Raw genomic sequence first — 226,083 nt, 5'->3', positions numbered from 1 at the left:
CCATTTCGCCGCCTCCAGCAGGTCGCAACCATCCTGGGTCAGTACATAGAGCACGTCGATGATGTGCGGGATGTCCTTCACATCGCCGTGGCTGAAATTCAGGCAGCAGAGGGTTTCCAGCAGGTTGGCAGCCGTGCGCATGCGTTGCTCGGCGGCTTCGTGCAGCGCCTCAGGGGAGGCATTGGCGTTGATAAAAAACACACCTGGCCGGCTTATGTTGGATTTAAGCGGCACATAGTGAGCAGCAGTTTCCGGGGTATTCATCATTAGATCCTTCTTTATGAATGACCGCCCCAATCGTGACCAAACGATGGGTGGCGGACTGTGCACAGGTTGGTCAACCGGGAAGAAGGCACCCGGCACACCCGAAGGTGTCCCGCGCACAGCCCACCATTAAGCGTGCGGACACGAAAAAGTGCCTGCAAACCAGGGTGGCGCGTGCGCCTTCTAATTTCGGGTGACCAAACCCGGCCGCTGAATTGGCAGCGACGGCGCGAACTATAGGGGTGATGGGACGGGCGGTGCAAGAAGCGGCTGGTTAGCCTTTGTTACCCGTTCACAAGCCCCGTGCCCGACTCCTTGCCGAACCGAGCTGCGACAGAGAAACGCCCCGTGGGGGGCCTCGTAACAGGTTATTGATCATTCTCTGCAATACAAAACCGTTACGAAGAGTGTAAGGTATCGCCTTACACTCGCACCCCATGATCAAGTCCTTTCAGCACAAGGGCCTGCGCGCCTTCTATGAAACCGGATCGACTCGTGGAATACGGGCCGAGCATGCACGCCGGTTGGCCCGCCAACTGTCGTTCATGGATCACGCCAGCGAACCGGCAGACCTCAATCTGCCGGGCTGGCGGCTGCACCCGCTCAGGGGCGACCTGCTTGGCTACTGGTCCCTGGTAGTGTCCGGCAACTGGCGAGTGATCTTTCGTTTCGTAGGTTCGGATATCGAGCTGGTGGATTATCTGGACTACCACTGAACAGGAGGCAGGATCATGCCCATCCACAACCCGCCCCACCCCGGTGACACCCTGCGCCTGGATATCTTGCCCGAACTGGGCATCAGCGTGACGGAGCTGGCTCGGCATATCGGCTACGCCCGCCCGCACCTGTCCAAGGTGTTGAACGGCCATGCGCCGATCCGTGCGGAACTGGCGGTCAAGCTGGAACGCGCCGGAATCGGCAAGGCCAAGGTCTGGCTGGCGGTACAGGCCGATTACGACATCTGGCACACCGAGCAGGAACTGCAACCGCTGATCGAGCCCATCGTGGCCCATGTTGGCTGAGCCCTAAACCAGCAGCTCTCCAGCCACCTTGGCGCGCTTGCCGCGACCGCACAGCGCTTCCACCAGGGCCAGGGCAAACGCCAGGGCCGCGGCGGAGCCCTGGGCGGTGATGCAGTTACCGTCCACCACCACCGGCTGGTCGACAAAGGTGCAGCCCAGCAGATGATGGCTGGCGCTGGGCAGGCAGGTCATGCGCCTTTGGCGCAGCACGCCGAAGGATTGCAAGGCCAGGGCGGGGGCTTCGGCGATGCCGGCGAACAGGCGTCCCGCTGCGGCCTGATCCTTGAGCAGTTGCTGCAGCGGTTGATGGGCCGCCAGGTGCTGGGCGCCCACCGCGCCGCCGGGCAATACGATCAGGTCGAAGCGCTGGGCCAGCACGTCCACCAGCATGGCGTCGGCGGTCAAACGGGTGCCCCGGGCGCAGGTGAGCATGCGCCGGCCTTCGACGCTGGCGGCCAGCACTTCGACTTCGGCACGGCGCAATACGTCGATCAGGGTCACGCTTTGCAGGTCGTCGATGCCTTCGGCAAGGGTGACCAGGGCTCTGAAGGTCATGGGGATGACTCCGCGTGGAGGTCTTTAAAGCTTAGTCAGCTTTGCCGGCTGCCGTTCAGGGCGCCGTCACTTGATGTAGATCTGCGCGCCCAGGCTGTTGCCCGGGGCGTTGAGCGAGGTGTTGCGAAAGCTGAAGGTGCCCTCCTGCTTGCCCGCCAGGTCGAAGACATAGACATAGCCGACGGTAGTCCCCGAGTTGCCGCAGGGCACATAGCTGGAGCCGTCCTCGCACACCGGCGAACGGGTGCCATCGACCTCGAAGCCGTCCAGGGTCACATGGGGCTCGCGGCCGTAGCCGATCTCCAGCACGTAGACCTTGATGTTCGGGCCGTTGTGATCGCACTGGGTCCGTTCACGGCCGTCGGAGACATCCTCCAGGCCGCAGGAAGGTGACAGCACCTTGAGAATCTCCACCCGGCTCAGCGGCGGGGCCGAGCGCGCCATGGCCGGGGCCGCCAGCCAGCAGGCTGTCGCGCCGAGCAATGCCAGGGCTATCATTTTCACTGTGCTGCGCATAAATCCCCCCTAAAACCAGGGCGCAGTATGCGCTACTTGCCAGCGCGGCAAAACATCGCCGACGATCGCAGCCATTGGCCCACGCTGCTGGTATGATGCGCGGCTTTTTCCGACCCAGAGCAAATCCGCAGGCACCTTATAAAGTCTGTGCTTTGCTGTTGGAGTCGATACATTCACGGCGCCCGGCGGCGCCACGGGGAGCAGACATGCTGGAAAGGCTGTTTCAACTCAAGGCACACAACACCAACGTGCGCACCGAGATTCTTGCGGGCGTGACCACCTTCCTGGCCATGGCCTACATCCTTTTCGTCAACCCGAGCATTCTCGGCGAGACGGGCATGGACAAGGGCGCGATCTTCGTTGCCACCTGCCTGGCGGCGGCCATCGGCTCCACCGTCATGGGCCTGATCGCCAACTACCCGATCGCCCTGGCACCGGGCATGGGCCTGAACGCCTTCTTCACCTACACCGTGGTCCTGCACATGGGCCACACCTGGCAGGTAGCCCTGGGTGCGGTATTCATCTCGGCGGTGCTGTTCTTCCTACTGTCGATCTTCCGCATCCGCGAATGGATCATCAACAGCATCCCCCTGCCCCTGCGCTCGGCCATTGCCGCCGGTATCGGCCTGTTCCTGGCGCTGATCGCCCTGCATAACGCCCAGATCGTCGTGGGCAACGAGTCGACCCTGGTCGGCCTCGGCGACCTGAGCAAACCGGCCCCCATCCTCGCAGCCCTGGGTTTTGCCCTGATCGTGGCCCTGGAAGCCCTGAAAGTGCGCGGCGCGGTGCTGATCGGCATCCTCGCGGTGACCGTCGTCTCCATTCTCATGGGCGTCACCCCGTTCGGCGGCGTGACCTCGATGCCACCGTCCCTGGCCCCGACCTTCCTGCAACTGGACATCAAGGGCGCCCTGGATATCGGCCTGATCAGCGTGATCTTCGCCTTCCTGTTCGTCGATCTGTTCGACAACTCCGGCACCCTGATCGGCGTCGCCAAGCGCGCCGGCCTGATGGGCAAGGACGGCCACATGCCGAAAATGGGCCGGGCGCTGATCGCCGACAGCACCGCCGCCATGGCCGGTTCCCTGCTGGGCACCTCGACCACCACCAGCTACATCGAATCCGCGGCGGGCGTGAGCGCCGGCGGCCGCACCGGCCTGACCGCCATCGTGGTCGCGATCATGTTCCTGCTGGCGCTGTTCTTTTCGCCACTGGCAGCCAGCGTACCCGCCTTCGCCACCGCACCGGCCCTGCTGTTCGTCGCCGTGCTGATGACCTCGGGCCTGGCAGAAATCGACTGGGAAGACATCACCGTCGCCGCTCCCGTGGTCGTCACCGCCCTGGCCATGCCGTTCACCTATTCCATCGCCAACGGCATCGCCTTCGGCTTCATCGCCTGGACCGTGATCAAACTGCTGTCGGGCCGTGCCCGTGAGCTGAACGCGCCCCTGGTGATCCTGTCGATCCTGTTCGTGATCAAGCTCGGTTACCCCGCATGACTTTTGACGCCGCAAGCTACACCACCCAGTTGAATGACAAGGTCGCGCGCTTGCGCGACCTGCTGGCCCCCTTCGATGCGCCCGAGCCTCAGGTCTTCGACTCGCCCCTGCAGCACTTCCGCCTGCGGGCCGAATTCCGCCTGTGGCGCGAAGCTGGTGAACGTCATTACGCGATGTTCTCCCAGGACGACAAGCGCACGCCGATCCTCATCGAGGAGTTCCCCATCGCCAGCCAGCGCATCAACCAGTTGATGCCCCGGCTCAAGGCCGCCTGGCAAGCCAGCGCGCCCCTGAGCCACAAGCTGTTCCAGGTGGAGTTCCTCACCACCCTGGCCGGCGACGCGATGATCACCCTGTGCTACCACCGCCCGCTGGACGAGCACTGGCACAAGGCCGCGAGCCAGTTGGCCGCCGACCTCAAGGTCAGCGTGATCGGCCGTTCCAAGGGCAAGCGCGAGGTTATCGGCCAGGACTACGTGGTGGAAAAGCTCGAAGTCGGCGGGCGTACCTTCAGCTACCGCCAGCCCGAAGGCGCCTTCACCCAGCCCAACGGCACGGTGAACCAGAAGATGCTCAACTGGGCCTATGAAGCCCTGGGCGAGCGCCAGGACGACCTGCTGGAGCTGTATTGCGGCAACGGCAACTTCACCCTGCCCCTGGCCACCCGGGTGCGCAAGGTGCTGGCCACCGAGATCAGCAAGACCTCGGTGAATGCCGCCTTGAGCAACCTCAGCGAAAACGCTGTGGATAACGTCACCCTGGTGCGTTTGTCGGCCGAAGAGCTGACCGAAGCCCTGAACGAAGTTCGGCCGTTCCGCCGCCTGCAGGGCGTGGACCTCAAGAGCTACGAATTCGGCAGCGTGTTCGTCGACCCGCCCCGGGCCGGCATGGACCCGGACACCTGCGAACTGACCCGGCGCTTCGACAACATCCTGTACATCTCCTGCAACCCGGAGACCCTGGCGGCCAACATCGCCCAGTTGCACGACACCCACCGCATCACCCGCTGCGCACTGTTCGACCAGTTCCCCTGGACCCACCACATGGAATCCGGGGTCCTGCTGACCCGCCGCTGATTGGCCCCGCTCCCCAACGGCCGTCCTCGAGACGGCCGTTGTCATTCCGCAGCCCTCCCCCTCCGTAGGAGCCGGCTGCCGGCGAAGAGGCCCCTGAGCCTTGTGCCAACCCGGCCGACGCCTTCGCTGGCAAGCCAGCTCCTACAAGGCCAAACCAGACGTAACGCCCCCCTCCGTAGGAGCCGGCTTGCCGGCGAAGAGGCCCCTGAGCCTTGTGCCAATCCGGCCGACGCCTTCGCTGGCAAGCCAGCTCCTACAGGGGTAGGTGCGGGCGCAGTGGTGTCAGCCCGTGGGGCGGAAGTAACCGGCCAGTTGCTGCAGGTCCTGTTCGTTGAGCAGACCGGCGTAGTACTTGAGCTGGATCCGCGCCAAGAGGTAGGCATGACGGGCATCCGCCAGGTCGCGGCGGGCGGTGAACAGTTGTTGCTCGGCGTCCAGTACATCCAGGTTGACCCGCTCGCCGCCGTGCACGCTCTTCTGGGTCGCGGTCACCAGGGCCTCGGCGGAGCTGACGGCCATTTCATAGGCCCGGACCTTGGCCGCGGCGCTGGTGTTGAGGTTGAACTGCTTGCGCAGTTCGTTGAGGGTGGTGGCGGTCTTGGCATCCAGTTCGAACTGGGCCTGGGACAGCTGGCTGGCCGCCTGGCGGGTCGAGGCCGATACCGAACCACCGGCAAACAGCGGCAGGCTGACCTGGATGCCCACGGTATTGGTGTCGTACTTCTGGTTGTAGGAGCTTTCCGAATCGGAACTGGTCTGACGGCTGCTGGCATACAAACTCACCTTGGGCAGGTGCCCGGCGCGCTTGCGCTCCACTTCGTACTCCGCCACTCGCAGCGCCTGCTGCTGGGACGCCAGGTCCGGGTTGTTGGCCATGGCCAGGTCACGCCAGCTGTCGAAGCGGTTGGGCAGCAGCGGCTGGATCTGGAACTGCCGGGTCAGCGGATCCAGTTCGTCGATCTGCAACGGTTCGCCGACTATGGCTTGCAGCTCGCGCAGAGCGGCATCCTGCTGGTCCTGGGCCTCGATCTCCTGCGCCAGGGCCAGGCTCAGCCGGGCCTGGGTCTCCAGCACATCGGTGCGGGTGCCCTCGCCGCCCTTGAGCAGGCGTTCGTTGAGCTGCAAGCGTTCGGCGTAGGCACGCTTCTGCGCCCGGCTCAGTTCGATACGCTCCTGGGCCAGCAGCGCCTGGCTGTAGGCACTGAGCAGGCGTACCGCCAGTTCCTGGCTCTTGCCACGAAAGCGCTCATCGGAAAACAGCGCCTGGGCCGAGCCCTGGCGGTAGCGTGCATAGGCTTCGTAGTCCAGCAGCGGCTGCTGCAGGGTCAGGGTCGAGGCGTAGCTGCGGTAGTCCCGGTCATTGGTGACATCACCGCGAACGGTCTCCTGGGTCACTTCGGACTGGTTGCGCGAATTGTTGTAGCTCCAGGACAGGTTCGGCAGCAGCCCGGCACGGCCGATGGCCCGGTTCTCTTCCCCGGCATCGCGTTCCTTGATCGCTGCCTGGAAGGTCGGGTCATTGCGCAAGGCCAGGTCATAGGCATCGAGCAAGCCCAGGGCCTGGACCGACGGGCTGCTCAACAGGCACAGCAGGGACAGGTACCACCAGGCTCGAATCATTCTTCCACCAACGCCATGTGAGTCCGATCCAGCAGGGGCTTGAACAGGTAGTTGAGCATCGAGCGTTCGCCGGTACGGACGAAGGCTTCCACCGGCATGCCCGGGCGGATCTGCAAGCCCTGCAACTGCTGCATGCCCTGGGCGCTGACCGTAGCCCGCAGGGTGTAGTAAGGCTCTTCGGTGCGCTCGTCCACCTGCCGGTCGGCGGACACCAGGGTCACCTCCCCCGGCACCCTGGGCGTGGTGCTCTGGTTGAAGGCCGAGAACATCAGTTCCACGGGCAGCCCCGGGTGCACCTTGTCCACCAGTTGCACCGGCACCCGGGCCTCCACCAGCAGGGGTTCGTCCTGGGGCACGATGTCCATCAGCGGCTGGCCCGGCTTGATCACCCCGCCCTCGGTGTACACCTCCAGCCCCACCACCACCCCGGCGGCCGGGGCGCGCACCTGGCTGTTGGCCAGTTCGAACTGGGCGGAGGCCAGGCGATTGCGCAGGTCCTCGGTACGCACCCGGGTATCGGCCAACTGGCTGCGCAGGTCTTTCTGGAAATCCTCGGTGGTCTGGCGGATGCGCAGGCGCAGTTCGAGGATCTGCCGCTGCAACTGGCCGATGCGGCCGAAGTCCTCGGCGATCGAGCCATCGATCTGCGCGTATAGGCGCTCGCTGTCCAGCAGCCGGTTGCGCGGGATATAGCCGTCCCGGGCCAGTTCCCGCAGGCCCTGCAACTGTTCATTCAAGGCGCGGCGCTGCGCCAGCTTGCTGGCCTGGGAATCCCGGGTGCCACGCAACTGCGCCTCGGAGCCGGCGATGGTCTCGGCAATCCCCTGCTGCTCCATGCTCAGGGCCTGGCGCCGGCTGCTGAACAGCTGCCGTTGCAGCGCCAGGCTGGCGGCCACGTCCGGCTCGCTGGCCAGGGCCTGGAGCTGCGGGTCGAAGACGATATCGCTGGCGCCGTCGCGCTCGGCATTGAGCCGCGCTTCGCTGGCCAGCGAGCCCAGGTACTGGCTGCGCAGGGACTGCATCTGGGTGCGCAGCGGCGTCTCGTTGAGGCGAAGCAGCACCTGCCCGGCGCTGACCCGGTCGCCTTCCTTGACTTCGATCCGCTCGACGATGCCGCCGCTCTGGTGCTGCACGGTCTTGCGATGGCCCGAGACCATGACCTTGCCCGACACCGCCACGCCCTTGTCCAGCGGCGCCAAGGCGGCCCAGCCGATAAACCCGGCAAAGCCCCCCAGCACCAGGAGCCAGCCCAGCCGCGAATACTTCCTGTCGTCCAGGGACAACACATTGCTGGCGGCCGGCCCCGCGACCGGCGCAGCAGGACCTGTGGATAAACTCGCCTTCATGCCTTTTTCCCTTCGCCGCCGGCCACGCCCAGGCGGTAGTTCATGTTCAAGCTGGTCACCGGGCTGCTCGCCGGATTGCTCATCGGTACAGCCGGCGGCGGCGCGGCCTTGGCCTTCTGGTTCGCCTCCAGCACCCGCGCCGTCGGACCGTAGGCCTGCAACTGGCCGTCGCGCAGGATCATCAACTGGTCGGTCAGGGTCAGCACGTTGGGCTTGTGGGTGATCAGCACCAGGGTTCGCTGCCGCTGCTTGAGCTGGCTGATGGCTTGCAGCAGCGCCTGCTCACCGGCCTCATCGAGGTTGGAATTGGGCTCGTCGAGCACGATCAGCGCCGGCAGGCCGTACAGCGCCCGGGCCAAGCCGATGCGCTGGCGCTGGCCGCCGGACAACCCGGCACCGCCCTCGCCCAGGCGCGTGTCATAGCCCTGGGGCAATTGCAGGATCAGTTCGTGCACCCCGGCCATTTGTGCGGCCTGCAGGACCTGATCCGAGTCCAGCTGGGCAAAACGCGCGATGTTCTCGGCGATGCTGCCGGCGAACAGCTGGATGTCCTGGGGCAGGTAACCGATATGCGGCCCCAGTTGCTGCCTGTCCCACTGAGCCAGGTCTGCGCCATCCAGGCGTACCTTTCCCGTCAGGGGCGTCCAGGCACCGACCAGCAGCCGGGCCAGGGTCGACTTGCCACAGCCGGAAGGGCCGATCACCCCCAGCACCTGGCCAGCCTCCAGGGTGAAGCCAAGGTTGCTCAAGGCCGGGCGACGGCTGCCCGGGGCACAGGCGCTCAACTGTTCGACGCTCAACTTGCCCTTGGGCGTCGGCAGGCTCATGCGTGCCGGGCGCGGCGGGTTGGCCAGCAGCAACTCGGACAAACGCTCGTAGGCCAGGCGCGCCGAACTCCATTGCTTCCATACCGCGATCAACTGGTCGATGGGGCTGAGCACGCGGCCCATTAGGATCGAGCCGGCGATCATCATCCCCGGGGTAATCTGGCCCTGCACCGCCAGCCAGGCGCCCAGGCCCAGCACCAGGGACTGCAGGGCCATGCGCACGCCCTTGGACCAGGCGCTGATGGTGGCGGTCTTTTCGCTGGCCAGGTTCTGCTGGGCCAGAAAGCCCTGGTGGCCGATGAACCAGCGCTCGCGCAGGGCGCCGAGCATGCCCATGGCTTCGATCGCGTCGGCATTGCGCAGGTTGGCGGTGGCCTGCTGGCTGGTGATGATCGACAACTGGCTGGCCTGGGCCAGGGGTGCCTGGCAGATATGCTGGTTGATCCAGGCCAGCACCACCAGCAGCACCGCGCCGGCTAGGGCCAGCAGGCCGAGCCAGGGGTGAAAGAGAAAGATCACCAGCAGGTAGACCGGAAACCAGGGCGCATCGAAGAACGCGAACAAGGCATTGCCGGTGGCGAACTGGCGCAGCGCGGTCAGGTCGTTCAAAGCCTGGCCGGCGGCCTGGGGGCTGCCCTTGAGCTGGGCTTCGAAAGCGGCGTCATACACCCGCTGGTTCAGGCGCATGTCCATCTGGGTACCGAGGTGGATCACCACCTGGCTACGCACCCACTCCAGCGCCCCCATCAGGCCGAACAGGCCGAGGATCATCAGCGTCAGCATCAGCAGGGTCATCTGATTGCCCGAGGCCAGCACCCGGTCGTAGACCTGCAGCATGTAAAGGGCCGGGGCCAGCATCAGCAGGTTGATCACTGCCGAGAACAGGCCGATGTTGAAAAAGCCGCCCTTGTAGGCCGTCAAGGCCGCCAGCGTCTCGGAAGCGGCAAGTGGATTCGGCCTGCTCATCAAGGTGTCCTGTGGAGAGTTTAGGGTTACAGGGCCTTCCGCTCGGGCAGAGCGGAACGACAAGAGGCGCGCCCGGTGCGTTGACAGGCACCACGGCGCTCCCCAGAATTTGCCACCGCCGCCGCCCTGGCCTTCGAAAACTCGGGCGACGGAGGTGAGTCAAGCCAGCGAATGGAGGAGCGATCCTGCATTCGCTTTTTTATGCCTCAGGCCTGCACTCAGGCGGCCAGCGCCCAGTCCTGGGCCACGTCCTGCACACCCACCAGGCCAACATCGGCAGCGGCTGCAGCAGCCGGGTTGACGTGAGCAACGCCAGCAGCGGCCAGGTCGTCGAAGGTGGAGTTCACCGACAGGCTTGGGTCGATCGCCTTGAGCAGGGCATCGATCTCGCCGGCCAGCGCCGAGCTGTCGCCACTCATCAGGCCGTAGACCACCTTGTGCACTTCGCCTGCACGGCCTTCTTCCTTCAGGCTGTTGAGGCCCAGGTTGGTGAAGCTGACTTCCTGGCTGACCAAGTTGTAGTTGCTGCCCGAACCACCGGCGAGGGTGTCGCCCAGGGAGATAGTGTCCACCGAGCCCCAGAGGGTGTGGCTTGGGTTGCTGAACAGGGTGTAGTGCAGGTTGCCGTCGGCGACGAAGGCCGCATCACTGGCGGTGCTCTTGATGGCGTACTGGGTGCCGTCGAACGGGCCCGGGTTGAAGCCACCGGTGTTGGTGCCGTCGACCACTTCGCCTGGGCGGTGGTTGACGTCGCCGAAGTAGGCCGACCAGTCAGTCAGGTATTGCGCAACAGTATTACCGCCGTAGGTAGCGCTGTAAGAGATCGAAATGCTCATGCAAAACTCCAATACATTAGGGGGGTCATGTCCGCAGCACGCCACTGCCTGCTGCGGTTTTGCCCATCAATGGGCAAAAGCGGTCAGAACTGATACTCCACGGTGCCCTGCAAGGTCCGGCCACGGCCGAGGGTGAAGGCCAGCACATCGCCGAGGGGCACCAGGTAGGCGCGGTCGGTGACGTTTTCCATGGCCAGGCGCAGGGTCAGTTCTTCAGTGGCCCGGTAGCTGCCATACAGGTCGTAGACGGTGTAGGGCTTCCAGTCGGCCGGGTAGACGCCGGTCTGGCTCACGGTGCCGGTGGCGGAGCCGGCGATCGAATAGCCGGCGCTGTAGCGGGCCCGGGCGCCGATATCCAGCTTGCGGTCGAAAAAGCGTGCGCCCAGGGTCAGGGTGCCGCGGTCCATGGGCATGTGTTCGGCCGAACCGAGGATCGCCGCATTGCAGCGGCTGGCGTTGTTGGCCGCATCATCGGGACGCATGCCGGTGACGATCGCGCCACGCCCGCTGCCATTCTTCACCGGCTGGGTCACGCCCCCCAGCCAGGCGATTTTCGTGCAGAAATCGTTGTCGCCGATCATGCGGGTGTAGTTCAGCTGGCCGTAGGCGCGGCCGGCGTCATAGTCCAGCTGGTACTCCACGCCCTTGAAGCGGGTGCTGCTGAGGTCGTTGACATAGGCACTGTTGCCGATGCCGGGCGAGCCGTAGCCAGGGGGCTGCACACCCATGGCCATGTAGATGAAGTCATCGACCCGGGTATCGAAGTACGCCACCTTGATCCCCAGGCGGTCATCGTTGAACCAGAGGTTTTCCTTGAAGACGTTGACCCCCGCTTCCCAGGTGCTGGAACGCTCCGGCTTGAGGAAGGGGTTGGGGAAGGTGCTCTCCGAGCCGCCGCCGTGGGGCCGGCCGGTGATCATGGTTTCGGTCACCGCCGGTGGCCGCCAGCCCTTGCCATAGCTGGCGAACAACTGCAGCCATTCGACGCCCGGCTTGACCGACAGGCCGAAGGTCGGCGAGAAGCGCCCTTCCTCGTTGTCGATGTCATAGGCCACCGGCACCGAAATCTGCTGGGGCGTCTTGCCGATCACGAAGGTGCGGGTGTTGATTCCGGTCTCGCCCCGCAGGCGGTAGCGGTCGTAGCGCAAACCGGCGTTGAGGTTCAGCCAGCCGTCGTAGTCGAAATCCAGGCGGGTGAACAGGCTGCCCAGGGCACGATCGCCCTCGGGGGTCATGCTGGCCGCGGGCGAAGCGCTGACCGCCGATCCTTTGGGCACCGGCTGGCTGGAGTCGGGGCGGACCTTGTCATAGAAGAATTCCAGGCCGTAGTTGGCCTTCAGCGTGGCCAGCTCGCCGAGCGCGAAGGTCGAGGTGTTCTGCGCCTGAGCGCCATAGGTGTCGGTCTGGTAGGTGATCGAGTAGCCGGGGCTGCTGCGCCGGGTCAGGGTGCTCTGGTCGTTGCTGTTGTCGACGTAGTAGAGCTTGGCCTTGAAGTCGATCAGCGGGTTGTCCGGCGTGTAGCTGTAGTCGAGGCCGAAGTTCTGCGAGCGCACATCGCTGCTGCCGAGCTTTTCCCAGAGCTGTTGCTTGTTCTCGACGTTCATCATGTTGGCGTCGTCGTAGGACACCTGGGTGGTCAGGTAGCTCAGTTGCAGGCGCTGGTCCTGGGGCAGGTTGAGCCCCAGCTTGGCCAGGCGCGAACGCATCACGGAAGCGGAATAGGCCACCTTGGAGTTCTTCACCCGGTCATTGATCGACGGGTCCATCCAACTGCCGGTACGCAGCTCGCCAATGCCGCCCCTGGTCCCCGGGTTGTAGTCCCCCAGGTGCCGTTCACTGGCGGCCAGCAGCATGTCCCAGACCTCGGTGCCGATGGCGAAGGCGGTGCTGCCGATGAAATGGGTGCCGTTGCTGCGGCCACCCAGGCCGCTGGTCACGCGGATCCGGCCACCGATTTCCTGGCCGGGCTTGAGCAGGTCACGGGCTTCGACGGTGCGAAAATTGGCGACCCCGCCAATCACCCCGGCGCCGCCCATGGTCGAAGTGGCGCCCTTCTCCACCACCACCTCGGAGAGCAGCTCGGGGTCGACGTAGAGGGTGCCGTTGCGCTGCTGGTGGCCGCTCTGCTGGTAGTTCTGGCGCATGCCGTCCACCGACATGTTGACCCGGCCATAGTCCTGGAGGCCGCGGATATTCACGGACAGGCCCGGGTCCTGCTGGCTGACTGCCGAATACACACCGGAGGTTTCCTCCAGCATGTCGGCCGCGTGCCGGGGCGGGTTGCGATCGAGCTGCTCGCGGCCGACCACGCTCACCGAACGTGGCGTGTTATACACCCAGTCGCTCTGGCGGCCTTCGAGGTTGCCGGAGATGGTGGTGGGCGCCAGGGCCAGGGCGCCGTCACGACCGGTTTCCACACGGTTCAGAGTCACTTGGCGCTCGCCGGTGAAGCGGTACTGCACCGGCGCATTGCCCAGCAACCGCGCCAGGCCCTCCTCGGCGCTGTAGCGGCCCTTGAGCGGCGAGCTGTGCAAGCCATGCAGGCGCAGGCTGTCGAACAGCACCTGCACTCCGGCCTGCTCGGCAAACACCAGCACCGCACTGCCGAGGGCCTGGGCGGGGATATCGAAATCCATCTCGCGTTGCTGCTGGGCGCTCTGTGGGGCTGCACCCACAGGCTCTGCCGCGTGCAGCAAACCGCCTCCTGCCAACAGCCCTGCGACGCCCAAGTGAATGGCCAGGGCCAAACGACTTGCTGCGTGAATTCCAGTGCGACTGCCTACCCTCATGTCCCTTGTTCCTGCGCTGGCTATTTTTGTTTATGCGAATGCATCTCAATTAGCTAGACGTGCCAGGCAGGAAAACTCAGTAAGGTTTTTTTGAATTATTTTGCACAAGGGTGGAAAAAGGCCCGCAGGCCTCAGTAAATCAGGCTGACGCCGGCCAGGTCGAAACGCTGCACCTGCAGTTCCTGGGTCAGGGTAACCAGGGCTGCATCGAGCATGTCCAGGCGGAAGACACCGCTGACCTGACGCTGGGCCAGGGCACTGTTGGTCAGCACCACCCGCCCGGGCCGATAGCGATTGAGGCGCTCCACCACCAGGCCCAGGGGCTGGCGGTCGAACACCAGGACGCCGCGCCGCCAACTGGTGGCCCGCTGCAGGTCGAGCCCATCAAGCGCCACCACCCCCGACTGCGGGTCATAGCGCACGCTCTGCCCCTCTTGCAGCACCCGCTCGGAGGCCCCGCGTTGCGCCGGGGCATCCAGGCTCACCGCGACACTGTGCTGCAACACGCCGACCCAGGCTTGTTGAGCACTCTCGCGCCCGACCACGAAACGGGTGCCCAGGGCGCGGGTCTGGCCGCCGGCACTCTGCACGATAAAAGGTCTTTTTTCCTCGCCGGCCATGGGCGCCACGTCAAACACCGCGGAGCCGGCCAGCAATTGAACCTGGCGCTTGTCGCCGCTGTAGTCCAGGCGAATGGCGCTGCCCGAATCCAGCTCCACCTGGCTGCCATCGGCCAGTTGTACGGTGCGCACCTCGCCCTTGCCGGTAAGGTAGTCAGCCTGCAGGTACAGCAGCGCCTGCGGCCCTTGCAGCCAGCCCAGGGCCACCGCCAGTACCAGCATCGCCACGCTGGCGGCCCGCACCAGCCGGCGTCGACGGCGCGGGCGCAGTATTGTCGCCGCAGGCCGCGCCGCCTGGCGCCGTGGTGGGGCAGTGGCCGCCAGTTCGGGGTCCAGGCGCAACTCGCCCAGGGCCTCCCAGGTATGCCGGGCAAACACCAGAGCCTGGGGATGACGCGGGTCGGCGGCCTGCCATTGGGCAAGCTGCGCCTGCTCGGTGGCGCTCAGGCCTCCCGCGTGCAAACGCACCGCCCAGTCGGCGGCGGCCTCGGTGATACTGCGCTCTTGCGGACCCTGGCTATTCACGTGTGAATCTCGATTTCTCGTTATATATAAGCAGTGACGTCTGACCCCGACTTTTACCGTAACTCACTCGTCGACCGGCCGACCGTCGGTAGCCTGCAAACGCTGCATCACATAGGCCAGCGCCCGGGACAGGTGCTTTTGCACCGAGCTGTCGGAAATTTTCAGGTGCCGGGCCACCTCGGCGTGGGTCATGCCTTCGATACGGTTGAGGCGAAAGATTTCCTGGGTCCGCGGGGGCAGTTCCATGATCGCCTGTTTCAGTGCCTTGCGCTGTTGCTGCGCCATCGCCTGAGCCTCCAGCCCGGCCGCCTCATCCTCGATGTCGGCCAGCACTTCATGGGGCACGGTCTCGGTCTTGCGCCGCGCCTCCTGACGTACATGGTCGATCAGCAGATTGTTCGCCGTGCGGTAGAGATAGCCCTGGGAGTTGTCGATACGCTCGCCGCGCGTGTGCTCGGCCAGCCGCAGGAAACTCTCCTGCACCAGATCAGCGGCCAACTGCGGGTCCCGTATCTTGCGCGCCAGGTACCCACGCAAGGCAGCGGCATGCTTGAGAAACAGTCCCTTGAGATCCACGTCCGACAAACCGACTCCCTGGAACATGAAGGAAATTGCCGGGCATCTTACGGTCAGTCGAGAATGATTTTCAATTGATATAAGCACTCATTGGCGGCAGCCTTGCACCTGCGAGCCCTACGCTGCCGTTCGATTACCGAACACTTAATCCGCCCGCCCCCCGTTGCGCATCTACCGCCAATTGACCAAATTAACCAGTTAGTACAATTTACCTTTCAACGCCTCGTACGCTCTCCCGAGGCCGACAATAACAACGGAGATTTACCCCATGCGTCCTATCGTTCTGGTGCTCAACGGCCCGAACCTGAACCTGCTCGGCACCCGCGAGCCGGCCACTTACGGCCACGAAACCCTGGCTGACATTTCCGCCCTGTGCGGCCGCGCCGCCGAGGAGTTCGGCCTCGCCGTGGAGTTTCGCCAGACCAACCACGAAGGCGAGTTGCTCGACTGGATCCACGGGGCGCGTGGTCGCTGCGCCGGCATCCTGATCAACCCGGCCGCCTGGACCCACACCTCGGTGGCAATCCGTGACGCCCTGGTGGCCAGCGAGCTGCCGGTGATCGAAGTGCACCTGTCCAACGTCCACGCGCGCGAACCGTTTCGCCATCACTCCTTCGTTTCAGCCATCGCACAGGCGGTGATGTGCGGCTTTGGCAGCCATGGCTATCGCCTGGCGCTGGAACACTTCAGCCAGCGGTTCAAGGAGCAAGGCGCATGAGCCGGCAAGCCAGCGTTCTGGCCGGGCTGATTGGCGCCGGCATCCAGGCCTCCCGCACCCCGGCCCTGCACGAACAAGAGGGCGATGCCCAGCATTTGCGCTACCTGTACCGCTTGATCGACCTGGATCAACTGGGCCTGGACAGCAGCGCCCTGCCTGAACTGTTGCGCGCCGCCGAGCAGATGAGCTTCACCGGCCTGAACATCACCTTTCCCTGCAAGCAGAGCATCCTGCCGCTGCTCGACGAACTGTCCCCGGAAGCCCGGGGCATCGGTGCGGTGAACACCGTGGTGCTCAAGAATGGCAAACGAGTCGGCCACAACACCGACTGCCTGGGTTTTGCCGAGGGCTTTCGCCGCGGCCTGCCGGACGTGGCAAGGCGCCAGGTGGTGCAGATGGGCGCCGGCGGTGCCGGGGCCGCAGTGGCTCACGCCCTGCTGAGTGAAGGCGTGGAGCAACTGAACATTTTTGACGTGGAGCCGCAGCGGGCGCAAAGCCTGGCGGACAACCTCAACCAGCATTTCGGCAGCGCCCGGGCCCGGGCAGGCGGTGATCTGTCGAGTGCCCTGCACAGCGCCGACGGGCTGGTGAACACCACGCCCATGGGCATGGCCAAGCTGCCGGGCATGCCGGTGCCGGTGGAACTGCTGCGAGCGCAGCTGTGGGTTGCCGAGATCGTCTACTTTCCCCTGGAAACCGAACTGCTGCGCAACGCCCGGGCCCTGGGTTGCAGGACCCTGGACGGCGGCACCATGGCGGTGTTCCAGGCGGTCAAGGCGTTCGAGCTGTTCAGCGGCCAACGCGCGGACCCGCAGCGCATGCTGGCGCACTTTCACAGCATGAACAGCTGAGACAGGGCTCGGTAGCAGCTGCGGCCTTCAGGGCGCTGGCGAGCCTGCGGCAGCGGCTACAGCCTGCTTAGTCGGATTTGAGCTGCAGGCGCGAGAGCAAGCCGATCAGCAGCACATTGAAGAGAATCATCAGCAGGCTGCCGAGGATGCCCACCAGGCTGATCACCGACGACGGCAACCAGTCGAACATGCTGAACCCGGTGAGGGACAGCAGGCGCTCGCCGAACCAGAACGTGTCGACCACGATCATCAGGATCAGGATTATTTTCAGGGTTGGAACGGGGTTGCCCATGGTGCCTTCCTTGTCGTGGTGCAGGTTGCAGAAGCCTTGGTGGCGATGGCGATCTTACGGGCGCTTTCGCTGGCAAGCCAGCGCCTGCCAAGCCAGCGCCTACAAAGAGTGGGATCAGGCCTGCAGGTAGCGCAGCACCGACTCGCAGATCATCTCCCGGTGGCGTTGCTTGATGCCTTCATCCGGCAGGTCGATCTGGAAGATCTCGCCAAAGGTGTGGCGGTTCGAGACCCGGTAGAAACAGAACGAGCTGATCAGCAAATGCACATCCAGCGGATCCAGGCCGCCGCGGAACACGCCTTCGCGCGCGCCGCGCTCGAGGATCTCGCCCAGGGCATGGAGAATGGTGTTGTTCATGGCCTTGATCACGCCGGACTGCTTCACGTACTCGGCCTTGTGGATGTTCTCGATGCTGACGATACGCACGAAATCGACGTTGCGGTCGTGGTGATCGAAGGTGAACTCCACCAGCCGGCGAATCGCTTCCTGCGGCGCCAGCTCTGCCAGGTGCAGGCGGCTCTCGGTGCTGCGGATATCGCCGTAGAGCTTCTCCAGCACCTCGACGTACAGCTGCTCCTTGCTGCCGAAGTAGTAATAGATCATGCGCTTGGAGGTATGGATGCGTTCGGCGATCGCATCCACTCGCGCGCCGGACAAGCCCTGCTGGACGAACTCGACAATGGCTTCTTGAAGGATGTTCTCGCGGGTCTTTTCCGGGTTGTTCTTGCGACTCTTGCGCGGTTCGAGAGCAGGCTCATCGGGCGCAATCGAGCGTTCACTGGTCATTGTCATTCTGGGCTCACGGCCATCACTGCACACGCGGGCGATTATGGGCCGCGTCACCCTGCGAAAGAAAGCGCGACGGCGGCCGTTACCGCCGTCGTTAACAATCTTCTACAACTTGGCCTGGCGCACGGCACCGCTGCGTGATTTGGCCATGGCCGCCAGGCGCACCGCGACGTTGGCCGCACCGTAGCCGGCATAGCCGTTCTTGCGCTGGATGATCTCGAAGAAGAAGCGCCCTTCGAAGGGCTCGGTGTAGACGTGAAACAGCTCGCCGCCCTGGGCATCGCGGTCGTAGAGGACGTTGTAGTAGGCCAGTTCGCTGAGAAATTCGTCGTCGAAATCAAAGCGTGCCGCCAGGTCGTCGTAGTAGTTGAGCGGGATGTCCAGCAGCGGCACGCCAGCCTCCTTGGCCCGGCTGACTTCGGCAAAGATGTCGTCGCAATCGAAAGCGATGTGGTGCACCCCGGAACCGCGATAGCTGGACAAAGCATGGGAGATCGCAGTATTGCGGTTTTCCGAGATGTTCAGCGGCAGGCGGATCGAGCTGCAACGGCTGCGCAGGGCGCGGCTTTTCACCAGGCCGTAGGGGTCGGGCAGCACCACTTCGTCGTCGGCCTCGAAGTCAAGCAGGCTCTTGTAGAACAGCACCCAGCTGTCCAGGCTGTCCGCCGGCAGGGCCATGGCCATGTGGTCGATGCGCTTGAGGCCGCCCTTGGCCACCACGCCGCTGTGCATATTGAAATCGGTGTCGTACAGGTGCTGGCCGCCCTGCTGCTGATCCACCAGGTAGATCAGGCTGCCATCGGGCTCGCGCACCGCCGCCAGCTCCAGCTCATTGGGGCCCACCAGGCCGCGATAGGGCTGGCCCTTGTAGGCCACCGCCCGCTCCAGGGCCTTGGCGCTGTCCTTGACCCGGATTGCCGTGGCACACACCGAAGGGCCGTGGGCCTCGAAGAAACTGTGGGCGAAGGAATAGGGCTCGGAGTTGAGGATCAGGTTGATATCCCCTTGGCGCATCAGGCTGACGCTCTTGGAGCGATGCTGCCCGGCCCTGGCGAACCCCAGGCGCTCCAGCCAGCCGCCGAGCTTGGCGCCCAGGGCCTCGTCCACGGCGAACTCGAGAAACTCGGTGCCGCCATAGGCCTGCACCGCAGGCGGCGCGAACAGGGTGTCGATGTTCGCCACCGGCTGGCCTTCCTGCAGCAGGCGCTCGCGGGTCTTCTCTTCCAGGTACAGCAGCGAGCGCAAGCCATCGGCGGCGTTGGCCCGCGGCGGCGCGGCGCGAAAGCCGTCGTTGAAGATCTCCAGGGACAGCGGCCCGGTGTAGCCGCTCTTGATGATCGGCGCCAGAAAGCCCGGCAGGTCGAATTCGCCCTGACCGGGGAAGCAGCGGAAATGCCGGCTCCACTCCAGCACATCCATGGCCAGGATCGGCGCATCGGCCATCTGCACGAAGAAGATCTTGTCCCCCGGAATCTCGGCAATCGCCGCCGGGTCGCCCTTGAGCGACAGGGTGTGGAAGCTGTCCAGCAACACCCCGAGGCTTGGGTGATCGGCGCTGCGCACGATGTCCCAGACCTGTTGATAAGTATTCACGTGACGGCCCCAGGCCAGGGCTTCGTAGCCGATGCGCAGGCCCCGGGCACCGGCCCGCTCGGCCAGCAGGTGCAGGTCGTCGATGAGGATCTGCCGGTCCCCCAGGCTGTCCGCCGAGGCGTTGCTGCACACCAGCACCAGGTCGGTGCCCAATTCCTGCATCAGGTCGAACTTGCGCTCGGCGCGCTCCAGGTTGCGCGGCAGGCGGTCGCGACGGCAGCCCTCGAAATCCCGGAATGGCTGGAACAGGGTGATGGCAATGCCCAGGTCGGCGCACATCTGCTTGATTTCCCGAGGGCTGCCGTCGTAGTAGAGCAGGTCGTTCTCGAAGATCTCCACGCCGTCGAACCCGGCTGCGGCGATGGCTTCGAGTTTTTCCGGCAGGGTACCGCTCAGGGACACGGTGGCAATGGAACGCTGCATGATTCGACTCCCGGGTAAGGACGGCCAGTCGGGCACAGGGGGACCGCGGCTTTTTATTGGATGTTGCGGATTATTCCACAGGCCTTGTTAAAGTGTACGAACCAGTTAGTTTTGTGTTCGATTATCGAACAAAATACAGATTGGCGAATTGACGATTTTTCAGCCACTGCGCACCATCGATAGCACGTTGAGCCGGCCCCAAACCCCCGGCTTCAATCACCCAGACCCAGAACACACCATAAAAATTTCAAAAATCGGGTACACCCTCATGCTTGCACTCAACGCCCTTCACTGCTGCACATCCCTTTGGCTGATACCGCCAACGGCCTCAACCGGCACCCTGGAATACGCCGCGCTACAGCCCTGAGCTGCAGCCGACCCGATCGCGTTCGCCTGCCCGGCATCTGCCGCAACGACGCGCCGCCCCAGCCGATCAACCCGCAGGTTCCCGGGCTGCCATGCCCCCGCCGACGGTTGATCACGCGCCCTTGAGTTCCGACGAGCCCCGGCTCGCCAGTCACTGAACGGATGGCCCACATGACTCCTTCCCAAAGCTCTCGCATCGCCCCGAGCCTCAGCGTTGCCGGCGGCATCGGCGACAAGATCCGCGGCGCCATGGCGGTCGGCAAGACCCGCTGGGGCATGCTCGCCCTGGTGTTCTTCGCCACCACCCTGAACTACATAGATCGCGCCGCACTGGGCGTGATGCAGCCGATCCTGGCCAAGGAAATGAACTGGACGGCGATGGACTACGCCAACATCAACTTCTGGTTCCAGGTCGGCTACGCCGTGGGCTTCGTGCTCCAGGGCCGCCTGATCGACCGGGTTGGGGTGAAGCGGGTGTTCTTCTTCGCCGTGCTGTTGTGGAGCCTGGCCACCGGCGCCCACGGCCTGGCCACTTCGGCGGCGGGCTTCATGGTCTGCCGGTTCATTCTCGGGCTCACCGAAGCCGCCAACTACCCGGCCTGCGTGAAGACCACGCGGCTGTGGTTCCCGGCCGGCGAACGGGCCGTGGCCACCGGGATCTTCAACGCCGGGACCAACGTCGGCGCAATGTTCACGCCCATGCTGCTGCCGCTGATCCTCCACGCCTGGGGCTGGCAGGCGGCGTTCCTGTGCATGGCCGCGCTGGGTGGCATCTGGCTGCTGTTCTGGGGCCTGAAGTACTTCAACCCTGAAGATCATCCAAGCGTCAAAGCCTCCGAGCTGGCCTACATCCAGCAACAGGTGGAGCCGGAAGAAACCCGCGTGCCCTTCAGCCGCATCCTGCGCATGCGCGGCACCTGGGCCTTCGCCCTGGCCTATGCGATGACAGCGCCGGTGTTCTGGTTCTACCTGTACTGGCTGCCGCCGTTCCTCAACCAGCAGTACAACCTGGGCATCAACGTGACCCAGATGGGCATCCCGCTGATCATCATCTACCTGACCGCCGACTTCGGCAGCGTCGGCGGCGGCATCCTCTCCTCGTTCCTGATCGGGCGCGGCATGAACCCGATCAAGGCGCGGCTGCTGTCGATGTTCCTGTTCGCCTGCTGCATCATCGGCGTGATCATGGCCGCCGGCACCGCCAACCTGTGGCTGGCCGTGTTCGCCATCTCCCTGGGGATCGGCGCGCACCAGGCCTGGACCGCCAACATCTGGAGCCTGGTGATGGACTACACGCCCAAGCACATGATGAGCACGGTGTTCGGCTTCGGCGGCATGTGCGCGGCCATCGGCGGCATGTTCATGACCCAGATCGTCGGCCACATCCTGACCGTGACCAACAACAACTACACCCTGCTGTTCACCCTGATCCCGGCGATGTACTTCATTGCCCTGACCTGGATGTACTTCATGGCCCCGCGCAAGATTCCCCGCGTAGAAGACTGATGCTCCTTTCACGCAGGCCCACTCCGGGCCTGCGTTTTTTTATCTGCTCGCCCTCCCCCCTTTTGTTTTTCCAGACTCGGAGATCGTCCCATGACGCTCGGTAACCTGAGCATCGCCCAACGCGCCGTGATCAGCTTCGGCGTGATTGCCCTGCTGGTCCTGCTGCAGGGGCTGTTCGCCCTCAAGCAAGTGGCCGAAGTCCGCGCCACCGGCCAACACACCGAAAACATTTCCCTGCCCAGCACCCGCTACCTGGGAGAAGTGCGCGACTACGTGTTGAGCATCCGCGTGCTGAGCCTGCGCATGGCCCTCAACCGTGAACCGCAAGTGCTGGAAAGCACCATTGCCCGCCTGCATCAGGTACAAGCCTGGCTCGACCAGGCCCTGGCCAGGTTCGCGCCGCTGGTGGGCGATCACAATCGGGTGCCATACGAAGCATTCCTCGCCACGGTCAAGAGCTACCAACAGGCCCTGGCCCAGTACGAAGCCCTGTCCCGGGACAATCGCAGCAGCGAGATGACAGCGCTGCTCAACGGCAAGATCCAGGATTACTCGACCCAGACCGGCGATCAGTTCGCCGAGCTGATGAACCTGACTGCCGAGGAAGTCAGCCAGTCGGCCCAGCATGCAGACGCGCTTTACACCCAAGTAAAAATCACGGTGATCGGCGCCCTGATCGCCGTCGCCCTGCTGACCCTGTGCCTGGCCTGGCTGTTGATTCGCAGCATCGTCGTGCCCATCCGCCAGGCTGTGGACGTGGCCGAGCAAGTGGCCGCCGGCGATCTCGGCCGCCCCATCCACTGCGAGGGCAGCGATGAAACCGCGCGCCTGCTCAAGGCCCTGGCCAGGATGCAGGCCAGCCTGCGTGAAACCCTGCAACTGATCAGCAGCACCTCGACCCAACTGGCCGCCGCCGCGCAACAGATGAGCCAGAGCACCCATCAGGACTCCAGCCGGCTGCAGCAGCAACACAACGAAATCGAGCAAGCAGCCACGGCCGTCAACGAGATGACCGCGGCCGTCGAGGAAGTGGCACGCAACGCAGTGTCCACCTCCGATACCACCCGCCAGTCCACCGCCCAGGCCACCCAGGGGCAAACCCGGGTGACCCAGACCCTGGACGCGATCCAGGCCATGAGCAGCGATGTCGGCATCGCCCTGCAGCAAGTGCAGACCCTGGCCGAGCAGTCACGGGAAATCGGCAAGGTGCTGGACGTGATCCGCGCCATTGCCGAACAGACCAACCTGCTGGCCCTGAACGCCGCCATCGAGGCCGCGCGGGCTGGGGAAGCCGGCCGTGGTTTTGCCGTAGTGGCAGACGAAGTGCGGGCCCTGGCCCATCGCACCCAGCAGTCGACCCAGGAAATCGAACAGATGATCGGCCGGGTCCAGGGCGACACCGACAGCGTGGTGCAGTCCATGCACGGCAACAGTCAGCGGGTGGCCCAGACCCTGTCCATCGCCGAGCAGGCCGGGCTGGCCTTGGGGGAGATCACCCGGGCCATGGAACAGATCCACGAGCGCAACCTGGTGATCGCCAGTGCCTCGGAAGAACAGGCCCAGGTGGCCCGTGAAGTGGACCGCAACCTGCTGAACATCCGCGACCTGTCCCTGGAAAGCGCCGACGCCGCCACCCGCACCAACGCCACCAGCCAGGAGCTGTCGCACTTGGCGGCCGGCCTGCAGAACCTGGTGGTGCGCTTGCGTTTCTGAATCGTCTCAGCGGCGGCGTTGCTGCCAAGCCGCCGCCAGCCCGCTGAGGCAGATCACGATGATGCCCACCTGGGTGATCAACGACGGCGCGTGGCCGAACAGCAACCAGCCCAGCAACCCGGCAAAGACAATCTGGCAATAGCCGAAGGGCGCCAGCAGCGCCGGCGCCGCATGACGAAAGGCCTGGGTCAGGAACAGGTGGGCACTCATGCCGCAGGCGCCCAGCGCCAGCATCAGCAAGCCATGGAGGAACCCGGGGGTCTGCCAGAAGAACGGCACCAGCGCCGTCATCACCAGGGTGTTGCACAGCCCGGCAAAGAAGTTGCTGGTGGTGGGGCTGTCATGCTCGGCCAGCTTGCGTGTGAGCAGTTGATAGAAACAGAAGAACAGCGCCGAACAGAACGGCAGCAACACCGCCGGCGTGAACAGCTCGCCGCCCGGATGCACGATGATCAGCACCCCGACGAAACCGCAGATTACCGCCAGCCACTGGCCCCGGGTCACCTGCTCGCCAAGCAAAGGCACCGACAACGCGGTGACCAGCACCGGGGCGAGAAAGTTGACCGCCGTGGCTTCGGCCAGGGGAATGAACAGCAGCGCCGAGGTGAACAACAGGCTGGTGCTCAGCAAACACAGAGCCCGCAGCAGTTGCAGCAGCGGTCGCTTGCTACGTAGTACCCGCAGGCCGGATTGCGGCAGGAAGATCCCGGCCATCAGCAGGGTGTGGATCAGGTAACGGGCCCAGACCACCATGATCACCGGAAAGAATCCCGAGAGGTATTTGGACAGGGCATCGTGGCTGGCGAACAGAAAGGTCGCCAGAACGATCAGCACAATGCCCTTGAAAGGGTGGTTGGTCCCGGAAAGGGGCGTGCTGCGGGTCATGGGCTTTCCTTGGGGCAAGTGTAGAAACGGCTTCGCCGGCCAGCCGGCCCCTACCGGATGTTGGCAGGAGCCGGCAGGCCGGCGAAAGGCCTGCGCGGCTTCAAATCCGAGCCAGCAACTCCCGGGTTCTGCCCAGGGCCATCTGTGCTCGCTGCAAGGCACTCACGCCCTGCTCCAGCAATTGCACCGTAGGAATCTCCAGGCTCAGGGGCAGGTTTTCCGGCAGGCACTTGACCAACCCCGCCAGATCGCAATCGCCCTCCCCCGGAAAACGCCGCTCGTTACGGGCCTGGCGCAAGATTTCCTGCATATCGTCCGGCCGCGGCCCGGCCACGTCGCACAACTGGGCATACCGCAACCGCGCCGGAGCCACCTTGGCCAGGTCCTCCAGGCGCGATCCCGAGCGGTCGAAGTGAAAGGCATCCACCAGCACGCAGCCGTTGCTGCGAGCGGCGTTCTCCACCACGCGCACGGCTTGCTCCAGGTTGCGCGCATCGGTCCAGGGCATGAACTCCAGATGGGGGTGCAAGCCATACTGCGCCGCCAGATCACACAAGGCGGCAAAGTTGTCGGTCATGCGGGTTTCATCCGGATCATTGCCCGCCACCAGCAACTCGCTGGCGGCAAACTCGGCGCCCACTGCCAGCACGCCCTCGAAGTCCTTGATCCGGGTCTGCGGCTTGAGCCGCAGGATTTCCACATCCAGCACCCGCACCCCGGTATCACGCAACCGGGCCAGGGTCTGGCGGCGTAGATCGGCATCCGCCACCAAGGGAAAATGGTGCTCTTGCGGCGTCGCCGGCACCAGCCGCAGGCCAACGTGGCTGTAGCCGGCCTGGGCCGCCACCTCGACCATCTGCGGCGGGGAAAGCTCCAGCACGGTCAGGCTGGCCAGGGAGAAAATCCGCTCACTCATGCGTTCTTCACTCAATCAGGGTTGGGGTGCAGGCACGGCCGGTGGCGGCGGCCTCTCGAATCGCTTCAATCAGCGCCAGGGTGCGCGCGGCATCGGCGGCACTGACCAGAGGCTCGACTTCGCCCCGGGCCACTTGGACAAAGTGCTGCAACTGCAGGCGCAGGGCTTCGCCCGGGTCAAAGGCCTCCTGCTCCATCAGCAGAGGCTCATGCCAGCCGGCCCCGGCTTCGGCGTAGTGCCAGCGCTTGAGTTGGGGAATGCTCAAGGCGCCTGCGGTCCCGGCCAGCAAGTAACAGGGCTGGTCCGGCTGGCGCGGGTACACCGGGTTTTCCCCGGAATCCAGCTCCCAGCTCCAGGGCGCGGCCGCGGCGTCGGAACCGGTCAGGCTGCCCAGGGCGCCGTTGTCGAATTGCAGCAGCACCGCTGCGCAATCCTCGTTGGCGTAGCCGCGCACGCTGTTGCTGGTGATGGCCTGGACCTGGCGCACCTCGCCGCACAGGTGGCGCAGCAGGTCCAGGTCGTGGATCAGGTTGGTCAGCAACATGCCGGCCCCGGCCTCGCGGCGCCAGGGAATGTCGAAATAGTGCTCGGGCTTCTGCAATTGCCAGAGTGCGGTGACGTTGGTCAGGCGCCCCAGGGCGCCGCTGCGCAGCAGTTCATGGGCGCGGGCGATCAATGGGTTGTGCCGTCGATGATGCCCCACCAGCACCGGGACCCCAGTAGTCCGCGTGGCCGCTACCAATTCGCGCACTTCATCCAGATGCACGCCCACCGGTTTTTCCAGCAGCACCGGCACGCCTGCGGCGAGGCAATCCAGGGCGGTGCTGACATGGAGGTTGTTAGGGTTGGCAACGATCACCGCATCCGGGCGGACTTCCCGGAGCAGGGTCTGGTGATCGGCAAAGTGCGGCACCTGCCATTGTGCGGCGACAGCCGCCGCCTGGGGTCCGGGATCGGCCACCGCGCAGAGGCAGGCCTCGGCCAGAGTCTTGAGGTGCTGATAGTGCTGCTGCCCCATATTGCCGACGCCGATCAGGGCGATGCGCAGTGGCGTGCTCAATGGAAGATCCTCTTGTGATTGTTATAGGGACACTGAATTTCAAATATTTAGAACTCAGTTCCACTTTCACACAAGAGGGATAAAAAATACCGTCCGATTATCGAACAGCTTTGTGCCGAGTCGAGGTCTACGTAGCCGCTGCCGCAGGCTGCGAACGGCTGTGATACAGACGCGGCGGTATCAAGGCCACCACCGGCCCAGCGGCAGATCGCCAAGCAAGGCCCCGCGGCGTTATCTCAATTGAACAACTCGGACGCCTGGCTGGCGGCCGACAGTTCCTCGGCAAACTGCAACAGCAGTGGCGCCAGTTCGTGCAGCCGCGCCAGAGGCAGGCGTGCGCTGGGCCCGGCAACGCTGAGCACGCCCACGACCCGGCCATCAATGGGATGACGCACCACCGCGGCGATCGCCGAGGTGCCCACGGCGGAGCTTTCTTCGACCCAGGCATAGCCCTGCTCCCGGGCCAGGCGCAGGCGCTCCAGCAGTTCGATGTTCGAGCGCGGAGCGTTGGGCCCCAGGTCCGTCGGGGGCTCGGCCGCCTGGCGCTCCACCAGGGACAGGGCCTCGGCATCACTCAGGGTGGCCAGCCAGGCATGCCCGGAGGCGGTATAGAACAACGGTGCCTCACGGCCCATGTCCGGGTCGTAGCGCAAGCCGGAACGGGCGCCCTGGGACTTGGCGATCCAGGTCTGGCGCTCGCCTTCGATCACGCCCAGGCGCACCAGCTCGCCGGATTCGACCGCCAGGCGGTCCAGTACTGGCTGAACGATATCGGCGCCGCTGGCGGACAGGTAGCGAAAGCCCATGGCTACCAGCCGCGTGGACAGCTGGTAGCGCAGGTTGTCCGGGTTCTGCCGCACATAACCCAGGCGGATCAGTTCCGCCAGCAAGCGGTGGGTGGCGCTTTTGGGAATCTCCAGCTGCTCGGCCAGGGTCTGCAACGGCAGCCCACGGGGATCAGCGGTAAGACGTTCGAGAACACTGAAGACGCGTTCGATTTGACTGCCAGCCATGGTCGGGTCCCGACAAAATTTGGCCGATTCTAGAGACAAGCGGCCGGTTGGGGAACCGGGCGGCGGTGTTCGATTACCGCCCGGAATCGGCGCCGATCGAGTCTTGTACCCGGCACGGCGCCTTGTGGCAGGGTAGCCGAGCTCGTATATTTTTTGGAACCCGCTTCCATAAAACGCAAAATAACGGCTTGCCCGCCGCATCGATTTTCCGGGCATTTTCCGCCCGCCAATGCTGTCCAAACTTCAGCAACACCCCCGCAGCCCGGATCGTCACTCGCCCCTCAACCGGCTGTGCTCTTTTATCCACAGGGAGATTGCCCATGCCTCATACCCTTGACTGCCCCGTCCTCACCCACAGCGGCCTGCACATGCCCAAGCTCGGCCTGGGCACCTGGCCAATGCTCGACCAGGAATGCACCCGCGCCGTGGAACAGGCACTGGAACTGGGTTACCGGCATATCGACACCGCCCAGGCCTACAACAACGAAGAAGCGGTGGGCCAGGCCCTGGCCAACACTCCTGTGCCCCGGGAGCAGATCCACGTCACCACCAAGGTCTGGTGGGACCAGTTGCAACCCACCGCCATGCGCCACTCACTGGAGCGCAGCCTGAAAGCCCTGCAAACCGACTACATCGACCTGTTCCACATTCACTGGCCCACCAGCGACTGGGAACTGGAACGCAGCATCGAAACCCTGGTGTCGTTCAAGGAGCAGGGGCTGGTGAAACACATTGGCGTGGCCAACTTTCCCCTGGCCCTGCTGCGCCGAGTGATCGAAGGGCTGGGCGCTCCGCTGTCGGCGATCCAGGTGGAGTACCACGTGCTGCTGGGCCAGAGCGGCCTTCTGGACTACGCCCGCGAGCGCGACATGGTGTTGACCGCCTATACCCCGCTGGCGCGCAACAAGGTCTCAGAGGTGGCCGAAATCCAGCAGATCGCCGCCAAGCACGGCGTGCTGCCGACCCAGGTGGCCCTCAAGTGGCTGCTCGACCAGGACAATGTGGCAGCCATCCCCAAGGCCAGCAGCCGGGCCAACCAACTGGCCAACCTGGAGTCCCTGAAGATCCACCTGGACGATGCAGACCGGGCGCTGATCGCCGCCCTGCCCAAGGACCAGCGTCAGGTCAGCCCGGATTTCGCTCCGGTGTGGGACCACTTCGACCACTGAAACGAAGCGCCCCCTGACACCGCAGCGTGGCGTCAGGGGGCGGATTCTCGAGCGCTGGCCATCCCTGGCTTGGCGATGCTTCAGAAATCGAAGAACACTGTCTCGCCTTCACCCTGGATGCGGATATCGAAACGGTAGGCACGCTGGCCATTGACCTCACAGGGATGGGCCAGCAGGGTTTCCCGGCGCTGGGGCTGTTCGATCAGGTTCAGCACCGGGCACTGGGCATTGGCTTCCGGCTCATCGGCAAAGTACAGCCGGGTGTGCAGGTGGATATTGATCCCCCGGGCAAACAGCGACAGGTTGATGTGCGGCGCCATGGGCACGCCGGCGGCGTTGTTCACCACCCCGGGCTTGACCGTGTTGAGTGTCCATTCCCCGGCATCGAAGGTGGTGGCGGTGCGACCGAAGCAGTTGAACGGTTTCTCCGTATCGAACACCGGGTCGTAGACCCCGGCGTGGTCGGCCTGCCAGAACTCCAGGAATGAATCGCGCACCAGGTGGCCATTGCCATCGTAGACGTGGCCGATCAGCAGGATCCGCTCACCCGGCGCATCGGCCTTGGCCATCTGGTTCCAGATTTCCTCGGGGCGCGGCGGGTTTCCCGCGGCCGCCAGGGCCAGGCCGATATGCACATAGGGGCCGGCCGTTTGCGAGGGGGTTTCAGGCAGCAGTTGAACAGGCATGTCAGGCTCCTCAGCAGTTCTCGAAGTGGGTCTTGCGCTGGCCGCGCAGCACGATGTCGAAGCGGTAGGCCAGGCAATCCATGGGGTTGGCGCCGCCCATGTCCAGGCGCGCGATCAGGCTCTGTACCGCGTCCGGGTTGGCGATGGATTTGACGATCGGGCACAGCGGGATCAGCGGGTCGCCTTCGAAATACAGCTGGGTGATCAGGCGCGTGGCGATCGACGGGCCACTGATGGAGAAATGGATATGCGCCGGGCGCCAGTCATTGGGGCCGTTGCGCCACGGGTAGGGGCCGGGCTTGATGGTGCGGAAACTGTAGTAGCCATCACGGTCGGTGAGGGCCCGGCCGACGCCACCGAAGTTCGGGTCCAGGGGCGCCAGGTAGCGGTCGTTCTTGTGCCGGTAGCGGCCGCCGGCGTTGGCTTGCCACATTTCCACCAGGGTATGGGGAATGGGTTTGCCGTACTGATCGCAGACCCGCCCGGAAACGATGATCCGCTCGCCCACGGGCAAGCCACCGTTGTTGAAGTTGAGCAGCAGGTCGTTGTCGAAACGCCCGGTGCGCAGGTGGGAAAAGTCCGGGCCTGTGGTTTCACTGACCGATTGTGGAATGCTCACCAGCGCCTGGCGCGGGGAGCGAGTGACGGAGGTCTTGTAGTCGGGGGTCAGGGCCTTGGGGTGCCAATTACGGTCGCGAATCACGAAGCGACTGCTGTCTGCATCAGACATGTCGATCTCCTGTTGTTTGATTTATGGAGCGCAGCCGGCGCAGTTTCAAACAAACCAGGAGCGGGGAAAATTGAAATGCCGCCCTCAATCAATAACCAAATGGTTATGGATAACTGCCCTCGCGATAGGCCAGCCCCACTTCCCGGAGCACCTCCACCACCCATTGCGCCGCCAGGGACAAGGGCAGGCTGGCATTGCTGGAAATCCCCACCGAGCCACCGGGTTCGCGCAGGCCCAGGTCCAGCTCCCGCAGTTCACCATTGGCCAGGTCCAGGCGCACGGCATCCAGCGGCGCGATCCACAGCGCATCGCTGGACAAGGTGTAGCGTCGGCTCAGGGCCACCGAGAGGGTTTCCAGACGCTGCTGCGACGGGGCAATGCCGCACTGGATGAACAGGCTGTCGGCGTGCTTGCGAATGCTGGTGCCGGCCAGGGGCAGCACCAGGGGATAGGCGCTCACCGCGTCGCGGTCCAGAGGGCCGGTTGCCAGTGGATGCTGCGGACGGGCCACCAGGGTCATGGATTCGCTGTACAGATGCTCGAAGCTCAGGCCGTGGATCTCCGGGCTCTCGGTCATGCGCCCCACCACCAGGTCCAGGTCGCCGACCCGCAATTGCGACAGCAGGTAAGCACTGGGGCCAGTCAGCACACTCACGGTCAGCGCCGAATGGCGCTGATGCAGGCGCCGCATCACCTCCGGCAGCAGCAGGCTTTCCACCGTGGAAAGCACACCGATGCGCACCAGCCCGGCGGCGTACTCACCGCCGCGCAGGCTGCTGACACCTTCCCGCAGGGCCTGCACCGAAGGCCCGGCATAACGCAGGAAGGCCCGCCCGGCCTCGGTCAGGCTGAGGCCGGCCTTGCTCCTGGCAAACAGCCGGGTCTCCAGCAACGCTTCCAGTTCCTTGAGGGTTTTCGACATCGCCGGCTGGCTCACCGCCAGGACATCGGCCGCCCGGGCCAGGCTGCCCTGGCGGGCCATTTCAAGAAAACACACCAAGTGACGGAATTTGATGCGGGTATCGATGTTCAATAGGGAGCCCCGAATGCGCCTGGACCGGATCGATCCGTAACCGGGCCATGGTAGCGTGCAGAAAAATCCCTGACGACCGGACTGGCGCCGGTTCGAGCCACCAGCAACACTGACCAGCAGAAAAAACGAGGACACCCCCATGCTTTGGAAAAAAGGCCGGCGCAGCGACAACGTCGTGGACGCGCGAGATGACAGCAGCGCCGGCGGTGGCGGTGGCATGCGGTTCGGTGGAGGCAAGGGCTTGAGCCTGACGGCGATCGTACTGATCGTCGGCATCGGCTGGGCCACCGGCCAGGATCCGCTGCAGATCCTCGGGCAACTGCTGGGCCAGCAGAGCGGGCAGACTTCAGCGCCGGCCACCACCCAGGCACGCAAGGCACCACCGGCCAATGACGAACAGGCAGAGTTTGTCCGCGCCATCCTCGGTGACACCGAAGACACCTGGGGCCAGATCTTCCAGCAAGCCGGCCGCCAGTATCAGCCGCCCAAGCTGATCCTGTTCCGGGGCCGGGTCAATTCCGCCTGTGGCGCGGCCACTTCCGCCAGCGGGCCCTTCTACTGCCCCGCCGACCGCCAGGTGTACCTGGACATGGACTTCTTCCGGGAGATGGCCCAGCGCTTTTCCGCCGCCGGCGACTTCGCCCAGGCCTACGTGATTGCCCATGAGGTCGGGCACCACGTGCAGACCCTGCTCGGGGTCTCGGCAAAAATCCAGGCCGCGCGCCAGCAAGGCCAGCAGATGCAAGGCGATGGCGGCCTGCTGGTACGCCAGGAGCTGCAGGCCGACTGCTTTGCCGGGGTCTGGGCCTATCACGCACAGAAGCGCCTGAACTGGCTGGAACCCGGGGATGTGGAAGAAGCCCTCAACGCCGCCAATGCCATCGGTGACGACCGCCTGCAGCAGCAAGGCCAGGGCCGAGTGGTGCCGGACTCCTTCACCCACGGCACCTCGGCGCAGCGAGTGCGCTGGTTCAAGACCGGCTTCAGCCAGGGCCAGGTCAGCCAGTGCGATACCTTCAGCGCCAGGAGCCTGTAGATGCGCCGCTTGCTGGTCCTGCTGCTGTGCCTGGGTGGCTGCGGCGCCCAGGCGGCGGAACAGGGGGTCAAGGTCATCAGCCCGCAACGCCTGCCCCTGGAGGGCGGGCAACTGGCGCTGGGCCTGAGCCAGGATTGGCGCCAGCCGCTGCCGGGCGTAGAGCGGGCCCTGATCATCGTTCACGGCCGGCTGCGCAACGCCCAGACGTATCTGCACAGTGGGCAAAGCGCTGCCGGGCAGGCCGGGCAAAGCACAACAACCCTGGTGATCGCCCCGCAGTTTCTCAACCAGAGCGACATCGCCCGCCATCAATTGCCAGACGCGCTACTGCGCTGGAAGGGCAATGGCTGGATGGCCGGCGAACCTTCAGTGGGCCCGCAGGCCGTCAGCTCCTATGCGGTGCTCGATGCCATCCTCCAGCGCCTGGAAGACCGCAAACGTTTTCCAGCACTCAAGGAAGTGGTGATCGCCGGTCACTCCGGCGGCGCCCAGGTGGTGCAGCGCTATGCGCTGAGCACCGGCAGCCACCCGGAGCTGGAAAAGGCCGGGATCGGCCTGCGCTACGTGATCGCCAATCCGTCGTCCTACGCCTACTTCGACGCATGGCGCCCGGTGGCATTCGAACCGGCCAGTTGCCCGGGCTTCAACGACTGGAAGTACGGCCTGAACCGGCTACCGGCCTATGCCGGCGGCCATTCCCCGGCGCAGCTTGAACAGGGCTACGTGACGCGCGACATCACCTACCTGCTGGGCCAGCAGGACACCGATCCCAACCATCCCGCCCTGGACAAGAGCTGCGCCGCCGAGACCCAGGGCGCGTACCGGTTGATTCGCGGGCACAACTACTTCGACTACCTGGTGCGGCGTCATCCGCAAGGCTTGCTGCAACGGCTGGTGGAGGTGCCCGGGGTCGGGCATGACGGTGACCGGATGTTCACCTCGCCCGAGGGGCAGGCGGCAGTGTTCAAGTAAAGAAAGGCGCTGCCTGGAATGACGCTTTCGCCGGCAAGGCTCCGACGGGAGCCTTGCCGGCGAACAGAGCCCTCAGGCCGACAGCAGGTCGCGCAACTGCGCACAATCCCGGGCATGCCAGTCGGTCAGCTCCGGCCAGGGGTTGTCCGGCAGGTTGACCAGCACCGTATGGGTCCCGGCGGCCCGCCCGCAGTCCAGGTCGAAGCGGTAGTCCCCCACCATGACCATCCGTGACGGCGAGATATCCCAGGCTTCGGCCAGCTTCAGCAAACCGCCCGGATGGGGCTTGGGCGGTGCTTCGTCGCGGCCCAGCACGTCGGCCTCGGCAAAGCAGTCCGCCAGGCCGATGGCCTCCAGGGTCACATGGGCCAGCTCCCGCGCATTGCGGGTGAGGATGCCCAGGCGATAACCGCGCCCGGCCAGTTCCCGCACCAGTTCCACCGCACCCGGCGCCGGGCGCGAACCCTGGGCCAGGTCGCGCTCGTGTTCCAGCAGCCAGGCATGCTTGGCCGCGGATTCGTCCGCCGGCAAGGCCGCCAGGTGTGTGAGGATGTCATCCTCGGCAGGAATCGACAGCGCCTCGCGGATCGCCGCGAAATCATGCACAGCGATGGTCAGGGTGCCGTCCATGTCGAACACCCAATGTTTTATCTCTGAAAGACTCATGCCCAATCCTTGCGATGGCGGATCAACCCTTCCTGAGTCACCGAGGCCACCAACTGCCCGGCACGGTTGAACACGCTGCCCCGGGAGAAGCCCCGGGAGTTTCCGGCCCAGGGGCTGTCCATGGCATACAGCAGCCAGTCGTCAGCGCGCAGGTCGGCGTGAAACCACAGAGCGTGGTCGAGGCTGGCGACCTGCATGTCCTTCTGCCACACCGACTTGCCGTGGGGCAGCATCGAGGTGGTCAGCAGGCCGAAGTCCGAAGCGTAGGCCAGCAGGTACTTGTGCAGCGCCGGGCTGTCGGCCAGGGCGCCGTCAGCGCGGAACCAGACGTACTTCACCGGATCCATGGGCTGCGGGTTATAGGGGTCCTTCTCGGTCACCGGGCGCACTTCGATGGGCTTGGGGCACAGCAGTTTCTCGCGCATGTGCTCGGGAATCAGGTGGGCGCGCTGGGTGGTGATCTCCAGCTCCGACGGCAGGTTTTCCGGCCCGACCACCTGGGGCATGCTGTTCTGGTGCTCGAAACCCTGTTCGTCGTACTGGAACGAGGCGCTGCAGGTGAAGATCGGATTGCCCTTCTGGATCGCCGTCACTCGCCGGGTGCTGAAGCTGCCGCCGTCGCGCACCCGGTCCACCTGGTAGACCACCGGCAGCGCGGCATCCCCGGGGCGCAGGAAATAGCCGTGCATGGAGTGCACATGGCGCGCCTCCTCCACCGTCTGACTGGCCGCGGACAACGACTGGCCGAGCACCTGGCCGCCAAACAGCTGGCGAAAACCGAGGTCCTGGCTGCGACCGCGAAACAGGTTTTCTTCGATGGCTTCCAGGGTCAACAGATCGACCAGATCATCCAGCACATGACTCATTCAGACTCTCCTCACACAGAGCAAAACCGCGCAATCTCGGCTGCGGCGGTCAAATCAATTGGGGTCGCACCTCATCGGCACATTCTAAACGTGCGCGCTTGCTATCCATGCAAGGTTTCCAACCATTGTTCGCGGGTAATGCGGTACAGCACATGCTCGCGCAGCGGGTGATCGCCAGCGAGGTTCGGGTGTTCGAAGTCATCCTCGACGGCGTGATGCATACCAATGGCCTGCATGACCTTCTGCGACGGCAGATTGGTCCGGGTCGTGAACGCCACCACCTCCTCCAGCGCCAGACGATCGAAAGCGCAGCGCAGGGCGGTCCAGGCGGCCTCACTGGCGTAACCCAGGCCCCAGTGCTCACGAGCCAGGCGCCAGGCGATTTCCACTGCCGGGGTGAACGACGCCTCGAAACCGACGACGCCCAGTCCGGTAAAACCGATGAACGCACCAGTGTCCTTACGCTCCAGGGCCCAGACCCCGAAGCCGTGCTCGGCAAAATGCCCGCGTATCCGCCCGATCAGCGCGGCACTTTCCAGACGACTCAAGGGCGCGGGAAAGTAGCGCATGACCTGTGGATCGGCACACATTGCCGCGAATTCCGGCAAATCATCGTCGCGCCATTGACGCAGCAGCAGGCGCGCGCTTTCGAGTTGCAGTATCGGCTCCATCAGTGCCCTCCGTTTCCGTGGGTGCAAGTCTACATCGCTGGTAGGATCCTTCACGGGTTCCTCTAAGAAAATGCCATGCCATTGCCATTGATCTATCACGACGACTACAGCCCCGAGTTCCCGGCGGAGCACCGCTTTCCCATGGACAAGTTCCGCCTGCTGCGCGATCACCTGGTGGCCAGCGGCCTGACCCGCGACGCCGACCTGCTGCGCCCCGAGCTGTGCCCGGCAGAAATCCTCGCCCTGGCCCACGACCCGGCCTATATCGAACGCTACATGAGCGGCGAGTTGTCCCGGGAGGACCAGCGGCGCCTTGGCCTGCCCTGGAGCGAAGCCTTGGCCCGGCGCACGGTGCGTGCGGTCGGCGGCTCCTTGCTGGCCGCCGAACAGGCACTGGAACATGGCCTGGCCTGCCACCTGGCCGGCGGCACCCACCACGCCCACTATGACTACCCGGCGGGGTTCTGCATCTTCAACGACCTCGCGGTGATCAGCCATTACCTGCTGGAAAGCGGGCGCGTGGGCCGGGTGCTGATATTCGACTGCGATGTGCACCAGGGCGATGGCACCGCGCGGATCCTGCAACATACCGCCGACGCGGTGACCGTCTCGTTGCACTGTGAAAAGAACTTCCCCGCGCGCAAGGCCCAAAGCGACTGGGATATCCCGCTGCCCATGGGCATGGGCGACACCGACTACCTTAACGTGGTGGACGACACCCTCAACTACCTGCTGCCCCTGTACCAGCCGGACCTGGTGTTGTACGACGCTGGGGTCGACGTGCATCAGGACGACGCCCTGGGCTACCTCAAACTCACCGATGCCGGCGTGGCCGAACGCGACGAACGGGTCATGCGCCACTGCCTGGGCCGCGACATCCCGGTGGTCGGCGTGATCGGCGGCGGCTACAGCAAGGACCGCCAGGCCCTGGCCCGGCGCCACGGCATTCTTCACCACAGTGCCCAGAAGGTCTGGGAATCGTCAGGGTGCTACTGACATCCGCAGGCCTTACCCACATCCACTGTGGAACCGCTTGTGGATAAGCTGGGAGAAAGCCTCTGCAGCCCTTGTCCCACGGGGCCTCAAGGCCATCGCCTGTTTTTTGATCAGTGACATCAGACGGTCATACAGTTGTGAGCGGCTTACCCCCAATCCCTGTGGAACCGCCTGTGGATAACCTGCGTGAAACACGCTACAGCTCGCTATCGGCGTGACTTGCAGCGTGGCGCCTGTTTTTTGATCAGGCGCAGCAGGCCTCCGGCGACGCCGTAGCGCTTACCCCCAATCCCTGTGGAGCCGCCTGTGGACAACCTGCGCGAAAGTCACGCCAGCCCACGGGACACAAGGCCCGCAGCCCGCTGCCTAGTTTTTGACCAGGCATCATCGCCCCAGCACGCCCCCTGCACCTCGGGTAGAATGCCCGGCCTATTTCCTCAGCCCCGCCTCTGCCATGACTGCATCGCACTCTTCCACGCCCCACCACGTCGCGATTATCGGCGGCGGCCCCGCCGGCCTGATGGCCGCCGAGGTACTGAGCCAGGCCGGGGTTCAGGTCGACTTGTACGACGGCATGCCATCGGTGGGCCGAAAATTCCTCCTGGCCGGGGTGGGTGGCATGAATATCACCCACTCCGAAGCCTATCCGGCCTTCCTCTCGCGCTACGCCGAGCGTGCGCCGCAAATCGCCCCGCTGCTGCGCGAGTTCGGCGCCGAGGCACTCTGCCAATGGATTCATGAGCTGGGTATCCAGACGTTTGTCGGCAGCTCCGGCCGGGTGTTTCCTACCGACATGAAGGCTGCGCCGCTGCTGCGCGCCTGGCTCAAGCGCCTGCGCGATGCCGGAGTCGTTATCCACACCCGGCACCGCTGGCTGGGCTGGAATGCCGACGGCAGCCTGCGCATCCGGCATGCCGAGGGTGAAAGTGCGGTACGGGCGGATGGGGTCCTGCTGGCATTGGGCGGCGGCAGTTGGGCACGACTGGGTTCCGACGGGGCTTGGCTGCCTCTGCTGGAACAGCGCGGTGTGCAGCTTGCGCCCTTGCAACCGAGCAATTGCGGTTTTGAGGTCAGCGCCTGGAGCGAGCTGCTGCGCAGCAAATTCGCCGGCGCGCCGCTGAAGAACGTGGCCATCGGCCTGAATGACGATGTGCCTCGGCTGGGTGAATGCGTGATCACCGCCAGCGGCATCGAGGGCAGCCTGATCTATGCACTGTCGGCGCCGATTCGCGAATCCATCAACCGGCACGGGCAGGCGACGGTCCATATCGACCTGTTACCGAACAAGCCCCAGGACAAGGTCCAGGCCGCCCTTTCCAAGCCACGCGGCTCGCGGTCCATGGCCAAGCACTTGCAGAGCCAGTTGGGGATCGAGGGGGTAAAGGCGGCGTTGCTGCGAGAACTGACACCCGCCCCGGCCTTCAATGACCCGGCGCTCTTGGCGGCAGCCATCAAGGCCCTGCCCCTGACGCTGATCAAGCCTCGCCCACTGGACGAAGCCATCAGCAGCGCCGGCGGCGTAATGTTTGAAGCCCTGGACGACGACCTGATGCTTCGGCAGTTGCCTGGAGTGTTTTGCGCAGGGGAAATGCTCGACTGGGAAGCGCCGACCGGCGGCTACCTGCTGACCGCCTGCTTTGCCAGCGGGCGCCAGGCGGGGCTGGGGATGCTGAAGTGGTTGCGGCGCCAGCCATAAACAGCTTCGCCGGCAAGTCGGCACCTACGCAAGGGTAGGAGCCGGCTTGCCGGCGAAGGGCCCGGCGCGATGTCAGATCAAGGCTTGCGCTTGCGCGGCCCGGTGTTGAAAGCCGGCACCTTGCGCACCGGTTTCACCGCCGGAGCTTCGGCCACTTCGCCACTGTCCACCCACTTGCCCAGGTTGCGCTTGCCGCCACCGCCGGAGGTTTTCGGCTTCTTGGGCTTCTTCGGCTTTTTCACCACCTGGCCACTGGCGTCGGTTTCCGGCACCCGGTGCTCGGGTTCGAAATCCTGTTCCTCATGGCGCTTGAGGGTCTGGCGGGTGAGCATCTCGATCGCAGAGAGCAGGTTCACCTCGTCGGCGCACACCAGGGAAATCGCCTCGCCGGTGGAACCGGCACGGCCGGTACGCCCGATGCGGTGGATGTAGTCCTCGGCCACGATCGGCAGGTCGAAGTTGACCACCAGCGGCAGGTCTTCGATGTCCAGGCCGCGGGCCGCCACATCGGTGGCCACCAGGATCTGGATCTCACTGGCCTTGAACCGGTCCAGGGCGCGCTGACGCGTGGCCTGTGGCTTGTCGCCATGGATGCCGTCGGCATTCACGCCCTGGCCCTGGAGTTTCTCCACCAGCGCATCCACACCGTTGCGGGTCTTGGCGAACACCAGCACCTGCTTCCAGCGATTCTTGCGCAGCAGGTGGCTGAACAGCTCCGGCTTGCGCTTCTTGTCCACCGGCACCACCCATTGCTTGACCGTATTGGCAGCCACGTTGCGCGGGCTGACCTCGATGCTCAGCGGATCGTTGAGCATCTGTCCGGCCAACTGGCGGATGGCGTCGGAGAAGGTGGCGGAGAACAACAGGGTCTGGCGTTTCTTCGGCAGGGCCGCGTAGATGCTCTTGAGCTCTTCGGAGAAACCCAGGTCGAGCATGCGATCGGCCTCATCCAGCACCAGGGTCTGCAACTGGCTGAACTTCACCGCATTCTGACGGAACAGGTCCAGCAGACGCCCCGGAGTCGCCACCAGCAAGTCCACGCCTTTGCGCAGCTTCATCATTTGCGGGTTGATGCTGACCCCGCCGTACACCGCATAGGTGCGCAGCGGCAGGTGTTCGGCGTACTGGCGCACGCTTTCGTGGACCTGCTCGGCCAGTTCCCGGGTCGGCACCAGGATCAGCGCGCGTACCGAGTTGCTATCGACTTTCGGCCCTTCCAGGGTCAGCAACTGCAACAGCGGCAGAGCGAAACCGGCGGTCTTGCCGGTGCCGGTCTGGGCCGCGGCCATCAGGTCACGCCCGCCCAGCACTGCCGGAATGGCTTGCGCCTGCACCGGGGTCGGGGTCTGGTAGCCGAGGGTTTCGAGGGCGCGCAGCAGGGGTTCGATCAGGCCAAGAGTGGCGAATGTCATGGGGGTACCGTAGGAAAAAGTCAGCACAGGGACGCAATGGGCGGCAGTTTACCCTAATTCAGGGGCTCGCTCCCGGGCCGCCCCAGGCCTGCCAAGCCCGCCCCGGTGAGTGTATGCTCGCCCCACTGTTTGCCACGGGTCGCGCACAAGGGCAGCGCAACACCCGAGCTGGCACTCAACCGCCCCTTTGCCCTTCCCAAGGAGCCTCACCGCGCATGGACAACCAAAACCCCTTCCAGACCCCTGCCGCCGAACTCCTGGCCAGCAAGCCAACCGATCAGAGCCTGTGCCTCTACAGCGTGGCGGCCATTGGCCTGAGCACCTTCATTGGCACCTCCGTGGCCGGCGCCTATTTCATCAGCCAGAACCTCAAGGCCATGGGCCGCGAGAGCGAAGTGAACAAAGTCTGGGCCATGGGCATCGGCCTTTTCATTGCCATGAGCGTGGCAGGCTTTTTTCTTCCGGAAAGTATCCCTGCGGTGGTGTTCATCCTGCCGCCGATCTACGGGATGAACGCCTACGCACGCCAACTGTTCGGCCCCCAGGTGATAGAGCACAAGGCCGGCAACGGGCGCTTCTTCTCGCTATGGCGAGTGGCGGGAATCAGCCTGCTGTTTTCCCTGGCCCTGGCGGCAGTGTTATTCGCCCTCGTCCTGCTGAGCGGGTTCGAGTAAGGCCCCCTGGCGGCCCTTTCGGCCGCCACAAGCCCCCACCGGGCAGCCTCTTGCGGCCTGGCTCAATGGAGTGAGCGATGCGCAATCTTGTCCTGTACACCTCAATGCTAGTGGGGCTTTGCCTGCCACACGCCTATGCAGCTGAATCCATCGGCTTTCGTGAAATCCAGCTAGGGGATTCCAGCCACAACCGTGAGCTGCATGTCGTCCTCTGGTACCCCACCGAGGACGGGGCAACACCTGCCACCTCCTCGGAAAATCCGGTTTTCCAGGGGGTGCCGGCGATCAAGGATGCCCACCCCACCGCCCGCGCCCATCCATTGGTGGTGCTGTCCCATGGCTATGGCGGCAACTGGCGCAACCTCAGTTGGCTGGTACCGTCATTGGTCAGCCAGGGCTATATCGTGGCGGCACCTGATCATCCGGGCACCAGCACCTTCGACAAGCGCCCGGTGCAAGCCGCAAGGCTCTGGGATCGGCCGCGGGACCTGAGCCGGGTCATCGACGCCCTCAGCGCTGACCAGTCCCTGGCAGGCGCGGTCGACCCGCAGCGCATCGCCGCCATCGGCCATTCGCTGGGCGGCTGGACGGTCACCGCATTGGCCGGCGCCCGCTATAGCCCGCAACGCTTCCTTGAGGAATGTCGGCTGCATCCCAACCCGCGTCTGTGCGGGCTGGCTCCGGAGCTGGGGATTGCACCGCAAAACCAAGGCTCTCTGGGCACCGACCTGCGGGATCCGCGAGTCAAGGCGGTCGTCTCCCTGGACCCGGGGCTGGTCCGTGGGTTCACCCCGCAAAGCTTGTCAGCGGTGCAGACGCCAACCCTGATCCTGGGAGCAGGAGTCGATATTGCCAGCATGCCGGTGGAGCAGGAGTCGGGCTACCTGGAAACCCACCTGCCGTCGGCCACCTCCAGCCTGCTGGTGATCGCCGATGCCAGCCATTTCAGCTTCATGCAAATCTGCAAGCCAGGCGCCACGGCCCTGCTCCGGGAAGAGAACCCCGAGGATGAAATCATCTGCCGGGACGGCGGCCAGCGCAGCCGCGAAGCGATTCACCAGCAAGCTAGCCAGGTCATCGGCGACTTTCTCCAACGGAGCCTGGCCGGCCTACCACCGGGACAGTGATCAGGCCGCCTCTTCCTGGGCCGCGGCCTTGGGCTTGCGCCATTGGGGCAGGCCGATCAGCACTACGGCACTGATGATCACCAGCATGGCCATGGCCTCCTCGATGCCAATGGTTTCGCCGACGAAGACGATGCCCAGCAGCACCGCCACCGCCGGGTTGACATAGGCGTAGCTGGTGGCTGCGGCTGGGCGCACGTGCTTGAGCAGGTACATGTAGGCGTTGAAGGCGATGATCGAACCGAAACCGGCCAGGTAGGCCAGGGCCAGCCAGCCTTCCATCGGAGGCAAGGTGTCCAGATGCTCACCGCTCAGGGCACTGCCGATCATCAGCACCACGCCACCGACAAGCATTTCCGCGGCACTAGCCATGGCGCCCTGGGGCAGCGGCAGATGCTTGCTCCATACCGAGCCGAAGGCCCAGGCCGCCGCAGCGAACAGCAGCAAGGCGGCGCCCATCGGGCTCGACTGCAGGTTGGACCCCAGGTTGAGCATGCCGATGCCAATCATCCCGAGGATGATCCCGGCCCACTCCAGGCGCGTGTTGCGTGCACCCCAGAAATACCCGCAGAGCAAGGTGAACAAAGGCACCGTGGCCACCGCCAGCGCCGCGACGCCGGAGGTCACCCCGGAGTGTTCGGCCAGCGTTACCGCGCCATTGCCACAGCTCAACAGCAGCACACCGATGATCCCTGCGGCCTTCCATTGCGCCCAGGTCGGCGCCGGTACTCCGCGCCAGCGCAGAAAGGCGTACATCAGGCTACCGGCGATGATGAAGCGAATGCCGCCGAGCATCAGTGGCGGCCAGTATTCGACACCGATGCGAATCACCAGGTACGTCGAGCCCCAGATTACATAGAGGGCAAAAAAGGCGGCGATCAATGGCAGCGGAAAACGGCTTTGGCCAGGCATGGGAGGCGGCTCTGAGGCAGGCAGGGGGAGGTCTATTCTAGAAACTCGGCCCAGGGAACTTAAGTTACAAAACCTGTTTATAACGCCCGTACACTTTCCAAAAGATGGAGATAAGGGCTATATACCGTGCTTTCGAAAGCTGGATAGATCGAGAGCCTTCCATGGACAAGTACGACCGCATGCTCCTGGCCAGCCTGCTGGAAAATGGCCGGGCGAGTTACGCCGAGCTGGCACGCAAGGTGAATCTCTCGGCACCGGCGGTGGCCGAACGCGTGGCCAAGCTGGAGGCCAGCGGAGTGATCACCGGCTACCAGGCCAAAGTCGACATGGCCAAGGTCGGCTTGCCGATCCAGTGCGTGATCGAACTGCGCCTGGCCCAGCACGGCAACCAGAAGGCCTATGACGAACTGATCAAGATTCCCCAGCTCACCGAGTGCCACCGGGTCACCGGCGACCCTTGCGTGATCATGCAGGCCGCAGTGGGATCGATGCCGGAGCTGGAGGAGTTGATCAACCGCGTGGCCCAGTTCGGTTTCAGCAAGACCTCCATCGTGCTCTCCAGCGCCATTGAACGGCGCGTGCCCCTGGGGCAACTGGAAAGCAAATGAACCTCGGGGCTCAGAACCCGCAGTGGCGCTTGAGGTGTTCTGGGACTTTGGCCGCGGGAACCTTCTGCAGTTTGCACAGGAAGTCATGGGACAGCTCGCGCAGGCCATGCTTGTGCCTCAGTTCGCCGGCCAGGTGGGCCACCAGGTTGGCTGCCATTTCCGCATCGGCCATGGCCCGGTGAGCCTGGCCGGTGTGCGGCAGGCCGGCGAATGAAGTCAGGGTGCCCAGCTTGTGATTAGGAGCCGCCGGCATCAGGCGCCGCGCCAGCAGCAGCGAACAGGCGAAGTTCTGCAGGCGGGTGCGCTTGATCCGGCCCAGCTCGAAATCCCAGAACTTCTGGTCGAAGGCCGCGTTGTGCGCCAGCAACGGCGTGATGCCGACGAACTCGTTGACCTCGTTCATCACCTGCTCTGCCGGGGGTGCGCTGCGCAACATGGCATTGCTGATGCCGGTCAGTTGCTCAATAAAGGCCGGCACCCGCACGCCGGCATTCATCAGGCTCTGGTAACGCTCGACGATGCGCCCCTGCTCAAGGATCACCACGGCGATTTCCGTGGCCCGGCAACTGCTGCTCGGGGAGATCCCGGTGGTTTCAAAGTCGATGACGGCAATGCGTTCCAAACCTGTCCTGCTCCGTATGAAAATTGATCAGCTTTTAAGCAGCAAGGCGCCTTCGATCGGCACATAGCGCGTAGCCGCGCGAATCAGCGAATTGGCGGTCAGCCCCGGCACGCCATAGGCCACCGCGCTGACCCCGTGCTTGTGGATGATGCGCTCCAGCAGCAGGTCGAAATCACCGTCGCCGGAAGCCAGCACCACTTCGTCGACATGGGCCGCAGCGTCCATGATGTCGATGGTGATGCCCACGTCCCAGTCGCCCTTGGCCGAGCCGTCGCTGCGCTGGATGTATGGCTTGAGTTTGACCGTGAAGCCCAGGTTGCGCAGGATCTGCTGGAACTGCTGTTGCTTGCTGTCACCACGGTCGATGGCATAGGCATAGGCTTCGACTATCTGCCCTTGCTTGCTGATATCCGCCCACAGCGCCGCATAGTTGAAGTGGCAACCATAGGCCTGACGAACGGTGTAGTAGAGGTTCTGGACATCGGCGAACACAGCGATTTTCTTCACCGCTAATCCTCATGGCGCAGCAGCGCAAGGGCTGGATCGGGCCTCGGGCCCCGAAAAGTCGCCCAGTATGCCAGTCGCAGGGATTGTTCCGCGAATAATCGGTCCGGGGCAGGTGTTTGCCCCGGACCGACGCAGGTCAGACGAAGGAGTCGTCGTCGGAGAAGAACGAGCTGTCGTCGTTGTCGTAGTCGGCGTTGCTGAAGCCACCCTGGTCGTTGTTGCCCCAGGAGTCGTTGTTGGCCAGGCGCTGGTCGTCATTGCCCCAGCCGCTGTTGTCGCTGGCCGGCGCCGGTTCTTCCTTAATGACTTCGACGATTTCCTGGGGCTGCTGGTTGTTGTGGAACAGGCTGCTGATGCCCTGGGCCAGCATGACCCCGCCCGCAACGCCGGCGGCAGTTTTCAAGGCGCCGCCCAGGAAACTGCTACCCGCCGCCGGTGCCTGCTGCGGTGCATAGTTCTGTGGCGGTGCGGCGTAATTCTGCTGCGGCGCACCGAAGTTCTGTTGCGCGGGGGCGCCAAAGGAAGAACGCGCCGGTTCACGCCAGCCACCACCGGACGACGGTGGCGGCGCGCTCTGGCTCGGTGCCGGCTGTGGCTCGCGGGAACCGCCGAAGATGCTCGACAGGAAACCGCCACTGGCCGCCGGTGCCGGAGCACTGGCCTGGGCCCGGGCCTGTTGCAGCTCAGCCTGCAATTGCTGGACTTGCTGGGTCAGTTGCTGGTTCTGCTCGTTGAGGCTCTTGAGTGCGGCCTCCTGCACCAGGATCGCCTGGGTCATGAAATACCCGGCCGCAGGCTGGCGGGTCAGATGCTCCTTGATCCGCGCCTCTGCCTGGGCGTCGCGCGGGGCTGAATCCGTTTCGGCTTGCTGCAACCGTGAAAACAGTCCATCGATCAGGGTTTGCTCTTGGTTGTTCATGGCGACCTCTTTAGATTGCCGGTAGAAATCTGGTCCGCCACTCGGACAGAGCGGTGGTACGCACCAGTTATGGGGCTGGTGCGACGACTTTCAATGGTCTTTACCCAAGGTTTACGTTTGCTCGGGCGGGGCCTGCATCGGTTAAAGTGTGCAACCGCTTCTTCAACTGCGATCTCATCGAATGAATCCGTTAGATGTACTGCGTGACTCTCTGTATTTCTTCCAGCGCAACCTCGGGCAGATCGCCCAGCTGTGCCTGCCGCTGGTGATTCTCGAAGCCTTGCTGCAACAAGGGGTCAACAGCGCCCTGGGCCCCGATACCTTCCCGGGCTACAGCGTGGTGGTGGGCCTTCTGGTGTATCCGTTGTACACCGGTGCGCTGATCCTGTTTCTCGACGCCCGCACCCGGGGCGAGTCGCCGCGTACCCGGGACCTGCTGGCCATGGCCCTGACCCTGTGGCCGCGTTTTGCCCTGCTGACGGCGGTCAGCACCCTGCTGATCCTGCTGGGGTTGTCGCTGTATTTCCTGCCGGGGCTGTGGCTGATGGTGGTACTGGCTTTCGCCGAGTACCTGCTGGTGCTCAAGGGCATGGCGCCGCTGGCGGCCATCAGTGAAAGTTTCCGCCTCAGCCGTGGGCACTTCCTGCGGATCCTGGTGTGCATCCTGGCAGTAATGACCCCGCTGTGGCTGCTCAAGGGTGCCAGTGAAGCGGCCTATTCCGAACCGCTGAACCCGCTGCTGTCCCTGGCCATCGATAGCGCCTACAGCTTCCTGCAGCTGTTCACCAGCGTGGTGCTGTTCCGCCTGTTCATGCTGATCAGCGAGCAGCCGGACAAGCGCTGAATCCTCCCCCGGCCGCTCTGCCCCTTGGGTGACGGCCGTGCTCTCGGTTATGCTCCGGGGCCATCCTGCAACGCCATAAGCCGAGCCGATGATCCGTCTACTTCGCATCACCCTTTTGAGCCTGTTGTTGATCGGTCTGGTGCTGGCCGGGCTGGTCTACAGCCTGACCTGGCGCCCGGAAGCCAAGGAAAGCCTCGCTGTCAGTTGCAGCGCCCAGGCCGCGCCGCTGGTGCCGGGCCAGGCCCTGAAAGTGATGACCTGGAACCTGCAGTACCTGGCGGGCAAGCGCTATGTGTTCTGGAACGACCAGGCACAGGGCGAGGACGAGCAGCCGACCCTGGAGGACATGGCCTTCAGCCTCGACGAAGTGGCTCGCGTGATCCGCGACGAACAACCGGACCTGGTGCTGCTGCAGGAAGTGGACAACGGCGCCAAGGCCAGCGCCTACCAGGACCAGCTCAAACTCCTGCAGGAACGCCTCACCGATCTCTACCCCTGCAGCACCCAGGCGTACGACTGGAAAGCCGATTTCGTACCATCGCCGCATATTTTCGGCAGCGTCGGCCGACAACTGGCCACCCTCAGCCGCTATCGCATCGATCACGCCGAACGCCTGCAACTGCCCACAGCCGAACACGGCTTCATCGGCCGGCAGTTCCAGCCCAGGGAGGCCCTGCTGCTGAGCTACCTGCCCCTGAACGACGGCGGCCAGGTGGCGGTGCTCAATACCCATCTGGAACGTGCTCGCACGCCTGGCCAGACGCAATCAAGGCAGGTCGCAGCCATTGGTAAAGTCCTGGATAGACTCGAAGGCCGCGGCACGCCGTGGCTGATTGGCGGGGATTTCAACCTGTTGCCCCTGGGCCAGTACCAGCGACTGAGCGACGTGCAACGGGCGCCCTACAGTGCCGACAGCCCGCTGCACCTGCTGTGGGACAAATACCCGATGATCCCCAGCAACACCCAGGCCAGCGGCGTCGACCGCGCGCATTGGCTGACCCACTACCCCAACGACCCGAGCCTCGACGGCCCGGATCGCACGGTGGACTACCTGTTCTACAGCCCGCGGCTCAAGCGAGTCGAATCCCGGGTGCGCCAGGACGACACCTTGCGCATCTCCGACCACCTGCCGGTGCTGGCCCGGTTCCTCTTGCCGGCGCAATAAACCCCAGAGCGGCTACAGGGCAGCACGGGAGTTCGGGTTATTTGCGCGGTTTGACCCGCGCCGTGGCTTCGGCGATCAGCGGGTCATCCGGCCAGTAGTGCTTGGGGTAACGGCCCTTGAGGTCCTTTTTCACCTCGGCGTAGGTGCTGCGCCAGAAGTTCGCCAGATCCTGGGTGACCTGTACCGGACGTCGTGCCGGAGACAGCAGGTGCAACTTGACCACCTGGCGGCCACCGGCAATGCGCGGTGTTTGCGCCAGGCCGAACAGCTCCTGCAGGCGTACCGCCAGGATGGGTGGATGCTCGCTGTAGTCCAGGCGAATCGACGACCCGGAAGGCACCGTCAGGTGATGGGGGGCCAGCTCATCCAGGCGCTGAGGCAGTGGCCAGGGCAGCAGGTTGTGGATAATTCCGGCCAGTTCCAGGTTGGCGAAGTGGCTGAGCCGCGAGACCTTGCCCAGGTAGGGCTGCAACCACTGCTCCAGCCCCTTGAGCAAGGCCCCGTCACTGACATCCGGCCATTGGCTGGCGCCCGTGGCCTCCAGGTCCAGCTGGCGCAGCAACGCTACCCGGGCCTGCCACTGGCGCAGCTCCGGGGTCCAGGGCAGCAGCTCCAGGCCTTTGCGCCGGACCAGATTGACCAGGGCCTGAGTGCGGGCGGACTCATCCAGCCCGCTTAGCGGTTCGCGACTGAGCACCAGTTCACCGACCTTGCGCTGGCGTTCGGCCCGCAACACGCCTTCGCGTTCGTCCCAATCCAGCTGATCGACTTGCCGCACCTGCTCCGCCAGTACCGAATCGAACAACACCGGATCGAAATCCGCCGCCAGGTAGATGCGCTCCTCGCGCTGCCCCTGGCGGCTGCCCAGGTCGGCGATCACCAGCCAGGGTTGCTTCATCAGGCTGTCAGTTTCGCTGAACAGCGCCGCGCGACCGTTGGCCAGGCGGTATTCGGCACCGCCGGGGCGCCGCTGCTGGGCCACCCGATCGGGATAGGCCAGGGCCAACAGGACGCCGAGCCAGCGCGGGTGCTCGGGGTCGGCCACCGCAGCCTCGGGCTGCCCGCGCAGATAGCCCCGGTACTGGCGCGCCAGTTGTCGGGCACGCTGCACCCCGCCCTGGGCTCCGCGAGCGGCACGCTCTTCCCCGCCAAGCAGCACCAGGCGGCTGTGCAGGTCGGCGCCGGCGCCGCGCAGGATATCCCGCTCCCCCAGCAGCGCCGCGACATCGCAAGCCATCGGCGCCAACCCCAGGGACTGGCCGCGCAGCAGCAGATGGGCGATGCGCGGGTGAGCCGGCAACTCGGCCATGGCCTGGCCGTGGCGGGTCAGGCTGCCATCGTCATTCAACGCCCCCAGGCGCACCAGCAAGTCCTGGGCCTGGGCATAAGCGGCACTGGGGGGAGCGTCCAGCCATACCAGTTGATTTGGCGTCACGCCCCAGCGCGCCAGTTGCAGGGCCAGTCCGGCCAGGTCCGCCTGGAGGATTTCCGCACTGGCATAGGCGGCCAGTTGCTCCTGTTGATCGGCCGACCACAAGCGGTAGCACACGCCGGGCTCCAGACGCCCGGCACGCCCGGCGCGCTGGGTGGCGCTGGCCCGGGAGATACGCTGGGTATCGAGGCGGGTCATGCCGCTGCCGGGATCGAAACGCGGCACCCGCGCCAGCCCGGCATCCACCACCACCCGCACGCCATTGATGGTCAGGCTGGTTTCGGCAATATTGGTGGCCAGCACCACTTTGCGCTTGCCCGACGGCGCCGGGTCGATAGCTGCGCGCTGGGCTGCCAGGTCCAGCTCGCCATGCAACGGGCAGAGCAGGATCTCACTGCGCTCGCCCAGGGCTTCGGCCAACTGCTGGTGCACCCGGCGGATCTCCGCCTGGCCGGGGAGGAACACCAGCAGGCTGCCGCTTTCATCGTTGAGGGCCTCGAGCACGGTCTGCACCACCCTTGGCTCGATGAATTCACCGGGCTGGAAGGGTCGGCCCCAGCGCTGGGTCACCGGGTACATGCGCCCTTCACTGCGCAGGATCGGCGCATCGCCGAGCAGGGTCGACAGGCGCTCGCCTTCCAGCGTCGCCGACATCAGCAGGATCTTCAGTGGCTGCTCGTCACGAAACAGCTCGCGGCCATTGAGGCTCAGGGCCAGCGCCAGATCGGCGTCCAGGCTGCGTTCGTGGAATTCATCGAAGATCAGCAGGCCGACGCCTTCCAGGGCCGGGTCATCCTGCAGGCGCCGGGTGAGGATGCCTTCGGTGACCACCTCGATGCGGGTACGCGGGCCGACCTTGCTGTCCAGGCGGATGCGATAACCCACGGTCTCGCCGACTTTCTCTCCCAGCTCGCTGGCCAGGCGCTCGGCGGCGGCCCGGGCGGCCAGGCGCCGGGGTTCGAGCATGAGGATGGTCTGTCCGGCCAGCCAATCCTGGTCCAGGAGCGCCAGGGGCACGCGGGTCGTCTTGCCGGCACCGGGCGGGGCTTCGAGCACCGCTTCATGGCGTGTCGCCAGGGCGGTACGCAGTGCAGGCAAAACTTCATCAATTGGCAAAGAATTCATGCTGGCTCCAAAACAGAGGCGCGAGTATAACGGCGAACTGCCTGGGGTTAATCATGGTCTGAGTGCTGATCGACAAGACTCAACACCCCGCTTCATCCCTCGTTGCTTTCGTGCTTGCTAGGAGATTTCCATGCGTATTTCCCACCGTGTCATCGGCGGCGTTCTGGTGGCCACCCTGCTGACCCAACTCACCGCCTGCGGCTCGATCTTCTTCCCCGACCGGCGCGGCCAGATCGACGGCAAGATCGATCCCCTGGTGGCTGTGCTGGATGCCGTTGGCCTGCTGTTCTACGTGATCCCAGGGCTGATCGCCTTCGGCGTCGACTTCGCCACCGGGGCCATCTACCTGGAGCCGGGCAAGACCGCGCAGATCGCGCCGGAAAAACTGCAACAGGCCATCGGCGCCGACGGTAAAGTCGACAACCGCAAGCTGCAGGCCATCCTGGAAAGCGAACTGGGGGGCAGTTTCCCCCTGGATGACCCACGCCTCATCCAGCACAAGGGCAGCGTGCAGCAACTGGCGCTGTACGGCCTGCAACCTGCTGCCTGATCACTTTTACCCAGGAACCCGCCGTCGATGACCGCCAACTCGGAACACGCCCGCCTCCTGCGCCTGGCCACCCGCGCCTCGGTCACCGTGGCGGGCATACTGATCGTGACCAAGGCTGTCGCCTGGTGGCTGAGCGGCTCGGTGAGCATGCTCGCCGGGCTCACCGACTCGGTGCTGGACGGTTTCACCTCGCTGCTCAACCTGCTGGCAGTGCATTACGCCCTGCGCCCGGCAGACGACGACCACCGCTATGGCCACGGCAAGGCCGAGTCCCTGGCGGGCATGGCCCAGGCATTGTTCATCGCCGGCAGCGCGGTTCTGATTGCCTTCCAGGCGGCGCAACGCCTGCAACATCCGGAACCGGTAGGCGCGCCCTGGCTGAGCATCGGGGTGATCGTCCTGTCGCTGGCGCTGACCATCGCCCTGCTGCTCCTGCAGCACCGGGTGATCCGGGCGACCGGATCCAATGCAGTGCGCGCCGACTCCCTGCACTACCGCTCCGACCTGATGCTCAACGGCAGCATCCTGCTGGCCTTGGTGCTGGCGGCGTTCGGCCTGCATCAGGTGGACGCCTGGTTCGGCCTGGGGATTGCCGTCTACATTCTCTGGAGCGCGATCCAGATCGCCCGGGAGAGCTTCTCGGTGCTGATGGACCAGGAGCTGCCACCGGACGTCAGCCAGCACATGCTGGAGCTGGCGTGCAGTGTGCCGGGAGTACTGGGGGCCCATGACCTGCGCACACGGATTTCCGGCAGCCACTGGTTTGTCCAACTGCACCTGGAATTACCCGGGGAACTGACCCTTTCGGTGGCCCATGGCATCAGCGACCAGGCCGCCGATGCCATCCAGAAGGCCTATCCACGGGCCGAAGTGCTGGTGCACGCCGACCCGCAGGAAGTGGTGAAGGCAGCCAGGGCTCAGTAGGTCACCTGATAACCCCGTGAGCTCAAGCAGTTGCCCTGGGCCTGGCGGTAGGCCTGGACCACTTGCGGGGCCGGCTGATAGGTCACGCTCGCAGGATCGAAGCCGCTCTGCTGCACCGCCCAGCGATAGCAGTCGTAACGGTCCTGGTCGATCTGCTGCGGCGACTGGCCGTTGACCGGGTAGGCCAGCACGTCATAGCCATTGCCGCTCTGCTGCGGGTCCGCAACCGGCACGCCGGCAGGTGGCTCGACCACCACGTACTGCTGGGTGTTGGCTTCGTAGGTGTAGTAGGCCCCTGCCGCCAGAAAGAACAGCGCGCTGCCGATCCAGACTTCCCGCGCATAGTCGGGCAGGTACGTCACGCGAATGCCATAGGGCGGGCGCACCACCACATAGCGCGGGCCTTGCGGGCGGTACCAGTAACCACCGGAAAAAAAGTAATCCTGGCCGCGATAGGCGACCCGGTCATTGCGCCCGGGGAAGCGGTCGATCACATACCCGGGGCGGTACTGCGGCCCGGGGCCCCAGCCATTGCCATGGCCATCAGGGCGGCCCGGCCAGCGGTAGTCGTTGGGATGGCCGCCACCTGGCCGAGAGCCCGGGCCGCCAGCCTGCCAATGCTGGTTGTAGTCGTTGCGCCGGGGAATGTCCTGATAGTAGCCACGCTGTGGCTCCTGGGTCTGGCGCACGGTGTCGGGGCGGCCCTGGATCGGCAGGTTGTTTGGCTGCTGCACCTGGGGTTGTGGCACAGGGGCCGGGCGAACCTGCTGATTGGGATCGTGCTGAGGCCGGTTCTGCCACTGCCCTCCCGGGTTCTGGCCGTTGTGCTCGAACTGACGGCTGTTATCGCCGCGAATGATTTCATTCTGCGGCCGCTGTGGCTGCGCACTGGGTGGTGGACGGTTGGGAACATTGGCGGGCCGCGGCGGGGCATTTTCCGGGCGGCCCTGGCCTTGATGCTCTCGCTGCTCGCCCCCGGGAGCGCCATGCTGCGCAGGCGGCCGATTCTCGTCTCGCTCATCGGCGAGCAACTGAGCGTTGACGCTCAGGCACAACACACCAACACCTGCCATACGCCAGATGCGCGACTTCATGCTATTCCTCACTGCGGATAGGGGGGGCCTGTACATAAGACTGAAAAAGCCCTGGGCGGTTCTGCATCAGGTTATCAGTCACGAGACTTATTTCGCAGGCAATAAAAAAGGGCGGCCCGTCGGCCGCCCTTTGAGATTTTGTCCGTGCTCGGCGCTTTTGACGCCGGCTCACCTCACTCCGTCTTCTGGACAGTGTGTAGCCCGGGGGCCGGCTCAACCCTGTGGGATTGGCGGCCGCGGCAGGCCTGATTCGGCGGGCCGCAGTGGACTCTATGTCCGGGCAGTGATTCTGGTGATAAGAATAGGCGCGCAGCGAAGACAGAGGATTGCGAAGATTGCTTGTAAAAACACCACTTGCGCAATTTTTAACTCAAGATAGATAATTCAACGCAATAGTTACGACAAAGGCCTGATTGATGAGCAAACTCGACCGCTACGACCTGAGCATTTTGGCGGAGTTGCAACGCGACGCCCGCATCTCCAACCAGGAACTGGCCGAGCGCATCGGCCTGTCGCCCTCCCCTTGCTCGCGCCGGGTCAAGCAGCTGGAGGACGATGGCTACATTTCCCGCCAGGTCGCCCTGCTGGACCGCAAGATGCTCGGTCTGAGCCTGACCGCCTATGTCCTGATCGGCATGGACCGGCACACGCCGGAACGCTTCGAGAATTTCGAAGCCGCGATCCGCAGCCTGCCCCAGGTGCTGGAGTGCAGCCTGGTGACCGGGGTCGATGCCGACTACCAGCTCAAGGTGGTGGTACCGGACATGGACCATTACCAGAAGCTGCTGCTCGGCCATCTGACCCGTATCGAGGGCGTGACCAGCGTGCGTTCGAGCTTCGTGCTCAATCAGGTGCTCAACAGCACCGAACTGCCGCTGACCCACCTGCGCAACTGAAACCCGGCCCCCGCTGTGGCGACATAACGCATGCAGATCAATGCTTGGGCCGCGGGCGTTGGCGTATACTCGCCCGGCATTTTTTGCCCTGCCTGCACTGGAGATGAGTGATGGACCCAGCAGTATTCGAAGAGTGGATGATGACCGGCCTGGTCAGCATCCTGATCATTTTCATGGGCTTCATCGTCTGGGACCTGGCCAAGAAGTCCAAGGCCGGGCGCTTCGGCTCGTTCATCCTGTTCTTCGTGCTGGGCCTGGGCGTTGCAGCATTCATCATCAAGAGCGTGGTGATCGGCCTGATCGAGTCCGGCGCCTTATAAGCGCGCCGCCACCTCTTTCCACTGGCCCTGCTCCAGGCCATCCAGGGTCCAGTCGCCGATCCTGACCCGCACCAGGCGCAAGGTCGGTAGCCCCACCGCAGCGGTCATGCGCCTTACCTGGCGGTTGCGCCCCTCGCGTATCACCAACTCCAGCCAACTGGTGGGCACGCTCTTGCGAAAGCGCACCGGCGGGTTGCGCGGCCATAGCGTCGGTTCTTCGAGCTGACGCGCCTCGGCCGGCAGGGTCATGCCGTCATTCAACTGCACACCTTCGCGCAAGCGCTGCAACTGCTCGGCACTGGGCTCGCCCTCGACCTGCACCCAATAGGTCTTGGCCAGCTTGTGCTTGGGATCGGCGATGCGCGCCTGCAACTGCCCGTCATTGGTCAACAGCAGCAACCCTTCACTGTCGCGATCCAGGCGCCCGGCCGGGTAGACCCCGGGAACCGCAATGAAGTCCTTGAGCGTGGCCCGCCCCTCACCATCGCTGAACTGGGTCAGCACATCGAAAGGCTTGTTGAACAGGATCAGCTTCGGCTCGACCGGCGCGGCCTTGGCCACACGCTTGGCGGGAGAGGAGGAAAACGGTTTGGCGCCAGGACGGCGGGAAGCGGGACGGGGCGGACGGGACATGGGAGCAGGAACATTCAGCGATCAGGACCGACAATGCTAGTGGCCTGACCGCCAAATGACCATGGCTTAAACGCTTAGCGGAAAGGCGGCTCGTCGAAGCTGCGCAGTTTGCGCGAGTGCAGGGAGTTGAGCTCGCTGCGCATCAGGTCCACCGCTTCGATACCGATCTTCAGATGCTGGCTGACCGCACGCTCATAAAAGGCGTTGGCCGCGCCCGGCAACTTGATTTCACTGTGCAATGGCTTGTCCGAGACACACAGCAAGGTGCCGTATGGTACTCGCAGGCGATACCCCTGGGCGGCGATGGTGCCGCTTTCCATGTCCACCGCCACGGCCCGGGACAGGTTGATCAGCGGGCGTTCCTCGGCCCAACGCAACTCCCAGTTGCGGTCGTCGTAAGTCAGCACGGTGCCGGTGCGCAGGCGTTTCTTCAGTTGTTCGCCCTTTTCCCCGGTGACATTGGCCGCCGCCTGCTGCAACGCCAACTGGACTTCGGCCAGGGCCGGAATCGGAATGTTCGGCGGCACCACGCGGTCGAGAATGCCGTCGCGCCGCATATAAGCGTGGGCCAGCACGTAGTCGCCAATGGTCTGGGACTGCCGCAGGCCGCCGCAGTGGCCGATCATCAGCCAGCAATGCGGACGCAGCACCGCCAGGTGGTCGGTGATGTTCTTGGCGTTGGACGGGCCGACACCGATATTCACCAGGGTCACACCGTGGCCATCGCTGGCCTGCAAGTGGTAGGCCGGCATCTGGTAGCGGTGCCAGACCACACCGGCGGCGATGGCCGAGGCCTCGCCGTGATCCATGCTTTTCTCGATGATCACGTTGCCCGGCAGGACCATGCGCACAAAGCGCGGATCGCTGCGCAACTGCTCCAGGCCATGAACGATGAACTGGTCCACATAGCGGTGATAGTTGGTCAGCAGGATCCACGGCTGCACATGACGCCAGTCGCTACCGGTGTAGTGCACCAGGCGCCGCAGGGAGAAATCCACTCGCGCGGCATCGAACAGCGCCAGGGGCAGCGGATGGGTATTTTCCCAATCGTAGAGGCCATCGGCGATGCCGTCGGTGGCGGCCGACAGGTCGGTACTCGGGAACACCCGCGCCAGCGCCGCAGCGGTCACGCCGGAACCTGCCAGCTCGTCGCCCTGCTCCACGACATAGGGATAAGGAATGTTCTGCTCACTGACGCCCACTTCCACCGTCACGGTGAAGTCGTGCATCAACGGCACCAATTGTTCGAGCAGGTAATTACGGAAGGCTGCAGGATGGGTCACGGTGACACTGTAGGTGCCCGGCAACTGGACCTTGGCATAGGCCCTTGTGGTCTGTGGGACTTCGCCATGGCAGTGGTAGGTCAGGCGCAACTCAGGGTAGCGAAACAGTGCTCGTTGCTCGGCATCCGGCTCGACCCGGTCCTTGAGATAACGCTTGAGCGCCTGGCTCAGCGCCGTGGTGGCCCGCTCATGCAGGGCGGCAAGCCGGTCCACGGCTTGCTCGGCGGTTTGAACGACAATAAAAGCTTCGGTCACGATAAGCATCCTGTGTTCTGAACTTGCAGGCGTTCATCTTGCCTGCAAGACCGTCCCACGGGAACAGCGTAATCACCGCAGGCGCCGGGAAGCCGGCGCCGGGGAGGGTCAGAAGCCCTGAGGGGAGGAGCGGGCGACAATGGCCGCCACGTCCAGGCCACGCGGCAAGGTGCCGTAGACCCGCCCGCCCTGGCCGCCCAGGCGGCTGGCGATAAAAGCGTCGCTGACCACCTGGTTGCCGGCTTCCAGCAAGAGCTTGGCCTGCAGGCCCAGGGCAATGTCCTCGGTGAGTTGACGAGCACGGTATTGAATGTCGCCGGTGTCCTTGAAGCTCTCCTTCAGCCCGTTGATATGGGCGGCCAGGCGCTTGTCGCCATGGCCATCGCCCAATTCGGCGAACAAGGCGTCCAGCACGCCCGGCTCCTTCGACAAGGCTCGCAGCACATCCAGGCATTGCACGTTGCCGGAGCCTTCCCAGGTGGAGTTCACCGGCGCCTCGCGGTACAGCCGTGGCAGGATGCTGTCCTCGACATAACCGGCACCGCCCATGCACTCCGCCGCCTCGTTGATCATCGCCGGGGCCCGCTTGCAGATCCAGTACTTGCCCACCGCCGTCACCAGCCGGGAAAACTTCGCCTCCTGGGCATCGTCCAGATGATCCAGGGCCCGCCCCATACGCATGCTCAGGGCCAGGGCCGCTTCGCTTTCCAGGGCCAGGTCGGCCAGCACGTTCTGCATCAGGGGCTGCTCGCTGAGCACCTGCCCGCCCACGGTGCGATGGGCACAGTGATGGCTGGCCTGGGTCAGGGCCTGGCGCATCAGGGAGCTGGAGCCGACCATGCAATCGAAACGGGTCATGGCCACCATCTCGATAATGGTCGGCACGCCGCGGCCTTCCTCGCCGATCATCCAGGCCAGGGCACCGCGGAACTCCACTTCGCTGGAAGCGTTGGAAAGGTTGCCGAGCTTGTTCTTCAGGCGCTGGATATAGAACTGGTTGCGCGTGTCATCGGGACGGTGCCGGGGCAGGAGGAAGCAGGTCAGGCCCTTGTCGGTCTGGGCCAGGGTCAGGAAGGCATCGCACATCGGCGCCGAACAGAACCATTTGTGGCCCACCAGCTCGTACGCCTGCCCGGGGCCGCCAGCCCCCACCGGGTAGGCCCGGGTGGTGTTGGCACGCACATCGGTGCCGCCCTGTTTCTCGGTCATGGCCATGCCGATGGTCAGCCCGGCCTTGTGTTGCATGCCGACATTGCGCGGGTCGTACCGGGTGGCAAGGATCTTGGGCAGCCACTGGTCGGCGATATCCGGTTGCAGCTTCAAGGCCGGTACACAGGCGAAGGTCATGGTCAGCGGGCAGCCGCTGCCGGCCTCGGCCTGGCTGTGCAGATAGGTCATGGAGGCGCGGGCAACGTGGGCCCCCGCTTGCGGATCGGTCCAGGGCAGTGAGGTCAGGCCGGCTTCGATCGCCGCCTGCATCAATTGGTGATAGGCGGGATGAAACTCCACCAGATCGATCCGGTGGCCAAAGCGGTCGTGGCTGGAAAATACCGGTTTGTTCTGATTGGCCAGGAACCCCGCCTCCATCAACGGACCACCGGCCAGGGCGCCATAGGCGTCGACCCGCGACTCGGCCCAACCGGCATCGAAACGGCGCATCCATTGCTGCAGCGGCAGGTCGATCCGATAGAGATTGGCGCCGTCCAAAGCTGGCGGCTGGTTGGTGACTTCGTGGGTTTCAGCGAACTGGTGGAGGTTCATCGCGGGGCTCCTTCAGGGTGTGCCAAGACCCCAGTTAAGCACCGCCCCCACCCCGAACAAAGTGGCATACCTGCCTAAATGTCGGCGCTTTCGCCCTGCTCCACAGAGAGCACATATCTCGACAATGCCGTTTGCAAGGCCTCGAACTTCACTGGTTTAGCCAGATAGTCGGAGCCAGCCCCCGCCGGGCAGCCCTCTTTGCCGGGCACGCAGGCCAGCAGGATGGGCAATTGGGAATAGCCGGGCAGCGCCTGGGCCTGCAAGCGAAACGCCCCCAGTTGCGCCGTGGACATCTCGCCATCGATCAACACCGCACTGACCAGCTCACGCCCGAGCAATTGCAGGGCATCAGTAGGGCTACCGGCGGTGCGCACCTGGTAGCCCAGCTTGAGCAGCATGCCCCTGACCACCAACTGATTGACGTCGTTGTCGTCCACCAGCAGCACGGTGCAGTCCCGGGGCAAGCGTCGCGCCACTGCCGCCGGCGAGCGCGGGGCGGGTTCCTGGGCGTCGAACTCCACCAGCAGGCGGAAACAACTGCCCCGGCCTGGCGTGGATTCGTGGGTCAATTGCCCGCCCAGCAACTCCACCAACTGCCGACAGATCGCCAGGCCGATACCCAGCCCGCCATATTCACGGGTCATGGAACCATCGAGCTGGAAGAAACGCTGATACAGGGTCGCTTCATCCAGGTTGACGAAGCCAATACCGCTGTCGATCACCTCGAAACTCAGGCTGACCCGCTGCGCCGACACGGAACGCGTGAGCACCCGCAGCACCACGCTGCCCGAAGGGGTGAACTTGATGGCATTGTCCAGCAGGCACTCCAGACAATGGCTGAGTTTGCAGCGGTCGCCCTGCAAGCGATCGGGCAGCCCGGCGCTCAAGTCAATCTGGAAAGCCAGCGACTTGGCGGCGGCACTGGCGCCGTATTGGGTCTGCAGTGTCGTCAGCAGGGAGCGCAGGCTGAACGGCTGACGCTGGGCGCTGAGCTTGCCGGCCTGCAGCTCGGTCAGGGTCAGAATGCCGTTGACCATGCGCATCATGTCCCGCGCCGAGCCGGCCGCTGTCTGCTGGTATTGCTCCAGCTCCGGATCCAGTTCCAGGGTCTGCATCAGTTCCAGGGAGCCGATGACGCCATTCATCGGGGTCCGCAGCTCATGGGTCAGGGTGGCCAGGAATTCGTCCTTGAGCCGGTTGCTGTGGGCCAGTTGCTGGTTCAACACTTCAAGCTTCTGCCCGGCTTCGAGCAGTGTCTGGGCCTGTTGCTCACGCATGGCATTGATGCGATCGGCCAGGGCCAGGGACAGCAACGCCACTTCGATCGCCGAGCCGATCTGGCTGGCGTACATGGTCAGGAACACATTCGGCAGGTAACCCAGCACCATCAAGGTGTTGATCACCCCTCCAAACAAAAAGGCCGACCAGGCGATGATGAAATAGCGTGCCACGCGCAGGCCTCGACACCAGGCGACAATCCCGGCCACGTAGATCACCACGGTGAACACCAGGGCCAGGGTGGTGGCCAGGCGCAATGCCAGGGCATAACTGGTCATCAGTGAAAGCGCCATGACCAACGCGCCAAAGGCCATCAAGGCCAGTAGCACACGGTCGACCCAGGGGCTGTGGCGGGAAGTCTGCAGGAAGCTGCGGGCGAACTGGCTGCCGAACAAACCTGCCGAACCGATGAAGAACGGTGTCGCGGCATTGGCCCACCAGGGGCTGTCGGGCCAGAAGTACTCCACTGCGGCGCCGTTGACCGACAGCTGATAGAGACCGAAGGAAGCGATATAGACGATGTAGTAGAGGTAGCTGGTGTCCCGCACGCTGAGGTAGATGAACAGGTTGTACACCAGCATCCCCAGCAGCACGCCGTAAATCAGCCCGAGCACATACAACCGCACCGGCTGGGCTTCCAGGTAAGCACTGCTGGACCACAGGCTCACCGGCGCCTGGATCGAGCCTTCACTGGCCAGCCGCAGGTAGACGGTCTTGTGCTCGTGGGGAGAAAAATTCAGGTTGAACAGGTAGTTGTTCTGGCGAATCTCTCGACTGTCGAAGGGCAAGGCATCCCCGGTACGACCCGCCAGGCGATAACCACCAGACTCGTCAGGGACGTACAGTTCAAGGTGGTCCAGAGGCGGATAGGCCAACTCCAGCAACCAGCTGCGTTGTGCGCTCGGGTTGGCGGGGCGATAGTCGAGGTCGATCTTCAGCCAGAACGCCGAGCGCGAATAACCGGCGTTGAGGGTGTCTTTGTCGTGGGGTCTGAATTGTTCAGCCAGAGGCCCCGAGCTGACATCGGCAATGGTCGCCTCACCCCCCGCGTCTTCGAGTACTTGCATCACTCGGCCCAAGGGCAGGCGTTGAGTGAACTCGTCGAACTCGGCGGCGCCAGCCAGCATCGGCAAGCTCAACAGCAACATCAGCAAATAGTGCATAAAGCCCCAGCGTGGCTTGTCCGGTGGTGTCAGGAAGTCCCCCATTTCCCTTGAGCAGACGTAGAACCGGCATGACCTGTTATTGATTTGAATCCACTCTAGCATAGCCGCTGATGGCCATTGAACACCATTGTAAGTTTTAGTCTAAAGGCTCTAGAACGGGGCTTTCAGCGCAATCCAGCGGGCTAGAGCTGTTGCTTCGGTCAAGTGGGCTGGCAGGCGCCAGATCGCCCCTCTCTTATATGTCGAGCGCCGCGAAAAAAAACGTTTGGTGGTAAGCTCGCCGCCCATGAATATCTACAGCTCTCGCCCCGTTGTCCTCTGTCTCTCCGGCCACGACCCCAGTGGTGGCGCCGGCCTGCAGGCAGATATCGAAGCCCTGCTGGCTCAGGGTTGTCATGCAGCTCCGGCTGTCACCGCGTTGACCGTGCAGGACACGGTCAATGTCAGCGACTTCCGCGTCCTGGATCGCGAGTGGGTATTGGCCCAGGCCAATGCCGTGCTCAACGACTCCACGGTAGCGGCGGTCAAGCTGGGCATGCTCGGTTCCCTGGAGATGGTCGACACCGTGGTCGAGCTGCTCCAGGCCCACCCGCACCTGCCAGTGGTCTGCGATCCGGTGTTGCGCGCCGGCGGCGGTGGCCGGCTGGGCAAGGATGAGGTCGGCTACGCCATGCGCGAGCGCCTCCTGCCCCTGGCAACCATTGCCACCCCCAACCTTCCCGAAGCCCGAATTCTCGCGGAACTGCCTGAAGGCAGCGCCGACCAATGCGCCGAAAAACTCCTGCCCTTCGTCAAGCATTTGCTGATCACCGGCGGCCACGGCGATGAACACGAAGTCCACAATCGCCTGTACAGCCGTGACGGCCTGCGCAAAACCTATACCTGCCAGCGCTTGCCGGGCAGCTACCACGGCTCCGGCTGCACCCTGGCCAGCGCACTGGCCGGCCGCCTGGCCCAAGGTGAACACCTGGCCAGTGCGGTGAAGTCCGCCCTGGATTACACCTGGCGCACCCTGCGCGATGCCGAACAGCTTGGCCGTGGCCAGTTCGTTCCGCGCCGCTTGCCGCTGGATTTCTGCTCGTAATGTCATGAGGCCTGCTCAATGAAACTACGTGGTCTGTACGCCATCACCGACAGCCAACTGTTGGCCGGCAAGTTTCTGAAGTACGTGGAGGCGGCGCTGGAAGGCGGTGTCACGCTGTTGCAGTACCGCGACAAAAGCGACGACCAGGCCCGCCGACTGCGGGAAGCCGAAACCCTGCTGGCCTTGTGCGAGCGCTACAAGACCCGTTTGATCATCAACGATGATGCCGAGCTGGCGGCGCGTATCGGTGCCGGCGTGCACCTGGGCCAGACTGATGGCCCATTGACCCCGGCCCGAGCCTTGCTGGGCCGCCAGGCGATCATCGGTGCCACCTGCCACAGCCAGTTGCCACTGGCCGAGCAAGCCGCCAAGGAAGGCGCCAGCTATGTCGCCTTCGGCCGTTTCTTCAATTCCACCACCAAGCCCGGCGCGCCTGCAGCCAGCCTGGAGCTGCTGGACCAGGCCCGGGCCAGCCTGCACCTGCCGATCTGCGTGATCGGCGGCATCACCCTGGACAACGCCGCGCCACTGGTGAACCACGGTGCCGACCTGCTGGCGGTGGTCCACGGCCTGTTCGGCGCCGAGAGCGCCGAAGAAGTGACCCGCCGCGCCCGCGCCTTCAACGCCCTATTCAACAGCTGATTTTTGAGAGCCCGATCATGTCTCGTTCCGAAACCCTGTTTGCCAACGCCCAGAAACACATCCCGGGTGGCGTCAATTCGCCTGTCCGCGCCTTCAAGAGCGTGGGCGGCACCCCGCTGTTCTTCAAACACGCAGAAGGTGCCTACGTCACCGACGAAGACGACAAGCGCTATGTCGACTACGTTGGCTCCTGGGGCCCGATGATTCTTGGCCACAGCCACCCTGATGTCCTGGACGCCGTGCGCAAGCAACTGGAACACGGCCTGTCCTACGGCGCACCGACCGCCATGGAAACCGAAATGGCCGACCTGGTGTGCTCCATCGTGCCATCCATGGAAATGGTGCGCATGGTCAGTTCGGGCACCGAAGCCACCATGAGTGCCATTCGCCTGGCCCGTGGCTTCACCGGCCGGGACAGCATCATCAAGTTCGAAGGCTGCTACCACGGCCACTCCGACAGCCTGCTGGTGAAGGCTGGCTCCGGCGCCCTGACCCAAGGCGTGCCGAGCTCCGCCGGTGTGCCCGCGGCTTTCGCCAAGCACACCCTGACCCTGCCCTTCAACGACATTGCGGCGGTGGAAAAAATGCTCGCCGAAGTAGGCCAGGAAGTGGCCTGCATCATCGTTGAACCAGTGGCCGGCAACATGAACTGCGTACCCCCGGCACCGGGTTTCCTCGAAGGCCTGCGTCGCCTCTGCGATCAGCACGGCGTAGTGCTGATCTTCGACGAAGTGATGACCGGTTTCCGTGTTGCCCTCGGTGGCGCTCAGGCCCATTACGGCGTGACACCCGACCTGTCGACCTTCGGCAAGATCATCGGCGGCGGCATGCCGGTAGGCTGCTTCGGCGGCAAGCGCAAGATCATGGAGCACATCGCGCCCCTGGGCCCGGTCTACCAGGCCGGCACCCTGTCCGGCAACCCGCTGGCCATGGCCGCAGGCCTCACCACTCTGCGCCTGATCAGCCGCCCGGGCTTCCACGCCGAACTGAGCGACTACACCAGCCGTCTGCTCGAAGGCCTGCAACAACGCGCCGATGCAGCAGGCATTCCGTTCGTCACCACCCAGGCTGGCGGCATGTTCGGCCTGTACTTCAGCGGTGCCGATGACATCGTCACCTTCGACGATGTGATGGCCAGCGACGCCAACCTGTTCAAGCGCTTCTTCCACCTGATGCTGGAAGGCGGCGTGTACCTGGCGCCGAGTGCCTTCGAAGCGGGCTTCACCTCCATCGCCCACGGCGAGGCCGAGTTGCAGCTGACGCTGGATGCGGCAGAGCGGGCATTCGCCGCCCTGAAGTAAGCGCTGGACGGCGGGCGTGTGAAACATCACGCCCGTTGTAGTCTTTACTTGAATTTTCTCCAGTGAAACCTGCAAATGCTGATGAATCCTTGGGATATAGCGCCCACGCAGCAGAAAAACGAGTAAAGACTTTGTAAGGTGGGCCCTGCTTATTTCATAATGCGCGCTTATTGGGCCCCACGCTGGGCCCCGCGCCCCTCAGAGGTAAGTCGATTCCCATGAACCGCACCGGCCGCGCCCTGACACTGGGCTGCCTGTTGCTCCTTCAGCCCCTGCTCGCGCATGCACAAGCAGGTGGCAACTCGTTGTTGATCCCGGCGCTGGGTCGCTGCACCCTCGATCCCCAGGCTCAGGACCAGGCCGAGGCCCTCACCGCCTGCCAGAAGGCCGCCGACGAGGGGGATGCCGAGGCGCAATACGAGTTGGGCGAGTTCTACTACGAGGGCAAAGGTGCGCCGCAAGATTTCAATCAAGCCCTGAGCTACTTCGAAAAGGCCTCCTTGCAGGGCCATGCCCAGGCGCAATTCAAGCTGGGCACCATGTTCTTCCACGGTGAAGGCGTGCCGGCCAATAACGTGCAGGCTTACATCGTGCTGAAGATGGCTGCGGTCAATGGCGCCGAAGACGCCCTGGACACTGCCGACGAAGTCGCCGAGCACATGCAGCGCGACGAACTGGAAGTTGCGACCCAGGTACTGGGACAGATTTTCCGCAAATACCTGATGGAACTGCAGAGCGCCGATGGGCGTTCACCCTTCTCGCCCCTGCCGTAGGCATTTGCGCCTCAGTCGCCGGTGAGCCGGCTTCCACACAGACAACCGCCCTCCCGGAAAGACGGAATCGGCCAGGCTTACTTTTCCGGCATCGGCATCGGGAACGGCATGACATTGCTCACCCCGCGGGCCTCGCTGATCTTCGGCGTACCCAGGCGCTCGACTTCATCGATGCGCACGATCGAATGCATCGGCACAAAGCTGCGCACTACACCTTCGAACTGGGCCTTGAGCTTCTCCTCGCTCGGGTCAACGACCACTTGCGTGCGCTCGCCAAAGACGAACTCTTCCACTTCCAGGAAACCCCACAGATCACTCTGATAGATCTGCTTGGCGTACATTTCGAACACCTGGCCCTGGTTGAGGAAAATCACCTTGTAGATTGGAGCTTCACGTTTGGTCATGGCGGGCGGGTAACACATCGGGGGACAAAAATAGGGCGCGAACTATAGCATAGCTACCCGATGCACAACCCTAGGAACCTGTGGGCATGGCCCCTATAATGCGCGGTTCTTTGAATCACGTGATGATCCCGTCCATGGCCAAGAAGCTTTACATCGAAACCCACGGTTGCCAGATGAACGAGTACGACAGCTCGCGCATGGTGGACCTGCTGGGCGAACATCAGGCCCTGGAAGTCACCGCACGCGCCGAAGATGCGGACGTCATCCTGCTCAACACCTGCTCCATTCGCGAACGCGCCCAGGACCGGGTGTACTCCCAGCTCGGGCGCTGGCGTGAGCTCAAGCTGGCCAATCCGGACATGGTGATCGCCGTAGGCGGCTGCGTGGCCAGCCAGGAGGGCGCGGCCATCCGCGACCGCGCACCCTATGTGGACGTGGTCTTCGGCCCGCAGACCCTGCACCGCCTGCCGGAAATGATCGACGTCGCGCGCATCACCAAATTGCCGCAGGTCGACGTCTCGTTCCCGGAAATCGAAAAGTTCGACCACCTGCCCGAGCCCCGGATCGATGGCCCCAGCGCCTATGTCTCGGTGATGGAAGGCTGCAGCAAGTACTGCACCTTCTGCGTCGTGCCCTACACCCGCGGCGAAGAAGTCAGCCGGCCCTTCGACGATGTGATCGCCGAGATCATCCACCTGGCGGAAAACGGCGTCCGCGAGGTGACCCTGCTGGGCCAGAACGTCAACGGCTATCGCGGCCAAACCCACGACGGGCGCATGGCCGACCTGGCCGAATTGATTCGTGTGGTTGCCGCGATCGATGGCATCGAGCGAATCCGCTACACCACCTCACATCCGCTGGAGTTCTCCGACAGCCTGATCCAGGCGCATGCCGAAGTACCAGAACTGGTGAAGCATCTGCACCTGCCGGTGCAATCCGGCTCGGACCGGATCCTCGCGGCCATGAAGCGCAATCACACCGCCCTGGAGTACAAGTCCAAGCTGCGCAAGCTCAGGGCGGCTGTTCCGGGAATCTGCATCAGTTCGGACTTTATCGTCGGCTTCCCAGGCGAGACGGAGAAGGATTTCCAGCAGACCATGAAACTGATCGAAGACGTCGGTTTCGACTTCTCCTACTCCTTCGTCTACAGCCAACGGCCGGGAACACCGGCCGCCGACCTGGCCGACGAAACACCGGAGGCGGTGAAAAAGGAACGGCTCAACGCCTTGCAGCACCGCCTCAACCAGCAAGGTTTTGAAATCAGCCGACAAATGGTCGGCTCTACCCAGCGCATCCTGGTGACCGACTACTCGAAGAAAGACCCGGGCGAACTGCAGGGACGGACCGAGAACAACCGCATCGTCAACTTCCGCTGTGACAATCCCACGCTGATCGGCCAGTTCGCTGACGTGTACATCGACTCGGCGCAGCCTCACTCGCTGCGCGGCTCCCTGCTGCAATAACCTGGCAGGGAAAAGCCCCAGCAGCCCTTGCTCCGCATAAGAGCTTTCGCACCCAGGCTGCTGGCGTTATCCTTGAATTCATCTTAATTGCCGTTGGGCGGCTAAAAACGACCTTGAACGCACCCATAGAACCTCATCGTTTCATCCTCGAGCCCTTCGAGGCTCGCCGCTTCGCCAATCTGTGCGGGCAATTCGACGAGCATCTGCGCTTGATCGAACAGCGCCTGACGATCGAGATCCGCAACCGCGGCAATCAGTTCGAACTGATCGGCGAACCCAAGCAAACCACCTCCGCGGAAAACCTTCTGCGCCGTCTCTACCGGGAAACCAAGGGCACCGAGCTGTCGCCGGACCTGGTCCACCTGTTCTTGCAGGAGTCTGCCGTGCAAGAGCTGGACAACCCTTCGGTAGCCGATGCCGCCGTGGCCCTGCGCACCAAGAAAGGCATGATTCGCCCCCGCGGCCTGAATCAGCAGCGCTACGTCAAAGAGATCCTCGGCAACGACATCAACTTCGGCATTGGCCCGGCCGGTACCGGCAAGACCTACCTGGCCGTGGCCTGCGCCGTGGACGCCCTGGAACGCGAGCAGGTGCGACGCATCCTGCTGGTGCGCCCGGCGGTAGAAGCCGGCGAAAAGCTCGGTTTCCTGCCCGGCGACCTGGCCCAGAAGATCGACCCCTACCTGCGCCCGCTGTACGACGCCCTGTATGAAATGCTCGGTTTCGAACACGTGGCCAAGCTCATCGAACGCCAGGTCATCGAGATCGCGCCCCTGGCCTACATGCGCGGCCGCACCTTGAACAACAGCTTCATCATCCTCGATGAGAGCCAGAACACCACCGTGGAACAGATGAAGATGTTCCTGACACGGATCGGTTTCGGCTCCACTGCGGTGATCACCGGCGACATCACCCAGGTCGACCTGCCCAAGGGCACCAAGTCCGGCCTGGCCCATGTGATCAACGTACTCAAGGATGTGCCTGGTATCAGCTTCACTCACTTCATGCCCAAGGACGTGGTGCGCCATCCGCTGGTGCAACGCATCGTCGAAGCCTATGAGCGCTTCGAACTGCACGCTGCCGACGAGGCCGCCAAGGCTGCCGCAGACCGAGGCAACCGCCACGATGCTTGAGCTTGACCTGCAGCGCGCCAGCCAACAGCCGGCCCCCAGCGATGAACAGTTCCGCCAGTGGTGCGAGCTGGCCCTGCGCCAGCGCACCGCCGATTCGGAACTGACCATCCGCCTGGTGGACGAAGCAGAAGGGCGTGAGCTGAACCACACCTGGCGTCATAAAGATTACGCCACCAATGTGCTGTCATTTCCTGCCGATGTACCGGATGAGCTGCTGGATATCCCATTGCTGGGGGACCTGGTGATCTGCATTGCGGTGGTCGAACGCGAAGCGGCTGAACAAGGCAAGGAACTTCAGGCCCACTGGGCCCATCTGGTGATTCACGGCTGCTTGCATCTGTTGGGCTACGACCATATAGATGACGACGAAGCCGAAGAAATGGAAGCGCTGGAACGAACGTTGCTTGCAGAACTGGGTCATCCGGACCCTTATGCAGATGACGAAAGCTGATCAACAACCCCCTGTAACAACCAAGGATTCAGAGCAATCGCTATGAGCGAAGATCGATCGAGCAACGGGCAAAAGTCATGGCTGGGCAAACTGACCCAGGCTTTTGCCCATGAGCCGAAAAACCGCCAGGAGCTGCTGGAGCTGCTGCGCGAAGCCCATCAGAACAAGTTGCTGGACAGCGAAGCGCTGGCCATCGTCGAAGGCGCCATCCAGGTCGCTGACCTGCAAGTCCGGGACATCATGGTTCCGCGCTCGCAAATGATCAGCATCAAGGCGACCCAGACCCCTCGGGAGTTCCTGCCCGCAGTCATCGATTCGGCGCACTCGCGCTACCCGGTGATCGGCGAAAGCCATGACGACGTGATGGGCGTCCTGCTGGCCAAGGACCTGCTGCCGCTGATCCTCAAGGAGAACGGTGACAGCTTCAACATCAAGGACCTGCTGCGCCCGGCGACCTTCGTCCCCGAGTCCAAGCGCCTGAACGTGCTGCTGCGCGAGTTCCGCGCCAACCACAACCACATGGCCATCGTCATCGACGAGTACGGCGGCGTGGCAGGCCTGGTGACCATCGAAGACGTGCTGGAACAGATCGTCGGCGACATCGAGGACGAGCATGACGTCGAGGAAGACAGCTACATCAAGCCACTGCCCAGCGGCGACTTCCTGATCAAGGCGCTGACGCCCATCGAGAACTTCAACGAGTTTTTCGACAGCGACTTTTCCGACGACGAATTCGACACCGTAGGCGGCCTGGTCATGAGTGCGTTCGGCCACTTGCCAAAACGCAACGAAATCACTGAAATCGGCGCCTATCGCTTCCGCGTGCTCAACGCCGACAGCCGGCGGATTCATCTGCTGCGCCTGACCCCCATTTCCCGCTGAGGAAACGGGTCATCTGCCCTCCCCCGCACCGCGATATCGTCTTGAGGCCACTTGCCCGGCCTCAGGCGATACAGTGCGGGGACGCATCGGCCGAGCAGCGCTGCGTGACTCGACGCTCATCTGAAACAACCCAACCATTCTCCTCGTGCCTCGCCCGGTACGACACAGGAAAGAGCTGATGAAACGCCTCTTGCAGCGCTCAACCCGCCCCGGCTGGCCCGGCAACCTGCTGGCCGTGATCGCCGGCGCCATCACCACCCTGGCCCTGGCCCCCTACAACATCTGGCCTCTGGCGCTGCTAGCAGTCGGCCTGTTCTACGCCGGGCTGCGCGAGCTGACACCGCGCCAGGCCCTGGGCCGCGGCTGGTGCTTCGGCTTCGGCCTGTTCGGGGCCGGCACCAGCTGGATCTACGTCAGCATTCACACCTATGGCGGCGCCTCGGCCCTGCTTGCCGGCCTGCTGATGCTGGCCTTCATCGCCGCCATCGCCTGGTTTTTCGCACTGCCTGCCTGGCTCTGGGCCCGCTGGTTGCGACGCAATGAAGCGCCGCTGGCGGACGCCCTGGCATTCGCGGCCCTGTGGCTGGGACAGGAAGCCTTTCGCGGCTGGTTCCTCACCGGTTTTCCCTGGCTGTATTCCGGCTACAGCCAGCTTGACGGCCCACTGGCCGGGCTTGCGCCGCTGGGCGGCATCTGGCTGATCTCCTTCTCCCTGGCCCTCACCGCAGCGCTGCTCTACAACCTGCCGCGACTGATCAAGGCCGGGCGCAAAGCCTTCATCGTTGCGGGCGTGCTCCTGTTGGCAGCCCCCTGGGTCGTGGGCCTGGCCCTGAAAGGCCATGCCTGGACCAGCCCGGCCGGAGAGCCGCTATCGGTCGCCGCCATCCAGGGCAATATCGAACAGAGCATGAAGTGGGACCCGGCCGAGCTCAACGCCCAGCTGGCGCTGTATCGCGACATGAGTTTTCGCAGCAAGCGCGTAGACCTGCTGGTCTGGCCGGAAACCGCAGTACCGGTGCTCAAGGAGTCGGCCGAAGGCTACCTGACGATGATGGGCAACTTTGCCGCCGACCGTCATTCCGCGCTGATTACCGGCGTTCCGGTGCGCCAACTGGTACGCCATGAAAAACGCTACTTCAACGGCATCACCGTGACCGGCGAAGGGGACGGCACCTACCTCAAGCAGAAGCTGGTGCCTTTTGGCGAGTACGTGCCCCTGCAGGAAGTGCTGCGCGGCCTGATCGACTTCTTCAACCTGCCGATGTCGGACTTCGCCCGCGGCCCGGCCGACCAGCCGCTGCTGCAGGCCAAGGGCTATCAGATAGCGCCGTTCATCTGCTACGAAGTGGTCTACCCCGAATTCGCCGCCAGCCTTTCGGCCCGTAGCGACCTGCTACTGACCATCAGCAATGACACCTGGTTCGGCACTTCCATCGGCCCCCTGCAACACTTGCAGATGGCGCAGATGCGCGCCCTGGAAGCCGGGCGCTGGATGATTCGCGCGACCAACAACGGCGTCACCGGGCTGATCGATCCGTTCGGCAGGATCACGGTGCAGATTCCCCAGTTCGAGCGCGGCATTCTGTACGGCGAAGTCGTGCCCATGCACAACCTGACGCCGTATCTGCAATGGCGCTCCTGGCCGCTGGTGGTGCTCTGCACCCTGCTGTTTGGCTGGGCCTTGCTGGCCAGCCGTATTGCCAAGACCGTTTGAGGGCCCTCGCTGGCAATCCGGCTCCCGAGGGAGCCGGATTGCCATCAGCGATAGAACAACCGGTAGCCCAATTGGCCCATTGCCTCATTGAGCAACTGCCCACTCTGCCAGATCGACTTGAACTCAGGCATCCAGCCTCCCAGCGGACGGGCGTTATCCATTCCCAGGAACCCCACGGGTGCAGGCACCACTTCAAACCCGGCGTGCTCGAAACTCCACACCGCGCGGGGCATGTGCCAGGCCTGGGTCACCACCACCACACGCTTGATCCCCAATGGCAGCAGGACTTCGGCGCTGAACTGCGCGTTTTCCCAGGTGGTGCGGCTGCGGCCTTCCTGCCAGCGCACCGTCACGCCAAAGTCATCGAGCAGGGATTGCGCCATCAACGCAGCCTCGGTGGGCGGCGTACCGTAATGCAAGCCGCCGCTGGTCAGCACCGGCAACCCGGAGGCCTTGGCCAGGCGCGCGGCATAGCGTTCGCGCTCCAGGCCCACGCCGGTGGGCTGATCAGAGCCCCACGCCGGATCGCCCCGCTCCCGCCCCGAACCCAGCACCACAATCACATCCGCCTGCTCGGCCAGGCTCGCCCATTGGCTTTGGGGCAAGGGCGGCAGGCGCTCCAGACCGCGCGCGCCCCACTCCACCATGACCGGCAGGCTCATCAACCAGAAACCACCCAGCCCCAAGGCAAAACACCAACCTGCCAGCCGTGGCCGGGAACGGCGCAAGCCCCAGGCAAGCAGCAGCAACAGCAATAGAATGCCGGGCGGCAGCAGCAACTGTTTGATGAAATAGCGAAAAGGCATCGAGCATCTCCAACAAGATGCCCGAAGCCTAAAGGGGATACCTGTCCGGCAACAACCAATGCCTGGTATTTTTGCTCCCGAGGTCCTCGGCCGCGACCTCGCTCGACCCGATAAGGGGCCCTGGGACCTACTTGAACTGCTGAGATCGGACTTTCACCGATGCCTTGACGGGCGCCTGATCCTTCAGCCAAATGATCTTGGCCGAACGAGGCACCTCCTGGTGTTGCAGACTGCCCATTGGATTGATCTGCATTTCACGTTGATGGCGGGCCAGATAGGCCCTGATCAATTCAAACTCCGCCCGGCTCAAACCCCGCAGCTCCAGCTCGATAGGCCGCTCATTGCGCAGTCGATCCGCCGTTTTTGCCGCATCCAGGGCCAGAGCCAGTCGATTGAGGAGCCTTTCATACACCTCCGGTTCTGTTGCTTTTCGCTGCGATTCAAGCATCCGTTCACCTCATCGAAGATAAGACTCACTCCCCTTTTTGAGCTTAGTCGGACAGCCGAAAGCGACGCGCCGCCGCGACCAACGGCCCGCCCGAGCAATCAGGGTTTCCCTCGGCAGAGTGCGGTCATGTATGCTACGGCGCTTCCTGTAACTCCACTTCCAGCTCCATCGGGCACTGAAAAACGCCGCATTTGGCGTCATCGCCACCCGAAGTTGCGTTGAAGAGGATTAGGCCACCCCTATTCAGTACAAAAGTAGCCATGCACGAACACTATCAGCCCCGTGAAATCGAAGCCGCCGCCCAGTCGTTCTGGGACGAGCAAAAGTCCTTTGAAGTCAGTGAACAGCCAGGCAAGGAAACTTACTACTGCCTATCGATGTTCCCTTACCCCAGCGGCAAGCTACACATGGGGCACGTGCGCAACTACACCATCGGCGACGTGATCTCCCGCTACCAGCGCATGCAAGGCAAGAACGTTCTGCAACCCATGGGTTGGGACGCCTTCGGCATGCCGGCGGAAAACGCCGCGATGAAAAACAACGTGGCTCCCGCCAAGTGGACCTACGAAAACATCGCCTACATGAAGACCCAGCTGCGCAGCCTGGGCCTGGCGGTGGACTGGTCCCGCGAGGTCACCACCTGCAAGCCGGACTACTACCGCTGGGAACAGTGGCTGTTCACCCGTCTGTTCGAAAAAGGCGTGATCTACCGCAAGAACGGCACCGTGAACTGGGACCCCATCGACCAGACCGTGCTGGCCAACGAACAGGTGATCGACGGCCGCGGCTGGCGTTCCGGCGCGCTGATCGAAAAGCGCGAAATTCCGATGTACTACTTCAAGATCACCGCCTACGCGGATGAACTGCTGGAGAGCCTCGACGAACTGCCGGGCTGGCCCGAGCAGGTCAAGACCATGCAACGCAACTGGATCGGCAAATCCCGTGGCATGGAAGTGCAATTTCCCTACGACCAGGCCTCCATCGGCGAAGCCGGGACCCTGAAAGTCTTCACCACCCGTCCAGACACCCTGATGGGCGCGACCTACGTTGCCGTGGCAGCCGAGCACCCGCTGGCCACCCTGGCAGCACAGGACAACCCCGAGCTGCAGGCCTTCATCGCCGAATGCAAGGGTGGCAGCGTCGCCGAAGCCGACATGGCGACCCAGGAAAAGAAAGGCCTGCCGACTTCGCTGTTCGTCGAGCACCCGTTGACCGGTGAAAAACTCCCGGTCTGGGTCGCCAACTACGTGCTCATGCACTACGGCGACGGCGCAGTCATGGCGGTACCGGCCCACGATGAGCGCGACTTCGAGTTCGCCACCAAGTACAACCTGCCGATCAAGGCCGTGGTACGCACCAGCGCTGGCGATGAAACTCCGGCGCCCTGGCAGGACGCTTACGGCGAGCATGGCGAGCTGATCAACTCCGGCGAGTTCAACGGCCTGGACTTCCCTGGCGCGTTCGATGCCATCGAAGTGGCGCTGCTGAAGAAGAACCTCGGCCAATCGCGCACCCAGTTCCGCCTGCGGGACTGGGGCATCAGCCGCCAGCGCTACTGGGGCTGCCCGATCCCGATCATCCACTGCGACAGCTGCGGCGATGTACCCGTCCCGCAAGAGCAGTTGCCGGTGGTATTGCCGGAAGACGTGGTTCCCGATGGCGCCGGTTCGCCACTGGCGCGCATGCCCGAGTTCTACGAGTGCAGCTGCCCGAAATGCGGAGCACCTGCCAAGCGTGAAACCGACACCATGGACACCTTCGTCGAGTCCTCGTGGTACTACGCCCGTTACGCCTCGCCGCACTATGAAGGCGGCCTGGTAGATCCGGCCGCGGCCAACCACTGGTTGCCGGTGGATCAGTACATCGGCGGTATCGAACACGCCATCCTGCACCTGCTCTACGCGCGCTTCTTCCACAAGCTGATGCGTGACGAAGGCCTGGTGAGTTCCAACGAGCCGTTCAAGAACCTGCTCACCCAGGGCATGGTGATTGCCGAGACCTACTACCGTCGCGAAGCCAATGGCAGCTACACCTGGTACAACCCGGCGGATGTCGAGCTGGAGCGTGACAGCAAGGCCAAGATCATTGGCGCCAAACTCATCTCCGACGGCCTGCCGGTGGAGATCGGTGGCACCGAGAAGATGGCCAAGTCGAAGAACAATGGCGTCGACCCGCAATCGATGATCGAACAATACGGCGCCGATACCTGCCGCCTGTTCATGATGTTCGCCTCGCCGCCCGACATGAGCCTGGAATGGTCCGACTCTGGCGTTGAAGGTGCGCACCGCTTCCTCAAGCGCGTCTGGCGCCTGGCCCAGGCCCACGTCAGCCAGGGGCTGCCGGGGGCTCTGGATGTAGCGACCCTGAGCGACGAGCAGAAAGCCATTCGCCGTGCAATCCACCTGGCCATCAAGCAGGCCAGCCAGGACGTAGGCCAGCATCACAAATTCAACACCGCCATCGCCCAGGTGATGACTCTGATGAACGTCCTGGAAAAAGCGCCGCAAGGCAGTGAACAGGACCGTGCACTGCTGCAGGAAGGCTTGCAGACCGTAGCCCTGTTGCTCGCCCCGATCACTCCCCACATCAGCCATGAGCTGTGGGGCCAACTGGGTCAAGGCGGCGCGATCATCGATGCCGGCTGGCCAGCATTGGACGAAAGCGCGCTGGTGCAGGACAGCCTGCAACTGGTGATCCAGGTCAACGGCAAACTGCGTGGCCAGATCGAGATGCCAGCCAGCGCCAGCCGTGAAGAAGTCGAAGCGGCCGCTCGCAGCAACGAGAACGTACTGCGCTTCACCGAAGGCCTTACGATTCGCAAGGTCATCGTGGTGCCGGGCAAACTGGTCAACATCGTCGCCAGCTAATTGGATCAGGCGCCCGGTCCGGGATCGGGCGCCGAATAAAACCTCCAGGGCCACAAGGTTGGCCCATCTGGTTTCAAGGGGAGCAATACATGATCAAACGTAATCTGCTGGTGATGGGCCTGGCCGTGCTGCTGAGCGCCTGTGGCTTCCAGCTGCGCGGCACAGGCACCAACGAGCTGACAGTCAAAGAACTCGACCTGAGCGCCCGGGATGCCTACGGCACTACCGTCAAGATGCTCAAGCAGCAACTGGAATCCAGCGGCGTCCAGGTCCATGCCGGTGCACCCTATAAGCTGGTACTGCTGAATGAGGAAAGTTCTCAGCGCACTCTCAGTTATACCGGGGGGGGCGCCTCCGCAGAGTACGAAATCGGCACCACTCTGAGCTACGAGATCCTTACACACGACAACCTGCATCTGCTCAGCGACAAACTGGAAGTGCAGAAAGTCTTCCTGCACGACGGCAACAACATCACCGGCTCCGACCAGGAGTCTGCCGAGACCCGCAAGGAAATGCGTCGCGACCTGATCCAGCGCATGCTGATTCGTCTGCAATTGCTGACCCCGGACCAGCTTGCCCAACTGCAGGCGACCGCCGAAGCCAAGGCCAAGGCAGAAGCCGACGCCCTGGAAGCCGCACGCAAGGCTGAGGCGGAAACACCGCAACAGTCCCCTATGGAACTGCCGAACCAGTAAGCCATGCGGGGCGTTCCGGCGCCCCCCTGGCACCCGCCTATGAAACTCGCCCCTGCCCAACTCGGCAAACACCTGCAAGGCACTCTCGCGCCGATCTACGTGATCAGCGGCGATGATCCCCTGCTTTGCCAGGAAGCCGCCGACGCCATTCGCTCTGCCGTACGCCAGCAGGGGTTCGATGAGCGCCAGGTATTCAGCGCCGACGCCAGTTTCGACTGGGGCACCCTGCTGCAAGCAGGCGCCAGCATGTCGCTGTTCGCCGAAAAACGCCTGCTGGAATTGCGCCTGCCCTCGGGCAAGCCTGGTGACAAGGGCGCAGCAGCGCTGATCGAATACTGTTCGCGGCCTGCCGAAGACACAGTGCTGTTGATCAGCCTGCCCAAACTCGATGGCAGCGCGCAGAAAACCAAATGGGGCAAGGCGCTGGTCGAGGGTACCCAGACTCAGTTCGTACAGATCTGGCCAGTGGATGCCAACCAGCTGCCGCAGTGGATTCGCCAGCGCCTGTCCCAGGCCGGCTTGTCCGCCAGCCAGAATGCCGTCGAATTGATCGCCGCCCGGGTCGAAGGCAACCTGCTGGCTGCCGCCCAGGAAATCGAGAAGCTCAAGCTGATGGCCGAGGGCGGCCAGATCACCGTCGAAACGGTCCAGGCGGCGGTGGCCGACAGTGCCCGCTTCGACGTATTCGGCCTGGTGGACGCCATCCTCAATGGTGAAGCGGCCCATGCCCTGCGCATGCTGGAAGGCTTGCGCGGCGAAGGCGTGGAACCACCGGTGATTCTCTGGGCACTGTCCCGGGAACTGCGCCTGCTGGCCAACCTGGCCCTGCAGTTCAGCCAGGGCGTGCCATTGGACAAGGTCTTCAGCCAGGCTCGCCCGCCCGTCTGGGACAAACGCAAACCCCTGATGAGCAAAGCCCTGCAGCGCTACTCCGCACAACGCTGGGGCCAACTGCTGCTCGATGCCCAGCGCATTGATGCGCAGATCAAGGGACAGGCCAGTGGCTCGCCCTGGAGCAGCCTGAGCCGCTTATCGCTGCTGATGGCCGGCCAGCGCCTGGCGCTTGCGGCCGAGTAAAGCGGCCACTCCGTCACGCTTACAATTTTCTGCATCCATGATGCTGGACAGCGGCCCGACTCTGGCCGATGATCTGCGCCGCAACACCTCCCTCCCAAAGTGAGTATTGAGCATGAGCAAGCCATCCAAGCATGGCCCCAACAAGGCCAAATCCATCGTCGCCCAGCCACTGTTCCGCAGCCGTCAGGAACGCCCGGCCAAGGGCAAAGGCAGCTACCGCCGCGAAGCCTTCCAGTCTAAAAGCTGGGAGGCTTCTTACTTTCTGGCTGCCTGAAGCCCAGAACCCCGCCGGCATGATAAGGTCTGCACCTGATTGTTATTCTCTCTGGACCCGTGCATGCCCTTTTGTCTTTCCCGTCGTTGGCACATGCGCCAACTGATCGCTGCCTCCAGCCTTATTCTGCTAGTCGCCTGCGCGGAAAAACCCACCGCCGCCGACGCCCAGCCACTGCCCAGCCTCCAGGCAGCCCCTCTTGCCGCACCTGCCACTGTCGCGCCCCTGACCGTCGACAACCTGGATATCCAGCCCACCCAGACCTTTGACCAATGGTTGAACGCCTTCCGTGCCGAAGCCTTGGGCGCCGGTATCCGTGCCGAAGTATTTGATCGCGCCTTTGCCGGCGTGACCCCGGACATGAGCGTGATCAAGGCCGACCGCAGCCAGCCCGAGTTCAGCCGCCCAGTATGGGAATACCTGGAGGGGGCGCTGTCCCCGGTCCGAGTACGCAAGGGCCAGGCACTGCTGGTGCAGTACAGCGACATCCTGCAACGGATCGAACAGCGCTACGGCGTCGACCGCCAGGCATTGGTGGCGGTGTGGGGCATGGAAAGCAATTTCGGCGACTTCCAGGGCAACAAATCGGTCATTCGCTCCCTGGCCACCCTGGCCTATGAAGGTCGGCGCCCGGCCTTTGCCAACAGCCAATTGATCGCTGCGCTGCAGATCATCCAGCATGGTGATATACAGCCCGAGAAAATGCTCGGCTCCTGGGCCGGAGCCATGGGCCAGACCCAGTTCATTCCCACCACCTACAACACCCACGCCGTGGACTTCGACGGCGATGGCCGCCGGGATATCTGGAACAGCCCGGCCGATGCACTGGCCTCCACCGCGCACTATCTGCAGAGTTCCGGCTGGCAGCAGGGACAGCCCTGGGGTCTTGAAGTACAGCTCAACGGTGGTTTCGACTACGCCCTGGCCGACGCCTCCACCCGCAAGACTGTAGGCGAATGGATGCGCCTGGGCATGACTCCTGCCAATGGCAAGGCCCTGCCTTACGGCTCGGAACACCTGTCGGCCTCACTGCTCTTGCCAGCGGGTTACCGCGGCCCGGCGTTCCTGATCCTGGACAACTTCCGGGCAGTGCTCAAATACAACAACTCCTCGTCCTATGCCCTGGCGGTGAACCTGCTCTCCGAACGCTTCGGCGGAGCCGGCCAGATCAGCGGCAGCTGGCCCAAGGACGACCTGCCCCTGAGCCGCTCCGAGCGCATCGAGCTACAGACACTGCTCAGTGCCAACAGCTATGACGCCGGCAATCCCGACGGCATCATCGGCGCCAACACCCGCAAGGCCATTCGCAATGCCCAACAGGCACTGGGCTGGCCCGCGGATGGCTATCCGACCCACAAGCTGCTGGAAAGCCTGCGCAATCGTTAGGGCCCGCTCCGGCGCAGGGGAAACACTCCCCTCGCCGGCCCTGCGATTACTTGAAGACCACATCCTGCGCCAGAGTCAGTTCCCTGGCTCCCGCATCCAGCCTGACCAACGCGCCCATGGGCAAGGTCAGGTTGGGGTCGCAGTGACCACTGCGCCATCCCGCCAGCACCGGAATCCGCAGCGGTTCGAAGGTCTGCTTGAGCAAAGCGCACAACGCCGCAAAATCCACACCGGCCACATCCCCCACCAATACCCCACGCAGATTTTCCAGCTTGCCGGCCAGGCGCAGGTGATTGAGCAGGCGATCTATGCGGTACAGCGGCTCATTGACATCCTCGATAAACAGGATGATGCCGTCGGTATTGATCTCATACGGGGTACCCAGGGTACTGGCGATCAGCGACAGGTTCCCGCCCAGCAGGGAGCCCAGCGCAATGCCCGGCTCGATGGTGGTCAAGGGGAAGGCCACGGGATGGGGCAGCAGGCTGCCAGCCCGGGCCTGGCCTCGAAGCAGATTGAAAAAGGAGGCCTCGGTGGGCGCCTGCTTGTCGCCCAGCAGGTCGGCGTTGAGCATCGGCCCGTGAAAGCTCACAAAGCCGGCATAACGGTTGATCGCCAGGTGCAGGGCGGTGATATCGCTGTAGCCGACAAAGGGCTTGGGATTGCGCCGCAACAGATCGAAATCGATCTTGTCCAGCAGGCGGGGGCTGCCGTAGCCGCCACGCAGGCACAGAATGGCGTCTATGTCCGTGTCGGCGAAAGCCTCATGCAGGTCCTTGAGGCGCGCTTCGTCGCTACCGGCCAGGTACCCCTCCTGCAACCCGACACCCGGGAAGATCCGTAGGCTGTATCCCCTGGAGCGCATCCATTGGTGGGCTTTTTCAGTATCCAGCGCTGCGGGACCGGCAGGTGCAATAAGGCCGATAACGCCTTCTGCGGCCAGCGCCGGCACCGGCAGGTGGGCGTTCAGCGCAGCAGTCGGTTGGATAGGCATGCAGATTCTCCCTGTGTGAATTCACTCAAGCACAGTAGCCATGAATGGTGTCAAACAGAAGAGGCGGGATTTAAAAAGCGGCGGGCGTTGCGAAAGTGCTCGAAAGAGCCGGGGAACTGCCCGCAAGACGTGCGCCTTGCGGGCAGGCAGATCAGGAAACCAGGCCTGCCTTGGCCAGTTTCGCTTGTTCGTCGGCATGGTACGAAGAACGTACCAGCGGGCCGGAAGCAACGTTCTTGAACCCCATCCGATAACCTTCCTCGGCGAACCAGGCGAAGGTGTCAGGGTGCACGAAGCGCTGGACCGGCAGGTGGTTGCGCGACGGTTGCAGGTACTGGCCAAGGGTCAGCATGTCGATGTCGTGCTCGCGCATGCGCTTCATGACCTCGATGACTTCGTCATCGGTTTCACCCAGGCCCAGCATCAGCCCGGACTTGGTCGGCACATGCGGCACCAGTTGCTTGAATTTCTGCAGCAGGGTCAGCGACCACTGGTAGTCCGAGCCAGGACGGGCGGCCTTGTACAGGCGCGGCACGGTTTCCAGGTTGTGGTTGAACACGTCCGGCGGCGTGGCGGCGGTGATTTCCAGGGCAACATCCATGCGGCCACGGTAGTCGGGAACCAGGGTTTCCAACTGCACGTTCGGCGACAACTTGCGGATTTCACGGATGCAGTCGGCAAAGTGCTGGGCACCGCCGTCACGCAGGTCATCGCGGTCCACCGAGGTGATCACCACGTATTTCAGGCGCAGATCGGCGATGGCCACCGCCAGGTTCATCGGTTCGTCGACATCCAGAGGCTTCGGACGGCCATGACCAACGTCACAGAAGGGGCAGCGACGGGTGCAGATGTCGCCCATGATCATGAAGGTCGCGGTGCCACCGGAGAAGCACTCGCCCAGGTTCGGGCAGGACGCCTCTTCGCAGACGCTGTGCAGCTTGTGCTTGCGCAGCAGCTGCTTGATCCGATCGACTTCCGGGGAGACGGGGATGCGTACGCGAATCCAGTCCGGTTTCTTCGGCAGTTCGGTAGTCGGAATGATCTTCACCGGAATGCGCGCGACCTTTTCCGCACCGCGCAATTTGACGCCGGTTTCAACTTTCGGACGGGCCGCTCGCTCGGAGATATCCAGCGTCGGGATCAGGGTTTGAACAGCGTCTTGCGCAGTAGTCATATCAGTCGATTCCGCCCGTTAGGGTCGTCTGCTCAGCATAGTCGAGGTGTTTGACGAGCTGCGCACGCAGCCGGGCACTTACCTCGGCAAATTCAATCGGCCCTGCATGGTCGCTCAGCTGGGTCATCGCCAACCCGGCATAACCACAGGGGTTAATCCGTCGAAACGGCTGCAAATCCATGTCCACGTTCAAGGCCAGACCGTGAAAAGAGCATCCGTGACGGATACGCAGGCCCAGGGAGGCGATTTTCGCCCCATTGACGTAGACGCCCGGTGCATCGGGCTTGGCCGCCGCCGGCACGCCGTAGCTGGCCAGCAGCTCGATCAGGCAGTGCTCCATGCGGTTGACCAGGTCCCGCACACCGAAACCTAATCGGCGCACATCCAGCAGCAGGTAGGCCACCAGCTGGCCAGGGCCGTGATAGGTCACCTGGCCGCCGCGGTCCACCTGCACCACGGGGATATCCCCCGGGAGCAACAGGTGCTCGGCCTTGCCGGCCTGGCCCTGGGTGAATACCGGTGGATGCTGCACCAGCCAGACTTCATCCGGTGCATCGGTACCGCGTTCATTGGTAAAGCGCTGCATCGCTTGCCAGACCGGCTCGTAAGCCATCTGGCCAAGCTCACGAAAGCCCAGCGTCTGTGGCATCACAGCACCATGTGGACGACACCGGTAGCACGCAGGGCACTATTGATATCACGCAGTTGGTCTTCACCGGTGGCGGTGATGTGCAGTTGTACGGTGGTGTACTTGCCGTTGCTGCTTTGACGCTCGGCCAGGGACTTGATGTCCAGCTTGGCGTACTTGGCAAGGATCTCGATCACGGTGTCCTTGAAGCCGACAACCGTGTCACCGATCACCTTGATCGGATAGTCATCGACGGGAAACTCAATCTTGTGCGACTTAACGTCAGTGTCTGTCATGGCAGTAACGGCCTCGTATAGCCGGACGACGGACATGGCCCCCGCTCCACTGGGGAACGAGGGCCACGCAGGTCGACAATATCAGTTGAACAAGCCGTAGAAGAATAGACGGATGCTATCCCACATGCGACGGAAGATACCACCTTCGTCGACCGCTTCCAGGGCGATCAGATCAGCGCTGTGCACCACCTTGTCGTCCAGTTTCACTTCGACTTTACCAATCACGTCGCCCTTGGCGATCGGCGCGATCAGTTGCGGGTTCATGGTCATGCTGGCGGCGAGCTTTTTCAACTGGCCTTTAGGCATAGTCATGGTCAGGTCTTCGGCCAGACCGGCTTTGACCTGATGAGTGGTGCCCTTCCAGACCTGGGCCTGGGCCAGCTCGGTGCCCTTCTGGTAGAAGGTCTGGGTTTCGAAGAAACGGAAACCGTAAGTCAGCAGCTTCTGGGTTTCAGCAGCACGAGCCTGTTCGCTGTTGGTACCGAACACCACGGCGATCAGGCGCATGCCATCACGCACCGCCGAGGACACCATGCAGTAGCCGGCTTCGTCGGTATGGCCGGTCTTCAGGCCATCAACGGTCTTGTCGCGCCACAGCAGCAGGTTGCGGTTGGGTTGCTTGATGCCGTTCCAGAAGAACTCCTTCTGCGAGTAGATCGCGTAGTGCGCAGGGTCTTCATGGATGATCGCGCGAGCCAGCACCGCCATGTCATGGGCCGACGAGTAATGCTCTGGGTTCGGCAGGCCGGTAGGGTTCATGAAGTGGCTGTTGCTCATGCCCAGGTCGGTTGCCGTCTTGTTCATCATGTCGGCGAACGCGTCTTCGCTACCGGCGATATGCTCGGAAACCGCGACGCTGGCGTCGTTGCCCGACTGGATGATGATGCCGTGCAGCAGGTCGCTGACGGTGACTTGCGAACCCACCTTGATGAACATCCGCGAGCCGCCGGTACGCCAGGCGTTCTCGCTGACGGTCACCGGATCGTTCTCGCCGATCTGGCCGCGACGGATTTCCAGGGTCGCGATGTAGGCGGTCATCAGCTTGGTCAGACTGGCCGGCGGCAGGCGCTGGTCACCATTGTTCTCCACCAGCACGTTACCGCTGCTGGCGTCCATGAGCACATAGGATTTGGCGGCCAGTTGCGGTGGCGACGGCATCGCTTCGACCGCCCAGGCGGCGGGCGTGATGATCAGCGGGACAAGCAGGCACAGGCGTTTGGCAAAGGTGGTGATGTTCATCCGTCTCTCGAAGTTGCTAATGGAAACTTGCCCTTGCGGGCAAAACTATTTCAGACAGCCTTCTAAAGGGCTGTCGCGTGTGCAGTTGTTCACTCACTGACCCTTGCCGGGCTTTTGTTGTTCGACGAGCCAACAACCAGGACCCACCCCCCAATACCGCAAGCGGATCTTCAATCTTCAGTATTCTTACTCGGCAGAGACCACGCTGGCCTGCCCAAGGTTCGCCAGGCGTACGCTGTTCTGCGCTTGCTGGGCCTCACCCGGCGTGCCGAATGGCCCCAGGCGGACCCGATGCAGCGTCTGTTGATTGCGGACGATCGAGCTGATGAACACCGGGGCGCTCACCATGCCACTCAATTTCGACCTCAACAGCTCGGCAGCGTCAGGGTTGGCGAAGGCGCCCACCTGCAGATACTGGCCAGAAGCTGCTGCCGTGTTTTTCACTTGTACGGGAACCACAGCCGCCGCGTGCTGCTGGGGCGGCGGGGTCCATTGTTCGACAGTGCCGGCCGAGGCCGTAACCACCGGCGCGCTATTCTGCGCCACTTGCGGCTCGTTGAGCATCAGCGGCGCCGGACGGCCACGCTGAGCCCACCATTGCTGCGGATCGATGCCCTCGACCTTGACCCGGGCGGTGCCGGTCTCGGCATAGCCGAGCTTCTTGGCCGCGGCGTAGGAAAGGTCGATGATCCGGTCGGAATAGAACGGCCCACGGTCGTTGACCCGCAGGATCACGCTGCGATTGTTGTCCAGGTTGGTGACCTTCACGTAACTGGGCAACGGCAGGGTCTTGTGCGCGGCACTCATGCCGTACAGGTCATAGACCTCGCCATTGGCGGTGTTCTGGCCGTGGAACTTGGTGCCATACCAGGACGCCGTGCCGGAGGCCACGTAGTTCTTCGATTCCTGGATGGGGAAATAGGTCTTGCCCAGTACCGTGTAGGGATTGGCCTTGTACGGGCCGGTATGCAGGGTCGGGGTCGCATCGGGGATGCGCGAAACGTCGACATCCCACCACGGCGCGCCATCCTTGTGGGCGCGGTTGACGTCCAGGCCCGGCATGGAACGCACAGCGGTGGAAGATTTCTGCTGCGGCGAGCGACTCGTCGAGCAACTGACCACCAGCAAGGACAACGCGGCAAAAGCCACCAGCTTCAGGGGTTTGCGAATTGGCATTGCCAGCATTACTTGACGCCCCGTGCTTGGACCAGCTGTTCAGACAACTGATGTACGGCCATGGCGTACATCACGCTGCGGTTATAGCGAGTGATCGCGTAAAAATTCTTCAGGCCCATCCAGTATTCCGGGCCATTGTCACCTTCCAGACGGAAAGCGGTGACCGGCATATCATCGCGCAGCGCATCATGACTCGACCAGCCCAGGGCCCGCAACTCCCCGACGGTTTTCGTCGGTTCGATCCCGGTGGTCAAGCCTTCATCTACCCGATCGCCACGCACATCGGCGCGACTGACCACCGGCTCGCCGGCCACCCAGCCGTGGCGTTTGAAATAGCTGGCCACACTGCCGATGGCATCATCGGGGTTGGTCCAGATATTGATGTGGCCGTCACCGTCGAAGTCCACCGCATAAGCCCGAAAACTGCTGGGCATGAACTGTGGTAAGCCCATGGCTCCGGCGTAGGAACCCTTGAGGCTCAATGGATCGACCTGCTCCTCACGCGCCAGCAGCAGAAACTCGCGCAGTTCCTTGCGAAAGAACTCGGCACGGGGCGGATAATCGAAACCCAGGGTGGACAATGCGTCGATCACCCGGTAATTCCCGGTATTTCGACCGAAAAAGGTTTCAACGCCGATGATCGACACAATTACCTGGGCCGGTACGCCATATTCCTGCTCGGCGCGGGCCAGCACCGCTTCATGCTGGCGCCAGAAATCCACACCGCGGGCAATGCGCGCGTCGGTGATGAACATCGGCCGGTATTCCTTCCACTGCTTGACCCGCTCGGCGGGCCGCGAAATGGCGTCAAGAATCGACTGCTTGCGCTCGGCCTCGCGGAACACAGCCATCAGCTGCTCCCCGGCAAAACCATAGTCCCGAGTCATTTCGCCCACGAATTCGGCCACCTGGGGCGAACCTTCGTAATCACCGGCGAACGCGGGCTGCGCTGCACCAAGGATGCTTACCAGACCGACCCACGGCGCCTGCCGAGCGGCCCAGCCACGCATTGCTTGCATTGAATTCTTCACCTTAATCAAACCTGCGCGATCCACTTGCGATGGGTATGGATCGACATCAAAACCCCAAACGCTGACAGTAGCGTCACCAGCGAAGTTCCTCCGTAGCTAATGAACGGCAACGGAACCCCTACGACCGGCAACAAGCCACTGACCATACCGATGTTGACGAAAACGTAAACAAAAAACGTCATGGTCAGGCTGCCCGCGAGCAATTTGCCAAACAGTGTCTGGGCCTGGGCGGTGATCACCAGCCCGCGCCCGATCAGCAGCAGGTAGATCAGCAGCAGCGCACAGATGCCCACCAGGCCGAACTCCTCGCCCATGACAGCGATAATGAAGTCGGTGTGGCTCTCCGGCAAAAAGTCCAGGTGCGACTGGGTGCCCAGCAGCCAGCCCTTGCCGAACACCCCACCGGAGCCGATGGCGGCCTTGGACTGGATGATGTTCCAGCCGGTGCCCAGCGGATCGCTCTCCGGGTCGAGGAAAGTCAGGATCCGCTGCTTCTGGTAGTCGTGCATGATGAAGAACCACATGGCGATGGCCACGGGAACCGCAGCCGCCAGCACGCTGAGGATCCAGCGCCAGCGCAGGCCGCCCATGAACAGCACGAAGGTGCCGCCGGCCAGGATCAGCAAGGCCGTACCCAGGTCAGGCTGACGCACGATCAGGATGAACGGAATGCCAATCAGCACCAGGCTGATCCCCACATGCTTGAGATGGGGTGGCAGGGTGCGCTTGGACAGGTACCAGGCGATGGTCGCCGGCATGATGATCTTCATGAACTCCGACGGCTGGAAGCGGATCACCCCGGGGATGTTGATCCAGCGGGTCGCCCCCATGGCGTTGTGGCCCATGACATCTACCACCACCAGCAGCACCACGCCGAACACGTAGCCCAGCGGCACCCAGCGGGCCATGAAGCGCGGCTCGAACTGGGCGATGACGATCATCGACACCAGGCCGATACCGAATGAAGTGGCCTGCTTGGCCAGCAGGTCCCAACTCTTGCCGCTGGCGGAATACAGCACGAACAGGCTGCCGGCAGCCAGGGTCAGCAGCAGCACCAGCAGCGGGCCATCGATATGCAGGCGCTGCAACAGCGTCGCGCGACGACGCATCACATCCTCACTGGAGAGGATGCGGTCAAAATTACTCTTCACGGGCCGTAGCCTCCGCGCTGATAGGGCTGGCGAACTCGGGCTTGAGCTGGCCGTCCTGGCCGAGAAGCCAGGCATCCATCACCTGACGCACTACCGGTGCCGCGACGCCGGAGCCCGACTCACCGTTCTCGACCATGACCGAGACCACGATCTTGGGGTTTTCCGCCGGAGCGAAGCCGACGAACAAGGCGTGGTCACGATGCCGTTCCTGGACCTTGGAGCGGTCGTACTTCTCGCCCTGCTTGATCGCCACCACCTGGGCGGTACCACTCTTGCCGGCAATCCGGTACGGCGAACCGGCCGCAGCCTTGCGCGCGGTGCCCCGGGCACCGTGCATCACCTGCTGCATGCCATGGTTGACCTTCGTCCAGTCCGAGGGGTCACGCAGGACAATGTCCGGCATCGGGTTGTGATCCACCGGCTTCTCGCCCTCGATGCTTTTGGCCAGGTGCGGCCGGTTCCACTTGCCCTTGCTGGCGACCAGGGCGGTGGCCTGGGCCAGTTGCAACGGCGTGGACTGCATGTAGCCCTGGCCGATCCCGAGAATCAGGGTCTCCCCCGGGAACCAGGCCTGGCGCCGGGTGGCGCGCTTCCATTCGCGGGTCGGCATCAAGCCCGGCGACTCCTCGAACATGTCCAAAGAGACCTTCTGGCCGATACCGAACTTGCTCATGTAGGCGGACAGCCGGTCGATCCCCAGCTTGTGGGCCAGGTCGTAGAAATAGGTGTCGTTGGACCGCATGATCGCGGTATCCAGGTCGACATAACCGTCACCGGTACGGTTCCAGTTGCGGTACTTGTGGTCGTAGTTGGGCAACTGGTAGTAGCCCGGGTCGTAGACCCGGGTCGAAGCCGTGACCACGCCGGCATCCAGCCCGGCAATGGCCACCGCCGGCTTGATGGTCGAACCCGGCGGATAGAGGCCACGCAGCACCCGGTTGAACAGCGGCCGGTCGATGGAATCGCGCAGCTCGGCATAGGCCTTGAAGCTGATGCCGGTGACGAACAGGTTGGGGTCGAAGCTCGGCTGGCTGACCATCGCCAGCACTTCACCGGTACTCGGGTCCAGGGCTACCACCGCGCCACGGCGCCCGCCCAGGGCCAGTTCCGCGGCTTCCTGCAACTTGATGTCCAGGCTCAGGACAATGTCCTTGCCGGGAATCGGGTCGGTGCGCTTGAGCACCCGCAGCACCCGGCCACGGGCGTTGGTCTCGACCTCTTCGTAACCCACCTGGCCGTGCAGCTCAGGCTCGTAGAAGCGCTCGATGCCGGTCTTGCCTATATGGTGGGTGCCGCTGTAGTTCACCGGATCGAGGGACTTGAGCTCTTTCTCGTTGATCCGCCCCATATAGCCCACGGAGTGCGCAAAGTGCGCGCCCTGGGGGTAATGCCGGACCAGCTGGGCCACCACTTCCACACCGGGCAGGCGGAACTGGTTCACCGCGATCCGGGCGATCTGCTCTTCCGTCAGCTCGAACAGGATCGGCACCGGCTCGAAAGGCCGACGCCCCTGCTTCATGCGCTTTTCAAACAGCACCCGGTCTTCCGGAGTCAGCTCCAGCACCTCGACGATCACGTCGAGCACCTGCTGCCAGTCGCCGGAACGCTCGCGGGTCATGCTCAGGCTGAAGCTGGGCCGGTTGTCCGCCACCACCACGCCATTGCGGTCGAAAATCAACCCGCGAGTCGGTGGAATTGGCTGCACGTGGACTCGGTTGTTCTCCGAAAGGGTGGAGTGATAGTCGTACTGGATCACCTGCAGGTAATACAGCCGGGCAATCAGCACACCGATCAGGCAAACCACCATGATGGCGCCGAACACGACACGGCCACGCACCAGACGGGCGTCTTTTTCGTGGTCCTTGATGCGGATCGGCTGGGACATGAGGGGCGCGGGCTACTTGTGGTAAGGGTGCCCGGACAGCACGGTCCAGGCGCGATACAGCTGTTCACCGATGAGAATCCGCACCAGCGGGTGCGGCAAGGTCAGCGGCGACAGCGACCAGCGCTGATCCGCCCGCGCACAGACCTCCGGCGCCAGCCCTTCCGGGCCGCCGACCATGAAATTCACGGTGCGCGAATCGAGACGCCAGCGATCCAGTTCCACCGCCAGTTGCTCGGTGCTCCAGGGTTTGCCGTGCACCTCGAGAGTGACGATGCGCTCGTTATGCCCGACCTTGGCCAGCATGGCCTCGCCCTCCTGACGGATGAAGCGAGCCACGTCGGCGTTCTTGCCCCGGGTATTGAGCGGAATTTCCACCAGTTCCAACGCCAGCTCGGATGGCAGACGCTTGGCATACTCGTGCCAACCCTCTTCCACCCACTTGGGCATGCGTGAACCGACAGCGATCAGACGCAGGCGCACAGCCGTCCCTTATTGCTGGTCTTTGTTGAGCTTGGTGAAGTGCTCGTGGCCATGCTCCGGGCTGTGGTGCTTGCCATCGGCCGCGCGGCTCTGCTCGGCGCCCTGCCACAGACGCTCCAGGTCGTAGAACTGACGAGCCGAGGCGGTCATCATGTGCACGATCACGTCGTCCAGGTCCAGCAGCACCCAGTCACTGTCGCCCTTGCCTTCTTCACCCAATGGGCGCACGCCCTGGGCCTTGACCATTTCACGGACCTTTTCCAGCATCGCGCCGATCTGGCGGTTGGAGGTACCGGTAGCGATGATCATGTAGTCAGTGATGCTCTGCTTGTCGCGAACATCGATCACCAGGACGTCCTGGGCCTTGACGTCTTCCAGCGCGGCGACAGCCACCTTGACCAGATCTTCGCCTTTCATTACTTGGTTAGTCATATAAAACTCGTTTAGCTCGTATGTTTGGAACGCCGCTCAGCACAGGCCGGCAGCGCTCCTTCAGTTCGGCGCACGGTAAAGCCCGTGTGCATCGATATAGGCCAGGACCGCGTCAGGCACCAGGAAACGTACCGACTTACCGCTGGCCAGCAGTTGACGGATCTGGGTGGCGGACACCGCGAGCGGCGTCTGCCAGACGAATGCAATGTGTCCCCCAGGCCCTTGCAGGGCCAAAGGGTCGCTCACCGAACGCGCTGCCAGCAGGTTGCGCAAGGCATCCGGCGGTTCGCTGTCGGCATCCGGGCGTTGCAGCACCAGGATGTGGCAATGCTGGAGTAACTCTTCCCAGCGATGCCAGGTGGGCAGGCCGCAAAACGCGTCCCAGCCCAGTAACAGAAACAACTGGTCATCTGCGGCCAGCTCGGCCCGCATCTGTTCCAGGGTGTCGATGGTGTAGGACGGCTTGTCCCGTTTCAGCTCACGGTCGTCCACCACCAGGGGTGAAACGCCCGCCACCGCACACTCGACCATCGCCAGACGATCGAGGGCCGACACCTGCGGTGTATCCCGATGGGGCGGCCTGGCACTGGGTACCAGGCGCAGCTCATCGAGTTGCATGGATTCCGCCACCTCCAGCGCGCCACGCAAGTGGCCGATATGCACTGGATCGAAGGTGCCGCCCAGCAGACCGATACGTTTGCCCATCAAGTACGCACGTGACCGTCGCCAAAGACTACGTACTTCTCGCTGGTCAGCCCTTCCAGCCCAACCGGGCCACGGGCGTGCAGCTTGTCGGTGGAAATGCCGATCTCCGCGCCCAGGCCGTACTCGAAGCCGTCGGCAAAGCGCGTCGAGGCATTGACCATGACCGAACTGGAATCCACTTCGTTAAGGAAGCGCCGGGCGTCACTGAAGTTTTCGGTGACGATCGAGTCGGTGTGGTGCGAGCCATAGGTATTGATGTGCTCGATGGCCTGCTCCAGGTTGTCCAGCACGCGGATCGAGAGGATCGGCGCGGTGTACTCGGTGCGCCAGTCTTCTTCGGTTGCTTCCAACACACCGGCACCGAGGAGTGCGCGGGTTTGCGCACAGCCACGCAGCTCGACGCCCTTGTCGCGGTAGATCGCGGCCAATGGCGGCAATACGCGCTCGGCAATGGCGGAGTGAACCAGCAGGGTTTCCATGGTGTTGCACGGTGCATAGCGCTGGGTCTTGGCGTTGTCGGCAATGCGAATGGCCTTGTCCAGGTCCGCCGCGACATCGATATACACGTGGCAGACGCCGTCCAGGTGCTTGATCACCGGCACCTTGGCGTCACGGCTGACCCGCTCGATCAGGCTCTTGCCGCCACGGGGCACGATCACGTCGACGAACTCGGGCATGGTGATCAGCGCTCCAACCGCAGCGCGGTCGGTGGTTTCCACTACCTGCACCACGTGAGGCGGCAGGTCGGCCGCCGCCAGGCCCTGCTGAATGCAGGTGGCGATGGCGCGGTTGGAATGGATCGCCTCGGAACCGCCGCGCAGGATGGTGGCGTTGCCCGACTTCAGGCACAGACTGGCCGCATCGATGGTCACGTTCGGGCGCGACTCGTAGATGATGCCGATCACCCCCAGGGGCACGCGCATCTTGCCCACCTGGATGCCCGACGGCAGGTAGCGCATGTCGCGGATTTCACCGATGGGGTCAGGCAGCTTGGCCACCTGACGCAGGCCTTCGATCATTTCGTCGATACGCGCCGGGGTCAGCGCCAGGCGATCCAGCAGGGCCGGTTCCAGACCATTGGCCCGGCCGTTGGCCAGGTCCTGCTCGTTGGCCGCAGTCAGTTCCGGTCGTGCCGCGTCCAACGCATCGGCAGCCGCCAGCAGCGCACGATTCTTTTGCGCGGTGGTGGCACGGGCGATCACCCGGGAAGCCTGGCGGGCAGCGCGACCCAGGCGGGTCATGTAGTCAAGAACGGACTCAGTCATGGTCTGGTGTGGTCTTGGCAAAGAGGAAAGCGGCTGATTATAGCTGTCGCGCCGGCCCACGGACAGCGGTCACGGGCGGATGGTCGAAATGGAGTGCAAATACCCGGCGTTCAGCCTGAATTAAGCCTGGAGTTGTTACCATTGCGTCACCTTTTCCGCCATAACCCTTCGCCACCATGTCCATTCTGACCTCTGCAAAACTGCCAAAAGCCCTGCCGGACGGCTTTTTCGACCGTGATGCCGAGCTTTTGGCCCGCGAACTGTTGGGCAAAGTCATCCGCCATAAAGTCGGCGATCTGTGGCTGTCCGCGCGCATTATCGAAACCGAAGCCTATTACTGCGAGGAAAAAGGCAGCCACGCCTCCCTCGGCTACACAGAAAAGCGTAAGGCTTTGTTTCTGGACGGCGGCCACATCTATATGTACTACGCCCGCGGCGGCGACTCCCTGAATTTCAGCGCCCGGGGCCCTGGCAATGCCGTACTGATCAAGTCCGCCTATCCCTGGGTCGATGAAGTCTCCGGCCCTGCCAGCCTGGCGCAGATGCTGCTGAACAATCCGGACGCCAGTGGCCGGCCGCGCCCCGCGCAAAAGCTCTGCGCCGGCCAGACCCTGCTGTGCAAGGCCCTGGGCCTGAAGGTTCCGGTCTGGGATGCGAAACGCTTCGATCACGAGATTCTCTTCGTCGAAGATGTGGGTGCCGCCGTGCCACACATCCTCCAGACCACCCGCCTGGGCATCCCCCATGGGCGTGACGAACACCTGATGTATCGCTTTGTCGATGCCGCCTACGCCCCCTACTGCACGCGCAACCCTTTGCGTCGCGGCCAGGTCGAAGGGCGCGACTACCTGGTGCTCGGCTGACGCCACCGTCCCACCTCAGCAAAAAACAACAACGGAGTTGAATTTATGGGCCCATGGCTCGACAGCGTGACCGCCTGGCTAACCAGCAACCCCCAATGGCTGGCAGCCGCAGTGTTCATCGTGGCCTGCATGGAATGCCTGGCGATCGTGGGCCTGATCGTGCCGGGCACGGTCCTGCTGTTCGCGATTGCGGTACTGGCCGGCAATGGCGCCCTGTCACTGGGGGAAACCCTGCTCCTGGGTGCTGCCGGCGGATTGCTGGGGGACGTGATGTCCTATCTGCTGGGACGGCATTTCCACCAAGGCATTCGCCGCTTGCCCGGCCTTCGTCATCACCCTGAATGGATCAGCGGTGCGGAAACCTACTTCCAGCGCTATGGCATCGCCAGCCTGCTGGTGGGCCGCTTCATCGGCCCGCTACGACCGATGCTGCCGATGGTGGCCGGAATGTTCGACATGCCGTTCCCACGCTTCCTCGCTGTCAGCCTGCTGGCGGCGGCGGGCTGGTCGCTGGCCTATCTGCTGCCGGGCTGGGCCACGGGCGCGGCGATTCGCCTGCCCCTGCCCGAAGGCTTCTGGCCCCAGGCGGGCATCGTCATTGGCAGCCTGGTGGTGCTTGTCGGCCTGAGCGTCAACAGCAGCCTGCGGCGCCATCGCCGGGCAACCCTGTTGATGTCCGGCCTGAGCCTGCTGATTCTGGCAGGGCTGTTCATCGGCTATCCGTACCTGACGCAGTTCGACCAGGGCCTGATCGCCCTGGTACAGGAGCACCGGGACCCGGCTCTGGACAAGATCATGGTCATGGTCACCCAGATCGGCGAGTTCCGCGCCATGTTCATCCTCAGCGCAGTGCTGACCCTGCTGCTCCTGGCCCTGCGCCAATGGCGCCAGGCCGCGTTCGCCGGAGCGACACTGCTGTGTACTGCCCTGGCCAACACCGGCAGCAAATGGTTCTTCGCACGGGTACGCCCTGAAGTGCTGAGCGAGCCTCTCACCAGTTTCAGCATGCCCAGCGGTCACTCTTCCGGCTCCTTCGCCCTGTTCTTGACCCTGGCAGTTCTGGCCGGCCGTGGCCAGCCACCCCGCATGCGCCTGACCTGGCTGTTGCTGGGCTGCCTGCCGGCGGCCGCCATTGCCTTATCGCGGGTCTACCTGGGGGCCCATTGGCCAACCGACATTCTCGCCGGCGCCATGCTCGCGGCCTGTGTCTGCGCCGCCAGCCTGACCCTAAGCCAATGGCAAGGCCCGCTCAAGCCGATGCCGGCCAGGGCCTGGTGGCTGCTACTGCCGGTCATGCTGTTGATGTGCGGATACATGGCGACACGGCACTTGCCTCACGCCCTGCTGCGGTACGCCTATTAAAAGCGCCAGAGACAAGCTGCGGTCGTCACTACAGGCTGCGGCTCAGGCGAAGAGTTCGCCTTGCAGCTCGTCCAGCAACTGCTGGATGGCATCCAGACGCTGCTGCGGGTCATCCAGTTGCAGCAGGTCGATCTTGTCCTGTTCGGAAAAAGGCAGCAGGTAGGCCAACTGATTGGCCAGTGACAGCTGCCCCGTAGCCTCGACCCCCATATCCAGGGCCTCGACCATCGGATGTTCGGCCAAGGCCTTGAGCAGCGCAATCAGGTCCGCATCCTCATCCTGCAACGGCTGTTCGGGGGCCTCTTCCAGCCATTGCACCCGGGCCACCGTCAGTTGGTCTTTCTGCACTTCGCTTTGCAGAATGCGAAAACGCCGACCGCCCCTGACCCTGATTCCCAGCAGCCCGTTGTCCTGCTGGTGGAAGTCGGTGATCAAGGCTTCACAGCCAATTTGCGCATAGCCCTGGGCGGCCGTACCGACCTCCTCCCCTTCAAGGATGCACACCACCCCAAACCCGCTGCCCTGCTTCATGCAGCGCCCGATCATGTCGAGATAACGCGCCTCGAAAATCTGCAGATCGAGAATGCAATCGGGAAACAGCACGGTATTCAGAGGAAAAAGCGCCAGGTTCATACTTCCTTCCTTAAACCAGCAACGACACCGCCAACGGCAGCAACACTGCCGTGGCCACGCCCATCAGACTCATCGCCAGCGCCGCAAAGGCGCCGCACTCCTCACTTTCCTGCAAGGCCACCGAGGTGCCCACTGCGTGGGCGGTCATGCCCAGGGCCATGCCTCGCGCTTCCGGGCCATGCACCCCCAAACGGTTGAGCAGCCCCGGGCCAAATATCGCTCCGATCACTCCGGTAATCAGCACGAATACCGCCGCCAACGCCGCCACGCCACCAATCTGCTCGGCCACCAGCATGGCAATGGGCGAGGTCACCGACTTGGGCGCCATGGTCATTAGGATCATGTGCTCGGCACCAAACCACCATCCCAGCAGTACGCCCAGGCTGGTAGCCACGACGCCACCCACCACCAGCGTAGCCAATATCGGCCAGAACAATTGGCGGATCCGTCGCAGGTTGAGGTACAGCGGCACCGCCAGGGCTACCGTCGCCGGGCCCAGCAGAATGCTCAGGATTTCGGTGCTCTTGCGGTACTCGGCATAGCTCAGGCCGCAGCCGAGCAGCACGCCGATCACCAGTAGCATGGACACCAGCACCGGCTGCAGGAACATCCAGCGGGTCTTCTCGAACGCCGCCAGCACCAGTTGATAGGCACCCAGCGTGATGCCGATGCCAAACAGCGGGTGATGGATCACCGCGGCCCAGGCCCCCTGCCAATCGAAGATCATTGACTGTCCTCCTGCCGGCCCTGGCGCTTGACCAGGCGCTGCATCAGCACGCCGACAAAGGCCATCGAGATCACCAGGGACAACACCAGCGCGCCGGTAATGGCCCAGAAGTCCGCGGCGATGTCCCGGGCATAGACCATGACCCCCACCGCAGGCGGCACCAGCAGCAGCGGCAGGTAACGCAGCAGGCTGCCAGCCGCGAGATTCAGCGGCTCGCCCACTTCACCGCGCACCACCAGGAAAACCAGCAGCAGCAACAGGCCGATGATGGGCCCGGGAAGCACGGGCAACAGCAGGTGATTGAGCGCCGTTCCGAGCAATTGGAACAGCACCAGCCATGTCAAACCGCGTAACAACATACCGCCTCTCCAGCCAGATCCCGTCGCGCATTATAAGCACGCAGGTGCTATGAACCGGCATTCGCCAAAAGCATGGATGTTTACCGGGAAGGATCGCCATGATGATCTAAAGTGGAAGTTTCAGAGCGCACCACACAACGTCGAATACTAATAAATCGTTGATCCAAGGAGAGTCTCAATGCCCCATGTTCCTGTTGCAGAGCTCAAAGATTATGTCGGGAAGGAACTCGGACGTTCCCCATGGCTCACCATCGACCAGGAGCGCATCAACCTCTTCGCCGAGGCGACCGGTGACTTCCAGTTCATCCACGTGGATCCGGTCAAGGCCGCACAGACCCCGTTCGGCAGCACCATTGCCCACGGTTTCCTGACCCTGTCGCTGATCCCCAAACTGATGGAAGACATCCTCGTGCTGCCCCAGGGCCTGAAGATGGTGGTCAACTACGGCCTGGACAGCGTGCGTTTCATCCAGCCGGTGCCAGTCAATTCCAAGGTGCGGCTCAAGGTCGACCTGACTGACGTCACCGAAAAGAAACCCGGTCAGTGGCTGCTCAAGGCGACCGCCACCCTGGAAATCGACGGCCAGGAAAAACCGGCCTATATCGCCGAGCCGCTGTCGCTCTGTTTCGTCTGAAATCCCTCCGATGCGAAACAGCTCACGCTGTTTCGCTCAACCTCTCTATATATAAGTCACACCGCTGCGGCATACTCGGTCCCCTAATTATCCGGAACCCGTTATGCGCCCACTTGCACCCCTGGTTTTGACCCTATTGCTCAGTGCCTGTGGCGACGGCGAATCGCTGTTGCCGCCCGATGCCCGCCTGCCGGACGGCGGGCGCTATCGAGGCGACCTGGTCAATGGCCTGCTCCAGGGACAAGGGCGCATCGACTACCCCAACGGCAGTTGGTACGCCGGCCAGTTCGACAAGGGCCAGTGGCATGGCCAGGGGGAATGGCACGGCAGCAACGGCGAGGTCTATCGCGGCCAGTTCCAGCAAGGGCTGTTCCATGGTCAGGGCACCCTGACCACCAAGGACAGCAGCTACAGCGGCGGCTTCAAGCTCGGCCGCCGGGATGGCGAAGGCACCCTCAAAGAAGACGGCATGACCTACCGCGGCGAATTCAAGGCCGACCTGTATTCGGGCCTCGGGCGCCTGGAACTGGACGACGGCAGCCAGTACCAGGGCCAGTTCGCCAAGGGCAAGCCCAATGGCGAAGGCCAGCGCAGCGACGCCAGCGGCAACCAGTTCACCGGCAACTTCGTCAACGGCCAGCTGGAAGGCAACGGCACCTTCAACAGTGCCGAAGGCGACATCTACGTTGGCGGCTTCAAGCACAACCAGCTCAACGGCAAGGGCCGCTACGAAAACTCCGACGGCGACGTCTGGATCGGCCAGTTCAAGGAAGGCGCCCTGAGTGGCAAGGGCGAACTGACCGGCGCCGACGGCAGCCACTATGTCGGCACCTTCAGCGACTGGCGCTTCAGCGGTGAGGGGCGGCTAAATCTCAGCGATGGCAGCTTCTACGTTGGCGGCTTCGACAGTGACAACTACCAAGGCCACGGCGTACTGGTACTGCGCGATGGCAGCGTGCAAAGCGGTGTGTGGAACAACGGCCTGCGGGTTCGCGACGCCGATGGCAAGCTACTGCCAGACCCGCTGGAAACTGCGCTGCTGGTCCAGGGCCGCTTGCTCAAGGAAGCCCTCGATACGGTGCCCGCCTCCACCCCGGCCATCGAACTCTACAGCCTGACCCTGGCCGGCGACGGCAAGCAGAGCGTGTTCCTGCGCGAGGCCGACTATGTCAGCAACATGCTCGCCAGTCGCTTCGGCGCCTACGGCCAGATCCGCCTGGTCAATCACCGCGACCACCTGATGAACCGGCCCATGGCCACCCGGGAAAACCTGCGCCGCGCCGCCCAGACCCTGGCCGAACGCAGCGGCCCGGAAGACCTGGTGTTCATCTACCTCACCAGCCACGGCACCAGCGCCCACGAACTGGTGCTGGACCAGCCGCGCCTGGAGCTGGCAGACCTGCCCGCCGATGAACTGGCCACCGCCCTAGCCCCGCTGAAGAACCGCGATAAGATCATCGTCATCTCTTCCTGCTACTCCGGCGGCTTCATCCCGGCCCTCAAGGATGAGCGAACCCTGATCATGACCGCATCCCAGGCAGACCGGGTGTCCTTCGGCTGCTCGGAAGAGGCCGACTTCACCTACTTTGGCGATGCCCTGTTCGCCCAGGCGCTGAACCAGACCGACGACCTGGAGCATGCATTCAAGCTGGCCCGGGGCATCGTTGCCGAGCGTGAGCAGGCAGACGGCTTCGAAGCGTCGGAACCGCAGATCTGGGCGCCCAGAGGCGTCATTGCCCATTGGCAACAATTGCGCAAACAGCAGGCACGAAAGGCCCTGCAGAGTGTCTCTATAAGCAGCAAGGAAGCACAGAGCAACTAAGCTGAAACAGTATCAAGGGGGAATGACCATGTACTTGACGCCTCAGCATATCCTGCTCGCCGGCGCCTCCGGCCTGACCGGGGAGCAACTGCTCGATCGTCTGCTCAACGAGCCCACCATCACCCGCGTCCTCGCGCCCAGCAGACGCCCACTGAGCGAACACCCACGCCTGGAAAACCCGGTCGGCGACCCCGCCGTATTCCTGCCGCAACTCAGCGGCAAAGTGGAAATCGCCTTCTGCTGCCTGGGCACCACCCTCAAGCAGGCCGGCTCCGAGGCCGCTTTTCGCGCGGTGGACCTGGACATGGTGGTGGCCTTCGGCAAACGTGCACGGGAGCTGGGCGCACGGCACCTGATCGTGATCAGCGCCCTGGGCGCCGACCCCAAGTCGTCGATCTTCTACAACCGGGTCAAAGGTGAAATGGAAGAAGCGCTGAAACAGCAGGGCTGGCCACAACTGACCATCTGCCGGCCATCACTGCTGCTGGGGGATCGCATCGAACCGCGCCTGGGCGAACAGCTGGCCGGACCACTGTCGCGGCTGATCCCGGGCAAGTACCGCGGGATCGAAGCCTGCCAACTGGCCCGGGCCATGTGGCGCCTGGCGCTTGAAGAGCAGAGCGGCACGCGGATCGTCGAGTCCGACGAACTACGCAAGCTGGGCAAATGAATCGCTCGCCCCGCAAGCCGCTCCTGCACGCACCTGTAGGAGCCGGCTTGCCGGCGAAGCACTACAACCCGCCCGTTGCCTGAAACCCCACCCCCAATACCGTCAGCACCGACAGCGGCAGCAACAGGGTATCGAGCAGGGCACTGGCTGGCAGATCCACGCCAGGATAGCTCGGTGCCTCGGCGCCAAAGCGGTCCATGGCGCAGCACCCACCCTGCATCGCATACAAGTCCAGGCGCGTCCCCGAATACACCACCGGCGCCCCGGGCTGGGCGGCATTCAAGGTCCGGGCCGTGGCACAGCCGCCCAGTTGCAGGGCGGCCAACAGCACCAGCAGGGACTTACTCATCGCTGCTCAGATGATGCTCGCCCCAGCGCGGCAACATGTCCTGCGGGATGTTCAACAGATTGAGAATCCGCGCGACGACAAAATCCACCAGGTCATCGATGGTCTGCGGCTGGTGATAGAAGCCCGGCGAGGCCGGCAGAATGGTCACGCCCATGTTCGACAACTTGAGCATGTGCTCCAGGTGGATGCTGGAGTACGGCGCCTCGCGAGGCACCAGAATCAACTGCCGGCGCTCCTTGAGGGTCACGTCCGCGGCGCGCTCGATCAGGTTGTTGCAGGCACCGGTGGCAATCGCCGACAAGGTGCCGGTGGAGCACGGCACCACTACCATCGCCGCCGGCGAGCCGGAGCCCGAGGCCACCGGCGACATCCAGTCCTCCTTGCCATAAACGCGGATCTGCCCCGCCGACGCACCGGTGTATTCGGTGAGGAAGGCCTGCATGGTCTGCGGCTTGGGCGGCAGGGTCACATCGGTTTCCGTGGCCATGACCAATTGCGCAGCCTTGGAGATCAGAAAATGCACCTCCCGGTCCTCACGCACCAGGCAGTCCAGCAGGCGCAGGCCGTACTGGGCGCCCGAGGCACCGGTCATGGCCAGGGTGATGCGTTCCGGGCCGTTGTTCATCGCAGCGCCTCGGCCAGTTTGCCGTGCAGGCCGCCAAAGCCGCCGTTGCTCATGATCACCACCTGGGTGCCCGGCTTGGCCTGGCTCTTCACCCGCTCGATGATGCCTTCCAGAGAGTCGCTGACAATCGACGGCACCGTGCACAAGGCCGCCGTGGCGGCCAGGTCCCAGCCCAGGTTGGCCGGGGCATACCAGATCACCTGATCGGCCTGGTTGACGCTTTCCGGCAGGCCATCGCGGTGCGCGCCAAGCTTCATGGAGTTGGAGCGCGGCTCGATGATGGCGATCACCGGGGCATCGCCAACCCGCTTGCGCAAGCCATCCAGCGTAGTGGCGATGGCCGTCGGGTGATGGGCGAAGTCATCGTAGATGGTCACGCCATGCACTTCGGCGACTTTCTCCATGCGCCGCTTCACGCTCTTGAACGCGCTCAGGCCGGCAATGCCCATCGACGGCACCACGCCCACATGGCGTGCCGCAGCCAGGGTGGCCAGGGCATTGGCAACATTGTGCTGGCCGGTCAGCTCCCACTCCACCACGCCCTGGCTCACGCCTTCGAACATCACCTCGAAGGCCGAACCGTCGGCGCTCAGCAACTTGACCTGCCACTGGCCACCGGCGCCGGTAGTCTGCACCGGGGTCCAGCAGCCCATCTCGATCACCCGCTGCAAGGCAGGCTCGGTGGTGGGATGGATCACCAGGCCTTCGCTGGGAATGGTCCGCACCAGATGGTGGAACTGCCGCTCGATAGCCGGAAGATCAGGGAAGATGTCCGCATGATCGAATTCCAGGTTATTGAGGATCGCGGTCCGTGGGCGGTAGTGGACGAACTTCGAGCGCTTGTCGAAGAAGGCGCTGTCGTACTCATCAGCCTCGATCACGAAGAACGGCGTACCGCCCAAGCGCGCGGAGACGGCGAAGTTCTGTGGCACGCCGCCGATCAGGAAGCCCGGGCTCATGCCCGCATGCTCCAGGACCCAGGCCAGCATGCTGCTGGTGGTGGTCTTGCCGTGGGTCCCGGCCACCGCCAGTACCCAACGCCCCTGCAGCACATGGTCGGCCAGCCATTGCGGGCCGGACACATAGGGCAGGCCCTTGTTCAGCACGTACTCCACCGCCGGGTTGCCGCGGGACATGGCATTGCCGATCACCACCAGGTCCGGCGCCGGGTCCAGCTGGGCAGGATCGTAGCCCTGGGTCAGCTCGATGCCCTGGGCCTGCAACTGGGTGCTCATCGGTGGATACACGTTAGCGTCGGAACCGGTGACGTGATGGCCCAGCTCTTTGGCCAGAACCGCCATCGACCCCATGAAAGTGCCGCAGATACCGAGAATATGGATGTGCATAGTCGACCTCGAAAAACATCGGCGCAGGTTAGCGTAGAGGGCTGCAAATCGCACCCATTAGCTGACCGGGAGGTTGCTGCTGGCCTGCGCTGGCGCAAGCCCGACGGGCCAGCAGCGGCCGGCAGCTCGGACTATCGCGCGATGCCGTGCTTGCGCAGCTTTCTATAGAGGGTGTTGCGGCTCACGCCCAACTGCTCGGCGGTATGGGTCATGTGCCAGCGCTGCTGCTCCAGGGCCGCCAGCAACGCCACCCGCTCGGCATCCTCCAGTGGCCGCTCCGGCACCTCTGCTTCCGCTTCGCCCAGCGGCGCCGGGCGGCTGTGGCGGATCAGCGGCGGCAGATCATCCAGGCCAATGCGGCCGTTTTCACACAAGGCCGCCAGGGTACGCAGCACGTTGCGCAATTGCCGCACGTTACCCGGCCAGGAATAACTCAACAGGCTCTGGCGCACCGCGTCCTCCAGCATCACCGGCTGGCCGCCCGCCTCTTCGGCCAGGAGGAAATCCAGCAACTGGGATTTGTCGCTGCGATCGCGCAAGGCCGGCAAGGCGATCTCCAGGCCATTGAGCCGGTAATACAGGTCCTCACGGAAGCTACCGTCGCGCACCCGCTCCAGCAGGTCACGGTGGGTCGCGCTGATGATGCGCACGTTGACCGGTTGCGGCTCGCCGCCGATCGGCACCACCAGCCGATCCTCCAGTACCCGCAGCAAACGGGTCTGCAGGGCCAGGGGCATATCGCCGATTTCATCGAGGAACAGGGTACCGCCATCAGCCTGCTGCAACTTGCCGCGCATGCCCTCCTTGCGCGCCCCGGTAAAGCTGCCGCCGCGATAACCGAACAGCTCGCTCTCGATCAGGCTTTCCGGGATAGCCGCGCAGTTGAGCGCGACAAAGGCCTTGCCCGCCCGCGCGCTGCCCTGGTGCACCGCCTTGGCGAAGGCCTCCTTGCCGGAGCCGGTCTCGCCATTGATCAGCAACGGCACATCGCGCTCGAACACTCGCGAGGCGCGGCGAAAATCGTTTTGCAGGCCGTCATCCCCCAGGCAGATCCCCGAGGGCCGCGCCGGCGCAATGGCCTGCGGTGCCCGCAGCACCGCTGGTTGTGCGGCCGGCTGTGGCTGGCCGCGCAACAAGGCGAACAGGCGTCGCCCGTCCCGGGTGCGCAATGGCCAACTGGCGCTGGCATTGATACTGGCGCGGCCGAGCAGTTCATCCAGGGAGCAATCGAAAAAGCTTTCCACCGGCTTGCCCAGCAACCCGCCACGAATATGCCCCAGCAGGTTCAGGGCGCTCTGGTTCACCGCACAGATCCGGCCATCGCCATCGAACGCCAGCAGGCCCTCGCTGAACAGCCCCACCGACTCCGCCTGCAGATGAAAGCGCAGCAGCCATTGGTTCTCGAAATAACGCAGGAAATAGCAGCTCTCGATCATCTTCGCCGACAGATTGACCAGGGCCATGGTGTGGAACTGGCTCTGCCGGGACACGTCCTGGCGCGCCGACGACACATCCAGCACCGCCAGCAACTCGCCATGGGGGTCGAACACCGGGCTCGCAGAGCAGGTCAGGCCGGTGTGCCGGCCGCGGAAATGCTCGCCCTGGTGAATGGTCAGCGGCTGGCGCTCCACCAGGCAGGTGCCGATGCCGTTGGTGCCCTCCCGGGCCTCGCTCCAATCGGCGCCCAGCCACAGTCCGGCATGCTCGAAGATCTTGCGTTCGCTGGGGGCGGTAATGCAGTTGAGGATCACGCCCCGGGCATCGGTCAGCAGCACCGCATGCCCGGCGCCGGACAGTTGTTGGTGCAGGTTGGCCATCTCGGTGCCGGCAATCTGCAAGACATCTTGCAGGCGCTCGCGGCTCTCCAACAGGCGGCCATGTTCAAGCACCGTAGGGGCCATGACCTGGGCCGGGTCGAGATGATAGTCCTCGAGGCAGCGCAGCCAGGAGCGGGCAATGGAAGGATCGCTGCCCGGGCCCTGCAAATGAGCCTTGCCCTGGGCCACGGTGAGCACCTGCTGGGCATGCCGGCTCAAGTAATTGCTAGTGTGCATTTCTTATTATTCTCCTGCTGCGCTGTCACGCTCAGACGAAATACTGTCGCCACTGCCGGGCTGCAATCGACTATGAAGGAGGAATGCTCATCAGACTTGTCCGACAAGATTCGACACGCGAACCAGCATCCTCCAGGCGCTGCTGCATTGCAATGCCGGCTTGACTCCCGAGTCACAGGTTGTGCCACTTAGGTTACAAACTGTCACTCAAGCCTGTACCGGATCCGTCACAGCGCCCCGTAGCGGTCCCCTCGAAACATCCGCAAACCCTTGATGCATATGGCCTGTAGCACGCTGGCCCGACCTTTGCTCTACGCTTGATATGCGCTACGGCGCGTCCTCCCCCATAAGCATAAAAGCCAGGAGATACCCACCATGCGTTACGCACACCCCGGTACTGAAGGCGCTATCGTTTCGTTCAAGAGCAAATACGGTAACTACATCGGCGGCGAGTTCGTCGCGCCTGTCAAAGGCCAGTACTTCACCAACACCTCGCCGGTCAACGGCCAGCCGATTGCCGAATTCCCCCGCTCCACTGCCGAAGACATCGACAAGGCCCTGGACGCCGCCCATGCCGCCGCTGACGCCTGGGGCGCGACCTCGGTGCAGGCGCGCTCGCTGATCCTGCTGAAGATTGCCGACCGCATCGAACAGAACCTCGAACTGCTGGCCATCACCGAAACCTGGGACAACGGCAAGGCCGTGCGCGAAACCCTGAACGCCGACATTCCCCTGGCCGCCGACCACTTCCGCTACTTCGCCGGTTGCCTGCGGGCCCAGGAAGGCAGCGCTGCGGAAATCGACGGCAACACCGTGGCCTATCACATCCATGAACCCCTGGGCGTGGTCGGGCAGATCATTCCGTGGAACTTCCCGATCCTGATGGCCGCCTGGAAACTCGCCCCGGCCCTGGCAGCGGGCAACTGCGTGGTACTCAAGCCCGCCGAGCAGACCCCGCTGGGCATCACCGTGCTCATGGAAGTGATCGGCGACCTGCTGCCACCCGGCGTACTCAACGTGGTGCAAGGTTTTGGCCGCGAAGCCGGCGAAGCCCTGGCCACCAGCAAGCGCATCGCCAAGATCGCCTTCACCGGCTCGACTCCGGTGGGCTCGCACATCATGAAGTGCGCCGCCGAGAACATCATTCCGTCCACCGTGGAACTGGGCGGCAAGTCGCCGAACATCTTCTTCGAAGACATCATGCAGGCCGAGCCCAAGTTCATCGAAAAGGCCGCCGAAGGCCTGGTGCTGGCATTCTTCAACCAGGGTGAAGTCTGCACCTGCCCATCCCGCGCCCTGGTGCAGGAATCGATCTACGACGAATTCATGCAAGTGGTGATGAAGAAGATCGAGCAGATCAAGCGTGGCGACCCACTGGACACCGACACCATGGTCGGCGCCCAGGCTTCCGAGCAGCAGTTCGACAAGATCCTCTCCTACCTCGACATCGCCAAGAACGAAGGTGCGCAGCTGCTCACCGGCGGCAAGGTGGAAAAACTCGAGGGCGACCTGTCCAGCGGCTACTACATCCAGCCGACCCTGCTCAAGGGCACCAACAAGATGCGCGTGTTCCAGGAGGAAATCTTCGGCCCGGTGGTCAGCGTCACCACCTTCAAGGACGAAGCCGAAGCCCTGGCGATCGCCAACGACACCGAGTTCGGCCTGGGTGCCGGGGTCTGGACCCGCGACATCAACCGCGCCTACCGCATGGGCCGCGGGATCAAGGCCGGCCGCGTCTGGACCAACTGCTACCACCTGTACCCGGCCCACGCCGCGTTCGGTGGCTACAAGAAATCCGGCGTCGGCCGTGAAACCCACAAGATGATGCTCGACCACTACCAGCAGACCAAGAACCTGCTGGTGAGCTACGACATCAACCCGCTGGGCTTCTTCTGATCGATCCTCCCGGCGGCCCAGGCCGCCGGGAGGCCTTTTCGCGGCCCTGCCGCACAGGTTCACCTGCTCTGATCCGGTGCCGACGGCTTGCCGGACGGGACACTGCTGTCGGAAGTTCTGCGCCAAACCAGTCGTGCACAGACCCTGCTTGAAAAACAATAACAAGGGACAAACGCAATGGATCAGATCGGCAACTACGTGCTCTACCTCATCATGCTCTGCGCCGTACTTGGCGCCTTCGCCGCCATTTATGACAGCGAGCGAGGCCTGGGCAAGGAATTCATGGAAGGCATCCACGCCACCGGCTACATCTTCGTGCCGGCCGCGGGCATCATGGCCTCCATCCCCTATCTCACCGTGGTCATCGAAACCGTCTTCGGACCGTTCTTCAATTCCCTGGGAGCCGATCCGGCCCTGGCGGCGACCATGATCATCGCCTCGGACATGGGCGGCTATCAGCTGGCCTCGGCCCTGGCCGCCAGCAAGGAAGCGCTGGTAATGGCGCTGATCACCGGCTTCATGGGTGGCGCCACCATCGTCTTCTCGATCCCCATGGGCCTGGCGATGCTCGACAAGCGCGACCACAAGTACATGGCCCTGGGGATCATGTCCGGGATCCTCACCATTCCCGTGGGCGTAATGATCGCCAGCCTGATCCTGGCCTTCAGCAACCCGCAGGTACGCGAACTGGTCAGCACCAGCGGCGAAGCCAGCTACCAACTGGCCCTGGGCCTGGGCAGCATCTTCGCCAACCTGCTGCCGATCCTGATCTTCGTCGTGGCCCTGGCCCTGGGCCTGCGCTTTTTGCCGGACATGATGATCAAGGGTTTCATCATCTTCGGCCGGGCCATGGACGCGGCGATCAAGCTGGTACTGGTGTTCTCCATCGTCGAGTATTTCACCGGGGCCTTCTCCGCGGTGTTCGGCGGCTGGGGCTTCCACCCGATCATCGCCGACGCCGAGGACCAGACCCGCGCCCTGGAAACCGCCGGCTACATCGGCATCATGCTGGCCGGCGCCTTCCCCATGGTCTACCTGCTGCGCAAGTACCTGGGCAAGCCCCTGGAAAACCTCGGCGGCAAGATCGGCCTCAGCGCGGTAGGCAGTGCCGGCATGCTGGCCACCATCGCCAACATCCTGGCCATGTTCCGCCTGGTGCGCTTCATGCCGCCCAAGGACAAGGTGGTGAACATCGCCTTCGGTGTCTGCGCCGCCTTCCTGCTGGGGGACCACCTGTCCTTCACCGCCAACTTCCAGCCGACCATCATCCTCCCGGTATTGATCGGCAAGATCAGCGCCGGCTTCGTCGCGGTGGGACTGGCCTATTGGCTGTCGGTGCCCAAGGCCCTGCAACTGGAAGCCCAGGACCGGGCTGCCGGAATCATCGGCGAAGGCGAGTACCTGGGCGGCACGGCCCTGGAAACCCCGGAACCGGCAGGCCAGAAGGCCACGGCCTGACTCCGGCGCGGCGAGGAACGCCTGCATGCAAGCCTTCACCGGCGGCGCCCAGGTCTTGCTGCTGGGGCTGGACTTCGGGTCCACCACCAGCAGCGTGCTGATTGCCCAGGCCAGCCTCAGCAGCCACTGCATCACCGGGCGCATGGCCCTCAACGAACCCCGGGTGCTGTTTCGCGGCGACCCGGTGTTCACGCCCTTCAAGGACGAGGTCATCGATGAAGCCGCGATCCGCGGCCTGATCGAAACCTGGCTTGAACAGGCGGACGTGCGCCCGCAGCAGTTGTTTTCCGGCGGGGTGATCATCACCGGGCTGGCGGCCCGGCGGCACAACGCCCAGGCCCTGGCGCAACTGGTGGGGCAACTGATCGGTAACGCACTGATCACCCGTGCCGACGATGGCGGGCTGGAGTCCTGGCTGGCGTTCATGGGCAGTTGCTCGGCCCTGAGCCGCTTTCACGCGCAGCAGCCCATGCTCAACCTGGATATTGGCGGTGGCACCACCAATGCCGCCTGGGGCCTGGAGGGCAATGTGCTGGCCAGCGGTTGCCATTTCATCGGTGCCCGGCACCTGCAATTCGAGCCGGGCAGCTATCGGCTCAGCGGAATGTCGGAGTTCGGCCGGGCCCTGCTCGATCACCTGGCGATTGGCAAAACATCCGGGCAACTCCTCGACAGCTCACAACTGCAGGCCGTGCTGGATTGGTACATCGACGCCCTGCTGGCGCTCGTGTCGGGGGACCGAGCGTTCTTCGCCAGCCCGCTGGGCCGGTTGACGGAGCAACTGCCGCTGAACCTTCCGGCTCACGAACCTGATGTGGCGCTGACCTTTTCCGGTGGCGTCGGCGAGTTGCTGTATCGGCACTTGCAGGGTGAAACCCTGCCCGGCACCACCCACTACGGCGACCTGGGCATCGACCTGGCCCTGGCCATTGCCCGCCAGCCGCGGCTGGTGCGTGACGCCCGCCGCCTGGTCCCGGAAAACCGTGGCCGGGCCACGGTCTACGGGCTGACCCTGCACAACACCGAAATCTCCGGCAGCACCTTGTTCCTGCCCCGGCCCGAAGCACTGCCGCTCAAGGACCTGCCCATCGTTGCCCGTCTATCGGTGCGCGCCTCCCGGCAGCAACTGGAGGCGGCCCTGGAACTGGCCCTGAGCAGCCGCGACGGTGCCTGCCTGCAACTGCTCGATGGCGGCCAGGCGCCAGGCCTGGAAGAAATACGCCACCTCGGCGCCCTGCTGTGCCGGGCCCTGGGCACTGCCCGCCCGGCTCCCCAATGGCCGCTGGTGCTGCTGTTGGAGAGCAACGTCGGCAAGGTCCTGGGCAACTACGCCACGGATTGGGGGCGCAGTTCTTGCAACCTGATCGTCATCGACGAAGTACGTGAACGTTCGGCGCACTTCATCAATCTGGGAACACCCCATCAGCACATAGTGCCCGTCGCCTTTTACGGTGTGCACTGATGCCGATGCCGGCCAAGGAGAGTCTTGCCATGTCACTCACCGAACTGCAGCACATCCGCCTTCCCGTCGTCCCGGCCGAACGTGGCTACAGCACCCGGGTGCTGGATCGCCAGATCGCCTTCGACAGCCTAAAGGCGGTGCTCGGCGCCGCCGACATCAGCAAGGCCGGGGACCGTGTGGCGGGGCTGGCCACCGTGGATGAAATCACTCGCGAAGCAGCGCGCAAGGTGCTCTCGGAACTGACCCTGGATCACTATTTCCAGCACCCGCTGACCGACCGCCACGGCCATATCGACAGTGTCATGCAGGTCAACTACGACATCGACCACGAAGTGTTCGGGGAAATCGCCCCTCTTACCCTGGGCGCCCTGAAAGATCGCCTGCTGCGCAGCCACGGCACCGAAATACGCCGCATCGGCCGCGCCCTGACCGGGGTGATGGTGGCCGCCCTGGCCAAGCTGCTGGATGTGCATGAACTGATCCTGCTGTCGAAAAAGCTCAAGAGTGGCGCGGCCGCCAAGGCCCGAACCCTGGTGGGCCTGCCCGGCACCCTGTCGTCGCGCCTGCAGCCCAACCATCCCACCGACAACCTCAGCGGCATCACCCTGCTGGTCTACACCGGCCTGAGCATGGGCTCGGGGGACGCGTTGATCGGCCTCAACCCGGCCATCGACACCGTGGACAACATCAGCGCCACGCTCCACCACCTGGACAAGCTGCGCCGGGAAACCGGAGCACCCACCCAAATCTGCGTGCTGTCCCATATCAAGACCCAACTGGCCTGCCTCGACCAGGGCGCTCCAGTGGAGATCATGTTCCAGAGCCTGGCGGGCACCGAACGTACCCTGACCGACGAGTTCGACGTTACCGTGCAACTGCTGGACCAGGCCTGGCAGACCATGGCCGAGCGCGGCCCGCTGCGGGACGTGGCGGAAAACTTCATGTACTTCGAGACTGGCCAGGGCAGCGAGCTGACCTACGGCAAGCACGAAGGCATCGACATGACCACCTGCGAAGCCCTGTGCTACGGGCTTGCCCGGCGCTACCGGCCGTACATGGTGAACAACGTCACCGGCTTCATCGGCCCGGAAACCCACCTCGACAACTTCGAGATGACCTACTCCTGCCTGCAGGACCAGTTCATGGGCAAGTTGCTGGGTCTGCCCATGGGCATGGCCCCCTGCTACACCCTGCACTCGCAAGTAACCCTGGAAGGCCAGCAGATGGCCACCGAGTTGCTGACCGCGGCCGGGGCCAACTTCTTCATGGACGTGTACCTGAGCACCGACCGCATGCTCGCCTACTTCGACACCAGCGCCCACGACAACCAGACCCTGCGCGAGGTGCACGACCTGGCACCGGCCCCGGAATACCTGCGCTGGGCCCTGGGCAAGGGGATTTTCCAGGAAGACGCCCACGGCAACGTGGAACGCGGGCCGAACTGGGGCAACCCGAGGATTTTCTGCCAGTCGGACATCGACTTCCAGCGCCTGCTGGAATCCACCCCGGCCACCTACGGCTTCGACAACGCCGGACCGCGCCCGGCCAACAGCGTGTCGCGTACTGTGCGCGCCAACCTGGCAGTGGCCCGCGAGGCAATCTACGTCGACTTGCGCCCCAGCGAAATCGGCGCCATTGCCCTGCGTGAGTTGCGCACCGCCGCCCCGGACAAGCTGGCCCATCTGCAAGACCCGGAGCTGGGCGCGCGGCTGACCGAGGAAGTGCTGCGGCGCCTTAAACCGGAATACAACGACGTGCAGATCGTGATTTCCGACGGCCTCAGTGCCGAGGCCATCCACCACAACATTCCCGAGCTGCTGCCGGTGCTGCTGGACGGCTTGCACAGCCGCGAGCTGCGCATCGGCCAGCCGATCCTCGCGCCCTATGGCCGGGTCAAGCTGGCGGAGTCGGTGGGCGAGGCCCTGCAACCCCAGCTGATCATCGTGCTGATCGGCGAGCGGCCCGGCGGCGATGCCCTGGCCTCACGGAGCATGTCCGCCTACCTGGGCTACCGCCTGCCGGACGAGCAGGCGCGCCGCGCCGCCGCCCAGTTCAGCGGCAATGCCGACATTCGCTATGAATACACCGTGATCTCGAACATCTACAGCGGTGGCCTGCCGCCGCTGGAAGGCGGCAGCCTGGTGGCGGAAAAGGCCTTTGCCATCCTCCATCACCGGGCTGCCGGCAATCGTCTGGAAAACCTGCTGAAGAAGGTGGCATCCTGATGATCCGCCAGCACTCGGCAACGCCCCTACATCGTTGAAACGGAGACTGAGATGGCCCAATTTTCCCACAGCGTAGGTTCTCAGACCTATCGCTTCGACAGCCTCAAGGACGTCATGGCCAAGGCCAGCCCGGCCCGTTCCGGCGACTTTCTGGCCGGGGTTGCCGCCCTCAACGACGGCGAGCGGGTTGCCGCCCAGATGACCCTGGCGGATATCCCCCTCAAGCACTTTCTCGAAGAGGTGCTGATTCCCTATGAGTCCGACGAAGTCACCCGGCTGATCATCGACACCCATGACCGCGAGGCCTTCGCCACGGTCAGCCACCTGACCGTGGGCGGCTTTCGCGACTGGCTGCTCAGCGACTCCGCCGACGAACAGAGCCTGCGGGCCCTGGCGCCGGGCCTGACCCCGGAAATGGCAGCCGCGGTGTCGAAGATCATGCGCGTGCAGGACCTGATCCTGGTGGCGCAGAAGATCCGCGTGGTGACCAAGTTTCGCGGCACCCTGGGGCTGCGTGGACGCCTGTCCACCCGCCTGCAGCCCAACCACCCCACCGACGAGCCGGCGGGCATCGCCGCAAGCATTCTCGACGGCCTGCTGTACGGCAACGGCGACGCAATGATCGGCATCAACCCGGCCACCGACAGCATCGCCTCGATCTGCGCCATGCTGGAAATGCTCGACGCCATCATCCAGCGCTACGAGATCCCCACCCAGGCCTGTGTGCTGACCCACGTCACCACCTCCATCGAGGCGATCAATCGCGGCGTGCCCCTGGACCTGGTCTTTCAATCGATTGCCGGCACCGAAGCGGCCAATGCCAGCTTCGGCATCAACCTCAACGTGCTCCAGGAAGGCTACGAGGCGGGCCTTAGCCTGAACCGCGGCACCCTGGGGCAGAACCTGATGTACTTCGAGACCGGCCAGGGCAGCGCCCTGTCGGCCAACGCCCACTTCGGCATCGACCAGCAGACCTGCGAAACCCGCGCCTACGCCGTGGCCCGGCACTTCAAGCCGTTCCTGGTCAATACCGTGGTCGGCTTCATCGGCCCCGAGTACCTGTACAACGGCAAGCAGATCATCCGTGCCGGCCTGGAAGACCACTTCTGCGGCAAGCTGCTGGGCGTGCCCATGGGCTGTGACATCTGCTACACCAACCACGCCGAAGCCGATCAGGACGACATGGACAACCTGCTGACCCTGCTGGGCGTGGCAGGAATCAACTTCATCATGGGCATCCCCGGGTCCGACGACATCATGCTCAACTACCAGACCACGTCCTTCCACGACGCGCTCTATGCCCGGCAGACCCTTGGCCTGAAACCCGCTCCCGAATTCGAGCAATGGCTGGCCAGGACCGGCATCTTCACCCAGGCCGACGGCAAGGTGCATTTCGGCAACAACCTGCCGCCGGCTTTCCGCCAGGCGCTGGCCCAGTTGGGATAAGGAACAGGCTCATGCAAAAACACCCCACCGATTCGCAGAACCCCTGGCTGGAACTGCGCCGCCTGACCCCCGCGCGCATTGCCCTGGGCCGTACCGGCACCAGCCTGCCCACCGATGCTCAACTGGACTTCCAATACGCCCACGCCCAGGCCCGGGACGCCGTGCACCTGCCCTTCGACCACGCCGGCCTGAGCGCTCAATTGGCCGAGCGCGGCCGTGACAGCCTGCTGCTGCACAGCGCCGCCACCGACCGCCACAGCTACCTGCAACGCCCCGACCTGGGACGCCGGCTCAGTGACGACTCGGCCCAGGCCCTGCGCGACTATGCCAGCGCCCATCCCGGCGGGTTCGATCTGGCAGTGGTGGTAGCCGACGGCCTGTCGGCCCTGGCGGTGCATCGCCATACCCTGCCATTTCTGGCACGCATGGAGGAACAGACCGCCGCCGAAGGCTGGTCGCTGTCGCCCGTGGTGCTGGTGGAACAGGGTCGGGTGGCGGTGGCCGACGAGGTCGGGCAACTGCTGGGGGCGAAGATGACGGTGATCCTGATCGGCGAACGCCCGGGGCTCAGTTCCCCCGACAGCCTGGGGCTGTATTTCACCTACCAGCCGAAAATCGGCCTCACCGACGCCTATCGCAACTGCATCTCCAATGTGCGCCTGGAGGGCCTGAGCTACGGCATGGCCGCTCACCGCCTGCTCTACCTGATGCGTGAAGCCTGCCGCCGCCAACTGTCGGGGGTGAACCTCAAAGACGAGGCGCAAGTGCAGACCCTGGACAGCGACGAGCCGGCAGATATGAAGGGCAACTTCCTCCTGGGCCCGCCCCAAGCGTGATTTTGCAAGACGATTGCGCTTTTTCGCCGCTTTGGGCAGCATCGCAACACGGCTGCCCGAGTCATCCAACCTGTGCCGTCACATCCACTTGAAGTTGAGAGCCACCATGCGGATTACTCAAGCAACCCTCGAGCACCTGGATCTGTTGACCCCCTTATTCGTCAAATACCGCGAATTCTATGGCGCACTGCCCTACCCGGATTCGTCCAGGGCCTTCCTGGAAAAACGCCTGCGGCGCAAGGAATCGGTGATCTACCTGGCCCTGGCCGACGACGACAGCAACAAATTGCTGGGCTTCTGCCAGCTGTACCCGAGCTTTTCCTCCCTCTCCCTCAAGCGTGTGTGGATTCTCAACGATATCTACGTTGCCGAAGACGCCCGGCGCCAGCTGGTGGCGGACAACCTGATGCGCACCGCGAAGAAGATGGCCAAGGAAACCAACGCCGTGCGCCTGCGGGTGTCCACCAGCAGCAACAACGAAGTGGCACGCAAAACCTACGAGTCCATGGGTTTTCGCGAAGATACCGAGTTCAAGAACTACGTCCTGCCCCTCAGCGACGACTGACTCTGCAGACAGCGGCCCCAGGGCCGCTTTGGTATTTCCGCCCCTGACGCGCGCCCTCCCGGCAACCTACCAAGCACCGGCCAAGCCGAAACGCCCCGCTACAATCTGAACACGCATTTCACTTGTCAGCCCTTATAATGCCGACCTTTTCGGATCGTAAGAAAAGCTACACACCCCTGTAGTCCCTTTCTCCGAGTCATCGCACAGGCCTGCCGAGCCAGGCTGTCATCACAGGTGCCCCAATGGATTTCAACCCGATCGACCTAATCCTTCATCTCGACGTTTATCTCGACATGCTGGTGACCAACTACGGGCCCTGGATCTACGCCATCCTGTTCCTGGTGATTTTCTGTGAGACGGGCCTGGTGGTAACCCCCTTCCTGCCCGGCGACTCCTTGCTGTTCATCGCCGGCGCGGTGGCCGCAGGCGGCGGCATGGACCCGGTGCTGCTGGGCGGCCTGCTGATGCTGGCGGCGATCCTTGGCGACAGCACCAACTATGTGATTGGACGAACGGCAGGGGAACGGCTGTTCAGCAACCCCAACTCGAAGATCTTCCGTCGCGACTACCTGCAGAAAACCCACGACTTCTATGAAAAGCACGGCGGCAAGACCGTGACCCTGGCGCGCTTCCTGCCGATCATCCGCACCTTCGCGCCCTTCGTCGCCGGCGTGGCGCGCATGCCTTACCCACGGTTCTTCGCTTTCAGCGTGGCCGGCACCATCCTCTGGGTCGGCGGCCTGGTGACCCTGGGCTACTTCTTCGGCAACGTGCCCTTCATCAAGAAAAACCTCTCGCTGCTGGTGGTGGCCATCATCCTCCTGTCCCTGGTGCCGATGATCATTGGCGTACTGCGCAGCCGTTTTGGCCGCAGTACCGAAAAAGCCGAAACCCGCTAAGCACCATGTGGTCCCTCAGCGCCTGGCGCCGCAAGCGCCGGCTGGCCAGGCACCCGGTCAGCGATGAAACCTGGCAGCGGGTACGCCAGCACCTGCCCTTCCTCGACGGCATCAGTGCCGCCGAGGACCAGTGGCTGCGCGAGGCCAGCGTGCTGTTTCTCGACGACAAGCACCTCACCGCCCTGCCCGGGGTCGAGCTGCATCAGGAACAGCGCCTGCTACTGGCGGCCCAGGCACAGCTGCCGCTGCTGCACCTGGGGGACCTGAACTGGTATCAGGGCTTCCACGAAATCATCCTTTACCCCGACGACTTCCTCAGCCCGCAACGCCATCGCGACGCCAGCGGTATCGAGCACGAATGGGATGGCGAGCACAGTGGCGAAGCCTGGCAGCAGGGGCCGATCATCCTCGCCTGGCCCGGAGTCCTGGCCAGCGGTGGCTGGGAAGCCTACAACCTGGTGATCCACGAACTGGCCCACAAGCTGGACATGCTCAACGGCGACGCCAACGGCCTGCCGCCGCTGCACAGCGACATGCGGGTCAGCGAGTGGGCGCAAGTGATGCAAAGCGCCTACGACGACCTCAACCACCAGTTGGACCGCAATCCGGACGCAGAAACCGCCATCGACCCCTACGCCGCGGAAAACCCGGCGGAATTCTTCGCCGTCACCAGCGAATACTTCTTCAGCGCCCCGGACTTGCTGGTGGCGGCCTATCCGAAAGTCTATGCACAACTACAGCTGTTTTATCGGCAGAATCCACTGGCCCGGTTACAGCAACTTCAAGCAGAAGATCCGGTCTATCAAACGCACCACTAATGTCCTGTCGCGCTATTTAAGCTGTTCATCTGAAGACCGGTTACCTGACAACCAGGCCGCCGGTCGCTCGGTAAACCCGAACACGCCCGCGACACAGTACAACCAAGGTTCTACGACCCTTGGTACGTGGCATCGGTAGCGGAGTGTGTCTATAATCGCCGCCACTTTTTGGTCAATCCGGCCAAGTCATTTGGTCAACTAACGGGGGCAACGCCCAATGAGCTACAGCAAGATTCCGGCGGGCAAAGACCTGCCGAACGACATCTACGTCGCTATCGAAATCCCGGCCAACCACGCGCCGATCAAGTACGAAATCGACAAAGACAGCGACTGCCTGTTCGTTGACCGCTTCATGGCCACCCCGATGTTCTACCCGGCCAACTACGGCTTCATCCCCAACACCCTGGCTGACGACGGCGACCCCCTCGACGTACTGGTCGTGACCCCTTACCCAGTAGCGCCAGGCTCGGTGATCCGTGCCCGTCCAGTGGGCATCCTGAACATGACCGACGACGGCGGCGGCGATGCCAAAGTGATCGCGGTACCACACGACAAGCTGTCCCAGCTGTATGTCGACGTGAAGGAATACACCGACCTGCCAGCCCTGCTGCTGGAACAGATCAAGCACTTCTTCGAGAACTACAAAGACCTCGAAAAAGGCAAGTGGGTGAAGATCGACGGTTGGGGCAATGCCGATGCAGCCCGCGCCGAGATCCTGAAGTCGGTTGCTGCCTACAAAGGCTAAGAAGCAGCGTTAAGCTTCGAGCGACAAGCTTCAAGAGAAAGCCCCGAGTGATCGGGGCTTTTTCGTACCTGTTCCCCCATCGCAGTCGTCTTGCCAGCCAACAAGGCCGCACCAAACACGCATCCGGCAACAAATTCCCACGCACTATTTTCGTCCCGAGGGCCTCTGGATAGCGCTTCGCACTGGGAATTGCCGGCGAATATGCGTATGCTGCGCCCCACATTTGTGCGTCGACCCTTCCTGCGGTCAGATCGCCCGACGAAGCGGATGACTTTCCTGCCCAGTCCCACAGCCAGCCGCAAGAGCTGGGTGTACGTTTTGAAGGCTGGTGCGGTTTACCAAAAATGAACCAAGCCAGTCCCCGAGAAGCCGGCCACAAGCCGGCTTTTTAATTACACCGAAATAATCCTACCCAATTCTAAAATCTCCCTGATAGCCTATGCACAAAAAGGTCTGGAACCAACAAAGTACGGGGCAAAAAACACCGAGCACCGCCTAGCCCCCCCCTGCTACAGGTCATATCTGCAGTTTTTCTAGGAAAGGATTATTTATGAATGTCACCGTTTTCGGCACGGGCTATGTTGGGCTTGTCCAAGGAGCTGTGTTGGCTGAAGTGGGACATCATGTGGTGTGCGTTGATGTTGATCGAAATAGAATCGAAAACCTGAAAAAAGGAAAGATTCCGATCTATGAACCGGGTCTAGAGACCCTAGTAACAAATAACTACGCGGCTGGTCGCCTACAGTTCACGACCGATGCAGCCGAAGGTGTGATGCATGGTGACATCCAGTTCATCGCGGTAGGTACACCTCCCGACGAGGATGGCTCAGCCGACCTCAAATACGTCCTGACGGTAGCTGAAACCATCGCGACAAACATGCAAAACTCGAAAATCATCATCAACAAGTCGACCGTACCAGTAGGTACAGCTGACAAAGTGGGGGCGTGTGTTGCCACAGCCCTCTCCAAACGCAACAGAGCTGATCTTGGTTTCGATGTTGTTTCAAACCCAGAGTTTCTGAAAGAAGGTTCTGCGGTAGCAGACTGCATGCGTCCTGATCGTATTGTGATTGGAACGGCGAGCAAACGCTCTGAAGATGCTATGCGCGAACTCTATGCACCCTTCAACCGCAACCATGAAAAAATAATTACCATGGACGTTCGCAGCGCGGAGCTGACGAAATACGCAGCCAACTGCATGCTTGCAACAAAAATCAGCTTCATGAACGAAATGGCCAACTTGGCGGAAAGACTGGGTGCCGATATTGAAATGGTTCGCCAAGGCATTGGTTCCGATCCGCGCATCGGCTATCAATTTATATATCCAGGTGCAGGTTATGGCGGCTCCTGCTTCCCCAAAGATGTCCAAGCCCTGGTTCGAACCGCTGAATCCATAGATTTCGACGCAAGGGTTCTCAAAGCTGTCGAGCATCGTAATAACGAACAAAAGCGCGTCTTATACCAAAAAATACTCAACCACTTTAAGGGTGAGCTAAGAGGTAAGGTCTTTGCGCTTTGGGGTCTGAGCTTCAAGCCCAATACCGACGACATGCGCGAAGCTCCAAGCAGGGTATTGATGGAAGCGCTATGGGCAGCCGGAGCTATTGTTCAAGCGTTCGACCCAGAAGCAATGAGTGAGACGCAGCGGATTTATCAAGACAGGGCCGACCTTCGCCTATGCCTAAGCAAAGAGGCGGCACTGGAGGGAGCGGATGCCTTGGTGATCATTACCGAGTGGCAGGCGTTTAAAGCTCCCGATTTCGGGCTGATTTCAGCGAAACTTAGTCAGCCGGTTATTTTTGATGGTCGGAACTTATACGAACCGACAAGAGCAAGGGACTTGGGCTTTGAATATTATGCAATTGGTCGCTAGTAAAGACTATAAACTCCGTGAATAAGTTAACCTTCTTATTGCATAAGCTCACACCTAAATCTGTTCTTAAAAAATTACAGCTTAGGGCCGACCTACAAGTCATAGCTTACAATAGCGGCTGGCTTCTACTTGACAAAGGCCTTCGCCTCCTACTTGGACTATTTGTTAGTGCATGGGTTGCGCGCTACTTAGGACCAACAGAACTTGGAGAGCTTTCTTATACCATCACTTTGATTGCATTCTTTCAAGCCATAGCAAGCTTAGGTGCGGAATCCATCGTTGTTAGGGATATATCCCATAAAAGCTCCGATGCAGGCGAGATACTTGGCACAACTTTTATTCTGAAACTGATAGTTGGGATTCTATGTTGGCTAACTATAATCGCATTCTTAATTGTAACGAACGGACTCCATGAGCGCATAGTCCTACTAGCAACTCTAGCAGGCTCGGTTTTAGTCTTTCAAGCTGCCGACACAATAGATCTTTGGTTTCAAAGTCAAAATCAAAATCGAAAAACCGTAGTTGCAAAAATGATTGCCTACTTACTATCAAGCAGTACGAAGATTGCACTAATACTATACAAAGCACCCTTGGAAGCGTTTGCAGCAGCTATCGCCCTAGATATGGCGTTTACCGCTATTGGCCTTTATATCATTTACAAAAAATCTGCAAAAAAGAATAGATGGCTTGCAACAAAAAAGTGCGCTCATAGAATCCTTCGAGAGTCATGGCCTTTTATCATTAGCGGGCTATCCATCATGACCTACATGAGAATAGACCAATTAATGATTAAAAACTCTCTCGGAGCCGAGGCTCTTGGACTTTACTCCGCCATGCTCCCACTATCTACTTTGTGGCACGTCATACCAACGACGCTGAGCATCGTTCTACTTCCATTTATATCGAAGAAAAAAATAGAAAGCGCTGAAGCATACAGCAATACACTTCTAAGTATATTCAGATATTTTTTGGCCTGCAGTGTAACAATTGCAATAGCAGTATCAGCACTATCACCCTTCATAATTACTGCACTCTACGGCCCAACATATAAAGACGCCGCCCCGATACTTAGCATTCATATATTTACAATAATACCCGTTTTTCTCGGAGTCGCACGCAGCCTCTGGATTGTAAATGAAAGAAGATCAATGCTATCGCTTTACTCTACACTTATTGGTGGCGCCATTTCTGTAACCTCTAACTGGATTCTGATACCGATACTGGGTATGACAGGAGCCGCGATTGCAGCAGTAGCTTCTTATTTCATCTCAGCAGTTCTCCTAACTGCCATATTTGATCCTAAAATATTCCTTATGCAACTAGGGATTCGACGTTCGGAAAAGTCATGAAAAAAAAACTGAAGAGCATCATAAAAGGCATCTTTAATCGCCACTACTACTCAAATAACTCATACGCACAAGAGGGGGAAGATTTAATTATCGACAGACTTTTAGAGAAAAAAAATAAAGGGTTTTATCTTGAAGTAGGTTGCCATCACCCATTCCGCTTTTCAAATACATACTTTTTCTACAAGAAAGGCTGGAGTGGACTCTGCATTGATCCATTGCCTGGAGTAGGTGAAGAATTCAGTCGCTGGAGAAAACGAGATACCATTATCGAGAAAGGTGTCTCAAGCACAGAAGGCCACTTAATTTATTATATGTTTAATGACCCTGCGCTGAACACTTTCGACGAAGCTCTCGCTAAGAAAAGAGACGGCTTCCACGGATACAGACTTATTGAAAAAAGGAAAATTCAAGTTAGCCCACTTTCCTCCATTATCGAAGATAGCGGCTACAATGGAAAAATTGACTTTTTATCAGTAGATGTTGAAGGCCTTGATCTTGAAGTTCTGCAATCCAACAACTGGGAAAAATATCGCCCCAAAATTGTAGTTGCAGAGTCTCTTTCCCAAGAAGTAGTATTTTTCAAAGACCGCATATATCAATATCTCCAGGACCTGGGCTATAAATTTTATGCAAAAACAGGTAACAGCTTAATCTTTATCGACGCTCGAGGTTAATGTGTACGCACCTGTTATTTTGTTCGTATATAACCGCATCCATCATCTCCAGGTCACGATAGATTCATTAAAGCTTAACAAGCTAGCCCCCAAAACAGACTTAATAATTTACTCGGACGCAGCAAAAAACAAACAAAGTGCAGAGGAAGTATTAAAGGTCCGACTTTACCTCACAAAAATAGATGGTTTTCAGTCAGTCACCATTATTCATCGAAATTCAAATTTCGGCCTCGCCAACTCCATTATTGACGGTGTTAGCGAGACACTAAAAACATATAGACGAGCTATCATTTTAGAAGATGATTTAGTTACAAGCCCGTACTTTCTTAACTACATGAATGACGCTCTTGAAATGTACCAAGAGCACTCTGAGGTCGCGAGTATTCACGGCTACATTTATCCGATAAATAATAAAAACCTGCCTAATTATTTTTTTATAAAGGGAGCCGACTGCTGGGGCTGGGCAACCTGGGACCGTGCCTGGCAACACTTTGAAGCTGATGGAAACCTGTTACTAGAACAAATTAATAACACCCCTGACAAAGCAGACTTTGACTTCTCAGGAGGCTACAACTATACAAAAATGCTTCAAGATCAAGTGGAGGGTAAAAATAACTCCTGGGCTATACGCTGGTATGCATCTGCATTCTTAAGAGGAATGGTTACACTTTATCCATCACAATCATTCGTCCATAATATTGGCAATGATGGCTCAGGCACTCATTCTGAAATTACCAATCATTTTGATGCCGACATTTTGAAGCACTACCCTCCGCTGTCATTAAATAGTACAAAAGAAAATACAGTCGCCCGGGCTCGAATAACAGAATATTTCTACTCAACCAGACCGAGTTTTTTTCGCCGAGCCATTCGTGCAATTATGCGGAGAATACGATGAAGAAAATTATAAAGCAGTTTCTACCGCCAATAATTCTCAGCGTATATAGAGCGATTAAAAGCTCACGTTTCGGCTTTATGGGAGACTACCTATCCTGGCAAGAAGCTGAAGACGAATGCAAGGACGGCTACGCAGCAGGCCCCATCTTTGAGAGCGTCAAACAGGCCGCACTTAAAGTTAAGAGCGGAGAGTATTTTTGTGAGCGCGACTCTGTACTTTTCGACTCCCCCCAATACTCTTGGGAGTCGCTGGCCTGTTTAATGCACGTTGCCGCTCGTTCCTCTGGCGACCTGAATGTACTAGACTTCGGGGGAAGCCTGGGTAGTAGCTATTTCAACAATCGACTGTTTATCTCTGGACTGAAGACACATTGGTCAATTGTTGAGCAGGAACATTTTACAAGCTTCGGTTCAGAACACCTTGAAGACCAGAGTCTTTGCTTCCATAAAACCATTGAAGAAAGTATCAGCGCGCATCAACCAAATGTAATTTTGCTCTCCAGCGTACTGCACTATCTACCTGAGCCGTACGAGTGGCTTGAACGATTACTCTCGGTTGCCCCCCCCTTCGTTTTGATTGATCGAACCCCCATGGGAAAAAATGGTCGAGACATAATCAAAGTACAGCGGGTACATCCATCTATATACTCAGCGAGCTACCCCTGTCGCATACTCGACCTTGACAAGATAATCAGCCATTTGAAAAGCCACAATTATAAAATCCTAGAATGTTTCCCTACACATATTGACGGTGACATCAAAGGCGGTGAGTACATGGGAATCTTTGCTGAAAAACTCGCTTAACTTTCAGCCATCAACTTGCACCCAAACGTAAACACCCAAGAAAAACCAAAGCCTCAGGGATAGCAATATGTATAATTTTTGCACATTATTTGACTCTCGATACATGTCTCGAGGACTTGCCATGTATGAATCCTTGAGCGTCAACTGCCAGAATTTTCATTTATTCATATTCGCATTTGACAAACTATCCTACGAATACCTTTCAAACGAAAATCCTCCTAACGTAACGATAATATCCCTAGAGGAGTTTGAAACCGAGGCGCTGCTCTCAGTTAAGAAAGAGCGTAGCCCAGGTGAATACTGTTGGACATGCACCCCCTTTACTATCCTGCATGTATTAGAGCATTATAATTTAGAAAACTGCACCTATCTGGATGCAGATCTATATTTCTTTTCAAATCCAGTCGTTCTCATTGATGAGATGCAGAGCAACTCCGTCCTGATCACGGAACACCGCTACACAGAGATATACAATCAAGAGACTACAAGCGGAAAATACTGCGTTCAATTCATGACCTTCAAATCCACAAAAGCAGGAATGAAAGCCCTTCGCTGGTGGGCAGAAGCATGCCTAGAATGGTGTTTCGATAGGTTCGAAGATGGGCGCTTCGGCGATCAGAAGTATCTGGACGACTGGACGGAACGCTTCGAGGAGGTTCATGTGCTCTACCATTTAGGTGGTGGTGTGGCCCCTTGGAATGTACAACAATATGCTTTCACTCTTACTGATCAACAGGTAACAGGCACTGAGTTGACTACGCAGCAAGCATTCGACTTGGTCTTTTTCCACTTTCATGGATTTAAGATCCTACCAGATCAGAAGGTTGATCTTGGGGGGTATAGACTCTCCGAAAAAACCAAAAAAATAGTATACCAGCCATACGTAAAGCATCTCATGCAAATTGAGCAGTCTATTCAAACCAAGACGTCAGCCACTGGCAGCCTATCCATCACCAGGCCCGCTCCCAATGACTGGAGGAGCTTCGCACGAAAGTTGCGACAAAAAATAACCGGGTGTTATAATATTCATTTAATCAACTGGTTTTATAGATAATGGCCAAACTGATAGTTATCCCAACATTTACTGATGCACGAGGATCTCTATCAGTAATAGAAAAACAGATACCATTCTCAGTAAAGCGAATTTATTACATTTACAATGTTGTAGGTCAGCGTGGTGGACACCGCCATAAAACCACTAAACAAGCGCTGATTTGCCTGGGTGGTAGTTGTAAAATTTTTGTAGATGATGGAACTGATAAAAAGACCTACACTTTAAATAGCCCTGATCAATGTTTGCTTTTGGATGCAAAAGATTGGCATACAATGCAAGATTTCACCACATCAGCGACTTTACTGGTCCTAGCTTCTGAGTTTTATGATTCATCTGACTATATTGATGAGAAATATCCATGATCGAATATGAAAATCTAGGTCGTCTGAACGCTCCTTTCTTCATGGAGTATGAAAGCGCCTTCAAACAAGTGCTCGAAAGTGGATGGTACGTACTAGGAAAGAATGTCGCTCAATTCGAGTCAGCTTTTGCTGAATATTTGAGTGCGGATTACTGTACTGGTGTCGCCAACGGCCTGGATGCATTAGTTCTTGCACTGCAAGCACTAGACCTCCAAGCCGGAGATGAAGTCATCGTTCCAGCAAATACCTATATTGCAACCGTTATCGCGATTGTGCGCCTTGGCTTAAAGCCTATATTGGTTGAACCTTGTCTTCATTCTTACAACATAGACCCGGGCAAAATCCAAGCCAGTATTACGAAGCGAACTCGTGCCATTTTGGTTGTACACTTATATGGTAAGTCCTGCGACATGGATCCAATTCTAGACATTTGCGCAAAACATGAACTGCGCCTTGTTGAAGATTGTGCTCAATCTCACGGATCGACATATAAAGGTAAAATGACCGGAACCTTTGGTGATTTTGGTTGCTTCAGCTTTTACCCCACTAAAAATCTGGGAGCCCTAGGTGATGCCGGAGCTGTTATAAGTGCCAATAGCGCTCTAGATAGCACCATAAAAAAACTAAGAAACTATGGTTCAGTAAAGAAATACCACAATGAATTAATTGGCTACAACTCTAGACTTGACGAAATACAAGCCGCTTTCCTGAGCATCAAGCTCAAGTCACTAGAAAAAATAAATACGCACAAGCGAGCTCTAGCCGATATATATTTCAGCCATCTCGACGACGCGTTCATCAAGCCTCTTCGCAATGAGAATTTTGGAGATGTATTCCACATTTTCAACATAAGGCATCCCCATCGCGACAAGCTGAAGAGTTATCTCTTAGAGCATGGTGTAGGCACTGAAATTCACTATCCGATCCCTCCTATTGAACAGACTGCCATGAAGGGAATTATTAGTGGAAACTTCCCCATATCCGAGAAAATACACAAAACCACATTAAGTCTACCTATCTCTTTTTTTCATACGAAGGAAGAAATTCTGCTGGTATGTAAAACTGCGAATCACTTTATTGCTGAGCATGGATAAACTCAAAAATAATAGAGCGCGCCTAGAGCATACGCACAGTTATCGACCAATATCTGGCTCTATATCAAGCACTCAAAGTCTACAGTGCCGGGGTGCCACTCTTCTCCTTCATGCTGTTCGAATCGATGCTGTATGTGATCGGCATTGCCTACGTGACCCTGTGCATGACTGCGCTTCAAGGCGGCGGCCTTCTGCGACGCCCTGACCGGTATCGGCAACCGCCGGGCGTTCATGGTCAATGGCGAGCGGATGCTGATCGAATGCCAGCGCCGGGGCTCACCAATGGCCTTGCTGCTGTGCGACCTGGACCATTTCAAGCGCCTGAACGACGCCTACGGTCATCAGACCGGCGACCAGGTGCTGGTCGCATTCAGCCAGGTGCTTGCAGAAGCCCTGGGTACAAAAGACGTATTTGCCCGCATTGGCGGTGAAGAGTTCGCCTGCCTCCTGGCCGCGACCGATGAGCAGGCCGCAGTAACGGTAGCCGAGCGGGTTCGCCAGGCTTTTGCCCGCTTGCCTCTGCTGGAACCCGGGCTGCTCAGCGTCAGCATCGGTGTGGTCAGCAGTGAAACCCGGGGCTACGACCTGCCGCGCCTGTTGTCCCTGGCCGACGAAGCCCTGTATGACGCCAAGCACCAGGGGCGCAACCGAGTGCATACGGTATCGCGCAGCGCCCTGGAGTTGCAGCCGGACTGAACGGCCAGGCCGCCTGGCTCCTGCGTGGTTTTGCCAATCAGCGGGATAACTGTGATACGCCCCCCAAAGGCGGCAAATAAGGCACTTAGCCAGTATTTCCGGCGCCCTTGGGCAAGAATAAACTCGCCGCTCTCCAGGACTCTCGGATGACAAGGAATGTGGAATAAAGAAGCCGCTATCAGTCACTTGAACGCTCACGCTCACGCCGGTAGTACGGGGCGCTGTGCGGCCTATACTCGCCAGGCGATCGAAGCCGGTGGCGGTGGGGTGATTCTGCACAGGAAGCACTCGGCCAAGGACTTCGGCTCATCATTGACTTCTGCCGGTTTCATCGAACAGCCGGCCGGCCAGACGCCCGCAGCGGGCGATGTGGTGATCATCCAGCCCATTCCAGGGCACCCCCACGGTCACATGGCGATGTTCAACGGCACACTCTGGGTGTCAGACTTCAAGCAACTGCACGGTTTCTACCCGGGGCATTCCTACCGGGTGCAGAAACCTGCCTACAAAATCTATCGCCATCCGTAAGGGGTCCTCCATGAGAATGCTGTTCTGCTCGCTTCTGGCAGCGGTCGCGATGCATCAGTCGGTCGCCCTGGCCGACTGCGCCAGTTCGCCAAAGCCCGCAACCCAGGCGTTTTATAGCTGGTACCTGCAAACCTTCAGCGAAGACAAGGATCCGTTGACCGACAACGTGGCGGAAATGAAGAAGTACGTCTCCGACTCGCTGATCACCAAGATCAAGAAACAGATGGCCAGCCCCGACGGCCTGGAAGAGGACTACTTCCTCAAGGCCCAGGACTACATGGATGAGTGGCTGACCCAGATCAAGGTCAGCGAACCACAAGTCCAGGGCTCCAGCGCCAAGGAGCAAGTGACGTTGGGCAACACCCCGGACACCACCCAGATCGTCGATGTGCGGATGATCAAGGACAAGGGCTGCTGGAAGATCGATGAAGTGATTTCCACCGCCGACCAGAGCGATTGACCTACCGCTTCGGCGCTGACTCCGGCCACAGCGCGGGTCGTCCATCCGGGCGATCCGCCATGCTAAGCTGCGCGCCGTTTCGGGCAACGGCCCGGGACCTCCTTCACTGAAAAAGGACTCTCAGTCATGTCGTTGCCGGCCGCAGTACGCCTGCCCCTGTCATTTCTCTCGCTGTTCAGCGTTCTCAGCCTCAGCAGTTCCTGGGCCCATGCCGATGCGCAGCAGGACGTCGCCAAGGGGCGCTGGCAAGGCCTGGCCGGCATGGCCAACCTGTACCTGGACGAAGCCACGCCAGCGGATTTCATCGAGGCCGGGGACAATGAGAAGAGCCAGCACGACAACTACGCCGGCGCCCTCGCCTACTACCTGACCGCTGCCCGCCTCGACCCGAAGAATGCCTACGCCTCCTACCAGGCCGCCGGCAGCCTGGCGGCCATGGACAAGAACAAGCGCGCCGCCGAATACCTCGACCAGGCCCGCGAGCGTGGCTTCTGGCAGCTGGTGCTGCTCAAGGAAGACGACGAACTGGAATCGTTGCAGCAGGACCCGGCCTACAAGAAGCTGTTGCAGGCCGCCGAGAAGAACTACCCGGCCAAGGCCAGGGATGCGGGCCTTGCGGCCTTCAGCATTCCCCAGGGCAAGGCCCCGAGCGAGGGCTGGCCGGTAGTGGTCTGGCTGTCGGGGTTCGGTACCGAAGGCAGCGACGGTATCGACATGCGCACGGACCTTGTGGGGGAAAAAGCCGTGCTGGTGGGCATCAACGGCACTCTCAAGCGCGACGAGCACCAATTCATGTGGCAGCAGCATTCGGTAGCACCGACCGAAGAAGCGGTCAGCGCAGCGCTGAAGAAACTGGAAAAGCAGACCCGTATCGATCGCTCGCGCATCGTCCTGATGGGTTTCTCCCAAGGTGCCGAGCACGCCTCGCACCTGATCGCCGAGTACCCGCAGCATTACAGCGGCGCGCTGCTGCTGTCACCCGGCGGCTACCGGATTCCCTTCGGCGAAACCAAGGCTCGGGACAAGCGCATCGTCATCGTCCATGGCGCCAAGGAGCACGAGAGCAACCAGAAGCTCACCGCCGCCACGCAACAGGCCCTGGAACCCGGCAACCAGGTCCAGAGCCATGAGCATGAGCAAGGCCATACCTTCCAGGACGACTGGCGCCAGGTGTATCCGGGCTACCTGAAGTTCGCCCTGAACCTCTGATGCCAGGTGCCGGGGCTTGAGCCCCGGCTGCTATCACTTGGCCGGAGTCATGGGCCCGGGGGCCTTTACCTGAGTCATCAGGTCATCGTCCCACTGCCCCTCGACCTTGACCTGAGCCAGGGCCCCCAACTCCATGGCCTCGATCAGGTTGTGGTTGAGGTACACGTAGGTGCCCGGCTGCTTGAAGGTGTAGAGCGCCGCCAGGGCGGAACCGCCGGGGATGAACCAGGTCTCCAGGTTGCGTTGCGGGGCGTTGGCGAACTTGCCGGTGGTCCAGACCCAGTCGCCATGGCCGCCGATCAGGTGCGGACGGCTGTCGCGGTTGGCCTGGGAGTGGATGAACAGCACGCTTTCGCCGACCTTGGCGGTCAGGGCGTTGGCTCCGGTCAAGGCGCCGACACGGCCGTTGAACACCACGTGGCTCGGGGTCAGGGTACGCATCACTTCACGGGTGTCCTGGTAGCTGGAGGCCAGGTCCGGGTAGCTCTTGTAATGCCCGTCCTTGTCCTTGGGGATGTACAGGTCGAACTCGCCGATGGTGTAGGCCCGGTCATAGTGCAAGGGCTTGCCGGCAGGGTCCTGCAAGCCTTCGCGCGGCAGCACCATCAAGGTCCCGCTCATGCCCGAAACCACGTGCCAGGGCACCATGCCCGGCGGCGCGCAGTGATAGACGAAGGTCCCGCTGCGGTCAGCCTTGAAACGCAGCACCACTTCCTGCCCCGGCAGCACCTGGGTCAGCGCCGCACCGCCCAGGGCACCGGTGGCCGCATGAAAGTCGATGTTGTGGGGCATGCTGTTGCTGGCCGGATTGCTCAGGGTCAGCTCGACGTAGTCGCCCTCGTGCACCACCAGGGTCGGCCCCGGCATGGAGCCGTTGAAGGTCATGGCCTGCAGGGTGGTGCCCTGATCGTCCACCACCATCTTTTTCTCTTCCACGCTCATGCGGAACTGCACAACCTTCGGCGGCCCGCTGACAGCCTGCTCATGAGCATGCACCTGGGGCGGCGCCACCAGGTCCACCTTGACCCGCTGCAAACCGTCGGCGCCCGCGGCCAACACCAGGCTGGAGGCACAGCTTCCGGCCACTACACAGCACTTCAACCACGATTGAAAAGCACCCATGTTCTGCATTTCCCTGCCAATGAATGGTGATTCATTGCAAGGCAAACACCGGGGGCCCGTATTGTCTCAGGGCAATGAACGGATGGCCGGGAAAGCGCATCCGTTGAGCCCGGTCATGGATAACTGAAACTGCGCACCAGGGTCAGCTCCCCGGGAGCGCGCATCGGCACCACAAAGGTCTCGCTCTTTTCATCCGGCGTGCCTTCCTCGGTAATCACTGTGACCTGGGCGGTGGTCAGGGGCTGCACGGCATTTTCCTGGCCGCCGTCTTCATCGTCGTCACTGCGATAACCGCCACCGTAGTAGTTCACATAGACCAGGTACTGGCCCTTGAGCGGCGCCGGCATGGAGAAGATCTCCGGGCCGTAGCCCGTGGTCACGTCCACATCCAGGGTCGCGCCGTTGGGAGCCACGCGGTCGCCGTACCAGATGTGCGCGCCGTCCGGGGTTACCAGGTGCAGGTCGAGGTCGGTGTTGTCGCTGTCCCAGGACAGCAGCACGCGCAACTTGGGCGGGGTCACGCCACCGCCGGTGTTGAGAAACTGCACGCGCTTGCGCTGCTGGCCATCCGGGCTGCGCACTTCGACGCTGTTGCTGCCGTTGGGGAAGGCGTACGGCCGGTCGAAGCTGCCTTGCTCATCGAACTTGAGCGGCATGCTGACGCCATTGACGATCAGCTTGCCGGGCTCTTTGTTCGCCTTGGGCGCACCCTTGATCTGCCCGCGAATACGCGCGGTATCGGCCTGGCCCTGGGGGGTATTCACCGAGGAGGCCGGGTAGTTGACCTCCTGAATGTACTGTTCACCATCCATGGCTCGAGTGCGCCAGCCGCCCTTGGGGGTGTCGAGCTGGATGCCGCTGTCGGCCAGGGCCATGGGCAGGCTGAACATTCCACAAAGGAACAGGAGGACCGGGGGAGCAGGAAGTTTCATGGCCTATTCCAATAAAAGATGACGGGCGAGCCCTTCGATGTAGGTTTCATCCTGGCCGTTGGGATGAGCTTCAAAGGCCAGGTGCAGGTATTCATGAGTCAGGTCGAGGCGATCTTGCAGCGAGAGCACGCCCCGCACATAGATGCGTTGCCGTTCACGGTCGACGTAGGGCCGGCCGAAACTCAGGCGGCACACGGCGAACTGGCTGATTTCGTTGTAGCCGATCTCTTGCTCCAGCGGTTGGCGCCAGCGCCGGCGCTGCTGCAGCAGCCACTCCTGGGCCGCCGGCAAGGGTTCGCAGGAGGCCACGGGGTTGTCCCAGCGGCTGAGGCTGGCCCGGGGATAGGCGTGCAGCAGGATGGCGTCGTAGCGTTGCCCGGACCGGGCCTGCTCCACGGCCTGCTGCCAGGACAGTTTGTCCGGCGCCTTCAGGTCCGAGTGGTAGGTGACTTGAGTGCCGGCCAGCACCAGGTCGCTGGTCCAGGCGGCAATGGCCCGGGCCTGGGCAGTGGCCGGGCGCGGCGCGACCCGCTGGCGGTTGCTGCTGTCGTCGATGCTCAGGCATTCGCCGCTGCGCCCGGCGTTCTGCAACAGGTAGGTACGGATGGCCACGGCCAACGCCTTGGCGGCCTCCACTGGCTCACTGGTGGCTTCGCGCTGCAGTACCCGAGCGACATATTCCTCACGGTCCAGGCGCGCCACCAGTCGCTGGGCCGCAGGGTCTTGCTGCAGGAACAGCTCGCCGGCGCTGTGGATATCCAGCTGGTTGCCGTTGGCAAACTCCACCCGGTAATCCCCTTGCAAGGCACCCGGTTTAGCCGGCTGGCCGCCCTGGCTGACGCTTTTGAGCGGGTAGCGGGAAAACAGGCTGACCTCCACACAGCGGCCTTTATCCACAGGCGGGTTGTCCGGCAGTTCCTGGTTCAGGGCCTGGGCGTAGTCCTTCAACACCCGTTGGCTGGTGCCACGCCCGCCCCCCCACAGCGGTGTGCCATCCACCAGCCAGCCGGCAAAACCACCCTGGCGCGACTGCGGGTCCTGATCCGCCAGCCAACTCCAGGTCTTGACCCGCAAGCGCCCGCCCAAGGCGCCCACTACTGCGCCGTCGGCGGCATTGAGCACCACATCCAGCAGCACGCGCCGGGCCGTGTCCCGGGCCGGCAACAGCGCCAGTACCTGCAGCAGTTCCGCCACCGGGACCCGGGTCTGGGGCTGCAGCTGGTTGAGGTCCTGCAACCAGTCGGGAGCGTTGCGGGCCTGCCAGTAATGGCGCCAGTCAGCGGCGGACAGTTGCAAGCGCTGGGGCTCGAAATACAAACCGCAGGAACGTACCAGCGCCTGATCACGGGCGATGCTGGCGCCCACCGCACAGCAATAGACCTCTTCCTTGGACTTGCCCTGGCAGGCATAGGCCGGCTCCTGGGCGCCGGTGTCCACCAGCCAGGCGTAGACAAAGAGTTTCCAGACACTGCCCAGGGGCGCTTGCAGATCCTTGGGCAACGGCTCGCGAGACAGAACCTGGGTCTTGCTCAGGCTCACCAGCTCACTGTCCGGGGCGGTTTTCCAGGCCAGGCGCAGAGGCTCGTCCTGGGCCGTCACCCACCCAGGAAGCAAACACAGACATAGCCAGGCCCAGCACCGCACCATGTTATTTGACCGTGACCTGACCCAGGGCCGGGGTGCGTTCCTGAGCCTGATGCTCCGGTGCGTACACCTGGTAGAAACGTGCCGGCGGCAGATTGAACTGGCCTTTCTGGGAGAAGCGAACCAGATGGCGCAGGCGCACTTCGCTGCCGTCGTTCAACGCATCCAGCGGCACCGCGTAGCTCATCTGCCCCGGTTCGGAGCGAGCCTTCTCCAGGGACGCCGCCTCCGTACCGGCCGGGCCGGCCAGCTTGATGCCCCAGGTGGTGCGCTCGACATCGGCGCCCGGCGGCAGCGGCACTTCCAGCATGCCGTACAGCAGCGGCCGGTTGCCTTCGTTGGCGATGATCACTTCGTCCAGGTACAGGCCGTCACTGGCGATCGGCTTGTTGCCCACCGGTTCCAGCTTGAAGGTGAAGGCTTCGTCCCCCGGCACCAGGCGCAACAGGCGGCGGGTGATGTTCACCGGCGACGGCGTGCCCATGTCCAGCTTGCTCAGGTAGCTCACCGACGCCCGCAACGGACGTTCCGGCACAGAGCCCAGGGCCAGTACCGTCGGCACCTGCGCCCCTTGCCACTGCCAGTAGCTTTCACCGCTGGCGCCCTGGCGCTGTTGCCAGCCCTGCCCCGGGTTCAAGGCCACCGCCGGGGTCGACTGGGCGATGCTGCGCTGCAACCAGGTCAGGGCCAGGGCCCGTTCCAGGGTCGATTGCGACGGCAGCAGGCGTTGCAGCAAGGCACGCGCCGCGCCTTGGTCGAACGGTTTGAGCGACAGGCTCAGGGCCTGGGTGAACGGCTGGGAGCTGATATCCAATTGCTGCTGCGCCGCTTCCAGTTGGGCGACGAACGCCGCGGGTGGCGTGACCTTGGCATCCCGCGCCAGGGCCGCGGTCAGCACCCGGGCGCTGGCCAGGCCGAGGGCCGAATCCGGATCGTCCATCACCAGGCTGTCGCTGCCGTTGTCCTGCATGCTGGCTGCCGGGCCGCTACCGGCCTTGGCCAGGTCGTCCATCAGGCCGCTGACCAGGGTGTTGATCGGCAGTTTCATTTCACGGGCGAACGACAGGATCAGCGCCCGTTGCAGCAACGGCGTATTGCCAGCCTGCTTGGCGTAGACCTCCAGCACCCGCTGCCAGTGCTCCGGCGGCAGGTTCAGGTCCAGCACCTTGCTCGCATTCCAGTCGGCGTAATAGGCGTAGGCGGTGAGGAAGGCATCCGGCTCGGCATCTTCGCCCCACCAAGTGAATGCCGCTTCCGGCCCGGCCATGTGCACCAGGCGCAGACGGCTGTTCTGCATCATTAGCCGCAGCCGGTCGCGGATCTGCGGATTGCTGGCCAGCGCCGGGTAGGCAACGCTCAGCGGCAGCAACTGGCTGGCGGTCTGTTCGACGCCGCCATACGGGTATTCCAGCAGGTCATCCAGGGCCGAACGGAACAGCGCTTGCGGGCTGTCGTCCAGGCGCAGGCGAATGTCCGCAGCATCGGCCGGCAGGCCCAGCGGCGTGCTGATGGTGACCACGTCCAGGCTCTGGGTCTGCACGCTCTGCCAGCCGGCCGCACTGCTCACCAGGCGCACCGCCAGGGCATCCACGGTCTTGCCGCCCTGCACCAGCTCGGCGCTCCACTCGCCATTGCCCGGAGCAATGGCCGGCAGCGCCACATAGTTGATGCCGCTGTTGAGGGTCAGCGGCAGGCGCTGGGACTCACCGGCGTAATGGATCACCAGTTCGGCCTTGGTGGGTTGTTCGGACTGGCTGAAGGCGAATACCCCCAGGTCCGGCTTGTCACCCGTGCGGAAGCGGGTCGGACCGCTCCACTTCAGGTACAGGGCCTTGTCGGAACGCACGAACTGCTTTTTCTGCCCCACTTGGCCATCATCGGCGATGGCCCGGGCAGTGATGCGCCAGCGGGTCAGGGAATCCGGCATGCGGAAGGTGAAACGCGCCTTGCCGCTACCGTCGGTGACCAGCTCAGGCTGCCAGGCAGCGGTGTCGACGTCTTCGCGCCGCGGACGCTCCAGTACCTTGACCCCGCGTTCGCTGCGGTTGGCCTTGCCCGGGGCGGTGGGGCTGCCCGGCAGGGCCACGTCGTAGCTGATGAACGACAGGCTGGCGCTGGTGCGCACATTGTTGCGCCGCGGGTGGTAGAAGAACTGGTCGATGCTCGGCGCCACTTCCGGTTGCAGGGCGTAGACCATTTCGTCCACCACGCTGACCGTCAGGTGTGCGGGCACCGGCTTGCCGGCGAACTGGGTAGACAGGTCGACGGTGACCATGTCACCCGGCTGGTATTTGTCCTTGTCGGTATGGATGGCCACATCGATCTGCGGCGTCAGCACCTTGATCCCGGCGTTCTGGAAGCTGTACTCGCCGCCCTTGGTGTAGAGCACGGAAAAGGTCAGGTTCGGCGCAAAGCCGTCCTTCACCGGCACCCGGGCGCGGTATTGGGTGGGGCTGAGTTTTTCCACCTTGAGCCAATCGCCGCCCTTGGACAGCAGCGCCGTGGCCTCGACCTTGTCCCGCTCCAGGGACAGCAGGGCGTCGTTGATCGGCTCCGGGAAGGTGATCAGCGCCAGGGCTTCGTCACCAGCCTTGTACTCGGGCTTGTCGAGGACGATTTCCACGGTGCCCGGCACCGCTTTCACGCCCTCGCCAGTGACCGAGTGGCTGGTGCCGCCCAGTACACGATCGTGCTCGTCGCGCAGGGTCAGGTTGTAGGTACCGGGGCGCTCGAAGGCCAGGGCGAAACCGCTGTCGGCGGCAGCCAGCTTGCCCTCGCCGGTGGACTGGTCCTCCATGCGCACCCAGCCGTAGCGGCTCGGCTTGACGTTCTTGCTCTGCTCGCTGGTGTTCTGGTTGGCGTAGCTGAACTGCACCTTGTCGCCGGCCGCGCTGAAACGCTGCGGCGCGCTGAGGCTGAAGCTCGCCGCGCCACGCTCGATGAGGATTTCCTTGGTGGTCTTGACCCGATACGCAGCGCCATCACTGGCGAATACGGTGAGCATGTAGCGGCTGGGCTTGTCCGCCGCCGGCAGGTCGAGGGTCGCACTGCCCTTGGAATCGGTGGTCAGTTCGGCGCTGGTCAACTCCACCGGGAACTGGCCCATGTACTGCAGTTCGTTGTCCACCATGGACAGCTGCTGGGCCCGCAGGCTCAGTTGCAGGCGAGCGTTGGCCACCGGTTTGCCGTCGGGGTAGAGCAGCACCAGGTTGCCCTTCACCGGCTCGCCGGTCTTGAAGTCCGGCTTGGCCAGGGCCAGGGAAACCTCAAAGTGCGGCTTGATGTACTCGGCCACGCGGAAGGCGCTGCTGTAGACCTGGCCCTTGTAGCCAAAACGCAGTTCATAACCACCGGCCACGGCATTTTCCGGCAGTTGGAAGCGGCCCTGGGCGCCGGACTTGGAATCCAGGTTCAGGGTCATGTTCTGCAGGGCGGTGCCGGCGGCATCCAGCACGCTGACGTTCACCGTGCCGGCACCCGGCTGTACCGAGTCCCGGGCGTTCTTGAACTCGCGACCGACGATCTTCAGCGATACCCAGTCCCCGGGGCGATACAGCGGCCGGTCGGTGAAGGCATACAGTTTGGTGTCGTAGATTTCGCTGTCGTAATAGAAGTTCTCGGAGACGAACACCCCGCCTTCCTGGTCTTCGCCGATCACGTAGGAGCGCTCGGGGCTGACGTGCTTGAGGCGCACTAGGCCCTGTTCGTCGGTGGCGCCGCTGTTCATCACGCCGAGGCCGTCGGTCCACAGCACATTGACCTTGGGCACCGAGTTGCCTTCATGCTTGCCCGCGGCCCAGACCAGCAGTTCGTCGCCGGCGATCTTGCTCACCGCCACGGTGTTGGAAACAAAGACCATGGTGGTGGCGCGGTACTTGCCCACCAGGGCCTCCACCAGGTACAGGCCGGGCTTGAGCTGCCCCAGCGGGATGTAGACGTTGCCCGGGGCGACGTTGATGAACTGGCTGGAGGAACCGGACAGGTTTACCCCGGCCGGCGGCTGGATCGGCTTGGCCTGCCACAGCGGATAACGGAACTGGGTCACCAGGGGCAGCCCCGGGATCAGGGCGAATTGCGGCTGGGCGTCATACGGCGTCGGCGCCAGCATGGAGTTGCCCACCTTCAGTTCCGGCACCTCTTCGGTGACCTGCTTGCGTGACTCGTAGGAGAAGGCGCGCTGCATCACCCGGCGGGATTTGCGGTACCAGTTATCCCACAGGTAGGCCAGGGTGTTGGACAGGCCCTCGCCCTTGAACTGGCCGTCGCTGACCACCCGGTGCAGGTTCTTCTGGCGCTTGAGAAAGTCCAGCGGCTGGTCGATCCGGTACACCCGGATGTCCGCGCCGCCATAGGGCTCCATGCGAAAGCGCCGGTAGTCACGGCCCGGGGCTTCGAGGCGCACCATGGCCTGTTCGTCGCTGGCGAAACTGCTGTCGGCCAGGAGGAAGAAACTCTCGCCGGAGACCGCCGCATAGTCGCTGGGCGGCACCGAGTCTTCGGCGTTGACCAGGGCCACGGGGGTGAGCAGGGTCAAGGCCAGGGTCAGGCGAAACAGAAAACGGGACATACGGGATTCGCTCATTGGGTGAGGAAGTTCAGTCGATAGATGCCGATGAAGTTGGGGTTGGCTGAGTCGGGTATCCATCGAGTGTCCTTCCATGTCATCAGTTGCTGCACGCTAGCCGAGCGCATGCCGTTGTCGGTGGGAGTGGTGGTGCCGGTGTGATAGGCGATGTTGCGGCCCATCCAGATCATCAGGTGCTGGTCGTCGCCCTGGTCAAAGAACAACAGGTCACCGGGGCGCGCCTGCCCCAGATCACGGCTCACCAGATGGCTGTTGAACTGGATCAGCTTGATGGCATTGACGTAGGGCCCGGTCTGGCCGCCGCCCTGCTGCCACTGCTGGGCCAGGCCGCGCTGGCCTTCGCTCAGTTGCAGCTCCGGCGGCAGGTAGCGATTGGACATGCCGTTAGCCCGCAGCCATTTGTTGTCGTGGACCTTGAGCGCTTCGTTGGCAGCAAAACGCACCAGGCCCGCGCAGTCCTGCTGGTACCAGCGCGGGCTCGGGCCCTGGCTCAACTGCTCCTGGGCGATGCGCACGAACCAGGCACGGAACACCTGGGACTGCTGCACGTCCAGGGGCGGAGCCTGGGTCGCGCCCACGGCGCTGCTCAGCAACAAGGCCAACAGGCCAAGGCTGCTCAGACCTTTGCGCAGTGCACTCACAGGGCACGCCATTGCAGAGGCAGCCATTGCCAGTGACCGTCGGGCTCGCTGCCTTCGGGCAGGGTCAGGGCGTACTTGCCATAACCGCCGAGGGTACGCAGCTTGGGCACCAGGTAGGTTTGCGCGGCGTTGTTGAACACCGGCTCCATGTCCTGGGGCAGGCTGTCGAAGGTTTCCTGCTGGATCAGCTGGGCCAGGGACTGCGGGCCCAGGTACACCGGCATCAGTGCATCCTTGGGCACCACGTCCGCCAGGGGCGGGAAGCGCTTGTCCAGGGTGCCCAGGGCCTTGTTCACCAACTTGTCATCCAGGGAGAAGACCAGGGTCGAGCCATGGCGGGCCAGGCTGACCTGCATGAAGGCGCGACCGGTGATGGTTTGCGGGTCCTTGGCTTCCTTGGCCGGGTACTGGCCGAAGTTGGAACTGACCTGGCGCTGCCACTGGTGCACGTCGCCGTTCTGCTGCTCGACCACCAGGAAGATGCGCTCCGCCACCTTGCTTTCCCGGGTGCCGACCATGGAGCCGAACAGCTTGCCCAGGTCCGCATCGAGCTTGGCATTGTCCTTGTCCTTGAGGCTGGCCACCAGCAGCGGTGTGTACAGCCGCGAGTCGGCGTACCAGCACAGGCCGGCGGTCCCGGCCATGTGCTCGGTCAGGGTGGTGGCCACCGCTTCTTCGGCGCCCAGCTTGACCAGCAACGGCTTCTGCTGCTCCGCCGCCAGGGGCAAGGCTACGCAGGCACTGGCGCCCATGGGCATGGCCTGCCAGATCGGCTTGAAGTCGAACGCCGGCTGGTTGTCCTGCTCTTGCATGGCCAGGTAGCTGTGCCAGCCCTTGTCGTCCATGTCGAAGCGCAGGCCGGCGAAGTTGGGGATAAAACGCTGGTAACCCATGGCCAAAACGCTGGAATTGACTGCCAGCCGCTGCTGCACTTCAGGCTTGCGCGCTTCCAGGCCAAAGGCCTCGGGGAACAGTTTGTCGCCGTTGAGCAGGGCCTCCAGGGCGGTGGTGGACACCGCACCATGCTCGTCGTCGGCGCCGGTGGCGGGGTCGTACAGCTTGGCGGGGTTGGACAGCACCACCAGCTTGTCGCCGTGGGAGGCGAATGCCAGGGACCGGCTGGCGTTGTAATTCAACTGGTACAGGGTCACCGCATCGCCACCGACCTTCAGGTCCGCCAGCTTGCTCAACTGGGTGTCATCCAGGGCCACCTTGGCCAGGGGCTCCAGCAGCTTGGCCAGGCCGCCGCGGTCCATGACCAGCAGGAAGTCCTTGAGACGCCCGTCGGCGCCGCGCCACAGCGCCACGTCGGCCGGCTGGTCGAACAACTGCTCGATCAGGTTGTCCTGCAGCTTCAGGTCATGCTCGTAGATGATCCGCCGCAGGCTACCGATCAGGCCCAGGCGGTCGGCGTGGGTCTGGTAATAGAAGACGAAATCCTCGGTCAGGGTTTCCTTGAGGAAAGGCACCGCCAGCAGGTCCTTGGGCAACTGCGCCAGGGAATGGGTTTCCAGCAGCCCATCGGGGCGGCTCAGGCCCAGCTTGTCGCCGGCCAGCTCCGCCACCGGAGTCTTGGGCTTGCAGCCCACGCCGGTGGCCGCGGCCGCCACCAGGCACAGGCCCATGACCAGGACCGGCCAGCGCCGCTTGCTGGCGGGTTGTTCAGTACCGGGCACGCCGGCTGCCGGGGATGCTGTGTTTTCGCTCATGATTCACAAAGCCCAATTCATCCGTGGTGCGGGATGTTCAATAGTTGAAAGACTTGACCAGCAACAGGTCGCCGATGGCCCGCATGGGCACGATAAAGGTCTCGCGTTTCTCATCGACGGTGTTTTCGTTAAGGATCAGGTTGATCTGCGAGGTGATCACCTCGTTCTGATTGCTGCCTTCGTCGAAGTTGTATCCGCCGCTGCCGAAGTTGCCCCAGTAGTTCACGTAGATCAGGTAGGTGCCCCGCAGCGGTGCGGTCATGGTGAACATTTCCGGGCCCGGGCCATCGACGCCGTCCGGGTCCAGGCCGCCGCCATTGGTCAGGCCGGGGTGGCCGAAGAAGGCGTGCTGACCGTCGGGGGTAATGATGTGCATGTCCAGCTCGGCCTTGGGATCGTCCCAGCCCAGCACTACGCGAATGCGCGGTGGAGTCTTGTTCAGGTTGGCTTCATAGAACTGCACGCGCTTGAGGGACTTGCCCTCGGAGCTGCGCACTTCGACGCTGTTGGAGCCGGCACCGAACGCATAGGGCCGGGCAAAACGGCCCTGCTCGTCGGTGTAGAGATTCAACGGGTTGCCGTTGACCGACAGGCTGTGGGGCTGGCGCAAATGGCCAATGGCCTTGAGCTGGCCTTCGATCAGGGTGCGGTTGCGCTGGATGCCGCGGTCGATGGGCGGCGTCGGATAGGCCACGCGATCCTGCTCGGTGCGGTCCAGCAGGCCGGAATAACGCCAGCCGGCCAGGGGTTCCTGCAGATCGGCAGAAGGCTCGGCGAATGCCGGCCCGGCCAGCAGCAAGGTCAGCAGAAGGGAGGATAGAGCGCGCATGTAATGCGTCCTGCCATGCATGGGAAAACCCTGGCGCCAGATCCTCGGCGCGGCTGCAAATATTCAGAAAGAGTGCCCGGCAACAAAGGGCGTTGGAAAGGCCGCAGATTAGCGACTTGGCGCCTGTTGCACAATTGCCGAAAAAGGAATTTGCGAGGGAATCGGCAATGCCCTGAAACCCCCGCAGCAAGTGCCATTACAGCGCCATCACCCCCTTCAATCCCGGGAGCAATGCGCGTCGTGAAAAACCCAGCCCCCCTACCCCAACGCCCCCCCGCCCGAAGCCCGCCAGCGGGCGCTTCTCATTTGCCCGAAACCCCGCTGTCTGCTAGTGTCGCGCCGGTTTAACGTCAACCGGGATAGCCGCCATGGCCCGCAAAAAAGCTGCCTTAGATTTCGAACAATCCCTCGCCGACCTGCAAACCCTGGTCGAGCGTCTGGAGAACGGCGAGCTGTCGCTGGAAGACTCGTTGACCGCCTTCGAGCAAGGCATCGGCCTGACCCGCGATTGCCAGGCGGCCCTGGCCCAGGCCGAGCAGAAGGTGCAGATCCTCCTGGAGCGCGATGGCGAGCTGGCGGAACAGCCCTTCGATGCGGAACAGCCGGAATGATTACCGCCTATCAGGCCTCCAGCCAGGCCCGCGTCGACGCTGCAATGCACACCCTGTTCACCGCCCCTGGCCCCGAACTTGCCCGCCTCTATGAAGCCATGCGCTACAGCGTGATGAATGGCGGCAAGCGCGTGCGCCCGCTGCTGGCCTACGCCGCCTGCGAGGCCCTGGGCGGCAAGCCCGAGCAAGCCAACGGCGCCGCCTGCGCGGTGGAGCTGATCCACGCCTATTCCCTGGTGCACGACGACCTGCCGGCCATGGACGATGACGACCTGCGCCGCGGCCAGCCCACTACCCACAAGGCTTTCGATGAAGCCTGCGCGATCCTCGCCGGCGACGGCCTGCAGAGCCTGGCCTTCAGCGCCCTGCTGGACCCGGCCCTGAGCGACGCCAGCGCCGAGATCCGCCTGCGCATGGTCACCACCCTGGCCCAGGCCGCGGGCCCGGCGGGCATGGTCGGCGGCCAGGCCATCGACCTCGGCTCCGTGGGGCTCAAGCTGGACCAGCAGGCCCTGGAATACATGCATCGGCACAAGACCGGGGCACTGATCGAAGCCAGCGTGATCCTTGGCGCCCTGGCCAGCGGCCGGGCCGAAAAGGACGAGCTCAAGGCCCTGCAAACCTACGCTCAGGCCATTGGCCTGGCGTTCCAGGTGCAGGACGACATTCTCGATGTCGAAAGCGATACCGCCACCCTGGGCAAGCGCCAGGGCGCCGATATCGCCCGGGACAAGCCGACCTACCCGGCCTTGCTGGGCCTGGCCGCGGCCAAGGAGTACGCCCTGGAACTGCGCGACCAGGCGCTGCATGCCCTGCGTCCGTTTGACGCAGCGGCCGAGCCGCTGCGCGAGCTGGCGCGCTATATCGTCGAACGCCGCAGCTGATCGGCGGTCCGCAGCAGGACCGCATATCGGCCAAGTTCGGCGCTCTGCGTGGGCAGCTTGCGATGCATAAGGTAAACTGCCGCCTCTTTCTATACCTATAACGATTCGCCTGATGCCCACGACGTTTCATGAGATTCCCCGCAAACGCCCGACCACGCCGCTGCTCGACCGCGCCCAGACGCCGGACGGCCTGCGCCGGTTAGGCGAAGCCGAGCTGGAAACCCTGGCCGATGAGTTGCGCCTGGAATTGCTCTACACGGTCGGCCAGACCGGCGGGCACTTCGGTGCCGGCCTCGGGGTCATCGAGCTGACCATCGCGTTGCATTACGTGTTCGACACCCCGGACGACCGGCTGGTGTGGGACGTGGGTCACCAGGCGTATCCGCACAAGATCCTCACCGGGCGCCGTGAGCAGATGGCCAGCCTGCGCCAGAAAGACGGCCTGGCCGCTTTCCCGCGGCGCTCCGAGAGCGAGTACGACACCTTCGGCGTCGGCCACTCCAGTACCTCCATCAGCGCTGCCCTGGGCATGGCCATCGCCGCACGCCTGCAGAACAGCGAGCGCAAGGCCATCGCCGTGATCGGCGACGGCGCCCTGACCGCGGGCATGGCCTTCGAGGCCCTGAACCATGCGCCGGAGGTGGACGCCAACATGCTGGTGATCCTCAACGACAATGACATGTCGATCTCGCGCAATGTCGGCGGGCTGTCCAACTACCTGGCCAAGATTCTCTCCAGCCGCACCTACGCCAGCATGCGCGAAGGCAGCAAGAAAGTGCTGTCGCGCCTGCCCGGGGCCTGGGAAATCGCTCGCCGCACCGAAGAATACGCCAAGGGCATGCTGGTCCCCGGCACCCTGTTCGAAGAACTGGGCTGGAACTACATCGGCCCCATCGACGGCCATGACCTGCCGACCCTGATCGCCACCCTGCGCAACATGCGCGACCTCAAGGGCCCGCAGTTCCTGCATGTGGTGACCAAGAAGGGCAAGGGCTTCGCCCCGGCGGAAGTCGACCCGATCGGCTACCACGCCATCACCAAGCTGGAACCCCTGGACGCCCCGGCGGCCGCGCCGAAAAAGGCCGGCGGGCCGAAGTATTCCGGCGTGTTCGGCGAATGGCTGTGCGACATGGCCGCCGCCGACCCGCGCCTGGTGGGCATCACCCCGGCGATGAAGGAAGGTTCGGACTTGGTGGCCTTCAGCGAGCGTTTCCCGCTGCGCTACTTCGACGTGGCAATTGCCGAGCAGCACGCCGTGACCCTGGCGGCCGGCATGGCCTGCGAGGGCGCCAAGCCGGTGGTGGCGATCTATTCGACCTTCCTCCAGCGCGGCTATGACCAGCTGATCCACGATGTGGCGGTACAGAACCTCGACGTGCTGTTCGCCATCGACCGCGCCGGCCTGGTGGGCGAAGACGGCCCGACCCACGCCGGCAGCTTCGACCTCTCCTACCTGCGCTGCATCCCCGGCATGCTGGTGATGACCCCGAGCGACGAGAACGAGCTGCGCATGATGCTCAGCACCGGGCACCTGTACAACGGCCCTGCGGCCGTGCGCTACCCGCGCGGCACCGGCCCCAACGCACCGATCGACAAGAGCCTGGAACCGATCGAGATCGGCAAGGGCGTGATCCGCCGCCAGGGCAGGCAAGTGGCCCTGCTGGTGTTCGGCGTGCAACTGGCCGAAGCCCTGCAAGTGGCCGAGAAACTCGACGCCACGGTGGTCGACATGCGCTTCGTCAAGCCACTGGATGAAGCCCTGGTACGCGAGATCGCCAGCAGCCACGAACTGCTGGTGACCATCGAGGAAAACGCCATCATGGGTGGCGCCGGCGGTGCGGTCAGCGAATACCTGGCACGGGAAAACATCCTCAAGCCGATCCTCCACCTGGGCTTGCCGGACGCCTACGTCGAGCACGCCAAACCGGCGCAGATGCTCGCCGAGTGCGGCCTCGACGAAGCCGGCATCGAGGCCTCGGTGCGCCAGCGCCTGGCGCTGCTGGGCCTGGCTTGATCCACAACGGCCAGCTGTAGCCGCTGTTGCACGCCCGCCATGCGGGCGTCGCTTTTTGGCCTTCACTGTGCAGCCTCTCCCACTTTGCGGCAAAGGCCGAGCCGCGCTAACGGAATAGCCATGAAACTCTCTCGCCTGGCCCTGCCGCTTTGCCTTTTGCCCTGCGCCGAACTCTTTGCCGACACCCCCGACCGCGATCAGGCCCTGAAACTGCCCGAAATGCTGATCAGCGCCAACCGCCAGGTGGAAGCGCGCAATGACAGCAGCGCCGCCAACACCGTGTTCACCCGGGAAGACATCGACCGCCTGCAACCCACCAGCCTGACCGACCTGCTGCAGCGGGTGCCGGGGGTGCAGGTAGCCCAGAGCGGCGGCCGCGGCAACCTGCCGAATATCTTCATCCGCGGCACCAACTCGGCCCAGAGCCTGGTGCTGGTGGACGGCCAGCGCATCAGCAGCTCATCGAGCGGCGACAGTAACCTGCAGTTCATCAGTATCGAGCAGATAGAAAGGGTGGAAGTACTGCGTGGCTCGCGCTCAGTGATCTATGGCAGCGACGCCATTGGCGGGGTGATCCAGATCTTCACCCGGCGCGGAGCGGACTCGGGGCTCCATGGGCGCATGCGCGTCGCCGCTGGCAGCAACCAGACCTGGGAGCGCAGCCTGGGACTGTCCGGTGGAGATCAACAGACACGCTTCAGCCTCGGCGCCAACCTGGATGAAACCGCCGGGATCGACTGGACCCAGGAATCGTTCCCCAGCGATGCCGACCATGATGGTTACCGCAACAAGTCGTTGAGCTTCACCCTCAGCCATGCGCTGAACGATGACCTGGAGGTAGGCCTCAACCTGCTGGATAACCGTGGTCGCACGCGCTATGACAACCCCTTCGGGCGCTACGACTCAAGCTACGACGTCTTCGCCCAGGATCCTTACACCGACTTCAGTGTCAGCAGCGTCAGCGGCTATCTCGATGCGCACATCAATGATTACTGGACGTCGCGAGTAGAGCTGGGGCATAGCGAGAACCGCGACCTCAAGCGCGACAAACTCAGTGACGAACGAAACGTATTCAATACCTACCGGGACTCGCTGAACTGGCAGAACGATCTGCGCCTGGACGAACACAACAGCCTGATCCTCGGCGCTGACTGGTACGAAGACCGGCTCAATACCAGCCCGACGCGATTTGCCGAAGACAGCCGCTGGAACCGGGCAGCCTTCATTCAGCACCGCTTTCGCGGTGACAGTTTCTCCACCGAGCTGGGTCTGCGCCGCGACCAGAACCAGCAATATGGCAGCCAGAACACCTGGAGCGGCACCTTTACCCTGCCGCTCAACCCGGACAATGACTTGCTGCTCTCCTATAGCGAAGGTTTCCGGGCGCCCAACTTCAGCGACCTGTATTACCCCGGCTTCAGCAACCCCGACCTCAAGCCGGAACACTCCAAGAGCTATGAATTGCAGTGGCGTAACCAACTGACGCAAAGCACTCGCCTGGAGACCTCGATCTTCCGCACCGATATCAAGGACGCAATCATTTATGACCGCATAGCCCAACGCCCGGAAAACGTTGGCGCAGCGAGAATCAACGGTTTCGAAGCGGCCCTGAAACAGGAACTGTTCGGCTGGCAGACCAGCATCGGCACCGCGATCATTGATCCGCGCAATCGCAAGGATGGCCATCAACTGCCGCGCCGTGCCCGCCGCACCTTGAATCTGGATCTAGACCGGCAGTTCGACCAATTGGCGCTAGGTGCCAGCTGGCAACTGGTGAGCAAGAGCCGTGAGGACTTGAGCACGAAAAAGCAGGTCCCGATTGGCGGCTACGGCCTGCTCGGACTGCGAAGCAGTTGGGCGATCAATCAGGAAGTGAAGCTGGACCTGAAACTCGACAACATCTTCGACAAGTCCTATAGCCGCGCGCTCTACGAGTACAACGGCAACGACTATGGCTACCGCAGCGAAGGCCGTACCTGGATGCTCGGCGTGACCTGGACGCCTGAGCTGTAAGGTGCGCCGCCTTCGTCGGCAAGCCGGCTCCTACAGGCCTCTAGGGCAAGGCCTGCCGGTGAACGGGCTCAGCGCTCAGGTGCGATCAAGGCACAGAGCCTGGCCGTCGCGGCAATCATCTGCCCGCTGGGCCGCTCCAGGCCCTTGTCCCTTACCAGCAGCAACCGCCCTTGCCGCACCGCCGCGACCTGCGGCCAGTCCTTCCAGGCATCCAGTTGTCCCTGGGCGGTGGCGAGGATCGCCTGCGGATTGCGCTGCAACACCGACTCGATACTGACCTGGGGCGCCGGCAGTTGCTGGTCGGCAAACACATTGCGCGCGCCGCAGACACTCAAGGCTTCGCTGATGATCTGCCCACCACCCACGGTGTACAGCGGCTGGTCCCAGACCTGATAGAACACCGGCAACGGCGGTTCGCGGTGATAGCGGACGCGCAATGCAGCCAGTTGCCCGTTCAACTCGGCGGCCAGCTCGCGGCCGGCCGCCGGGCGGCCCAGGCGCTCGCCGATCTCGGCAATCTGCGCGGTCAGTTGCGGGAAGTCATGGGGTTCGGCAACCAGGGTGGGGATCCCCAGGCGCGCCAGCTGATCGCGCTGGGCCGGGCCGATACTGCCCGGCCAGAGCAACAGCAGATCAGGCTTGAGGCTCAGCAAACGCTCGATATCCAGCTGGCCGTAGCGCCCCACCGAAGGCAGGTCCTTGAGCGGCGCGGGCCGTTCACCGGCATCCAGCACGCCCACCAGCAGCTCGGCAGCCCCCAGCTCTACAACGATTTCCGAGAGCGATGGCGCAAGACTCACCACCCGCTGCGCCGCCAGCGCCGGAACACTGGCCAGCAGGCACAGGACCGCCAGCCAGCGCAGCATCAGCCCAGTTGACGCGGAATGCGATAGAGGTAGAACAGCACCGCCGTGGACACCGCCAGAAGCATCAGCGGCACCGCTTCCAGGCCGACGAACACCGCCAGGGTGCCGATCCAGGCCGGCAGCGACGCCGCCAGGAACGCCACCCGCCGGCTGGCCGCAAGGTTGATCCAGGCCGCCGGTTCCTCGGGAGTGTCCAGGGCTTTCTGGGTGGCGATCAGGGCGTGCTTGTAGCCGCCGAAGAAGCGCAGGCTGACGAACATCGATGCCACCCCGGCAATGAAGAACGGCATCGCCAGCACCGGCAGGATGGGCTCGCCCTGGCCGAACAGCGCGTTGATCACGAACAACGGCAACAGGCCCAGGGCCAGGTATTGCCACCAACTGACGGTCAGGCGCCGCTTGACTTGGCCCCGGGTCACGCGCGGTCGACCTCGCCCTGGTGCTCGTTGCCCATCATGTGGTCGAGCTTGCTGGCCTTGGTCGCCAGGTAGAGTTTGTTGTGCGGGTTGTGGCCGGTGTGCAGCGGTACACGCTCGGCGACCTGGATCCCCATCTCGGTCAAGGCCTTGACCTTGCGCGGGTTGTTGGTCATCAGGCGCAGGGACTTGACCCCCAGGTGCTCCAGCATCGGCAGGCACATGGCGTAGTCGCGCTGGTCGGCGGCAAAGCCCAGGCGTTCGTTGGCCTCCACGGTGTCGGCGCCACCGTCCTGCAGTTCGTAGGCGCGGATCTTGTTCAAGAGGCCGATACCCCGGCCTTCCTGGCGCAAGTACAGCAACACCCCACGACCTTCGCGGGCGATGGCCTGCAGGGCGGCTTCCAGTTGCGAACCGCAGTCGCAACGCTGGCTGAACAGTGCATCGCCGGTCAGGCACTCGGAGTGCAGGCGGCCGAGAACCGGAGCGCCGTCGGCGATATCGCCCAGGCTGAGCACCACATGCTCGCGGCCGGTAGCTTCATCGAGAAAACCATGCATGGTGAATTGCGCAAAAGGCGTAGGCAGCTTGCAAGCAGCAACAAAAACGACGGGCACTGTTGTGCTCCTGATCTGTATGAGGACTGGAGATTCGCAGAGGCGGCATTGTAACAGCAGCCTCCACTGGACGCTTAGGCTGAATTATCGGAGATAAAGATCGATAAGTTTGATCAACGCACCGCCGGCTAAGGGCTCCCGTCAAAGGGATAAGGCTGTTTCCAGCGCTCGAAGATCGGCCGCAAACGCCCGGTGCTCACCAGCTGTGCCATGCGCTGGTCGTACAGTTCGCGCATTTCCCGCCCGCGCGGGTTGCTGGCGAACCCCAGGTACAGCGGCAGCTCGGTCAGGTGGGTACGCTTGAACTGGCTCGGATCGGAGGCCTGCCCCAGCACGTAGTCGATCTCGGTCTGGGCATCGATGTAATAGTCGGCGCGGCTGTACAGCAGCATCGGCAGGATGCCGATGCGCCGGCGGATCTCGTTGTAGCGACGGATATTGGGCAGGTAGTCCTGGTACTTGTAGCCGCGCACCCAGACCAGTCGGTAACTGGCGATAGTCGCCAGGCTCAACTCGGGGTTGCTGGCCAGTCCCAGGGCGTAGATGTGATCGGTGTCGTAGTTCCAGTGGGGGTAAAGCACACCCGGCGACTCATCGCGGTAGGCACCCATGTGGGCGTCCACTTCGCCGCGCTGTACCAGCCCGACCGAACGGGTATAGGGCACGCTGCAACGTTCGATGGTCACACCCAGCGGCTCGAAGACTTCGCGCAGGATGTCCCAGCCCAGCCCCTCGCCGTTGGCTTCGGTGTAATCGCTCCAGACCTCGCTGGCGATGCGAATGTGCCTGGGCTGCGCCTGCGGCTCCGCGGCCCGGACGCTGCAACAGCTCAAGGCAACCAGCAATACCAGCAGCGCGCGGCACACACCCATGCCTATTTCCTCAGCTGAAGCACCACACCAGCCCTTGCATCGCCAGCCAGGCAAACACCCCGGCGAGGACGTCGTCGAGCATGATGCCGACGCCGCCATGCACATGCCGGTCGATCCAGCGAATCGGCCAGGGCTTGAGAATGTCGAAGAAGCGGAACATCAGGAAACCTGCCAGCAGCCAGTACCAGCCTTCGGGCACCAGCCACAGGGTGATCCACATGCCGACCATTTCATCCCAGACGATGCCTTCGTGGTCATGCACCCGCAGATCGTCGGCCACCTTGCCGCAGAGCCAGAAGCCGAACAGCATGGTGATGCCGAGCATCAGCCAGTAGCCCCAGTCCGGCAACATCTGCCACAGCGGGATAAAGGGTAGCGCAACCAGCGAACCCCAGGTGCCCGGCGCCTTGGGCAAGGTGCCGGAACCAAAGCCGAAGGCCAGGAAATGCCAGGGGTTGCGCCACACCGACGGCGGTACGAACTCCGCCGGGACCTGTTTGGGATGATCTGTCACTGTGTCTCCGGAAAGTGTTGATAACCCTGGGTGCCGGGGGTGATGTCCTGCCCATCGGCATCCAGCAGGGTCACCCCCTGCCCGGCCACCACTCGCCCGACCACCCGCACTGGCCAGCCGGCCGTCAGTAGCGGCGCCAGTTCGGCCGGTGGCAGGGTGAAGGCCAGGACGTAGTCGTCACCGCCACTCAGGGCCGCGGCGCGAGCGCCCTGCTGGCCGAGAAAGCCCAGCAGCGCCGGCGACAGCGGCAGCTTCTCGACCTCGACCTGCAAACCAACCGCCGAGGCCGTGGCGATATGGCCGCAGTCGGCCAGCAAGCCATCGGAGATGTCCAGCGCCGCCGTGGCCTTGCCCCGCAGCGCCTGGCCCAGGGCCAGTTGCGGTTGCGGCGACCAGTAATGGGCCAGCAGTGGCTCAGCCAGCGCCGGCTCGGCGCTGCGCTGGCCCAGAACCAGCGGCAAGGCGCCGGCGGCGTTGCCCAGGTCACCGCCGACGCACAGCAGATCGCCTGCCCGAGCACCGCTGCGGGTCAGGGCCAGGCCGGCAGGTACCCGGCCGAATACCGTCAGGGTCAGGGTCAAGGGGCCGCGGGTGGTATCGCCACCGATCAGGCGCACCCCGCAGTTCTGCGCCATGGCATTCAAGCCTTGGGCATAGGCCTGCAGCCAATCGGTGCTTACCGTCGGCAGGGTCAGGGCAAGGGTAAAGGCCAGTGGCGTGGCGCCCATGGCGGCCAGGTCGCTGACAGCCACCGCCAGGGAGCGTTGGCCAAGAAGAAAGGGCTCGCAGGGATCGGCGAAATGCACACCGGCCACCAGGGTGTCGGTGGAAATCGCCAACTGCTCGCCAGGGGCAACTGCCAGCAAGGCACAGTCGTCGCCGATCCCCAGGGCAACACCCTCGCCGCCCTGCGCACAAGGCGCGGCAGCGAAGAAGTTGCGGATCAGCTCAAACTCGCCCATGGCAGCTGCAAGCGCGGTTCAGCGCTTGAACGCCTTCACTTCAGCTTCGCGCAGGCGTGGGGCCAGCTTGTCGAGTACGCCATTGACGAACTTGTGGCCATCGGTGGAACCGAAGACCTTGGCCAGTTCGATACCTTCGTTGATCACAACGCGGTACGGCACGTCGACGCGCTTGAGCAGTTCCCAGGTGGACAGGCGCAGAACCGCCAGTTCCACAGGGTCCAGCTCATCGATGGCCAGGTCCAGGCAAGGCACGAGCGCGGTGTCGATCTCGTTCTTGTTGGCCGGAACCCCGTGCAGGATCTCACGGAAGTAGGCGCCATCGATGTCAGTGAAATCGTTGTCGACCCGGAACTGCGCTTCGATCTCGTTCAGCGAATGCTTGGCCATGTGCCATTGATACAGCGCCTGGGTCGCGAGCTGACGGGCTTCGCGACGCTTGGCGCTCTTGGATGGCTTGCCGGCATTGGCAGGCTTGGGATCGCGCGGGTTGAAACGATCGCTATCGTCGCTAATCACTTGGCCTCCAACTGCGCCAGCAGGCTGACCATTTCCAGGGCGGACAGGGCAGCTTCAGCACCTTTGTTGCCGGCCTTGGTGCCGGAACGCTCGATGGCTTGTTCGATCGAGTCAACGGTCAGCACGCCGAAGGCCACTGGCACGCCGAACTCCATGGACACCTGGGCCAGGCCCTTGGTGCACTCGCCAGCCACGTATTCGAAGTGCGGAGTACCGCCACGAATGACCGCGCCCAGGGCGACGATTGCCGCGAACTCACCCTTTTGTGCCACTTTCTGTGCAACCAACGGAATTTCGAAGGCGCCAGGAGCACGGATGATGGTGATGTCGCTTTCGCTCACGCCGTGGCGAACCAGGGCGTCAACCGCGCCGCTGACCAGGCTTTCGACGACGAAGCTGTTGAAACGGCCGACCACCAGGGCATAGCGGCCTTTAGGGGCGATGAAGGTACCTTCGATGGTCTTCAGGGTCATTCGACAAATCTCTTAAAGAGCCAGAGCGTGTCTAGTACACGCTCTTCAGTGATATTTGAACCGCGAATAGGCTGCCGGAAACAGGCGGCTTTTATTCGGAGGGCACGTATTCTACAACTTCCAGGTCGAAACCGGATATCGCATTAAACTTCATCGGCGCACTCATCAGGCGCATTTTGCGTACGCCCAGGTCGCGCAGGATCTGCGAACCGGCACCGACGATGCTGTAGGTGGTGGGCTTCTTCGCCGGCTGGTGCTCCGCGGTTTCACGGATATGCGCCAGCAGCACGTCGCCATCCAGCGGGTGCCCGAGCAACAGCACCACGCCACTGCCGGCCTCGGCCACCGTGGCCATGGCCGCCCGCAGGCTCCAGCGGCCCGGTTGCTTGACCATCAGCAGGTCGCGCAGCGGATCCATGTTGTGCACCCGTACCAGGGTCGGCTCTTCAGCGCAGATCTCGCCCAGGGTCAGGGCCATGTGCACGTCGCCTTCCACGGAATCACGATAGGTCACCAGGTTGAACTGGCCCAGTTCGCTATCCAGCGGCTGCTCGGCAATCCGCTGAACGGTACGTTCGTGGATCATCCGGTAGTGGATCAGGTCGGCAATGGTGCCGATCTTGATGTTGTGCTCGGCGGCGAAGGCTTCCAGTTCGGTGCGACGGGACATGGTGCCGTCGTCGTTCATCACTTCGCAGATCACCCCGCTGGGCTCGAAACCGGCCATGCGCGCCAGGTCGCAGGCGGCCTCGGTGTGGCCAGCGCGGGCCAGGGTGCCGCCGGGCTGGGCCATCAGCGGGAAGATGTGGCCCGGGCTGACGATGTCCTCGGCCTTGGCGTCCTTGGCAGCGGCAGCCTGCACGGTACGGGCGCGGTCAGCGGCGGAGATGCCGGTGGTCACGCCTTCGGTGGCCTCGATGGAGACGGTGAACTTGGTGCCAAACCCCGAACCGTTGCGCGGCGCCATCAGCGGCAGCTTGAGCAGCTCGCAGCGCTCGCGGCTCATGGGCATGCAGATCAGGCCGCGGGCGTGCTTGGCCATGAAGTTGATGTGTTCGGCCTTGCAGCACTCGGCGGCCATGATCAGGTCGCCTTCGTTCTCGCGGTCTTCGTCATCCATGAGGATGACCATCTTGCCTTGGCGGATGTCTTCAACCAGTTCTTCGATGCTGTTGAGCGCCACTCGGCACCCCCTTGAGTCAGGATTTGAGATAGCCGTTAGCGGCCAGAAAACTTTCGGTAATGGTGCCGCCCGTGGCCTCGGCCGCCTTGTCGCCCAGCAGCAGGCGCTCCAGGTAGCGCGCCAGCAGGTCCACCTCAAGGTTGACCTGCCGACCCGGCCGGTAGTCGGCCATGATGGTTTCCGCCAGGGTGTGGGGAACGATGGTCAGCTCGAACTCGGCGCCATTGACCGCGTTGACCGTCAGGCTGGTGCCGTCGACGGTGATCGAGCCTTTATGGGCGATGTACTTGGCCAGCTCTTTCGGTGCGCGGATGCGGAACTGGATGGCCCGGGCATTTTCTTCCCGCGCCACCACTTCACCGACGCCGTCGACATGGCCACTGACCAGGTGACCGCCCAGGCGGGTGGTCGGGGTCAGGGCTTTCTCCAGGTTCACCCGGCTGCCGGCCTTCAACTGATGAAAGGCGGTGCAGTCCAGGGTTTCACGGCTGACATCGGCCCAGAAACCATCGCCAGGCAGTTCAACAGCGGTCAGGCAGACGCCGTTCACCGCGATGCTGTCGCCCAGTTTGACGTCGGCCAGATCAAGCTTGCCGGTTTCTACATAGACCCGCACATCTCCGCCTTTTGGGGTCAATGCGCGAATGCTGCCGATGGATTCGATGATGCCGGTGAACATGGAGTCCTCCTCGAGAACAGGGCCGCCGGGTAGGCGAAAGTCGGGAATTATACGCTCGCTGGCGGGGCCGGGATGGCAGTGACTCGCCAGTCATCGCCCACCGCACGCATTTCTATGATCTTCAGCAATGGCGCCTGGCTCATCTGCGCCAGCGGCCAGTCCAGCAACGGCCGCGCAGAGGAACCGAGGAACTTGCCGGCGACGAATATCTGGTACTCGTCCACCAGGCCCTGCTGGGCAAAGGCCCCGGCCAGGCGTGGGCCGGCTTCCACCAGCACTTCGTTGACCCCACGGGCCGCCAGCTCCAACAGCAGGCGACGCAGATCCACCTGGCCATCGGGGCCTGGAACAATCAGGCATTCCGGGCCGTTGGCGTATTGCTCTTCCACCGCCGCACAAGTGGCAACCAACGCTGGGCCGGCCTTGAAGAATGGCGCATCCAGAGGCACCCGCAGGCGGCCGTCGATCAGCACCCGCAGCGGCGGCCGGCTCATGGCCAGGGCGGTCTGCTCGGCATCCAGGCCCAGTTCGGCGGCGCGCACGGTCAGCCGCGCGTCGTCCGCCAGCACTGTGTCGGCGCCGGTCAGTACCACGCTGGACTCGGCCCGCAGGCGCTGCACTGCAGAGCGCGCCGCAGGGCCAGTGATCCACTGGCTCTCGCCACTGGCCATGGCGGTGCGGCCATCCAGGCTCATGGCCAGCTTGACCCGCACATAAGGCAAGCCGTGCTCCATGCGTTTCAGAAAGCCTTTATTGATCGCCCGCGCCTCGCCTTCCAGCACACCGCCATGGGTGTCGATGCCGGCCTGGGCCAGGCGCTGCAAGCCACGGCCGGCCACTTCCGGGTTGGGGTCCTGCATGGCCGCGACCACCCGTGCCACACCGGCATTCACCAGGGCGTCGGCGCAGGGCGGCGTACGCCCGTGATGGCTGCAGGGTTCGAGGGTCACATAGGCGGTGGCGCCACGGGCCAGTTCACCGGCCGCGCGCAGGGCATGCACCTCGGCATGGGGCTCGCCGGCCCGCACGTGCCAGCCCTCGCCCACTACCTGGCCGTCGCGCACGATGACGCAGCCGACACGCGGGTTGGGATGGGTGGAGTAGCGACCCTTGCGCGCCAGTTCCAGAGCACGGGCCATGTAGTGGGCGTCGAGGACCGCTTGCTCGGCAGGCTGGCTCATTGCTTGGCCGGCTCACGGGCGAGACGGTCGATCTCTTCGCGGAATTCGTTGAGGTCCTGGAAACGGCGATAGACCGAGGCGAAGCGGATGTAGGCGACTTCATCGAGCTTCTGCAGCTCGGTCATCACCAGCTCACCCACGACCAGCGACTTGACCTCGCGCTCGCCGGTGGCGCGCAGCTTGTGCTTGATATGCACCAGCGCCGCCTCCAGACGCTCGACACTCACCGGGCGTTTTTCCAGGGCACGCTGCATACCGGCGCGCAGTTTTTCTTCGTCGAAGGGCTGACGGCTGCCGTCAGTCTTGATCAGGCGCGGCATCACCAGTTCGGCGGTTTCGAAGGTGGTGAAACGTTCACCACAGGCCAGGCATTCACGCCGGCGGCGCACCTGTTCGCCCTCGGCGACCAGACGCGAGTCGATGACCTTGGTGTCGTTGGCACCGCAGAAGGGACAGTGCATGGTGGCAGGCAACAAAAAAAGGGAGGGCCATGGTAGCGCATCCCACTGGCAAGACAAGCCATAGCCTTTACGGTATACAGACCGACTATTATGTTTCGCACACGGAAATTCGCCTTGTTGGAGCTTCAGATGCCGCTCAGACCGCTCGTTCTGCTCAGTCTTGTCAGCCTGTTGGTCGCTTGCAGCAGCGATGCGCCAAAAACCGCGGCCCCCTCCACTTCACAGCAGCAGGCGGTGAAAAAAAATCAGGAACCGGCCGATCCAGGCCCCTTGCCGGCCTACCAGCGCGAGTTGAGTGGCACCCTCGAGGGCGTACCGGCCGGCGCCGATGTCGAGCTGGCCCTGCTGGTGATCGATGAGCGCGGCCGTCCGCAACGCCTGCTGGCCAGCAGCAACCTGAGCGGCACCAGCCAGGCCCTGCCGTTCCGCCTGCGCTTTGCCACCGAAGCCTTTCCGGCCGGCGCCCGGGTCGAACTGCGCGGCCGCGCCAGCCAGTCCGGCCAACTGATCCTGCACCTGCCGGCCCAACGCATCGACCAACCCACCAGCCAGGCCCTGGGCCAACTGCAATTTGTCAAAGCCCCATGAATGTCCCGCTCGACCTGCAAGCTGCCCTCAGCGAACTGCTGGGGGACGCGCGACTGGTAGCCTGCGAGCTGCCCGATACCACGCTGAAGCTCTGGCTGATCGACGCCGACAACATGGACCGCGCCTTCACCCCGGAAGAAACCCGGCGCATCCTCCACGAGCCGCCCTACTGGAGCTTCTGCTGGGCCAGCGGCCTGGCCCTGGCGCGCTACCTGGCCGAGCAGCCGCATTGGGTCGCGGGCAAGCGGGTGCTGGATTTCGGTGCCGGTTCCGGCGTGGCGGCGATTGCCGCGGCCAAGGCCGGGGCCCGGGAAGTGGTGGCCTGTGACCTTGACCCGCTGGCCATTGCCGCCTGCCGGGCGAATGCCCGACTCAATGGCGTCGAGCTGAGCTATTCCATGGATTTCTTCGCCGAGGCCGACCGCTTCGACCTGATCCTGGTGGCGGACGTGCTCTACGACCGGGCCAACCTGCCGCTGCTGGACCAGTTCCTCAGCCGTGGCCGCCAGGCCCTGGTGGCGGATTCCCGCGTACGGGACTTCCAGCACCCGCTCTATCAGCGCCTGGAAATGCTCAATGCCCTCACCCTGCCCGACCTGGCCGAACCCTGGGAATTTCGCAACGTGAGCCTCTATCACGCACAGCGGCGATAGCGATTTTCAGCCTCCCGGCCAGCCTTTATAGTGGTTCCATTCCCGCTTATTCGAGATACCCCATGAGTCAGGAAACGCCCTACATCTTCGACGCCCGCACCGCTGATTTCGACCAGTCGGTGATCGAGAACTCCTTTCACAAGCCGGTCCTGGTGGACTTCTGGGCCGAGTGGTGTGCGCCCTGCAAGGCGCTGATGCCGATGCTGCAGCAAATTGCCGAGAGCTATCAGGGCGAACTGCTGCTGGCCAAGGTCAACTGCGACATCGAGCAGGACATCGTCGCCCGCTTCGGCATCCGCAGCCTGCCCACCGTGGTGCTGTTCAAGGACGGCCAGCCCGTAGACGGCTTTGCCGGTGCGCAACCGGAATCCGCGGTGCGGGCCATGCTCGAACCCCATGTGCAGATGCCGCCACCGCCGGCCGCCGATCCGCTGGAACAGGCCGAAGCCCTGTTTGCCGAAGGTCGTATCGGCGATGCCGAGGCCCTGCTCAAGGTGCTGCTGGGCGAAGACAACAGCAACGCCAAGGCGCTGATCCTCTACGCCCGCTGCCTGGCCGAGCGTGGCGAGCTGGGTGAAGCCCAGACCGTGCTCGACGCGGTCAAGAGCGATGAGCACAAGGCGGCCCTGGCCGGAGCCAAGGCGCAGATCACCTTCCTCAAGCAGGCCGCGGACCTGCCGGACGCCGCCGAGCTCAAGGCGCGCCTGGCCAAGGACCCGCAGGACGATGAAGCGCTGTACCAACTGGCGATCCAGCAACTGGCGCGCCAGCAATATGAAGCGGCGCTGGAAGCCCTGCTCAAGCTGTTCATGCGCAACCGCAGCTACAACGAAGGCATCGCCCACAAGACCCTGCTGCAAGTCTTCGACCTGCTGGGCAACGACCACCCCCTGGTGACCGCCTACCGCCGCAAGCTGTTCGCCGCCCTGTACTGAGCCGGAGGAGCTGGCTTGTGTAGGAGCTGGCTTGCCAGCGAAGGCGTTCTGACAGGCCGAACGCGTTCGCCAGCAAGCGGGCTCCTGCAGGGTCATTGCACCCAGCTGTAGATCGGCGTATCGGCGCCGCTCACCACCTTGACCTCGGCGCAGTGGCGCAAGCGCACCAACAAGCGCTTGCCTGCCGCCGCGCTACCGGCCAGCCCTTCCAGTTGCTCCAGCAACTCCGGCCCGCTGAGCTGCCCGGCCTTGCGCAGCAACTCCTTGGTGGTCTGCCACAGGGCATCGTCCTGGCTGGCCGGCTTCGCCGCTACCGCGACGCTCTCGGGCTTGGCCGCCTGCAACTGCGCACCCAGTTGCGCCCAGTCGCCTTCGTCCAGTTCCAGGGTCAAATCCACCGGCCAGTCGCCGATGCTTCCACGAATCCGCAACATTGCTGTGCTCCTGAATTTTTCTGACGAGCATGCTCCCACGCGTCTTGCGCAACGCCAAGCGGCCGGTCAAACTCAGCGGCCGATTGTTATAAGATCACATAACATTTATTTCATCTTCGCTCCGGAGACTTGCTATGCGCCGTCTGCTACTCGCCCTGCCGTTCGCCCTGTTGCCGCTGGCCGCCGCCCAGGCCGCGCAAGCCCATGATCACGAGCATGAACATGGCAGCCTCGGCGCCCACGAACATGGAGTCGGCCGTTTGAACGCAGTGCTCGACGGCCAGACCCTGGAACTGGAGCTGGAGAGCCCGGCAATGAACCTGGTGGGCTTCGAACACGCTCCGAGCACCGACGCCGACAAGGCCAAGGTGGCTGCCGCCCGCACCCAGCTGGAACAGCCGCTGGTACTGTTCAGCCTGCCCAAGGCAGCGGCGTGCGTGGTGGCCAAGCAGGAGCTGGAGAGCCCGCTGTTCGGCGACAAGCCCGATGCCGATGATCACGATGACGACGACCACGACGAAGATGCCAAGGACACCGCTGGCCACGAGCATCACCATGAGCACAGCGAGATCCACGCCCACTACCAGTTCACCTGCGCCAAGCCGGATGCCCTGAAGACCCTCGATCTGGGGCAGGTCTTCAAGACCTTCCCCGCCACCCAGAAAATTCAGGTACAACTCATTTCGCCGAATGGCCAGCAGGGCGTCGAAGCCAGCGCCACGGCGGCAACCCTGAAGTTCTGAGCGCCAACCCTGTAGCCGCTGCCTTCGGCGGCTACAACACTCATCCGATGATCGACCCGACATGACCCAAGCACTTATCGAACTGTCCAACCTGGGCTTCAACTGGCCCGGTCATCCACCGTTACTGGACATCCCGGACTTTCGCCTGGAAGTCGGCGAAACCCTGTTCCTCAAGGGCCCCAGCGGCAGCGGCAAGACCACCCTGCTGGGCCTGCTGGGCGGCGTGCAGAAACCCAACCAGGGCAGCATTCGCCTGCTGGGCCAGGAGCTGACCGAGCTTTCGGCCGGCGCCCGCGACCGCTTTCGCGTCGATCACACCGGCTACATCTTCCAGCAGTTCAACCTGCTGCCGTTTCTCTCGGTACGCGAGAACGTCGAGCTGCCCTGCCACTTCTCCAAGCTACGGGCCGGCCGCGCCGCACAGCGCCATGGCAGCGTCGACCAGGCCGCAGCCACCCTGCTGGCCCACCTGGGGCTGAAGGACCCGGAGCTGCTCGGCCGCCGCGCCGATTCACTATCCATCGGCCAGCAGCAGCGGGTCGCTGCGGCCCGGGCGCTGATCGGCCAGCCGGAACTGGTGATTGCCGACGAACCGACTTCGGCGCTGGACCACGACGCCCGGGAAGCCTTCCTCCAATTGCTGTTCGCCGAATGCCGCGAAGCCGGGGCCAGCCTGCTGTTCGTCAGCCACGACCAGAGCCTGGCAGCGCTGTTCGATCGCAACCTGTCGCTGGCCGAACTCAATCGCGCCGCCAAGCCCGCAGAGGTCTGAGATGTATCTGTTCCGTCTAGCCATGGCCAGCCTGGCTAACCGTCGCTTCACCGCGATCCTCACCGCCTTCGCCATTGCCCTCTCGGTCTGCCTGCTGCTGGCGGTGGAGCGGGTGCGCACCGAAGCCCGGGCCAGTTTCGCCAGCACCATCAGTGGCACCGACCTGATCGTCGGCGCCCGTTCCGGTTCGGTGAACCTGCTGCTGTACTCGGTATTCCGCATCGGCAACGCCACCAACAACATCCGCTGGGACAGCTTCGAGCACTTCGCCAGCAACCCCAAGGTAAAGTGGGCGATCCCGATTTCCCTGGGCGACTCCCACCGCGGCTACCGGGTGATGGGCACCACCGACGCCTACTTCCAGCACTACCAGTACGGCCACCAGCAGAACCTGCAACTGGCGGTGGGCCGGGCCTTCGCCAGCGACCCCTTCGAAGTGGTGCTGGGGGCCGAAGTCGCCGATGCCTTGCACTACAAGCTGGGGGACAAGCTGGTACTGGCCCATGGCGTGGCGGCCATCAGCCTGGTCAAGCACGACGACAAGCCCTTCACCGTGGTCGGCATCCTCAAGCGCACCGGCACTCCGGTGGACCGCACCCTGCACATCAGCCTGGGCGGCATGGAGGCGATCCACATCGACTGGCACAACGGCGTGCCGGCCCGTGGCGAGGGGCGCATCAGCGCCGACCAGGCGCGCAACATGGACCTGACGCCCCAGGCCATCACCGCCTTCATGCTGGGCCTCAACAGCAAGATCTCGACCTTCGCCCTGCAACGGGAGATCAACGAATTCCGCGGCGAGCCGATGCTGGCGATCCTGCCCGGCGTGGCCCTGCAGGAGCTCTGGAGCCTGATGGGCACCGCCGAGAAAGCCTTGTTCGTGGTGTCGCTGTTTGTGGTCCTGACCGGCCTGATCGGCATGCTCACGGCGATCCTCACCAGCCTCAATGAACGCCGGCGGGAGATGGCCATCCTGCGTTCGGTGGGCGCGCGCCCCTGGCACATTGCGACCCTGCTGATCTTCGAAGCCTTCGCCCTGGCGCTGTTCGGGGTGCTGGCCGGGCTTGGCCTGCTGTACCTGGGCATCGCCCTGGCCCAGGGCTACGTGCAGTCGAATTACGGCCTGTACCTGCCACTGTCCTGGCCCAGCCAGTATGAGTGGACGCTGCTGGGCGGTATTCTGATCGCCGCGCTGCTGATGGGCAGCGTGCCGGCCTGGCGCGCCTACCGGCAATCCCTGGCCGATGGCCTGTCGATTCGTTTATGAGCCCTGGTTTATGAAGACCCAACGCTTGCTGCGCTCTCTGCTTGCCCTGTCGCTGCTGTTCAGCTCGCCGCTGTGGGCGGCGGGGGCTCCGAAGGACCTGACCTGGTCGGAAATGATCCCGCCGGACGCGCCGCCGGAAGTGCCGAACATGAAGCCGCTGCACGACCTGTCGCAGATGAGCGATGCGCTGTCCGCCGAATCGGCTCCCGCTGCCAAGCAGGACCTGCCCAATGCCCCGGTGGTGAAGAGCCTCGACGGCCAATCGGTGCGCCTGCCCGGCTACATCGTGCCCCTGGAAGTGAGCGAGGAAGGACGCACCACAGACTTCCTGCTGGTGCCCTACTTCGGCGCCTGCATCCACGTACCGCCACCGCCGTCGAACCAGATCGTCCACGTCACCAGCGAAGTCGGGGTGAAACTCGATGAGCTGTACCAGCCGTACTGGATCGAAGGCGACATGCAGGTCAAGCCCTCCACCAGCGAGCTGGCGGATGCCGGCTACCAGATGGCGGCGCAGAAGATCTACGTCTACGAGTTGCCGGAGTAAAAGAGTGCGGGCGGGCGACGCCCGGGGAACGTCAAAAGAGTGCGGGGCAAAAGAATAGTTCACCCCGCCAACCGGGGTTTGCCATTTCATTGAGCTGAGTCAAGGCGGTCAACTTGACGATCCTTACCATTGGACATAGCCAATCTGAATCGTCCTTTGGAGCTCCCATGCACAAGTCTCTGCTTAGCGCCTCCCTGATCGCGCTCGCACTCGCCGCCCCGATTGCCAACGCCCACGAAGCTGGTGACATCATCGTTCGTGCCGGTGCGATTACCGTCAAACCCAAAGCCAACAGCTCCGACGTCAAGGTCGACAGCGGCCCACTGGCTGGCGCCAACCTGGGCGGCAAGGCGACCATGGACAGCGACACTCAGTTGGGCTTGAACTTCGCCTACATGCTGACCAACAACATCGGTATCGAGTTGCTGGCCGCCACCCCGTTCGAACACGACGTGAAGATCCGCAACACGTCCCTGGCTCCGGCCAACGGCAAGCTGGGTACTCTCAAGCACCTGCCACCGACCCTGAGCGTGGTGTACTACCCGCTGGACCACAAGTCGGTGTTCCAACCCTACGTCGGTGCCGGTATCAACTACACCTGGATCTACGACGAGCACGTCGGCAGCCGCGCCCAGTCCGAAGGTTTCGACAACTTCCGCGCCAAGAACTCCTGGGGCCTGGCCTGGCAGATCGGTGCCGACTACATGCTGACCGACAACATCATGATCAACGCCCAGGCACGCTACATCGACATCGATACCCGCGCCTACGTGGACAACAACGCCCTGGCCGCCGGCACTCGTGCCAAGGTCAATGTGGACGTCGACCCATGGGTCTACATGGTGGGCCTGGGTTACAAGTTCTAAACCCGCCAGCAATAAAAAAGGCGCCTTGCAAGGCGCCTTTTTCATGTGCGTGTTTTCCCTCAGCGCCCCATCAGGCGGGCGAGGCCGACGCTCATCGGGGTCGGCTCGGGGAACTTGAAGCGCTGCAGCAGGCGCTGGTTGCCAGCCCGCGAATGGCGGATATCGCCCGCCCGAGCCGGGCCGTAGCTGATGGGTGGCAAGGCACCCACCACCTCGGCCAGGGCCGCGAGCATCTGCTTGAGGGTCGTGGCCTGGTTCAAGCCAACGTTGACCGCTCCCACTTCCAACTGCGGCGCCTCGATGGCCTGCACCAGCACCTGAACCAGATCGCCGACGTAGACGAAATCCCGGGTCTGCTCGCCATCGCCGAACACGGTGATCGGCAAGCCTTGCTGGGCCCGTTCGCTGAAGATGCTGATCACCCCGGAATAGGGCGAAGAGGGATCCTGGCGCGGGCCGAAGATGTTGAAGAAGCGAAAGATCGCCGGTTCCAGCCCGTGCTGGCGCCGGTAGAAATCCAGGTAGTGCTCGCTGGCCAGCTTGTCCGAGGCATAAGGGGTCAGCGGCGCCTTGGCCGTGTCCTCGTCGATGGACTGGCCTTCCCCGTTGTTGCCATACACCGCGGCGCTGGAAGCGAACAGCACTCGCTTGACGCCGTGCTCACGCATGGCCTCACAGACATTCAGGGTGCCGATGAAATTGCTCTGGTGGGTCTGCACCGGGTCGTCCACCGAGGCCTGCACCGAAGCCACCGCTGCCAGGTGCGCCACAGCGCAGCAGCCTTGCATGGCCTGGCTGACCAGCGACGCATCGGCCACATTGCCCTCGATCAGCTCGACCCGCGGATCAGCCAGCGGCAGGTTGCTCGGTTTGCCGGTGGACAAGTCGTCCAGCACCCGCACCGCGTAGCCCTTGGCGAGCAGGGCGTCGGCCAGGTGCGAGCCAATGAAGCCGGCACCGCCGGTGATCAATACGAGGCCTTCAGCCATGACGATAAAACCTATCCAGTAAAGCCGGGAGCGCGGCACGCCAGGCGCGCGGCTTGATCCCGAAGGTATGAAGGATTTTCTTGCAGGCCAGTACTGCGTGCTGCGGTTCCTCGGCGGCATCGGCGCTGGCGGCATGGGCCTGGGCGGTCGGCGCCTCGATGGCCAGCGGGTGCAATTGCCGGGCTTCGGTCAGCACCGCCTGCCCCAGGGCCAGGGGCGTGGTGGCTTCCTGGCCGGCGTAGTGGTAGGTGCCCCAAAGCGGCGCGGCGCAATCGAGCTGCTTGAGCACCGAGATGATCACCCGCGCGGCATCGTCCACCGGGGTCGGATTACCCCGCCGGTCGTCGGCCATCAACAGTTCGTCCGGGGATTCGGCCCGGGCCAGGAAACGCCCGAGAATGCCGTCCGGGCTGTCATCCAGCAGCCAGCCGAAACGCAGCAGCACGTGCTGCGGGCAGGTGGCGCGAACGCTTTGCTCGATCCGCCACAGTGCCTGGCCGCGCAGGCCCAGGGGCACCGGCTCGTCCTTTTCGCTGTAGGCAGTCGCCCGGGAGCCGTCGAACACCCGGTAGCTCGAAGGTTGCAGGAGGATGATGTTGTGATGCTGGCAAAGCTCTGCCAGGCGCTCGACCGCCCGTTCCTGGCCGCTCAAGCGCGCCTCGCTCACGCTCTCCGCCTGAAACCAGTCGAAGTAGTAAGCCAGGTTGATCAAGGCATCCGGGCGGGTGTCGTCGAGCAGTTGCGTAAGGCTCGCGGCATCCCAGCCGTCTTGCGGCGGACGGGGGGCGAGGAAACCGATGTCTTCCTCCGCACCCAGGCGAATCAGCGCCTGCCCAAGGGCATTTCCGCCGCCCAGTAACATAAGGCGCATTCGCATAGAGTCAGCAGGCCCAGTCTGTTCAGAACGATGGTTGGAGTCGGCCAGTCTCGTGGGGCTGGCCGTCGATAATTGCCGGAATCGTTGCATTTTGCGGGTTTGTGGCGCAAGCGTCACTCAGAAAGTGTCGAGGCCCCATGGAATCAACGGTGCTTGCAAGTTGCCGGGTGCGGCCGCATAAATCCATCCATGAACCTTGCCCAATCCGTGAATCCGGTGCTGGACGGCTTCCACCCCGCTGTCAGCGCCTGGTTCAAGCATACCTTTGCCGCTGTGACCCCAGCCCAGGCCCGCGCCTGGCCGCTGATCGCCCAGCGCCGCTCGACCCTGATCGCCGCGCCCACCGGCTCCGGCAAGACCCTGACCGCCTTTCTCGCGGTGATCGATGACCTGGTGCGCCAGGGGCTGGCCGGCGGTGGCCAGCTGCCGGACGCCACCCTGGTGGTGTATGTGTCGCCACTCAAGGCCTTGAGCAATGACATTCAGATCAACCTGCAGCAGCCACTGGCGGGCATCACCGAGCAATTGCGCCGCATGGGCCTGCCGGAACTGTCCATCAGCACCGCGGTGCGCACCGGCGATACCCCGCAGAAAGACCGCAACGCCATGCGCAAGAGCGCGCCGCAGATCCTCGTCACCACCCCGGAATCCCTCTACGTGCTGCTGGGCTCGGATTCCGGCCGCAGGATGCTGGCCAGCACCCGCAGCGTGATCGTCGACGAAATCCACGCCCTGGCCGGCAGCAAGCGCGGCAGCCACCTGGCCCTGAGCCTGGAACGCTTGCAGGCCTTGTGCGCCGAACCCTTGCTGCGCATCGGCCTGTCCGCCACGCAGAAGCCCATCGAAGCCGTGTCGCGCTTTCTGGTGGGCCACGGCCGCCCTTGCGAAATTGTCGATATCGGCCACGCCCGGCCCCGGGACCTGGACATCGAAGTGCCGCCGGTGCCGCTGTCGGCGGTCATGGCCAATGACGTCTGGGAGCTGGTGTACGAGCGCCTCGCCAACCTGGCCAGGGAACACCGCACCACGCTGATATTCGTCAACACCCGGCGCCTGGCCGAGCGCCTGGCCCGCCACCTCAGCGAGCGCCTGGGCAAGCAGGCGGTGGCCGCGCACCACGGCAGCCTGGCCAAGGAGCAGCGCCTGGAAGCCGAGCAGCGGCTCAAGGCCGGCGACCTGCAAGTGCTGATCGCTACCGCTTCCCTGGAGCTGGGGATCGATATCGGTGATGTCGACCTGGTGTGCCAGATCGGCTCGCCGCGCTCGATCTCGGCCTTTCTGCAGCGGGTCGGCCGCTCCGGTCACCAGGTGGGCGGCACGCCCAAGGGCCGGTTGTTCGCCCTGACCCGCGACGACCTGATCGAATGCGCCGCCCTGCTCGACTGCGTGCGCCGGGGCGAACTGGACACTCTACTGATTCCCCATGCCCCCCTGGATGTGCTGGCCCAGCAGATCGTCGCTGAAGTCAGCTGCCAGGAGTGGTCGGAAGCCGCGCTGCTGGACATGCTGCGCCAGGCCGCGCCCTACGCCGACCTGGATCAGGCCCACTACCAGGCGCTGTTGCAGATGCTCGCCGAGGGCTTCAACGGGCGCCAGGGCCTGCGCAGCGCCTACCTGCACCGCGACGCCCTGGCCCGCACCCTGCGCGGGCGCCGAGGCGCCCAACTGACCGCGCTGACCAGCGGCGGGACCATCCCCGACAACGCCGACTACAGCGTGCTGCTGGAGCCCCAGGGGCTGAACATTGGCAGCGTCAACGAAGACTTCGCCGTGGAAAGCATTGCCGGCGACGTGTTCCAGCTGGGCAACACCTCCTACCGTATCCTGCGGGTGGAAACCGGCAAGGTGCGGGTCGAGGATGCCCAGGGCCAGCCGCCGAACATTCCCTTCTGGCTCGGCGAAGCCCCCGGGCGCAGCGCCGAACTCTCCAGTGCCGTGGCGCGCCTGCTGGCCCAACTCGACGAGTTGCTCGGCGCCACGCCCGGCCAGTTGCAAGCGGCCATCCACTGGTTGCACCACGAACTGGGCCTGAACCTGGCCAGCGCCGAGCAACTGGTGGATTACCTGGCACCGGCGCGCCTGGCCCTGGGCGCGCTGCCGTCCCAGGACACGCTGATCATGGAGCGCTTCTTCGACGAGTCCGGCGGCACCCAACTGGTGATCCACAGCCCCTTCGGCAGCCGCATCAACCGCGCCTGGGGCCTGGCCCTGCGCAAGCGTTTCTGCCGCACCTTCAATTTCGAATTGCAGGCGGCCGCCAGCGAGGACGCGATCGTCCTTTCCCTGTCCACCAGCCACAGCTTCGCCCTGGACGAGGTCTGGCGTTACCTGCACAGCAACAGCGCCGAACACATCCTGGTCCAGGCGCTGCTGGACGCACCGCTGTTCGGCGTGCGCTGGCGCTGGAACGCCGGAGTGGCGCTGGCCCTGCCGCGCTACAGCGGCGGGCGCAAAGTGCCGCCGCAGATCCAGCGCATGAAAAGCGAAGACCTGATCGCCAGCGTGTTTCCCGACCAGATCGCCTGCCTGGAAAACCTGGCCGGCGAGCGCGAGATTCCCGACCATCCGCTGGTGGAGCAGACCCTCGACGACTGCCTGCACGAAGCCATGGACAGCGAAGGCTGGTTGAACCTGCTGCGTCGCATGGAACAGGGCCAGGTGCGCCTGCTCAGCCGCGAACTGCCGGCGCCCTCGCCCCTGGCGGCGGAAATCCTCAGCGCCAAGCCCTACACCTTTCTCGATGACGCCCCCCTGGAGGAACGCCGTACCCAGGCGGTGCTGGCCCGGCGCTGGAGCGACCCGCAAGCCACCGACGACCTGGGCGCCCTGGATGCCGAAGCGATTGCCGCGGTGGCCGCCGAAGCCTGGCCAGCCCCGGCCAGTGCCGATGAAATGCACGAAGCGCTGATGAGCCTGGCCTGTATCAGCGAAGCCGAGGCCCAGGCCAACCTCCACTGGCCCGAGTGGCTGCAAGCCCTTTCCAGCCAGGGCCGCGCCTGCCGCTTGCAGGCCGGCCCGGGCGGCGGCTTGTGGCTGGCCCTGGAGCGCATCTGCTGTCTGCGGGCGCTGTACCCTCAGGCCGCCTTGCAACCCGCGCTGCAACCGGTGCCCGGTTTCGACCAGGCCTGGGAGGCACAGCCGGCCCTGGTGGAGCTGATTCGCGCCCGCCTCAGCGGCTTCGCTCCCCTGACCCTGGCGCAGATCGCCGCGCCCCTGGGCCTGCCCGCTTCCAGCATCCACCAGGCGCTGATCCAGCTGGAGAGCGAAGGTTATGTGCTGCGGGGGCGCTTCAGCCCTGGCGGCGATGAAGAACAGTGGTGCGAGCGTCACCTGCTGGCGCGGATCCACCGCTACACGGTGAAGCGCCTGCGCCGGGAAATCGAACCGGTGGCCTTGCAGGATTTCATGCGCTTTCTGTTCGACTGGCAGCACCTGTCGCCGGGTACCCAGGGCCAGGGCAGCGCCATGCTGGCCGAGCTGGTCGCGCAGTTCGAAGGCTACCCCGCAGCGGCCTCGGCCTGGGACAGCGACCTGCTGCCGGCGCGCCTGAAGGATTACTCCGCCAGTTGGCTGGATGACCTGTGCCGCAGCGGCAAGGTGGTCTGGAGCCGGATCAACAGCAGCGGCAAGATCGCCGGCAGCGCCCTGCGCAGCACCCCTATCGTGTTGCTGCCCCGGGCCCGCGTGGCGCTCTGGAACGCCCTGACCTGCCCCATCGACAGCAGTGACCTGTCACCCAAGGCGCAGAAGGTTCACGCCGTACTGAGCCAGCTGGGCGCACTGTTTTTCGATGAACTGCTGCAAGAAGCCCACCTGCTGCGCAGCGAACTGGAAACCGTGCTGCAGGAACTGGTGGGCGCCGGATGGGTGAATGCCGACAGCTTCGCCGGGCTGCGGGCCCTGATCACCCCGGCCAGCAAGCGCCAGAACCGCAGCAGCCGACGGGGTCGCGGCGCCTTCGTCGGAGGAATGGACGACGCGGGGCGCTGGGCCTTGTTGCGCCGCGCCGCCAGCGAGGATAGCGCCGCCACCCTGGAGCACGTGGCCATGACCCTGCTACGCCGCTATGGCGTGGTGTTCTGGCGCCTGCTGGAGCGCGAGGCCGACTGGCTGCCCAACTGGCGCGATTTGCTGCGTACCTTCCATCGCCTGGAAGCCCGCGGAGAAATTCGCGGCGGGCGCTTCGTCAGCGGCCTGGCCGGCGAGCAGTTCGCCCTGCCGGAAGCCATACCGCTACTGCGCGAAGTGCGCCGCCGGCCCCATGACGGCAGCCTGATCGCGGTGTGCGGCGTCGACCCGCTGAACCTTGCCGGGACCCTGCTGCCCGGGCCCAAGGTCCCGGCCCTGAGCGGCAACCGCCTGGTGTTCCGCGACGGCCTGCCGGCGGCCGCCGACATCGGCGGCACCCAGCACCTGTGGCTGGAGCTGGAACCCCAGGCCGCCCAGGCCCTGCGCAACAAGCTCATCCGGCACTGACCTCCCCCCGTAGGAGCCGGCTGCCGGCGAAAGGGCCCGTGAGCCCTGCGCCACATCTAGCGGCCTCTTCGCTGGCAAGCCAGCTCCTACCCAGGCAGCAGGCGCCCTTCCAGACAATCCACGCCCACCCTCGTAGGAGCCGGCTTGCCGGCGAAAGGGTCCGTGAGCCCTGCGCCAGATCCAGCTGCCCTTACGCTGGCCGTCGTTGCGCAATCATTGCGGGCGGGGGGATTCGGGGAGCAGCAGCGCCGAGTCGTCCTGTTCCGGTTCGTCTTCATGCACCCGCCGCGCCGGCAGCACCACCGGCTGTGGATAAGTCTGGGCGAAATGCACCCAGGGGCAGTTATCCACAAGCTTTTTCAGACGCTGGTTGAAGGCCCGGCTCACCGCGTACTGGCCGCCGGACACCGTGCGGAACTGGGCCGTCAGCACCACGCCGTTGAGGTCCATCTTGTCCACCCCGAACACGTCCAGGCCGCCTTGCAGGTTGTAGCGCAGGAAGCTGTCCTCGCTGATGGAACGCCCGGCTTCGCGGATCAGTTCGATGGCCTTGTCGACGTCGGTGTCGTAGGTGAACTGCACCGAGAAGAAGGCATAGGCGAACTGCCGCGACTGGTTGGTGACCGCCTTGATCTGGCCGAACGGCACCGAATGCACGAAACCCTTGCCGTCGCGCAGGCGCAGGGTGCGGATGGTCAGGCCCTCGACGGTGCCGGCATGGCCGGAGTCGAGCACCACCCAGTCACCAATGGACAGGGTGTCTTCGATGATGATGAACAGGCCGGTGATCACGTCCTGCACCAGTTGCTGGGAACCGAAGCCGATGGCCAGGCCTACCACCCCGGCACCGGCCAGCAGCGGCGCGACGTTGATCCCCAGGTTGGCCATGGTGGTGATCGCGCAGATCACCACCAGGATGATTTTGATCGCATTGCGCAGCAGCGGCAGGATGGTCTTGACCCGGGTACTGGGCTGACGCGCCGAACGCTTGTTGGCCGGTGGCTTGAGGGCCTCCTGGATCGCTGTGTCGAGCACCACCCACAGCAGCCAGGTCACTAGGAAGATCAGGCCGATGCTGCTCAGGGAGTCGCTGATGGCCCGGCCCACGGTATTGCGCTGGGCGAACTCGAACAGCGAGATCCCCCAGATGCGCCCGAGGATCTCGATGAAGGCGATGGCCATGACGATCCGCAGCAGGGCGTGCAACAGGCTCAGGAAACGCTCCTTGTAGGCGCTGCTGCGCTGAATCGTCTGGGCGCTACGGGACTTGAACAGGTGCTGCAGCACGGTGCTGAGGAACACCGTGGCGATCAGCAGCACGGTGGTCAGCAAGGCGCAGCGCAGGGCCTGCTGGCTGTCCTCGCCGGCACCGATCAGGCTCACCGCCGAGACCAGCACCATCAGCAGGATCGGCCAGTACCAGAGCCCGGAAAAGATCCGCAGCGACTCCTGCAACGCCGGCTGTTTCAGACGCTGGGCCAGAGAGCGGTTGCGGATCAGGTGCGCCACCGGCCGGCGCAGGCGGATCACCAGCACCGCGAAGATCAGCGAGGCCAGCAGGCCGGTGAATACCGCCACGCTGCTGGTGATATTGCCCCCCAGCTGGCGGGCGATCTGCGGGCTGGTCAGGGCATCGCTGAGAGCCGCAAGGAAACCGATCAGAAACAGCGGTTTCGGGCAGTAGCCACGGATGATCCGCACCGCGGGCCGCTTGTGCCCGACGTTGAACATCACGATCAGGCACAACAGCACCGAGGTCGAGACGATGCCGCTGCTGGTGGCATAGGCCAGGCACAGGGCCAGCGCCCGCCCCACCGAACCGTTCAGGGAATGGCTGACGTAAAGCGTCAGCGGCAGGCAGACCAAGGCCGGCAAGGTGTAAGGCAGCAGGTATTCCAACAGGCCCTGGCCTCGGGGCCGGGCTTGCAGCCAGGGCCGCTGGCTCAGCCGCCGTACCAGCAGCCCGGCCAGCACCGTGAGCAGGGCGAAGCTGCCCAGCCAGGTGCCGGACAAGGTGAGGAAATCCCCGGCCACGCTCCAGCCCGAACGGTCCGAGGGTTGGTTCACCAGGCGCCCCACTTCGTCCGCCGCGCGGTCGGCCCGCAGGCGCCAGGCGTCGATCAGGTTTTCATTGAGGTCGAGCTTGTCCTGGACATCGTCGATGCTCGAACTGATGGCGCCCAGCAGGCCCCCTTCCACCAGCAGTTCCGGCTTGGCCGGGGCCGCCGCCGGGGCTGTTGCGGCAGTGGCGGCGCAGAGCTCGCTGCTGCCCAGAACGAGCAGCATCCCGAGCAAGATCGCGGTCTTGAAATTCAACACAACGCAGGGCTCCTTCAGCAGGGTCTGTAAGGAACTGATCAGCAAACGCCCGGCAAGTTCGCTTCAGTTGCCCCCGGGGCCGGCGCGCCGGTGAACGACGGGCTCCGGGATCCTTGACCCACAGGCAAATATCTTGTGCCGATAGGGCTATTTTTCCGCACGAGTCAAACCCGGACACTGCGCGCCAATCCCACTTTCACCGGAGTTGCAGTGATGCCCATTGCCCTGCTCGCGCTGACCCTCAGCGCATTCGCCATCGGCACGACCGAGTTCGTTATCGTTGGCCTGCTACCCACCATAGGTACCGACCTCGGGGTCAGCCTGCCGTCCGCCGGCCTGCTGGTCAGCCTCTACGCTCTGGGCGTGGCGATTGGCGCCCCGGTGCTCACCGCCCTCAGCGGCAAGGTGCCGCGCAAGCTGTTGCTGCTGTCGCTGATGGTGCTGTTCACCCTTGGCAACCTGCTGGCCTGGAAGGCACCCGGGTATGAATCCCTGGTGCTGGCACGGATTGTCACGGGCCTGGCCCACGGGGTGTTCTTCTCCATCGGCTCGACCATCGCCACCAGCCTGGTGCCCAAGGAAAAAGCCGCCAGCGCGATCGCCATCATGTTCACCGGGCTCACCGTGGCCCTGGTCACCGGCGTACCCCTGGGCACCTTTATCGGCCAGCATCTGGGCTGGCGCGAAACCTTCCTCGCAGTGTCCGCCCTGGGGGTGATCGCCTTTATCGGCAGCCTGTTGTTCGTGCCGAAGAACATTACCCACCGCCCGCCGGCGTCGCTGCTGCAACAACTGCAGGTGCTCAAGCAACCGCGCCTGCTGCTGGTGTACGCCATGACCGCGGTGGGTTACGGCGGCTCGTTCATCGCCTTCACCTTCCTGGCGCCGATCCTCCAGGACATTTCCGGCTTCAGCGCCGGCACCGTGAGCCTGGTGCTGCTGGTGTACGGCGTGTCGGTGGCGGTGGGCAATATCTGGGGCGGCAAATTGGCGGACCGGCGCGGACCGATCGGCGCCCTGAAGATCATCTTCGCCCTGCTCGCCGCGGTGCTGCTGATGCTCAGCCTCACCGCCGGCAACCCATGGCTGGCGCTGCTGACCGTGCTGCTGTGGGGCGCGGTGGCGTTTGGCAACGTACCGGGGCTGCAGGTCTATGTGGTACGTCAGGCCGAGCACTACACACCCCAGGCGGTGGACGTGGCGTCCGGCCTGAACATTGCCGCCTTCAACCTGGGGATTGCCGGTGGAGCCTGGCTGGGGGGCTTGATCGTCGCTCACCTGGGGCTGATCCACACCGCCTGGATCGGCGCGCTGGTGGTGCTGGTGGCCCTGGCCCTGACCGTCTTGAGCGGCCACCTGGATCGCCGCAACCCGCTAGCGTTCGCGCCGGCCGGCGGCAGCGTCCGGGCAGTGGCCGGCCACTGAACAGGCCGCAGCCGGGTTACGGTACCCGGCTTGCAGCCGTAGAGGTGGCACCGAAGCGATTGCGATATTCACTGGGCGCCAGCCCGGTGATTTTCCGGAACAGGCTGCGAAAGGTGGCAGGGTCCTGATAACCCACGGTCCAGGCGATGTGATCGATGCTGCCGTTGGTGAACTCCAGCAGTTCCCGGGCCTTGCCCACCCGCAGGTGCTGACAGTACTGGGTCGGCTTGAGGCCGGTGGCCGCCCGGAAGCGCCGCAGCAAGGTGCGCGGCTCAAGCCCCGCCTGCTGCGCCATCACCGGCAGCGAAACATCCACCGCGCCATTGGCCTGCAGCCAGTGCTGGAGCTTGAGAATCGCCCCGTCGCCGTGGCTGAGGATCGGTGCGAAATTGCTGCCGCACTGGCTCGCGCTGGCACTGTGTTCCATCACCAGAAAGCGCGCCGTGGCACTGGCGATGCTCGGCCCCAGCAAGCGGTTCACCAGGCGCAGACCAAGCTCGGCCCAGGCCATCAGCCCGGCGCTGGTGATCAGGTCGCCGTCATCGACAATGGGTTTGTCCGCTTCCAGGCGCACCTGTGGGTAACGCTCGGCGAAGGCCTGGGCCGAGGTCCAGTGGGTGGTGGCGCTGCGGCCATCGAGCAGGCCGCTTTCGGCCAACAGGATCGAGCCCACACAGACCCCGCCCAGGGTGGCTCCGGCGGCGTGTTGCTGGCGCAGCCAGTCCATCAGGGCGGCAGATGACTGATGGCTTGAGAAGCCCGCCAGCGAAGGCGGGATCAATACCGCCAACAAGGCCCCGGGGGCTTCGGCCAGGCTGTCGTGGACCCGCACCGGAGGCAGTTCGCCGCTGGCCTGCCAGTGGCTGACGCGCAACCGCGGCAACTGCGCCTGCGGCTGTTCGCCGGCAATCCGGTTGGCCACCTCGAACAAGTCGCTCAGGCCATGTACCGCCGCCATCTGCACACCGGGATAGAGCAGTACCCCCAATTCGGCGTGCGTGCCTTGAATACCCACTGTCAGTTTTCCCCCGGTTAATGTCGGTGCGGCCAATCCTCGAAGGAACGACCGGTGGCGATACTGGCTCCCACGTCAATCACTCACCCGCAGGTATTACCCATGGCCAGACAGGCACTCATCGTAATCGATATCCAGAACGACTACTTCGCCGACGGCAAGTGGCCCCTGATCGGCGTCGACGCTGCAGCGGACAACGCCGCCCGGCTGATCCAGGCATTTCGCCAGAACGCTGAACCTGTGGTGCACATCCGCCACGAATTCACCTCCGACGACGCTCCCTTCTTCACTCCCGGTTCCCCAGGTGCGCAGTTGCACCCCAAGGTACAGAACCACGCCGATGAGCCGGTGGTGCTCAAGCATTTCGTCAACGCGTTCCGCGACACCGAGTTGCAATCGCTGCTCACGCGGCAGGGCATCGAGGAACTGGTGATCGTCGGCAACATGAGCCACATGTGTGTGGAAGGCACTGCCCGGGCCGCTGCCGACCTGGGCTACCCGGTCAAGGTGATCCATGACGCCTGTGCCACTCTCGACCTGGAGTTCGCTGGCCAGCGCGTGCCTGCCGCCCAGGTACAAAGTGCGGTGATGGCGGCCCTGGCGTTCGCCTATGCCAGCGTGCTGTCCACCGAGCAGTTTCTGGCGGCCGGGCAGGCCCCTGCGGCTTGATCACCCGCAAGCGGTGAGCCGTGGCTCACCGCAACTTCATGGCACCAGGCATTTCCCGGATTAAGTTCGCCGCTGTTTACCGAGAGGTTAATAGCGGCAAATGCCAATAGTTGCAGGACCTACAAGTTAACCACAATGCGCACGAATGATTCCTATTAACAAAAAAACACTCCCCGACAACCCGCTCGGACAGCTCTATGGAACAACTAAATAACTCCCCATTAATAAGCAAGCCATTAAATAGCTGACTAATAGTAATCAAGGGTTAATCCGTTATTTCAAAACCTGATTTGAAACATTTGTAAAAATCCATCAAGAGCTGCCCTCGCACATTACTTAGTGCGCTTTCATGAAACGATTTTTTCTATATATCCAATTTTCATAATATTTATAGCAAAGTAAAAAAACAGCCCCACCGCCTATACCACCCCCAGCATTCATTGAGCAAGAACAGGCTCCATCAGACTTCTTGCAAGACGTTCAGCGGAGCCGTCCCGGACTAAACACGCACTTTCCCCTGAAGCCATAAAAATGCCTTGCAGGCCACTTCATTCAACTTACTTGCAAAACCCTCGGCCTTGACTAAGTTGATAGCTACTCGCCACTGAAGTGTTCTTCAGCCGCCAGAAGATCAATAAAAACCGTCGAGGAATTCAATAACCAGACGCCCTCCTGCCCTACCCAGCTGACACTGACACGGAATCCAGTCATATCAATCAAGAGGGACGCTTGATGAAGCGCAGCTCGTTGTCTCGTGCCTTTTCACTCAAGGGTGCGGCCGAAAATTACTGGCTCTCGTTATTACTATTCTCGATCCTGGTTATCGCCAGTTTCCTGTTGTTTGAACAGCAGATCCAACAACTGCTGAGTCACCTGGGCACCTTCCTTCCCACCGATCCCGTACAGCGCCTGAGCCTGGCCCTGTTGCTGGTAACCCTGTTGGCCCTGGACGTGCTGCTGCCCGTGCCCTCCAGCCTGGTGGCACTGCTGGCCGTGGCGGCCCTGGGCGCCATTGGCGGCTACCTGGTGATCTTCATCGGCCTGTGCCTGGGGGCCAGCCTTGGCTACTGGCTGGGGGCCGGCTACTTCCGCCTGCTGTCCAATTGGCTGGGGCTCAGGACCTGGCAACCCGGGCAACTGGCCTATCGCCTCAGCACCCTGTCGCTGGTGTGCCTGCGTGGCGTGCCGGTGCTGGCAGAAACCTCGGTGCTGGCCGCCGGCATGCAACGTTATCCGCTGCGCCAGTTTCTCCTGGTCACCACCCTGGCCAACGCCGGGCTGGCCCTGGCCTATGCCGCCATCGGCAGCCTGCTGGTGGAACAGAACGCCCTGCTGGCAACCATTCTCGCCAGCATGGTGCTGCCCGGGCTGTTCCTCGGCACCCGCAGCCTGTTCAAGAGCCGCCTGGCCCAGCCCCGGTACGATCAGGCGCATTCTCTGGAGGGCCGCTTCCAGGTGAGCTACCACTACCCGGTGCTGTTCACCGATCACATCTTCCAGGCCGACAACCCCTGCCTGCACCAGCAACTGACCCGGCAGAACCCGGGGCGCACCACGGTGCTGGTATTTGTCGATGAACAACTGCTGCTGTGCTCGCCCCAGTTGCCGCTGCAGATCGACCACTACTTCAGCGCCCACGCCGCCGACCTGCATCTGCAGGCCGCACCGATCGCGGTGCCGGCCGGCGAATTGAGCAAGACCCCGGACGTGCTCCAGCAGCTGTACGCGCAGATGCTGGAACACGGCCTGGATCGCCACTGCTATGTGCTGGCCCTGGGCGGCGGCGCAGTGCTGGACGCAGTGGGCTATGCCTGCGCCACCTTCCATCGGGGCATGCGCCTGATCCGCATCCCGTCCACCGTGCTGGCGCAGAACGATGCCGGCATCGGGGTGAAGAATGGCATCAACGCCTTCGCCCAGAAAAACCTGCTGGGGGCCTTCTACCCGGCCACAGCGGTGATCAACGACTTCCAGCTGCTGCTCAGCCTTTCCCACCGGGACCAGATTGCCGGCCTGGCCGAAGCGGTCAAGGTCGCGGTGATCAAGGATGCCGCGTTCTTCCAGTGGATGGAGCAGCAGGCCGAAGCCCTGGCCGGTTTCGAGCACAACGCCAGCCGCTACGCCATTCGCCGCTGCGCCGAACTGCACCTGGGTCATATCACCGGTGCCGGCGATCCGTTCGAACGGGGCAATGGCCGCCCCCTGGACTACGGGCACTGGGCCGCCCACAAGCTGGAGAATCTCAGCCAGCATCGCTTGCGCCACGGTGAAGCGGTGGCCGTGGGCATGGCCCTGGATGCGCTGTATGCCAACGCCAGCGGCCTGCTGTCCGACGCCGACTGCCAGCGCCTGCTGCGACTGCTGGACAGGCTCGGCTTCAACCTCTGCCCGCCGGAACTGAGCCTGCGGGACAACCAGGGGCGTTCGCCGATCCTGGTGGGCCTGGAAGAGTTCCGCCAGCACCTTGGGGGCCAGCTGTCGATCCCGATGCTCAACCGCCTGGGCCAGTCGGTGGATGTGCACCAGATCGACATGCCGCTGATGGAACAGGCCCTGCTGCGCCTGGCGGGTTTCGGCGGGCCGGATTTCGCCTGGGGCCCGGGGTGCGCGCAATGACCCAATCGTCGCTGACCACCTGGCTGACCCTGGGCCGGGTCTCCAACCTGCCAACGGTATGGACCAATGCCCTGGCCGCCGCGCTGCTGGCCAGCAGCGCTACCACCCTGGCGCCGCCCTCGCCGCTGGTCTGGACCCTGCTGCTGGTGGCACTCTCGGCGCTGTACCTGGCGGGCATGCTGCTCAACGACCTGATGGACGCCGACTGGGACCAGCAGCACCACAACCCGCGGCCGATCGTTCTCGGCCTGGTCAGCCGCGCCCAGGTCCGCCTGGCCACTGCCGCGCTGCTGCTGCTGGCGGCGCTGGCGGTCCTCGGCCTGAGCTGGATGATTGCCCAGCCCCACTGGCTGCTGGCCAGCGCCGGATTGCTGCTGCTGTTTATCCTTGGCTACAACCTTCTGCACAAGAAATATCCCCACAGCGTCTGGCTGATGGGCGGCTGCCGCTCGGCGTTGTACCTGACCGCCGCCGCCAGCCTGGCCATGCCGCCCCAGCCATTGTGGCTGTGCGCCGCGCTGCTGGGCACCTACATCGCCGGCTTGACCTACCTGGCCCGCCTGGAGCATCGCAACCAGTTGCTCAGCCGCCTGCCGCTGCTGCTCATGCTCAGCCCTCTGCTCCTGGCCGCCTATGCCGGCAACAGCGTGTTCTGGCTGGTCCTGCTGCTGTGGCTGGGCTGGTTGGGCTGGCACTACCAGCGCCACCTGGCCAACCCGCAACAGCGACAGATCCGTGCCTTCATCGGTGCCGGGCTGGCCGCCCTGCCGCTGTTCGACGCCCTGGTGCTGGCGGTGGCCAACCAGCCCTTGGGCAGCCTGCTGTGTGTGCTGGTGTTCTTTCTGCTTCCCCACCTTCAACGCTGGATCAAGCCGACATGAACATGGATCCCATCGCCCCTGCGCCGCCGGCGCTTGCCATTCGCCATGGTGCCTTCGCCGAGCGCCAGCAATTGCTGGAACGGCATCTGGACGACGACAGCCGAAGCTGGTGGCAGCAAGCCCGGGAACAACTGGCCCGACAGCCCTCGGCCAACACCCTGATGCTGCTCAGCAGTCAGTGTCGGCGCCGCTTGGCCAACGCACCGCTGGCCCCCAGCCCGGACTGCAACCGCACTCAACTGGCCCGGGCGCTGCTGCTGGCCCTGTTGCTGGAGCAGCAGGCCGGCGCCGGGCAACTGGCCCTGTTGCGCCAGCTGTTTCTCTGGGGCGACGACCAGGAAAAGGCTGCCCTGCTCAAGGCCCTGGATGACCTCGACAGCCAGGGGGCCAGCCTCGACCTGGCGCTCCAGGCCGGGCGCACCAACAACCGCGAGGTGTTCGCCGCCATCGCCCTGGACAACCCCTTTGCCGCGCGCCACTACCCGGAACGGGCCTTCCACCAGCTGGTGCTCAAGACCCTGGGCATGGGCCTGGACAGCCGCCACATCCACGGCCTGGCAGAACGGCGCAGCGTCGACCTCAACCAGTTGGCCCTGGACCTGATGGAAGAACAGCTGGCCGCCGAACGCGAGGTCGCCGACGGCCTGCCCCAGGCCATTGCCTTCGAGCTGTTGAGCCAGGCCCAGTTGCAGCGCCTGCGAGGCCTGTACCAGCAGGGACGATTGCCTGCGCACTGGCGCGACCACTTCCCGGCAGGCGGTTGACCCCCGGCAGCTGAGCCCACGATTTTTCCCGCACTCAAGCAAGGAGCCACCATGGCGAAGTACTTCGACCCGCACATTCATATGGTCAGCCGCACCACCGACGACTACCAGAACATGGCCGCCGCCGGCATCACCGGGGTCATCGAGCCTGCGTTCTGGCAAGGCCAGGCGCGCACCAGCGTCGGCAGCTTCATCGACTACTTCGACACCCTGCTGGGCTGGGAGCGCTTTCGCGCCAGCATGTTCGGCATCCATCATTTCTGCACCATCGGCCTCAACCCCAAGGAAGCCAACGACCTGTCGGTGGCCAACGAAGTGCTGGAGATCCTGCCGCGCTACCTGGTCAAGGACGGCGTGGTAGCGGTAGGGGAAATCGGCTACGACGACATCACCCCGGAAGAAGATCGCTTTCTCGCCGCGCAACTGGAACTGGCCAGACAGTTCAACCTGCCGGTGCTGGTGCACACCCCGCACCGCGACAAGATCGGCGGCACCAAGCGCACCCTGGCGGTGATCCGCGAGGTGGGCATCGCCGAAAACCTGGTGATCATCGACCACCTCAACGAACTGACCCTGCCCCTGGTGCTGGACAGCGACTGCTGGCGCGGGCACTCGATCTACCCCAACACCAAGATGTCGGAACAGCGCATGGTGGCCCTGCTGCAGCAGTACGGCACCGAGAAAATGGTGGTCAACAGCGCCGCCGACTGGGGCATCAGCGACCCGCTCAAGGTGCCCAAGACCGGCCAGGCCATGCTCGCCGCCGGCTTCAGCGAAGCCCAGGTGGAGCAGGTGCTGTTCCACAACCCGGTGGATTTCTTCGCCCAGAGCGGGCAGTTGGACAAGCAACTGGTGAGCACCCCGCTGCCGATCGACCAGCGCCGCCAGTGGCAGGACAACTCGGCCCTGAGGGGCCAGGAACCGGTGGTCAAATGAGTGCCCGGGCCGGCTGGAACGCCGCGCAGATCGGCTATTGCAGCAACGTGCACCCGGCCCGTGACGTGGCCGGCCTGCGGGCGTCGATCCAGGAACATTTCCAGGGCGTGCGGCGTCAGCGTGGGCTGGCGGTGCAGGACAGCGGCCTGTGGATCAGCGCCCAGGCCGCCGCCGAACTACAGGTGCCTGAGGTGCGCGAGGCCTTCATCGAACTGCTGCACGATTGTGGCCTGCGCCTGACCTCGCTCAACGGTTTCCCCTATGGCCAGTTCCATGAAGGCGCAGTTAAGGCCGAGGTCTACCGGCCCACCTGGGCCGAACCCCAGCGCCTGGAATACAGCCTGCAACTGGCGCATCTGCTGGCCGCCGCTCTGCCCCTGGATTGCCAGCAGGGGGTGATTTCCAGCGTGCCCTTCGGTTATGCCGCCACCTGGGACGAGGCCCAGCAGCAACAGGCCGAAACCCACCTGCGGCAACTGACCGCCGAGCTGGCCAGCCTGCATCGCAGCAGCGGCAGGAAGATCCTGGTGTGCCTGGAGATGGAGCCGGATTGCGTGCTGGAAAACACCGATCAGGCCCTGGCCTTTTTCAAGCACTGGCAGGCCACCGATCCCCATCATGGCTACCTGGCGCTGTGCTTCGACGTCTGCCATCAGGCGGTGGTCTTCGAAGACTGCTATCAATCCCTGCAACGGCTGCTGGATGCGCGGGTTCCGGTGGGCAAGATCCAGCTGTCCAACGCCCTGATCTGCCAGTTGCCGTTTGCCGATCGCCCACGCCGCCAGCAGGTACTGCAGGCCCTGGGCAACTTCTCCGAAGCCACCTACCTGCATCAGGTCAAGGCCCGGGATATGGCCGGGCAGCTACTGGCCTGGGCCGACCTGCCCGGGGCCCTGGACGCCGCCGAACCGGCCCAGGGGCAATGCCCCGAGTTGCGCATTCACTTTCATGTGCCGCTGTTCAGCGAACAGTTTCTACTGGCCGAGCTCAGCGGCAGCCAGCAGGCCTTGCTGCGCACCTTCGACTTTCTCGCCGCGCACCCGAACTTCCAGCCGGTACTGGAGGTGGAAACCTACAGCTGGAACGTGCTGCCTGGTGCGCTGCGCCCGGACAGCGAGCAGGCCTTGCTGCAAGGCATCGCCGCCGAGCTGCAATGGGTCGAGGGCCAACTGCGCCAGCGGCATCTGCTGCGTACCCACTCGTCTGCCCTGGAGGCTCCGGCCCATGCCTTCTGAACGCCCGCGCCAGCCCTTGCTGCTGATCAATGTGGTGGGCCTGACACCCAGCCTGCTGGGGCCGGCCACGCCGCGGATCAACAACCTGCTGCAACGGGCGCGAATGGCCCGGCTGCGCCCGGTGTTCCCCGCCGTGACCTCCACCGTGCAGGCCTCGATCCTCACCGGGCTGCCGCCTTCGGAACACGGCATTGTCGGCAACGGCTGGTATTTCCGCGATCAGGCCGAGGTGCGTTTCTGGCTGCAGCCCAACGCGCTGATCCAGGGTGAAAAGGTCTGGCAGGCGCTGCAACGGGAGATCCCCGGCCTGCGCTGCAGCCAGCTGTTCTGGTGGTTCAACATGTATGCCCAGGTGGAGGCAGCCATCACCCCGCGCCCCCACTACCCGGCCGACGGGCGCAAGATGTTCGGCCTCTATTCGTCGCCTCCGGGGCTGCACGAACACATCGAACAGCAGATCGGCGAGTTCCCCTTTCCGAGCTTCTGGGGCCCGGCCGCGGGGATTGCCTCCAGCCGCTGGATCGTCGACTGCGCCATCGCCGAGTTCCAGATCAGCCGCCCCGACCTGCAACTGATCTACCTGCCGCACCTGGACTACAGCCTGCAACGCCTGGGGCCGGAGCATCCGTCCATCAGCGACGAAGTGCGGGCCATCGACCATGAAGTCGGGCGCCTGCTGGATTTTGCCCAGCAGCAAGGCGCGGCCGTGATGCTGGTCTCCGAATACGGCATCGAGGCGGTGCAGCAGTCCATCTCGATCAACCGCGTGCTGCGCGAGCAAGGTCTGCTGCAGGTACGTCGTTCACTGAGCTGGGAGCTGCTGGACCCCGGCGCCAGCGCGGCCTTCGCCGTGGTCGACCACCAGATCGCCCACGTCTATGTGCGCCAGCCCGAGGACATTGCCCGGGTCAAGGCCCTGCTGCTGCGCCAGCCCGGTATCGAGCAGGTGCTGGACAGGAGCGAGCAGCAGGCCTGCCAGCTCGATCACCCACGCAGCGGCGAGCTGGTGGCGGTGGCCGCCCCGGGCTTCTGGTTCGATTACTACTACTGGTTCGACGACCGCCTGGCCCCGGATTTCGCCCGCACTGTGGATATCCACCGCAAGCCGGGCTACGACCCACTGGAGCTGTTCATCGACCCGGCGATCCGCTTTCCCAAGCTGCGGGTCGCTCGCCGGCTGCTGCAGAAGAAGCTCGGCTTTCGCTACTACATGGACCTGATTCCCCTGGACACCTCACTGATTCGCGGCAGCCACGGACGCTTGCCCAGCAGTGCCGAGGTAGGGCCCCTGCTCATCACCGATTGCGATTTACCCCTGCCGGCGCACCTGCCGGCCACCGCGGTAAAGCACCTGCTCCTAGAGCATTTCCTAGGGCGCCCCTATGACGATACGGCTCAGGCCAAGGAGATTCCATGCGGCGAACCATCCCTATAGTCGTGCTCGGTGTGTTGAGCGGCCTCGCTCACGCACAGACCACGCCCGCCTTCAATTGCAGCAACTTCCTGACGTTCAATGGCGACCAGGCCGGCACCCTGAGCACCTTCAAGCAGAGCCCGGAAACCATGGCATGGAACTGGTTTGTGTGCCTCAACCAGCCGGCCGGCTCCGGTAGCCCGGAGCGGCTCTGGGAGACGTTCAAACCATCCGATGAGGTCTACCTGAGCAAGGGGCAGGCTCCCCAGCCCTACAGCACCCAGGCCAACCTGCCGAGCCAGGTGCAGACCCAGGCGCAGAAGATCCCGGGCATGAACACCAGCGGGCTGTTCCTCAACCTGGGCAACGACACCGACGGCAGCACCGACAACGGCACCCAGCAGGTCGATGGCCTGGCCCTGGAAATGGGCAACCAGGTGCCGGAAGCGCAACGGGGCCAGTCGGTGCGTTTTCACATGTTGATGGGCCAGGACACCTTCAACTACATCGTCCAGCAGAAGATCTACAACCGGAACGGCATTGCCGCCCTGACCAGCAGCCTGAACTTTCCCGCCACGGCCTGGGAGCTGAAGACCTCCTGGTTGTGGATCGGCAGCGATAGCACCTTCCAGGCGCAACTGGCAAAGGATGGCTACTTCATCGCCCAGGCCTACTACGTCGACAAGCAGGGCCAATACCACACCGGCTACGCCGGCCTCAGCGGCATGCACGTCATCAACAAGCTGACCCACGACTGGGTCTGGACCACCTTCGAGAACCGCAACAACAGCAAGTACACCGTGACCAACGGCACGCCGGCCAAGCCCATGACCAACATCACCGGGCCCACTGACGCGGCCCAGCCGGTGAATGCCACGTTCCAGCAGCAGAACCCCACGCTGGCCCAGTACGAGTTGATCGGCGTGCAGTACGACCAGGCCCAGGCCGAGCCCAAGCTGCTGGCCAACTCCCAGCTGGAATCAGCCTTCCAGAGCCACTCCTCGTGCCTGGCCTGCCACAACACCGCGGCCTATTCGAGCAACAACACCTACTTCAACTTCGCCTTGAAAGAGGATGGCGGGATCGTCTACCCCACCACCGTACTACCGGACTCCGACTTCGTCGGCTACCAGAAACTGGACTACGTCTGGTCGCTCAAACGCGCCCAGTGGCAGCGCTAAGGAGCAGCTCATGAGCGTCTTGAACTTTCCCCGGATCTACTTCAATGGCCACATGTTCTGGAACCCACCGACGGCCAACAACAACGACGTTTTCCCGCTATATGACGCGGTGAAGATGCGCATGAACTGGCCGTTCCTGTCCTACTACGGGATCAACGACCAGAACGCCCCGCAACAGCTGATGCCCTGGACCATCGCCCCGCTGGCCTACGAGAACGTGCCGGACTACGTGCTGCAGGTGCCCACCAATGGCTCGCCCAGTGGCTACCCGATGATTCCCGCCGAATGGGACCTGTTCGGCGACAACGCCTGCGGCTTGGTCGACTACGAGCAGACCCGCTCGGTGATCGTCGGTGGCGAGTTCCAGGCCAACACCTACATCGACAACGACCCGCTGGTGAACAAGTGTTACCAGTTGCAGGGCAACCCGTTCGGCAGCGCCGCGCCGACAGCCGCGCGCTTCGTCGATATCAGCCCCTGGCAGAACACCTTCACCGCCCTGTACTTCGACAAACTGGTACTGGGGGACGCCACCTGCGGCCTGACCTTGAAGCGCCGGTACCGCATGCTCGACCGCTTCCTCAACTTCAACTGGGGGGCCTTCGGCGGCTTGAGCTACGTGACTACCACCTGGCAGACCTGCTTCCCGAAAGACCAGTTGCAGTGGATCGTCGGCGACTCGCAACTGCTGAAGACCCTGCAACAGGAGATGATCAACCAGAACGCCAAGGGCCTGATGTTCCGGTTCACCACCTACCTGACCTTCTACGACAAGAACGGCATCTTCAACGACTTCCCGGTGGTGGACAGCCACTCCAAGACGCCCGAAGCCATGGCCGCACTGCAGGCGATGTACCAGAAGGGCCTGGATAACGTCGCCGACATCTTCTTCAACCCGGCCTACAGCCGCACCGCCGGTACTCTGGGCCTGTGGTTCGACAATGAATACCCCACCGCTCCGGCTGGCCGGCGCCTGGAACCCAAGGCCCCGGTACCGGTGTGCAAGGCGGTTCCCAGAGACACCAAGCCTGCGGCCATGACCCTGGGGGTGATCAGCGCCCAAGTGCACGACAACACCCTGTCCCTGGACCTGGGCAATACCTTTCCGTTCTATCCCGCCGGAGACAGCGCCGCACTGCCGCCCACCAACACTGACCTGAGCCAGGGAATTCCGGTGCCCGGGAAATACCTGGCCGGTGATTACGACATCGGGGTACGGCCCACTGGCGGCGCTTTCCACAAAGTCGCCAGTTTTGGCTTCGAACAGTATCGCCAGACCGCCTTCGACAAGCGCGCCGGCCTGCTGGACCTGCCCATCAGCCCCGCCGACCAGGCCGCGTTGCAACAGGGCGCCCTGGAGCTGCAGTTGCAGGGCAGCCAGGAACTGGTCGCCGCCGCCCAGAATATGTGGACCGCCGAGGTCCTCGACAGCGGCTGCTTCATCGATGTGGGCGACACTCGGGTCCTGAGCATCATGGTGCAGTACGACGGCCAGCCCGCGCCCGCGGGCACCGCGCTGTGGGTGGCGGAGTACAACAACGCCTACATGCTGACCACCAGCGACTATTACCTGGCCTTCAGTAACGCGGCCAACTTCACCCTGTTCAACAACTACCCGAAGGACCCCGGGAGCAACACCTCGAACCGACCGCAGTTCGTCGGCACCCAGACCGCTGAAAGCCTGTTGCACGTGGGCAGCGGCCGCCGGCTCAGCGCGGTGCTGAACGTCGAGGACAGCGAGCCATCCGAGCCCATGCTCTACCAGAGCTTCCTGACCACGCCCTCGGCCGCGGCCCTGAGCCCCCGCCTGCAGTTCACCAATGGGCAGGCACGCAGCGGCACCCTGGCAGACCCGCTGAACGCCACCGTGCAGTACAGCCTGGCGCAGATCCTGACCGACGCCAATGGCATCGCCCAGGTATCGGTCAAGGCCGTGGCGGCCGGCTTCCCGACCTTGCGCTTCTTCATCCAGGACGGCCAGCAGCAACCGACGGTGCCCTTCAGCTTCAACTACACCGACGCCTACACCGACTTCCTTGCGCCCCTGCGGGTCCTGCCCCAGGAGCCGGAGATGCTCAAGGACTTCATCGACTGCTGGAACCGGGTGTGCACCCAGGACGACGCCAGCGTGCGGATCTGGAAGGAGTTCATCTTCCCCAGAATCCTCCAGCCCTTCTATTACCTCTACCCGATCATGAACAAGTTCATGCCGCTCAACTCCCTGCAACGCATCGAGGGCGCGATCAACCAGTTCATCGTACTGATCAGCAAGGACTACCAGGAGGAAAGCACCCTGGCCATGCCGATCACCCGGGACCTGCCGCAAAGCCGGCGCAGGGTGCTGGAAATCTGGGCCCAGGACCTGGTGAGCAAGGGCTACCCACCGATCCCGCTGAAACTCAACGACTACCCCCACGGCTGAGCCGCAAAGGCCAGCTCATGGAATGCCGGGCGACCCCGTCGCCCGGCGCTTTCAAAGGAGTGTCAGATGAACGCCAGTCTCTTCAAGCAACTGCTGTTGGCCGCCAGCCTGCTGAGCGCCAGCCAAACGCTATGGGCCGAGACCTACCCCGACAACGTCTACTTCAACATGGGCGTGCACAACGACCGGGGGTGCGACGCCAAGACCAACAACTGCATCGCCAAGCGCAAACCCGGCGAGCCGGCCGATCCGCTCTACCCGGCAACCTGGGTCAGTGACTGGATCATGTACCGGGTCACCGCCAACTACGTGAAGAACCCACCGCCCTACAGCAGCCCGCCCAGCACCCTGAAACCGGCCGACTACACCGTGTCCCGGGGCACCAGCTACTACGACAACGACTATGTGCCGGCCGACAAGGACGGCACCGGGGCGATGATGGAGCACTACGAGAAGTACTGCCTGCCGATCTTCCCGATCAAGGACAACAACTACACCTGCTCCTTCGTTTCCCTGGGCAACAAGGCCTACTTCCTCACCTACCCCGAGGACCGGCCAAAGGACATGCCGGCCTGCTGCATGTTCTCGCCCATGAACCACCCGCCGCGCCGGGACTTCATCAAGCACCTGCCCTACAGCGCCGCCCGCAGCCAGCATCTGGATGGCAGCGTGCAGGCCTACGCGCTGGAGATCCCGGTCCAGCCGAGCCCGATTCTGTTCGGCTATGCGTTCTACAAGAAAGCCAGCAGCGACGGCCCGGGCCAGCCGGCCTATCAGCATCCGCAATCGTTCTATTTCTCCGGTGACGAGAGCGTCGCCAACGCGCCAATCGTCAGCCAGAACTACCTCAACTGGCGCACCGAGAAACCAAATCCGGCCACGACCTGGGACCAGGTGGCGAAGATGTGCCCGGCCAACCCGCCGGACTGCCAGCTCTTCACGCCACCGCCATCGCTGAAGAACGGTGCGCGGCCGCAGTGGAACCAACTTTCGCCCCCCTCGCCATGACAGGAGCCGCCTCATGAACCCTTGGAGCCGTTTCACCGCCCTGTTGTTGCTTGGCCTGGGCAGCCAGCAGGCCAGCGCCCTGCAGCCCAGCGCAGCGGCGCCGCAGACCAGCTGCCCACCCACGGCTGCGGTGCCTGCTGCGGGCGCGTCGCAGCAGGCTTTCGATCAATACAGCTGGAAGATGTTCATCAACCTGAACTGGCCGGCCCAGGCGGGACAGCGCGGAGTGGCCGATTGCAGCAAGCCCCTGGGCAGCCCTGGCGATACCGTGTGGCAGACCTACAAGAGCGTCAGCGAGACCTTCCTCCCCGGGGCCAAGAATCCGGGCCTCTGGAACTCGCAACTGCCCCGCAGAAATCTCAGCCTGATCAACATCGCCGCGGTCAAGAACACCCAGGTGGTGCAAGCGGACAACCAGGCGGTGGGCGGCTGGCTGATTGACCAGCGCGGCAACCCGACCTACTACGACATCGCCGCCAACGAGGTCTCCTACAACTACATCGTCGATAACGACTTCTACAACGCGGTGGTCGTCAACGCAGCGAAGAACATCAGCTTTCCCAACAACGCCGGCGAGATCAAGAGCAGTTGGCGCATCCTCGGCAGCGCCGACGACAGCAGCCGCTATCTGACAATGAAGGCCCTGGTCACCCAGTTCGACAGTCAGGGACAGCCCAACGGCACCACCGAGGCCACTTTGGGATTGGTGGGGTTGCACATCATCAGCAAGGTGGAGGGGTTCCCGCAGTGGATCTGGTCGACCTTCGAGCAGATCGACAACGTGCCTCCCAAGACCCAGCTGGGGGGCCGTTGGGTGGACCAACCGGTCTCGGGGATTTTCTACTCCTACTTCAACGCCAAGGCGCCCGCCGAAAGCCTCAACCAATCCCCCTGCCTGTGGCAGCAACAAGCTGGACAAATGGTCTGTACCCCAAAACCCGGTAACAGCTTCAGTACCCCGGACCCGCTGAACCGGGTCACCCCGATCACGGACGTCACCCAGCAGATCAATACCCAATACCAGGGCGATCCGCAGGTACAGCAAAGCGTGTTCAAGTACTACCAGTTGATCACCACCCAACGCCCGCAGTCGCCGGATAACCCCGGCAACCCCTTGGGGCAACCAACGCCATCACTGTCGGCCAACGTCACCATGGAAAGTTACATCCAGACCAACAGCAGCTGCATGAACTGCCATTCCATGGCCGCACCGCTCAACAGCCAGTACAAGAGCGACTTCTCCTTCCTGTTCAGATTCGCCCAAGCCCCAGTCACCAGCGTCGCCAAGGATAAGGAATAGATCATGAGCATATTGAATGGACCCCGACTGAACTTCTGGGGCGGCATCTCTACCGACGTCAGCGTGCCAAACAACTCACCGACCTTGCCCAATGGCATCGCCACCTCCCTTGAGCTGTTCGACCTGACCACCTCGACCGTGGCGGACCAGGCCAAGACCTATAGCGATGAGCACCTGTACCAACTGATCAACGCCCCGGACCCGAGAATCGGCCCCAACAGCCGGTACACGGCCGGCGGCTGGAATCACTATGGCGAACACGTGGTGACGCTGCACAACGCGCTGATCAGTTCCCAAGGCACCCCGGGCAACATTGCGCTGGAAGGGGATATGGTCGGACAGCCGGTTTACCTGCTCGGCTCCGTGACCCCCGGCACCGGACAAGGTCCCTACTCCGGCCCGATGATGGTCGACCTGGACCCCACAGCCAGCACCACGACCCAGATCTTTGTCGGAGGCCTGCAGATCGGCAACGGCAACACGCCTCAGCTCTTGATTCGCTGGGATACCGTGTGCAGCAGTTTCGACCTCAATACCCGGGTGCTGGAGCCTGCAACCATGGACTCGCCGGGTTCCTTCCATGCCAGCGGCACCTTTCAACTGACCTTTCCGCTGAGCAGCATCGTCAGCTACAACAAGGAAAGTGCCGGACTCCGGGCCTTGATCGAAGCGCCCAACGCTACCGGGATCGTGCTGCGTTTCGTGATGTTCGAAATGTGTCCGACCCTGACCACCGAGCAACTGAATGCCGACTACGCAGCCAACCAGTTCAGCCCGAACCCGAGCATCGGCCGGGTCATCGGTACCCTGGCCACGGCGTTTACCGATGAGCCGCAGATCTGTCCGCCGGGCCGCCAAATCATCAATGCCGACAAAGACCTGAACATCAACAGCGTGGCCTATGCCGAGGTTGCCAACGAGCAACTGAGCATCGACATGGTCAACCTGATCCCCAAGCAGACGTTCAGAGCTGTACGCGACGACATCACCAGCCCCATCGGCCCCAACGCCGACTACGGTACCGTCACCATCGCGGCCGGAACCACGCCCCTGGCAAGCTTTGAACCCAGCGACCCGCTGCTGCAGGACTACTACCGGTACGGCGGCATCATCGACGTGCCGCTCAACTCGACCCAGACACAGTTGGTGCAGAGCACGCCCTTGTGCATTAGTGCGCCCGGGACCACCCGCAACCCGGCGCTGTCGGCCCCCGAATGCCCGTATCGGGTCTACAGCGATCAGCGCAACACCTACCTCGATCCCGACAGCACAGGCGTGCAGATCACCTTGCAAGTCCGTTACCTGGGAGCGCCGGTGCAGAAGGCTACGCCGATCAGCATCGATGCCTCGGCGACCGCCGTCTATCAAGCCAACCGCTACTGGAACTTCCTGGAGCTTCCGAACTCGGTAACGGTGCCGGCCGGTCAACCTTCGGTGAGTTTCAACGTCGTTCCCGTCGCCGGTTCCAATACCCAGGCTGGCTTCACCACACTGACCTACACCATCGACAACAACCCTCTGACCCAGAGCTTCAGCAACTTCCGCAAGTACGCCTGGAGCGACTTCGGCGTTCCAACAGGCAGCATCGTCACCTGGGAACAGGCGTTTCAAAACGTGCTGCGCTTTCATTACCTGGCCTTCCCCGCCATGTCGCGCTACATCCAGCTCAATCAGCCCGACGCGGTGATGGGTTACAAACAGGCGATCCTGGCCCGGATATCCCCCGAGTACCAGAACACCACCTTGTACATGTCCGTGGTGCGTTCGATGTCGCCAAGCCAACGCTCCCTGCTGACCGCCTACCTCAACGGCACGCCCTGGCAGCCTTGAACAAGGAGAAGACCATGCCCGTTGCTCTGCATATTCCCACCCAGCTCGAGCAGGTGCTGCGACCGGATCACGTCATCGCCGAGGGCCTGCTCAACCCTCGCGGGGTTTGCCTGCAAGGCGATGGCAGCCTGCTGCTGGCGGAAGCCGGCTCGGGCCTGCCGGACCAGCCGTTCAGCGGCCGCATCAGCCGCCTGCGTCCGGATCCGGGCCAGCCGGGCGCCTACCTGCCGCCCCAGGTCGTGGCTCAGGGTTTTCGTTCGATGAACATGCAATCGCGCATGCTTCGCGACGAAATCATGGGCCTGTCGGACATCGCCCTCGGCAACGGGCGCTGCCTGGCCAGCCAAACCGACTACGTCGCCGGCTCCAAGCTGCTGGACCTGCAATACAACCCGCCCGAGCCGCTGTTCCATAGTCGCGGCAACCTCAACTCGCTGTGCTATCACCCGTCGCGCCGCAGCTGGCTGGCGGTCAAGCCCGATAGCAACCAACTGGTGGAGTTCAGCGAGGGCGCTGAACAAGTCCTGGCGCAACTGCCCGATCTGGATCAGGGCCAGGAAGCCGTGCCGGTGACCCTGGTGCACGAGCCGCAGACGGATGCCGTGCTGATCAGCCTGTTCTCCGGCGAGCTGCGCCGGGACCCGGCGCGGATGGGTATCGACTTCGCCGACAAGGCGGGCCAGGTGATCCGGGTCTGGCCCGAGAGCGGCAGGATCGAGGTGCTGATTCGCGGACTGCAACTGCCCACCGGGCTGGCGCTGGACCCGCAGGAGCGGATCCTGGTGCTGGAACTGTGCGACCGGCTGCTGCAACCGTTGCCGCCGGACTGGGCCGGCGAAGTCCTGCACGGCGGCTTCGCCCGCTTCAGCGGCCGCCTGCTGCGCTGCGATTTGCAGCAACGAAGCGTGCAAGTACTCGCCAAGGGCCTGGATACGCCTTCCAACCTGTGCTGCGTCGGAGAAGCGGTGCTGGTGAGTGAAGGCATGGGCCTGAGTGGGCGGCCGATTCCGACGCCGGAGCAGCAGGTGGTCGCACTGAGCGGCCGACTGCGGCGAGTGGCGCTTTGAGCTGAGTGATGCGGCACACCGGTTAAACCCGGGCATAAAAAAACGGGGCCATCTGCATGGCCCCGTTTTTATCGATGCTGAACGCTGAAAACAGCGATCAGAACGGAATATCGTCATCGAAGCTGTCGAAGTCCGGAGCCGGCTGCGGAGCGGCCTGCTGTGGCGCTGGACGCGACTCACGCTGTGGCTGCGGAGCAGGACGGGACTGCTGTGGACGCGGTGCCGAGTTGGACATGCCGCCCTGGCCTTGCTGGTCGCCCTGTGGACGGCCACCCAGCAGCTGCATGGTGCCCTGCATGTCGACGATGATTTCGGTGGTGTAGCGCTTGATACCGTCTTTCTCCCACTCGCGGGTCTGCAGCTTGCCCTCGATGTAGACCTGCGAACCCTTGCGCAGGTATTCACCGGCGATCTCCGCGACCTTGCCGAACATCGACACGCGGTGCCACTCGGTGCGCTCGACCTTCTGACCGGTCTGCTTGTCGGTCCACTGCTCGCTGGTGGCCAGACTCAGGTTGGTCACGGCGTTACCGTTAGGCAGGTAGCGAACTTCGGGATCCTGGCCGCAAGTGCCGACCAATATGACTTTGTTAACCCCACGGGCCATAACGTTCTCCTAGGCTTCGCTCGCCGACGGCGCTGGATTGACCAGTTGCTCGAGGGTCGTGCGATCCAATAATTCGGTGTCCAATTTGATGTAAATGGCGGCCTCTTCGGCCACCACTACGGCATCTGTTACCCCAACAACGGCCTTCAGGCGCTCGACCAGGCCGGCTTCGCGGATCGCTTCGGGCGATAACGGCAAGCGCAGGCTCGTCACATACGGGGGCTCGCGCATGGTAACAGCAAAGGCCAGCCAGAGTGCAGCCAGGACTGCGCATCCAAGGAACACAGCCGACAAACCGCCATGCTGGAACAACCAGCCGCCGAGGATGCCGCCCAGTGCCGAACCGAGGAACTGGCTGGTGGAATACACCCCCATCGCCGTTCCTTTACCACCCGCCGGCGAAACCTTGCTGATCAGCGACGGCAAGGACGCTTCCAGCAGGTTGAACGCGGTGAAGAACACCACGGTACCAATCACCAGCGCCCGCAGGCTGTCGCCGAACTCCCAGAAGAATAGCTCGGTGAGCAGCAGCGTACTGACCGCGCCCAACAGAACTCGTTTCATTTTGCGTTTCTTCTCGCCGTAGATGATGAACGGGATCATGGCGAAGAACGAAATCAGCAGTGCGGTGAGGTAGACCCACCAGTGCTGCTCCTTGGGCAGGCCGGCTTTTTCCACCAGCGCCAGGGGCAAGGCCACGAAGCTCGACATGAGCATCGCGTGCAACACGAAGATACCAAGATCCAGGCGCAGCAGATCGGGGTGCTTGAGGGTCGGGATCAGCGCCTGGCGCGCCACTCCGGATTCCCGGTGCTGCAGCGGCCCGGTTGAGCGCGGCACCATGAAGGCGATGATCAGAATGCCCACCAGGGCCATGGCCCCGGTGGCCAGGAACAGCCCCGAAAGTCCGAAACTGCGGGTCAGCAGCGGGCCAACCACCATGGCCACGGCAAAGGACAGACCGATGGTCATGCCAATCATGGCCATGGCCTTGGTCCGGTGCTGTTCGCGGGTCAGGTCGGAAAGCAGCGCCATCACCGCCGCGGAAATTGCGCCGGCGCCCTGCAGGATACGCCCGGCGATCACCCCCCAGATCGAATCGGCGTTGGCCGCCAGCACACTGCCCAGGGCGAACACGATCAACCCCAGGTAGATAACCGGACGACGACCGATACGGTCGGAAATGATCCCGAAGGGAATCTGGAACACTGCCTGGGTCAGGCCATAGGCACCAATCGCCAGCCCGATCAGGGTCGGGGTCGCTCCTGCGAGATCCATTCCATAGGTCGCCAGGACCGGCAGTACCATGAACATGCCAAGCATACGGAAGGCGAACACCAGGGCCAGCCCGCTTGCCGCGCGGGTCTCGCTGCCACTCATGCGTTCGTTGTGGGGATCGTGCATGGATAAACCTCATGTGAACCGGCGGCGATTCTACCAGTCGGATCGATTGAGGGGGTATATGGCGACGCTTTGCCGCGCAGCCCATGCCAGCGATCAAAAAAGCGCCGAACGATAGTGTGCATCCATCCAGTGTTTGGTTTTATACTCCTGCCTTTACGCCCGCCGATCGAGGCCACTTTTGGACAAGATTCTGATTCGTGGGGCCCGCACCCACAACCTGAAGAACATCGACCTGACCCTGCCGCGGGACAAGTTGATCGTCATCACCGGGCTGTCTGGGTCCGGCAAGTCGTCCCTGGCTTTCGACACGCTGTATGCCGAAGGCCAGCGCCGCTATGTCGAGTCGCTCTCGGCCTATGCCCGACAGTTCCTGTCGATGATGGAAAAGCCCGATGTCGACACCATCGAAGGCCTCTCGCCGGCGATTTCCATCGAACAGAAATCCACCTCCCACAACCCGCGCTCCACCGTCGGCACCATCACCGAGATCTACGACTACCTGCGCCTGCTCTATGCCCGCGTCGGTACTCCACGCTGCCCGGACCACGACATCCCGCTGGAAGCCCAGACCGTCAGCCAGATGGTCGACCTGGTGCTGGCCCAGCCCGAAGGCAGCAAGCTGATGCTGCTGGCCCCGGTGATCCGCGAGCGCAAGGGCGAACATCTGTCGGTCTTCGAAGAGTTGCGAGCCCAGGGCTTCGTTCGCGCCCGGGTCAACGGCAAGCTGTTCGAGCTGGACGAGCTGCCGAAGCTGGATAAACAGAAGAAGCACTCCATCGATGTGGTGGTCGACCGCTTCAAGGTCCGCGCCGACCTGCAGCAGCGCCTGGCCGAATCCTTTGAAACCGCCTTGAAACTGGCGGACGGGATTGCCCTGGTGGCGCCGATGGACGACGAGCCGGGAGAAGAGATGATCTTCTCCGCGCGCTTCGCCTGCCCGATCTGCGGCCATGCCATCAGCGAACTGGAACCCAAGCTGTTCTCCTTCAACAACCCGGCCGGTGCGTGCCCGACCTGCGACGGGCTGGGGGTCAAGCAGTTCTTCGACATCAAGCGCCTGGTCAATGGCGAGCTGACCCTGGCCGAAGGGGCGATACGCGGCTGGGACCGGCGCAACGTCTATTACTTCCAGATGCTCGGTTCGCTGGCCTCTCATTACGGCTTCAGCCTGGAAGTACCGTTCAACCAACTGCCCGCGGATCAGCAGAAGGTCATCCTGCACGGCAGCGGCACCCAGAACGTAGACTTCAAATACCTCAACGACCGGGGCGACATCGTCAAGCGCTCCCACCCGTTCGAAGGGATAGTGCCGAATCTGGAGCGCCGCTACCGGGAAACCGAATCGGCCACCGTGCGTGAAGAGCTGGCCAAGTTCCTCAGCACCCAGCCCTGCCCGGATTGCCGTGGCACCCGCCTGCGTCGCGAAGCGCGGCACGTCTGGGTGGGCGAGAAAACCCTGCCGGCAGTCACCAGCCTGCCCATCGGCGACGCCACCGATTATTTCGGCACCCTGAAACTCACCGGGCGCCGTGGCGAAATCGCCGACAAGATCCTCAAGGAAATCCGCGAGCGCCTGCAGTTCCTGGTCAACGTCGGGCTCGACTACCTGACCCTGGACCGCAGCGCGGACACCCTGTCCGGCGGCGAAGCCCAGCGTATCCGCCTGGCCAGCCAGATCGGCGCCGGCCTGGTGGGGGTGATGTACATCCTCGACGAGCCGTCCATCGGACTGCACCAGCGGGACAATGATCGCCTGTTGGGAACCCTGAAACACCTGCGCGACATCGGCAACACGGTGATCGTGGTTGAACACGATGAAGACGCCATTCGCCTGGCCGACTATGTCGTCGATATCGGCCCGGGGGCCGGTGTGCACGGCGGGCGAATCGTTGCCGAAGGCACCGCCGCAGAGGTCATGGCCCATCCGGACTCCCTGACCGGCAAATACCTCTCGGGCCGGGTGAAGATCGTGGTGCCGGCCAAGCGCACGCCGCGCAACAAGAAGCTCTCCCTGACCCTCAAGGGCGCTCGCGGCAACAACCTGCGCAATGTCGACCTGGAGATCCCCATTGGCCTGCTGACCTGCGTCACTGGGGTATCGGGCTCGGGCAAGTCGACCCTGATCAACAACACCCTGTTCCCCTTGAGCGCCACCGCACTGAATGGCGCCACCACCCTGGAAGTCGCGCCACACGACAGCATCAACGGCCTGCAGCACCTGGACAAGGTAGTGGATATCGACCAGAGCCCGATCGGCCGGACTCCGCGCTCCAACCCGGCGACCTACACCGGGCTGTTCACCCCGATCCGCGAGCTGTTCGCCGGGGTACCCGAGTCGCGCTCCCGGGGCTACGGGCCCGGTCGCTTCTCCTTCAACGTCAAGGGTGGGCGCTGCGAGGCTTGCCAGGGCGATGGCCTGATCAAGGTGGAAATGCACTTCCTGCCGGACATCTACGTGCCCTGCGACGTGTGCAAGAGCAAGCGGTACAACCGCGAAACCCTGGAAATCAAGTACAAGGGCAAGAGCATCCACGAGGTGCTGGAAATGACCATCGAGGAAGCCAGGGAGTTCTTCGACCCGGTGCCTGCCCTGGCGCGCAAGCTGCAGACCCTGATGGATGTGGGCCTGTCCTACATCAAGTTGGGGCAGTCGGCGACGACCCTGTCCGGTGGCGAAGCGCAGCGGGTCAAGTTGTCTCGCGAGCTGTCCAAGCGCGACACCGGCAAGACTCTGTATATCCTTGATGAGCCGACCACGGGCCTGCACTTTGCGGATATCCAGCAGTTGCTGGACGTACTGCACCGCCTGCGCGATCACGGCAACACCGTGGTGGTGATCGAACACAACCTGGATGTGATCAAGACTGCCGACTGGCTGGTGGACCTGGGGCCGGAAGGCGGTTCCAAGGGCGGCCAGATCATTGCCGTGGGCACCCCGGAGCAGGTTGCGGAGATGCCGCAGTCCCATACCGGGCACTACCTCAAGCCGTTGCTGACCCGCGACCGCGCCTGAGGCCCATGAAAAAGCCCCTGGCACTTGACGGTGCCAGGGGCTTTTTTGTCTCTAGGGGTTGCTGCCCCTCCCGCAGAAGCGAGCTTTACTCGCGAACAGGCAGCAACACCTAAGGCAATCAGAACTGCGATTGCAGGTAGTTCTCCAGGCCGATGGACTTGATCAGGCCCAACTGCTTCTCCAGCCAGTAGGTGTGATCTTCCTCGGTATCCGCCAGCTGGATGCGCAAGATGTCGCGGCTGACATAGTCCTTGTGCAACTCGCACAGCTCGATGCCTTTGCACAACGCGGCGCGCACCTTGTATTCCAGGCGCAGGTCGCTGGCCAGCATCTCCGGCACCGTGGTTCCGGTGTCGAGATCGTCAGGGCGCATGCGCGGAGTGCCTTCGAGCATCAGGATGCGGCGCATCAGGGCGTCGGCGTGTTGCGCCTCTTCTTCCATTTCATGGTTGATACGCTCATAGAGCTTGGTAAAGCCCCAGTCTTCGTACATCCGCGAGTGGATGAAATATTGGTCGCGTGCTGCCAGTTCGCCCGTCAGCAACGTGTTGAGGTAATCGATTACGTCCGGGTGACCTTGCATCGCCCTACATCTCCCTGCTTGAAAGTGGATAGTTTGAACCAAGCTGACTTGCAGGTCACTTAGAAACAGCTGAAAAAGTGAAGAATATCTGAGAAAACCAGTAGAAATAACGCAAAAACCGCCCGAATGAGGGCGGTTCTGCTTCTTATTTAGACTTACTTGAGCGATACACCCAAAGCTTTGGCGATGCCTTCGCCGTAAGCCGGGTCGGCCTTGTAGAAATGCTGCAACTGCCGATCAACCACATCAGCCGTCACTCCAGCCATGGCGCCGGCGATGTTATTGATCAGCAATGCCTTCTGCTCATCGTTCATCAGGCGGAACAACGCACCAGCGTGGCTGTAGTAGTCGGTGTCTTCACGATGATCGTAGCGGTCCGCAGCACCGCTGAGTGCCAGGGCCGGCTCGGCATAACGTGGAGCCTGCTTCGGCGCATCGCCATAGCTGTTGGGCTCGTAGTTAGGCGCCGCACCACCATTGGTACCGAAAGCCATGGAGCCGTCGCGCTGGTAGCTGTTCACCGGGCTCAATGGAGCGTTCACCGGCAACTGTTGGTGGTTGGTACCCACACGGTAGCGATGCGCGTCGGCGTATGCGAATACCCGGCCTTGCAGCATGCGGTCCGGCGAAAGACCTACCCCAGGTACCATGTTGCTAGGGCCGAATGCAGCCTGCTCGACCTCTGCAAAGTAATTCAACGGGTTGCGGTTCAGTTCCAGCTCACCCACTTCGATCAACGGGAACTCTTTCTGCGACCAGGTCTTGGTCACATCGAAGGGGTTCTCGTAATGCGCGGCGGCTTGAGCTTCGGTCATGACCTGGATGCACACGCTCCATTTCGGAAACTCACCGCGCTCGATCGCATTGAACAGGTCGCGCTGGGCGTAATCAGGATCGGTACCGGCCAGGCGCGCTGCGTCAGCCGGCGCCAGGTTCTTGATGCCCTGCTTGGTCTTGTAGTGCCACTTGACCCAGTGCCGCTCACCCTTGGCGTTGATCAGGCTGTAGGTGTGGCTGCCAAAGCCATGCATGTGGCGGTAGCCGTCCGGAATACCCCGATCGGAAAACAGAATGGTTACCTGGTGCAGCGCCTCGGGCGAATGGGACCAGAAATCCCACATCATCTGGGCACTTTTCAGATTGCTCTGGGGCAAGCGCTTCTGGGTGTGGATAAAGTCGGGAAACTTCAGCGGGTCGCGAATGAAGAACACCGGGGTGTTGTTGCCTACGATGTCCCAGTTGCCTTCTTCGGTGTAGAACTTGAGGGCAAAGCCGCGTGGGTCCCGCTCGGTGTCTGCCGAACCACGCTCGCCGCCTACCGTGGAAAAACGCAGGAAGGTCGGAGTCTTCTTGCCTACCGCCTCAAACAACTTGGCGCTGGTGTACTCGGTGATATCACGAGAAACGGTGAAAGTGCCATAGGCGCCTGAACCCTTGGCGTGCACGCGACGCTCGGGAATATTCTCGCGGTTGAAATGGGCGAGCTTTTCGATCAGGTGAAAATCGTCGAGAAGCAGAGGGCCCCGGGGGCCGGCGGAACGAGAGTTCTGGTTATCAGCGACAGGAGCGCCACTTGCGGTAGTAAGAGTTTTGGTCTGGCTCATGCTCAATCTTCCTCTGTCAGTCTGTGAAACTGCCGGCTAATCGGCTGACAAAGAGTATTGACCACCAGTGTTACAACATCCAATGCATTACACATTAGCTAACGATAGAAATATCCAATATAGGCAGACACAAAAAACCGGGCGCTAGGCCCGGTTCCTTGTTTCAGACTGACGTCTTACTCAGCGGATACAGCTTCACCGCCGACAGCACGATCAACCAGTTCAACGTACGCCATAGGAGCGTTGTCGCCAGCGCGGAAACCGCACTTGAGGATGCGCAGGTAGCCACCCTCACGGGTAGCGTAGCGCTTGCCCAGGTCGTTGAAGAGCTTACCAACGATAGCTTTCGAACGGGTACGGTCGAAAGCCAGACGGCGGTTAGCCAGGCTGTCTGTCTTGGCCAAAGTGATCAGCGGCTCGGCAACGCGGCGCAGTTCTTTAGCTTTCGGCAGTGTAGTTTTGATCAGCTCGTGCTCGAACAGCGACACCGCCATGTTCTGGAACATGGCCTTGCGGTGCGAGCTGGTGCGGCTCAGGTGACGCCCACTTTTACGATGACGCATGGTTCATTCCTTACCAAACACAACGTTCGGTGATTACGACGATCAGGCAGTCGCCTTGTCGTCCTTCTTAAGACTTGCAGGCGGCCAGTTGTCGAGGCGCATGCCGAGGGACAGACCGCGGGAGGCCAGAACGTCCTTGATTTCAGTCAAGGATTTCTTGCCCAGGTTCGGAGTCTTCAACAGTTCTACTTCGGTACGCTGAATCAGGTCGCCGATGTAGTAAATGTTTTCCGCCTTAAGGCAGTTAGCCGAACGTACAGTCAGTTCCAGATCGTCAACCGGGCGAAGCAGGATCGGATCGATCTCGTCTTCCTGCTCGACTACCACTGGCTCACTGTCACCCTTGAGGTCGACGAACGCAGCCAACTGCTGTTGCAGGATGGTTGCAGCACGACGGATAGCCTCTTCAGGATCCAGAGTACCGTTGGTTTCCAGATCAATAACCAGCTTGTCCAGGTTAGTACGCTGCTCGACACGGGCGTTTTCCACCACGTATGCGATACGGCGAACCGGGCTGAACGAAGAGTCGAGCTGCAAGCGACCAATGCTGCGGCTTTCGTCTTCATCGCTCTGACGCGAGTCGGCCGGTTCATAACCACGACCACGAGCTACTACGAGCTTCATGTTCAGGGCGCCGTTAGACGCCAGGTTAGCGATTACGTGATCGGGATTAACGATCTCGACATCATGATCCAGCTGAATATCGGCAGCGGTAACCACCCCCGAACCCTTCTTCGACAAGGTCAGCGTAACTTCGTCACGGCCGTGCAGCTTGATAGCCAGACCTTTAAGGTTCAACAGGATTTCAATTACGTCTTCCTGTACACCTTCGATGGCGCTGTACTCGTGGAGCACACCGTCAATCTCGGCCTCGACTACTGCACAGCCGGGCATTGAGGACAACAGGATGCGGCGCAGCGCGTTGCCCAGGGTGTGGCCAAAACCACGCTCGAGAGGCTCGAGGGTGATCTTGGCGCGGGTTGGACTGACAACCTGCACATCAATGTGGCGGGGTGTCAGGAACTCATTTACCGAAATCTGCATGGATGCACCTATTTTCTAGCCCTTACTTGGAGTAGAGCTCGACAATCAGGCTTTCGTTGATGTCGGCGGACAGATCACTGCGAGCTGGAACGTTCTTGAAAACGCCCGACTTCTTCTCAGTGTCTACTTCTACCCATTCTACGCGGCCACGTTGAGCACACAGATCGAGAGCTTGGACAATGCGAAGTTGATTTTTTGCTTTCTCGCGAACAGCGACCACGTCACCAGCACGAACCTGGTAGGACGGAACGTTAACGGTCTGACCGTTTACGCTGATCGACTTGTGCGATACCAACTGACGGGATTCGGCACGAGTAGAACCGAAGCCCATGCGGTACACAACGTTGTCCAGACGGCATTCGAGCAGTTGCAACAGGTTTTCACCGGTTGCGCCCTTCTTGCCAGCTGCTTGTTTGTAGTAGCCGCTGAATTGACGCTCGAGTACGCCGTAGATACGACGAACTTTTTGCTTTTCACGCAGCTGGGTGCCGTAGTCGGATTGACGACCGCGACGCTGGCCGTGGATGCCAGGAGCTGCTTCGATGTTGCACTTGGATTCGATAGCGCGCACGCCGCTCTTCAGGAAGAGATCGGTGCCTTCGCGACGAGCCAGTTTGCATTTTGGACCAATGTAACGAGCCATTCTTTACAATCTCCTGGATTACACGCGGCGCTTCTTCGGCGGACGGCACCCGTTGTGCGGGATTGGCGTCACGTCGGTGATGCTGGCGATCTTGTAGCCACAGCCGTTCAAAGCGCGGACTGCGGATTCACGACCTGGACCTGGACCCTTGACGTTGACGTCGAGGTTTTTCAGGCCATATTCCAGCGCAGCTTGACCAGCACGCTCAGCAGCTACCTGAGCAGCGAACGGGGTGGACTTGCGAGAACCGCGGAAACCCGAACCACCGGAGGTTGCCCAGGAAAGAGCGTTACCTTGACGGTCGGTGATGGTCACGATGGTGTTGTTGAAAGACGCGTGGATGTGGGCGATGCCATCAACCACTGTCTTTTTAATCTTTTTACGAGGACGAGCAGCAGGTTTTGCCATGACTAAATTCCTGTCGATTCGCTGGTGCGATTACTTGCGGATCGGCTTACGCGGACCTTTGCGAGTACGCGCGTTGGTCTTGGTACGCTGACCGCGCACTGGAAGACCACGACGATGGCGCAGACCGCGGTAGCAGCCCAGATCCATCAAGCGTTTGATTTTCATGTTGATTTCGCGACGCAGGTCACCTTCAGTGGTGAACTTCGCCACTTCGCCACGCAGCTGTTCAATTTGCTCGTCGCTCAGATCCTTGATCTTCGCAGCTGGGTTGACCCCAGTCACCGCGCAGATTTTCTGCGCAGTAGTGCGACCAACACCATAGATGTAGGTCAGCGAGATAACAGTATGCTTGTTATCTGGAATGTTAACGCCTGCAATACGGGCCATTCAGTGGGACTCCAATTGACAGCTACCTACGCCCCGGAAGCCAAGAAATAGGGCGCGAGATAATATCGCTGTAATAACAAATAATCAACCCGGCAGCGCACTAGCTGCCGGGCTTGAAGCACAATCACACTCAGCCTTGGCGCTGTTTGTGACGCGGTTCCGCGCTGCAAATTACTCGAACAACACCTTCGCGGCGAATAATCTTGCAGTTACGGCACAGCTTTTTCACCGATGCACGAACTTTCATCACCAACTCCTCGAACCTTATGGATTAGCGCAGCATGCCGCTGCCGTAACCCTTCAGGTTGGCTTTCTTCATCAGGGATTCGTACTGGTGGGAAACGAGGTGCGATTGTACTTGCGACATAAAGTCCATAACAACCACGACCACGATCAGCAACGAGGTCCCGCCAAGGTAGAACGGAACGTTTGCAGCAACCACCAGGAACTGGGGCAACAGGCAGACGGCCGTCATATATAGAGCACCGAACATGGTCAAACGAGTCAGAACGCCATCAATGTAGCGCGCCGACTGCTCACCTGGACGGATGCCCGGAATAAAGGCACCGGACTTCTTCAGGTTTTCCGCTACGTCTTTCGGATTGAACATCAACGCCGTATAGAAGAAGCAGAAGAAAATAATCCCTGCACTAAACAGCAGAATATTCAACGGCTGACCAGGAGCGATCGACTGCGAGATGTCCTGCAACCAGCCCATACCTTCAGACTGACCGAACCAGGCACCCAACGAAGCCGGAAACAGCAAAATGCTGCTCGCGAAGATAGCAGGAATAACACCGGCCATATTCACTTTCAGCGGCAAGTGGCTGGTCTGCGCAGCAAATACCTTGCGGCCCTGCTGACGCTTGGCGTAATGAACAGCAATACGACGCTGACCACGCTCAATGAACACCACAAAACCGATAATCGCTACTGCCAGCAAACCGATCGCAACCAGGGCAAAAATGTTGATATCACCCTGACGTGCAGACTCGAAAGACTGCCCGATCGCTCTCGGAAGACCGGCGACGATACCTGCGAAAATCAACATCGAGATACCGTTGCCAACACCACGCTCAGTAATCTGCTCACCCAGCCACATCATGAACATCGCACCAGCCACAAAAGTGGATACCGCGACGAAATGGAAGCCAAAGTCACCAGTGAACGCAACACCCTGACCCGCCAAGCCAACGGACATGCCGATAGCTTGAACCAGGGCCAGGATGACAGTGCCGTAGCGGGTGTACTGGCTGATCTTGCGACGGCCAGCTTCACCTTCCTTCTTCAACTGCTCCAACTGCGGGCTGACGGCTGTCATCAGCTGCATGATGATCGATGCCGAGATATACGGCATGATCCCCAGTGCAAAGATGCTCATCCGTTCCAGCGCGCCGCCGGAAAACATGTTGAACAAGCTAAGAATGGTCCCCTCATTCTGTCGAAACAGGTCCGCGAGTCGGTCAGGGTTGATACCTGGAACCGGGATGTGTGCGCCTATTCGGTAGACGATAATCGCCAAGAACAGAAAACGCAGACGAGCCCAAAGTTCAGACATACCGCCTTTGCCGAGCGCAGAGAGAGCACCTTGCTTAGCCATTTATTCCTCGAACTTGCCGCCAGCTGCTTCGATAGCCGCACGCGCACCTTTGGTGGCTGCGATACCCTTGATGGTCACAGCGCGAGTAACTTCGCCGGACAGCATGATTTTCACACGCTGAACGTTTTGGTTAATCACGTTGGCATCTTTCAGGGACTGCACGGTGACGATGTCGCCTTCCACTTTAGCCAGCTCGGACAGACGCACTTCTGCGCGATCCATGGCCTTCAGGGAAACGAAACCGAACTTCGGCAGGCGACGATGCAGCGGCTGTTGACCGCCTTCAAAGCCTGGAGCAATGGTGCCACCGGAGCGGGAAGTCTGACCTTTGTGGCCACGGCCACCAGTCTTACCCAAACCACTACCGATACCACGGCCCGGACGATGCTTTTCGCGACGGGAACCCGGCGCTGGACTCAGATCATTGAGTTTCATCGATTAACCCTCGACACGCAGCATGTAGTAAGCCTTGTTGATCATCCCGCGATTCTCGGGAGTATCCTGGACTTCTACAGTGTGACCGATGCGACGCAGACCCAGACCCTTAACGCACAGTTTGTGGTTAGGGATACGGCCGGTCATGCTTTTGATCAGCGTTACTTTTACGGTAGCCATGATCAGATGATCTCCTGGACGCTTTTGCCACGCTTGGCGGCAATGGATTCAGGGGACTGCATTGCTTTCAAACCCTTGAAAGTGGCGTGAACCACGTTTACTGGGTTAGTCGAGCCGTAGCACTTGGCCAGAACGTTCTGAACGCCAGCTACCTCGAGGACAGCACGCATAGCGCCGCCAGCGATGATACCGGTACCTTCAGAAGCAGGCTGCATGTACACCTTGGAAGCGCCGTGAGCGGACTTCATTGCGTACTGCAGAGTGGTGCCGTTCAGGTCAACTTGGATCATGTTGCGGCGAGCAGCTTCCATTGCCTTCTGGATCGCAGCAGGCACTTCACGCGACTTGCCACGGCCGAAGCCAACACGGCCCTTACCATCACCAACCACGGTCAACGCGGTGAAAGTGAAGATACGGCCGCCTTTTACGGTTTTGGCTACGCGGTTAACTTGAACCAGCTTCTCGATGTAGCCTTCGTCGCGCTTTTGGTCGTTATTTGACATAACTTAGAACTCCAGCCCAGCTTCACGAGCAGCATCAGCCAGCGCCTTGACGCGGCCGTGGTACTTGAAGCCAGAGCGGTCGAAAGCCACCTGCGAGACGCCAGCGGCTTTCGCACGCGTAGCGACCAGCTGGCCAACCTTAGTGGCCGCGTCGATGTTGCCAGTGGCGCCATCACGCAGTTCTTTATCCAAAGTCGAGGCACTTGCCAGGACTTTGTTGCCGTCGGCCGAAATGACCTGGGCGTAGATGTGCTGCGAAGAGCGGAACACGCAGAGACGCACGACTTCGAGTTCGTGCATTTTCAGGCGTGCTTTGCGAGCGCGACGCAGTCGAGTAACTTTTTTGTCGGTCATTTGCTATGCCCTACTTCTTCTTGGCTTCTTTACGACGGACGACTTCGTCCGCGTAGCGCACACCTTTGCCTTTGTAAGGCTCTGGTGGACGGAAGTCGCGGATCTCAGCGGCCACTTGACCTACCAGCTGCTTATCGATGCCCTTGATCAGGATATCGGTCTGGCTAGGAGTCTCAGCGGTGATGCCTTCCGGCAGTTCGTAATCCACTGGATGCGAGAAGCCGAGGGCCAGGTTCAGCACTGTGCCTTTTGCCTGTGCCTTGTAACCAACACCGACCAGCTGGAGCTTACGCTCGAAGCCTTGGCTTACGCCTTGGACCATGTTGTTTACCAGAGCACGAGTGGTACCGGCCATTGCGCGAGTTTGTTGGTCGCCGTTGCGAGCAGCGAAACGCAGCTCACCAGCTTCCTGAACAATTTCAACGGACGAGTGTACGTTCAGTTCGAGAGTGCCCTTGGCACCCTTCACCGAAAGCTGTTGGCCGGCGAATTTGACTTCGACACCAGCTGGCAGCTTAACGGGGTTCTTAGCGACGCGAGACATGCTTATCCCCCCTTAGAACACAGTGCAAAGAACTTCGCCGCCGACACCGGCAGCGCGCGCAGCACGATCAGTCATCACACCTTTGTTGGTGGAGACGATAGACACGCCAAGACCGCCACGTACTTTCGGCAGTTCTTCAACGGACTTGTACTGACGCAGGCCTGGACGGCTAACGCGCTTCACTTCTTCGATGACCGGACGGCCTTCGAAGTACTTCAGCTCGATGGACAGCAGAGGTTTGATTTCGCTGCTGATCTGATAACCCGCGATGTAACCTTCGTCCTTCAGGACTTTTGCTACAGCCACCTTCAGCGTGGAAGACGGCATGCTTACGACGGACTTTTCAGCCATCTGGGCATTACGGATTCGAGTTAGCATGTCCGCTAACGGGTCCTGCATACTCATGGGCTAGATGCTCCTGATACAAAAAGAATTAGCCTTGCGGCTACAACTGTCGCCGAGAAATTCCGGGCAAAAAACACGGGCTCAGGCGAGCCGGTCATTCTAGACACACCCCAGAAATGAATCAAGCCCCAAAAGGGGCTTGATTCACGTTCAAGGCCACCGGCGATCGGGATCTTGCGAGCCCGAACACCGAGACTTTGATAGCTATTACCAGCTGGCTTTAACCAGACCTGGTACGTCACCACGCATTGCAGCTTCACGCAGCTTGTTACGGCCCAGGCCGAACTTGCGGTAAACGCCGTGCGGACGACCAGTCAGGCGGCAGCGGTTACGCATGCGCGAAGCGCTTGCATCACGTGGCTGCTTCTGCAGAGCTACGGTAGCTTCCCAACGAGCTTCTGGACTTGCGTTCAGATCCACGATGATAGCTTTCAGCGCTGCACGCTTGGTGGCGTACTTGGCAACGGTGAGCTGACGCTTCAGCTCACGGTTCTTCATGCTCTTCTTGGCCATTTTCCTACTCCAATCAGTTGCGGAACGGGAATTTGAAAGCACGCAGCAGAGCGCGGCCTTCGTCATCGTTCTTAGCAGTGGTGGTCAGGGTAATGTCCAGACCGCGGAGAGCATCGATCTTGTCGTAATCGATTTCCGGGAAAATGATCTGCTCTTTAACGCCCATGCTGTAGTTGCCACGACCGTCGAAGGACTTGGCATTCAGGCCGCGGAAGTCGCGAACCCGAGGCAGGGAGATCGACAGCAGACGATCCAGGAACTCGTACATACGCTCACGGCGCAGGGTCACTTTGACGCCGATCGGCCATCCTTCGCGGACTTTGAAGCCAGCGATGGATTTACGAGCGTAGGTCACAACGACTTTCTGGCCGGTGATCTTTTCCAGGTCAGCAACAGCATGCTCGATGACTTTTTTGTCGCCGATTGCTTCGCCCAGACCCATGTTCAGGGTGATTTTGGTAACGCGCGGAACTTCCATCACGTTCGAAAGCTTAAGTTCTTCCTTAAGTTTCGGAGCGATTTCCTTCCGGTAAATCTCTTTTAGTCGTGCCATGGTCTTCTACCTAGCAGTGTTCAAGCATCAACCGCTTTTTGGGTCGACTTGAAGACACGAATTTTTTTGCCGTCTTCTACTTTGAAACCAACGCGGTCAGCCTTGTTGGTTTCGCTGTTGAAAATGGCGACGTTGGAAGCGTGCAGTGGCGCTTCTTTCTCGACGATACCGCCCTGTACGCCCGACATCGGGTTAGGCTTGGTATGACGCTTGACCAGGTTCAGGCCACCGACGACCAGACGGTCGTCAGCCAGAACCTTAAGCACCTTACCGCGCTTACCTTTGTCTTTGCCGGCGATCACGATGATCTCGTCGTCACGACGAATCTTTTGCATGTCGGATCTCCTTACAGCACTTCTGGGGCGAGCGAGACGATCTTCATGAACTTCTCGTTGCGAAGTTCACGGGTCACTGGCCCAAAGATACGGGTGCCGATCGGCTCTTGCTTGTTGTTCAACAGAACAGCAGCGTTGCCATCAAAGCGGATGATGGAGCCGTCTGCACGACGAACACCATGGCGAGTGCGGACTACAACAGCAGTCATCACTTGGCCTTTTTTCACTTTACCGCGAGGAATTGCTTCCTTGACGGTAACTTTGATGATGTCACCGATACCAGCGTAACGACGATGGGAGCCACCCAGCACCTTGATGCACATAACGCGGCGAGCGCCGCTGTTATCGGCCACATCGAGCATGGATTGAGTCTGAATCATATAATTTCTCCGACCCCTAGCCCTTAGACTTCCACAGCGCGTTCGAGAACATCAACCAGGGCCCAAGACTTGGTCTTGGCCATCGGACGAGTTTCACGAATAGTGACTTTGTCGCCGATGTGGCACTGATTGGTTTCGTCGTGCGCGTGCAGCTTAGTCGAACGCTTAACGTATTTACCGTAGATAGGGTGCTTAACGCGACGCTCGATCAGAACGGTGATGGTCTTGTCCATCTTGTCGCTGACAACACGGCCAGTCAGCGTACGGACAGTTTTTTCGGCTTCAGCCATGATTACTTACCTGCCTGCTGGTTGAGCACAGTCTTCACGCGAGCGATGTCACGCTTAACTTGCGAGAGCAGATGAGACTGCCCCAACTGGCCAGTTGCTTTCTGCATACGCAGATTGAACTGGTCGCGCAGCAGGCCGAGCAGTTGCTCGTTCAGCTGCTGTGCGGATTTTTCACGAAGTTCATTCGCTTTCATCACATCACCGTCCGTTTAACAAAGGAGGTGGCGAGCGGCAGCTTTGCAGCAGCCAGGGCGAAAGCCTCACGCGCCAGCTCTTCAGAAACACCCTCGATTTCATACAGGACTTTGCCTGGCTGAATCTGGGCTACCCAGTATTCGACGTTACCCTTACCTTTACCCATCCGAACTTCGAGAGGCTTTTTGGAAATAGGCTTGTCCGGGAATACACGGATCCAGATCTTGCCACCACGTTTTACGTGACGGGTCAGAGCACGACGCGCTGACTCGATCTGACGAGCGGTGAGACGACCACGAGCAACAGACTTCAGCGCGAACTCGCCGAAGCTGACTTTGCTACCGCGCAATGCCAGACCACGGTTGTGGCCGGTCATTTGCTTGCGGAACTTCGTACGCTTTGGTTGCAACATTTGGCGTACCCCTTACTTAGCAGCTTTTTTACGAGGCGCAGGTGCTTGCGGCTTCAGCTCTTCTTGGCGACCACCAATTACTTCGCCTTTGAAGATCCAAACCTTCACACCGATCACACCGTAAGTGGTGTGAGCTTCGTAGGTGGCATAGTCGATATCGGCACGCAGGGTGTGCAGTGGCACACGACCTTCGCGATACCATTCAGTACGTGCGATTTCAGCACCGCCGAGACGACCGCTCACTTGGATTTTGATGCCTTTGGCACCAATGCGCATGGCGTTCTGTACGGCGCGCTTCATAGCACGACGGAACATTACGCGGCGCTCCAGCTGCTGAGCTACGCTCTGCGCAACCAGCATACCGTCGAGCTCCGGCTTGCGGATCTCTTCGATATTGATGTGCACAGGCACACCCATTTGCTTGGTCAGGTCCTGACGCAGCTTCTCAACATCTTCACCTTTCTTGCCGATCACGATGCCGGGACGAGCGGTGTGGATGGTGATGCGTGCAGTTTGAGCCGGACGATGGATATCGATACGGCTTACGGACGCGCTTTTTAGTTTGTCTTGGAGATACTCACGCACATTCAGATCTGCGAGCAAATAGTCCGCATAAGTCCGACCGTCTGCGTACCAGACGGAGGTGTGCTCCTTGACGATTCCCAGGCGAATGCCAATGGGATGTACTTTCTGACCCATCTCTTCGACTCCGTTACTTGTCAGCAACCTTGACAGTGATATGGCAAGACCGCTTGACGATGCGATCAGCACGGCCTTTGGCACGTGGCATGATGCGCTTCAGCGAACGCCCTTCGTTGACGAAAACGGTGGAGACCTTCAGGTCATCAACGTCTGCGCCTTCGTTATGCTCGGCGTTGGCTACGGCCGACTCCAGCACTTTCTTCATGATCTCGGCGGCTTTCTTACTGCTGAAAGCCAACAGGTTGAGCGCTTCGCCCACCTTCTTCCCGCGGATCTGGTCGGCGACCAAGCGGGCTTTCTGGGCGGAGATTCGAGCGCCCGACAACTTAGCGGCTACTTCCATCATTCCTTACCCCTTAACGCTTGGCTTTCTTGTCAGCCACGTGCCCGCGATATGTACGGGTACCGGCGAACTCGCCCAGTTTGTGGCCGACCATGTCTTCGTTCACGAGAACTGGAACATGCTGACGACCGTTATGCACAGCAATGGTCAGACCGACCATTTGTGGCAGGATCATGGAACGGCGCGACCAGGTCTTAACTGGTTTGCGATCGTTCTTTTCCGCCGCCACTTCGATCTTCTTCAGTAGGTGAAGATCAATAAAAGGACCTTTTTTCAGAGAACGTGGCACTGTCGTATCCCTCTATTTACTTGCGACGACGGACGATCATTTTGTCGGTACGCTTATTACCACGAGTCTTCGCGCCCTTAGTCGGGAAGCCCCATGGCGATACCGGATGACGACCACCAGAGGTACGACCTTCACCACCACCATGTGGGTGGTCAACCGGGTTCATGGCAACACCACGAACGGTTGGGCGAACGCCACGCCAGCGTTTGGCACCAGCTTTACCCAGCGAACGCAGGCTGTGCTCGGAGTTCGAGACTTCGCCCAGGGTCGCGCGGCATTCAGCCAGCACTTTACGCATCTCACCAGAACGCAGACGCAGGGTCACGTAGACACCTTCACGAGCGACCAGCTGAGCCGAAGCACCAGCCGAACGAGCGATTTGCGCGCCTTTACCTGGCTTCAGTTCGATGCCGTGTACGGTGCTACCAACTGGAATGTTGCGCAGTTGCAGAGCGTTGCCCGGCTTGATCGGTGCCAGAGCACCTGCGATCAGCTGGTCGCCAGCGCTCACGCCTTTAGGGGCGATGATGTAGCGACGCTCGCCATCTGCGTACAGCAGCAGAGCGATGTGAGCAGTACGGTTTGGATCGTATTCGATACGCTCGACAGTGGCAGCGATGCCATCTTTGTCGTTGCGACGGAAGTCGACCAGACGGTAATGCTGCTTATGACCACCACCAACGTGACGAGTGGTAATGCGGCCATTGTTGTTACGACCACCAGACTTCGATTTCTTCTCGAGCAGCGGTGCGTGAGGAGCGCCTTTATGCAGCTCCTGGTTGACCACCTTGACCACAAAACGGCGGCCAGGGGAAGTCGGTTTGCATTTAACGATTGCCATGATGCACCCCTTCCTTACTCAGCACTGCTGCTGAAATCGAGATCTTGGCCTGGCTGAAGGGAGATAACTGCCTTCTTCCAGTCATTACGCTTGCCCAGACCGCGAGCGGTACGCTTGCTCTTACCCAGAACGTTCAGGGTAGTAACGCGTTCCACTTTCACGCTGAACAGGCTTTCGACGGCCTTCTTGATTTCCAGCTTGGTTGCGTCAGTAGCAACCTTGAAAACGAACTGGCCTTTCTTGTCTGCCAGAACCGTAGCCTTCTCGGAAACGTGCGGGCCAAGCAGAACTTTAAATACGCGTTCCTGGTTCATCCCAGCAGCTCCTCGAATTTCTTCACGGCCGACACAGTGATCAACACTTTGTCGTATGCGATCAGACTAACTGGATCGGAACCTTGCACGTCACGAACATCAACGTGTGGCAGGTTACGAGCAGCCAGGTACAGGTTCTGATCAACAGCGTCCGACACGATCAGAACGTCGGTCAGGCTCATGTTGTTCAGCTTGCCCAGCAGATCTTTGGTTTTCGGAGTTTCAACAGCGAAATCCTGAACCACGACCAGACGATCAGTACGCACCAGCTCAGCAAGGATGGAACGCATTGCTGCGCGATACATCTTCTTGTTCAGCTTCTGGGAGTGATCCTGAGGACGAGCTGCGAAAGTGGTACCGCCGCCACGCCAGATTGGGCTACGGATAGTACCGGCACGAGCACGGCCAGTACCTTTCTGACGCCATGGGCGCTTGCCGCCACCGGAAACGTCGGAACGGGTCTTTTGCTGCTTGCTACCTTGACGGCCGCCGGCCATGTAGGCCACGACTGCTTGGTGAACCAGCGTCTCGTTGAATTCGCCGCCAAATGTCAGTTCGGAAACTTCGATCGCTTGAGCGTCATTTACATTTAATTGCATGTCAGCTTCCCCTTAACCGCGAGCCTTGGCCGCCGGACGTACAACCAGGTTGCCGCCAGTAGCGCCAGGAACAGCACCCTTGACCAACAACAGATTGCGTTCAGCGTCGACGCGCACTACTTCCAGGGACTGCACGGTCACGCGCTCAGCGCCCATATGACCGGACATTTTTTTGCCCTTGAATACACGACCAGGAGTCTGGCACTGGCCAATAGAGCCCGGGACGCGGTGGGAAACGGAGTTACCGTGGGTGTTATCTTGACCGCGGAAATTCCAACGCTTGATGGTACCGGCGAAGCCTTTACCTTTCGACTGACCGGTAACGTCTACCAGTTGGCCAGCAGCGAAGATTTCTGCATTGATCAGATCGCCAGCTTGGTACTCGCCTTCTTCAAGACGGAATTCCCAAACGCCACGACCGGCAGCAACGTTCGCTTTAGCGAAGTGACCTGCTTGAGCAGCAGTCACGCGCGAAGCACGACGCTCACCTACAGTGACCTGCACTGCACGATAGCCATCGGTTTCTTCAGTTTTGAACTGGGTGACGCGATTCGGCTCGATCTCAATGACCGTGACCGGAATGGAGACACCTTCTTCGGTGAAAATACGGGTCATACCGCATTTACGACCGACTACACCAATAGTCATGTTGTAAACCTCATGAGTGTACGGGGCTTTCACCCGCTATGGCCGCCCATTTCAGAGCGTTACACGACTAAGACCGAGTCTTAGCCGAGGCTGATCTGCACTTCCACACCTGCCGCAAGATCAAGCTTCATAAGAGCATCAACGGTTTTATCCGTTGGCTGGACGATGTCCAGTACGCGCTTATGAGTACGGATCTCGTACTGGTCACGCGCGTCTTTGTTGACGTGCGGGGAGACCAGAACGGTGAACCGCTCTTTACGGGTAGGCAGTGGAATTGGACCACGCACTTGAGCACCAGTACGTTTCGCGGTTTCCACGATTTCCTGGGTGGATTGGTCGATCAGGCGATGGTCGAAAGCCTTCAACCTGATACGGATTTGCTGATTTTGCATTGGATTTCAGACTCCAGGCTGCTATTCCCACCGGGCGCAATACGCCCGTTAAAAGGAGGCGCAATTCTATAGACGGCCCCACAGAGTGTCAACCCAATAAAAAAGCCCCCGCAAGCGGGGGCTTCTTCATGAGTCGTCGATTACTCGATGACTTTGGCTACGACGCCAGCGCCGACGGTACGACCGCCTTCACGGATAGCGAAACGCAGACCATCTTCCATCGCGATGGTTTTGATCAGAGTGACAGTCATCTGGATGTTGTCACCTGGCATTACCATTTCAACGCCTTCTGGCAGCTCGCAGTTACCAGTCACGTCAGTAGTACGGAAGTAGAACTGTGGACGGTAGCCTTTGAAGAACGGAGTATGACGGCCGCCTTCTTCCTTGCTCAGAACGTAAACTTCAGCGGTGAACTTGGTGTGCGGCTTAACGGTGCCTGGCTTAACCAGAACCTGGCCACGCTCAACGTCGTCACGCTTGGTACCACGCAGCAGAACGCCGCAGTTCTCGCCAGCACGACCTTCGTCGAGCAGCTTGCGGAACATTTCAACGCCGGTGCAGGTAGTTTTCTGAGTGTCGCGCAGACCAACGATCTCAACTTCTTCCTGGATGCGAACGATACCACGCTCAACACGACCAGTTACCACGGTGCCACGGCCGGAGATCGAGAACACGTCTTCGATTGGCATCAGGAACGGCTTGTCGATTGCACGCTCTGGCTCTGGGATGTAGGTATCCAGAGTCTCTACCAGACGCTTAACAGCGGTAGTACCCATTTCGTTGTCGTCTTGGCCGTTCAGAGCCATCAGAGCCGAACCGATGATGATCGGAGTGTCGTCACCTGGGAAGTCGTAAGTGCTCAGCAGATCGCGCACTTCCATCTCAACCAGTTCCAGCAGCTCAGCGTCGTCAACCATGTCAGCCTTGTTCAGGAAGACAACGATGTACGGAACGCCTACCTGACGGGACAGCAGGATGTGCTCACGAGTTTGTGGCATCGGACCATCGGCAGCCGAGCAAACCAGGATCGCGCCGTCCATCTGGGCAGCACCAGTGATCATGTTTTTGACGTAGTCGGCGTGACCCGGGCAGTCAACGTGCGCGTAGTGACGAATGTTCGAGTCGTACTCTACGTGCGCAGTGTTGATGGTGATACCACGAGCTTTTTCTTCTGGGGCGCTGTCGATCTTGTCGAAGTCAACACGAGCCGAACCGAAAACTTCGGAGCAAACGCGAGTCAGAGCAGCGGTCAGAGTGGTTTTACCGTGGTCAACGTGACCGATAGTGCCAACGTTGACGTGCGGTTTGTTACGTTCAAATTTTTCTTTAGCCACGACAATTAACTCCTAGCCTAAAGGGGAGACTGAATCAGCCTTGTTTTTTAACGAGAGCTTCGACGATGTTCGACGGAGCTTCGGCGTATTTGGAGAATTCCATGGAGTAGCTCGCGCGACCCTGAGACATGGAACGAACGTCAGTTGCATAACCGAACATTTCACCCAGTGGCACTTCAGCACGGATAACCTTGCCGGACACCGAGTCATCCATACCCTGAATCAGACCACGACGACGGTTCAGGTCACCCATCACGTCACCCATGTAGTCCTCTGGGGTTACAACTTCAACCTTCATGATCGGCTCGAGCACAACGCCGCCACCCTTCTGGGCCAGCTGCTTGGTCGCCATGGAGGCTGCCACCTTGAACGCCATCTCGTTGGAGTCGACGTCGTGGTAGGAACCATCAAACACGGTAGCCTTCAGGCCGATCAGCGGATAACCGGCAACGACGCCGTTCTTCATCTGCTCTTCGATACCCTTCTGGATAGCCGGGATGTATTCCTTAGGAACCACACCACCAACAACTTCGTTGGTGAAGACCAGACCTTCGGTGATGTTGCCGTTCGCATCGACGTCTGGCTCCGAGAAACGGATCCAGCAGTGACCGAACTGACCGCGACCGCCGGACTGACGAACGAACTTGCCTTCGATCTCAACGTTGCTCTTGCTGATCTTCTCGCGGTACGAAACCTGCGGCTTGCCGATGTTGGCTTCGACGTTGAACTCGCGCTTCATGCGGTCAACGAGGATGTCCAGGTGCAACTCACCCATACCGGAGATGATGGTCTGGCCAGTCTCTTCGTCGGTCTTGACGCGGAACGACGGGTCTTCCTGAGCCAGCTTGCCCAGTGCAATACCCATCTTTTCCTGGTCCTGCTTGGTTTTCGGCTCTACCGCTACCGAAATTACAGGCTCAGGGAAGTCCATACGTTCAAGAATGATCTGCTTGTCGAGATCGCACAGAGTGTCACCAGTGGTGACGTCCTTCATGCCGATCAGAGCAGCGATGTCGCCTGCACGTACTTCTTTGATCTCTTCACGCTGGTTGGCGTGCATCTGCACCATACGACCAACGCGCTCTTTCTTGCCCTTGACCGAGTTGATCACGGAGTCGCCCGAGCTCAGGAAGCCCGAGTAAACGCGCACGAAAGTCAGAGTACCAACGAACGGGTCGGTAGCAATCTTGAATGCCAGAGCCGAGAACGGTTCAGCATCGTCAGCATGACGCTCGTCGTAGTCAGCCTCTACCAGCTCATCCTTCGGCTTCTCGATGAGATCCGGATGGATACCCTTGATCGCCGGGATCTCGGTAGGAGCAGGCAGGAAGTCGATAACGGCATCGAGAACCAGGGGAACGCCCTTGTTCTTGAACGACGAACCGCAGACGGCCGGAACGATCTCGCTAGCCAGGGTGCGCGCACGCAGACCGGCCTTGATCTCTTCGACAGTCAGGTCACCTTCTTCAAGGTACTTGTTCATCAGCTCTTCGTTGGCTTCAGCAGCAGCTTCAACCATGTTGGAGCGCCACTCGTTAGCCAGGTCCAGCATATCGGCAGGAATTTCTTCCTCGCGATAGGTAGTACCCTTGTCGTCGTCGTTCCAGTAGATAGCCTTCATCTTGATCAGATCAACCTGACCTTCGAAGTTATCTTCAGCACCGATAGCCAGCTGGACCGGAACCGGGGTATGACCCAGGCGGTTCTTGATCTGGCCAACAACGCGCAGGAAGTTGGCACCGGCACGGTCCATCTTGTTCACGTAAACAACACGTGGAACACCGTACTTGTTGGCTTGACGCCATACGGTTTCAGACTGAGGCTCAACACCGGAAGTACCGCAGAACACAACGACCGCGCCGTCGAGTACACGCAGGGAGCGCTCTACTTCAATGGTGAAGTCAACGTGGCCTGGGGTATCGATAACGTTTACACGATAGTTATCGTATTGGCCGCGCGAACCTTTCCAGAAGGTAGTTACAGCAGCGGAGGTAATGGTGATACCGCGCTCCTGCTCCTGCACCATCCAGTCGGTGGTCGCAGCGCCGTCATGCACCTCACCCATCTTGTGGCTGAGACCTGTGTAGAACAGGATCCGCTCGGTAGTGGTAGTCTTGCCCGCGTCAACGTGGGCACAGATACCGATGTTACGGTAGCGGTTGATTGCTGTAGTACGAGCCATAAAGCCCTCGCAAAATGAATGATGCCGATATTAGAAGCGGTAGTGCGAGAAAGCCTTGTTGGCTTCAGCCATACGGTGAACGTCTTCACGCTTCTTAACTGCAGCACCTTTGCCTTCGGCAGCGTCCAGCAGTTCGCCAGCCAAACGCAGAGCCATAGACTTCTCGCCGCGCTTGCGGGCGAAGTCTACCAACCAGCGCATTGCCAGAGCGTTACGACGGGACGGACGAACTTCGACCGGAACCTGGTAAGTAGCACCGCCTACACGGCGCGACTTCACTTCGACCAGCGGAGCGATGGCGTCGAGAGCTTTCTCGAAGATTTCCAGGGGATCGCTGTTCTTGCGCTCTTTAACTTTTTCCAGCGCGCCATAAACGATACGCTCGGCAACGGCTTTCTTGCCGCTTTCCATTACGTGGTTCATGAACTTGGCGAGGATCTGGCTTCCGTATTTCGGATCGTCCAGAATCTCACGTTTGGCTGCTACGCGACGTCTTGGCATTGATAAGCCCTCAAACGGTCTTCAGGTTAGCTCGGGACAGTTGATCCAATGGACGCGTGCCCGACCTTACTCTTATCGACTCAATATAATTAAAAACTGCAAAACGACCGATTACTTCGGACGCTTGGTACCGTACTTCGAACGACCTTGGTTACGACCTTTAACGCCGGAGGTATCTAGGGAGCCGCGAACGGTGTGGTAACGAACACCTGGCAAGTCTTTTACACGGCCGCCGCGAATCAGTACGACGCTGTGCTCTTGCAGGTTGTGGCCTTCACCGCCGATGTACGAGGAAACCTCGAAACCGTTGGTCAGACGCACACGACACACTTTACGCAGTGCCGAGTTAGGTTTTTTCGGCGTAGTGGTATACACGCGAGTGCACACGCCACGACGTTGCGGGCAGTTCTGCAGCGCAGGCACGTCGGATTTCTCGACGATACGCTTACGCGGCTGACGTACCAGCTGGTTGATAGTTGCCATCTACTAGCTCCACTGTTGTCTTTCGACATAAACAAAATGGCAGAGCAGGAGCTCCACCAAATTTAGGGGTACAAGAGTCTAAAGAGGATCTTGCCCCCAGTCAAGGCAAGGCCCCGGCCTCCCCGATCAGCGAACCTCGACAAAAAGTGTCTTGATTCTCAATCGAAAAAGCCGGGGCCCCGTCTCAATCTACTGCAGACCTCAATTACCGCTGGAGTTCAGCGCTTCAGTCAGTGCTGCTTCGACTTCGCTTGCGCTTACGCGCAGCGGCTTGTCTGCATCACGACGACGCTTACGCTCGCTGTGGTACGCCAGGCCAGTACCGGCCGGGATCAGACGACCCACGACCACGTTTTCTTTCAGGCCACGCAGGTAGTCGCGCTTGCCAGTTACCGCCGCTTCGGTCAGTACACGGGTGGTCTCTTGGAAAGAGGCCGCCGAGATGAACGATTCGGTGGACAAGGACGCCTTGGTGATACCCAGCAGTACGCGGGTGAACTTGGCGACGAACTTGTCTTCGGTGCTCAGACGCTCGTTTTCTACCAGTACGTGAGTCAGTTCCATCTGGTCGCCCTTGATGAAGCTGGAGTCGCCGGACTCGGCGATTTCAACCTTACGCAGCATCTGACGCAGGATGGTCTCGATGTGCTTGTCGTTGATCTTCACGCCTTGCAGACGGTAAACGTCCTGGATCTCGTTGACGATGTACTTGGCCAGCGCACTGACACCCAGCAGACGCAGGATGTCGTGTGGATCGCTCGGACCGTCGGAGATAACTTCGCCGCGGTTCACTTGTTCGCCTTCGAAGACGTTCAGGTGACGCCACTTCGGAATCAGCTCTTCATACGGATCGCTACCGTCGTTCGGAGTAATGACCAGACGGCGCTTGCCCTTGGTCTCCTTACCGAACGCGATGGTGCCGCTGACTTCAGCCAGAATCGACGCTTCCTTCGGACGACGAGCTTCGAACAGGTCGGCAACACGCGGCAGACCACCGGTGATGTCACGGGTCTTCGAAGTTTCTTGCGGAATACGAGCGATAACATCACCGATCGCAATCTGCGCACCGTCGGCAACACCGACCAAGGCGTTAGCCGGCAGGAAGTACTGTGCCGGTACGTCGGTACCTGGCAGCAGCAGATCCTTGCCATCCATACCCACCATCTTCACAGCAGGACGGATGTCCTTGCCGGCAGCTGGACGGTCTTTGACGTCAAGCACTTCAATGTTGGTCATACCGGTCAATTCGTCAGTCTGACGCTTGATCGTGATGCCTTCTTCCATGCCCACGTAGGTCACGGTACCTTTCATTTCGGTAACGATCGGGTGAGTGTGCGGATCCCACTTGGCCACGATAGCGCCAGCGTCGACCTTGTCACCTTCTTTAACCGAAATCACAGCACCGTACGGCAGCTTGTAACGCTCGCGCTCACGACCGAAGTCATCAGCGATTGCCAGCTCACCGGAACGGGACACAGCAACCAGGTGGCCATCCACACGCTCAACGTGCTTCAGGTTGTGCAGACGGACGGTACCGCCATTCTTCACCTGAACGCTGTCGGCTGCGGAAGTACGGCTTGCCGCACCACCAATGTGGAACGTACGCATGGTCAGCTGGGTACCCGGCTCACCGATGGATTGGGCAGCGATAACGCCGACCGCCTCACCAATGTTCACCTGGTGACCACGAGCCAGGTCACGGCCGTAGCACTTGGCGCAGATGCCATAGCGGGTTTCGCAGCTGATCGGCGAACGCACGATCACTTCGTCGATGCTGTTGAGCTCGATGAATTCAACCCACTTTTCGTCTACCAGGGTGCCGGCAGGAACGATGACGTCCTCGGTACCCGGCTTGAATACGTCACGGGCGATAACACGACCCAATACGCGCTCACCCAGTGGCTCTACAACGTCGCCGCCTTCAATGTGCGGAGTCATCAGCAGGCCGTGTTCGGTGCCGCAATCGATCTCGGTTACAACCAGATCCTGCGCAACGTCCACCAGACGACGAGTCAGGTAACCGGAGTTCGCAGTTTTCAACGCGGTATCCGCCAGACCTTTACGAGCACCGTGAGTCGAGATGAAGTACTGGAGTACGCTCAGACCTTCACGGAAGTTCGCAGTAATCGGCGTTTCGATGATGGAGCCGTCCGGCTTGGCCATCAGACCACGCATACCGGCCAGCTGACGGATCTGTGCTGCGGAACCCCGCGCACCCGAGTCAGCCATCATGTACATCGAGTTGAACGATTCTTGCTCGACTTCGTCGCCATTGCGGTCGATGACCTTCTCTTTCGAGAGGTTGGCCATCATCGCCTTGGATACTTCGTCGTTGGCCTTCGACCAAAGGTCGATCACTTTGTTGTACTTCTCGCCCTGGGTTACCAGGCCGGAGGCGTACTGGCTCTCGATTTCTTTCACTTCGTCGGTGGCAGCACCGATGATGCGAGCTTTTTCATCCGGGATAACGAAGTCGTTAACACCGATGGAAACGCCGGAAATGGTCGAGTAAGCGAAACCGGTGTACATCAACTGGTCAGCGAAGATCACGGTCTCTTTCAGACCAACCACGCGGTAGCACTGGTTGATCAGCTTGGAGATCGCCTTCTTCTTCATCGGCAGGTTGACGACGTCGAACGACAGGCCCTTCGGCACAACCTGGAACAGCAGAGCACGGCCGACAGTGGTGTCGACGATACGGGTGGCGCTCACGCTGCCGCCATCACGATCATTGACGGTTTCGCTGATGCGAACCTTGATCTTGGCGTGCAGAGCCGCTTCGCCGGCGCGGAATACGCGGTCGACTTCCTGCAGGTCCGCGAACACACGACCTTCGCCCTTGGCGTTGATCGCTTCACGGGTCATGTAGTACAGACCCAATACAACGTCCTGCGACGGAACGATGATTGGCTCACCGTTGGCTGGCGACAGAATGTTGTTGGTCGACATCATCAACGCACGCGCTTCCAACTGGGCTTCCAGTGTCAGCGGTACGTGCACGGCCATTTGGTCGCCGTCGAAGTCGGCGTTGTACGCAGCACAGACCAGAGGGTGCAGCTGGATAGCCTTACCTTCGATCAGTACCGGTTCAAACGCCTGGATACCCAGACGGTGAAGGGTCGGTGCACGGTTGAGGAGAACTGGGTGTTCACGGATCACTTCAGCGAGAACGTCCCAAACCTCTGGCAGTTCGCGCTCGACCATCTTCTTGGCGGCTTTGATGGTGGTGGCCAGGCCACGCATTTCCAACTTGCCGAAGATGAACGGTTTAAACAGCTCGAGAGCCATCTTCTTCGGCAGACCGCACTGGTGCAGACGCAGGGTCGGACCTACGGTAATTACCGAACGACCGGAGTAGTCAACACGCTTACCAAGCAAGTTCTGACGGAAACGACCTTGCTTACCCTTGATCATGTCAGCCAGGGATTTCAGAGGACGCTTGTTGGAACCGGTGATAGCGCGGCCACGACGACCGTTGTCGAGCAGTGCATCGACAGCTTCCTGCAACATACGCTTTTCGTTGCGCACGATGATGTCCGGAGCGGACAGATCCAGCAGGCGCTTCAAACGGTTGTTACGGTTGATCACTCGACGATACAGATCGTTGAGGTCGGAAGTCGCGAAACGACCGCCATCCAGCGGGACCAGTGGACGCAGATCTGGCGGCAGAACCGGCAGAACGGTCAGCACCATCCACTCTGGCAGGTTGCCGGAACCCTGGAAGGCTTCCATCAACTTCAGACGCTTGGACAGCTTCTTGATCTTGGTTTCCGAGTTGGTTTGCGGAATCTCTTCACGCAGACGGCCAATCTCGTGCTCCAGGTCGATAGCGTGCAGCAGCTCGCGGACAGCCTCGGCACCCATGCGGGCGTCGAAGTCATCGCCGAACTCTTCCAGCGCTTCGAAGTACTGCTCATCGTTCAGCAGCTGACCTTTTTCAAGGGTGGTCATGCCTGGATCGATAACGACGTAGCTCTCGAAGTAGAGAACGCGCTCGATATCACGCAGAGTCATGTCCATCAGCAAGCCGATACGGGACGGCAGCGATTTCAGGAACCAGATGTGGGCAACCGGCGAAGCCAGTTCGATGTGCGCCATGCGCTCACGACGAACCTTGGCCAGTGCAACTTCAACGCCGCACTTCTCGCAGATCACGCCGCGATGCTTCAAGCGCTTGTACTTACCGCACAGGCACTCGTAATCCTTTACCGGGCCAAAGATCTTGGCGCAGAACAGGCCGTCACGCTCAGGCTTGAACGTACGGTAGTTGATGGTTTCCGGCTTTTTAACTTCACCGAACGACCACGAACGGATCATCTCAGGCGAGGCCAATCCGATACGGATGGCGTCGAACTCTTCGACTTGACCCTGGTTTTTCAGCAAATTCAGTAGGTCTTTCAAGGCCTTTCCTCCTGGCGGAGCAGAGAGCGGGCAATCCTGCCCCGCTCTCGATTCGCGTCACGTGTTATTCGGTTTCCAGATCGATATCGATGCCGAGGGAACGAATTTCTTTGATCAACACGTTGAAGGACTCGGGCATGCCCGGCTCCATACGGTGATCGCCGTCCACGATGTTTTTGTACATCTTGGTACGACCGTTCACATCGTCCGACTTCACTGTGAGCATTTCTTGCAGAGTGTATGCAGCACCGTATGCTTCCAGTGCCCAGACCTCCATCTCCCCGAAACGCTGACCACCGAACTGCGCCTTACCACCCAGCGGCTGCTGGGTAACCAGGCTGTACGAACCGGTAGAACGAGCGTGCATCTTGTCGTCTACCAAGTGGTTCAGTTTCAGCATGTACATGTAGCCAACGGTAACTGGACGCTCGAACTTGTTGCCGGTACGGCCGTCGGTCAGTTGCATCTGGCCGCTTTCTGGCAGGTCTGCCAGTTTCAGCATGGCCTTGATTTCGCTTTCCTTGGCACCGTCGAACACCGGAGTGGCCATCGGAACACCGCCGCGCAGGTTGTTCGCCAGATCCAGGATCTCCTGATCGGAGAAGCTGTCCAGGTCTTCGTTACGACCGCCAATCTGGTTGTAGATCTCGTCCAGGAAGGTACGCAGTTCTGCGACCTTGCGCTGCTCTTCGACCATGCGATTGATCTTCTCGCCCAGCCCCTTGGCCGCGAGGCCCAGGTGAGTTTCGAGGATCTGACCAACGTTCATACGCGAAGGTACGCCCAGCGGATTGAGGACTACGTCGACCGGGGTGCCATTGGCATCGTGCGGCATGTCTTCAACCGGCATGATCACGGAGACCACACCCTTGTTACCGTGACGACCGGCCATCTTGTCGCCCGGCTGGATGCGACGACGGATTGCCAGGTAGACCTTGACGATTTTCAGCACGCCTGGAGCCAGGTCATCGCCCTGCTGCAGCTTGCGCTTCTTGTCTTCGAACTTGTCGTCCAGCAGACGGCGACGATCAACGATGTAGGCCTGGGCCTTCTCGAGCTGCTCGTTCAGAGCATCTTCAGCCATGCGCAGTTTGAACCACTGGCCGTGCTCAAGACCGTCGAGAACTTCATCGGTGATTTCCTGGCCTTTCTTCAGGCCGGCGCCGCCTTCGGCTTTATGGCCGACCAGAGCGGAACGCAGACGTTCGAAAGTAGCACCTTCAACGATACGGAACTCTTCGTTCAGGTCCTTGCGGATCTCGTCCAGCTGGCTCTTCTCGATCGACAGTGCACGAGCATCGCGCTCAACGCCGTCGCGAGTGAAGACCTGTACGTCGATAACAGTACCCTTGGTACCGGTAGGTACACGCAGGGAGGTGTCTTTAACGTCGCTGGCTTTTTCACCGAAGATCGCACGCAGCAGTTTCTCTTCCGGAGTCAGCTGGGTCTCGCCTTTCGGAGTGACCTTGCCCACCAGGATGTCGCCTGCGCCAACTTCAGCACCTACATAAACGATACCGGCTTCGTCCAGCTTGTTCAGTGCAGCCTCACCCACGTTCGGGATGTCTGCAGTGATTTCCTCTGGGCCAAGCTTGGTGTCACGAGCCACACAGGTCAGTTCCTGGATGTGGATCGTGGTGAAACGGTCTTCCTGAACCACACGCTCGGACAGGCAGATGGAGTCTTCGAAGTTGAAGCCGTTCCACGCCATGAACGCGATACGCATGTTCTGACCCAGTGCCAGCTCACCCATGTCGGTGGACGGACCATCGGCCATGATGTCGCTGCGCTGAACACGATCACCCTTGCTCACCAGCGGACGCTGGTTGATGCAGGTGTTCTGGTTGGAGCGGGTGTACTTGGTCAGGTTGTAGATGTCGACACCGGCTTCACCGGTTTCAACTTCGTCATCAGCAACACGAACCACGATACGGCTGGCATCGACCGAGTCGATCACACCGCCACGACGAGCCACGACGCAAACGCCGGAGTCACGGGCAACGTTGCGCTCCATGCCGGTACCTACCAGCGGCTTGTCAGCACGCAGGGTCGGTACAGCCTGACGCTGCATGTTGGAACCCATCAATGCACGGTTGGCGTCGTCGTGCTCGAGGAACGGAATCAGCGACGCTGCAACCGAAACTACCTGCTTCGGCGAAACGTCCATCAAGGTGACGTCTTCCGGCGCCTTGACGGTGAATTCGTTCAAGTGACGAACAGCTACCAGCTCATCGACCAACTGACCTTTGTCGTTCATCGTCGCCGAAGCCTGGGCGATCACGTGATCGGCCTCTTCGATAGCGGACAGGAACACGATCTCGTCGGTTACCAGAGCGTCTTTCACCACACGGTACGGGCTCTCGAGGAAGCCGTACTGGTTGGTGCGCGCATAGGCCGCCAGGGAGTTGATCAGACCGATGTTCGGACCTTCCGGCGTTTCAATCGGGCATACACGACCGTAGTGGGTCGGGTGTACGTCACGGACTTCGAAGCCTGCACGCTCACGGGTCAGACCACCTGGGCCAAGTGCAGAAACACGACGCTTGTGGGTGATCTCGGACAGCGGGTTGTTCTGGTCCATGAACTGGGACAGCTGGCTGGAACCGAAGAACTCTTTCACTGCCGCAGCCACTGGCTTGGCATTGATCAGGTCTTGCGGCATCAGGCCTTCGCTTTCAGCCATCGACAGACGCTCTTTGACCGCACGCTCTACACGCACCAGGCCAACGCGGAACTGGTTCTCGGCCATTTCGCCAACACAGCGAACACGACGGTTACCCAGGTGGTCGATGTCGTCGACGATGCCTTTACCGTTACGGATGTCGACCAGAGTCTTCAGTACGGCAACGATGTCTTCTTTGCACAGAACGCCGGAACCTTCGATCTCGGTACGACCGATACGACGGTTGAACTTCATCCGGCCAACGGCGGACAGATCATACCGCTCAGGGCTGAAGAACAGGTTGTTGAACAGAGTCTCGGCAGCATCTTTGGTCGGTGGCTCGCCAGGACGCATCATGCGATAGATCTCGACCAGGGCTTCCAATTGGTTGCTGGTGGAGTCGATCTTCAGAGTGTCAGAGACGAACGGACCGCAGTCGATGTCGTTGGTGTACAGAGTCTCGATGCGAACGACCTGAGCCTTGGCGATTTTCGCCAGGATCTCGGTGTTCAGCTCGGTGTTGCACTCTGCCAGGATTTCACCGGTAGCCGGGTGCACGATAGCCTTGGCGGTGGTACGACCCAGGACGTAGTCCAGAGGTACATCCAGCTCTTTGATACCGGCTTTTTCCAGCTGGTTGATGTGACGAGCGGTGATACGACGACCCTGCTCGACAATAACCTTGCCCTTGTCATCCTGGATGTCCAGAACGGCAATCTCACCACGCAGGCGCTGAGGCACCAGCTCCAGGCTCAGGCTCTCGCCTTTCACGTGGAATACGTTGGTGGTGTAGAAAGCGTCCAGCACTTCTTCAGTGGTATAGCCCAGCGCGCGCAGCAGAACCGATGCCGGCAGCTTGCGACGACGGTCGATACGGACGAACACGCAGTCTTTCGGGTCGAACTCGAAGTCCAGCCACGAACCGCGGTAAGGAATGATCCGCGCGGAATACAGCAGCTTACCGGAGCTGTGCGTCTTGCCACGGTCGTGGTCGAAGAATACGCCAGGGGAACGGTGCAGCTGGGAAACGATTACACGCTCGGTACCGTTGATTACGAAGGTACCGTTCTCAGTCATCAGGGGAATTTCACCCATGTAGACTTCTTGCTCTTTGATGTCCTTGATCGCTTTGTTCGACGATTCTTTGTCGAAAATGATCAGACGGACTTTTACCCGCAAAGGTACGGCGTAAGTTACACCACGCAACACGCATTCTTTAACATCAAACGCCGGTTCGCCCAGGCGATAACCGACATACTCCAACGCAGCATTGCCGGAGTAGCTGATGATCGGGAAAACGGATTTGAAGGCCGCATGCAGGCCCACGTCGCGGAACTGATCTTTAGTCGCTCCCGCTTGCAAGAATTCACGATACGAATCCAGCTGGATGGCCAGGAGGTACGGCACATCCATGACGTCCGGCAACTTGCTAAAGTCCTTGCGGATACGTTTTTTCTCAGTATATGAGTAAGCCATCAGCGTTCCCCAGCTTGGTCACCTGCTTATTCGGCTCCTCCCGACGGGAGCAGCCAGAAAATCGTGCAAACCCTTTGGTTTGCGCCACCGCACAGGGTGGGCTACAGCACGTTACTGGCACCGACCCAGTCGGTCGCCAATAACGGAAAAAGGCCGGTGGCAAGAGCCACCAGCCATCAGCCGTTCGCTTAACGCTTGGGCTGGAGACACAAAGTCGATGCTTACTTGAGCTCGACTTTAGCGCCTGCTTCTTCCAGAGCTGCTTTGGCTTTGTCAGCTGCTTCTTTAGCAACAGCTTCCAGAACCATGGCAGGAGCGCCGTCAACTACAGCCTTGGCTTCTTTCAGGCCCAGACCGGTCAGTTCACGTACCGCCTTGATCACGTTAACTTTCTTCTCGCCAGCTTCGGTCAGCATGACGTTGAATTCAGTTTGCTCTTCAACAACAGCGGCAGCAGCAGCTGGGCCAGCAGCGGCAACAGCAGCGGTAACGCCGAAGGTTTCTTCCATTGCTTTGATCAGCTCAACAACTTCCAGAACGGTTTTCTGGCCGATTGCTTCGATGATTTGCTCGTTAGTCAGAGACATGACTATAAATTCCTGTATTGGGGTGACAGCCTACGCAGCCATCAAATTAAACATATGATTTTGAAAGGGCTTGCAGTGCCTTAGGCAGCAGCAGCTTCTTTCTGGTCGCGAATAGCCGCCAGAGTACGAGCCAGCTTGCTGGTAGCGCCTTGAATCACGCTCATCAGCTTCGCAATAGCTTCGTCGCGAGTTGGCAGCGAAGCCAACACGTCGATCTCGTTTGCTGCGAGGTACTTGCCCTCGAACGCAGCTGCCTTGATCTCGAACTTTTCCTGACCCTTTGCGAACTCTTTGAAAATACGAGCGGCAGCGCCCGGATGTTCCTTGGAGAATGCAATCAGGGTAGGGCCGACGAACGCGTCGTTGAGCACGTCATATTGAGTGCCTTCAACAGCGCGCTTGAGCAGGGTGTTACGTACGACACGTACATAAACACCAGCTTCGCGGGCCTCTTTACGGAGTCCGGTCATAGCGCCTACTGTCACACCACGGGCATCAGCCACGACAGCGGACAGAGCGGCTTTGGCAGCCTCGTTGACTTCAGCGACGATGGCCTTCTTGTCTTCGAGTTTAATTGCCACGGGTTTAACTCCTGCTTGTTACCGTTTCATCCAACCGGAGCTGGATGTCGTTTTGGTGTCTGATTCGGTAAGGAACCGGGAGCACCATCTGCGTAGGCTTGAGGTTTAAGACTTGCGTCGCCTACGGTCTTGGATAGCCCCCGCCAGGCAGGGACCCCAATTTTTCAGCACGCGCAATTGCTTGCACGCGCTTGTGTCTTATACGTCCAGCGAACCCTGGTCGATGACCAGACCTGGGCCCATAGTGGTGCTCAGGGTAACGCGCTTGACGTAGATGCCTTTCGAAGAAGCTGGCTTGATACGCTTCAGGTCAGCGATCAGGGCTTCAACGTTTTCCTTCAGCTTGACGGCGTCGAAGCCGACCTTGCCAACGGAAGTGTGGATGATGCCGTTTTTGTCGGTGCGATAGCGAACCTGACCAGCCTTGGCGTTCTTAACTGCCGAAGCTACGTCTGGAGTAACGGTACCGACTTTCGGGTTAGGCATCAGGCCGCGAGGACCCAGAACCTGACCCAGCTGACCCACAACGCGCATTGCATCCGGGGAAGCAATAACCACGTCATAGTTCAGGTCGCCGCCTTTCATTTCGGCAGCCAGATCGTCCATACCTACGCGGTCTGCACCGGCAGCCAGAGCAGCTTCAGCTGCTGGGCCCTGGGTGAACACAGCTACACGTACAGTCTTGCCAGTGCCGTGTGGCAGCACAGTAGCGCTACGAACAACCTGGTCAGATTTACGTGGGTCTACGCCCAGGTTCACAGCAACGTCTACGGACTCGCTGAACTTAACGGTCGACAGCTCGGTCAGGAGAGCGGCGGCTTCTACGAAGTTGTAGGCCTTGCCTGCTTCAATCTTGCCGGCGATAGCCTTTTGGCGCTTGGTCAGCTTAGCCATTACACACCCTCCACGTTAAGGCCCATGCTACGAGCAGAACCGGCGATAGTACGCACGGCTGCATCCATATCAGCTGCAGTCAGATCCGCGTTTTTGGTTTTCGCGATTTCTTCCAGCTGAGCACGGGTAACAGTGCCAACCTTAACGGTGTTTGGACGAGCGGAACCGCTGGTCAGGCCAGCAGCTTTCTTCAGCAGAACCGAAGCAGGGGTGCTCTTAGTTTCGAAAGTGAAGCTGCGGTCACTGTAAACAGTGATGATCACAGGAGTCGGCAGGCCTGGCTCAAGACCCTGAGTACGGGCGTTGAAAGCTTTGCAGAACTCCATGATGTTCACGCCGTGCTGACCCAGAGCTGGACCAACGGGTGGACTTGGGTTGGCCTGAGCGGCCTTAACTTGCAGCTTGATGTAAGCAGTAATCTTCTTAGCCATGAGGCACTCCAATTACGGGTTCAGACGCCTAGATAGGCTCCCCGGTTACTTGCGCGTTTATCCCAGTGACGACAAAACCCCACAGCCTAAGGCTGCGGGGTATGGGATTCTCGTTCAGTTATGCCTTCTCGACCTGACTGAACTCTAGCTCTACCGGAGTAGAGCGACCGAAAATGAGCACTGCCACCTGAATGCGGCTCTTTTCGTAGTTAACTTCTTCGACCGTACCGTTAAAGTCAGCGAATGGGCCGTCAGTAACACGGACCACCTCACCCGGCTCAAACAGGGTCTTAGGCTTGGGCTTGTCGCTACCATCAGCAACGCGACGCAGAATCGCTTCCGCTTCTTTGTCAGTGATAGGAGCCGGCTTATCGGCAGTACCACCAATAAAGCCCATGACACGAGGAGTGTCCTTGACCAAGTGCCAAGTACCCTCGTTCATATCCATCTGTACCAGCACATAGCCTGGAAAGAATTTACGCTCGCTTTTGCGCTTCTGGCCATTGCGCATCTCAACCACTTCTTCAGTGGGGACCAGAATCTCGCCGAAGCCATCTTCCATGCCAGCCAGCTTCACACGCTCGATCAACGAACGCATTACATGCTTCTCGTAACCCGAGTAAGCATGCACAACGTACCAACGCTTAGCCACGGGACACCCTTAGCCAACAATCAAGGAAACAAGCCAGCCGAGCAGGGAATCTAGCCCCCACAACAGCAACGCCATGACCAGAACCACAGCCACAACAATCAACGTGGTCTGCGTGGTCTCTTGGCGAGTTGGCCATACGACTTTACGAATCTCAGTGCGCGCTTCCTTAACCAGGACAAAGAACGACTTACCCTTGGCAGTCTGCAAGCCAACGAAGGCAGCAACTGCAGCAATGACAAGTAGCGCCAAGACACGGTACAGGATCGGCGAAGCAGAGTAGTACTGATTGCCAACAACACCAACAATCACCAAGGCAACAACAACCAGCCACTTGAGCAGATCGAAGCGAGAGCCTTGAGCTTCAGCCTTAGGAGTCATCTATGAAGATCCTGTGAAAAGAAAGCCAGACACATTGAGTGAATCTGGCAGGTCAGGAGGGAATCGAACCCCCAACCTACGGTTTTGGAGACCGTCGCTCTGCCAATTGAGCTACTGACCTAAAAACAAAATCAGGCCGACCATTATGTCGGCCCGATGGAGATATATCAAGAACTTATTCGATGACTTTGGCTACGACGCCAGCGCCGACGGTACGACCGCCTTCACGGATAGCGAAACGCAGACCATCTTCCATCGCGATGGTTTTGATCAGAGTGACAGTCATCTGGATGTTGTCACCTGGCATTACCATTTCAACGCCTTCTGGCAGCTCGCAGTTACCAGTCACGTCAGTAGTACGGAAGTAGAACTGTGGACGGTAGCCTTTGAAGAACGGAGTATGACGGCCGCCTTCTTCCTTGCTCAGAACGTAAACTTCAGCGGTGAACTTGGTGTGCGGCTTAACGGTGCCTGGCTTAACCAGAACCTGGCCACGCTCAACGTCGTCACGCTTGGTACCACGCAGCAGAACGCCGCAGTTCTCGCCAGCACGACCTTCGTCGAGCAGCTTGCGGAACATTTCAACGCCGGTGCAGGTAGTTTTCTGAGTGTCGCGCAGACCAACGATCTCAACTTCTTCCTGGATGCGAACGATGCCACGCTCAACACGGCCAGTTACCACGGTGCCACGGCCGGAGATCGAGAATACGTCTTCGATTGGCATCAGGAACGGCTTGTCGATTGCACGCTCTGGCTCTGGGATGTAGGTATCCAGAGTTTCTACCAGACGCTTAACAGCGGTGGTACCCATTTCGTTGTCGTCTTGGCCGTTCAGAGCCATCAGAGCCGAACCGATGATGATCGGAGTGTCGTCACCTGGGAAGTCGTAAGTGCTCAGCAGATCGCGCACTTCCATCTCAACCAGTTCCAGCAGCTCAGCGTCGTCAACCATGTCAGCCTTGTTCAGGAAGACAACGATGTACGGAACGCCTACCTGACGGGACAGCAGGATGTGCTCACGAGTTTGTGGCATCGGACCATCGGCGGCCGAGCAAACCAGGATCGCGCCGTCCATCTGGGCAGCACCAGTGATCATGTTTTTGACGTAGTCGGCGTGACCTGGGCAGTCAACGTGCGCGTAGTGACGAATGTTCGAGTCGTACTCTACGTGCGCAGTGTTGATGGTGATACCACGAGCTTTTTCTTCTGGGGCGCTGTCGATCTTGTCGAAGTCAACACGAGCCGAACCGAAAACTTCGGAGCAAACGCGAGTCAGAGCAGCAGTCAGAGTGGTTTTACCGTGGTCAACGTGACCGATAGTACCCACGTTAACGTGCGGCTTATTACGTTCGAACTTTTCCTTAGCCATCGAAATCACCCCTAGGAGAAGAATTGAGCAAGTCACCCAAGCCATTAAAACAAAGGCAGATATTTTCATATCTGCCTTGTTATATGGAGCTCTTGAGCGGATTTGAACCGCTGACCTCACCCTTACCAAGGGTGTGCTCTACCAACTGAGCTACAAGAGCGTAACACTTTGCAAAACCTGCAAACTTGGAGCGGGTAGCGGGAATCGAACCCGCATCATCAGCTTGGAAGGCTGAGGTTCTACCACTAAACTATACCCGCGGAGCCTGCAGCTCTCGCTAAATCTGGTGGAGGGGGAAGGATTCGAACCTTCGAAGTCGTAGACGTCAGATTTACAGTCTGATCCCTTTGGCCGCTCGGGAACCCCTCCTAAGCGAGGCGACATTCTATATCATGCCACCCTTCTGTCAAGCATTTTCTCAATAAAATCTTGAGGTTAGCTGCGTTGACCTCGCTTCGCGACGCCGACTTCGTGAAGTCTTCGCTGCGGAGCGGGCGCCATTCTATGCAACCTATTCGACAGTTGCAACCCCCTCGCAAGGCATTATTTTATGTTTTAACTCATTGAATTCTTTAGCAAGGTTCTGCAGTTGCAGATCATCCAGCAAATGCTTGCTCTCGGGAGTCACACGAAGCCAAAAACCAGAAGAACCAGGAACACTCAAGGACTGCAGCCTGACATCAGCCCCCAGCCCTACCAGCCGCTGCTCCAACATCTGAGCCGTATCTCGACGAGCAAAGCCCCCCAGATAAAGACAGCTTGCATCAATCTCCCCTGACTTACCCTTATCCCGCCGCTCGACCGAATCAGAAGACTCACTCAACAAACGGATATCCTGCTGAGTACCTCGATAGAGTGAGAGAGGCATGACCTCTTTCGCACGAAGCGGTGCTTCCTGCTGATGCCAGATGTAATAAAAGCCATTGAGGACCAATAACAACAGAAACAACCAGCGCATAAAAACCTCAAGACAGAGGACAAGGCTTAAACAACTCGAAAAGATGGATCACGTACAAGCTGATCTTGCGGAACCGATGCAACACTCAAAGCCCCACCCCACACAAGGAATCAGCCCCTACCTCCTAGCCGTAGATCGCGCAAGCGCACATTGATGGCCGAACTCATGAGCCATCACGCAACCTTAGACTGAGCTCCCCGCCGCTATACGTTTTCTCCTCCCCCTCAACGCTCAACCGCAAAGCTCCTTGGCGATCAATACCCAACACAACACCATCGATCTTATTTACGCCCGCGATCAGAGACACAGCACGCCCCTGCCAGAGGTGACCTTGCTCCCACTCGCCCTGGATCGCGGAGAAGCCATTCAGCCGATGACGCTCCAGATAAGACACAAGAACCTCATTCAATCGAGCAACAAGCTGATTGCGATCAATAACCTTGCCAGACTCCAACCTAACCGAAGTCCACTCCTGATCGATCTCTTCAGCGCTTTGCATATTCACATTGATCCCAATGCCCAGGACCACATGACACACATCCGCAGGATCACCCACCAACTCCAAAAGTATCCCCGCAACCTTCTTCTGACCAACCAAAACATCATTTGGCCACTTCAAACCCGCACCAGGAATTCCATACTCACGAAGGGTATGCATGACCGCCAGCCCAACGACCAGGCTAAGCCCTTCCAATTGCCGGAGACCTCCGTCCATCCGCAAGACGAGGCTGTAATAGATATTTTCGGCAAAAGGGCTTACCCACTTACGACCACGACGGCCTCGCCCCACCGTCTGGCGCTCAGCTAGCACAAGAAAAGGAGCCACACTCCCTTCTTCAATGGATCGCAGCGCCTGTGCATTCGTGGAGTCGGTAGAGTCGAGAATTCGGATATCCCAGGAGCCACTGGAAATAGAGGAACGGCCTATCTCAGCACTGCTCAGCAATGTGATTGGAGTGGCCAGCTGGTAACCGCGGCCTCGCACCTTATGAATGACAAGCCCCAACTCCGCCTCAAGAAGCTGTAACTGCTTCCATATAGCACTACGGCTAACACCCAGCGCCTGACCGAGCGCCTGACCCGAGTGAAATCGCCCATCTTTCAGAAGCTCTAACAACGTCGACATGCAGTTTCCGCCTCACCATGAGGCAGGCATGATAGCCATGCCCAGCGCCATTGCATAGAAACCCCACCTGACGAGCAAGTCGATCGAGACAGCAAAAAATCAAACCCATTTTTCGCGCGCAAAAACAAAACCCCAACTGCATGTGCAGTTGGGGTTTCGGAATTTAATCTTGACGATGACCTACTCTCACAT

219 protein-coding genes and 4 tRNA genes (1 of these 223 only partly in view) are annotated in these 226,083 nt (G+C 61.9%); 91 read left to right on the top strand and 132 right to left on the bottom strand.

The window, feature by feature from the left end:
* A protein-coding gene (locus AC07R1_RS28020; protein ID WP_019096028.1) for a hypothetical protein crosses the window boundary here: on the bottom strand, positions 1-264 show its 5' portion. It extends 33 nt beyond the left edge of the window; 264 of the gene's 297 nt are visible here — the first part of the coding sequence; the start codon lies at positions 262-264; its stop codon lies beyond the left edge, outside the window.
* Between the two features lie 437 nt (positions 265-701).
* Here AC07R1_RS28020 and AC07R1_RS28015 point away from each other — a divergent pair, with 437 nt between their 5' ends.
* Entirely contained in the window at positions 702-980 is a 279-nt protein-coding gene (locus AC07R1_RS28015; RefSeq protein WP_011063591.1) for a type II toxin-antitoxin system RelE/ParE family toxin, read from the top strand.
* Between the two features lie 15 nt (positions 981-995).
* Entirely contained in the window at positions 996-1,286 is a 291-nt protein-coding gene (locus tag AC07R1_RS28010) for a HigA family addiction module antitoxin (RefSeq protein WP_053154009.1), read from the top strand.
* Positions 1,287-1,289: 3 nt separating this feature from the next.
* On the opposite strand, the gene AC07R1_RS28005 is transcribed toward AC07R1_RS28010, so the two are convergent.
* Both AC07R1_RS28005 and AC07R1_RS28000 read right to left on the bottom strand, forming a co-directional pair.
* Positions 1,290-1,841, bottom strand: coding sequence for a DJ-1 family glyoxalase III (locus tag AC07R1_RS28005; protein ID WP_077934814.1), 552 nt, complete (start codon positions 1,839-1,841; stop codon positions 1,290-1,292).
* Between the two features lie 66 nt (positions 1,842-1,907).
* Positions 1,908-2,357 carry a DUF4879 domain-containing protein gene (locus AC07R1_RS28000; RefSeq protein ID WP_495111157.1) on the bottom strand — a complete coding sequence of 150 codons (450 nt, stop codon included), beginning with the start codon at positions 2,355-2,357 and terminating at the stop codon, positions 1,908-1,910.
* Between the two features lie 206 nt (positions 2,358-2,563).
* Between AC07R1_RS28000 and AC07R1_RS27995 the strand changes: the two genes are divergently transcribed.
* Both AC07R1_RS27995 and trmA read left to right on the top strand, forming a co-directional pair.
* A complete protein-coding gene (locus tag AC07R1_RS27995; RefSeq protein ID WP_015637118.1) occupies positions 2,564-3,856 on the top strand; it encodes an NCS2 family permease in 1,293 nt (430 codons plus the stop codon).
* Positions 3,853-4,932 (top strand): tRNA (uridine(54)-C5)-methyltransferase TrmA, encoded by a 1,080-nt coding sequence (gene trmA / locus AC07R1_RS27990; protein WP_495111156.1) that lies wholly within the window; start codon positions 3,853-3,855, stop codon positions 4,930-4,932. Before AC07R1_RS27995 ends, trmA begins: the two co-directional genes overlap by 4 nt.
* A 282-nt stretch (positions 4,933-5,214) precedes the next feature.
* Here trmA and AC07R1_RS27985 read toward each other — a convergent pair whose 3' ends face one another.
* The 7 genes from AC07R1_RS27985 to AC07R1_RS27955 form a co-directional block, all read right to left on the bottom strand.
* On the bottom strand, positions 5,215-6,552 hold the full coding sequence (locus AC07R1_RS27985; RefSeq protein ID WP_495111155.1) for a TolC family outer membrane protein: 1,338 nt from the start codon (positions 6,550-6,552) through the stop codon (positions 5,215-5,217).
* A complete protein-coding gene (locus AC07R1_RS27980) occupies positions 6,549-7,898 on the bottom strand; it encodes an HlyD family type I secretion periplasmic adaptor subunit (RefSeq protein WP_174395153.1) in 1,350 nt (449 codons plus the stop codon). The genes AC07R1_RS27985 and AC07R1_RS27980 overlap by 4 nt, the downstream gene beginning before the upstream one ends.
* Positions 7,895-9,691, bottom strand: a complete 1,797-nt coding sequence (locus tag AC07R1_RS27975; RefSeq protein ID WP_495111154.1) for a type I secretion system permease/ATPase — start codon at positions 9,689-9,691, stop codon at positions 7,895-7,897. Before AC07R1_RS27975 ends, AC07R1_RS27980 begins: the two co-directional genes overlap by 4 nt.
* A 218-nt stretch (positions 9,692-9,909) precedes the next feature.
* Positions 9,910-10,527 (bottom strand): heme acquisition protein HasA, encoded by a 618-nt coding sequence (locus AC07R1_RS27970; RefSeq protein WP_011063600.1) that lies wholly within the window; start codon positions 10,525-10,527, stop codon positions 9,910-9,912.
* An 83-nt stretch (positions 10,528-10,610) separates the two neighbouring features.
* Positions 10,611-13,316 (bottom strand): TonB-dependent receptor, encoded by a 2,706-nt coding sequence (locus AC07R1_RS27965; protein WP_495111153.1) that lies wholly within the window; start codon positions 13,314-13,316, stop codon positions 10,611-10,613.
* 131 nt (positions 13,317-13,447) lie between these two features.
* Positions 13,448-14,461, bottom strand: a complete 1,014-nt coding sequence (locus AC07R1_RS27960; protein ID WP_019093844.1) for a FecR family protein — start codon at positions 14,459-14,461, stop codon at positions 13,448-13,450.
* Between the two features lie 63 nt (positions 14,462-14,524).
* Positions 14,525-15,046 (bottom strand): RNA polymerase sigma factor, encoded by a 522-nt coding sequence (locus AC07R1_RS27955; protein ID WP_495111152.1) that lies wholly within the window; start codon positions 15,044-15,046, stop codon positions 14,525-14,527.
* Positions 15,047-15,305: 259 nt separating this feature from the next.
* Here AC07R1_RS27955 and aroQ point away from each other — a divergent pair, with 259 nt between their 5' ends.
* A complete protein-coding gene (aroQ, locus tag AC07R1_RS27950) occupies positions 15,306-15,755 on the top strand; it encodes a type II 3-dehydroquinate dehydratase (protein ID WP_011063604.1) in 450 nt (149 codons plus the stop codon).
* Positions 15,752-16,606: a shikimate dehydrogenase gene (locus tag AC07R1_RS27945; protein ID WP_495111151.1), complete on the top strand. Its 855-nt coding sequence runs from the start codon at positions 15,752-15,754 to the stop codon at positions 16,604-16,606. Before aroQ ends, AC07R1_RS27945 begins: the two co-directional genes overlap by 4 nt.
* 67 nt (positions 16,607-16,673) lie before the next feature.
* Here AC07R1_RS27945 and AC07R1_RS27940 read toward each other — a convergent pair whose 3' ends face one another.
* The 3 genes from AC07R1_RS27940 to quiC form a co-directional block, all read right to left on the bottom strand.
* Positions 16,674-16,898, bottom strand: a complete 225-nt coding sequence (locus tag AC07R1_RS27940; RefSeq protein WP_015637127.1) for a hypothetical protein — start codon at positions 16,896-16,898, stop codon at positions 16,674-16,676.
* 114 nt (positions 16,899-17,012) lie between these two features.
* A complete protein-coding gene (locus AC07R1_RS27935) occupies positions 17,013-17,690 on the bottom strand; it encodes a TetR/AcrR family transcriptional regulator (RefSeq protein ID WP_011063606.1) in 678 nt (225 codons plus the stop codon).
* Positions 17,691-17,792: 102 nt separating this feature from the next.
* Positions 17,793-19,703 (bottom strand): 3-dehydroshikimate dehydratase QuiC, encoded by a 1,911-nt coding sequence (gene quiC / locus AC07R1_RS27930; protein WP_011063607.1) that lies wholly within the window; start codon positions 19,701-19,703, stop codon positions 17,793-17,795.
* 537 nt (positions 19,704-20,240) lie between these two features.
* Between quiC and AC07R1_RS27925 the strand changes: the two genes are divergently transcribed.
* The gene (locus AC07R1_RS27925) at positions 20,241-21,575 is read left to right on the top strand and encodes an MFS transporter (protein WP_011063608.1); all 1,335 of its coding nucleotides are present in this window, start codon (positions 20,241-20,243) and stop codon (positions 21,573-21,575) included.
* A 90-nt stretch (positions 21,576-21,665) separates the two neighbouring features.
* The gene (locus AC07R1_RS27920) at positions 21,666-23,288 is read left to right on the top strand and encodes a methyl-accepting chemotaxis protein (RefSeq protein ID WP_248766428.1); all 1,623 of its coding nucleotides are present in this window, start codon (positions 21,666-21,668) and stop codon (positions 23,286-23,288) included.
* Between the two features lie 6 nt (positions 23,289-23,294).
* Here the strand turns inward: AC07R1_RS27920 and AC07R1_RS27915 are convergent, their stop codons facing one another.
* From AC07R1_RS27915 to AC07R1_RS27900, 4 genes are all read right to left on the bottom strand, one after another.
* A complete protein-coding gene (locus tag AC07R1_RS27915; RefSeq protein ID WP_053154030.1) occupies positions 23,295-24,173 on the bottom strand; it encodes a DMT family transporter in 879 nt (292 codons plus the stop codon).
* A 100-nt stretch (positions 24,174-24,273) separates the two neighbouring features.
* Positions 24,274-25,089: a sugar phosphate isomerase/epimerase family protein gene (locus AC07R1_RS27910; protein ID WP_495111150.1), complete on the bottom strand. Its 816-nt coding sequence runs from the start codon at positions 25,087-25,089 to the stop codon at positions 24,274-24,276.
* Positions 25,090-25,096: 7 nt separating this feature from the next.
* Positions 25,097-26,149, bottom strand: a complete 1,053-nt coding sequence (locus tag AC07R1_RS27905) for a Gfo/Idh/MocA family protein (protein ID WP_019093838.1) — start codon at positions 26,147-26,149, stop codon at positions 25,097-25,099.
* 236 nt (positions 26,150-26,385) lie between these two features.
* On the bottom strand, positions 26,386-27,162 hold the full coding sequence (locus tag AC07R1_RS27900) for an IclR family transcriptional regulator (protein ID WP_011063613.1): 777 nt from the start codon (positions 27,160-27,162) through the stop codon (positions 26,386-26,388).
* A 320-nt stretch (positions 27,163-27,482) separates the two neighbouring features.
* Here AC07R1_RS27900 and AC07R1_RS27895 point away from each other — a divergent pair, with 320 nt between their 5' ends.
* Positions 27,483-28,331, top strand: a complete 849-nt coding sequence (locus AC07R1_RS27895) for an aldo/keto reductase (RefSeq protein WP_065363636.1) — start codon at positions 27,483-27,485, stop codon at positions 28,329-28,331.
* Between the two features lie 80 nt (positions 28,332-28,411).
* Here AC07R1_RS27895 and pcaG read toward each other — a convergent pair whose 3' ends face one another.
* From pcaG to pcaQ, 3 genes are all read right to left on the bottom strand, one after another.
* Entirely contained in the window at positions 28,412-29,017 is a 606-nt protein-coding gene (pcaG, locus tag AC07R1_RS27890) for a protocatechuate 3,4-dioxygenase subunit alpha (RefSeq protein WP_015637137.1), read from the bottom strand.
* Between the two features lie 10 nt (positions 29,018-29,027).
* Positions 29,028-29,747, bottom strand: a complete 720-nt coding sequence (gene pcaH, locus AC07R1_RS27885) for a protocatechuate 3,4-dioxygenase subunit beta (RefSeq protein ID WP_011063616.1) — start codon at positions 29,745-29,747, stop codon at positions 29,028-29,030.
* A gap of 103 nt (positions 29,748-29,850) precedes the next feature.
* Positions 29,851-30,780, bottom strand: a complete 930-nt coding sequence (gene pcaQ / locus AC07R1_RS27880) for a pca operon transcription factor PcaQ (RefSeq protein ID WP_220223318.1) — start codon at positions 30,778-30,780, stop codon at positions 29,851-29,853.
* 139 nt (positions 30,781-30,919) lie between these two features.
* Here pcaQ and ypfJ point away from each other — a divergent pair, with 139 nt between their 5' ends.
* Positions 30,920-31,816, top strand: coding sequence for a KPN_02809 family neutral zinc metallopeptidase (gene ypfJ, locus AC07R1_RS27875; RefSeq protein WP_011063618.1), 897 nt, complete (start codon positions 30,920-30,922; stop codon positions 31,814-31,816).
* Positions 31,817-32,788, top strand: coding sequence for an alpha/beta hydrolase (locus AC07R1_RS27870; RefSeq protein ID WP_401334661.1), 972 nt, complete (start codon positions 31,817-31,819; stop codon positions 32,786-32,788).
* 72 nt (positions 32,789-32,860) lie between these two features.
* On the opposite strand, the gene AC07R1_RS27865 is transcribed toward AC07R1_RS27870, so the two are convergent.
* The 3 genes from AC07R1_RS27865 to AC07R1_RS27855 all read right to left on the bottom strand — a co-directional run bounded on the left by AC07R1_RS27865 (position 32,861) and on the right by AC07R1_RS27855 (position 34,991).
* Positions 32,861-33,454 (bottom strand): HAD family hydrolase, encoded by a 594-nt coding sequence (locus AC07R1_RS27865; protein WP_019093834.1) that lies wholly within the window; start codon positions 33,452-33,454, stop codon positions 32,861-32,863.
* Positions 33,451-34,320 carry an acyl-CoA thioesterase II gene (gene tesB, locus AC07R1_RS27860; protein ID WP_011063621.1) on the bottom strand — a complete coding sequence of 290 codons (870 nt, stop codon included), beginning with the start codon at positions 34,318-34,320 and terminating at the stop codon, positions 33,451-33,453. Before tesB ends, AC07R1_RS27865 begins: the two co-directional genes overlap by 4 nt.
* Positions 34,321-34,421: 101 nt before the next feature.
* On the bottom strand, positions 34,422-34,991 hold the full coding sequence (locus tag AC07R1_RS27855; RefSeq protein WP_495111149.1) for a GNAT family N-acetyltransferase: 570 nt from the start codon (positions 34,989-34,991) through the stop codon (positions 34,422-34,424).
* 75 nt (positions 34,992-35,066) lie between these two features.
* On the opposite strand from AC07R1_RS27855, the gene AC07R1_RS27850 reads away from it, so the two are divergent.
* Positions 35,067-35,987, top strand: coding sequence for a histone deacetylase family protein (locus AC07R1_RS27850; protein ID WP_495111148.1), 921 nt, complete (start codon positions 35,067-35,069; stop codon positions 35,985-35,987).
* A gap of 454 nt (positions 35,988-36,441) precedes the next feature.
* Positions 36,442-37,683 carry a TIGR03862 family flavoprotein gene (locus tag AC07R1_RS27845; RefSeq protein ID WP_495111147.1) on the top strand — a complete coding sequence of 414 codons (1,242 nt, stop codon included), beginning with the start codon at positions 36,442-36,444 and terminating at the stop codon, positions 37,681-37,683.
* Positions 37,684-37,760: 77 nt separating this feature from the next.
* Here the strand turns inward: AC07R1_RS27845 and rhlE1 are convergent, their stop codons facing one another.
* Positions 37,761-39,095, bottom strand: a complete 1,335-nt coding sequence (gene rhlE1 / locus AC07R1_RS27840) for an RNA helicase RhlE1 (RefSeq protein WP_011063626.1) — start codon at positions 39,093-39,095, stop codon at positions 37,761-37,763.
* A gap of 215 nt (positions 39,096-39,310) precedes the next feature.
* On the opposite strand from rhlE1, the gene AC07R1_RS27835 reads away from it, so the two are divergent.
* Positions 39,311-39,769 carry a hypothetical protein gene (locus AC07R1_RS27835; protein WP_495111146.1) on the top strand — a complete coding sequence of 153 codons (459 nt, stop codon included), beginning with the start codon at positions 39,311-39,313 and terminating at the stop codon, positions 39,767-39,769.
* A 77-nt stretch (positions 39,770-39,846) separates the two neighbouring features.
* Positions 39,847-40,896, top strand: coding sequence for an alpha/beta hydrolase family protein (locus tag AC07R1_RS27830; RefSeq protein ID WP_011063628.1), 1,050 nt, complete (start codon positions 39,847-39,849; stop codon positions 40,894-40,896).
* Here AC07R1_RS27830 and yedA read toward each other — a convergent pair whose 3' ends face one another.
* Positions 40,897-41,805, bottom strand: coding sequence for a drug/metabolite exporter YedA (yedA, locus tag AC07R1_RS27825; protein ID WP_220223324.1), 909 nt, complete (start codon positions 41,803-41,805; stop codon positions 40,897-40,899).
* Positions 41,806-41,966: 161 nt separating this feature from the next.
* On the opposite strand from yedA, the gene AC07R1_RS27820 reads away from it, so the two are divergent.
* Positions 41,967-42,413, top strand: coding sequence for an Lrp/AsnC family transcriptional regulator (locus AC07R1_RS27820; RefSeq protein WP_011063630.1), 447 nt, complete (start codon positions 41,967-41,969; stop codon positions 42,411-42,413).
* Between the two features lie 10 nt (positions 42,414-42,423).
* On the opposite strand, the gene AC07R1_RS27815 is transcribed toward AC07R1_RS27820, so the two are convergent.
* The 3 genes from AC07R1_RS27815 to AC07R1_RS27805 form a co-directional block, all read right to left on the bottom strand.
* Positions 42,424-43,035, bottom strand: a complete 612-nt coding sequence (locus tag AC07R1_RS27815; protein WP_495111145.1) for a 3'-5' exonuclease — start codon at positions 43,033-43,035, stop codon at positions 42,424-42,426.
* Between the two features lie 27 nt (positions 43,036-43,062).
* Positions 43,063-43,542 (bottom strand): NYN domain-containing protein, encoded by a 480-nt coding sequence (locus AC07R1_RS27810; protein WP_011063632.1) that lies wholly within the window; start codon positions 43,540-43,542, stop codon positions 43,063-43,065.
* A 136-nt stretch (positions 43,543-43,678) separates the two neighbouring features.
* Positions 43,679-44,461 carry a DUF2076 domain-containing protein gene (locus tag AC07R1_RS27805; RefSeq protein WP_495111144.1) on the bottom strand — a complete coding sequence of 261 codons (783 nt, stop codon included), beginning with the start codon at positions 44,459-44,461 and terminating at the stop codon, positions 43,679-43,681.
* 181 nt (positions 44,462-44,642) lie between these two features.
* Here AC07R1_RS27805 and AC07R1_RS27800 point away from each other — a divergent pair, with 181 nt between their 5' ends.
* Both AC07R1_RS27800 and AC07R1_RS27795 read left to right on the top strand, forming a co-directional pair.
* Positions 44,643-45,305 carry a YciC family protein gene (locus AC07R1_RS27800; protein WP_019093827.1) on the top strand — a complete coding sequence of 221 codons (663 nt, stop codon included), beginning with the start codon at positions 44,643-44,645 and terminating at the stop codon, positions 45,303-45,305.
* Positions 45,306-45,393: 88 nt separating this feature from the next.
* Positions 45,394-46,470 (top strand): endonuclease/exonuclease/phosphatase family protein, encoded by a 1,077-nt coding sequence (locus tag AC07R1_RS27795; RefSeq protein WP_093409724.1) that lies wholly within the window; start codon positions 45,394-45,396, stop codon positions 46,468-46,470.
* Positions 46,471-46,507: 37 nt separating this feature from the next.
* Here the strand turns inward: AC07R1_RS27795 and hrpB are convergent, their stop codons facing one another.
* Positions 46,508-49,027: an ATP-dependent helicase HrpB gene (hrpB, locus tag AC07R1_RS27790; RefSeq protein ID WP_495111143.1), complete on the bottom strand. Its 2,520-nt coding sequence runs from the start codon at positions 49,025-49,027 to the stop codon at positions 46,508-46,510.
* Positions 49,028-49,157: 130 nt separating this feature from the next.
* Between hrpB and pmcY the strand changes: the two genes are divergently transcribed.
* Entirely contained in the window at positions 49,158-49,577 is a 420-nt protein-coding gene (pmcY, locus tag AC07R1_RS27785; protein WP_011063637.1) for a periplasmic Zn2+ metallochaperone PmcY, read from the top strand.
* Between the two features lie 27 nt (positions 49,578-49,604).
* The gene (locus AC07R1_RS27780) at positions 49,605-50,501 is read left to right on the top strand and encodes a cation diffusion facilitator family transporter (protein WP_019093824.1); all 897 of its coding nucleotides are present in this window, start codon (positions 49,605-49,607) and stop codon (positions 50,499-50,501) included.
* Here the strand turns inward: AC07R1_RS27780 and AC07R1_RS27775 are convergent.
* The gene (locus tag AC07R1_RS27775) at positions 50,495-51,595 is read right to left on the bottom strand and encodes a DUF6515 family protein (protein WP_011063639.1); all 1,101 of its coding nucleotides are present in this window, start codon (positions 51,593-51,595) and stop codon (positions 50,495-50,497) included. The genes AC07R1_RS27780 and AC07R1_RS27775 overlap by 7 nt on opposite strands.
* A 416-nt stretch (positions 51,596-52,011) precedes the next feature.
* On the opposite strand from AC07R1_RS27775, the gene AC07R1_RS27770 reads away from it, so the two are divergent.
* Both AC07R1_RS27770 and AC07R1_RS27765 read left to right on the top strand, forming a co-directional pair.
* Positions 52,012-52,491, top strand: coding sequence for an Lrp/AsnC family transcriptional regulator (locus AC07R1_RS27770; RefSeq protein WP_011063640.1), 480 nt, complete (start codon positions 52,012-52,014; stop codon positions 52,489-52,491).
* A gap of 110 nt (positions 52,492-52,601) precedes the next feature.
* Positions 52,602-52,811, top strand: a complete 210-nt coding sequence (locus tag AC07R1_RS27765; RefSeq protein ID WP_003228500.1) for a DUF2788 domain-containing protein — start codon at positions 52,602-52,604, stop codon at positions 52,809-52,811.
* On the opposite strand, the gene AC07R1_RS27760 is transcribed toward AC07R1_RS27765, so the two are convergent.
* From AC07R1_RS27760 to AC07R1_RS27745, 4 genes are all read right to left on the bottom strand, one after another.
* Positions 52,806-53,372, bottom strand: coding sequence for a pseudouridine synthase (locus tag AC07R1_RS27760; protein ID WP_161466734.1), 567 nt, complete (start codon positions 53,370-53,372; stop codon positions 52,806-52,808). The two genes, AC07R1_RS27765 and AC07R1_RS27760, sit on opposite strands and share 6 nt — an antisense overlap.
* Positions 53,373-53,518: 146 nt before the next feature.
* Complete coding sequence (amn, locus tag AC07R1_RS27755) at positions 53,519-54,991, bottom strand: AMP nucleosidase (RefSeq protein WP_015637154.1); 1,473 nt, start codon at positions 54,989-54,991, stop codon at positions 53,519-53,521.
* Positions 54,992-55,090: 99 nt separating this feature from the next.
* Positions 55,091-56,743 carry an acyl-CoA dehydrogenase family protein gene (locus AC07R1_RS27750; protein ID WP_495111142.1) on the bottom strand — a complete coding sequence of 551 codons (1,653 nt, stop codon included), beginning with the start codon at positions 56,741-56,743 and terminating at the stop codon, positions 55,091-55,093.
* A gap of 74 nt (positions 56,744-56,817) precedes the next feature.
* A complete protein-coding gene (locus AC07R1_RS27745; RefSeq protein ID WP_053160197.1) occupies positions 56,818-59,184 on the bottom strand; it encodes a hybrid sensor histidine kinase/response regulator in 2,367 nt (788 codons plus the stop codon).
* 289 nt (positions 59,185-59,473) lie between these two features.
* Here AC07R1_RS27745 and AC07R1_RS27740 point away from each other — a divergent pair, with 289 nt between their 5' ends.
* The 4 genes from AC07R1_RS27740 to AC07R1_RS27725 all read left to right on the top strand — a co-directional run bounded on the left by AC07R1_RS27740 (position 59,474) and on the right by AC07R1_RS27725 (position 62,987).
* The gene (locus AC07R1_RS27740) at positions 59,474-60,271 is read left to right on the top strand and encodes a hydroxymethylpyrimidine/phosphomethylpyrimidine kinase (protein ID WP_015637156.1); all 798 of its coding nucleotides are present in this window, start codon (positions 59,474-59,476) and stop codon (positions 60,269-60,271) included.
* An 18-nt stretch (positions 60,272-60,289) separates the two neighbouring features.
* A complete protein-coding gene (thiE, locus tag AC07R1_RS27735; RefSeq protein ID WP_011063646.1) occupies positions 60,290-60,913 on the top strand; it encodes a thiamine phosphate synthase in 624 nt (207 codons plus the stop codon).
* A gap of 17 nt (positions 60,914-60,930) precedes the next feature.
* Complete coding sequence (gene hemL / locus AC07R1_RS27730; RefSeq protein WP_011063647.1) at positions 60,931-62,214, top strand: glutamate-1-semialdehyde 2,1-aminomutase; 1,284 nt, start codon at positions 60,931-60,933, stop codon at positions 62,212-62,214.
* A gap of 218 nt (positions 62,215-62,432) precedes the next feature.
* A complete protein-coding gene (locus AC07R1_RS27725; protein ID WP_011063648.1) occupies positions 62,433-62,987 on the top strand; it encodes a tetratricopeptide repeat protein in 555 nt (184 codons plus the stop codon).
* A 77-nt stretch (positions 62,988-63,064) separates the two neighbouring features.
* Here AC07R1_RS27725 and AC07R1_RS27720 read toward each other — a convergent pair whose 3' ends face one another.
* The gene (locus tag AC07R1_RS27720; RefSeq protein WP_007927079.1) at positions 63,065-63,391 is read right to left on the bottom strand and encodes a DUF1820 family protein; all 327 of its coding nucleotides are present in this window, start codon (positions 63,389-63,391) and stop codon (positions 63,065-63,067) included.
* A 134-nt stretch (positions 63,392-63,525) separates the two neighbouring features.
* Between AC07R1_RS27720 and miaB the strand changes: the two genes are divergently transcribed.
* The 5 genes from miaB (at position 63,526) to lnt (ending at position 69,034) form a co-directional block, all read left to right on the top strand.
* Positions 63,526-64,854, top strand: coding sequence for a tRNA (N6-isopentenyl adenosine(37)-C2)-methylthiotransferase MiaB (gene miaB, locus AC07R1_RS27715; protein WP_011063650.1), 1,329 nt, complete (start codon positions 63,526-63,528; stop codon positions 64,852-64,854).
* Between the two features lie 113 nt (positions 64,855-64,967).
* On the top strand, positions 64,968-65,987 hold the full coding sequence (locus AC07R1_RS27710) for a PhoH family protein (protein ID WP_011063651.1): 1,020 nt from the start codon (positions 64,968-64,970) through the stop codon (positions 65,985-65,987).
* Positions 65,980-66,438 carry an rRNA maturation RNase YbeY gene (gene ybeY / locus AC07R1_RS27705; protein WP_011063652.1) on the top strand — a complete coding sequence of 153 codons (459 nt, stop codon included), beginning with the start codon at positions 65,980-65,982 and terminating at the stop codon, positions 66,436-66,438. The genes AC07R1_RS27710 and ybeY overlap by 8 nt, the downstream gene beginning before the upstream one ends.
* 42 nt (positions 66,439-66,480) lie before the next feature.
* Positions 66,481-67,320 (top strand): CorC family transporter, encoded by an 840-nt coding sequence (locus AC07R1_RS27700; RefSeq protein WP_011063653.1) that lies wholly within the window; start codon positions 66,481-66,483, stop codon positions 67,318-67,320.
* Positions 67,321-67,510: 190 nt separating this feature from the next.
* Positions 67,511-69,034 carry an apolipoprotein N-acyltransferase gene (gene lnt, locus AC07R1_RS27695; RefSeq protein ID WP_053160199.1) on the top strand — a complete coding sequence of 508 codons (1,524 nt, stop codon included), beginning with the start codon at positions 67,511-67,513 and terminating at the stop codon, positions 69,032-69,034.
* Between the two features lie 44 nt (positions 69,035-69,078).
* Here lnt and AC07R1_RS27690 read toward each other — a convergent pair whose 3' ends face one another.
* Positions 69,079-69,840 carry a YdcF family protein gene (locus tag AC07R1_RS27690; protein ID WP_495111141.1) on the bottom strand — a complete coding sequence of 254 codons (762 nt, stop codon included), beginning with the start codon at positions 69,838-69,840 and terminating at the stop codon, positions 69,079-69,081.
* 127 nt (positions 69,841-69,967) lie between these two features.
* A complete protein-coding gene (locus tag AC07R1_RS27685; protein WP_011063656.1) occupies positions 69,968-70,288 on the bottom strand; it encodes a hypothetical protein in 321 nt (106 codons plus the stop codon).
* Between the two features lie 260 nt (positions 70,289-70,548).
* Between AC07R1_RS27685 and leuS the strand changes: the two genes are divergently transcribed.
* From leuS to AC07R1_RS27660, 5 genes are all read left to right on the top strand, one after another.
* Complete coding sequence (gene leuS, locus AC07R1_RS27680) at positions 70,549-73,155, top strand: leucine--tRNA ligase (RefSeq protein ID WP_346624829.1); 2,607 nt, start codon at positions 70,549-70,551, stop codon at positions 73,153-73,155.
* A gap of 89 nt (positions 73,156-73,244) precedes the next feature.
* Positions 73,245-73,850 carry an LPS-assembly lipoprotein LptE gene (locus AC07R1_RS27675; protein ID WP_125062966.1) on the top strand — a complete coding sequence of 202 codons (606 nt, stop codon included), beginning with the start codon at positions 73,245-73,247 and terminating at the stop codon, positions 73,848-73,850.
* 39 nt (positions 73,851-73,889) lie between these two features.
* Positions 73,890-74,927, top strand: a complete 1,038-nt coding sequence (gene holA / locus AC07R1_RS27670) for a DNA polymerase III subunit delta (protein ID WP_495111140.1) — start codon at positions 73,890-73,892, stop codon at positions 74,925-74,927.
* A 112-nt stretch (positions 74,928-75,039) separates the two neighbouring features.
* Positions 75,040-75,201 (top strand): alternative ribosome rescue factor ArfA, encoded by a 162-nt coding sequence (gene arfA, locus AC07R1_RS27665; RefSeq protein ID WP_015637164.1) that lies wholly within the window; start codon positions 75,040-75,042, stop codon positions 75,199-75,201.
* A gap of 63 nt (positions 75,202-75,264) precedes the next feature.
* Positions 75,265-76,587, top strand: coding sequence for a lytic murein transglycosylase (locus AC07R1_RS27660; protein ID WP_342403782.1), 1,323 nt, complete (start codon positions 75,265-75,267; stop codon positions 76,585-76,587).
* A gap of 46 nt (positions 76,588-76,633) precedes the next feature.
* Here AC07R1_RS27660 and AC07R1_RS27655 read toward each other — a convergent pair whose 3' ends face one another.
* The 13 genes from AC07R1_RS27655 to AC07R1_RS27595 form a co-directional block, all read right to left on the bottom strand.
* Positions 76,634-77,581, bottom strand: coding sequence for a S66 peptidase family protein (locus tag AC07R1_RS27655; RefSeq protein ID WP_011063662.1), 948 nt, complete (start codon positions 77,579-77,581; stop codon positions 76,634-76,636).
* Between the two features lie 151 nt (positions 77,582-77,732).
* Positions 77,733-78,755: a lipoyl synthase gene (lipA, locus tag AC07R1_RS27650; protein ID WP_011063663.1), complete on the bottom strand. Its 1,023-nt coding sequence runs from the start codon at positions 78,753-78,755 to the stop codon at positions 77,733-77,735.
* A gap of 1 nt (position 78,756) precedes the next feature.
* Positions 78,757-79,404 carry a lipoyl(octanoyl) transferase LipB gene (gene lipB, locus AC07R1_RS27645; RefSeq protein WP_011063664.1) on the bottom strand — a complete coding sequence of 216 codons (648 nt, stop codon included), beginning with the start codon at positions 79,402-79,404 and terminating at the stop codon, positions 78,757-78,759.
* Entirely contained in the window at positions 79,404-79,679 is a 276-nt protein-coding gene (locus tag AC07R1_RS27640; RefSeq protein WP_011063665.1) for a DUF493 domain-containing protein, read from the bottom strand. The genes lipB and AC07R1_RS27640 overlap by 1 nt, the downstream gene beginning before the upstream one ends.
* 81 nt (positions 79,680-79,760) lie before the next feature.
* Positions 79,761-80,918, bottom strand: coding sequence for a D-alanyl-D-alanine carboxypeptidase family protein (locus AC07R1_RS27635; RefSeq protein ID WP_011063666.1), 1,158 nt, complete (start codon positions 80,916-80,918; stop codon positions 79,761-79,763).
* 186 nt (positions 80,919-81,104) lie between these two features.
* Positions 81,105-82,103 (bottom strand): septal ring lytic transglycosylase RlpA family protein, encoded by a 999-nt coding sequence (locus tag AC07R1_RS27630; protein ID WP_011063667.1) that lies wholly within the window; start codon positions 82,101-82,103, stop codon positions 81,105-81,107.
* Positions 82,103-83,113, bottom strand: coding sequence for a lytic murein transglycosylase B (gene mltB, locus AC07R1_RS27625; protein WP_011063668.1), 1,011 nt, complete (start codon positions 83,111-83,113; stop codon positions 82,103-82,105). The genes AC07R1_RS27630 and mltB overlap by 1 nt, the downstream gene beginning before the upstream one ends.
* Positions 83,114-83,130: 17 nt before the next feature.
* Positions 83,131-84,234: a rod shape-determining protein RodA gene (gene rodA / locus AC07R1_RS27620; RefSeq protein ID WP_015637169.1), complete on the bottom strand. Its 1,104-nt coding sequence runs from the start codon at positions 84,232-84,234 to the stop codon at positions 83,131-83,133.
* Positions 84,235-84,265: 31 nt separating this feature from the next.
* A complete protein-coding gene (gene mrdA / locus AC07R1_RS27615) occupies positions 84,266-86,161 on the bottom strand; it encodes a penicillin-binding protein 2 (RefSeq protein WP_011063670.1) in 1,896 nt (631 codons plus the stop codon).
* Between the two features lie 12 nt (positions 86,162-86,173).
* Positions 86,174-86,641 (bottom strand): 23S rRNA (pseudouridine(1915)-N(3))-methyltransferase RlmH, encoded by a 468-nt coding sequence (gene rlmH / locus AC07R1_RS27610; protein WP_011063671.1) that lies wholly within the window; start codon positions 86,639-86,641, stop codon positions 86,174-86,176.
* A 9-nt stretch (positions 86,642-86,650) separates the two neighbouring features.
* Positions 86,651-87,073 (bottom strand): ribosome silencing factor, encoded by a 423-nt coding sequence (gene rsfS / locus AC07R1_RS27605; protein WP_015637171.1) that lies wholly within the window; start codon positions 87,071-87,073, stop codon positions 86,651-86,653.
* Between the two features lie 60 nt (positions 87,074-87,133).
* The gene (gene nadD / locus AC07R1_RS27600; protein WP_011063673.1) at positions 87,134-87,778 is read right to left on the bottom strand and encodes a nicotinate-nucleotide adenylyltransferase; all 645 of its coding nucleotides are present in this window, start codon (positions 87,776-87,778) and stop codon (positions 87,134-87,136) included.
* The gene (locus tag AC07R1_RS27595) at positions 87,778-89,043 is read right to left on the bottom strand and encodes a glutamate-5-semialdehyde dehydrogenase (protein ID WP_011063674.1); all 1,266 of its coding nucleotides are present in this window, start codon (positions 89,041-89,043) and stop codon (positions 87,778-87,780) included. Before AC07R1_RS27595 ends, nadD begins: the two co-directional genes overlap by 1 nt.
* A gap of 176 nt (positions 89,044-89,219) precedes the next feature.
* Between AC07R1_RS27595 and AC07R1_RS27590 the strand changes: the two genes are divergently transcribed.
* Together AC07R1_RS27590 and AC07R1_RS27585 are read left to right on the top strand one after the other, a co-directional pair.
* Positions 89,220-89,906 carry a DNA-3-methyladenine glycosylase gene (locus AC07R1_RS27590; RefSeq protein WP_019094179.1) on the top strand — a complete coding sequence of 229 codons (687 nt, stop codon included), beginning with the start codon at positions 89,220-89,222 and terminating at the stop codon, positions 89,904-89,906.
* 45 nt (positions 89,907-89,951) lie between these two features.
* Positions 89,952-91,268: a bifunctional DedA family/phosphatase PAP2 family protein gene (locus tag AC07R1_RS27585; protein ID WP_019094180.1), complete on the top strand. Its 1,317-nt coding sequence runs from the start codon at positions 89,952-89,954 to the stop codon at positions 91,266-91,268.
* A 42-nt stretch (positions 91,269-91,310) separates the two neighbouring features.
* Here AC07R1_RS27585 and AC07R1_RS27580 read toward each other — a convergent pair whose 3' ends face one another.
* The 3 genes from AC07R1_RS27580 to AC07R1_RS27570 are packed head-to-tail and all read right to left on the bottom strand — an operon-like array spanning position 91,311 to position 92,987.
* Positions 91,311-91,901, bottom strand: a complete 591-nt coding sequence (locus tag AC07R1_RS27580) for an LON peptidase substrate-binding domain-containing protein (RefSeq protein ID WP_015637174.1) — start codon at positions 91,899-91,901, stop codon at positions 91,311-91,313.
* 10 nt (positions 91,902-91,911) lie between these two features.
* Positions 91,912-92,628 (bottom strand): LrgB family protein, encoded by a 717-nt coding sequence (locus AC07R1_RS27575; RefSeq protein ID WP_011063678.1) that lies wholly within the window; start codon positions 92,626-92,628, stop codon positions 91,912-91,914.
* Complete coding sequence (locus AC07R1_RS27570) at positions 92,625-92,987, bottom strand: CidA/LrgA family protein (protein WP_011063679.1); 363 nt, start codon at positions 92,985-92,987, stop codon at positions 92,625-92,627. Before AC07R1_RS27570 ends, AC07R1_RS27575 begins: the two co-directional genes overlap by 4 nt.
* 178 nt (positions 92,988-93,165) lie before the next feature.
* On the opposite strand from AC07R1_RS27570, the gene AC07R1_RS27565 reads away from it, so the two are divergent.
* From AC07R1_RS27565 to AC07R1_RS27555, 3 genes are all read left to right on the top strand, one after another.
* Positions 93,166-93,621, top strand: coding sequence for a MaoC family dehydratase (locus tag AC07R1_RS27565; protein WP_011063680.1), 456 nt, complete (start codon positions 93,166-93,168; stop codon positions 93,619-93,621).
* Between the two features lie 103 nt (positions 93,622-93,724).
* On the top strand, positions 93,725-95,443 hold the full coding sequence (locus tag AC07R1_RS27560; protein WP_011063681.1) for a C13 family peptidase: 1,719 nt from the start codon (positions 93,725-93,727) through the stop codon (positions 95,441-95,443).
* A 28-nt stretch (positions 95,444-95,471) separates the two neighbouring features.
* Positions 95,472-96,113 carry an oxidoreductase gene (locus AC07R1_RS27555; protein ID WP_047289482.1) on the top strand — a complete coding sequence of 214 codons (642 nt, stop codon included), beginning with the start codon at positions 95,472-95,474 and terminating at the stop codon, positions 96,111-96,113.
* Between the two features lie 61 nt (positions 96,114-96,174).
* Here AC07R1_RS27555 and AC07R1_RS27550 read toward each other — a convergent pair whose 3' ends face one another.
* The 4 genes from AC07R1_RS27550 to AC07R1_RS27535 all read right to left on the bottom strand — a co-directional run bounded on the left by AC07R1_RS27550 (position 96,175) and on the right by AC07R1_RS27535 (position 100,487).
* A complete protein-coding gene (locus AC07R1_RS27550; protein WP_011063683.1) occupies positions 96,175-96,462 on the bottom strand; it encodes a YceK/YidQ family lipoprotein in 288 nt (95 codons plus the stop codon).
* Positions 96,455-97,087: a flavin prenyltransferase UbiX gene (gene ubiX, locus AC07R1_RS27545; RefSeq protein WP_011063684.1), complete on the bottom strand. Its 633-nt coding sequence runs from the start codon at positions 97,085-97,087 to the stop codon at positions 96,455-96,457. The genes AC07R1_RS27550 and ubiX overlap by 8 nt, the downstream gene beginning before the upstream one ends.
* Positions 97,084-98,433 carry a UDP-N-acetylmuramate:L-alanyl-gamma-D-glutamyl-meso-diaminopimelate ligase gene (gene mpl / locus AC07R1_RS27540; RefSeq protein WP_011063685.1) on the bottom strand — a complete coding sequence of 450 codons (1,350 nt, stop codon included), beginning with the start codon at positions 98,431-98,433 and terminating at the stop codon, positions 97,084-97,086. The genes ubiX and mpl overlap by 4 nt, the downstream gene beginning before the upstream one ends.
* A 131-nt stretch (positions 98,434-98,564) precedes the next feature.
* Positions 98,565-100,487 (bottom strand): sigma-54-dependent Fis family transcriptional regulator, encoded by a 1,923-nt coding sequence (locus AC07R1_RS27535; protein WP_011063686.1) that lies wholly within the window; start codon positions 100,485-100,487, stop codon positions 98,565-98,567.
* 375 nt (positions 100,488-100,862) lie between these two features.
* Here AC07R1_RS27535 and exaC point away from each other — a divergent pair, with 375 nt between their 5' ends.
* The 22 genes from exaC to AC07R1_RS27425 all read left to right on the top strand — a co-directional run bounded on the left by exaC (position 100,863) and on the right by AC07R1_RS27425 (position 123,837).
* Positions 100,863-102,383 carry an acetaldehyde dehydrogenase ExaC gene (gene exaC, locus AC07R1_RS27530; protein ID WP_011063687.1) on the top strand — a complete coding sequence of 507 codons (1,521 nt, stop codon included), beginning with the start codon at positions 100,863-100,865 and terminating at the stop codon, positions 102,381-102,383.
* 177 nt (positions 102,384-102,560) lie between these two features.
* On the top strand, positions 102,561-103,841 hold the full coding sequence (gene eutH / locus AC07R1_RS27525; RefSeq protein WP_011063688.1) for an ethanolamine utilization protein EutH: 1,281 nt from the start codon (positions 102,561-102,563) through the stop codon (positions 103,839-103,841).
* Between the two features lie 25 nt (positions 103,842-103,866).
* Positions 103,867-105,303: an ethanolamine ammonia-lyase reactivating factor EutA gene (locus tag AC07R1_RS27520; protein WP_011063689.1), complete on the top strand. Its 1,437-nt coding sequence runs from the start codon at positions 103,867-103,869 to the stop codon at positions 105,301-105,303.
* Positions 105,304-105,332: 29 nt separating this feature from the next.
* Positions 105,333-107,528 (top strand): ethanolamine ammonia-lyase, encoded by a 2,196-nt coding sequence (locus AC07R1_RS27515; RefSeq protein ID WP_495111139.1) that lies wholly within the window; start codon positions 105,333-105,335, stop codon positions 107,526-107,528.
* 51 nt (positions 107,529-107,579) lie between these two features.
* Positions 107,580-108,974 carry an ethanolamine ammonia-lyase subunit EutB gene (locus AC07R1_RS27510; protein ID WP_495111138.1) on the top strand — a complete coding sequence of 465 codons (1,395 nt, stop codon included), beginning with the start codon at positions 107,580-107,582 and terminating at the stop codon, positions 108,972-108,974.
* 11 nt (positions 108,975-108,985) lie between these two features.
* Positions 108,986-109,810 carry an ethanolamine ammonia-lyase subunit EutC gene (eutC, locus tag AC07R1_RS27505; protein WP_041120010.1) on the top strand — a complete coding sequence of 275 codons (825 nt, stop codon included), beginning with the start codon at positions 108,986-108,988 and terminating at the stop codon, positions 109,808-109,810.
* A 106-nt stretch (positions 109,811-109,916) separates the two neighbouring features.
* Positions 109,917-110,375: a GNAT family N-acetyltransferase gene (locus AC07R1_RS27500; RefSeq protein WP_011063693.1), complete on the top strand. Its 459-nt coding sequence runs from the start codon at positions 109,917-109,919 to the stop codon at positions 110,373-110,375.
* 242 nt (positions 110,376-110,617) lie between these two features.
* Positions 110,618-111,274 (top strand): DedA family protein, encoded by a 657-nt coding sequence (locus tag AC07R1_RS27495; protein WP_011063694.1) that lies wholly within the window; start codon positions 110,618-110,620, stop codon positions 111,272-111,274.
* A 5-nt stretch (positions 111,275-111,279) separates the two neighbouring features.
* On the top strand, positions 111,280-112,092 hold the full coding sequence (locus AC07R1_RS27490) for a M90 family metallopeptidase (protein ID WP_053160168.1): 813 nt from the start codon (positions 111,280-111,282) through the stop codon (positions 112,090-112,092).
* Positions 112,093-112,309: 217 nt separating this feature from the next.
* Positions 112,310-112,837 (top strand): inorganic diphosphatase, encoded by a 528-nt coding sequence (gene ppa / locus AC07R1_RS27485; RefSeq protein WP_011063696.1) that lies wholly within the window; start codon positions 112,310-112,312, stop codon positions 112,835-112,837.
* Between the two features lie 550 nt (positions 112,838-113,387).
* A complete protein-coding gene (locus tag AC07R1_RS27480; protein WP_495111137.1) occupies positions 113,388-114,710 on the top strand; it encodes a UDP-glucose dehydrogenase family protein in 1,323 nt (440 codons plus the stop codon).
* A 17-nt stretch (positions 114,711-114,727) separates the two neighbouring features.
* Positions 114,728-116,059, top strand: coding sequence for a flippase (locus tag AC07R1_RS27475; RefSeq protein WP_495111136.1), 1,332 nt, complete (start codon positions 114,728-114,730; stop codon positions 116,057-116,059).
* The gene (locus AC07R1_RS27470; RefSeq protein ID WP_495111135.1) at positions 116,056-116,733 is read left to right on the top strand and encodes an FkbM family methyltransferase; all 678 of its coding nucleotides are present in this window, start codon (positions 116,056-116,058) and stop codon (positions 116,731-116,733) included. The genes AC07R1_RS27475 and AC07R1_RS27470 overlap by 4 nt, the downstream gene beginning before the upstream one ends.
* Position 116,734: 1 nt before the next feature.
* Entirely contained in the window at positions 116,735-117,631 is an 897-nt protein-coding gene (locus tag AC07R1_RS27465; RefSeq protein WP_495111134.1) for a glycosyltransferase family A protein, read from the top strand.
* Positions 117,628-118,434 (top strand): methyltransferase, TIGR04325 family, encoded by an 807-nt coding sequence (locus AC07R1_RS27460; RefSeq protein WP_495111133.1) that lies wholly within the window; start codon positions 117,628-117,630, stop codon positions 118,432-118,434. The genes AC07R1_RS27465 and AC07R1_RS27460 overlap by 4 nt, the downstream gene beginning before the upstream one ends.
* Positions 118,435-118,555: 121 nt before the next feature.
* Positions 118,556-119,488: a hypothetical protein gene (locus AC07R1_RS27455; RefSeq protein WP_495111132.1), complete on the top strand. Its 933-nt coding sequence runs from the start codon at positions 118,556-118,558 to the stop codon at positions 119,486-119,488.
* Entirely contained in the window at positions 119,488-119,850 is a 363-nt protein-coding gene (locus AC07R1_RS27450; RefSeq protein WP_495111131.1) for a sugar 3,4-ketoisomerase, read from the top strand. The genes AC07R1_RS27455 and AC07R1_RS27450 overlap by 1 nt, the downstream gene beginning before the upstream one ends.
* Complete coding sequence (locus AC07R1_RS27445; protein ID WP_495111130.1) at positions 119,847-120,944, top strand: DegT/DnrJ/EryC1/StrS family aminotransferase; 1,098 nt, start codon at positions 119,847-119,849, stop codon at positions 120,942-120,944. The genes AC07R1_RS27450 and AC07R1_RS27445 overlap by 4 nt, the downstream gene beginning before the upstream one ends.
* Before the next feature lie 231 nt (positions 120,945-121,175).
* A complete protein-coding gene (locus AC07R1_RS27440) occupies positions 121,176-121,640 on the top strand; it encodes a GGDEF domain-containing protein (RefSeq protein WP_495111129.1) in 465 nt (154 codons plus the stop codon).
* Positions 121,641-121,796: 156 nt separating this feature from the next.
* Positions 121,797-122,168, top strand: a complete 372-nt coding sequence (locus AC07R1_RS27435) for a hypothetical protein (protein WP_011063715.1) — start codon at positions 121,797-121,799, stop codon at positions 122,166-122,168.
* 10 nt (positions 122,169-122,178) lie between these two features.
* Positions 122,179-122,628: a DUF3828 domain-containing protein gene (locus tag AC07R1_RS27430; protein ID WP_011063716.1), complete on the top strand. Its 450-nt coding sequence runs from the start codon at positions 122,179-122,181 to the stop codon at positions 122,626-122,628.
* A 126-nt stretch (positions 122,629-122,754) separates the two neighbouring features.
* Positions 122,755-123,837, top strand: a complete 1,083-nt coding sequence (locus AC07R1_RS27425; RefSeq protein WP_019092772.1) for a dienelactone hydrolase family protein — start codon at positions 122,755-122,757, stop codon at positions 123,835-123,837.
* A gap of 33 nt (positions 123,838-123,870) precedes the next feature.
* On the opposite strand, the gene nirK is transcribed toward AC07R1_RS27425, so the two are convergent.
* From nirK to AC07R1_RS27390, 7 genes are all read right to left on the bottom strand, one after another.
* The gene (nirK, locus tag AC07R1_RS27420; protein ID WP_495111128.1) at positions 123,871-124,959 is read right to left on the bottom strand and encodes a copper-containing nitrite reductase; all 1,089 of its coding nucleotides are present in this window, start codon (positions 124,957-124,959) and stop codon (positions 123,871-123,873) included.
* A 113-nt stretch (positions 124,960-125,072) separates the two neighbouring features.
* The gene (locus tag AC07R1_RS27415) at positions 125,073-125,891 is read right to left on the bottom strand and encodes a YfaP family protein (RefSeq protein ID WP_015637188.1); all 819 of its coding nucleotides are present in this window, start codon (positions 125,889-125,891) and stop codon (positions 125,073-125,075) included.
* A 3-nt stretch (positions 125,892-125,894) separates the two neighbouring features.
* Positions 125,895-127,538, bottom strand: coding sequence for a DUF2300 domain-containing protein (locus AC07R1_RS27410; protein WP_495111127.1), 1,644 nt, complete (start codon positions 127,536-127,538; stop codon positions 125,895-125,897).
* 1 nt (position 127,539) lies between these two features.
* Positions 127,540-132,117 (bottom strand): alpha-2-macroglobulin family protein, encoded by a 4,578-nt coding sequence (locus AC07R1_RS27405; RefSeq protein WP_495111126.1) that lies wholly within the window; start codon positions 132,115-132,117, stop codon positions 127,540-127,542.
* Entirely contained in the window at positions 132,114-132,773 is a 660-nt protein-coding gene (locus tag AC07R1_RS27400) for a DUF1175 domain-containing protein (RefSeq protein WP_015637191.1), read from the bottom strand. Before AC07R1_RS27400 ends, AC07R1_RS27405 begins: the two co-directional genes overlap by 4 nt.
* The gene (locus AC07R1_RS27395) at positions 132,758-134,470 is read right to left on the bottom strand and encodes a DUF2138 domain-containing protein (RefSeq protein WP_495111125.1); all 1,713 of its coding nucleotides are present in this window, start codon (positions 134,468-134,470) and stop codon (positions 132,758-132,760) included. The genes AC07R1_RS27400 and AC07R1_RS27395 overlap by 16 nt, the downstream gene beginning before the upstream one ends.
* Positions 134,471-134,507: 37 nt before the next feature.
* The gene (locus AC07R1_RS27390; RefSeq protein WP_169893396.1) at positions 134,508-135,299 is read right to left on the bottom strand and encodes a YfaP family protein; all 792 of its coding nucleotides are present in this window, start codon (positions 135,297-135,299) and stop codon (positions 134,508-134,510) included.
* A 368-nt stretch (positions 135,300-135,667) separates the two neighbouring features.
* On the opposite strand from AC07R1_RS27390, the gene AC07R1_RS27385 reads away from it, so the two are divergent.
* The 4 genes from AC07R1_RS27385 (at position 135,668) to AC07R1_RS27370 (ending at position 140,821) form a co-directional block, all read left to right on the top strand.
* Positions 135,668-135,910, top strand: coding sequence for an exodeoxyribonuclease VII small subunit (locus AC07R1_RS27385; RefSeq protein ID WP_011063724.1), 243 nt, complete (start codon positions 135,668-135,670; stop codon positions 135,908-135,910).
* Positions 135,907-136,794, top strand: coding sequence for a (2E,6E)-farnesyl diphosphate synthase (ispA, locus tag AC07R1_RS27380; protein WP_495111124.1), 888 nt, complete (start codon positions 135,907-135,909; stop codon positions 136,792-136,794). Before AC07R1_RS27385 ends, ispA begins: the two co-directional genes overlap by 4 nt.
* A gap of 112 nt (positions 136,795-136,906) precedes the next feature.
* On the top strand, positions 136,907-138,808 hold the full coding sequence (gene dxs / locus AC07R1_RS27375) for a 1-deoxy-D-xylulose-5-phosphate synthase (RefSeq protein WP_011063726.1): 1,902 nt from the start codon (positions 136,907-136,909) through the stop codon (positions 138,806-138,808).
* Positions 138,809-138,928: 120 nt separating this feature from the next.
* Positions 138,929-140,821, top strand: a complete 1,893-nt coding sequence (locus AC07R1_RS27370) for a TonB-dependent receptor plug domain-containing protein (protein ID WP_495111123.1) — start codon at positions 138,929-138,931, stop codon at positions 140,819-140,821.
* Positions 140,822-140,889: 68 nt separating this feature from the next.
* Here AC07R1_RS27370 and AC07R1_RS27365 read toward each other — a convergent pair whose 3' ends face one another.
* From AC07R1_RS27365 to nrdR, 12 genes are all read right to left on the bottom strand, one after another.
* Positions 140,890-141,687 carry a cobalamin-binding protein gene (locus AC07R1_RS27365; RefSeq protein ID WP_194237516.1) on the bottom strand — a complete coding sequence of 266 codons (798 nt, stop codon included), beginning with the start codon at positions 141,685-141,687 and terminating at the stop codon, positions 140,890-140,892.
* Positions 141,687-142,106: a hypothetical protein gene (locus AC07R1_RS27360; RefSeq protein ID WP_011063729.1), complete on the bottom strand. Its 420-nt coding sequence runs from the start codon at positions 142,104-142,106 to the stop codon at positions 141,687-141,689. Before AC07R1_RS27360 ends, AC07R1_RS27365 begins: the two co-directional genes overlap by 1 nt.
* A complete protein-coding gene (gene ribA / locus AC07R1_RS27355) occupies positions 142,103-142,720 on the bottom strand; it encodes a GTP cyclohydrolase II (protein ID WP_011063730.1) in 618 nt (205 codons plus the stop codon). Before ribA ends, AC07R1_RS27360 begins: the two co-directional genes overlap by 4 nt.
* A gap of 128 nt (positions 142,721-142,848) precedes the next feature.
* The gene (locus tag AC07R1_RS27350) at positions 142,849-143,592 is read right to left on the bottom strand and encodes a substrate-binding periplasmic protein (RefSeq protein ID WP_015637198.1); all 744 of its coding nucleotides are present in this window, start codon (positions 143,590-143,592) and stop codon (positions 142,849-142,851) included.
* A 10-nt stretch (positions 143,593-143,602) separates the two neighbouring features.
* Entirely contained in the window at positions 143,603-144,106 is a 504-nt protein-coding gene (locus AC07R1_RS27345) for a phosphatidylglycerophosphatase A family protein (RefSeq protein WP_011063732.1), read from the bottom strand.
* Positions 144,103-145,068, bottom strand: coding sequence for a thiamine-phosphate kinase (gene thiL / locus AC07R1_RS27340; protein ID WP_495111122.1), 966 nt, complete (start codon positions 145,066-145,068; stop codon positions 144,103-144,105). Before thiL ends, AC07R1_RS27345 begins: the two co-directional genes overlap by 4 nt.
* Positions 145,069-145,086: 18 nt before the next feature.
* Entirely contained in the window at positions 145,087-145,587 is a 501-nt protein-coding gene (nusB, locus tag AC07R1_RS27335) for a transcription antitermination factor NusB (protein ID WP_011063734.1), read from the bottom strand.
* Complete coding sequence (gene ribH, locus AC07R1_RS27330; protein WP_011063735.1) at positions 145,584-146,060, bottom strand: 6,7-dimethyl-8-ribityllumazine synthase; 477 nt, start codon at positions 146,058-146,060, stop codon at positions 145,584-145,586. The genes nusB and ribH overlap by 4 nt, the downstream gene beginning before the upstream one ends.
* Before the next feature lie 91 nt (positions 146,061-146,151).
* Positions 146,152-147,243, bottom strand: coding sequence for a bifunctional 3,4-dihydroxy-2-butanone-4-phosphate synthase/GTP cyclohydrolase II (gene ribBA, locus AC07R1_RS27325; RefSeq protein WP_011063736.1), 1,092 nt, complete (start codon positions 147,241-147,243; stop codon positions 146,152-146,154).
* 16 nt (positions 147,244-147,259) lie between these two features.
* Positions 147,260-147,922 (bottom strand): riboflavin synthase, encoded by a 663-nt coding sequence (locus tag AC07R1_RS27320; RefSeq protein WP_011063737.1) that lies wholly within the window; start codon positions 147,920-147,922, stop codon positions 147,260-147,262.
* Positions 147,923-147,969: 47 nt separating this feature from the next.
* Complete coding sequence (gene ribD / locus AC07R1_RS27315) at positions 147,970-149,103, bottom strand: bifunctional diaminohydroxyphosphoribosylaminopyrimidine deaminase/5-amino-6-(5-phosphoribosylamino)uracil reductase RibD (RefSeq protein WP_072444894.1); 1,134 nt, start codon at positions 149,101-149,103, stop codon at positions 147,970-147,972.
* Positions 149,100-149,564 carry a transcriptional regulator NrdR gene (gene nrdR / locus AC07R1_RS27310; protein WP_019095943.1) on the bottom strand — a complete coding sequence of 155 codons (465 nt, stop codon included), beginning with the start codon at positions 149,562-149,564 and terminating at the stop codon, positions 149,100-149,102. The genes ribD and nrdR overlap by 4 nt, the downstream gene beginning before the upstream one ends.
* A gap of 129 nt (positions 149,565-149,693) precedes the next feature.
* Here nrdR and AC07R1_RS27305 point away from each other — a divergent pair, with 129 nt between their 5' ends.
* The 3 genes from AC07R1_RS27305 to trxA all read left to right on the top strand — a co-directional run bounded on the left by AC07R1_RS27305 (position 149,694) and on the right by trxA (position 151,740).
* Positions 149,694-150,152: a hypothetical protein gene (locus AC07R1_RS27305; protein ID WP_011063740.1), complete on the top strand. Its 459-nt coding sequence runs from the start codon at positions 149,694-149,696 to the stop codon at positions 150,150-150,152.
* Entirely contained in the window at positions 150,149-150,805 is a 657-nt protein-coding gene (locus AC07R1_RS27300) for a class I SAM-dependent methyltransferase (protein ID WP_053154128.1), read from the top strand. Before AC07R1_RS27305 ends, AC07R1_RS27300 begins: the two co-directional genes overlap by 4 nt.
* A gap of 62 nt (positions 150,806-150,867) precedes the next feature.
* The gene (trxA, locus tag AC07R1_RS27295; RefSeq protein WP_011063742.1) at positions 150,868-151,740 is read left to right on the top strand and encodes a thioredoxin; all 873 of its coding nucleotides are present in this window, start codon (positions 150,868-150,870) and stop codon (positions 151,738-151,740) included.
* 92 nt (positions 151,741-151,832) lie between these two features.
* Here trxA and AC07R1_RS27290 read toward each other — a convergent pair whose 3' ends face one another.
* Complete coding sequence (locus AC07R1_RS27290; protein WP_015637205.1) at positions 151,833-152,174, bottom strand: hypothetical protein; 342 nt, start codon at positions 152,172-152,174, stop codon at positions 151,833-151,835.
* 134 nt (positions 152,175-152,308) lie between these two features.
* On the opposite strand from AC07R1_RS27290, the gene AC07R1_RS27285 reads away from it, so the two are divergent.
* The 5 genes from AC07R1_RS27285 (at position 152,309) to AC07R1_RS27265 (ending at position 156,369) form a co-directional block, all read left to right on the top strand.
* Positions 152,309-152,917 carry a DUF2796 domain-containing protein gene (locus tag AC07R1_RS27285; RefSeq protein WP_011063744.1) on the top strand — a complete coding sequence of 203 codons (609 nt, stop codon included), beginning with the start codon at positions 152,309-152,311 and terminating at the stop codon, positions 152,915-152,917.
* Positions 152,918-152,978: 61 nt separating this feature from the next.
* A complete protein-coding gene (locus tag AC07R1_RS27280; RefSeq protein WP_019093216.1) occupies positions 152,979-153,689 on the top strand; it encodes an ABC transporter ATP-binding protein in 711 nt (236 codons plus the stop codon).
* A 1-nt stretch (position 153,690) separates the two neighbouring features.
* Entirely contained in the window at positions 153,691-154,956 is a 1,266-nt protein-coding gene (locus tag AC07R1_RS27275; RefSeq protein WP_015637208.1) for an ABC transporter permease, read from the top strand.
* 25 nt (positions 154,957-154,981) lie between these two features.
* On the top strand, positions 154,982-155,503 hold the full coding sequence (locus AC07R1_RS27270; protein ID WP_026019988.1) for a DUF3299 domain-containing protein: 522 nt from the start codon (positions 154,982-154,984) through the stop codon (positions 155,501-155,503).
* Between the two features lie 167 nt (positions 155,504-155,670).
* The gene (locus tag AC07R1_RS27265; RefSeq protein ID WP_011063748.1) at positions 155,671-156,369 is read left to right on the top strand and encodes an OmpW/AlkL family protein; all 699 of its coding nucleotides are present in this window, start codon (positions 155,671-155,673) and stop codon (positions 156,367-156,369) included.
* Positions 156,370-156,428: 59 nt separating this feature from the next.
* Here AC07R1_RS27265 and AC07R1_RS27260 read toward each other — a convergent pair whose 3' ends face one another.
* Together AC07R1_RS27260 and AC07R1_RS27255 are read right to left on the bottom strand one after the other, a co-directional pair.
* Positions 156,429-157,358: an NAD-dependent epimerase/dehydratase family protein gene (locus AC07R1_RS27260; protein ID WP_011063749.1), complete on the bottom strand. Its 930-nt coding sequence runs from the start codon at positions 157,356-157,358 to the stop codon at positions 156,429-156,431.
* Positions 157,351-158,235: a sugar nucleotide-binding protein gene (locus AC07R1_RS27255; RefSeq protein ID WP_036995925.1), complete on the bottom strand. Its 885-nt coding sequence runs from the start codon at positions 158,233-158,235 to the stop codon at positions 157,351-157,353. Before AC07R1_RS27255 ends, AC07R1_RS27260 begins: the two co-directional genes overlap by 8 nt.
* Positions 158,236-158,424: 189 nt before the next feature.
* Here AC07R1_RS27255 and AC07R1_RS27250 point away from each other — a divergent pair, with 189 nt between their 5' ends.
* The gene (locus AC07R1_RS27250; RefSeq protein ID WP_370058126.1) at positions 158,425-162,711 is read left to right on the top strand and encodes a DEAD/DEAH box helicase; all 4,287 of its coding nucleotides are present in this window, start codon (positions 158,425-158,427) and stop codon (positions 162,709-162,711) included.
* Between the two features lie 213 nt (positions 162,712-162,924).
* Here AC07R1_RS27250 and AC07R1_RS27245 read toward each other — a convergent pair whose 3' ends face one another.
* Positions 162,925-165,030 carry a mechanosensitive ion channel family protein gene (locus AC07R1_RS27245; protein ID WP_041120721.1) on the bottom strand — a complete coding sequence of 702 codons (2,106 nt, stop codon included), beginning with the start codon at positions 165,028-165,030 and terminating at the stop codon, positions 162,925-162,927.
* 213 nt (positions 165,031-165,243) lie between these two features.
* Between AC07R1_RS27245 and AC07R1_RS27240 the strand changes: the two genes are divergently transcribed.
* The gene (locus AC07R1_RS27240; RefSeq protein ID WP_041120030.1) at positions 165,244-166,455 is read left to right on the top strand and encodes an MFS transporter; all 1,212 of its coding nucleotides are present in this window, start codon (positions 165,244-165,246) and stop codon (positions 166,453-166,455) included.
* Positions 166,456-166,471: 16 nt separating this feature from the next.
* Here AC07R1_RS27240 and AC07R1_RS27235 read toward each other — a convergent pair whose 3' ends face one another.
* Positions 166,472-167,413 carry a GlxA family transcriptional regulator gene (locus tag AC07R1_RS27235; protein ID WP_217438384.1) on the bottom strand — a complete coding sequence of 314 codons (942 nt, stop codon included), beginning with the start codon at positions 167,411-167,413 and terminating at the stop codon, positions 166,472-166,474.
* Positions 167,414-167,572: 159 nt separating this feature from the next.
* Here AC07R1_RS27235 and AC07R1_RS27230 point away from each other — a divergent pair, with 159 nt between their 5' ends.
* The 13 genes from AC07R1_RS27230 (at position 167,573) to AC07R1_RS27170 (ending at position 184,793) form a co-directional block, all read left to right on the top strand.
* Complete coding sequence (locus AC07R1_RS27230; protein ID WP_011063754.1) at positions 167,573-168,139, top strand: cysteine hydrolase family protein; 567 nt, start codon at positions 167,573-167,575, stop codon at positions 168,137-168,139.
* Positions 168,140-168,871: 732 nt separating this feature from the next.
* Entirely contained in the window at positions 168,872-170,755 is a 1,884-nt protein-coding gene (locus tag AC07R1_RS27225) for a 3-dehydroquinate synthase (protein ID WP_495111121.1), read from the top strand.
* Positions 170,752-171,636, top strand: coding sequence for a UbiA family prenyltransferase (locus AC07R1_RS27220; protein ID WP_495111120.1), 885 nt, complete (start codon positions 170,752-170,754; stop codon positions 171,634-171,636). The genes AC07R1_RS27225 and AC07R1_RS27220 overlap by 4 nt, the downstream gene beginning before the upstream one ends.
* Positions 171,633-172,400 (top strand): EboA domain-containing protein, encoded by a 768-nt coding sequence (locus AC07R1_RS27215; RefSeq protein WP_258611232.1) that lies wholly within the window; start codon positions 171,633-171,635, stop codon positions 172,398-172,400. Before AC07R1_RS27220 ends, AC07R1_RS27215 begins: the two co-directional genes overlap by 4 nt.
* A gap of 51 nt (positions 172,401-172,451) precedes the next feature.
* Positions 172,452-173,336 (top strand): TatD family hydrolase, encoded by an 885-nt coding sequence (locus AC07R1_RS27210; RefSeq protein WP_019094227.1) that lies wholly within the window; start codon positions 172,452-172,454, stop codon positions 173,334-173,336.
* The gene (gene eboE, locus AC07R1_RS27205; protein ID WP_495111119.1) at positions 173,333-174,571 is read left to right on the top strand and encodes a metabolite traffic protein EboE; all 1,239 of its coding nucleotides are present in this window, start codon (positions 173,333-173,335) and stop codon (positions 174,569-174,571) included. The genes AC07R1_RS27210 and eboE overlap by 4 nt, the downstream gene beginning before the upstream one ends.
* A complete protein-coding gene (locus tag AC07R1_RS27200) occupies positions 174,561-176,006 on the top strand; it encodes an alkaline phosphatase family protein (protein ID WP_103291419.1) in 1,446 nt (481 codons plus the stop codon). The genes eboE and AC07R1_RS27200 overlap by 11 nt, the downstream gene beginning before the upstream one ends.
* Positions 175,985-177,166 carry a hypothetical protein gene (locus tag AC07R1_RS27195; protein ID WP_011063761.1) on the top strand — a complete coding sequence of 394 codons (1,182 nt, stop codon included), beginning with the start codon at positions 175,985-175,987 and terminating at the stop codon, positions 177,164-177,166. The genes AC07R1_RS27200 and AC07R1_RS27195 overlap by 22 nt, the downstream gene beginning before the upstream one ends.
* 10 nt (positions 177,167-177,176) lie before the next feature.
* Complete coding sequence (locus AC07R1_RS27190; RefSeq protein WP_065363598.1) at positions 177,177-179,588, top strand: hypothetical protein; 2,412 nt, start codon at positions 177,177-177,179, stop codon at positions 179,586-179,588.
* Positions 179,589-179,654: 66 nt separating this feature from the next.
* The gene (locus AC07R1_RS27185) at positions 179,655-180,596 is read left to right on the top strand and encodes a hypothetical protein (protein ID WP_053154150.1); all 942 of its coding nucleotides are present in this window, start codon (positions 179,655-179,657) and stop codon (positions 180,594-180,596) included.
* Between the two features lie 13 nt (positions 180,597-180,609).
* Positions 180,610-181,896: a hypothetical protein gene (locus tag AC07R1_RS27180; protein WP_065363597.1), complete on the top strand. Its 1,287-nt coding sequence runs from the start codon at positions 180,610-180,612 to the stop codon at positions 181,894-181,896.
* A gap of 3 nt (positions 181,897-181,899) precedes the next feature.
* Positions 181,900-183,726 carry a hypothetical protein gene (locus tag AC07R1_RS27175; protein WP_065363596.1) on the top strand — a complete coding sequence of 609 codons (1,827 nt, stop codon included), beginning with the start codon at positions 181,900-181,902 and terminating at the stop codon, positions 183,724-183,726.
* Between the two features lie 14 nt (positions 183,727-183,740).
* Positions 183,741-184,793: a hypothetical protein gene (locus AC07R1_RS27170; protein WP_065363595.1), complete on the top strand. Its 1,053-nt coding sequence runs from the start codon at positions 183,741-183,743 to the stop codon at positions 184,791-184,793.
* 97 nt (positions 184,794-184,890) lie between these two features.
* Here the strand turns inward: AC07R1_RS27170 and AC07R1_RS27165 are convergent, their stop codons facing one another.
* Both AC07R1_RS27165 and AC07R1_RS27160 read right to left on the bottom strand, forming a co-directional pair.
* Positions 184,891-185,400, bottom strand: a complete 510-nt coding sequence (locus AC07R1_RS27165; RefSeq protein WP_011063767.1) for a single-stranded DNA-binding protein — start codon at positions 185,398-185,400, stop codon at positions 184,891-184,893.
* A 9-nt stretch (positions 185,401-185,409) separates the two neighbouring features.
* The gene (locus AC07R1_RS27160) at positions 185,410-186,804 is read right to left on the bottom strand and encodes an MFS transporter (RefSeq protein ID WP_011063768.1); all 1,395 of its coding nucleotides are present in this window, start codon (positions 186,802-186,804) and stop codon (positions 185,410-185,412) included.
* A 178-nt stretch (positions 186,805-186,982) separates the two neighbouring features.
* Here AC07R1_RS27160 and uvrA point away from each other — a divergent pair, with 178 nt between their 5' ends.
* Entirely contained in the window at positions 186,983-189,817 is a 2,835-nt protein-coding gene (gene uvrA, locus AC07R1_RS27155) for an excinuclease ABC subunit UvrA (protein WP_065363594.1), read from the top strand.
* Between the two features lie 118 nt (positions 189,818-189,935).
* On the opposite strand, the gene bfr is transcribed toward uvrA, so the two are convergent.
* From bfr to birA, 49 genes are all read right to left on the bottom strand, one after another.
* On the bottom strand, positions 189,936-190,400 hold the full coding sequence (gene bfr, locus AC07R1_RS27150) for a bacterioferritin (protein WP_011063770.1): 465 nt from the start codon (positions 190,398-190,400) through the stop codon (positions 189,936-189,938).
* Between the two features lie 155 nt (positions 190,401-190,555).
* Positions 190,556-192,004, bottom strand: coding sequence for a catalase (locus AC07R1_RS27145; protein WP_019094236.1), 1,449 nt, complete (start codon positions 192,002-192,004; stop codon positions 190,556-190,558).
* Between the two features lie 176 nt (positions 192,005-192,180).
* Positions 192,181-192,567, bottom strand: a complete 387-nt coding sequence (rplQ, locus tag AC07R1_RS27140; protein WP_007924175.1) for a 50S ribosomal protein L17 — start codon at positions 192,565-192,567, stop codon at positions 192,181-192,183.
* 42 nt (positions 192,568-192,609) lie between these two features.
* The gene (locus tag AC07R1_RS27135; protein WP_007970428.1) at positions 192,610-193,611 is read right to left on the bottom strand and encodes a DNA-directed RNA polymerase subunit alpha; all 1,002 of its coding nucleotides are present in this window, start codon (positions 193,609-193,611) and stop codon (positions 192,610-192,612) included.
* A 22-nt stretch (positions 193,612-193,633) separates the two neighbouring features.
* Positions 193,634-194,254 (bottom strand): 30S ribosomal protein S4, encoded by a 621-nt coding sequence (rpsD, locus tag AC07R1_RS27130; protein WP_011063772.1) that lies wholly within the window; start codon positions 194,252-194,254, stop codon positions 193,634-193,636.
* Between the two features lie 18 nt (positions 194,255-194,272).
* The gene (rpsK, locus tag AC07R1_RS27125; RefSeq protein ID WP_007924177.1) at positions 194,273-194,662 is read right to left on the bottom strand and encodes a 30S ribosomal protein S11; all 390 of its coding nucleotides are present in this window, start codon (positions 194,660-194,662) and stop codon (positions 194,273-194,275) included.
* A 30-nt stretch (positions 194,663-194,692) separates the two neighbouring features.
* Positions 194,693-195,049, bottom strand: a complete 357-nt coding sequence (gene rpsM, locus AC07R1_RS27120) for a 30S ribosomal protein S13 (RefSeq protein WP_003186020.1) — start codon at positions 195,047-195,049, stop codon at positions 194,693-194,695.
* 130 nt (positions 195,050-195,179) lie between these two features.
* Complete coding sequence (gene rpmJ / locus AC07R1_RS27115) at positions 195,180-195,296, bottom strand: 50S ribosomal protein L36 (RefSeq protein WP_002555468.1); 117 nt, start codon at positions 195,294-195,296, stop codon at positions 195,180-195,182.
* Between the two features lie 24 nt (positions 195,297-195,320).
* A complete protein-coding gene (gene secY / locus AC07R1_RS27110; RefSeq protein WP_003210064.1) occupies positions 195,321-196,649 on the bottom strand; it encodes a preprotein translocase subunit SecY in 1,329 nt (442 codons plus the stop codon).
* Complete coding sequence (gene rplO, locus AC07R1_RS27105) at positions 196,650-197,084, bottom strand: 50S ribosomal protein L15 (protein ID WP_007924183.1); 435 nt, start codon at positions 197,082-197,084, stop codon at positions 196,650-196,652.
* 3 nt (positions 197,085-197,087) lie between these two features.
* Positions 197,088-197,264 carry a 50S ribosomal protein L30 gene (rpmD, locus tag AC07R1_RS27100; RefSeq protein WP_003176408.1) on the bottom strand — a complete coding sequence of 59 codons (177 nt, stop codon included), beginning with the start codon at positions 197,262-197,264 and terminating at the stop codon, positions 197,088-197,090.
* Positions 197,265-197,266: 2 nt separating this feature from the next.
* Positions 197,267-197,767, bottom strand: coding sequence for a 30S ribosomal protein S5 (gene rpsE, locus AC07R1_RS27095; RefSeq protein WP_007924184.1), 501 nt, complete (start codon positions 197,765-197,767; stop codon positions 197,267-197,269).
* 3 nt (positions 197,768-197,770) lie between these two features.
* Positions 197,771-198,121 carry a 50S ribosomal protein L18 gene (rplR, locus tag AC07R1_RS27090; protein WP_003186037.1) on the bottom strand — a complete coding sequence of 117 codons (351 nt, stop codon included), beginning with the start codon at positions 198,119-198,121 and terminating at the stop codon, positions 197,771-197,773.
* Positions 198,122-198,131: 10 nt separating this feature from the next.
* Positions 198,132-198,665 (bottom strand): 50S ribosomal protein L6, encoded by a 534-nt coding sequence (gene rplF, locus AC07R1_RS27085; RefSeq protein ID WP_007924185.1) that lies wholly within the window; start codon positions 198,663-198,665, stop codon positions 198,132-198,134.
* 12 nt (positions 198,666-198,677) lie between these two features.
* Positions 198,678-199,070 (bottom strand): 30S ribosomal protein S8, encoded by a 393-nt coding sequence (gene rpsH / locus AC07R1_RS27080; RefSeq protein WP_011063773.1) that lies wholly within the window; start codon positions 199,068-199,070, stop codon positions 198,678-198,680.
* 207 nt (positions 199,071-199,277) lie between these two features.
* Positions 199,278-199,583 carry a 30S ribosomal protein S14 gene (rpsN, locus tag AC07R1_RS27075; protein WP_003228726.1) on the bottom strand — a complete coding sequence of 102 codons (306 nt, stop codon included), beginning with the start codon at positions 199,581-199,583 and terminating at the stop codon, positions 199,278-199,280.
* A 13-nt stretch (positions 199,584-199,596) separates the two neighbouring features.
* Entirely contained in the window at positions 199,597-200,136 is a 540-nt protein-coding gene (rplE, locus tag AC07R1_RS27070) for a 50S ribosomal protein L5 (protein WP_003210069.1), read from the bottom strand.
* Positions 200,137-200,156: 20 nt separating this feature from the next.
* Complete coding sequence (rplX, locus tag AC07R1_RS27065) at positions 200,157-200,471, bottom strand: 50S ribosomal protein L24 (protein ID WP_010443924.1); 315 nt, start codon at positions 200,469-200,471, stop codon at positions 200,157-200,159.
* 11 nt (positions 200,472-200,482) lie between these two features.
* The gene (rplN, locus tag AC07R1_RS27060; RefSeq protein WP_011063774.1) at positions 200,483-200,851 is read right to left on the bottom strand and encodes a 50S ribosomal protein L14; all 369 of its coding nucleotides are present in this window, start codon (positions 200,849-200,851) and stop codon (positions 200,483-200,485) included.
* A gap of 23 nt (positions 200,852-200,874) precedes the next feature.
* A complete protein-coding gene (gene rpsQ / locus AC07R1_RS27055) occupies positions 200,875-201,141 on the bottom strand; it encodes a 30S ribosomal protein S17 (protein WP_003194644.1) in 267 nt (88 codons plus the stop codon).
* Between the two features lie 2 nt (positions 201,142-201,143).
* A complete protein-coding gene (gene rpmC / locus AC07R1_RS27050) occupies positions 201,144-201,335 on the bottom strand; it encodes a 50S ribosomal protein L29 (RefSeq protein ID WP_002555481.1) in 192 nt (63 codons plus the stop codon).
* Positions 201,335-201,748 carry a 50S ribosomal protein L16 gene (gene rplP, locus AC07R1_RS27045; protein ID WP_003228729.1) on the bottom strand — a complete coding sequence of 138 codons (414 nt, stop codon included), beginning with the start codon at positions 201,746-201,748 and terminating at the stop codon, positions 201,335-201,337. Before rplP ends, rpmC begins: the two co-directional genes overlap by 1 nt.
* Before the next feature lie 12 nt (positions 201,749-201,760).
* Entirely contained in the window at positions 201,761-202,447 is a 687-nt protein-coding gene (rpsC, locus tag AC07R1_RS27040; protein ID WP_007924192.1) for a 30S ribosomal protein S3, read from the bottom strand.
* A 13-nt stretch (positions 202,448-202,460) separates the two neighbouring features.
* Complete coding sequence (rplV, locus tag AC07R1_RS27035; RefSeq protein WP_003103908.1) at positions 202,461-202,793, bottom strand: 50S ribosomal protein L22; 333 nt, start codon at positions 202,791-202,793, stop codon at positions 202,461-202,463.
* A gap of 13 nt (positions 202,794-202,806) precedes the next feature.
* A complete protein-coding gene (gene rpsS / locus AC07R1_RS27030; protein WP_002555486.1) occupies positions 202,807-203,082 on the bottom strand; it encodes a 30S ribosomal protein S19 in 276 nt (91 codons plus the stop codon).
* Between the two features lie 16 nt (positions 203,083-203,098).
* Complete coding sequence (gene rplB, locus AC07R1_RS27025) at positions 203,099-203,923, bottom strand: 50S ribosomal protein L2 (RefSeq protein WP_011063775.1); 825 nt, start codon at positions 203,921-203,923, stop codon at positions 203,099-203,101.
* Positions 203,924-203,937: 14 nt separating this feature from the next.
* Positions 203,938-204,237 (bottom strand): 50S ribosomal protein L23, encoded by a 300-nt coding sequence (rplW, locus tag AC07R1_RS27020; protein WP_002555488.1) that lies wholly within the window; start codon positions 204,235-204,237, stop codon positions 203,938-203,940.
* Positions 204,234-204,836, bottom strand: a complete 603-nt coding sequence (gene rplD, locus AC07R1_RS27015; RefSeq protein ID WP_007924200.1) for a 50S ribosomal protein L4 — start codon at positions 204,834-204,836, stop codon at positions 204,234-204,236. The genes rplW and rplD overlap by 4 nt, the downstream gene beginning before the upstream one ends.
* 12 nt (positions 204,837-204,848) lie before the next feature.
* Positions 204,849-205,484: a 50S ribosomal protein L3 gene (gene rplC / locus AC07R1_RS27010; RefSeq protein WP_007924205.1), complete on the bottom strand. Its 636-nt coding sequence runs from the start codon at positions 205,482-205,484 to the stop codon at positions 204,849-204,851.
* An 80-nt stretch (positions 205,485-205,564) separates the two neighbouring features.
* The gene (gene rpsJ / locus AC07R1_RS27005) at positions 205,565-205,876 is read right to left on the bottom strand and encodes a 30S ribosomal protein S10 (protein WP_003186070.1); all 312 of its coding nucleotides are present in this window, start codon (positions 205,874-205,876) and stop codon (positions 205,565-205,567) included.
* A gap of 140 nt (positions 205,877-206,016) precedes the next feature.
* Positions 206,017-207,210 (bottom strand): elongation factor Tu, encoded by a 1,194-nt coding sequence (gene tuf, locus AC07R1_RS27000; RefSeq protein ID WP_011063776.1) that lies wholly within the window; start codon positions 207,208-207,210, stop codon positions 206,017-206,019.
* Between the two features lie 34 nt (positions 207,211-207,244).
* Complete coding sequence (gene fusA / locus AC07R1_RS26995) at positions 207,245-209,392, bottom strand: elongation factor G (protein WP_011063777.1); 2,148 nt, start codon at positions 209,390-209,392, stop codon at positions 207,245-207,247.
* Positions 209,393-209,422: 30 nt separating this feature from the next.
* The gene (gene rpsG / locus AC07R1_RS26990) at positions 209,423-209,893 is read right to left on the bottom strand and encodes a 30S ribosomal protein S7 (protein ID WP_007925959.1); all 471 of its coding nucleotides are present in this window, start codon (positions 209,891-209,893) and stop codon (positions 209,423-209,425) included.
* 111 nt (positions 209,894-210,004) lie between these two features.
* The gene (rpsL, locus tag AC07R1_RS26985; protein ID WP_003186084.1) at positions 210,005-210,376 is read right to left on the bottom strand and encodes a 30S ribosomal protein S12; all 372 of its coding nucleotides are present in this window, start codon (positions 210,374-210,376) and stop codon (positions 210,005-210,007) included.
* A gap of 201 nt (positions 210,377-210,577) precedes the next feature.
* Complete coding sequence (gene rpoC / locus AC07R1_RS26980; protein WP_011063778.1) at positions 210,578-214,777, bottom strand: DNA-directed RNA polymerase subunit beta'; 4,200 nt, start codon at positions 214,775-214,777, stop codon at positions 210,578-210,580.
* 64 nt (positions 214,778-214,841) lie between these two features.
* Complete coding sequence (rpoB, locus tag AC07R1_RS26975) at positions 214,842-218,915, bottom strand: DNA-directed RNA polymerase subunit beta (protein WP_011063779.1); 4,074 nt, start codon at positions 218,913-218,915, stop codon at positions 214,842-214,844.
* A 221-nt stretch (positions 218,916-219,136) separates the two neighbouring features.
* Complete coding sequence (rplL, locus tag AC07R1_RS26970) at positions 219,137-219,502, bottom strand: 50S ribosomal protein L7/L12 (protein ID WP_011063780.1); 366 nt, start codon at positions 219,500-219,502, stop codon at positions 219,137-219,139.
* An 80-nt stretch (positions 219,503-219,582) separates the two neighbouring features.
* Positions 219,583-220,083 carry a 50S ribosomal protein L10 gene (gene rplJ / locus AC07R1_RS26965; protein WP_011063781.1) on the bottom strand — a complete coding sequence of 167 codons (501 nt, stop codon included), beginning with the start codon at positions 220,081-220,083 and terminating at the stop codon, positions 219,583-219,585.
* Between the two features lie 198 nt (positions 220,084-220,281).
* Entirely contained in the window at positions 220,282-220,977 is a 696-nt protein-coding gene (rplA, locus tag AC07R1_RS26960; protein WP_011063782.1) for a 50S ribosomal protein L1, read from the bottom strand.
* Positions 220,977-221,408, bottom strand: a complete 432-nt coding sequence (gene rplK / locus AC07R1_RS26955; protein WP_003176435.1) for a 50S ribosomal protein L11 — start codon at positions 221,406-221,408, stop codon at positions 220,977-220,979. The genes rplA and rplK overlap by 1 nt, the downstream gene beginning before the upstream one ends.
* 118 nt (positions 221,409-221,526) lie before the next feature.
* On the bottom strand, positions 221,527-222,060 hold the full coding sequence (gene nusG / locus AC07R1_RS26950) for a transcription termination/antitermination protein NusG (protein ID WP_002555501.1): 534 nt from the start codon (positions 222,058-222,060) through the stop codon (positions 221,527-221,529).
* Between the two features lie 9 nt (positions 222,061-222,069).
* Positions 222,070-222,438: a preprotein translocase subunit SecE gene (secE, locus tag AC07R1_RS26945; RefSeq protein ID WP_011063783.1), complete on the bottom strand. Its 369-nt coding sequence runs from the start codon at positions 222,436-222,438 to the stop codon at positions 222,070-222,072.
* Positions 222,439-222,483: 45 nt separating this feature from the next.
* Positions 222,484-222,559, bottom strand: a tRNA-Trp gene (locus tag AC07R1_RS26940).
* A gap of 54 nt (positions 222,560-222,613) precedes the next feature.
* Positions 222,614-223,807: an elongation factor Tu gene (gene tuf / locus AC07R1_RS26935; RefSeq protein ID WP_011063776.1), complete on the bottom strand. Its 1,194-nt coding sequence runs from the start codon at positions 223,805-223,807 to the stop codon at positions 222,614-222,616.
* Positions 223,808-223,891: 84 nt separating this feature from the next.
* Positions 223,892-223,967: transfer RNA gene (locus AC07R1_RS26930), tRNA-Thr, on the bottom strand.
* A gap of 26 nt (positions 223,968-223,993) precedes the next feature.
* Positions 223,994-224,067 (bottom strand) — tRNA-Gly (locus tag AC07R1_RS26925).
* Between the two features lie 24 nt (positions 224,068-224,091).
* Positions 224,092-224,176 (bottom strand) — tRNA-Tyr (locus AC07R1_RS26920).
* A gap of 142 nt (positions 224,177-224,318) precedes the next feature.
* The gene (locus AC07R1_RS26915) at positions 224,319-224,765 is read right to left on the bottom strand and encodes a hypothetical protein (RefSeq protein WP_011063784.1); all 447 of its coding nucleotides are present in this window, start codon (positions 224,763-224,765) and stop codon (positions 224,319-224,321) included.
* Between the two features lie 163 nt (positions 224,766-224,928).
* On the bottom strand, positions 224,929-225,891 hold the full coding sequence (gene birA, locus AC07R1_RS26910; protein WP_011063785.1) for a bifunctional biotin--[acetyl-CoA-carboxylase] ligase/biotin operon repressor BirA: 963 nt from the start codon (positions 225,889-225,891) through the stop codon (positions 224,929-224,931).
* Positions 225,892-226,083: the final 192 nt, after the last annotated feature.

The sequence above is a fragment of the Pseudomonas sp. GW821-FHT07F01 genome, from assembly GCF_059418825.1.
Note: the sequence above shows the minus strand (reverse complement) of the source record. Positions and strands in the feature narration are given on the sequence as shown.

Excerpts from the sequence above, each read along its gene's own strand:
- AC07R1_RS27445 (WP_495111130.1), top strand. The coding sequence starts at position 119,847 with ATGATCGAATATGAAAATCTAGGTCGTCTGAACGCTCCTTTCTTCATG.
- AC07R1_RS27655 (WP_011063662.1), bottom strand. The coding sequence starts at position 77,581 with ATGCCTATCCAACCGACTGCTGCGCTGAACGCCCACCTGCCGGTGCCG.
- lipB (WP_011063664.1), bottom strand. The coding sequence starts at position 79,404 with ATGCCACAGACGCTGGGCTTTCGTGAGCTTGGCCAGATGGCTTACGAG.
- nrdR (WP_019095943.1), bottom strand. The coding sequence starts at position 149,564 with ATGCACTGTCCCTTCTGCGGTGCCAACGACACCAAGGTCATCGACTCG.
- rsfS (WP_015637171.1), bottom strand. The coding sequence starts at position 87,073 with ATGACTAACCAAGTAATGAAAGGCGAAGATCTGGTCAAGGTGGCTGTC.
- AC07R1_RS27255 (WP_036995925.1), bottom strand. The coding sequence starts at position 158,235 with ATGCGAATGCGCCTTATGTTACTGGGCGGCGGAAATGCCCTTGGGCAG.
- rplC (WP_007924205.1), bottom strand. The coding sequence starts at position 205,484 with ATGACTATTGGTGTAGTCGGTCGTAAATGCGGTATGACCCGTATTTTC.
- AC07R1_RS27640 (WP_011063665.1), bottom strand. The coding sequence starts at position 79,679 with ATGACAGACACTGACGTTAAGTCGCACAAGATTGAGTTTCCCGTCGAT.
- AC07R1_RS28000 (WP_495111157.1), bottom strand. The coding sequence starts at position 2,357 with ATGCGCAGCACAGTGAAAATGATAGCCCTGGCATTGCTCGGCGCGACA.
- AC07R1_RS27830 (WP_011063628.1), top strand. The coding sequence starts at position 39,847 with ATGCGCAATCTTGTCCTGTACACCTCAATGCTAGTGGGGCTTTGCCTG.
- quiC (WP_011063607.1), bottom strand. The coding sequence starts at position 19,703 with ATGCAGCGTTCCATTGCCACCGTGTCCCTGAGCGGTACCCTGCCGGAA.
- ybeY (WP_011063652.1), top strand. The coding sequence starts at position 65,980 with ATGCTTGAGCTTGACCTGCAGCGCGCCAGCCAACAGCCGGCCCCCAGC.
- AC07R1_RS27700 (WP_011063653.1), top strand. The coding sequence starts at position 66,481 with ATGAGCGAAGATCGATCGAGCAACGGGCAAAAGTCATGGCTGGGCAAA.
- AC07R1_RS27535 (WP_011063686.1), bottom strand. The coding sequence starts at position 100,487 with ATGCACACTAGCAATTACTTGAGCCGGCATGCCCAGCAGGTGCTCACC.
- AC07R1_RS27500 (WP_011063693.1), top strand. The coding sequence starts at position 109,917 with ATGCGGATTACTCAAGCAACCCTCGAGCACCTGGATCTGTTGACCCCC.
- AC07R1_RS27975 (WP_495111154.1), bottom strand. The coding sequence starts at position 9,691 with ATGAGCAGGCCGAATCCACTTGCCGCTTCCGAGACGCTGGCGGCCTTG.
- rodA (WP_015637169.1), bottom strand. The coding sequence starts at position 84,234 with ATGCGTCGTCGCGCGACGCTGTTGCAGCGCCTGCATATCGATGGCCCG.
- AC07R1_RS27550 (WP_011063683.1), bottom strand. The coding sequence starts at position 96,462 with ATGAGTAAGTCCCTGCTGGTGCTGTTGGCCGCCCTGCAACTGGGCGGC.
- rpsJ (WP_003186070.1), bottom strand. The coding sequence starts at position 205,876 with ATGCAAAATCAGCAAATCCGTATCAGGTTGAAGGCTTTCGACCATCGC.
- AC07R1_RS27775 (WP_011063639.1), bottom strand. The coding sequence starts at position 51,595 with ATGAAGTCGCGCATCTGGCGTATGGCAGGTGTTGGTGTGTTGTGCCTG.
- AC07R1_RS27820 (WP_011063630.1), top strand. The coding sequence starts at position 41,967 with ATGGACAAGTACGACCGCATGCTCCTGGCCAGCCTGCTGGAAAATGGC.
- ribD (WP_072444894.1), bottom strand. The coding sequence starts at position 149,103 with ATGAGCCAGCCTGCCGAGCAAGCGGTCCTCGACGCCCACTACATGGCC.
- AC07R1_RS27635 (WP_011063666.1), bottom strand. The coding sequence starts at position 80,918 with ATGAACATCACCACCTTTGCCAAACGCCTGTGCCTGCTTGTCCCGCTG.
- rpsK (WP_007924177.1), bottom strand. The coding sequence starts at position 194,662 with ATGGCAAAACCTGCTGCTCGTCCTCGTAAAAAGATTAAAAAGACAGTG.
- AC07R1_RS27915 (WP_053154030.1), bottom strand. The coding sequence starts at position 24,173 with ATGACCCGCAGCACGCCCCTTTCCGGGACCAACCACCCTTTCAAGGGC.
- AC07R1_RS27980 (WP_174395153.1), bottom strand. The coding sequence starts at position 7,898 with ATGAAGGCGAGTTTATCCACAGGTCCTGCTGCGCCGGTCGCGGGGCCG.
- rplV (WP_003103908.1), bottom strand. The coding sequence starts at position 202,793 with ATGGAAGTAGCCGCTAAGTTGTCGGGCGCTCGAATCTCCGCCCAGAAA.
- ubiX (WP_011063684.1), bottom strand. The coding sequence starts at position 97,087 with ATGAACAACGGCCCGGAACGCATCACCCTGGCCATGACCGGTGCCTCG.
- AC07R1_RS27235 (WP_217438384.1), bottom strand. The coding sequence starts at position 167,413 with ATGGCGGCGGTACATGGCCTGAGCGACTTGTTCGAGGTGGCCAACCGG.
- AC07R1_RS27995 (WP_015637118.1), top strand. The coding sequence starts at position 2,564 with ATGCTGGAAAGGCTGTTTCAACTCAAGGCACACAACACCAACGTGCGC.
- ppa (WP_011063696.1), top strand. The coding sequence starts at position 112,310 with ATGAGCTACAGCAAGATTCCGGCGGGCAAAGACCTGCCGAACGACATC.
- AC07R1_RS27175 (WP_065363596.1), top strand. The coding sequence starts at position 181,900 with ATGAGCATATTGAATGGACCCCGACTGAACTTCTGGGGCGGCATCTCT.
- AC07R1_RS27180 (WP_065363597.1), top strand. The coding sequence starts at position 180,610 with ATGAACCCTTGGAGCCGTTTCACCGCCCTGTTGTTGCTTGGCCTGGGC.
- ispA (WP_495111124.1), top strand. The coding sequence starts at position 135,907 with ATGATTACCGCCTATCAGGCCTCCAGCCAGGCCCGCGTCGACGCTGCA.
- pmcY (WP_011063637.1), top strand. The coding sequence starts at position 49,158 with ATGCGTATTTCCCACCGTGTCATCGGCGGCGTTCTGGTGGCCACCCTG.
- AC07R1_RS27170 (WP_065363595.1), top strand. The coding sequence starts at position 183,741 with ATGCCCGTTGCTCTGCATATTCCCACCCAGCTCGAGCAGGTGCTGCGA.
- AC07R1_RS27780 (WP_019093824.1), top strand. The coding sequence starts at position 49,605 with ATGACCGCCAACTCGGAACACGCCCGCCTCCTGCGCCTGGCCACCCGC.
- rpsQ (WP_003194644.1), bottom strand. The coding sequence starts at position 201,141 with ATGGCTGAAGCCGAAAAAACTGTCCGTACGCTGACTGGCCGTGTTGTC.
- AC07R1_RS27145 (WP_019094236.1), bottom strand. The coding sequence starts at position 192,004 with ATGAGCCAGACCAAAACTCTTACTACCGCAAGTGGCGCTCCTGTCGCT.
- yedA (WP_220223324.1), bottom strand. The coding sequence starts at position 41,805 with ATGCCTGGCCAAAGCCGTTTTCCGCTGCCATTGATCGCCGCCTTTTTT.
- rplE (WP_003210069.1), bottom strand. The coding sequence starts at position 200,136 with ATGGCACGACTAAAAGAGATTTACCGGAAGGAAATCGCTCCGAAACTT.
- AC07R1_RS27795 (WP_093409724.1), top strand. The coding sequence starts at position 45,394 with ATGATCCGTCTACTTCGCATCACCCTTTTGAGCCTGTTGTTGATCGGT.
- AC07R1_RS27870 (WP_401334661.1), top strand. The coding sequence starts at position 31,817 with ATGCGCCGCTTGCTGGTCCTGCTGCTGTGCCTGGGTGGCTGCGGCGCC.
- AC07R1_RS27630 (WP_011063667.1), bottom strand. The coding sequence starts at position 82,103 with ATGCTGGCAATGCCAATTCGCAAACCCCTGAAGCTGGTGGCTTTTGCC.
- AC07R1_RS27900 (WP_011063613.1), bottom strand. The coding sequence starts at position 27,162 with ATGGCTGGCAGTCAAATCGAACGCGTCTTCAGTGTTCTCGAACGTCTT.
- AC07R1_RS28010 (WP_053154009.1), top strand. The coding sequence starts at position 996 with ATGCCCATCCACAACCCGCCCCACCCCGGTGACACCCTGCGCCTGGAT.
- AC07R1_RS27405 (WP_495111126.1), bottom strand. The coding sequence starts at position 132,117 with ATGAGCGAATCCCGTATGTCCCGTTTTCTGTTTCGCCTGACCCTGGCC.
- AC07R1_RS27970 (WP_011063600.1), bottom strand. The coding sequence starts at position 10,527 with ATGAGCATTTCGATCTCTTACAGCGCTACCTACGGCGGTAATACTGTT.
- AC07R1_RS27675 (WP_125062966.1), top strand. The coding sequence starts at position 73,245 with ATGATCAAACGTAATCTGCTGGTGATGGGCCTGGCCGTGCTGCTGAGC.
- AC07R1_RS27985 (WP_495111155.1), bottom strand. The coding sequence starts at position 6,552 with ATGATTCGAGCCTGGTGGTACCTGTCCCTGCTGTGCCTGTTGAGCAGC.
- exaC (WP_011063687.1), top strand. The coding sequence starts at position 100,863 with ATGCGTTACGCACACCCCGGTACTGAAGGCGCTATCGTTTCGTTCAAG.
- AC07R1_RS27240 (WP_041120030.1), top strand. The coding sequence starts at position 165,244 with ATGCCCATTGCCCTGCTCGCGCTGACCCTCAGCGCATTCGCCATCGGC.
- rplL (WP_011063780.1), bottom strand. The coding sequence starts at position 219,502 with ATGTCTCTGACTAACGAGCAAATCATCGAAGCAATCGGCCAGAAAACC.
- AC07R1_RS27595 (WP_011063674.1), bottom strand. The coding sequence starts at position 89,043 with ATGACTGAGTCCGTTCTTGACTACATGACCCGCCTGGGTCGCGCTGCC.
- rpsD (WP_011063772.1), bottom strand. The coding sequence starts at position 194,254 with ATGGCTCGTTACATTGGTCCAAAATGCAAACTGGCTCGTCGCGAAGGC.
- AC07R1_RS27850 (WP_495111148.1), top strand. The coding sequence starts at position 35,067 with ATGCCATTGCCATTGATCTATCACGACGACTACAGCCCCGAGTTCCCG.
- AC07R1_RS27250 (WP_370058126.1), top strand. The coding sequence starts at position 158,425 with ATGAACCTTGCCCAATCCGTGAATCCGGTGCTGGACGGCTTCCACCCC.
- AC07R1_RS27470 (WP_495111135.1), top strand. The coding sequence starts at position 116,056 with ATGAAAAAAAAACTGAAGAGCATCATAAAAGGCATCTTTAATCGCCAC.
- arfA (WP_015637164.1), top strand. The coding sequence starts at position 75,040 with ATGAGCAAGCCATCCAAGCATGGCCCCAACAAGGCCAAATCCATCGTC.
- AC07R1_RS27855 (WP_495111149.1), bottom strand. The coding sequence starts at position 34,991 with ATGGAGCCGATACTGCAACTCGAAAGCGCGCGCCTGCTGCTGCGTCAA.
- bfr (WP_011063770.1), bottom strand. The coding sequence starts at position 190,400 with ATGCAAGGTCACCCGGACGTAATCGATTACCTCAACACGTTGCTGACG.
- AC07R1_RS27770 (WP_011063640.1), top strand. The coding sequence starts at position 52,012 with ATGAGCAAACTCGACCGCTACGACCTGAGCATTTTGGCGGAGTTGCAA.
- aroQ (WP_011063604.1), top strand. The coding sequence starts at position 15,306 with ATGCGTCCTATCGTTCTGGTGCTCAACGGCCCGAACCTGAACCTGCTC.
- AC07R1_RS27285 (WP_011063744.1), top strand. The coding sequence starts at position 152,309 with ATGCGCCGTCTGCTACTCGCCCTGCCGTTCGCCCTGTTGCCGCTGGCC.
- AC07R1_RS28015 (WP_011063591.1), top strand. The coding sequence starts at position 702 with ATGATCAAGTCCTTTCAGCACAAGGGCCTGCGCGCCTTCTATGAAACC.
- AC07R1_RS27265 (WP_011063748.1), top strand. The coding sequence starts at position 155,671 with ATGCACAAGTCTCTGCTTAGCGCCTCCCTGATCGCGCTCGCACTCGCC.
- AC07R1_RS27800 (WP_019093827.1), top strand. The coding sequence starts at position 44,643 with ATGAATCCGTTAGATGTACTGCGTGACTCTCTGTATTTCTTCCAGCGC.
- AC07R1_RS27515 (WP_495111139.1), top strand. The coding sequence starts at position 105,333 with ATGTCACTCACCGAACTGCAGCACATCCGCCTTCCCGTCGTCCCGGCC.
- AC07R1_RS27750 (WP_495111142.1), bottom strand. The coding sequence starts at position 56,743 with ATGAACCTCCACCAGTTCGCTGAAACCCACGAAGTCACCAACCAGCCG.
- AC07R1_RS27435 (WP_011063715.1), top strand. The coding sequence starts at position 121,797 with ATGTGGAATAAAGAAGCCGCTATCAGTCACTTGAACGCTCACGCTCAC.
- AC07R1_RS27425 (WP_019092772.1), top strand. The coding sequence starts at position 122,755 with ATGTCGTTGCCGGCCGCAGTACGCCTGCCCCTGTCATTTCTCTCGCTG.
- AC07R1_RS27165 (WP_011063767.1), bottom strand. The coding sequence starts at position 185,400 with ATGGCCCGTGGGGTTAACAAAGTCATATTGGTCGGCACTTGCGGCCAG.
- trmA (WP_495111156.1), top strand. The coding sequence starts at position 3,853 with ATGACTTTTGACGCCGCAAGCTACACCACCCAGTTGAATGACAAGGTC.
- AC07R1_RS27370 (WP_495111123.1), top strand. The coding sequence starts at position 138,929 with ATGAAACTCTCTCGCCTGGCCCTGCCGCTTTGCCTTTTGCCCTGCGCC.
- AC07R1_RS27725 (WP_011063648.1), top strand. The coding sequence starts at position 62,433 with ATGAACCGCACCGGCCGCGCCCTGACACTGGGCTGCCTGTTGCTCCTT.
- rplA (WP_011063782.1), bottom strand. The coding sequence starts at position 220,977 with ATGGCTAAGCTGACCAAGCGCCAAAAGGCTATCGCCGGCAAGATTGAA.
- AC07R1_RS27195 (WP_011063761.1), top strand. The coding sequence starts at position 175,985 with ATGCGGCGAACCATCCCTATAGTCGTGCTCGGTGTGTTGAGCGGCCTC.
- tesB (WP_011063621.1), bottom strand. The coding sequence starts at position 34,320 with ATGAGTCATGTGCTGGATGATCTGGTCGATCTGTTGACCCTGGAAGCC.
- AC07R1_RS27585 (WP_019094180.1), top strand. The coding sequence starts at position 89,952 with ATGGGCCCATGGCTCGACAGCGTGACCGCCTGGCTAACCAGCAACCCC.
- secY (WP_003210064.1), bottom strand. The coding sequence starts at position 196,649 with ATGGCTAAGCAAGGTGCTCTCTCTGCGCTCGGCAAAGGCGGTATGTCT.
- ypfJ (WP_011063618.1), top strand. The coding sequence starts at position 30,920 with ATGCTTTGGAAAAAAGGCCGGCGCAGCGACAACGTCGTGGACGCGCGA.
- AC07R1_RS27365 (WP_194237516.1), bottom strand. The coding sequence starts at position 141,687 with ATGCTGCGCTGGCTGGCGGTCCTGTGCCTGCTGGCCAGTGTTCCGGCG.
- AC07R1_RS27805 (WP_495111144.1), bottom strand. The coding sequence starts at position 44,461 with ATGAACAACCAAGAGCAAACCCTGATCGATGGACTGTTTTCACGGTTG.
- eutC (WP_041120010.1), top strand. The coding sequence starts at position 108,986 with ATGCAAAAACACCCCACCGATTCGCAGAACCCCTGGCTGGAACTGCGC.
- AC07R1_RS27135 (WP_007970428.1), bottom strand. The coding sequence starts at position 193,611 with ATGCAGATTTCGGTAAATGAGTTCCTGACACCCCGCCACATTGATGTG.
- AC07R1_RS27720 (WP_007927079.1), bottom strand. The coding sequence starts at position 63,391 with ATGACCAAACGTGAAGCTCCAATCTACAAGGTGATTTTCCTCAACCAG.
- AC07R1_RS27920 (WP_248766428.1), top strand. The coding sequence starts at position 21,666 with ATGACGCTCGGTAACCTGAGCATCGCCCAACGCGCCGTGATCAGCTTC.
- AC07R1_RS27480 (WP_495111137.1), top strand. The coding sequence starts at position 113,388 with ATGAATGTCACCGTTTTCGGCACGGGCTATGTTGGGCTTGTCCAAGGA.
- AC07R1_RS27765 (WP_003228500.1), top strand. The coding sequence starts at position 52,602 with ATGGACCCAGCAGTATTCGAAGAGTGGATGATGACCGGCCTGGTCAGC.
- AC07R1_RS27260 (WP_011063749.1), bottom strand. The coding sequence starts at position 157,358 with ATGGCTGAAGGCCTCGTATTGATCACCGGCGGTGCCGGCTTCATTGGC.
- AC07R1_RS27305 (WP_011063740.1), top strand. The coding sequence starts at position 149,694 with ATGCCGCTCAGACCGCTCGTTCTGCTCAGTCTTGTCAGCCTGTTGGTC.
- amn (WP_015637154.1), bottom strand. The coding sequence starts at position 54,991 with ATGCTTATCGTGACCGAAGCTTTTATTGTCGTTCAAACCGCCGAGCAA.
- AC07R1_RS27390 (WP_169893396.1), bottom strand. The coding sequence starts at position 135,299 with ATGCGCGCTCTATCCTCCCTTCTGCTGACCTTGCTGCTGGCCGGGCCG.
- AC07R1_RS27280 (WP_019093216.1), top strand. The coding sequence starts at position 152,979 with ATGACCCAAGCACTTATCGAACTGTCCAACCTGGGCTTCAACTGGCCC.
- rpsM (WP_003186020.1), bottom strand. The coding sequence starts at position 195,049 with ATGGCCCGTATTGCAGGCGTTAACATTCCAGATAACAAGCATACTGTT.
- rpmD (WP_003176408.1), bottom strand. The coding sequence starts at position 197,264 with ATGGCTACCGTAAAAGTAACGCTGATCAAAAGCATGACCGGCCGTATC.
- AC07R1_RS27200 (WP_103291419.1), top strand. The coding sequence starts at position 174,561 with ATGCCTTCTGAACGCCCGCGCCAGCCCTTGCTGCTGATCAATGTGGTG.
- AC07R1_RS27460 (WP_495111133.1), top strand. The coding sequence starts at position 117,628 with ATGAAGAAAATTATAAAGCAGTTTCTACCGCCAATAATTCTCAGCGTA.
- AC07R1_RS27455 (WP_495111132.1), top strand. The coding sequence starts at position 118,556 with ATGTATGAATCCTTGAGCGTCAACTGCCAGAATTTTCATTTATTCATA.
- rplN (WP_011063774.1), bottom strand. The coding sequence starts at position 200,851 with ATGATTCAGACTCAATCCATGCTCGATGTGGCCGATAACAGCGGCGCT.
- rpsE (WP_007924184.1), bottom strand. The coding sequence starts at position 197,767 with ATGTCAAATAACGACCAAAAGCGCGACGAAGGCTACATCGAGAAGCTG.
- AC07R1_RS27225 (WP_495111121.1), top strand. The coding sequence starts at position 168,872 with ATGAAGCGCAGCTCGTTGTCTCGTGCCTTTTCACTCAAGGGTGCGGCC.
- rpsH (WP_011063773.1), bottom strand. The coding sequence starts at position 199,070 with ATGAGTATGCAGGACCCGTTAGCGGACATGCTAACTCGAATCCGTAAT.
- AC07R1_RS28005 (WP_077934814.1), bottom strand. The coding sequence starts at position 1,841 with ATGACCTTCAGAGCCCTGGTCACCCTTGCCGAAGGCATCGACGACCTG.
- nirK (WP_495111128.1), bottom strand. The coding sequence starts at position 124,959 with ATGGGTGCTTTTCAATCGTGGTTGAAGTGCTGTGTAGTGGCCGGAAGC.
- AC07R1_RS27555 (WP_047289482.1), top strand. The coding sequence starts at position 95,472 with ATGTACTTGACGCCTCAGCATATCCTGCTCGCCGGCGCCTCCGGCCTG.
- AC07R1_RS27940 (WP_015637127.1), bottom strand. The coding sequence starts at position 16,898 with ATGGGCAACCCCGTTCCAACCCTGAAAATAATCCTGATCCTGATGATC.
- AC07R1_RS27935 (WP_011063606.1), bottom strand. The coding sequence starts at position 17,690 with ATGACAATGACCAGTGAACGCTCGATTGCGCCCGATGAGCCTGCTCTC.
- leuS (WP_346624829.1), top strand. The coding sequence starts at position 70,549 with ATGCACGAACACTATCAGCCCCGTGAAATCGAAGCCGCCGCCCAGTCG.
- rplX (WP_010443924.1), bottom strand. The coding sequence starts at position 200,471 with ATGCAAAAGATTCGTCGTGACGACGAGATCATCGTGATCGCCGGCAAA.
- rpsN (WP_003228726.1), bottom strand. The coding sequence starts at position 199,583 with ATGGCCAAGAAGAGCATGAAGAACCGTGAGCTGAAGCGTCAGCTCACC.
- thiL (WP_495111122.1), bottom strand. The coding sequence starts at position 145,068 with ATGGGCGAGTTTGAGCTGATCCGCAACTTCTTCGCTGCCGCGCCTTGT.
- miaB (WP_011063650.1), top strand. The coding sequence starts at position 63,526 with ATGGCCAAGAAGCTTTACATCGAAACCCACGGTTGCCAGATGAACGAG.
- holA (WP_495111140.1), top strand. The coding sequence starts at position 73,890 with ATGAAACTCGCCCCTGCCCAACTCGGCAAACACCTGCAAGGCACTCTC.
- eboE (WP_495111119.1), top strand. The coding sequence starts at position 173,333 with ATGAGTGCCCGGGCCGGCTGGAACGCCGCGCAGATCGGCTATTGCAGC.
- AC07R1_RS27210 (WP_019094227.1), top strand. The coding sequence starts at position 172,452 with ATGGCGAAGTACTTCGACCCGCACATTCATATGGTCAGCCGCACCACC.
- mltB (WP_011063668.1), bottom strand. The coding sequence starts at position 83,113 with ATGCAAGCAATGCGTGGCTGGGCCGCTCGGCAGGCGCCGTGGGTCGGT.
- rplP (WP_003228729.1), bottom strand. The coding sequence starts at position 201,748 with ATGTTGCAACCAAAGCGTACGAAGTTCCGCAAGCAAATGACCGGCCAC.
- rpmJ (WP_002555468.1), bottom strand. The coding sequence starts at position 195,296 with ATGAAAGTTCGTGCATCGGTGAAAAAGCTGTGCCGTAACTGCAAGATT.
- nadD (WP_011063673.1), bottom strand. The coding sequence starts at position 87,778 with ATGGGCAAACGTATCGGTCTGCTGGGCGGCACCTTCGATCCAGTGCAT.
- AC07R1_RS27590 (WP_019094179.1), top strand. The coding sequence starts at position 89,220 with ATGTCCATTCTGACCTCTGCAAAACTGCCAAAAGCCCTGCCGGACGGC.
- rplF (WP_007924185.1), bottom strand. The coding sequence starts at position 198,665 with ATGTCTCGCGTCGCTAAGAACCCCGTTAAGCTGCCAGCTGGTGTCGAA.
- AC07R1_RS27510 (WP_495111138.1), top strand. The coding sequence starts at position 107,580 with ATGGCCCAATTTTCCCACAGCGTAGGTTCTCAGACCTATCGCTTCGAC.
- AC07R1_RS27910 (WP_495111150.1), bottom strand. The coding sequence starts at position 25,089 with ATGAGTGAGCGGATTTTCTCCCTGGCCAGCCTGACCGTGCTGGAGCTT.
- AC07R1_RS27580 (WP_015637174.1), bottom strand. The coding sequence starts at position 91,901 with ATGAACCTGGCGCTTTTTCCTCTGAATACCGTGCTGTTTCCCGATTGC.
- rplO (WP_007924183.1), bottom strand. The coding sequence starts at position 197,084 with ATGAAACTCAATGATCTGAGTCCAGCGCCGGGTTCCCGTCGCGAAAAG.
- AC07R1_RS27575 (WP_011063678.1), bottom strand. The coding sequence starts at position 92,628 with ATGATCTTCGATTGGCAGGGGGCCTGGGCCGCGGTGATCCATCACCCG.
- AC07R1_RS27690 (WP_495111141.1), bottom strand. The coding sequence starts at position 69,840 with ATGCCTTTTCGCTATTTCATCAAACAGTTGCTGCTGCCGCCCGGCATT.
- AC07R1_RS27190 (WP_065363598.1), top strand. The coding sequence starts at position 177,177 with ATGAGCGTCTTGAACTTTCCCCGGATCTACTTCAATGGCCACATGTTC.
- rplQ (WP_007924175.1), bottom strand. The coding sequence starts at position 192,567 with ATGCGTCATCGTAAAAGTGGGCGTCACCTGAGCCGCACCAGCTCGCAC.
- trxA (WP_011063742.1), top strand. The coding sequence starts at position 150,868 with ATGAGTCAGGAAACGCCCTACATCTTCGACGCCCGCACCGCTGATTTC.
- AC07R1_RS27560 (WP_011063681.1), top strand. The coding sequence starts at position 93,725 with ATGCGCCCACTTGCACCCCTGGTTTTGACCCTATTGCTCAGTGCCTGT.
- rpsC (WP_007924192.1), bottom strand. The coding sequence starts at position 202,447 with ATGGGTCAGAAAGTACATCCCATTGGCATTCGCCTGGGAATCGTCAAG.
- rpmC (WP_002555481.1), bottom strand. The coding sequence starts at position 201,335 with ATGAAAGCGAATGAACTTCGTGAAAAATCCGCACAGCAGCTGAACGAG.
- AC07R1_RS27440 (WP_495111129.1), top strand. The coding sequence starts at position 121,176 with ATGGTCAATGGCGAGCGGATGCTGATCGAATGCCAGCGCCGGGGCTCA.
- AC07R1_RS27745 (WP_053160197.1), bottom strand. The coding sequence starts at position 59,184 with ATGCACTATTTGCTGATGTTGCTGTTGAGCTTGCCGATGCTGGCTGGC.
- AC07R1_RS27495 (WP_011063694.1), top strand. The coding sequence starts at position 110,618 with ATGGATTTCAACCCGATCGACCTAATCCTTCATCTCGACGTTTATCTC.
- AC07R1_RS27410 (WP_495111127.1), bottom strand. The coding sequence starts at position 127,538 with ATGGTGCGGTGCTGGGCCTGGCTATGTCTGTGTTTGCTTCCTGGGTGG.
- rplB (WP_011063775.1), bottom strand. The coding sequence starts at position 203,923 with ATGGCAATCGTTAAATGCAAACCGACTTCCCCTGGCCGCCGTTTTGTG.
- AC07R1_RS27925 (WP_011063608.1), top strand. The coding sequence starts at position 20,241 with ATGACTCCTTCCCAAAGCTCTCGCATCGCCCCGAGCCTCAGCGTTGCC.
- AC07R1_RS27945 (WP_495111151.1), top strand. The coding sequence starts at position 15,752 with ATGAGCCGGCAAGCCAGCGTTCTGGCCGGGCTGATTGGCGCCGGCATC.
- tuf (WP_011063776.1), bottom strand. The coding sequence starts at position 223,807 with ATGGCTAAGGAAAAGTTCGAACGTAATAAGCCGCACGTTAACGTGGGT.
- AC07R1_RS27570 (WP_011063679.1), bottom strand. The coding sequence starts at position 92,987 with ATGTTGTTACGCGGTTTGACATGGCTGGTGCTGTTCCAATTGCTCGGA.
- AC07R1_RS27835 (WP_495111146.1), top strand. The coding sequence starts at position 39,311 with ATGGACAACCAAAACCCCTTCCAGACCCCTGCCGCCGAACTCCTGGCC.
- AC07R1_RS27215 (WP_258611232.1), top strand. The coding sequence starts at position 171,633 with ATGAACATGGATCCCATCGCCCCTGCGCCGCCGGCGCTTGCCATTCGC.
- rhlE1 (WP_011063626.1), bottom strand. The coding sequence starts at position 39,095 with ATGACATTCGCCACTCTTGGCCTGATCGAACCCCTGCTGCGCGCCCTC.
- AC07R1_RS27490 (WP_053160168.1), top strand. The coding sequence starts at position 111,280 with ATGTGGTCCCTCAGCGCCTGGCGCCGCAAGCGCCGGCTGGCCAGGCAC.
- AC07R1_RS27660 (WP_342403782.1), top strand. The coding sequence starts at position 75,265 with ATGCCCTTTTGTCTTTCCCGTCGTTGGCACATGCGCCAACTGATCGCT.
- thiE (WP_011063646.1), top strand. The coding sequence starts at position 60,290 with ATGAAACTACGTGGTCTGTACGCCATCACCGACAGCCAACTGTTGGCC.
- AC07R1_RS27275 (WP_015637208.1), top strand. The coding sequence starts at position 153,691 with ATGTATCTGTTCCGTCTAGCCATGGCCAGCCTGGCTAACCGTCGCTTC.
- AC07R1_RS27185 (WP_053154150.1), top strand. The coding sequence starts at position 179,655 with ATGAACGCCAGTCTCTTCAAGCAACTGCTGTTGGCCGCCAGCCTGCTG.
- AC07R1_RS27965 (WP_495111153.1), bottom strand. The coding sequence starts at position 13,316 with ATGAGGGTAGGCAGTCGCACTGGAATTCACGCAGCAAGTCGTTTGGCC.
- rpsL (WP_003186084.1), bottom strand. The coding sequence starts at position 210,376 with ATGGCAACTATCAACCAGCTGGTACGTCAGCCGCGTAAGCGTATCGTC.
- birA (WP_011063785.1), bottom strand. The coding sequence starts at position 225,891 with ATGTCGACGTTGTTAGAGCTTCTGAAAGATGGGCGATTTCACTCGGGT.
- AC07R1_RS27400 (WP_015637191.1), bottom strand. The coding sequence starts at position 132,773 with ATGGCGTGCCCTGTGAGTGCACTGCGCAAAGGTCTGAGCAGCCTTGGC.
- rplW (WP_002555488.1), bottom strand. The coding sequence starts at position 204,237 with ATGAACCAGGAACGCGTATTTAAAGTTCTGCTTGGCCCGCACGTTTCC.
- hemL (WP_011063647.1), top strand. The coding sequence starts at position 60,931 with ATGTCTCGTTCCGAAACCCTGTTTGCCAACGCCCAGAAACACATCCCG.
- rplD (WP_007924200.1), bottom strand. The coding sequence starts at position 204,836 with ATGCAATTAAATGTAAATGACGCTCAAGCGATCGAAGTTTCCGAACTG.
- lipA (WP_011063663.1), bottom strand. The coding sequence starts at position 78,755 with ATGACTACTGCGCAAGACGCTGTTCAAACCCTGATCCCGACGCTGGAT.
- pcaH (WP_011063616.1), bottom strand. The coding sequence starts at position 29,747 with ATGTCTGATGCAGACAGCAGTCGCTTCGTGATTCGCGACCGTAATTGG.
- AC07R1_RS27450 (WP_495111131.1), top strand. The coding sequence starts at position 119,488 with ATGGCCAAACTGATAGTTATCCCAACATTTACTGATGCACGAGGATCT.
- rplR (WP_003186037.1), bottom strand. The coding sequence starts at position 198,121 with ATGACCGACAAAAAAGTTACTCGACTGCGTCGCGCTCGCAAAGCACGC.
- rpoB (WP_011063779.1), bottom strand. The coding sequence starts at position 218,915 with ATGGCTTACTCATATACTGAGAAAAAACGTATCCGCAAGGACTTTAGC.
- pcaG (WP_015637137.1), bottom strand. The coding sequence starts at position 29,017 with ATGCCTGTTCAACTGCTGCCTGAAACCCCCTCGCAAACGGCCGGCCCC.
- AC07R1_RS26915 (WP_011063784.1), bottom strand. The coding sequence starts at position 224,765 with ATGCGCTGGTTGTTTCTGTTGTTATTGGTCCTCAATGGCTTTTATTAC.
- AC07R1_RS27865 (WP_019093834.1), bottom strand. The coding sequence starts at position 33,454 with ATGAGTCTTTCAGAGATAAAACATTGGGTGTTCGACATGGACGGCACC.
- AC07R1_RS27160 (WP_011063768.1), bottom strand. The coding sequence starts at position 186,804 with ATGCACGATCCCCACAACGAACGCATGAGTGGCAGCGAGACCCGCGCG.
- AC07R1_RS27395 (WP_495111125.1), bottom strand. The coding sequence starts at position 134,470 with ATGAGCGAAAACACAGCATCCCCGGCAGCCGGCGTGCCCGGTACTGAA.
- AC07R1_RS27740 (WP_015637156.1), top strand. The coding sequence starts at position 59,474 with ATGAATATCTACAGCTCTCGCCCCGTTGTCCTCTGTCTCTCCGGCCAC.
- AC07R1_RS27520 (WP_011063689.1), top strand. The coding sequence starts at position 103,867 with ATGCAAGCCTTCACCGGCGGCGCCCAGGTCTTGCTGCTGGGGCTGGAC.
- AC07R1_RS27230 (WP_011063754.1), top strand. The coding sequence starts at position 167,573 with ATGGCCAGACAGGCACTCATCGTAATCGATATCCAGAACGACTACTTC.
- eutH (WP_011063688.1), top strand. The coding sequence starts at position 102,561 with ATGGATCAGATCGGCAACTACGTGCTCTACCTCATCATGCTCTGCGCC.
- AC07R1_RS27220 (WP_495111120.1), top strand. The coding sequence starts at position 170,752 with ATGACCCAATCGTCGCTGACCACCTGGCTGACCCTGGGCCGGGTCTCC.
- AC07R1_RS27300 (WP_053154128.1), top strand. The coding sequence starts at position 150,149 with ATGAATGTCCCGCTCGACCTGCAAGCTGCCCTCAGCGAACTGCTGGGG.
- dxs (WP_011063726.1), top strand. The coding sequence starts at position 136,907 with ATGCCCACGACGTTTCATGAGATTCCCCGCAAACGCCCGACCACGCCG.
- fusA (WP_011063777.1), bottom strand. The coding sequence starts at position 209,392 with ATGGCTCGTACTACAGCAATCAACCGCTACCGTAACATCGGTATCTGT.
- AC07R1_RS27565 (WP_011063680.1), top strand. The coding sequence starts at position 93,166 with ATGCCCCATGTTCCTGTTGCAGAGCTCAAAGATTATGTCGGGAAGGAA.
- AC07R1_RS27290 (WP_015637205.1), bottom strand. The coding sequence starts at position 152,174 with ATGTTGCGGATTCGTGGAAGCATCGGCGACTGGCCGGTGGATTTGACC.
- AC07R1_RS27415 (WP_015637188.1), bottom strand. The coding sequence starts at position 125,891 with ATGAAACTTCCTGCTCCCCCGGTCCTCCTGTTCCTTTGTGGAATGTTC.
- secE (WP_011063783.1), bottom strand. The coding sequence starts at position 222,438 with ATGACTCCTAAGGCTGAAGCTCAAGGCTCTCGCTTCGATCTGCTCAAG.
- mrdA (WP_011063670.1), bottom strand. The coding sequence starts at position 86,161 with ATGTCCCAGCCGATCCGCATCAAGGACCACGAAAAAGACGCCCGTCTG.
- rpsG (WP_007925959.1), bottom strand. The coding sequence starts at position 209,893 with ATGCCAAGACGTCGCGTAGCAGCCAAACGTGAGATTCTGGACGATCCG.
- AC07R1_RS27385 (WP_011063724.1), top strand. The coding sequence starts at position 135,668 with ATGGCCCGCAAAAAAGCTGCCTTAGATTTCGAACAATCCCTCGCCGAC.
- AC07R1_RS27845 (WP_495111147.1), top strand. The coding sequence starts at position 36,442 with ATGACTGCATCGCACTCTTCCACGCCCCACCACGTCGCGATTATCGGC.
- hrpB (WP_495111143.1), bottom strand. The coding sequence starts at position 49,027 with ATGAATTCTTTGCCAATTGATGAAGTTTTGCCTGCACTGCGTACCGCC.
- AC07R1_RS27320 (WP_011063737.1), bottom strand. The coding sequence starts at position 147,922 with ATGTTCACCGGCATCATCGAATCCATCGGCAGCATTCGCGCATTGACC.
- ribH (WP_011063735.1), bottom strand. The coding sequence starts at position 146,060 with ATGACCCTGAAGACCATCGAAGGTACCTTCATCGCCCCTAAAGGCCGC.
- mpl (WP_011063685.1), bottom strand. The coding sequence starts at position 98,433 with ATGCACATCCATATTCTCGGTATCTGCGGCACTTTCATGGGGTCGATG.
- rplK (WP_003176435.1), bottom strand. The coding sequence starts at position 221,408 with ATGGCTAAGAAGATTACTGCTTACATCAAGCTGCAAGTTAAGGCCGCT.
- AC07R1_RS27895 (WP_065363636.1), top strand. The coding sequence starts at position 27,483 with ATGCCTCATACCCTTGACTGCCCCGTCCTCACCCACAGCGGCCTGCAC.
- AC07R1_RS27430 (WP_011063716.1), top strand. The coding sequence starts at position 122,179 with ATGAGAATGCTGTTCTGCTCGCTTCTGGCAGCGGTCGCGATGCATCAG.
- AC07R1_RS27685 (WP_011063656.1), bottom strand. The coding sequence starts at position 70,288 with ATGCTTGAATCGCAGCGAAAAGCAACAGAACCGGAGGTGTATGAAAGG.
- AC07R1_RS27350 (WP_015637198.1), bottom strand. The coding sequence starts at position 143,592 with ATGGGTGTGTGCCGCGCGCTGCTGGTATTGCTGGTTGCCTTGAGCTGT.